This is a genomic window from Flavobacterium aquidurense, assembly GCF_031458035.1.
GTDB classification, from domain to species: domain Bacteria; phylum Bacteroidota; class Bacteroidia; order Flavobacteriales; family Flavobacteriaceae; genus Flavobacterium; species Flavobacterium aquidurense_C.
On the sequence record NZ_JAVDXR010000006.1, the window covers coordinates 115,344 to 318,328 of the forward strand.

General features: G+C 32.8%; 184 protein-coding genes, 1 tRNA gene and 1 rRNA gene (1 of these 186 only partly in view). 118 read left to right on the top strand and 68 right to left on the bottom strand.

Features of this window, described 5'->3' with window-relative positions; genetic code table 11:
* Positions 1-281, top strand: the 3' portion of a protein-coding gene (ettA, locus tag J2X17_RS11320) for an energy-dependent translational throttle protein EttA (RefSeq protein WP_026985169.1). It extends 1,411 nt beyond the left edge of the window; the window shows 281 of its 1,692 coding nt (coding positions 1,412-1,692); its start codon lies beyond the left edge, outside the window; its stop codon occupies positions 279-281.
* Positions 282-504: 223 nt separating this feature from the next.
* Here ettA and J2X17_RS11325 read toward each other — a convergent pair whose 3' ends face one another.
* Complete coding sequence (locus J2X17_RS11325; RefSeq protein ID WP_310297851.1) at positions 505-948, bottom strand: thiol-disulfide oxidoreductase DCC family protein; 444 nt, start codon at positions 946-948, stop codon at positions 505-507.
* 292 nt (positions 949-1,240) lie between these two features.
* Positions 1,241-3,406, bottom strand: coding sequence for an endonuclease MutS2 (locus J2X17_RS11330; protein WP_310297854.1), 2,166 nt, complete (start codon positions 3,404-3,406; stop codon positions 1,241-1,243).
* Between the two features lie 111 nt (positions 3,407-3,517).
* Between J2X17_RS11330 and ung the strand changes: the two genes are divergently transcribed.
* Entirely contained in the window at positions 3,518-4,186 is a 669-nt protein-coding gene (ung, locus tag J2X17_RS11335) for a uracil-DNA glycosylase (protein ID WP_310297857.1), read from the top strand.
* A 30-nt stretch (positions 4,187-4,216) separates the two neighbouring features.
* Here the strand turns inward: ung and J2X17_RS11340 are convergent, their stop codons facing one another.
* From J2X17_RS11340 to porX, 5 genes are all read right to left on the bottom strand, one after another.
* Entirely contained in the window at positions 4,217-4,603 is a 387-nt protein-coding gene (locus tag J2X17_RS11340; RefSeq protein ID WP_310297860.1) for a DUF4258 domain-containing protein, read from the bottom strand.
* 37 nt (positions 4,604-4,640) lie between these two features.
* On the bottom strand, positions 4,641-5,840 hold the full coding sequence (locus J2X17_RS11345; RefSeq protein ID WP_310297862.1) for an alanine dehydrogenase: 1,200 nt from the start codon (positions 5,838-5,840) through the stop codon (positions 4,641-4,643).
* An 82-nt stretch (positions 5,841-5,922) separates the two neighbouring features.
* Positions 5,923-6,396 (bottom strand): GNAT family N-acetyltransferase, encoded by a 474-nt coding sequence (locus J2X17_RS11350; RefSeq protein WP_310297864.1) that lies wholly within the window; start codon positions 6,394-6,396, stop codon positions 5,923-5,925.
* A gap of 111 nt (positions 6,397-6,507) precedes the next feature.
* Positions 6,508-6,915, bottom strand: coding sequence for a tRNA (adenosine(37)-N6)-threonylcarbamoyltransferase complex ATPase subunit type 1 TsaE (tsaE, locus tag J2X17_RS11355; RefSeq protein WP_310297866.1), 408 nt, complete (start codon positions 6,913-6,915; stop codon positions 6,508-6,510).
* 125 nt (positions 6,916-7,040) lie between these two features.
* The gene (gene porX / locus J2X17_RS11360; RefSeq protein ID WP_310297868.1) at positions 7,041-8,594 is read right to left on the bottom strand and encodes a T9SS response regulator signal transducer PorX; all 1,554 of its coding nucleotides are present in this window, start codon (positions 8,592-8,594) and stop codon (positions 7,041-7,043) included.
* A gap of 220 nt (positions 8,595-8,814) precedes the next feature.
* On the opposite strand from porX, the gene J2X17_RS11365 reads away from it, so the two are divergent.
* The 21 genes from J2X17_RS11365 to J2X17_RS11465 all read left to right on the top strand — a co-directional run bounded on the left by J2X17_RS11365 (position 8,815) and on the right by J2X17_RS11465 (position 34,590).
* Positions 8,815-10,044 (top strand): HD domain-containing protein, encoded by a 1,230-nt coding sequence (locus J2X17_RS11365; protein ID WP_310297871.1) that lies wholly within the window; start codon positions 8,815-8,817, stop codon positions 10,042-10,044.
* A gap of 39 nt (positions 10,045-10,083) precedes the next feature.
* Positions 10,084-11,127, top strand: a complete 1,044-nt coding sequence (gene lpxD, locus J2X17_RS11370; RefSeq protein WP_310297873.1) for a UDP-3-O-(3-hydroxymyristoyl)glucosamine N-acyltransferase — start codon at positions 10,084-10,086, stop codon at positions 11,125-11,127.
* Positions 11,120-12,508: a bifunctional UDP-3-O-[3-hydroxymyristoyl] N-acetylglucosamine deacetylase/3-hydroxyacyl-ACP dehydratase gene (locus J2X17_RS11375; RefSeq protein ID WP_310297875.1), complete on the top strand. Its 1,389-nt coding sequence runs from the start codon at positions 11,120-11,122 to the stop codon at positions 12,506-12,508. The genes lpxD and J2X17_RS11375 overlap by 8 nt, the downstream gene beginning before the upstream one ends.
* A 75-nt stretch (positions 12,509-12,583) precedes the next feature.
* Complete coding sequence (lpxA, locus tag J2X17_RS11380; protein ID WP_017497513.1) at positions 12,584-13,369, top strand: acyl-ACP--UDP-N-acetylglucosamine O-acyltransferase; 786 nt, start codon at positions 12,584-12,586, stop codon at positions 13,367-13,369.
* Positions 13,370-13,502: 133 nt separating this feature from the next.
* Complete coding sequence (efp, locus tag J2X17_RS11385) at positions 13,503-14,069, top strand: elongation factor P (RefSeq protein WP_035624093.1); 567 nt, start codon at positions 13,503-13,505, stop codon at positions 14,067-14,069.
* A 136-nt stretch (positions 14,070-14,205) separates the two neighbouring features.
* Positions 14,206-15,135 carry a UDP-3-O-(3-hydroxymyristoyl)glucosamine N-acyltransferase gene (locus J2X17_RS11390; protein WP_310297885.1) on the top strand — a complete coding sequence of 310 codons (930 nt, stop codon included), beginning with the start codon at positions 14,206-14,208 and terminating at the stop codon, positions 15,133-15,135.
* A 1-nt stretch (position 15,136) separates the two neighbouring features.
* The gene (locus J2X17_RS11395) at positions 15,137-15,499 is read left to right on the top strand and encodes a nuclear transport factor 2 family protein (RefSeq protein ID WP_310297888.1); all 363 of its coding nucleotides are present in this window, start codon (positions 15,137-15,139) and stop codon (positions 15,497-15,499) included.
* Between the two features lie 85 nt (positions 15,500-15,584).
* Positions 15,585-16,457: a succinate--CoA ligase subunit alpha gene (gene sucD / locus J2X17_RS11400; RefSeq protein WP_073394160.1), complete on the top strand. Its 873-nt coding sequence runs from the start codon at positions 15,585-15,587 to the stop codon at positions 16,455-16,457.
* 155 nt (positions 16,458-16,612) lie between these two features.
* Positions 16,613-17,041 (top strand): hypothetical protein, encoded by a 429-nt coding sequence (locus tag J2X17_RS11405; protein WP_310297893.1) that lies wholly within the window; start codon positions 16,613-16,615, stop codon positions 17,039-17,041.
* 845 nt (positions 17,042-17,886) lie between these two features.
* Positions 17,887-18,498 (top strand): RNA polymerase sigma factor, encoded by a 612-nt coding sequence (locus tag J2X17_RS11410; protein WP_310297896.1) that lies wholly within the window; start codon positions 17,887-17,889, stop codon positions 18,496-18,498.
* 89 nt (positions 18,499-18,587) lie between these two features.
* The gene (locus J2X17_RS11415) at positions 18,588-19,700 is read left to right on the top strand and encodes a FecR family protein (protein ID WP_310297899.1); all 1,113 of its coding nucleotides are present in this window, start codon (positions 18,588-18,590) and stop codon (positions 19,698-19,700) included.
* Positions 19,701-19,960: 260 nt separating this feature from the next.
* A complete protein-coding gene (locus tag J2X17_RS11420) occupies positions 19,961-23,689 on the top strand; it encodes a SusC/RagA family TonB-linked outer membrane protein (protein WP_310297902.1) in 3,729 nt (1,242 codons plus the stop codon).
* 11 nt (positions 23,690-23,700) lie between these two features.
* Positions 23,701-25,182, top strand: coding sequence for a RagB/SusD family nutrient uptake outer membrane protein (locus J2X17_RS11425; protein ID WP_310297905.1), 1,482 nt, complete (start codon positions 23,701-23,703; stop codon positions 25,180-25,182).
* Positions 25,183-25,208: 26 nt separating this feature from the next.
* Entirely contained in the window at positions 25,209-26,069 is an 861-nt protein-coding gene (locus J2X17_RS11430; protein ID WP_310297908.1) for a zinc-binding metallopeptidase, read from the top strand.
* 32 nt (positions 26,070-26,101) lie between these two features.
* Entirely contained in the window at positions 26,102-27,463 is a 1,362-nt protein-coding gene (locus J2X17_RS11435) for a DUF4302 domain-containing protein (RefSeq protein WP_310297911.1), read from the top strand.
* Between the two features lie 128 nt (positions 27,464-27,591).
* Positions 27,592-27,864, top strand: a complete 273-nt coding sequence (locus tag J2X17_RS11440) for a hypothetical protein (protein WP_310297914.1) — start codon at positions 27,592-27,594, stop codon at positions 27,862-27,864.
* Between the two features lie 644 nt (positions 27,865-28,508).
* A complete protein-coding gene (gene fabG, locus J2X17_RS11445) occupies positions 28,509-29,255 on the top strand; it encodes a 3-oxoacyl-[acyl-carrier-protein] reductase (RefSeq protein WP_074661230.1) in 747 nt (248 codons plus the stop codon).
* 87 nt (positions 29,256-29,342) lie between these two features.
* Positions 29,343-31,370: a hypothetical protein gene (locus J2X17_RS11450; protein ID WP_310297919.1), complete on the top strand. Its 2,028-nt coding sequence runs from the start codon at positions 29,343-29,345 to the stop codon at positions 31,368-31,370.
* Between the two features lie 123 nt (positions 31,371-31,493).
* On the top strand, positions 31,494-32,390 hold the full coding sequence (locus J2X17_RS11455) for a LysR substrate-binding domain-containing protein (protein ID WP_310297922.1): 897 nt from the start codon (positions 31,494-31,496) through the stop codon (positions 32,388-32,390).
* Between the two features lie 74 nt (positions 32,391-32,464).
* Positions 32,465-33,442 (top strand): YeiH family protein, encoded by a 978-nt coding sequence (locus J2X17_RS11460; protein ID WP_310297925.1) that lies wholly within the window; start codon positions 32,465-32,467, stop codon positions 33,440-33,442.
* 146 nt (positions 33,443-33,588) lie between these two features.
* Positions 33,589-34,590 (top strand): zinc dependent phospholipase C family protein, encoded by a 1,002-nt coding sequence (locus J2X17_RS11465; RefSeq protein WP_310297927.1) that lies wholly within the window; start codon positions 33,589-33,591, stop codon positions 34,588-34,590.
* Positions 34,591-34,756: 166 nt separating this feature from the next.
* Here the strand turns inward: J2X17_RS11465 and J2X17_RS11470 are convergent, their stop codons facing one another.
* Positions 34,757-36,847 carry an LTA synthase family protein gene (locus J2X17_RS11470; RefSeq protein ID WP_310297929.1) on the bottom strand — a complete coding sequence of 697 codons (2,091 nt, stop codon included), beginning with the start codon at positions 36,845-36,847 and terminating at the stop codon, positions 34,757-34,759.
* Positions 36,848-37,047: 200 nt separating this feature from the next.
* Here J2X17_RS11470 and J2X17_RS11475 point away from each other — a divergent pair, with 200 nt between their 5' ends.
* The 11 genes from J2X17_RS11475 (at position 37,048) to hisIE (ending at position 47,650) form a co-directional block, all read left to right on the top strand.
* Entirely contained in the window at positions 37,048-37,713 is a 666-nt protein-coding gene (locus J2X17_RS11475) for a response regulator transcription factor (RefSeq protein ID WP_310297930.1), read from the top strand.
* A complete protein-coding gene (locus J2X17_RS11480) occupies positions 37,714-39,111 on the top strand; it encodes a sensor histidine kinase (protein WP_310297932.1) in 1,398 nt (465 codons plus the stop codon).
* A 311-nt stretch (positions 39,112-39,422) separates the two neighbouring features.
* Positions 39,423-40,280, top strand: coding sequence for an ATP phosphoribosyltransferase (gene hisG / locus J2X17_RS11485; protein ID WP_310297934.1), 858 nt, complete (start codon positions 39,423-39,425; stop codon positions 40,278-40,280).
* Between the two features lie 208 nt (positions 40,281-40,488).
* A complete protein-coding gene (gene hisD / locus J2X17_RS11490) occupies positions 40,489-41,769 on the top strand; it encodes a histidinol dehydrogenase (RefSeq protein ID WP_310297936.1) in 1,281 nt (426 codons plus the stop codon).
* Positions 41,770-41,914: 145 nt separating this feature from the next.
* Entirely contained in the window at positions 41,915-42,961 is a 1,047-nt protein-coding gene (gene hisC / locus J2X17_RS11495) for a histidinol-phosphate transaminase (protein ID WP_310297938.1), read from the top strand.
* 109 nt (positions 42,962-43,070) lie between these two features.
* Complete coding sequence (gene hisB, locus J2X17_RS11500; RefSeq protein WP_310297941.1) at positions 43,071-44,207, top strand: bifunctional histidinol-phosphatase/imidazoleglycerol-phosphate dehydratase HisB; 1,137 nt, start codon at positions 43,071-43,073, stop codon at positions 44,205-44,207.
* A gap of 83 nt (positions 44,208-44,290) precedes the next feature.
* Positions 44,291-44,872 (top strand): imidazole glycerol phosphate synthase subunit HisH, encoded by a 582-nt coding sequence (hisH, locus tag J2X17_RS11505; RefSeq protein WP_310297943.1) that lies wholly within the window; start codon positions 44,291-44,293, stop codon positions 44,870-44,872.
* A 55-nt stretch (positions 44,873-44,927) separates the two neighbouring features.
* Complete coding sequence (gene hisA, locus J2X17_RS11510) at positions 44,928-45,650, top strand: 1-(5-phosphoribosyl)-5-[(5-phosphoribosylamino)methylideneamino]imidazole-4-carboxamide isomerase (RefSeq protein WP_310297945.1); 723 nt, start codon at positions 44,928-44,930, stop codon at positions 45,648-45,650.
* Between the two features lie 147 nt (positions 45,651-45,797).
* A complete protein-coding gene (locus J2X17_RS11515) occupies positions 45,798-46,109 on the top strand; it encodes an NIPSNAP family protein (RefSeq protein WP_310297947.1) in 312 nt (103 codons plus the stop codon).
* A gap of 100 nt (positions 46,110-46,209) precedes the next feature.
* The gene (gene hisF / locus J2X17_RS11520) at positions 46,210-46,965 is read left to right on the top strand and encodes an imidazole glycerol phosphate synthase subunit HisF (protein WP_310297949.1); all 756 of its coding nucleotides are present in this window, start codon (positions 46,210-46,212) and stop codon (positions 46,963-46,965) included.
* A gap of 88 nt (positions 46,966-47,053) precedes the next feature.
* A complete protein-coding gene (gene hisIE, locus J2X17_RS11525; protein WP_310297950.1) occupies positions 47,054-47,650 on the top strand; it encodes a bifunctional phosphoribosyl-AMP cyclohydrolase/phosphoribosyl-ATP diphosphatase HisIE in 597 nt (198 codons plus the stop codon).
* 70 nt (positions 47,651-47,720) lie between these two features.
* Here hisIE and J2X17_RS11530 read toward each other — a convergent pair whose 3' ends face one another.
* Positions 47,721-48,419 carry a carbohydrate-binding family 9-like protein gene (locus J2X17_RS11530; protein ID WP_310297953.1) on the bottom strand — a complete coding sequence of 233 codons (699 nt, stop codon included), beginning with the start codon at positions 48,417-48,419 and terminating at the stop codon, positions 47,721-47,723.
* Positions 48,420-48,586: 167 nt separating this feature from the next.
* On the opposite strand from J2X17_RS11530, the gene J2X17_RS11535 reads away from it, so the two are divergent.
* On the top strand, positions 48,587-50,242 hold the full coding sequence (locus tag J2X17_RS11535; protein ID WP_310297955.1) for a M1 family metallopeptidase: 1,656 nt from the start codon (positions 48,587-48,589) through the stop codon (positions 50,240-50,242).
* A 161-nt stretch (positions 50,243-50,403) separates the two neighbouring features.
* Positions 50,404-52,059, top strand: coding sequence for a M1 family metallopeptidase (locus tag J2X17_RS11540; RefSeq protein ID WP_310297958.1), 1,656 nt, complete (start codon positions 50,404-50,406; stop codon positions 52,057-52,059).
* Between the two features lie 185 nt (positions 52,060-52,244).
* Here the strand turns inward: J2X17_RS11540 and J2X17_RS11545 are convergent, their stop codons facing one another.
* Positions 52,245-53,789: a hypothetical protein gene (locus J2X17_RS11545; protein WP_310297960.1), complete on the bottom strand. Its 1,545-nt coding sequence runs from the start codon at positions 53,787-53,789 to the stop codon at positions 52,245-52,247.
* A gap of 155 nt (positions 53,790-53,944) precedes the next feature.
* Here J2X17_RS11545 and J2X17_RS11550 point away from each other — a divergent pair, with 155 nt between their 5' ends.
* From J2X17_RS11550 to acs, 7 genes are all read left to right on the top strand, one after another.
* Positions 53,945-55,120, top strand: a complete 1,176-nt coding sequence (locus J2X17_RS11550) for a 2-isopropylmalate synthase (RefSeq protein WP_310297962.1) — start codon at positions 53,945-53,947, stop codon at positions 55,118-55,120.
* Between the two features lie 91 nt (positions 55,121-55,211).
* Positions 55,212-56,330 carry a 3-isopropylmalate dehydrogenase gene (leuB, locus tag J2X17_RS11555; RefSeq protein WP_310297965.1) on the top strand — a complete coding sequence of 373 codons (1,119 nt, stop codon included), beginning with the start codon at positions 55,212-55,214 and terminating at the stop codon, positions 56,328-56,330.
* Positions 56,331-56,598: 268 nt separating this feature from the next.
* Positions 56,599-58,272: a dihydroxy-acid dehydratase gene (gene ilvD / locus J2X17_RS11560; protein ID WP_310297968.1), complete on the top strand. Its 1,674-nt coding sequence runs from the start codon at positions 56,599-56,601 to the stop codon at positions 58,270-58,272.
* A gap of 165 nt (positions 58,273-58,437) precedes the next feature.
* Positions 58,438-60,126, top strand: coding sequence for a biosynthetic-type acetolactate synthase large subunit (gene ilvB, locus J2X17_RS11565; RefSeq protein WP_310297969.1), 1,689 nt, complete (start codon positions 58,438-58,440; stop codon positions 60,124-60,126).
* An 88-nt stretch (positions 60,127-60,214) separates the two neighbouring features.
* On the top strand, positions 60,215-60,736 hold the full coding sequence (gene ilvN, locus J2X17_RS11570) for an acetolactate synthase small subunit (protein WP_310297972.1): 522 nt from the start codon (positions 60,215-60,217) through the stop codon (positions 60,734-60,736).
* 42 nt (positions 60,737-60,778) lie between these two features.
* The gene (gene ilvC / locus J2X17_RS11575; protein WP_310297976.1) at positions 60,779-62,248 is read left to right on the top strand and encodes a ketol-acid reductoisomerase; all 1,470 of its coding nucleotides are present in this window, start codon (positions 60,779-60,781) and stop codon (positions 62,246-62,248) included.
* A gap of 498 nt (positions 62,249-62,746) precedes the next feature.
* Positions 62,747-64,657 (top strand): acetate--CoA ligase, encoded by a 1,911-nt coding sequence (gene acs, locus J2X17_RS11580; RefSeq protein WP_310297979.1) that lies wholly within the window; start codon positions 62,747-62,749, stop codon positions 64,655-64,657.
* A 62-nt stretch (positions 64,658-64,719) separates the two neighbouring features.
* Here acs and J2X17_RS11585 read toward each other — a convergent pair whose 3' ends face one another.
* From J2X17_RS11585 to J2X17_RS11605, 5 genes are all read right to left on the bottom strand, one after another.
* The gene (locus J2X17_RS11585; protein ID WP_310297981.1) at positions 64,720-65,112 is read right to left on the bottom strand and encodes a hypothetical protein; all 393 of its coding nucleotides are present in this window, start codon (positions 65,110-65,112) and stop codon (positions 64,720-64,722) included.
* Between the two features lie 99 nt (positions 65,113-65,211).
* On the bottom strand, positions 65,212-65,808 hold the full coding sequence (locus J2X17_RS11590) for a 3'-5' exonuclease (RefSeq protein ID WP_310297983.1): 597 nt from the start codon (positions 65,806-65,808) through the stop codon (positions 65,212-65,214).
* Between the two features lie 2 nt (positions 65,809-65,810).
* The gene (locus J2X17_RS11595; protein WP_310297984.1) at positions 65,811-67,727 is read right to left on the bottom strand and encodes a DUF294 nucleotidyltransferase-like domain-containing protein; all 1,917 of its coding nucleotides are present in this window, start codon (positions 67,725-67,727) and stop codon (positions 65,811-65,813) included.
* Positions 67,728-68,114: 387 nt separating this feature from the next.
* A complete protein-coding gene (locus J2X17_RS11600) occupies positions 68,115-68,492 on the bottom strand; it encodes a hypothetical protein (protein WP_310297987.1) in 378 nt (125 codons plus the stop codon).
* Positions 68,493-68,589: 97 nt separating this feature from the next.
* A complete protein-coding gene (locus J2X17_RS11605) occupies positions 68,590-69,009 on the bottom strand; it encodes a hypothetical protein (RefSeq protein ID WP_310297989.1) in 420 nt (139 codons plus the stop codon).
* A 141-nt stretch (positions 69,010-69,150) separates the two neighbouring features.
* Here J2X17_RS11605 and J2X17_RS11610 point away from each other — a divergent pair, with 141 nt between their 5' ends.
* Positions 69,151-70,380, top strand: coding sequence for a multidrug effflux MFS transporter (locus tag J2X17_RS11610; protein WP_310297992.1), 1,230 nt, complete (start codon positions 69,151-69,153; stop codon positions 70,378-70,380).
* Between the two features lie 149 nt (positions 70,381-70,529).
* Positions 70,530-70,802, top strand: a complete 273-nt coding sequence (locus tag J2X17_RS11615; RefSeq protein WP_310297995.1) for a DUF4242 domain-containing protein — start codon at positions 70,530-70,532, stop codon at positions 70,800-70,802.
* Between the two features lie 87 nt (positions 70,803-70,889).
* Here the strand turns inward: J2X17_RS11615 and J2X17_RS11620 are convergent, their stop codons facing one another.
* The 5 genes from J2X17_RS11620 to J2X17_RS11640 form a co-directional block, all read right to left on the bottom strand.
* Positions 70,890-72,158 (bottom strand): NAD(P)/FAD-dependent oxidoreductase, encoded by a 1,269-nt coding sequence (locus J2X17_RS11620; RefSeq protein ID WP_310297998.1) that lies wholly within the window; start codon positions 72,156-72,158, stop codon positions 70,890-70,892.
* Between the two features lie 125 nt (positions 72,159-72,283).
* Entirely contained in the window at positions 72,284-72,811 is a 528-nt protein-coding gene (locus tag J2X17_RS11625; RefSeq protein ID WP_310298000.1) for a GNAT family N-acetyltransferase, read from the bottom strand.
* Between the two features lie 83 nt (positions 72,812-72,894).
* On the bottom strand, positions 72,895-74,229 hold the full coding sequence (locus tag J2X17_RS11630; RefSeq protein WP_310298004.1) for a DEAD/DEAH box helicase: 1,335 nt from the start codon (positions 74,227-74,229) through the stop codon (positions 72,895-72,897).
* 114 nt (positions 74,230-74,343) lie between these two features.
* On the bottom strand, positions 74,344-75,882 hold the full coding sequence (locus J2X17_RS11635) for a DEAD/DEAH box helicase (RefSeq protein ID WP_310298008.1): 1,539 nt from the start codon (positions 75,880-75,882) through the stop codon (positions 74,344-74,346).
* A gap of 107 nt (positions 75,883-75,989) precedes the next feature.
* Positions 75,990-76,523: a DUF6155 family protein gene (locus J2X17_RS11640; protein ID WP_310298010.1), complete on the bottom strand. Its 534-nt coding sequence runs from the start codon at positions 76,521-76,523 to the stop codon at positions 75,990-75,992.
* A 104-nt stretch (positions 76,524-76,627) separates the two neighbouring features.
* On the opposite strand from J2X17_RS11640, the gene J2X17_RS11645 reads away from it, so the two are divergent.
* Together J2X17_RS11645 and J2X17_RS11650 are read left to right on the top strand one after the other, a co-directional pair.
* A complete protein-coding gene (locus J2X17_RS11645; RefSeq protein ID WP_056191289.1) occupies positions 76,628-76,915 on the top strand; it encodes a DUF3817 domain-containing protein in 288 nt (95 codons plus the stop codon).
* A complete protein-coding gene (locus J2X17_RS11650) occupies positions 76,908-78,164 on the top strand; it encodes a mechanosensitive ion channel family protein (RefSeq protein WP_310298015.1) in 1,257 nt (418 codons plus the stop codon). Before J2X17_RS11645 ends, J2X17_RS11650 begins: the two co-directional genes overlap by 8 nt.
* A 164-nt stretch (positions 78,165-78,328) precedes the next feature.
* Here the strand turns inward: J2X17_RS11650 and J2X17_RS11655 are convergent, their stop codons facing one another.
* Together J2X17_RS11655 and J2X17_RS11660 are read right to left on the bottom strand one after the other, a co-directional pair.
* A complete protein-coding gene (locus tag J2X17_RS11655) occupies positions 78,329-78,757 on the bottom strand; it encodes a hypothetical protein (protein WP_310298018.1) in 429 nt (142 codons plus the stop codon).
* A gap of 13 nt (positions 78,758-78,770) precedes the next feature.
* Positions 78,771-79,154, bottom strand: coding sequence for an acyl-CoA thioesterase (locus J2X17_RS11660; protein ID WP_310298021.1), 384 nt, complete (start codon positions 79,152-79,154; stop codon positions 78,771-78,773).
* 68 nt (positions 79,155-79,222) lie between these two features.
* Here J2X17_RS11660 and J2X17_RS11665 point away from each other — a divergent pair, with 68 nt between their 5' ends.
* Positions 79,223-79,630: a glyoxalase gene (locus J2X17_RS11665; protein WP_310298024.1), complete on the top strand. Its 408-nt coding sequence runs from the start codon at positions 79,223-79,225 to the stop codon at positions 79,628-79,630.
* An 84-nt stretch (positions 79,631-79,714) separates the two neighbouring features.
* Here J2X17_RS11665 and J2X17_RS11670 read toward each other — a convergent pair whose 3' ends face one another.
* Together J2X17_RS11670 and J2X17_RS11675 are read right to left on the bottom strand one after the other, a co-directional pair.
* Positions 79,715-81,457 (bottom strand): DUF885 domain-containing protein, encoded by a 1,743-nt coding sequence (locus J2X17_RS11670; protein WP_310298027.1) that lies wholly within the window; start codon positions 81,455-81,457, stop codon positions 79,715-79,717.
* Positions 81,458-81,526: 69 nt separating this feature from the next.
* Positions 81,527-83,503 (bottom strand): alpha-ketoacid dehydrogenase subunit alpha/beta, encoded by a 1,977-nt coding sequence (locus J2X17_RS11675; RefSeq protein ID WP_310298030.1) that lies wholly within the window; start codon positions 83,501-83,503, stop codon positions 81,527-81,529.
* A 172-nt stretch (positions 83,504-83,675) separates the two neighbouring features.
* On the opposite strand from J2X17_RS11675, the gene J2X17_RS11680 reads away from it, so the two are divergent.
* The 10 genes from J2X17_RS11680 to J2X17_RS11725 all read left to right on the top strand — a co-directional run bounded on the left by J2X17_RS11680 (position 83,676) and on the right by J2X17_RS11725 (position 90,423).
* Positions 83,676-84,626, top strand: coding sequence for an isopenicillin N synthase family dioxygenase (locus J2X17_RS11680; RefSeq protein WP_310298033.1), 951 nt, complete (start codon positions 83,676-83,678; stop codon positions 84,624-84,626).
* 113 nt (positions 84,627-84,739) lie between these two features.
* Positions 84,740-85,072, top strand: a complete 333-nt coding sequence (locus tag J2X17_RS11685; RefSeq protein WP_310298035.1) for a translation initiation factor — start codon at positions 84,740-84,742, stop codon at positions 85,070-85,072.
* Positions 85,073-85,210: 138 nt separating this feature from the next.
* Positions 85,211-86,080, top strand: a complete 870-nt coding sequence (locus J2X17_RS11690) for a nucleoside phosphorylase (protein WP_310298037.1) — start codon at positions 85,211-85,213, stop codon at positions 86,078-86,080.
* A 35-nt stretch (positions 86,081-86,115) separates the two neighbouring features.
* Positions 86,116-86,556, top strand: coding sequence for a DinB family protein (locus J2X17_RS11695; RefSeq protein ID WP_310298039.1), 441 nt, complete (start codon positions 86,116-86,118; stop codon positions 86,554-86,556).
* 3 nt (positions 86,557-86,559) lie between these two features.
* On the top strand, positions 86,560-86,952 hold the full coding sequence (locus tag J2X17_RS11700) for a VOC family protein (protein WP_310298041.1): 393 nt from the start codon (positions 86,560-86,562) through the stop codon (positions 86,950-86,952).
* A gap of 81 nt (positions 86,953-87,033) precedes the next feature.
* Positions 87,034-87,507, top strand: a complete 474-nt coding sequence (locus J2X17_RS11705; protein WP_310298043.1) for a DUF4265 domain-containing protein — start codon at positions 87,034-87,036, stop codon at positions 87,505-87,507.
* Between the two features lie 65 nt (positions 87,508-87,572).
* The gene (locus tag J2X17_RS11710; RefSeq protein ID WP_310298045.1) at positions 87,573-88,424 is read left to right on the top strand and encodes a substrate-binding domain-containing protein; all 852 of its coding nucleotides are present in this window, start codon (positions 87,573-87,575) and stop codon (positions 88,422-88,424) included.
* Positions 88,425-88,442: 18 nt separating this feature from the next.
* A complete protein-coding gene (locus J2X17_RS11715) occupies positions 88,443-89,375 on the top strand; it encodes a transglutaminase-like domain-containing protein (RefSeq protein WP_310298047.1) in 933 nt (310 codons plus the stop codon).
* A 140-nt stretch (positions 89,376-89,515) separates the two neighbouring features.
* The gene (locus tag J2X17_RS11720) at positions 89,516-89,884 is read left to right on the top strand and encodes a hypothetical protein (protein ID WP_310298049.1); all 369 of its coding nucleotides are present in this window, start codon (positions 89,516-89,518) and stop codon (positions 89,882-89,884) included.
* Between the two features lie 110 nt (positions 89,885-89,994).
* Positions 89,995-90,423 carry a GNAT family N-acetyltransferase gene (locus tag J2X17_RS11725; protein ID WP_310298051.1) on the top strand — a complete coding sequence of 143 codons (429 nt, stop codon included), beginning with the start codon at positions 89,995-89,997 and terminating at the stop codon, positions 90,421-90,423.
* Between the two features lie 97 nt (positions 90,424-90,520).
* Here the strand turns inward: J2X17_RS11725 and J2X17_RS11730 are convergent, their stop codons facing one another.
* Both J2X17_RS11730 and J2X17_RS11735 read right to left on the bottom strand, forming a co-directional pair.
* Positions 90,521-91,981, bottom strand: coding sequence for a glycosyltransferase family 2 protein (locus tag J2X17_RS11730; RefSeq protein ID WP_310298300.1), 1,461 nt, complete (start codon positions 91,979-91,981; stop codon positions 90,521-90,523).
* 286 nt (positions 91,982-92,267) lie between these two features.
* The gene (locus J2X17_RS11735; protein ID WP_310298053.1) at positions 92,268-92,711 is read right to left on the bottom strand and encodes a PepSY-like domain-containing protein; all 444 of its coding nucleotides are present in this window, start codon (positions 92,709-92,711) and stop codon (positions 92,268-92,270) included.
* Positions 92,712-92,853: 142 nt separating this feature from the next.
* On the opposite strand from J2X17_RS11735, the gene J2X17_RS11740 reads away from it, so the two are divergent.
* The 4 genes from J2X17_RS11740 to J2X17_RS11755 all read left to right on the top strand — a co-directional run bounded on the left by J2X17_RS11740 (position 92,854) and on the right by J2X17_RS11755 (position 95,501).
* Positions 92,854-93,318 carry a GNAT family N-acetyltransferase gene (locus tag J2X17_RS11740; RefSeq protein WP_310298055.1) on the top strand — a complete coding sequence of 155 codons (465 nt, stop codon included), beginning with the start codon at positions 92,854-92,856 and terminating at the stop codon, positions 93,316-93,318.
* Between the two features lie 24 nt (positions 93,319-93,342).
* Entirely contained in the window at positions 93,343-93,804 is a 462-nt protein-coding gene (locus J2X17_RS11745) for an SRPBCC family protein (RefSeq protein WP_310298057.1), read from the top strand.
* Positions 93,805-94,205: 401 nt separating this feature from the next.
* On the top strand, positions 94,206-94,964 hold the full coding sequence (locus J2X17_RS11750; protein WP_310298059.1) for a hypothetical protein: 759 nt from the start codon (positions 94,206-94,208) through the stop codon (positions 94,962-94,964).
* A gap of 12 nt (positions 94,965-94,976) precedes the next feature.
* Positions 94,977-95,501 (top strand): hypothetical protein, encoded by a 525-nt coding sequence (locus J2X17_RS11755; RefSeq protein ID WP_310298061.1) that lies wholly within the window; start codon positions 94,977-94,979, stop codon positions 95,499-95,501.
* Positions 95,502-95,674: 173 nt separating this feature from the next.
* Here the strand turns inward: J2X17_RS11755 and J2X17_RS11760 are convergent.
* Positions 95,675-95,749: transfer RNA gene (locus J2X17_RS11760), tRNA-Val, on the bottom strand.
* 264 nt (positions 95,750-96,013) lie between these two features.
* Between J2X17_RS11760 and J2X17_RS11765 the strand changes: the two genes are divergently transcribed.
* Positions 96,014-97,807: an ABC transporter ATP-binding protein gene (locus J2X17_RS11765; RefSeq protein ID WP_310298063.1), complete on the top strand. Its 1,794-nt coding sequence runs from the start codon at positions 96,014-96,016 to the stop codon at positions 97,805-97,807.
* A 153-nt stretch (positions 97,808-97,960) separates the two neighbouring features.
* Here the strand turns inward: J2X17_RS11765 and J2X17_RS11770 are convergent, their stop codons facing one another.
* On the bottom strand, positions 97,961-99,130 hold the full coding sequence (locus tag J2X17_RS11770; protein WP_310298065.1) for a proline dehydrogenase family protein: 1,170 nt from the start codon (positions 99,128-99,130) through the stop codon (positions 97,961-97,963).
* Positions 99,131-99,403: 273 nt separating this feature from the next.
* Here J2X17_RS11770 and aroB point away from each other — a divergent pair, with 273 nt between their 5' ends.
* The 5 genes from aroB to recQ all read left to right on the top strand — a co-directional run bounded on the left by aroB (position 99,404) and on the right by recQ (position 105,917).
* On the top strand, positions 99,404-100,471 hold the full coding sequence (aroB, locus tag J2X17_RS11775; RefSeq protein WP_310298067.1) for a 3-dehydroquinate synthase: 1,068 nt from the start codon (positions 99,404-99,406) through the stop codon (positions 100,469-100,471).
* Positions 100,472-100,768: 297 nt separating this feature from the next.
* Positions 100,769-102,172 carry a type III PLP-dependent enzyme domain-containing protein gene (locus J2X17_RS11780; RefSeq protein ID WP_310298068.1) on the top strand — a complete coding sequence of 468 codons (1,404 nt, stop codon included), beginning with the start codon at positions 100,769-100,771 and terminating at the stop codon, positions 102,170-102,172.
* A gap of 96 nt (positions 102,173-102,268) precedes the next feature.
* Complete coding sequence (locus J2X17_RS11785; protein ID WP_115887172.1) at positions 102,269-103,237, top strand: deoxyhypusine synthase family protein; 969 nt, start codon at positions 102,269-102,271, stop codon at positions 103,235-103,237.
* Positions 103,238-103,244: 7 nt separating this feature from the next.
* A complete protein-coding gene (locus J2X17_RS11790; protein WP_310298071.1) occupies positions 103,245-103,649 on the top strand; it encodes a DNA primase in 405 nt (134 codons plus the stop codon).
* 159 nt (positions 103,650-103,808) lie between these two features.
* A complete protein-coding gene (gene recQ, locus J2X17_RS11795; protein WP_310298073.1) occupies positions 103,809-105,917 on the top strand; it encodes a DNA helicase RecQ in 2,109 nt (702 codons plus the stop codon).
* Positions 105,918-106,032: 115 nt separating this feature from the next.
* Here the strand turns inward: recQ and J2X17_RS11800 are convergent, their stop codons facing one another.
* From J2X17_RS11800 to J2X17_RS11815, 4 genes are all read right to left on the bottom strand, one after another.
* Positions 106,033-106,539, bottom strand: a complete 507-nt coding sequence (locus tag J2X17_RS11800; protein ID WP_310298075.1) for a DinB family protein — start codon at positions 106,537-106,539, stop codon at positions 106,033-106,035.
* Between the two features lie 12 nt (positions 106,540-106,551).
* A complete protein-coding gene (locus J2X17_RS11805; RefSeq protein ID WP_310298077.1) occupies positions 106,552-109,137 on the bottom strand; it encodes a phosphoenolpyruvate carboxylase in 2,586 nt (861 codons plus the stop codon).
* Positions 109,138-109,227: 90 nt separating this feature from the next.
* Entirely contained in the window at positions 109,228-109,707 is a 480-nt protein-coding gene (locus J2X17_RS11810; protein ID WP_007805990.1) for an Lrp/AsnC family transcriptional regulator, read from the bottom strand.
* Between the two features lie 77 nt (positions 109,708-109,784).
* Positions 109,785-110,939 (bottom strand): M14 family metallopeptidase, encoded by a 1,155-nt coding sequence (locus J2X17_RS11815; protein ID WP_310298079.1) that lies wholly within the window; start codon positions 110,937-110,939, stop codon positions 109,785-109,787.
* Positions 110,940-111,251: 312 nt separating this feature from the next.
* Between J2X17_RS11815 and J2X17_RS11820 the strand changes: the two genes are divergently transcribed.
* Positions 111,252-111,725, top strand: coding sequence for a helix-turn-helix domain-containing protein (locus J2X17_RS11820; RefSeq protein WP_310298081.1), 474 nt, complete (start codon positions 111,252-111,254; stop codon positions 111,723-111,725).
* Positions 111,726-111,809: 84 nt separating this feature from the next.
* Here J2X17_RS11820 and J2X17_RS11825 read toward each other — a convergent pair whose 3' ends face one another.
* Positions 111,810-112,361 (bottom strand): 1-acyl-sn-glycerol-3-phosphate acyltransferase, encoded by a 552-nt coding sequence (locus J2X17_RS11825; protein WP_310298083.1) that lies wholly within the window; start codon positions 112,359-112,361, stop codon positions 111,810-111,812.
* A gap of 65 nt (positions 112,362-112,426) precedes the next feature.
* Between J2X17_RS11825 and J2X17_RS11830 the strand changes: the two genes are divergently transcribed.
* From J2X17_RS11830 to J2X17_RS11855, 6 genes are all read left to right on the top strand, one after another.
* Positions 112,427-113,092 (top strand): spermidine synthase, encoded by a 666-nt coding sequence (locus J2X17_RS11830; protein ID WP_310298085.1) that lies wholly within the window; start codon positions 112,427-112,429, stop codon positions 113,090-113,092.
* A 12-nt stretch (positions 113,093-113,104) separates the two neighbouring features.
* A complete protein-coding gene (locus J2X17_RS11835) occupies positions 113,105-113,782 on the top strand; it encodes a peptidoglycan DD-metalloendopeptidase family protein (RefSeq protein WP_310298086.1) in 678 nt (225 codons plus the stop codon).
* Positions 113,783-113,788: 6 nt separating this feature from the next.
* Entirely contained in the window at positions 113,789-114,265 is a 477-nt protein-coding gene (locus tag J2X17_RS11840) for a hypothetical protein (protein ID WP_310298088.1), read from the top strand.
* A gap of 9 nt (positions 114,266-114,274) precedes the next feature.
* Positions 114,275-114,799 (top strand): hypothetical protein, encoded by a 525-nt coding sequence (locus tag J2X17_RS11845; RefSeq protein WP_310298090.1) that lies wholly within the window; start codon positions 114,275-114,277, stop codon positions 114,797-114,799.
* A 52-nt stretch (positions 114,800-114,851) separates the two neighbouring features.
* The gene (locus J2X17_RS11850; protein WP_310298092.1) at positions 114,852-115,322 is read left to right on the top strand and encodes a nuclear transport factor 2 family protein; all 471 of its coding nucleotides are present in this window, start codon (positions 114,852-114,854) and stop codon (positions 115,320-115,322) included.
* 129 nt (positions 115,323-115,451) lie between these two features.
* Positions 115,452-117,194 (top strand): APC family permease, encoded by a 1,743-nt coding sequence (locus J2X17_RS11855; RefSeq protein ID WP_310298094.1) that lies wholly within the window; start codon positions 115,452-115,454, stop codon positions 117,192-117,194.
* A 300-nt stretch (positions 117,195-117,494) separates the two neighbouring features.
* On the opposite strand, the gene J2X17_RS11860 is transcribed toward J2X17_RS11855, so the two are convergent.
* A complete protein-coding gene (locus J2X17_RS11860) occupies positions 117,495-118,982 on the bottom strand; it encodes an aminotransferase class V-fold PLP-dependent enzyme (protein WP_310298096.1) in 1,488 nt (495 codons plus the stop codon).
* Between the two features lie 180 nt (positions 118,983-119,162).
* Here J2X17_RS11860 and msrA point away from each other — a divergent pair, with 180 nt between their 5' ends.
* Both msrA and J2X17_RS11870 read left to right on the top strand, forming a co-directional pair.
* Positions 119,163-119,696 (top strand): peptide-methionine (S)-S-oxide reductase MsrA, encoded by a 534-nt coding sequence (gene msrA / locus J2X17_RS11865; RefSeq protein WP_310298098.1) that lies wholly within the window; start codon positions 119,163-119,165, stop codon positions 119,694-119,696.
* 181 nt (positions 119,697-119,877) lie between these two features.
* A complete protein-coding gene (locus J2X17_RS11870) occupies positions 119,878-121,446 on the top strand; it encodes a protein adenylyltransferase SelO (protein WP_310298100.1) in 1,569 nt (522 codons plus the stop codon).
* A gap of 112 nt (positions 121,447-121,558) precedes the next feature.
* Here the strand turns inward: J2X17_RS11870 and J2X17_RS11875 are convergent, their stop codons facing one another.
* Positions 121,559-122,524 carry a YpdA family putative bacillithiol disulfide reductase gene (locus J2X17_RS11875; RefSeq protein WP_310298102.1) on the bottom strand — a complete coding sequence of 322 codons (966 nt, stop codon included), beginning with the start codon at positions 122,522-122,524 and terminating at the stop codon, positions 121,559-121,561.
* A 6-nt stretch (positions 122,525-122,530) separates the two neighbouring features.
* The gene (locus J2X17_RS11880; protein ID WP_310298105.1) at positions 122,531-123,004 is read right to left on the bottom strand and encodes a CYTH domain-containing protein; all 474 of its coding nucleotides are present in this window, start codon (positions 123,002-123,004) and stop codon (positions 122,531-122,533) included.
* A gap of 224 nt (positions 123,005-123,228) precedes the next feature.
* Between J2X17_RS11880 and J2X17_RS11885 the strand changes: the two genes are divergently transcribed.
* Positions 123,229-123,780, top strand: a complete 552-nt coding sequence (locus J2X17_RS11885) for a hypothetical protein (protein ID WP_310298107.1) — start codon at positions 123,229-123,231, stop codon at positions 123,778-123,780.
* Positions 123,781-123,861: 81 nt separating this feature from the next.
* On the opposite strand, the gene J2X17_RS11890 is transcribed toward J2X17_RS11885, so the two are convergent.
* The 6 genes from J2X17_RS11890 to J2X17_RS11915 form a co-directional block, all read right to left on the bottom strand.
* Positions 123,862-124,908 (bottom strand): o-succinylbenzoate synthase, encoded by a 1,047-nt coding sequence (locus J2X17_RS11890; protein WP_310298109.1) that lies wholly within the window; start codon positions 124,906-124,908, stop codon positions 123,862-123,864.
* A 190-nt stretch (positions 124,909-125,098) separates the two neighbouring features.
* The gene (locus tag J2X17_RS11895; protein WP_310298111.1) at positions 125,099-126,301 is read right to left on the bottom strand and encodes a tetratricopeptide repeat protein; all 1,203 of its coding nucleotides are present in this window, start codon (positions 126,299-126,301) and stop codon (positions 125,099-125,101) included.
* Between the two features lie 286 nt (positions 126,302-126,587).
* Complete coding sequence (locus J2X17_RS11900) at positions 126,588-127,265, bottom strand: metal-dependent hydrolase (protein WP_310298113.1); 678 nt, start codon at positions 127,263-127,265, stop codon at positions 126,588-126,590.
* 30 nt (positions 127,266-127,295) lie between these two features.
* A complete protein-coding gene (gene menA, locus J2X17_RS11905) occupies positions 127,296-128,258 on the bottom strand; it encodes a 1,4-dihydroxy-2-naphthoate octaprenyltransferase (RefSeq protein ID WP_310298116.1) in 963 nt (320 codons plus the stop codon).
* A gap of 102 nt (positions 128,259-128,360) precedes the next feature.
* Positions 128,361-129,194, bottom strand: coding sequence for a 1,4-dihydroxy-2-naphthoyl-CoA synthase (locus tag J2X17_RS11910; RefSeq protein ID WP_017498510.1), 834 nt, complete (start codon positions 129,192-129,194; stop codon positions 128,361-128,363).
* 777 nt (positions 129,195-129,971) lie between these two features.
* On the bottom strand, positions 129,972-130,829 hold the full coding sequence (locus J2X17_RS11915; RefSeq protein ID WP_310298118.1) for a CvfB family protein: 858 nt from the start codon (positions 130,827-130,829) through the stop codon (positions 129,972-129,974).
* A gap of 164 nt (positions 130,830-130,993) precedes the next feature.
* Here J2X17_RS11915 and J2X17_RS11920 point away from each other — a divergent pair, with 164 nt between their 5' ends.
* Positions 130,994-132,343, top strand: a complete 1,350-nt coding sequence (locus J2X17_RS11920) for a M28 family metallopeptidase (RefSeq protein WP_310298120.1) — start codon at positions 130,994-130,996, stop codon at positions 132,341-132,343.
* Positions 132,344-132,391: 48 nt separating this feature from the next.
* Here the strand turns inward: J2X17_RS11920 and J2X17_RS11925 are convergent, their stop codons facing one another.
* Positions 132,392-132,733, bottom strand: coding sequence for a DUF2853 family protein (locus tag J2X17_RS11925; RefSeq protein ID WP_310298123.1), 342 nt, complete (start codon positions 132,731-132,733; stop codon positions 132,392-132,394).
* Between the two features lie 86 nt (positions 132,734-132,819).
* The gene (menD, locus tag J2X17_RS11930) at positions 132,820-134,481 is read right to left on the bottom strand and encodes a 2-succinyl-5-enolpyruvyl-6-hydroxy-3-cyclohexene-1-carboxylic-acid synthase (RefSeq protein ID WP_310298125.1); all 1,662 of its coding nucleotides are present in this window, start codon (positions 134,479-134,481) and stop codon (positions 132,820-132,822) included.
* Positions 134,482-134,650: 169 nt separating this feature from the next.
* Here menD and J2X17_RS11935 point away from each other — a divergent pair, with 169 nt between their 5' ends.
* Complete coding sequence (locus tag J2X17_RS11935) at positions 134,651-135,826, top strand: thioredoxin family protein (protein ID WP_310298128.1); 1,176 nt, start codon at positions 134,651-134,653, stop codon at positions 135,824-135,826.
* A gap of 86 nt (positions 135,827-135,912) precedes the next feature.
* A complete protein-coding gene (locus J2X17_RS11940; protein WP_310298130.1) occupies positions 135,913-136,410 on the top strand; it encodes a GNAT family N-acetyltransferase in 498 nt (165 codons plus the stop codon).
* A 159-nt stretch (positions 136,411-136,569) separates the two neighbouring features.
* Here J2X17_RS11940 and J2X17_RS11945 read toward each other — a convergent pair whose 3' ends face one another.
* On the bottom strand, positions 136,570-137,151 hold the full coding sequence (locus tag J2X17_RS11945; RefSeq protein ID WP_310298132.1) for a glutathione peroxidase: 582 nt from the start codon (positions 137,149-137,151) through the stop codon (positions 136,570-136,572).
* A gap of 720 nt (positions 137,152-137,871) precedes the next feature.
* Here J2X17_RS11945 and J2X17_RS11950 point away from each other — a divergent pair.
* The 8 genes from J2X17_RS11950 to arsB all read left to right on the top strand — a co-directional run bounded on the left by J2X17_RS11950 (position 137,872) and on the right by arsB (position 143,071).
* Entirely contained in the window at positions 137,872-138,402 is a 531-nt protein-coding gene (locus tag J2X17_RS11950) for an RNA polymerase sigma factor (RefSeq protein ID WP_310298138.1), read from the top strand.
* Positions 138,402-139,190, top strand: a complete 789-nt coding sequence (locus J2X17_RS11955) for an anti-sigma factor (RefSeq protein ID WP_310298141.1) — start codon at positions 138,402-138,404, stop codon at positions 139,188-139,190. Before J2X17_RS11950 ends, J2X17_RS11955 begins: the two co-directional genes overlap by 1 nt.
* A gap of 96 nt (positions 139,191-139,286) precedes the next feature.
* On the top strand, positions 139,287-139,673 hold the full coding sequence (locus J2X17_RS11960) for a DoxX family protein (protein ID WP_310298144.1): 387 nt from the start codon (positions 139,287-139,289) through the stop codon (positions 139,671-139,673).
* A 34-nt stretch (positions 139,674-139,707) separates the two neighbouring features.
* Entirely contained in the window at positions 139,708-140,442 is a 735-nt protein-coding gene (locus J2X17_RS11965) for a DUF3667 domain-containing protein (protein ID WP_310298146.1), read from the top strand.
* A gap of 93 nt (positions 140,443-140,535) precedes the next feature.
* On the top strand, positions 140,536-140,868 hold the full coding sequence (locus J2X17_RS11970; protein WP_310298149.1) for an ArsR/SmtB family transcription factor: 333 nt from the start codon (positions 140,536-140,538) through the stop codon (positions 140,866-140,868).
* An 18-nt stretch (positions 140,869-140,886) separates the two neighbouring features.
* The gene (locus tag J2X17_RS11975; RefSeq protein ID WP_310298151.1) at positions 140,887-141,360 is read left to right on the top strand and encodes a DUF6428 family protein; all 474 of its coding nucleotides are present in this window, start codon (positions 140,887-140,889) and stop codon (positions 141,358-141,360) included.
* Positions 141,361-141,378: 18 nt separating this feature from the next.
* Positions 141,379-142,008, top strand: a complete 630-nt coding sequence (locus J2X17_RS11980; protein WP_310298154.1) for a low molecular weight phosphatase family protein — start codon at positions 141,379-141,381, stop codon at positions 142,006-142,008.
* A 1-nt stretch (position 142,009) separates the two neighbouring features.
* Positions 142,010-143,071 (top strand): ACR3 family arsenite efflux transporter, encoded by a 1,062-nt coding sequence (gene arsB, locus J2X17_RS11985; protein ID WP_310298157.1) that lies wholly within the window; start codon positions 142,010-142,012, stop codon positions 143,069-143,071.
* 110 nt (positions 143,072-143,181) lie between these two features.
* Here arsB and J2X17_RS11990 read toward each other — a convergent pair whose 3' ends face one another.
* Entirely contained in the window at positions 143,182-146,394 is a 3,213-nt protein-coding gene (locus J2X17_RS11990) for a cytochrome c biogenesis protein (protein WP_310298159.1), read from the bottom strand.
* A 588-nt stretch (positions 146,395-146,982) separates the two neighbouring features.
* Between J2X17_RS11990 and J2X17_RS11995 the strand changes: the two genes are divergently transcribed.
* The 15 genes from J2X17_RS11995 to J2X17_RS12065 all read left to right on the top strand — a co-directional run bounded on the left by J2X17_RS11995 (position 146,983) and on the right by J2X17_RS12065 (position 164,536).
* Positions 146,983-148,671 carry a glycoside hydrolase family 28 protein gene (locus tag J2X17_RS11995; protein WP_310298161.1) on the top strand — a complete coding sequence of 563 codons (1,689 nt, stop codon included), beginning with the start codon at positions 146,983-146,985 and terminating at the stop codon, positions 148,669-148,671.
* A 166-nt stretch (positions 148,672-148,837) separates the two neighbouring features.
* Complete coding sequence (locus J2X17_RS12000) at positions 148,838-149,599, top strand: Rossmann-like and DUF2520 domain-containing protein (protein WP_310298163.1); 762 nt, start codon at positions 148,838-148,840, stop codon at positions 149,597-149,599.
* On the top strand, positions 149,583-150,110 hold the full coding sequence (locus J2X17_RS12005; protein ID WP_310298165.1) for a KdsC family phosphatase: 528 nt from the start codon (positions 149,583-149,585) through the stop codon (positions 150,108-150,110). Before J2X17_RS12000 ends, J2X17_RS12005 begins: the two co-directional genes overlap by 17 nt.
* A 68-nt stretch (positions 150,111-150,178) precedes the next feature.
* On the top strand, positions 150,179-150,679 hold the full coding sequence (locus tag J2X17_RS12010; protein ID WP_310298167.1) for a hypothetical protein: 501 nt from the start codon (positions 150,179-150,181) through the stop codon (positions 150,677-150,679).
* A 64-nt stretch (positions 150,680-150,743) separates the two neighbouring features.
* Positions 150,744-151,670 (top strand): geranylgeranylglycerol-phosphate geranylgeranyltransferase, encoded by a 927-nt coding sequence (locus J2X17_RS12015; protein ID WP_310298171.1) that lies wholly within the window; start codon positions 150,744-150,746, stop codon positions 151,668-151,670.
* Positions 151,663-152,247, top strand: a complete 585-nt coding sequence (locus J2X17_RS12020; protein WP_310298174.1) for a Maf-like protein — start codon at positions 151,663-151,665, stop codon at positions 152,245-152,247. The genes J2X17_RS12015 and J2X17_RS12020 overlap by 8 nt, the downstream gene beginning before the upstream one ends.
* 10 nt (positions 152,248-152,257) lie before the next feature.
* The gene (locus J2X17_RS12025; RefSeq protein ID WP_310298177.1) at positions 152,258-152,788 is read left to right on the top strand and encodes a mechanosensitive ion channel domain-containing protein; all 531 of its coding nucleotides are present in this window, start codon (positions 152,258-152,260) and stop codon (positions 152,786-152,788) included.
* A gap of 112 nt (positions 152,789-152,900) precedes the next feature.
* Positions 152,901-154,013, top strand: coding sequence for an AI-2E family transporter (locus J2X17_RS12030; RefSeq protein ID WP_310298180.1), 1,113 nt, complete (start codon positions 152,901-152,903; stop codon positions 154,011-154,013).
* 75 nt (positions 154,014-154,088) lie between these two features.
* Positions 154,089-155,918, top strand: a complete 1,830-nt coding sequence (locus tag J2X17_RS12035; protein WP_310298183.1) for a BamA/TamA family outer membrane protein — start codon at positions 154,089-154,091, stop codon at positions 155,916-155,918.
* A 192-nt stretch (positions 155,919-156,110) separates the two neighbouring features.
* A complete protein-coding gene (locus J2X17_RS12040) occupies positions 156,111-156,593 on the top strand; it encodes a hypothetical protein (protein ID WP_310298186.1) in 483 nt (160 codons plus the stop codon).
* A 240-nt stretch (positions 156,594-156,833) separates the two neighbouring features.
* Positions 156,834-158,468, top strand: a complete 1,635-nt coding sequence (locus tag J2X17_RS12045) for an LVIVD repeat-containing protein (protein WP_310298189.1) — start codon at positions 156,834-156,836, stop codon at positions 158,466-158,468.
* A 208-nt stretch (positions 158,469-158,676) separates the two neighbouring features.
* On the top strand, positions 158,677-161,208 hold the full coding sequence (locus J2X17_RS12050) for a PIG-L family deacetylase (protein ID WP_310298192.1): 2,532 nt from the start codon (positions 158,677-158,679) through the stop codon (positions 161,206-161,208).
* Between the two features lie 123 nt (positions 161,209-161,331).
* A complete protein-coding gene (locus J2X17_RS12055; protein WP_310298194.1) occupies positions 161,332-163,065 on the top strand; it encodes a sodium:solute symporter family protein in 1,734 nt (577 codons plus the stop codon).
* A gap of 23 nt (positions 163,066-163,088) precedes the next feature.
* The gene (locus J2X17_RS12060; protein ID WP_310298196.1) at positions 163,089-163,820 is read left to right on the top strand and encodes an alpha/beta hydrolase; all 732 of its coding nucleotides are present in this window, start codon (positions 163,089-163,091) and stop codon (positions 163,818-163,820) included.
* Positions 163,821-163,906: 86 nt separating this feature from the next.
* Positions 163,907-164,536, top strand: a complete 630-nt coding sequence (locus J2X17_RS12065; RefSeq protein ID WP_310298199.1) for an MCP four helix bundle domain-containing protein — start codon at positions 163,907-163,909, stop codon at positions 164,534-164,536.
* A gap of 136 nt (positions 164,537-164,672) precedes the next feature.
* Here the strand turns inward: J2X17_RS12065 and J2X17_RS12070 are convergent, their stop codons facing one another.
* The 5 genes from J2X17_RS12070 to J2X17_RS12090 all read right to left on the bottom strand — a co-directional run bounded on the left by J2X17_RS12070 (position 164,673) and on the right by J2X17_RS12090 (position 168,529).
* Positions 164,673-165,515: a DUF2911 domain-containing protein gene (locus J2X17_RS12070; protein WP_310298202.1), complete on the bottom strand. Its 843-nt coding sequence runs from the start codon at positions 165,513-165,515 to the stop codon at positions 164,673-164,675.
* 72 nt (positions 165,516-165,587) lie between these two features.
* Positions 165,588-166,250: an HAD family hydrolase gene (locus tag J2X17_RS12075; protein ID WP_310298204.1), complete on the bottom strand. Its 663-nt coding sequence runs from the start codon at positions 166,248-166,250 to the stop codon at positions 165,588-165,590.
* A 136-nt stretch (positions 166,251-166,386) separates the two neighbouring features.
* Positions 166,387-167,103: a tRNA threonylcarbamoyladenosine dehydratase gene (locus J2X17_RS12080; RefSeq protein WP_310298207.1), complete on the bottom strand. Its 717-nt coding sequence runs from the start codon at positions 167,101-167,103 to the stop codon at positions 166,387-166,389.
* Between the two features lie 179 nt (positions 167,104-167,282).
* Positions 167,283-167,930, bottom strand: coding sequence for a TatD family hydrolase (locus J2X17_RS12085; RefSeq protein WP_310298210.1), 648 nt, complete (start codon positions 167,928-167,930; stop codon positions 167,283-167,285).
* The gene (locus J2X17_RS12090) at positions 167,930-168,529 is read right to left on the bottom strand and encodes a DUF1684 domain-containing protein (RefSeq protein WP_310298213.1); all 600 of its coding nucleotides are present in this window, start codon (positions 168,527-168,529) and stop codon (positions 167,930-167,932) included. The genes J2X17_RS12085 and J2X17_RS12090 overlap by 1 nt, the downstream gene beginning before the upstream one ends.
* 98 nt (positions 168,530-168,627) lie before the next feature.
* Between J2X17_RS12090 and J2X17_RS12095 the strand changes: the two genes are divergently transcribed.
* The 7 genes from J2X17_RS12095 (at position 168,628) to J2X17_RS12125 (ending at position 175,399) form a co-directional block, all read left to right on the top strand.
* A complete protein-coding gene (locus J2X17_RS12095) occupies positions 168,628-169,863 on the top strand; it encodes an MDR family MFS transporter (protein WP_310298215.1) in 1,236 nt (411 codons plus the stop codon).
* A gap of 147 nt (positions 169,864-170,010) precedes the next feature.
* Positions 170,011-170,382 carry a BlaI/MecI/CopY family transcriptional regulator gene (locus tag J2X17_RS12100; RefSeq protein WP_310298218.1) on the top strand — a complete coding sequence of 124 codons (372 nt, stop codon included), beginning with the start codon at positions 170,011-170,013 and terminating at the stop codon, positions 170,380-170,382.
* Between the two features lie 15 nt (positions 170,383-170,397).
* Positions 170,398-172,011: a M56 family metallopeptidase gene (locus tag J2X17_RS12105; RefSeq protein WP_310298221.1), complete on the top strand. Its 1,614-nt coding sequence runs from the start codon at positions 170,398-170,400 to the stop codon at positions 172,009-172,011.
* A 36-nt stretch (positions 172,012-172,047) separates the two neighbouring features.
* Positions 172,048-172,416 carry a BlaI/MecI/CopY family transcriptional regulator gene (locus tag J2X17_RS12110; protein ID WP_310298223.1) on the top strand — a complete coding sequence of 123 codons (369 nt, stop codon included), beginning with the start codon at positions 172,048-172,050 and terminating at the stop codon, positions 172,414-172,416.
* A 5-nt stretch (positions 172,417-172,421) separates the two neighbouring features.
* Complete coding sequence (locus J2X17_RS12115; protein ID WP_310298225.1) at positions 172,422-174,224, top strand: M56 family metallopeptidase; 1,803 nt, start codon at positions 172,422-172,424, stop codon at positions 174,222-174,224.
* 77 nt (positions 174,225-174,301) lie between these two features.
* On the top strand, positions 174,302-174,442 hold the full coding sequence (locus tag J2X17_RS12120; protein WP_026985003.1) for a hypothetical protein: 141 nt from the start codon (positions 174,302-174,304) through the stop codon (positions 174,440-174,442).
* A gap of 111 nt (positions 174,443-174,553) precedes the next feature.
* Positions 174,554-175,399 carry an EamA family transporter gene (locus J2X17_RS12125; RefSeq protein ID WP_310298230.1) on the top strand — a complete coding sequence of 282 codons (846 nt, stop codon included), beginning with the start codon at positions 174,554-174,556 and terminating at the stop codon, positions 175,397-175,399.
* 82 nt (positions 175,400-175,481) lie between these two features.
* On the opposite strand, the gene J2X17_RS12130 is transcribed toward J2X17_RS12125, so the two are convergent.
* On the bottom strand, positions 175,482-176,036 hold the full coding sequence (locus J2X17_RS12130) for a fasciclin domain-containing protein (protein ID WP_310298234.1): 555 nt from the start codon (positions 176,034-176,036) through the stop codon (positions 175,482-175,484).
* A 210-nt stretch (positions 176,037-176,246) separates the two neighbouring features.
* On the opposite strand from J2X17_RS12130, the gene J2X17_RS12135 reads away from it, so the two are divergent.
* Positions 176,247-176,771 carry an ExbD/TolR family protein gene (locus J2X17_RS12135; RefSeq protein WP_310298237.1) on the top strand — a complete coding sequence of 175 codons (525 nt, stop codon included), beginning with the start codon at positions 176,247-176,249 and terminating at the stop codon, positions 176,769-176,771.
* 120 nt (positions 176,772-176,891) lie between these two features.
* Here J2X17_RS12135 and rpsA read toward each other — a convergent pair whose 3' ends face one another.
* From rpsA to lon, 8 genes are all read right to left on the bottom strand, one after another.
* A complete protein-coding gene (rpsA, locus tag J2X17_RS12140; protein WP_089354646.1) occupies positions 176,892-178,670 on the bottom strand; it encodes a 30S ribosomal protein S1 in 1,779 nt (592 codons plus the stop codon).
* Between the two features lie 409 nt (positions 178,671-179,079).
* Entirely contained in the window at positions 179,080-179,601 is a 522-nt protein-coding gene (locus J2X17_RS12145; RefSeq protein ID WP_310298245.1) for a hypothetical protein, read from the bottom strand.
* A complete protein-coding gene (locus J2X17_RS12150) occupies positions 179,601-179,957 on the bottom strand; it encodes a hypothetical protein (protein WP_310298248.1) in 357 nt (118 codons plus the stop codon). Before J2X17_RS12150 ends, J2X17_RS12145 begins: the two co-directional genes overlap by 1 nt.
* Positions 179,958-180,387: 430 nt before the next feature.
* Positions 180,388-181,764 carry a nucleoside permease gene (locus tag J2X17_RS12155; protein ID WP_310298251.1) on the bottom strand — a complete coding sequence of 459 codons (1,377 nt, stop codon included), beginning with the start codon at positions 181,762-181,764 and terminating at the stop codon, positions 180,388-180,390.
* Between the two features lie 67 nt (positions 181,765-181,831).
* Complete coding sequence (gene cmk / locus J2X17_RS12160; protein WP_310298254.1) at positions 181,832-182,524, bottom strand: (d)CMP kinase; 693 nt, start codon at positions 182,522-182,524, stop codon at positions 181,832-181,834.
* Positions 182,525-182,570: 46 nt separating this feature from the next.
* Positions 182,571-183,170 carry a murein L,D-transpeptidase catalytic domain-containing protein gene (locus J2X17_RS12165; RefSeq protein ID WP_310298256.1) on the bottom strand — a complete coding sequence of 200 codons (600 nt, stop codon included), beginning with the start codon at positions 183,168-183,170 and terminating at the stop codon, positions 182,571-182,573.
* Between the two features lie 8 nt (positions 183,171-183,178).
* Entirely contained in the window at positions 183,179-184,198 is a 1,020-nt protein-coding gene (gene porQ / locus J2X17_RS12170; protein WP_310298259.1) for a type IX secretion system protein PorQ, read from the bottom strand.
* Positions 184,199-184,374: 176 nt separating this feature from the next.
* A complete protein-coding gene (lon, locus tag J2X17_RS12175) occupies positions 184,375-186,828 on the bottom strand; it encodes an endopeptidase La (protein ID WP_310298261.1) in 2,454 nt (817 codons plus the stop codon).
* 274 nt (positions 186,829-187,102) lie between these two features.
* Here lon and J2X17_RS12180 point away from each other — a divergent pair, with 274 nt between their 5' ends.
* The 4 genes from J2X17_RS12180 to J2X17_RS12195 all read left to right on the top strand — a co-directional run bounded on the left by J2X17_RS12180 (position 187,103) and on the right by J2X17_RS12195 (position 190,067).
* Positions 187,103-187,657, top strand: coding sequence for an RNA polymerase sigma factor (locus tag J2X17_RS12180; RefSeq protein ID WP_310298264.1), 555 nt, complete (start codon positions 187,103-187,105; stop codon positions 187,655-187,657).
* Between the two features lie 91 nt (positions 187,658-187,748).
* Positions 187,749-188,282 (top strand): anti-sigma factor, encoded by a 534-nt coding sequence (locus J2X17_RS12185; RefSeq protein ID WP_310298266.1) that lies wholly within the window; start codon positions 187,749-187,751, stop codon positions 188,280-188,282.
* A complete protein-coding gene (locus tag J2X17_RS12190) occupies positions 188,266-189,327 on the top strand; it encodes a DUF4097 family beta strand repeat-containing protein (RefSeq protein ID WP_310298268.1) in 1,062 nt (353 codons plus the stop codon). The genes J2X17_RS12185 and J2X17_RS12190 overlap by 17 nt, the downstream gene beginning before the upstream one ends.
* Before the next feature lie 17 nt (positions 189,328-189,344).
* A complete protein-coding gene (locus tag J2X17_RS12195; protein WP_310298270.1) occupies positions 189,345-190,067 on the top strand; it encodes a head GIN domain-containing protein in 723 nt (240 codons plus the stop codon).
* 76 nt (positions 190,068-190,143) lie between these two features.
* On the opposite strand, the gene J2X17_RS12200 is transcribed toward J2X17_RS12195, so the two are convergent.
* The 6 genes from J2X17_RS12200 to J2X17_RS12225 all read right to left on the bottom strand — a co-directional run bounded on the left by J2X17_RS12200 (position 190,144) and on the right by J2X17_RS12225 (position 199,766).
* The gene (locus J2X17_RS12200) at positions 190,144-191,469 is read right to left on the bottom strand and encodes an MFS transporter (protein WP_310298273.1); all 1,326 of its coding nucleotides are present in this window, start codon (positions 191,467-191,469) and stop codon (positions 190,144-190,146) included.
* A 162-nt stretch (positions 191,470-191,631) separates the two neighbouring features.
* Positions 191,632-192,444: a M48 family metallopeptidase gene (locus J2X17_RS12205; protein WP_310298275.1), complete on the bottom strand. Its 813-nt coding sequence runs from the start codon at positions 192,442-192,444 to the stop codon at positions 191,632-191,634.
* Between the two features lie 85 nt (positions 192,445-192,529).
* Positions 192,530-194,929, bottom strand: coding sequence for a glycoside hydrolase family 31 protein (locus tag J2X17_RS12210; protein ID WP_310298278.1), 2,400 nt, complete (start codon positions 194,927-194,929; stop codon positions 192,530-192,532).
* 201 nt (positions 194,930-195,130) lie between these two features.
* Complete coding sequence (gene glgB / locus J2X17_RS12215) at positions 195,131-197,035, bottom strand: 1,4-alpha-glucan branching protein GlgB (protein WP_310298282.1); 1,905 nt, start codon at positions 197,033-197,035, stop codon at positions 195,131-195,133.
* Between the two features lie 33 nt (positions 197,036-197,068).
* Complete coding sequence (locus J2X17_RS12220) at positions 197,069-198,349, bottom strand: glucose-1-phosphate adenylyltransferase (RefSeq protein WP_310298285.1); 1,281 nt, start codon at positions 198,347-198,349, stop codon at positions 197,069-197,071.
* Positions 198,339-199,766 carry a glycogen synthase gene (locus J2X17_RS12225; protein ID WP_310298287.1) on the bottom strand — a complete coding sequence of 476 codons (1,428 nt, stop codon included), beginning with the start codon at positions 199,764-199,766 and terminating at the stop codon, positions 198,339-198,341. Before J2X17_RS12225 ends, J2X17_RS12220 begins: the two co-directional genes overlap by 11 nt.
* Before the next feature lie 99 nt (positions 199,767-199,865).
* Between J2X17_RS12225 and J2X17_RS12230 the strand changes: the two genes are divergently transcribed.
* A complete protein-coding gene (locus J2X17_RS12230) occupies positions 199,866-200,732 on the top strand; it encodes an alpha/beta fold hydrolase (protein ID WP_310298289.1) in 867 nt (288 codons plus the stop codon).
* Between the two features lie 47 nt (positions 200,733-200,779).
* Positions 200,780-201,424 carry an endonuclease III domain-containing protein gene (locus J2X17_RS12235; RefSeq protein ID WP_310298292.1) on the top strand — a complete coding sequence of 215 codons (645 nt, stop codon included), beginning with the start codon at positions 200,780-200,782 and terminating at the stop codon, positions 201,422-201,424.
* Between the two features lie 6 nt (positions 201,425-201,430).
* On the opposite strand, the gene J2X17_RS12240 is transcribed toward J2X17_RS12235, so the two are convergent.
* Both J2X17_RS12240 and rrf read right to left on the bottom strand, forming a co-directional pair.
* Positions 201,431-201,865 carry a nuclear transport factor 2 family protein gene (locus tag J2X17_RS12240; protein WP_310298293.1) on the bottom strand — a complete coding sequence of 145 codons (435 nt, stop codon included), beginning with the start codon at positions 201,863-201,865 and terminating at the stop codon, positions 201,431-201,433.
* Between the two features lie 1,031 nt (positions 201,866-202,896).
* Positions 202,897-202,985: ribosomal RNA gene (gene rrf, locus J2X17_RS12245) — 5S ribosomal RNA — on the bottom strand; the annotation flags it as partial.

The window sequence follows — 202,985 nt, forward strand, 5'->3', positions numbered from 1 at the left end:
AAGGAAACGTACTTTTATTAGATGAGCCTACGAATGATTTAGATGTAAATACGCTTCGCGCACTTGAAGAAGGTTTGGAGAATTTCGCAGGTTGTGCCGTAATTATTTCGCACGACAGATGGTTCTTGGATAGAATTTGTACACACATTCTAGCTTTCGAAGGAGATTCTGAAGTTTACTATTTTGAAGGAGGTTTCTCTGAATATGAAGAAAACAAAAAGAAACGTTTAGGTGGTGATTTAACTCCAAAACGTCTGAAATACAGAAAGTTAATTAGATAATAAATCTAGTGAATTTCAAATTTTAAAATCCCAAATCCCAACTTAAAAACTGGAGTTTGGGATTTTTTTTGTAGTAGTTTTGATATTTCGAGGAACGAGAAATCCTCGTTAGAAGCTCTATAAAGATTGGATTCTCGTTGCGGAGCTACTTGCGAGGATTTCTCCTTCGTCGAAATGACAATATTGAGATAATTAGAATTTGGAATTTATAAATTGGAGTTTTTTAAATAAACTTAGCCTTTAATTCCGGAGTAGGAATCATACAACTCTCTTTTTTACCATACCATTTGTAACGATTCCTGGCAATATAATCGTAAAAATAATTTAGAAGTTTTTCAGGAAATATTTTTAAAATTGAAATCAAACTATAAATCCCTCCCAGTTCTTCTGCAATTTCTGTAGCTGCCGAAGATTTATAATAATAGGCGACGCCCGGATGATATAAAATAATACTATCAATTCTAGTTTGATCCACACCAATGTACTGGCAAATTTCTTTTCCCAATTCTGATTGCAAAGCCACAAAACGAAAAATATCTTTTGTATCATTTTTGATGATAAATTGAACTGCGCCGTTGCATAAATTGCAAACACCGTCGAAGAGGATAATTTTTTTGTTTTTTGGAATGTTTACGAGAAACGACGCAATTTCGGTTTGTGTCTTCATATACTATAATTGCTTATTTTAGTGAGATTGCTTCGTTCGTCGCAATGACAAAACTATAAATAAAATATAAATTGTAGGATTTTTATTACTATAAATTTTAGTTATTAAAAATTGTACTTGAATAAATTTATCAAATTAAAATTCACTCGCATAAATTTATTTTAAAAGCTTTTTAGAAATTCAAGATCTTCACTCTCGTATTTTTTATAATCGTATCTTAAATCGCCTTATTTTAATTTCGATGATTTTTCGTCATAATTTTAAACTGAAAACTGTGACCGAAAACTGAAAACTATTTTTTTGCAGCCTCAACCAATTCCAATTCATCTAAACTTACTTTCGAAGTAAAAATTCCGTAATTTACAGTTGCTTTATTTTTTTCTATTGAATCGATACTTCCAACAGATCTTCCATCTAACATTCTTACACGGTCACCAACTTTTAAAATTGGTTTTGGTTTTTCTATAACAGGTTTGAGTTTCTTTTCTTTTTTCTCTTTTCGAATTTCTTCAACCTGAACTGAAACTTCGGCAATAACTTCTTTTTTCTTTTCGATTATAGCTTTGGCTTCTTTTGGAGTTGCTTTTTTACGTTTTGAATTTTCAATTTCTATGATTTTCAAAAACTCACCAATAAGTTCCTTCTTATTTTTATTGTTGAAATATTTTTCAGAGATATCTTCAATTTTTTGACCAATGTAAATTGTCTTTTGGTTGCTGTCGTATAATTCCTGATAGCTTTCCAATTTTTGTTTAATTTTTACATTGATGTTTTCCATCTTTTTGCTTTCTTCACGAGCTCGGGTTTCTTCTTCTTTAAGATTTATAGAAGTTTTTTCAAGCTTCGATCTTTCCTTTTGAAGAGTAGCAATAGTTTTGTCAAAACGAACTTTTCCAACTTCAATTTTCTTTTTCGCGCGGTTGATCAGTCCAAACGGAATACCATTTTTCAAGGCAACTTCAAAGGTAAACGAACTTCCGGCCTGACCTAAAGCCAGTTTATACATTGGTTCTAATGATTTCTCATCAAACATCATATTTGCATTTGTAGCAAAAGGCAATTCGTTTGCGAGAATTTTCAAATTGGAATAATGCGTGGTAATAATTCCGAAAGCTTCACGATGGTAAAATTCTTCTAAGAAAATTTCTGCCAAAGCACCTCCCAATTCAGGATCAGAACCTGTACCAAATTCATCAATCAAAAACATTGTTTTCTTGTTACATTTCTTCAAGAAATAATTCATATTTTTTAATCGATAGCTATATGTACTAAGATGATTTTCAATAGATTGATTATCTCCAATGTCAGTCAGGATTCTATCAAATAGGAAAGTTTCACTACGTTCGTGAACTGGAATCAGCATCCCTGATTGTAACATCAATTGTAATAAACCAACCGTTTTAAGCGAAATTGTTTTTCCGCCTGCATTTGGCCCTGAAATTACAATGATTCGGTTATCTTGCTTTAATTCAATTGTTTGTGGATGGGTAACTTCGTTTTTTTGTTTGTTATTCAAATACAAAATAGGATGATACGCTTCTCTAAAGTATAATCTTCTTTCTTCAGTAATTGTTGGTAAAATTCCGTTGATTCTGTTGGCGTATTTTGCTTTTCCTGCTACGACGTCAATATCACTTAAAAACTCCTGATATTCAACTAACAAGGACAAATAAGGACGAATCTGATTCGATAATTGTTTTAGAATTCTGGTAATTTCTTCTTTCTCTTCATATTCAAGATTGGCTAATTCTCTTGAATATTTCAACGTAGCTTCTGGTTCAATATATGCGATGCTTCCGGTTTTGGAACTTCCTAAAATAGAACCTTTTACTTTACGGCGATACATGGCTAAAACCGCCAAAACCCTGCGATTCTGTACAAAACTTTCTTTGATATCATCTAAATATCCAAGTCCGTTGTATTGTGTTAAAGCTACTCCAAAACTCTGATTTACTTTACCGCGTACCAGGTTCATATTCTGGCGAATACTCAACAAAGCCGGTGAAGCATTGTCTTTTATTTCGCCATATTTATCAACGATAGCGTCAATGGTTGTAACAATATCTTTAGTATATTCAACCCTTGATGCTCTTGCATTTAGATTCGGATAATAATCATCAAACTTTTTAAGGAAATTCAGTAAGAAATTGGATGTAGATGAAAGTGTTGCAATTTTTCTAAAACTTCCTACTTCAAGGAAACTGTCTTCAATTGCTAAGAATTTGATTTCGTGTGTTATGGCGTCAAATCCATGATTCGGAATGGCGTTGTTATTTTGAAAAGACGAAACATATTCTGATGTTTGCATTAAAGCCTGCATCAAAGTTTCTTTATCTCTAAATGGTGTTATTTGTAAAGCTTTTTCTTTTCCAATATCAGTGTTACAGCCTGCTGAAATAGTTTCTAGCACTGTTGGAAATTGTAAATCTTGTAATGTTTTTTCGGTAATGGAAATCATTATATATCGTAAGTTGTAAAGGTTCAAAGTTACAAAGTTTTAAAACGAAATAGTACTATTAATTAGTAGTTTGAAAAAAACTTTGCGAAATTTGTAATAAAATTAATCAAAATGAAAATTAATCTTTCTCAGGAATGGCAAGATGTTTTGGCAGATGAAATTGCGAAGCCCTATTTTAAAGAATTGCTTTTGTCTTTAGAAGAAGATTGTAAACATCATATTTGCTATCCGCCTTTGGATTTGATTTTCGCTGCTTTTAATCATTGTTCTTTCAAAGATGTGAAAGTGGTTATTATTGGCCAGGATCCTTATCACGGGGCAGGAGAAGCTAATGGGTTAAGCTTTTCAGTAAATGATAATGTAAAAATCCCACCTTCTTTGCGTAATATTTTCAGGGAAATAAATTCAGACTTGGATTCCGTTTTTATGCCAACTTCCGGTAATTTAGAAAAATGGGCAGATCAGGGTGTTTTGCTTTTAAACGCTTCATTGACAGTTCGAAAAGATAGCCCAAACAGTCATAAACACTTAAAATGGAATCTTTTTACTGATGCTGTTATTCAGGCAATTTCTGATAAAAAAGAAAATGTTGTTTTCTTATTATGGGGAAGTTTTGCCCAGAAAAAAGGACTGAAAATTGATCGTTCCAAACATTTTGTTTTAGAATCAGGACATCCTTCGCCAATGAGTGCCAATCAGGGAAAATGGTTCGGAAACAAACATTTTAGTAAAACAAATGAGTTTTTAAAATCAAAAGGAATTAAAGAAATTGAGTGGTAGCACTTATTTCTCGAAATGAAAAAATGAAGATTATTTTTCAGCAGGTTTCTTAGTAATTTCTTCTAAAACAGCTTTGTTCTCATAGTTTGTTATTTTTAGAATAATCTCTTGATTTTTAACTGTTTTTCCTTCGATGATATAAAGTTTTCCTTTGTTGAATGGAACATTGCTTTGATCAAAATCAACATCACCAAATTGTAATGTATTTTTAATATCAGCAGTATCAACCCATTTTTCGTTCAAAGTCTGAATTGCTTTTTCAGAATACTGAAAAGGTTTTGTGCGCAAATTATTTAAAACTCTGGCGTTTGGAAAGTAGTTGCAACGGGTGTCTTTTCCGCTAAAAACAAGGGCTACAAAAAAGCATCCCATAATCAAACCAATCAAATAATAAGCAAAACGATGTACGAACTTCATGAATTAATTTTTTTTGCAAAGGTACACTAAAGTTCTTTTAAAATACAAGTAAATTAATATCGTTGTCTGGCAAATCAAACCATTCGCCAATTGCTTTATTAGTTAGGATTCCATGATATAAATAAATTCCGTTTTTTAAGCCTTTATTACATCTGATAGAACTTTCTAAACCACCATCTTCAGCTATCTGCAGTAAGTACGGAGTAAGGATATTGCTTATTGATAGTGAGGCAGTTTTAGAATATCTCGATGGAATATTTGGCACACAATAGTGTAAAACATTACTTTTAATAAAAGTCGGTTTTTCATGAGTAGTAACTTCAGAGGTTTCAAAGCAACCACCGGTATCAATACTTACATCAACAATTACAGCCCCTTTTTTCATGTGTTCCACCATGGTTTCGGTAACCACAATCGGGCAGCGCTCTTTGCCTCGCATTGCGCCAATCGCTACATCACAACGTCTTAAAGCTTTAAGTAAGGCTTTTTGTTGTACTGTAGAAGTAAAAATTCTCTGATTCAGATTGTTTTGTAAACGACGCAATTTTGTGATAGAATTATCAAAAACTTTTACGTTTGCACCAAGTCCAATTGCGGTTTTGGCAGCAAATTCGCCTACAGTTCCGGCACCTAAAATTACTACTTCAGTAGGAGGAACGCCTGTAATATTTCCGAATAAAAGCCCTTTTCCGAATTCATCCGTGATCATTAACTCTGCTGCGATTAGTATTGAAGCAGTTCCGGCAATTTCACTTAAAGATTTAACAGCCGGATAAGATCCATCTTCATCTTTAATATATTCGAATGCTAGTGCAGTTATCTTTTTTTGCGCTAAAGCTTCAAAATATTCTTTCTTCTTGGTTTTTAGCTGAATAGCCGAAATGATAATCGTTTCAGGATTTATCATTTTGATTTCGGCCAACGTTGGAGGCTCCACCTTTAATAACATCGGACAACCGAAAACTTTTTTAGTGTCTTTCGTTACTTCAGCACCCGCATCAGCATATTCTTTGTCAGAATAGCTGGAGCTTTCTCCTGCTCCGGACTCAATCATAACACGGTGCCCTTCATAAGTGAGGGAATTCACAGCGTCTGGAGTCAGGCAAATACGACGTTCCTGATAACTTGTTTCTTTAGGTATTCCTATGAAAAGCTCTCTTTTGAATCGGCCAATTTCAAGTTTTTCTTCTTGTGGCAACAATTGCTGTTTCGTAAATGGAGTTAAGGTGATTGACATGGGTTGTGCAAATATTAAGAGTACAAATTACGTAAAAAGTTTTAAAATCAATGTAAAAATTGTGCTAATACTGCTTTAAGAATTAACGTATTATTTTTTCCATTTTAATGTCGGCTCTTTCGTAACTGACATCACCTAAAGACACTTCGGTAAAACCAAATTTTTCATATAAATGAAGCGCCGGAAGCAAAATTCTGTTTGAATACAGTATTAACTTTTTGATGTTATTTTTTTCGGCAACAGCCACACAGTGCGATAATAGTTTATTTCCAATTCCAAGGCCTTGTGCTCGGTCTGAAACAGCCATTTTACTCAGTTCGAATGTAGTATCATCAACTTTTATCAAAGAAACAGTTCCGATAATTTCGTTATTATATTTGGCGTAGAAAATCAATCCGCCATTATCAATTATTTCTTCCTGCGGATTTGACAGCACCAATTCATCTTTATCTTCAACCCTAAAATACCTTTGAAGCCATTCTATGTTTAAGGTTTTGATGTGTTCTTTTAAATCTTGAGTAAACGGGATTATTTCTACTGTATTTTGGGTATTCATTTTATATATTTTTGTTTCACAGAGATTCACAAAGTTTTCGCGGAGCAGCACAAAAAAATAAAAAAAATCTCTGTGGATCTTTGTGAAAACTTCGTGAATCTCTGTGGAATTTTAAATCAATTCCAATTTTCTTTTTCCATCCGCCATTAACTCAATTGTAACGGTAGAATGTTCTTCAGGAAGTAAACTTGCAATTTTTTCTGACCATTCAATAAAACACCAATTACCTGAATACAAATAATCATCAACACCCATATCAAGTGCTTCGGTTTCTTTGTTTAATCTGTAAAAATCAAAGTGGTAAACTGTTTGATTGTTAGAAGTATAGTATTCGTTAACTAAAGAAAAGGTTGGACTGCTTGTGGCGTCCTGAACTCCCAAACTTTTGCATAATTGTTTTATTAAAGTAGTTTTTCCAACGCCCATTTCTCCGTTAAAAAGAATGATTTTTTTAGGGTTTGAAGCTATAATTTGCTCTGCTACTTCCTGAATTTGATCTAATGAAAAAACGATATTCATTGTTATTTTATTTTAGTGCGATTGTTTTTCGCGAAAGCGAAAAGTTTTTTAGCCACAGATTAAAATATTTCATTGATTTTTTAATCTGTGAAAATCTGTGAAATCTGTGGCATTTATTTTAATTTTTATTTCGGGTTAAAAACCAAAAACGGTATAATCATTTCTTCCAATGAAATTCCGCCATGCTGGTAAGTATTTCGGTAATAACTCACATAATGATTGTAGTTGTTTACATAAGCTAAAAAATAATCATTTTTGGCAAAAATAAAAGAACTACTCATGTTTATTGCTGGTAAACCAATGTCCTTTGGCTCCTTTACAACGTACACATCCTTTTGTTCATACGTTAAACTACGACCGGTTTTATAACGCAAATTTAAGCTTGTATTTTTATCCCCAACAACTTTCGAAGGATTTTTTACATTAATTGTCCCGTGATCCGTGGTCAGAATTAATTTGAAACCTAGTAACTGTGCTTGCTGAATGATTTCTAAAAGAGGTGAATTTTTAAACCAGCTTAAAGTTAGGGAACGGTACGCTTTATCATCAGAGGCAAGTTCTTTAACCACTTCCATTTCGGTTTTAGCGTGAGACAGCATGTCTACAAAATTGTAAACTACAGTTACCAAATCATTTCCTTTTAGGGCTTTAAAGTTTTCCGCTAATTTTTTTCCCCCTGCATAATTGGTGATTTTAAAATAATCTTCTTTAATATTTAATCCCAAACGTTTTAATTGCGCAGAAAGAAATTCGGCTTCGTAAAGGTTTTTCCCACCATCTTCCACATCGTTTTTCCAATATTGCGGAAATTGTTTTTCCATTTCTATTGGCAATAATCCAGAGAAAATAGCATTTCTGGCATATTGCGTAGCAGTTGGAAGAATAGAGAAATAAGGAACTTCTTTTTCTAATTTATAATAGTTAGAAACCACGGTTTCAAAGGATTTCCATTGATCGTAACGTAAGTTATCAATAACTACAAATAAAATAGGCTTGTCTTTCTTTTTAAGTTCAGGAACAACTAATTCTTTAAATAAATTGTGAGATTGAATTGGTTTATCTGCTTTTGGTGCAAACCAGTCTTCGTAATTTCTTTCAATATATTTTCCGAATTGCGAATTGGCTTCAACCTTTTGAGATTCAAGTATTTCAATCATACCCTGGTCGTTGATATTCTCTAATTCTAATTCCCAAAAAATCAGTTTTTTATACAATTCAACCCAATCTTCAAAAGAATTAACCATTGCTAGCTCCATGGAGATTTTGCGAAATTCCTTCTGATAATCTAAAGTCGTTTTCTCAGAAATTAATCTTGAATGATCCAGATTTTTCTTCAAGCTCAATAAAATCTGATTTGGATTCACCGGTTTAATCAAATAATCAGCGATTTTAGAACCAATGGCTTCTTCCATAATATATTCTTCCTCACTTTTGGTAATCATAATCATCGGGATGGCCGATTTTTTTTCTTTCATTTCCGAAAGAGTTTCCAAACCGCTCATTCCAGGCATATTTTCATCCAAAAAAACAATGTCAAAATTGTCTTCTTCAAACAAAGTAATGGCGTCTAAACCATTGTTACAAGTGGTTACAGCGTAGTTTTTTTTCTCCAGAAATAATATATGTGGCTTTAAAAGATCAATTTCATCATCAACCCAAAGTATTTTTATCTTATCCATAAACAGTTTTATTTTAATGCAATTTAAAAGTTAAGAACTTAAAAAGTATTAAAAATAGTATAAAATTAAGAATAACAAATTGAGTTTTCTTTATAAGTAAAACTCGGAAGAATGATTGTTAAAAAAATAAAGCTCTTGAGTGTCATTTTTTTAAGTTAAAAACCCAAAGCACTTTATAGTTATTTACTTATATTTGTTCACCTAAAAAAATAACCAAATAGTGACTCAAATTAACAAGTTAAAAATATTTAATGATCCCATTTATGGCTTCATATCTATCCCGAATGAGCTTATTTACGACTTAATTCAGCATCCGTATTTTCAGCGTTTGCGCCGTATTTCTCAAATGGGATTATCCTATTTGGTATACCCTGGAGCGAATCATACCCGTTTTCATCATGCTTTAGGCTGTATGCATTTGATGCAGAAAGCAATCGAAACATTACGTTTTAAAGGAGTTGCGATTTCATCAGAAGAAGAAAATGCTTTATATATCGCTATTTTACTGCATGATATTGGTCACGGTCCATTTTCGCATGCTATGGAAAAGAGTATTGTTGAAGATGTGAATCATGAAGCGATTTCCTTATTATTCATGAATCAGTTAAATGAGGAATTTGACGGTAGATTAAGTTTGGCAATTCAGGTTTTTAAAGGAGATTATCACAGAAAATTCATGTTGCAATTGATTTCAAGTCAGTTGGATATGGATCGAATGGATTACCTAAAACGCGATAGTTTTTACACCGGTGTTGCAGAAGGAAATGTAAATTCGGAACGATTGATCCAGATGATGAATGTAGTTGATGGTGTTTTGGTGATTGAAGAAAAAGGTATTTATTCTGTAGAAAAATTCCTGCTTTCCAGAAGATTGATGTACTGGCAGGCTTATTTACACAAGACAAGTTTGGTGGCCGAATTAATCTTGATGAAAGTTTTAAAAAGAGCCAAAGAATTAACCTTAAAAGGAGTAAATCTGCCTTGTAGTGAACCGCTTTTATTTTTTATGCAAAATAAAGTTGATTTGAATGGTTTCGATGCTGAAAAATTGGATTTATTTTCTCAATTAGATGATTTTGATATTATAAGCGCTTTGAAAGCGTGGCAAAAACAAGATGATTTTATACTTTCTACATTGAGTAAAATGATTATTAACAGAGACTTATTGAAAATCAAGTTAAGTGCAGAAAAAATTCCGATAGAAGAATCACAATCGATGAAAGAAGAGTTTGCTGAAGAACATCATATTTCGCTTTTAGAAGCCGGATATTTTATTTTCAGGGGAAAAATTAAAAATCAGGCTTATAGTAAAGAGGCAGAACCAATACGAATTTTGAAAAAAGATAAAACAATTGAAGATGTTGTTGAGGCTTCTGATCAGCTGAATTTGAAATCATTATCTAAATTGGTGACAAAATATTATATCTGTTTCCCAAAACAACTTATATAAAATTAACATTTAAAATCTATTTTTTATATTTTTGTCGCAATGAAATTTACAGCAGAACAAATAGCAGGAATTTTAGAAGGAGAAGTTGTTGGGAATCCCAATGTGGAAGTTTCTCGCTTATCTAAAATCGAAGAAGGCGAAGAAGGATCGCTGACCTTTTTGGCTAATCCCAAATATATCAACTACATATATACTACAAAAGCTTCAGTGACAATTGTTAATGATACTTTTGAGCCTGAATCAGAAATTACTACAACTTTAATAAAAGTAGAAGATGCTTATGCGTCTTTTTCTAAACTTTTACAGTTTTACAATCAGGTAAAATTAAATAAAAACGGAATAGAAGCACAATCTTTTATGTCAGAAGGAACTAAATATGGCGAAAATCTATATTTAGGAAGCTTTAGCTATATAGGTCAAAACGTTATTTTAGGTGATAATGTTAAGATATATCCAAACAGTTTTATCGGAGACAATGTTACTATTGGTGATAATGTATATATTTTTGCCGGTGCCAAAATATATTCTGAAACCATTATTGGAAATTTTTGTACCATACATTCCGGGACTATTATTGGTGCAGATGGATTTGGTTTTGTACCAAATGAAGATGGAGAATATAACAAAGTACCACAAATTGGTAATGTAATTATAGAAGATAATGTAGATATTGGAGCCAATACTACAATTGACAGAGCAACTCTTGGTTCTACAATTATTAGAAAAGGAGTTAAATTAGACAATCAAATTCAGATTGCCCATAATGTAGAAGTAGGTAAAAATACCGTAATTGCAGCACAAACTGGAGTTGCAGGTTCTACAAAAATTGGCGAAAACTGTATGATTGGCGGGCAAGTTGGTATCGCAGGCCACTTAACTATAGGAAATAATGTAAGGGTTCAGGCACAGTCAGGAATTGGAAGAAACATCAAAGATGACGAAATTTTGCAGGGAAGCCCGACTTTTACCTATAGTGATTTTAGTAAGTCATATGTTCATTTTAAAAACTTACCAAAAATTGTAGCCGAACTGGAAGAATTAAAAAAACAAATAATAAACCCAAAAAATGGAAATAATGGTTAAACAGAAGACCATCAAAAATGAAATTTCACTAACAGGAGTTGGATTACATACTGGAAAAGAAGTTACAATGACTTTCAAACCAGCTCCAATTAATAATGGTTTCACTTTTGTAAGAGTAGATTTGCAAGGCCAGCCGGTCATTGAAGCTGATGCTAATTATGTTGTAAATACACAAAGAGGTACAAATTTAGAAAAATTAGGTGTAAAAATTCAAACTCCAGAGCACGTACTGGCTGCATTAGTTGGTTGTGATTTGGATAATATTATCATAGAATTAAATGCTTCAGAGCTTCCCATAATGGATGGTTCTTCAAAATATTTTGTTGAAGCAATTGAAAAAGCAGGTGTTGAAGAGCAAGAAGCTAAGCGTAACGTTTATGTTGTAAAAGAAGTTATTTCGTTTACTGATGAAGCTACAGGAAGTGAAATTCTGGTAATGCCAAGTGATGACTATCAGGTTACTGCAATGGTTGATTTTGGTACCAAAGTTTTAGGTACACAAAATGCTACTATGAAAAGTATAGCTGATTTTAAAGAAGAAATAGCTAATTCAAGAACTTTTAGTTTTTTACATGAATTAGAGTCTTTATTGGAAAACGGCTTAATTAAAGGTGGAGATTTAAATAATGCTATTGTTTATGTAGATAAAGAAATTTCTGACTCTACAATGGAAAATTTAAAGAAAGCCTTTGGTAAAGAAAAAATATCAGTAAAACCAAATGGTGTTTTAGATAATCTTACTTTGCATTATCCAAACGAAGCTGCGCGTCATAAATTATTAGATGTTGTGGGAGATTTAGCTTTGATTGGAGTTAGAATTCAAGGTAAAATCATTGCCAACAAACCTGGGCATTATGTAAATACTCAATTTGCCAAAAAAATGGCGAAAATTATCAAAATTGAGCAAAGAAATCACGTGCCTGTTTATGATTTGAATCAGGAACCTTTGATGGATATTCATAAAATCATGGCTGTTTTGCCGCACAGACCACCATTTTTATTGATTGACAGAATTATTGAAATGTCTGAAAGTCATGTTGTTGGAATGAAAAATGTAACGATGAATGAAAATTTCTTCGTAGGTCATTTTCCTGAAGCACCAGTTATGCCAGGCGTTTTAATTGTTGAAGCAATGGCGCAAACAGGTGGTATTTTAGTTTTAAGCACAGTCCCGGATCCTGAAAATTATTTAACATATTTTATGAAAATAGACAATGTTAAATTCAAGCATAAAGTATTACCTGGTGATACGTTAATTTTTAAATGCGAATTGATTTCTCCTATAAGAAGAGGGATTTGCCATATGCAGGCAAATGCATACGCAAACGGAAAATTAGTGACTGAGGCAGAATTAATGGCTCAAATTGCAAGGAAACAATAATAATTAATCAATTTTATTGTTTACGTTTGTTGCCCCCGAATTAGACTATTTTAATTTAAAATATAAAAAATACAGATGAATCAACCATTAGCATATGTTCATCCTGGCGCTAAAATCGCTAAAAATGTTGTAATTGAGCCTTTTACAACAATTCACAATAATGTTATTATTGGTGATGGTACTTGGATTGGTTCAAATGTGACCATTATGGAAGGTGCGCGAATTGGAAAAAATTGTAATATTTTTCCCGGAGCCGTAATTTCTGCAGTGCCACAAGATTTAAAATTTGGAGGAGAAGATTCTCTTGCTATTATAGGTGATAATTGTACTATTAGAGAATGTGTGACAATCAATAGAGGTACAGTCGCATCCGGACAAACTATTTTAGGAAACAATTGTCTGGTTATGGCGTATGCTCACATTGCACACGATTGCGAAATTGGAAACAATGCTATTATCGTAAACGGAGTTGCTTTGGCAGGTCATGTTGTTGTCGGAAACCATGCTGTAATTGGCGGTTTAGCAGCTATTCATCAGTTTATTCATATTGGAGATCATGCTATGATTTCTGGCGGTTCTTTGGTAAGAAAAGATGTTCCGCCATATACAAAGGCTGCAAAAGAGCCATTATCATACGTTGGAATTAATTCAGTAGGTTTAAGAAGAAGAGGTTTTAGTACAGAAAAAATCAGAGAAATTCAGGAAATTTACAGAATTTTGTATCAAAAGAATTATAATACAACTCAGGCTTTAAGTATTATTGAAGCGGAGATGGAAGCAACTCCTGAGAGAGATGAGATTTTAGATTTTATCAGAAATTCATCACGAGGAATTATGAAAGGTTATTCAGGAAACTATTAATTTTAGAGTTTAGATTTCTGATTTTAGATTTCTGAACTTGATAAAATAATTACGCATATAATATTAAAACAATTAATGTAGATTTCTGTTTTTTAATCTAAAATCAGAAATCTAAAATCTAAAATTCAAAAAAATGGCATCTACATCAGATATTAGAAACGGATTGTGTATTAAATTCAATCACGATATTTATAAAATCGTTGAATTTCTTCACGTAAAACCTGGAAAAGGTCCTGCTTTCGTAAGAACAAAATTAAGAAGTTTAACAACTGGAAGAGTATTGGATAATACGTTTTCTGCAGGTCATAAAATAGATGATGTGCGTGTAGAGACACATAATTACCAGTTTTTATATGCTGAAGGAGATGAGTTTCATTTTATGAATACAGAATCTTTCGAGCAAATTTCATTAAATAAAAACATTTTGGATGCTCCGGGATTATTGAAAGAAGGAACAAGCGTAATGGTTCAGGTTAATACTGAAACTGATTTGCCTTTATCTGTAGATATGCCGTCTTCTGTAATTCTGGAAGTTACTTATGCTGAGCCGGGAGTTAAAGGAAATACAGCTACAAATGCTACTAAATCTGCTACGGTAGAAACTGGTGCAACTGTAAACGTTCCTTTATTCATCAACGAAGGTGATAAAATTAAAATTGATACGGCTTCAGGTTCTTACATGGAGCGTGTAAAAGAGTAATTTTTAATTAGATAATTTGTCAATGAGTCAATTAGAAAATTGATGCTTTAGCAGAAATTGAATAATTTTTATTTTCTAATTGACCCATTTTCTAATTGACACATTCTCTAATTGACAAATTTTCTAATTATAAAATATGAAATTTCCAAAGATTCATTCTTTACAAGAAATTGCAAATTTGCTTAATTGCGAATTTATTGGTGACCAGAACTTCCCAGTTTTAGGCATGAACGAGATTCATGTCGTTGAACCAGGAGATATTGTTTTTGTTGACCATCCTAAATATTATGATAAAGCTTTACAATCGGCAGCAACTATTGTTTTAATCAATAAAAAAGTTGATTGCCCAGAAGGAAAAGCACTTTTAATTTCTGATGATCCTTTCAGAGATTTTAATACCCTAACCAAACATTTCAGACCTTTCCAGGCAACAAGTGTTTCTATTGCACTTTCTGCAACTATTGGTGAAGGAACAGTAATTCAGCCTAATTGCTTTGTTGGAAACAACGTTACAATTGGTAAAAATTGTTTAATACATCCTAATGTTACGATTTACGACCACACTGTAATTGGAGATAATGTGATTATTCATGCGGGTACCATTTTAGGGGCTGATGCTTTCTACTATAAAAAACGCCCTGATGGTTTTGATCAATTGCTTTCGGGTGGAAGGGTAGTTATTGAAAATAATGTTGGAATTGGCGCTCTTTGTACTATTGACAAAGGAGTTACGGGAGATACTACAATTAAAGAAGGAACCAAAATCGATAATCAGGTGCATGTTGGACATGATACTGTTATTGGTAAAAAATGTTTAATTGCTTCGCAAACTGGTATTGCTGGTTGTGTTATTATTGAAGACGAAGTAACTATTTGGGGTCAGGTAGGAACAACAAGTGGTATTACGATAGGAGCGAAGGCTGTTATCATGGGACAAACTGGTGTTACGAAATCTGTTGAAGGAGGAAAATCGTATTTTGGTACTCCAATAGAAGAATCACGGGAAAAGTTAAAACAATTAGCCAATATCAAAAAGATTCCTGAAATTTTAAATAAATTGAAGTAATATGTCTATAAAAGAATTTGTTCAAAAATTTTATAAGTCGGATGCCTTAATTGATAGCGAAATCATGAAAACGTACTTGCATCCGGATGTTATAGTCGAATGGAATAGCAGTAAAGGTTTAATTCAGATGAATTACGACTATATGGTTGCAATGGCAAATGAGCTTAGTCGTGCTTATGTGCGATCTAAGGTTAGAATTAGCCATATTATTGCTGAAGATGATTTGGTTTCAATTCGCTATTCTCATTTTGTAAAAACGATTGAAAACCCAAGAGAAGAGATGTTACTAGCTCATTTTTCGACTATTTGGCAAATAAAAGATGATAAACTTTATAGAGGTTATCAAATGAGTCAATTTTCTTAATTTTTTTTGAGAATAAAAAGGTTAAAATACGTTACAAAACCTTACTTTTGCATCACAATTTTAAAAACTACATAAAATATATATCATGAGTGTTTTAGTTAATAAAGATTCCAAAATAATTGTTCAAGGATTTACAGGAAGCGAAGGAACTTTCCACGCTTCTCAAATGATTGAGTACGGTACTAATGTTGTTGGTGGTGTTACTCCGGGAAAAGGAGGAACTAGCCATTTAGATCGTCCGGTTTTTAATACAGTAAAAGATGCTGTTGATCAAGCTGGAGCTGATACATCTATTATTTTTGTACCGCCAGCTTTTGCTGCTGATGCAATTATGGAAGCTGCTGACGCTGGAATTAAAGTAATTATTGCTATTACAGAAGGAATTCCTGTAGCAGACATGATTAAAGCAAATAACTATGTTAAAGAAAGAAATTCTAGATTAATCGGACCAAACTGTCCAGGGGTTATTACTCCGGGAGAAGCTAAAGTTGGTATCATGCCAGGTTTCGTTTTCAAAAAAGGAACTGTTGGTATTGTTTCTAAATCTGGAACTTTAACTTACGAAGCTGCTGATCAGGTTGTAAAACAAGGTTTAGGAATTACTACAGCTATCGGAATTGGTGGAGATCCAATTATTGGAACTACAACTAAAGAAGCTGTCGAATTATTAATGAACGATCCAGAAACTGAAATTATCATCATGATTGGTGAAATTGGAGGTCAATTAGAAGCTGATGCTGCTAAATGGGTTAGAGCTGATGGTAACCGTAAACCAGTTATTGGTTTTATCGCTGGAGAAACTGCTCCTGCTGGTAGAACAATGGGTCACGCAGGTGCTATTGTTGGTGGTTCTGATGATACAGCTGCTGCTAAAAAACAAATTATGAGAGACAACGGAATTCACGTTGTTGATTCACCAGCTGAAATTGGTAAAAAAGTTAAAGAAGTACTTGGGTAATCTCCAATTTTCAAAATAAAAAATTCCAAAAAAAAGTCTCAATATTGTGTTGAGACTTTTTTACATTTTTAAAATGTTTGGAATGTAATTTAAAAACGTAGCGACTTAGATTATTAGTCCCGAGGTTTCGGGATAGTAGCTTAAAAATTAAAAATATGAGTAAAGAATTAAAAAAGTTTAAAGTAAGCAACAGTTTTACTTTTACAATCGAAGATAGTTTAGAACAAGTTTGCAATGCTCCGGAAGGTGGTGCTGGAATTTTTGTTGTTTATGCTGTTGAAGGTGATGCAAAAGAATTAATAATGGTGGCTTCTACAGGAACTGTTCAGAATGACGGAACTTTAAAAAGTAAAAATGGCGGTTTATATGATAAAATCGTAAACGGTCATCAATTTGCTAAAACAGGAAGAAAATATTCCTGGCCAGCGCAAATGAAATTAGAAAGTATTGACGCTTTAGAGGTTGTTTGGTACGTGACTTTTAATGCAGATGTAAAAGCAATTCCAACTGCTGTGGAAGGGCAAGTTTTGCAAAATTTCTTAGATGAAAATGCAAAATTACCAAGATGGAATGTTGCTTTCTAAAAGCGTTTTCAAATAAAAATCATCAAAAGCCTTGCTATTTATTTAGTAAGGTTTTTTTGTTTTTGTAAGTTTTTAATTATTGGTTTATATATTTAGGTCACCAAAAAAAAGACAAAAGTATTATTAAGAACTACTTACTGTGATTGGCTTTGTGCTTTTTCTCCTGTTAACGCCCAACTTATTTCTATACCAGATTTTAATTTTTAAGGCAAAGCTGCTTGAAGCAAATGAAACAAATATTATAGTCCACTACTTAGATGTAAGCCCTGAAAAAATAGATACAAATCGAAATAGAGAAATTGAGATTGCCGAAGCTTTAAAAATTGCAGCATTATTTCTTGATAATTGTAATATGTATCATTTGTTATCCATCCAAATCTGGTGAAGAATGTTTTAATATTGCTGAAAAAAGTGATATTGAAATAAAATCTATATCTGTTTGTGATGTTTTTAGGTTAATTGGTTATAGCTGTTTCTAATGCTCAAAAGGTTTTGAGTATTGATGTCTCTAAACTTCCAATAGGAAACTATATATTGAAGTAAGACTGATAAAGAATTATTTAATGAAAAATTTATAAAAAGATAGAATTACATCTATTAAGTATAAGTCTTACAAAAATTGGCAAATGTTAACAAAATATAATTTTATATTTAGTTTGAGTCCTTGCTAAATCAACGAAGAGACAGTTTTCAATTTTAGGAAACTGTTTTTTTTATGTAAAAAAATTGGGTTTTAAATATTAGCTTTTATATATTTATCGAACAAAACGTAAGGATAATGTTAAAATAATATATTCCTAACATTATGTGAAAATTATTATCCAAAATGCCACCCCAATTATACCATGAAAACGACAACCTTACCCTTCAGCACTTTTGATGATGTTACACTTTGGAATAATTTAAGAGAAGGTGATGAAAAGTCATTTTCAGTATTATTTGAAAGGTACTATGCGGATTTATTACGCTATGGAAACTCACTTTCTCCATATGAAGAAAAGGTACAGGATTGTGTTCAGGATGTCTTTACAGATATTTGGGTTTACCGAAACACATTACAAAGTTGTGTTGTTGTAAAAGCTTATTTGTTATCTAGTGTCCGTAAGCGAATTGCCCGTCTTTTTGAGCGCGATCATATTTTTCGCAAAACTACCACTACAGATTCGATAGCATTTCTTTTAGAGTTTTCAGTTGAACATGAACTCATAGATGATGATTATGCGACCAAGGAAAAAGTTGTTCATTTGAATAAATTACTGAACGATTTACCTGACCGCCAAAAAGAGGCTTTATACCTTCGCTATCATCAGGGTCTCAGTGTTGAACAAATTGCAGAAATGCTGGACGTTAATTATCAATCGGCGAGCAATTTGTTATACCGTGGTTTATTAAGCCTTCGCAAGGAATGGAAGGGTGCTTTTTCCTTATTTCTTCTACTATCCTCAAGTACTTTTTAATTTTATTTCAAAAAAATTAAAAAAAATCACAATTTGGTGAGTATATAATAAGAGTTCTGTCCTCTATGTTTTTGTAACCTTATTTTTAGATGCAAAAACGTAATACATATACAGAAATTGAAGACTTTTTGTCCGACGAATCATTCCAGTCATGGATTTTATTAAAAATCGATGAAAATGGTTGGGAAGAATGGACTTTAGAAAATCGTCAGCGTGCTAAGTTAGTAGAAGACGCTAGACATTTGCTGTTGGCAATGAAAGTTCCTGAATCTGACTTGTCTCTTTCAGATATTCATAGAGCGTTGCAAAAGACCTGGCTAAAAATCGAAGAAAAAGAAAACCACATCAATTTTATAGAAAACTCACGAGCTCTTTTTGTGAGAAAATATTTTTACAGCGGAATTGCCGCCAGCTTGTTTTTGTGTTTGCTGTCAGTTTGGTTTTATAAATCCAGTGTTAAAGCTGATAATGTAGTTACTTACAAAGAATTAATTGATGAAAATAGTGAAGGATTAGTGGAGCAAACTAATAATTCAAATAAACCGCAAATTATCACCTTATCTGACGGCAGTTCGGTTTTATTACAACCCAATAGTAAATTGAGTTACCCTAAAATCTTTACCGGAAACGAAAGAAAGGTTTATTTATCCGGCGAAGGTTTCTTTGAAATTAGTAAAAATCCCAAAAAGCCTTTTTATGTTTATGCAAATGAGATTGTTACAAAGGTAGTGGGAACTAGTTTTCGGGTGAAAGCTTATTCTGATCAACCTGATGTTGAAGTTCTTGTTCGCACCGGTAAAGTTAAGGTAAGGTCAAATGATCTGGTGGCTAAATCAGACCAGCAGGAAGTAATTTTACTTCCAAATCAGGCGCTTCGTTTCTTAAGAAGTGATTTGAAATTCAAGAAAATAACAAATATTACCCAAGATGAAGATTTGGTAAACAGTATAGGTAATATTGAACAATTGAGTTTTGAATTTACTGATATTCCTGTTTCTCAAATCTTCGAAACGATCGAACAGGCCTATTTGGTAGATATTGATTATCCAAAAGATAAATTAAAAGATTGCCATCTTACCACTTCGCTTAGTGATCAGCCTTTAACAGAAAAATTAAAAATTGTTTGTAAAAGTATTGGAACTAATACGAATTTTGAAATGAATGGAAATCAGGTTATTATAACATCTTCAGGTTGTAATTAGAATTGTCTTTATAACTGTAATTATAGAGATTTATAACTTTTAGATCTACAATAAAAACCACAATAAAAACCAAATAAGAACCAAAATTAACAAAACTAAAACCAGATTTAATGCCTATGTAAAACCAAATACATAAAAAAAGTGCCGAAATGCTGTAACATTTTCGACACTTCATAAAATCGAATTTCTCTCTGTAAAGAGCAATTCAGTACGTTTCTTAGAATACATGCGAATAGTATTAATCAAAACAAACCAAAATTATGAAAAAACCAGTTGTTAAACAACGATTACTCCATCGAATCATGAAAATAACGCTATTTCAGTTTGTCCTGGCACTTGTGTTTTCAAGTGTTACAATGGCGAACAGTGTGAATGGGCAAAGAAAACTAGATACAAAAGTCACTATTACGGTTGCAAATTTAACTTTAGATAACGCGTTATCTAAATTAGAGAAATCTGCACAGGTAAAATTTTCGTATAATTCAAGATTGCCTCAATTAAATCAAAAAGTTACTATTGAAGCAAATGAGGAGGTTTTATCCAGTGTGCTTAATAGAATTTTAAAACCATTTAATATTACTTTTTCAGAAGTAAGCAATCAAATAATTCTCCAGAAAAATACCGCAATGGAGCCGTTTTCAAATTTAGAAAATAACAATTCTATATTTGACGTATTAATGGCTGGGCCAATTATTAAAGGTAAAGTAACTGATCCGAGTGGTATTCCGTTACCGGGCGCAACTGTTTTGGCTAAAGGTACAAAAATAGCTGTGCTAACTGATTTTGACGGGAATTTCTCTATAGAAATGCCTGCAAACAGTACTGCATTAGTTATTTCTTATGTTGGTATGGAAACTAAAGAAATTGGAATTGAAAATACAAGTCCAACAATTGTTTTAAATGAACTGGGACAAAATTTAAAAGAAGTGGTGGTAACTACTGGTTATGAAAAAACTTCTAAAAGAACATTTACAGGAGCTATCAGTAAAATTTCGGGAGCGGAATTAAAAGTTGATGGAGTAGTCGATGTGAGTAGAATGATCGAAGGAAAAGCAGCAGGTGTTACGGTACAAAATGTTACAGGTACTTTTGGTACAGCTCCTAAAATTACAGTTCGTGGATCATCTTCTATTTTTGGAGATACCAAACCATTATGGGTAATTGATGGTGTTGTTCAGGAAGATATCATTAATATTTCTTTTGCAGATTTAGCTTCAGGTAACTCAGAAACTTTATTGAGTTCATCAGTTGCGGGTTTAAATGCTAACGATATTCAGAGTATTGAAATTCTTAAAGATGCTTCGGCAACTTCTATATATGGTTCAAGATCTTTAAATGGAGTTGTGGTTGTAACTACTAAACAAGGACGTAGAGATTCTCCATTAAAAGTAACTTATACGGGTGAAAATACGGTGAGAACTGTTCCAAGCTATACACAATATGATATTTTAAATTCTCAGGAATCAATGAGTATTTTAAAAGAAATGGAACAAAAAGGATTTCTTGACGTACCATCTACTCTTCAGGGGCGTTACGGCGGTGTTTATAACATCATGAGTAAAGCAATTAATACTTATGTACCTGAAACAAACAGTTATTTGGTCAACAATGATCCTGTAAGCAGAAATAATTTTTTAAAGAAATATGAATTAGCAAATACAGATTGGTTTAGTGTTTTGTTTAGACCATCAATTACACAAAACCACTCGTTGAGCTTTTCTGGTGGAGGTAAAAACAATACTTTTTACGCTTCGCTGGGCTATTATACTGATCCGGGATGGACAATTGCAGATAATGTAAAACAATTATCATCAAATATTAAAGGAACTTTTTATATAAACGACAGATTAAATGTTACGTTATCCACATTGGCATCTGTGCGTGATCAGGAAGCTCCGGGAACTTACGAAAGTCAACAAGATGTTGTATTTGGAAATGTAACCAGAGATTTTGATATTAATCCGTTTAACTATGTTTTAAGCACAAGCAGAACATTGAGACCTTATGATGATGCTCATAATTTGGAATATTACAGAAACAACTGGGCTCCAATGAACATTATAAACGAATTGGAAAATAACGTTTTAGAAATTAAAGTAAAAGACATTCGTTTTCAATTGGATTTAGATTATAAAATCAACAAAAACTTAACTTACAATCTTACAGGTTCTGCGAGATATGCAAATACTTCAAGAGAACACAAAATTTATGAAGATTCTAATGTTGTAGGAGCTTACAGAGCAGGAACAGAATATGGTGCAGATGGTGTAAATACAACCGTTCGAAATGCAAATATCTTTTTGTACAAAGATCCGGATGATCTGACAGCGCCTCCAATTTCAGTATTGCCAAATGGTGGTTTTTTAAGAAAATTTACAAATGATTTGACTTCTTATAACATCAGAAACAGTGTTACGTATAGAAATATTCTTAATGAGGTACATGAATTAGAAGGTTTCTTTGGTACTGAACTTAGATCTTTAGACAGAAACAGTGACAATTTTACTGCTGCCGGACTTCAATATGATAGAGGGCTTACTGCTTTTACTGATCCAAGAATTATTGAAAAAATCATCAATGAAGGGAATTCTTATTATGGTTTTGCAGCTGAAAGAGAAAGAACCGTTGGTTTCTTCGGAAAAGTAGGATACACTTACGATCGTCGTTATACAGGATCGATCACGGGTCGTTATGATGGATCAAATAGACAAGGAAACAGCGGATCTTCAAGATGGCTGCCTACTTATACTTTTAGTGGTAAATGGAATGTTACTGAAGAAGATTTCATGAAAAAATCGGGATCTATCAACAATTTAGCACTAAGAGCTTCTTACGGACTTACCGCTACTGCTGGTCCTGCAACAAATTCATTGGCTATTTATAAAAGTTACATAACAGATCGTTTAGGAATTTCTGACAGAGAAACCGGAATTGAAATTGATCAATTGCAAAATTCTGATTTGACTTGGGAGAAACAATTTGAAACCAATATTGGGGTAGATTTAGGAATGTTTAACAACAGAATCCAGTTTACAACAGATATCTACAGTCGTAAAGCATTTGATTTAGTTGATTATGTCGTGACATCAGGAATTGGCGGGCAAAAAATCAAGCAGGGAAATAATGCCAACATGGAAACAAAAGGTCTTGAGGTTGGTTTTACAACTCAAAACATTATAACAAACAGTTTTAAATGGTCTACAACCCTTAATTTATCTGTTTTCAATCAGGAAATTACAAGACTTGAAAATCAGCCTTCTGCATTTGATTTAGTTGACGGGAATGGAGGAAATGCTATCGGTCATCCTAGAAATTCAATTTATTCATATCAGTTTACAGGTTTGAACAATCAAGGTTTACCTACTTTTATTATGCAGGATGGTGAAGAAGATAATATTACCGGAGCTAATTTTCAGGATACAGAAAATGTTACGGATTATTTAAAATATGAAGGGTCTATTGAGCCAAACAAATCAATTGGTTTAGCCAATACTTTTACTTATAAAAGCTGGTCATTATACGTATTTATTGTAGGCTCAGGTGGAAATAAAGTACGTTTAAATCCTGCTTTTAGCAGTCAGTATGATGATTTGACAGTGTTTACAAAGGATTTTACGAATCGTTGGATCAACCCTGGTGATGAAGCATTTACTGATGTTCCTGTAATTGCTGACAAACGATTAATAACAAATTATGATGGTGTTAATACATTAGGACGTGCCTATAATACTTACAATTATTCTGATGTGAGAATTGCAGATGGAGATTTTGTGAGATTGAAAAACGTATCGCTAAGCTGGGAATTCCCAAATGATTTCAAGAAAAAATTAGGAGTAAGTACTTTCACATTAAAAGGTTCTTCAGTTAATCCTTGGTTGATTTATTCTGATAAGAGGTTAAACGGACAGGATCCTGAATTTCGTAATACTGGAGGTGTTGCTTTTCCAATCACAACTCAGTACAGTTTTTCTATAAACCTTTCATTCTAATATAATTGATTATGAAAAATATAAAATATATAAAAATTACTACAGCTTTTTTACTACTTATAAGTATCAGTAGCTGTGATGACTTCCTTTCGGAAATACCTGATAACAGAACGCAAATCGACACACCTGAAAAAATTTCAGAATTACTGGTTTATGCTTATCCTTTGGCTTCGTATATGGATTTAGCCGAAACAATGTCAGATAATGTAGATGATGGTGAATTAGGTTCAGTATCAATAAAAAATGAACAAAGTTATAATTGGGAAATGCACGATGAAACCAATATCGACAGTGAAGCTTATTATTGGGATGCTTGTTACAGAGCAATTGCACACGCCAATCAGGCACTGGCATCGATTAACGAATTGGGTAATCCGGCATCATTAAATCCGCAAAAAGGTGAGGCATTAATGGCAAGAGCTTATTCTCATTTTATGTTGGTTTCTTTTTGGTCTAACCGTTATAATCCGGCGACGGCTCAAACTGACTTAGGAATTCCGTATGTTACAGAACCGGAAACCCAATTGTTGAAAAAATACACCAGAAATAGTGTAAAAGAAGTTTTTGATTTTATTCAGAAAGATATAGAAGAAGGTTTAAAATATGTGACCAATAACTATAAAGAACCGAAATTCCATTTCAATAAAGATGCTGCTAAAGCTTTTGCAAGCCGTTTTTATTTGGTAAAAGGAGATTGGGACAAAGTACTTGAAGTTTCTGAAAGTATAGGATCTAAGCCTGTTGGAAAATTAAAAGACTATGCAACTTTATCAAGTCTGGCACCGGATATTCAATTTATTGAGTACGGAAAATCATCATATGCTGCAAATTTATTAATAGGTTCTCCAAACAGTTTGCTTGGCAGATCAGCTAGTTCTAATAATTTTTATTTATCAGATGATAAGCAGACTGAACTTTTTAGAACGCTGACAAATCCGTTTGGTAAGGCCTGGTTGTATGATTTCTATACTTACAACAGCAAAACGCTGTTTACACCAAAATTTGAGGAATATTTTAAATATACAAATCTAACGGCTAATATTGGAGAAGCGTATGTTGGAGTAGTACTTTTATCTTATGATGAGTTTTATTTAAATCGCATTGAGGCACTTGTCATGAAAGGCAGAACCGCAGAAGCCAATACAGAGTTAGAGTACTTTTTAGGGACAAGAACAACTAATTACAACCCTGCAACTGATAAATTGACAGAAGCTAAGATAACAACAATGTACCCTGTTATTGCAGATGAATTTACGCCATATTATACCATGACACCATTACAAACATCGTACGTTAAAGCAATTGCTGAGGCCAGAAGAAGAGATTTTGTTCATGAAGGATTAAGATGGTTGGATGTGAAGCGTTTTAATATCGTGGTTACACACCCAACTTTTGGAAAACCAACAAATATTTTGGTTAAGGACGATAAACGCAGAGCGATGCAGATACCACTTAGTGCATCTAACAACGGCGTAGAAAAAAATCCTAGGTAAATTTTTAATTAAAATTTTAAGAAACTATGAAAATATTAAAACAATATAAAGCAATACTGTTTGTAGCGGGAGTTTTAACTTTTGGTGCCTGCGCGCATGAAGATCAGCCTGGCGAAAGCCAGCTGGATTATTCACAACCTCAAAAAACAGCCCTAGACAATTGGATTTCAACAAATTATTTGATACCATATAATATTAATGCGCAATACAAATGGAATCAGAATACTGTTGATAATAACAGATTCTTATTTCCTCCAATGATTTCGAGTGTACAGCCGGCATTAGATGTTGTGAAACAAATATGGCTCGATAGTTATACTAAAATTGGAGGTGCCGATTTCGTAAAAAAAATTGCACCAAGAGAAATTGTTTTGGTTGGGGGAGTAAATTCTAACACAAACGGAACCAGAACTTTGGGAATAGCAGATTCTGGACAAAGAATTACACTTTTTGAAGTGGATTACTTAGACAAAAAAAGTCGTCCAAATGTAACAGAGTTTATCCATACTATTCAGCATGAATATGTGCATATTCTTAATCAAAACAAACCTTTTGATGAGCAAGCCTGGCAAAAAATTAGTCCGGGAGACTATACAGGAACCTGGCATTTAGAAGTACTTGAAGATTCCCGTAATTTAGGTTTTGTAACCAATTATGCACGAAATAATATTATTGAAGATTTTGCTGAGACAGCTTCTACGATATTGACAAGTACAAAAGCAGAATATGCTGCTATTCTTGCCAGTATTACAGAAGAAAGCGGCAGACAAAAACTGAAGCAAAAAGAAGCACTTGTTGTACAGTATTATAAAGATGCTTTTAATATTGATTTTTATGCTTTAAGAGATCAGGCAGAAAAAAATACAAACAATGTTATCAATAATTAAGCTCGTCAATTATAATTTAAAAGATAAATATTATGAAACCAAAAAATATATTTAAGTACTTGATGGTTGCTTTTTTGGCAATACATTTACTTGGCTCATGTTCAAGTGATACCGAAGCCGAACCAAAATTTGATAAAACTCCGGCAGAACGTTTAAATGGGCAGAAAAGCGAATTAAACACAGCATTGCTATCATCAGAATTTGGATGGAAAGCGGTTTATTTTACAGATGATACACAACTAGGAGGTTATACGCATTTGTTTAAGTTTTCTGCTGATGGAAAAGTGCAAATGGCATCAGATTTTGATGATGATACCAAAACTTATGAAAGTACTTATAACGTAGTTTTAGGAAGTACAGTGAGTTTGTTATTTGATACGTACAATAGAATTCATCTCTTGTCAGATTCGAATAGCTATCCGGCGGGGACTAAATTACAAGGGAAAGGATATCTGGGCGATTTTCAGTTTTTATATTATGGAAGAGACAATGAAGATATTCTATTTAAAAGCAATAGATTGGTTAGAGATATACGTTTCGTTAAAGCAACCGCGCAGGATTGGACGAACTTATCTAAAAATTTAGATACGGAGGCGAAACTGGTTGGTGGAATAGATAGTCCATTGTTTAGATTGTTGGAAATTAATGATGGAACAAGCATTAAAAAATATAATTTCGGTTTTGCAGCAACAACCAGATTTTCAACTTCAAAATCTATTGATACCGGCTCTTCAGAAGTTATTAATATGGGAGTAGGTTATACGCCAACAAGTATTGTAGTTAGTCCTGCAGTAGTAGTTGCAGGACAAAATCTAAAAGAATTTGTTTACAATAGTACAGATGATAGTTTTAAAGCTACAGGTACAGGTGGAGTAACTGCAACGATAAAATACAGCAATGCGCCATTAATTTTGACAAATGACTATAAAGTAACGTTGCCTGCCACTGGCACTCCGTCAACTGCATTTGGTTACATTGCCGCTAATTTAGCGACGGCGCCAACTAATTCACAATTGGCTGTTAAGCTGTTAAATGAAATTAATGCCTCATTACCATCAACTCAAAAAGTAAATCGTGTACAATTTACTTTCTCACCTGGAGGTGTTGCCGATATTATGTACAGCTTTACTGGTGGAAAAGCAGCAATTTATCATAGAGTAACTGTAACGGAAGATGCCGTGAATAAAACGATTATACTTAAAAATCAATTCTGGCATAACGGAACTGCTATAATTACAGCTCCGGCTTTATTAAAAAATATTGATGATAAGCTTTTAGATCCAAAAGGATTGTATGTTACTAAAGAAAGTTTCAGAATTCAGTTTACAAATACAATTTATACTTTTTCCGGGGCTTCAAGTAGTTTTAGAATTACTACTTATGCTTTCCAATAAATATTTTTTAAGTTGATATATTGTATTGATATTCAACTGACAGAATTTAGTTTTGTTTTTAATTTTTGGGGAAGAGCAGCTCCTTGTGAGCTGCTTTTAATGACTATTTTTAAACTTAAATATACCTTATGAAAGAATATACCAGACCAATAAATATCGCTATCTTTTTTTGGGGATTATTACTACTTATTATATCAAATTTCTATCCAGATTATGCAAGATATTATTTGTATCTATCTATAATAGTAATTATTCCGGTTGCGATTTTTAATCTAATAAAGCAGCGAAAGCAAGACAAAATCAATGATACAACAGTATTTCAATCGTCAATTTACAGAATGCTGATTATGGCAGTGTTGCTGGCAGCTTTCTTTTTTTTAACAAAGCAAAATCCTGTTTAAGAATTTAGTTTTAGTTATATTTTGAAGAAAAAGCAGCTCTATTTTGAGTGCTTTTAATTAACCTTTTAACTTTAATTGTTATGATGAAAAAGGAATACATACCTTCAATTATCATTAGTCTATTATGGGTTTTATCTCAAGTTATGGATTATATATATGAAAGAAAATACACCTTATATTTTTTCTGCCTCTTTTTGATTTTGGTAATTCCTGTAATAATTTTTACAATTATAAAACAAAGAAAAGAAGACAAACTTAATAACACAACAGAATTTCAATCTTCAATTTATAGAATATTATTTTTAGTATTTTTAATCGTTATCTTTTTTGTTACAAAGCAGAATTACATTTAAGAATTTAGTTTTAATTTTATTTTGAAGAAAGAGCAGCTCTATTTTGAGTTGCTTTTTTGATTTTAGGAAAGCTTGCCGATTTTTATTTTAATAATATTTAAAATTTATAATTTTTCAGATCCCTTTTTTAAACTTAAAAACGTTGTATCTTAGAACCTTTGTCGCTATGAACCTTTGCAACTTTGAACCTTTTTACAATTGTTATTTTTTTAAAAAGGGAATTATCATATATTTGACAAGTCATTCATAGCAGGAATAGCTATAAATAAATATTAAAATTAATTTTTGAATATGAAATTACTAGAAGGAAAAGTTGCCATTATTACGGGCGCTAGTCGTGGAATTGGGAAAGGAATTGCTGAAGTTTTTGCTAAACACGGTGCAAATGTCGCTTTTACATATAGCTCATCTGCAGCTTCTGCAGAGGCTTTAGAAGCTGAATTGAACGCTTTAGGAGTTAAAGCAAAAGGATACCAATCGAATGCGGCCGATTTTAATGAAGCGCAAACTTTTGTTGATGCTGTTCTGGCTGATTTTGGAACAGTTGACATCCTAATTAACAACGCCGGAATTACAAAAGATAATTTATTAATGCGTATGTCAGAAGCTGATTTTGATCAGGTTATTGATGTAAACTTAAAGTCTGTATTTAATATGACCAAAGCGATTCAAAAAACCTTTTTGAAACAACGCGCTGGTTCTATTATTAATATTAGTTCTGTAGTTGGTGTTTCTGGAAATGCTGGTCAAACGAATTATGCAGCTTCTAAAGCAGGTGCAATTGGTTTTACAAAATCTGTAGCTTTGGAATTAGGTTCTCGTAATATTCGTTGCAATGCAATCGCTCCTGGTTTTATTGAAACAGAGATGACTGCAAAATTACCTGAAGATGTAGTAAAAGGATGGAGAGACGGAATTCCGTTGAAACGTGGAGGAACTACTGAAGATGTTGCAAACGCATGTCTTTTCTTAGCTTCAGACATGAGTGCCTATATTACTGGACAAGTTCTTAATGTTTGTGGAGGAATGCTTACTTAATAAGTTGATTGTTGATGGTTTGTTGTTTATTGTTCTGCAGCCATAAACTATAAACAAAAAAACTAAAAACCATAAACTAAAATATATATGACTTCAAACACGATTTTATTATTATTACTTTCATTAGTAATAGCGGGTGGTTTGTCATATTTTCAATATTTTTTTAAAGCCAAAAACAAATCCAATGTGATTGTGTTTTTGGTTTTTTTACGTTTTCTGGCTATTTTTGGACTGTTGGTTTTATTAATAAATCCGATAGTTTCTAAAAACTCGCTTGAGATCACCAAAACGCCGCTGGCTATTGCAGTTGATAATTCGAGTTCAATCGTAGCTTTAAAATCAGATAAAAAGGTTGCCGAATTATATCAAAAACTGATTTCAAATCCTGCTTTACAGGAAAAATTTGACATTCAGTCTTATCAGTTTGATGCCGATTTTAAACCCTCAGACAAATTTGATTTCAAAGGAAAACAAACCAATCTTGACGAAGTTGCTAAAAATCTAAAAAGCATCAATAAAAACCTGATTTTTCCAACTGTTATAATTACAGACGGAAATCAGACTACAGGAAACGATTATGTATATCGATTTGATCCTGTCAATAAAGTTTATCCTGTGGTTGTGGGAGATACAACCACTTTTTTTGATTTAAAAATCAATCAGCTCAACGTAAACAAGTACGCTTTTCATAAAAATAAATTTCCGGTTGAAGTTTTTCTGCAATATTCAGGCGATAAAACAACAACTGCTGAATTTGCAATTACGCAGGGAAATTCGGTTGTGGCAAAAGAGAAGGTTTCTTTTTCTCCTTCTAAAAAAACAGCTACTTTAAATTTATTATTGCCTGCTGACAAAGTAGGATTGCAGATTTTTAAAGCAGCTATTTCTTCTAATGCAAAAGAGAAAAACAATTATAATAATATCAAAAATTTTGCGGTAGAAGTGATTGATCAAAAGTCGACTATTGCAATTGTTTCGTCTATTAATCATCCGGATATTGCTGCATTAAAACGTTCGATTGAAGTTAATGCGCAACGTAAAGTGATTTTGGTTAAGCCAAATGATGTTAATCAGTTACAAGATATTTCTGTTTTGGTTTTATATCAGCCAACAACTGCTTTTAAAGTTATTTTTGAAAACAATAAATTGGCTGGTACAAATGCTTTTATCATTACCGGAAATAACACCGATTTTAATTTTCTGAACCAACAGCAAAACAATTTGGTTTTTAAAATGAGCGGGCAGAGGGAAGATTATTTATCTGAATTCCAGTCTCAGTTCAATTTGTTTGCCATAGAAGATATTGGTTTTGAAAATTTTCCACCACTCCAAAATTTATTCGGAACGGTTTCAACAAACGGAAATGTATCAGTTTTACTTTCTTCAAAAATCCGAAACGTTGCCACAAATGCTCCTTTGTTGGCTTTCGCCGAAAATCAGGGAAAAAGAACGGCTTTTTTATTAGGAGAAAATAGTTGGAAATGGCGTTTGCAAAATCATATCGACAATCAGTCGTTTGAAAAATATGATGTTTTTATGGATAAGATCATTCAGTATCTGGTTTCTTCAACTTCAAGAAAATCTTTAGTTGTATCGCATGAAAGTTTTTACAATTCGGGAGAAGCGATTGCAATCAATGCGCAGTATTTCAATAAAAACTACGAGTTTGACGAAAAAGCCAGACTTACCATTACATTGACAAACGCTGAAACGAAGCAGGTTAAAAACTATGATTTATTAAAAGGAAATAATTCTTTTTCCGTAAACCTGGATGGATTAACAGCTGGAAAATATAATTTTTCGGTTAAGGAATTAAATTCGAATACAACCTATTCAAGCCATTTTGAGATTTTGGATTTTGATATCGAAAAGCAATTTGTAAACCCGGATGTATTGAAATTGAAACAACTGGCATTGCAGACAAATGGAAAAGCTTTTTTCGAAAATCAGGCAGATGATTTAATTAATACACTTTTAGAAAATAAAGAATACAAATCGATCGAGAAAAATATTTCGACTAAAACACCGTTAATTGATTGGGTTTGGTTGTTGATTTTAATCACTGTTTTATTGACGACTGAGTGGTTTGTGAGAAAGTATAATGGATTGCTTTAAAAGAGGTACAAAGGAGCAAAGGTTCATAGGTACCAAGGTTTGTAGATTGTGTATAACCTGAAACCTGAAACATGACACGAGGCTTTAGCCGAATTGGCGAAGCAAACAAAAAGAACTAACAATATGGATTTCAGGCTAAAAGTATTCTACACTGTTGCACTTCGCTTAAACTTTACTAAAGCGGCAACAGAATTGTATATATCGCAGCCTGCAGTTTCTAAACACATTCAGGAACTCGAAGAAACTTATAAAACCAAACTTTTTGAACGAAATGGCTCTAAAATTGCACTAACGCCTGCTGGGGAAATTCTGTTAAAACACACCAAAAACATCTTAGAAATTTATCGTGAAATTGACTTTGATATGAGTTCTTTTATTAACGAACGCCAGGGTTTATTGCGACTAGGAACAAGTACCACAATTTCGCAATATATTATATCTCCTGTTTTAGCAAAATTTCATCAAAAGCAACAAGATATTAAGGTTAATTTATTGAACGGAAATACGGAGCAGATTGAAAATGCCTTAATCAATAAAGAAATTGAAATTGGAATTGTTGAAGGGCAATCTAAAAATCAGTCGATTAAATATATTCCCTTTTTGAAAGACGAATTAGTTTTGGTATCCCGAACTAAAAACCCTTTAATTAAGGAAAACGAAATAGCTGTAGAAGATTTAAAATCAATGCGTTTTATTACAAGAGAACGTGGTTCAGGAACACTTGAAGTTATAGAATATGCTTTGAAAAAAGTAGGTTTAAAATTAACAGATTTGCAAATCGAAATGCAATTAGGAAGTACAGAAAGTATAAAGTCGTATTTGCTAAATTCCGATTGTTTTGCTTTCATGTCAATACATGCGGTGGGTAAAGAGCTTAATAATAATGAGCTGATAGTTTTAGATGTGAAAAATTTAGCTATTGAAAGATACTTTTATATCATTACTTTACTCGGAAAATCAGATCCTTTATCTGAATTGTTTCTTCAAAATGTATCTTTATATTATAATTTAAAGTTATAGTCGATTGTTTTTTACGATTGGCGTTTTCTAAATATATGGCAGACCTTTGCAGGGTCAATATCAAATACTATATTTTGAAAACAAAACAACATTCAGGAACTCATTTACTAGAAGTTAATCTTTATTTGCAGCAAGCTGTTTTTGTGGTGATAATTGGGTTGTGTTTACTGTCGATTATTTCGCCACCTATTGCCTTATTATTTGGTATTTTGACCGTAAATGTTTTCGGAAACCCATTTATTGCTTTTAACCATAAAGCTATAACTTATTTGCTGCAATTTTCAGTTGTTGGTTTAGGTTTTGGGATGAATGCGACATCAGCAGTCTCTGCTGGTAAAGAAGGTTTTCTATTGACTATAATTTCAATTTTCAGCACTTTGATTTTCGGAACTCTTTTAGGAAAATGGCTTAAAACCGAGAAAAAAACGTCACATTTAATTTCGTGCGGAACTGCGATTTGTGGTGGGAGTGCCATCGCAGCAATCTCTCCAATTATCAAATCAAATGAAAATCAGACTTCTATTGCATTAGGCGTGATTTTTATATTGAATTCAATTGCCTTGTTTGCGTTTCCTATTATTGGGCATCAACTCGATTTATCGCAGAAAGATTTCGGTTTATGGTGCGCCATTGCTATTCATGATACAAGTTCTGTGATTGGTGCAGCAAATAAATATGGTGCTGAAGCTCTTCAGATTGCGACAACAGTAAAATTAGCAAGAGCTTTATGGATTATTCCAATTTCACTTGTAACGGCTGTAATTTTTAATACGAAATCTCGAAGTACAGGAACAAAAATCAAAATCCCTTATTTTATTGGTTTATTTATTTTGGCTATGCTTTTCAATACGTACGTTCCCCAAACTTCCATTATTGCGCCGCATATTGTAGGAATTGCTAAAATTGGTTTAACAATAACGCTATTCTTAATTGGAGCAACTTTGAATATAAATACGTTGAAATCAGTAGGAGTGAAGCCTTTATTGCAGGGAATTTTTCTTTGGGTATTTATTGCTGGTCTAGGTTTGGCTTTCATTTTATATTTCAATTAATCCAGATATCAATTCTGGTAACTGTTAATTAAGCTTGTATCAGTAGTTTTTTAAAATTGAATGAAATTAAATTAACAGAATATTAATTAGTATTCTTTCGAATTATGTTTAAATGAGATAAATTTGCACCTCAAACAAATTTACAAATGAAAAACTTTAAAATGAAGCCAAGACTAATCGCCTTTTTTGCATTAGGAATTGGATTTTTGACCTTGTCATGGGGAATCGTTGGTCACGAACGTATTAATAAAGCCGCAGTAATGGCTTTGCCTCAACCACTACAAATATTCTTCTATAATCATATTGATTTCATTACACAAGAAGCTTCTGTACCAGACATTCGTAAATATGCTTTAAAATACAAAGACGAAAATCCGAGACATTATATGGATTTAGAAAATTTTGCCGGCCCAATCGATAGTTTACCTAAAACTTTAGAAGAAGCAACAAAAAAATATGATGCTAAATTCTTGAATGACAATGGCGTTTTGCCATGGTTTATTGAAGATGTTATGGCAAAATTAACCCAAGCTTTTAAAGATAAAAACAGAGCAGAAATCTTATTTCTTGCTGCAGATTTAGGACATTATGTTGGCGATGCACATATGCCATTGCATACTTCGGCTAATCATGATGGACAATTGAGCGATCAGAAAGGAATTCATTCTCTTTGGGAAAGCAGATTACCTGAATTGTTTGCTAAAAATTACAAATTAAATGTTCCTCAGGCACATTATTATCAAGATGTTCATAAAGCAACCTGGGATATCATTAAGGACACACACAGTTTAGTACAGCCTTTATTAGATGTAGATAAAAAGCTAAGAACTTCAACTCCTGAAAATCAGGTTTTTGTTGTTGATGCAGATGGAAAAGTGGTTAAAACAAAATATAATTCGGCTAAATTTTCAGATGCATATGCTGAAAAATTACACAAAGAATTAAATGGAATGGTGGAAAGTCAAATGAGAAAAGCCATTGAGGCAACTGCTAGTTTTTGGTATACTGCATGGGTAAATGCTGGAAAACCTGATTTGAGTGATTTAGATTCACCAGCAGTTACACAAAGAAATTATCAATTTTTAAAAGATGATTTAAAACTATATCAAAATGGAAACCTTTTTGGAATGAGAAACCAAAATGACTAAAAAAAAGTTTTTTTAGTTTCACGTTTCAAGTTTCATGTTTGAAATGTTAACATAGATTTAGTAAAAAAGCCTCAAATTCAATACGAATTTGAGGCTTTTTTAATTCATTACAGGTAAACTTGAAACTTGAAACTTGAAACAAAATAAACTTGAAATAAAAATAATTCTAATTCTGATATTTCTTTTGTTTCAGCATATCTGATGCTGTTTGATAAAACGAAATCGTTTCATTAACCAGATCAGTTCTTTCTGTTTGCATTGGAATCTCATCGTACTCTATTTGAAATTCTGGGGCAACTCCAGACTTTGGTTTTATTTTCAATTCAAATTGTTTCACTTGTTGCTTTGGAGATAAAATAGTTAAAACATTATCTTTTATCAAACCTAAATCCTGATAAGTTGCAATAAAGGCCCGCGGTTTATAATCTGATTTTAAAACATCCTGCCCAAAAAATTTACTTTGATAATTAAAATGAAGCAATCCAAAAAGAGTAGGCATCAGGTCAATCTGAGACATTAATTTATTGCATTCTGCTGGTTTTTTACCAGGGCTATAAATAAAAGCCGGAATTCTGTATTTATCAAGTGGTAATTGTGTTTTTCCGGCACTTGAAGCGCAATGATCTGCAACAATTACAAAAACAGTATTTTTAAACCATGGTTGTTTGCTTGCCATTTCAAAGAATTTTCTCAAAGCATAATCTGTATATTTCACGCCACCATCACGTGATTTGATGTCACCAGGAATGTCAATTTTATTGTTAGGGTAAGTAAAAGGCCTGTGATTACTTACAGTCATAATATGATTAAAGAAAGGTTTGTTATCTTTTGCTTCCAGATTCATCACCTTTATTGCTTTGTTGTACATATCTTCATCACAAACGCCCCAAACGTTTGAAAATGTTATTTCTTCAGGTGAAAAACTTCCCTTGTCTACAATTTGGTAACCGTTTCCAGAATAGAAATCCTGCATATTGTCGAAGAATGCATCTCCACCATACATAAATTTCACATTGTAGCCTTTTTGTTTGAAAATAGATCCTGTCGAAAATTTATTTTTATTGTCTTCTCTTTTTACTACACTTTCTCCAGCTGTCGGTGGTAAACATAAGGTTACGGCTTCCAATCCACGAACGGTTCTGTTTCCGGCAGCATACAAATTGGTAAACTGCAGACTTTTTTGTGACAAGCTATCTAAGAAAGGAGTAATATTTTGATAGTTTCCATAAGCTTTCATAAAATCAGCACTATAACTTTCGATTGTAATTAAAACTACGTTTTTATGATTTTCAAGAGAATCACCTATTATTGTTCTGGTTGTGTTTTCTCCTGAAATAGTAGGAAATTGTCTTTTTAGAATTGTAAATGCTTTTTCGCCTGGAAGTGTCTTATAAAATTTAAAATAATCAAGTTTGTTATTCTCAAAGGCTAAATAAAACTTGTATAAACCATTTGCCTGCAATTCATTAACGAAAATATTTTTAGAGTTTTCAGTTTTTGCTAATGTTGGGATAGCGATTAATGAAATCAGAAATAAAACAATATATACCCCAGAAAGTTTGATTTTTTCGTTTAGCGTTGGAATTTCTTTGATGAAATTTTTGGAATTTTTCAGAATAAAATAAGTCATTATTCCGGTTACTAAAAATAAAGCAGAAAACAAAGGGATGACAGGGTACGACTGCATGATGTTTCCAATAACTTCATTTGTGTAAATCAGGTAATTAACAGCGATAAAATTATATTTTACACCAAATTCATTCCAAAAGAAATATTCGCTTAGACCATTTTGAAGAATCAACAAAACGTACAAAAAGATCACAAAAGCAAATAACCAAAATCTAATTTTATCTCTCCATTTTGGAAGAAAAAGCAATGCCGCAAATAGAGCCGTTTTAATTCCGATAAAAATTAAAACGATTCTTGGCAGTGCTCCTCCGTATTCATCAAAAATACTTTTTCCGGAAGCTACATATATAAATAAGGCAACAAATCCTCCGAGAATAATAAATCCTGAAGGCTTATTGTATTTAGAGTTTGAAACAAAAATTAGATATAGCCATAAAAAAACACTAGCTATAACAAAGACAAAAAAATCTGAAATTAATCCTAAACTAAAGATTTTCAAACTTTGAAGAATTGTAAAAGAGCTTTGTGTAATTGGATGAAAAAACAGAACAATTCGTAACAGAAAACTTATTGTAAAATAGAATAGTGCAAGATTGTAAAAAGGTGCAAGTTTCTTGTAAAAAGCCATGAAATTATTTTTTTTACAAAATTAATTCCGTTTAATGAATTCAGGATTGAGTTCTGCTTTTACCTTACTTAGTATTAACTTAATGTTTCCTTAAGATGAAATTTTGGTCTTATTCTGATGTTTATAAACCTTGATAAAGACATAAAATATTTATCTTTGAGTGATTGAAAATTAGAATTTAATCTAAATTATAACGGCAAATGCATATTTTAATAGTAGAAGATGAGTTGGGTATTGTTCAGTTTTTGCAACAGGGTTTGCAGGAGGAGGGGTATGAAGTAACTACTGCCAATGATGGTTCAAAGGGATTTGAATTGGTTCAGAATCATCAATTTGATTTAATTTTATTGGATTGGATGCTCCCTAAAATCAATGGTTTAGATTTGTGTAAAGCCATTAGAATTAAAGACCAGAAAACACCAATCATTTTTTTAACTGCAAAAGATACTGTTCAGGAAACTATTGAAGGTCTAAAAGCCGGCGCGAATGACTACATCAAAAAGCCTTTTAGTTTCGAAGAATTGGTAGAGCGTATTAAAGTTCATTTTAGAAATAGAAATGGCACAGAGCAATTGACTCTTGGAACAATAAAAATAGATTTATCGAAACATATTGTATTGAAAAACGATGAAGAAGTTGCCCTGACACAGAGAGAATTTGAATTGTTGACTTATTTGATTCAGAATAAAGGGAAAGTTTGTACCCGAAATCAGATACTAAAAGATGTCTGGGAAATTAATTTTGAATATGATACAGGAGTTATTGATGTTTTTATGAATGCTATTCGAAAAAAACTCAATTTAAAGATTGAAGAAGATTATATAAAAACAATCCGTGGTATAGGTTATATCGCAAACGATTTATAAATGGCACAGCTTTCTTTTAAAAACAGAATCGCATTAAATTATATTATCACTACAGGTTTATTGATCTTAGTGGTTTTTTCAGTAATTTATTCTATTGTAAAACATACTGTTTATAGTCATATCGATGAAAATATAAAAGTTGAAATCCAGAATCATTTAGCAGAAATTAAGGTTGTAGGTGACAAAGTAATCCTTATAGATGAGGAAGAATGGAGTGAACGCGAGCATAATAGTGTTGATGTAAACCCGGTTTTTGTAGAATTTTTAGATTTGAACAAAAAAATTATCGAAAAAGCACCTAATCTAAAAACGGAAACCCTTGAATTTAAAGACTCTGTCGAAGATTATGAGTTGTTTGACACCAAAATGGGAGATCATGCAATTCGTCAAATTCAGGTTCCGCTTCATATTAAAAAGAAACAAATAGGGTATGTCATTGTAGCCATGTCTTTAGTAGATTCTAAAATGATATTAAATAATTTGTTTGATATTATGTGCTTGTCTTTTTTGGCAATTTTATTGTTATTGTTTTTTATTGCGAGATTCTTTGCCGGTCGAAGTATAAAACCAATAAATGCGATTATAAATACGTCTAAGATTATTACGAAGGACAATCTAAAAACGCGAATTCCATTGCCCAAAACCCGGGACGAATTGTATACGCTTTCAAAAACAATCAATAATTTATTAAACCGAATTGAAGACGCAATTGAGCGCGAGAAACAATTTACTTCTGACGCTTCGCATGAATTAAGAACGCCATTAACTGTTATTAAAGGAACTCTTGAGGTTTTGATACGTAAACGTCGTGATAATAAGGAATATGAAGAAAAGATAAATTATTGTATAAATGAAGTTGATCACTTAAATATGTTGGTAGACCAGCTTCTTTTGATGGCACGTTTTGAAAATCAAAAACAAAATATTAAAGCGGAATCTGTTTATTTGAATGCTTTAATATTAGATGTTTTAACATTAAATTCGGAGAAAATAAAGGTTAAAAAAGTCGATGTAAAATTTGATGCTGAACAGGATTACTACATTCAATCAGATAATTTTTTAGTAATTACCATTTTAAGAAATATTATTTCGAATGCAATTAAATACTCCAATCCTAATGGAGAAGTTTCTATTATGCTTTCGAAACAAAATGAAAAAATAGTATGCAAAATCTCAGATAAAGGAATCGGGATTGCTAAAGCGGATTTAGAATCAATATTAAACCCATTCTTTAGATCAAATTCTACCGATCACCCTGAAATTAAAGGAACTGGATTAGGTTTGTCGATAGTAAAAAGAACGACAGAATTACTTGGTATAAAGTTTAAAATTGAGAGTGAAATTGAAGTAGGGACCACGGTAATTTTGAGTTTCAATGAAAATATGAAAACGTTATAGTAAATTGAAAGAATGTAATAAAAAAGACTTCTAAAATATTTTTTAACAATAAACTATCGTTAAGTTAAATTAAAAATTGCTTTTTTATGAAATTAACTAGTATATTTGCAACCGAATCAAAGAATTATAAAATAAACCAAACAATGATTTCAAATCAATTACATCATCATCATTTTCATTATTGCTCTCAGGCGATGTGTTAATGGTATGCATGTAAATCATCATATTTTAAAACCCGTTTGAGTACATCAAGCGGGTTTTTTAATTCCAATTCTTTGTACTCAAACTATTAATCAGCAAATAACTAAAAAATGAGTACGTTAAAAATTGCAATTCAAAAATCAGGTCGTTTAAACGAAGACAGCATTCAAATCCTAAAAGATTGCGGCATTTCGATTAACAACGGAAACGATCAGTTAAAAGCAGAAGCTTCTAATTTTCCTTTAGAAGTTTTATACCTTAGAAATTCGGATATTCCTCAATATTTAATTGATGGAGTAGTAGATTTAGCCATTGTAGGCGATAATTTATTAGTAGAAAAAGGAAAACATATAGAAGTGATTCAAAAGCTTGGGTTTTCAAAATGTAAAGTTTCTGTCGCAGTTCCTAAAACTTTAGAATACAATTCTATCCAGGATTTGGCGGGTTTGCGAATCGCTACTTCTTATCCAAACACGGTTAATGAATATTTCAGTTCTTTCGGATTAACTGTTGATATCCACCAAATTTCAGGTTCTGTAGAAATCGCTCCAAACATTGGGCTTGCCGATGCAATTGTTGATATTGTTTCAAGTGGCAGTACTTTATTCAAAAATAATTTAAAAGAAGTCGAGGTTATCTTAAAAAGTGAGGCTGTATTAGCGGTTTCGCCAAAAGTTTCTCCGGAAATTCAGAAACACATTGATACTTTAAAATTCAGAATTCAGTCGGTTTTGAGAGCTCGTAATTCAAAATACATATTGATGAACGTTCCAAATGACAAAATAGATGCAATCGGAAAAATTTTGCCAGTTTTAAGAAGTTTAACCGTTTTGCCATTGGCGCAGGAAGGTTGGAGCAGCGTTCACTCGGTAATTGATAAAGATACTTTTTGGGATGTAATTGATCAATTGAAAGAGGCTGGAGCCGAAGGAATTTTGGTTTGCCCAATTGAGAAAATGGTTCTTTAAACAGAAATTCCAATTTTTTAAATTCCAAATTCCAATTGAAATGAAATTCTAATATAAAAATTCCAAATTCCAATTTTCGACAACAGCTTTGCGAACTTAGCGTTTTTAAAGGCAAAGAGTAATAAAATCCTTGCGCACTTTGCGGTTAAAATCCACAAGCAATTGGAATTTGGAATTTAAAATTTGGAATTTTTTAATAATAACAATTATGAATAAGATAGATAATCCACAACCAGCGAGCTGGTCAGAAATATTAAAAAGACCAACCAAAACGATCGATGATATTGAAGTTACGGTTAAAGAAATCTTCAAAGAAGTACAAAAGAAAGGTGATGAAGCCGTTGCAAAATACACTTCAATTTTCGACGGAATTGCTTTAGATAATTACGAAGTTACTTCTGAAGAAATTCAGGAAGCAATTAATTCAATTTCAAATGAATTAAAAGAAGCGATTCAATTAGCAAAAGCAAATATTTATAAATTTCACACGGCGCAGAAAACGGATAGAATTTCAGTTGAAACTATTGAAGGCGTGAATTGCTGGCAGGAAAAAAGACCTATTCAAAAAATAGGATTATACATTCCTGGTGGGACGGCGCCTTTGTTTTCGACAGTTTTAATGTTGGCAGTTCCTGCAGAAATTGCGGGCTGTAAAGAAATTGTATTATGTTCACCTCCGGATAAAAGCGGAAAAATAAATCCGGCGATTTTGTATGCTGCCAATTTGTGCGGTGTAACGAAAATATTAAAGGTGGGCGGAATTCAGGCAATTGCCGGAATGACATTTGGTACACAGTCAATCCCGAAAGTATACAAGATTTTTGGACCTGGAAATCAGTTTGTAACGGTGGCAAAACAATTGGCAACACAGTTTGGAGTGGCGATTGATATGCCGGCCGGACCATCAGAATTGTTGATTGTAGCTGATGAAACTGCAGTTCCAGCTTTTGTTGCCTCAGATTTATTGTCTCAGGCAGAACACGGAACGGATAGTCAGGTGATTTTAGTTTCGACTTCACTAAGATTAATTGAAGCTGTTGAAGAAGAGATTCAAACTCAAATTGAAGCACTTCCCAGAAAAGAAATTGCTAAAAAAGCGATTGAAAATTCGAAATTAATTTATATAGAGAACGATCAGACTGCCTTGGATTTAATTAATGAATACGGCCCGGAACACTTTATAATCTGCTCAGAATTTGATGATTTTTACTGCAACGGAATTGTCAATGCGGGTTCGGTTTTTATTGGAAATTATACTCCGGAAAGTGCTGGAGATTATGCTTCAGGAACGAATCATACCTTACCAACAAACGGTTACGCCAAAAATTACAGCGGAGTAAATCTGGATAGTTTTATGAAATCGATGACATTCCAGAAAATATCTAAAACCGGAATTCAAAATATCGGAAGAGCAATCGAAGTTATGGCTGAAGCCGAAGGATTACAGGCGCATAAGAACGCTGTAACGTTGAGATTGAAGAGTTTATAGAGTAAAGAGTTTAGAGTTTAGAGTATAGAATAAAGAGTAAAGAAGCAAGAAGCAAGAATCAAGAAGCAAGATGCAAAAGTTGTAGGATTGATTTGAATCTTTCATCTTGCTTCTTGATTCTTTCCTCTTATTAAAAATAAAAAAAATGAAATTCGATATAAATACAATAACACGTGAAAACGTAAAAATATTAAAACCATATTCGTCGGCGCGAGATGAGTTTGAGGATTTTGATACAGCAGAAATGATTTTTTTGGATGCTAATGAAAACCCTTTTCAGAATGGGGTGAATCGTTATCCGGATCCACAGCAGAATTCGGTTAAGGTGATTTTGGCTAAAAATAACAATATAAAAGCAAGTCAGATTTTATTAGGAAATGGAAGTGACGAAGTTCTGGATTTACTTTTTAGAGCTTTCTGTGAGCCAAAAATTGACAATATTATTTCGCTGCCGCCAACTTATGGAATGTACAGTGTTTTGGCAAATATTAATGCGGTTGAAAATAGAGAAGTTTTGCTTTCAACAGATTTTCAGCCACAAGTGGAGAAAATTTTAGATGCTGTTGATGCCAATACAAAAATCATCTTTTTATGTTCACCAAATAATCCGACCGGGAATTCTTTTTCAGATGAAAGTGTGGTGAAATTGCTTCAGAACTTTAAAGGTCTGGTTGTAATTGATGAAGCATATATTGACTTTTCGGAGAAAGAAAGCTGGTTGACAGAAATCGATGAATACCCAAACTTGATTATTACACAAACACTTTCAAAAGCGTATGGTTTGGCTGGAATTAGATTAGGAATTTGTTATGCATCTGAAGCGGTGATTTCGGTTTTGAATAAAATCAAACCTCCTTACAACGTAAACGAATTGACACAACAAAGAGCAATCGAACGCTTGAAGGATTCTGCTAAAATAAAACAAGAAATAGCTTCTATTATTGAGCAGAGAGAGGAATTACTTAAAGTGTTAAATGAAGTAAGTTTTGTTGAAAAAGTTTATCCGACGGAAGCTAATTTTGTGTTGATAAAAGTAGATGATGCTAATAAAAGATACAACGAATTAATAGCAAAAGGAATTGTAATTAGAAATAGAACGACACAGCCGTTATGTGAAAACTGCCTTCGTTTGACGATTGGAATTCCAGAAGAAAATGCAGTTTTAATTAAGGAATTGAAGTTATTAAAATAGAAGAAAGATTATAGAGCAAAGAAGAAAGAAAAAATTGAAAGAGCTTTTTTGGATAGAATTAAAAGTCTATTTTCTTTACTCTTTTTTCTTTATTCTCAAAAAATAAAATATGAAAAAAGTACTTTTTATCGATCGTGATGGAACGATTGTTTTAGAACCTGAAAATTATCAGTTAGATGCTTTGGAAAAAGTAGAATTTTATCCAAAAGCTTTTCAATATTTGGCTAAAATTGCCAGTGAATTAGATTACGAATTAGCGATGGTTACCAATCAGGATGGCTTGGGAACGGATAGTTTTCCGGAAGATACGTTTTGGCCAACGCAGAATTTTATTTTAAAAGCTTTTGAAAATGAAGGGATTTTGTTTGATGATATTTTTATTGACAGATCATTTCCTGAGGATAATGCACCAACGCGCAAACCGAGAACCGGAATGTTGACGAAATATTTGAATAATCCGGAATATGATTTGGCAAATTCATTTGTGTTAGGAGATCGTTTGACGGATGTTGAATTGGCGAAAAACCTTGGTGCCAAAGCAATTTTTATCAATGATAATGATGGAATTGGAAGCAACGAAATTTCATCAAAACGTGAAGAATTAGACGAAACTATTATTCTTCAAACGATGAGTTGGAAGGAAATTTATGAGTTTTTGAAATTGGAAGCTCGCTCGGCTTCGATTACGCGTAAAACTCATGAAACGGATATTTTTATTAATGTAAATTTAGACGGAACAGGAAAAAGTAAAATCGATACCGGAATTGCGTTTTTCGATCATATGTTAGATCAAATTTCACGTCACGGCCAAATGGACTTAGAAATCCTTGTAAAAGGAGATTTAGAAGTTGATGAACACCACACGATAGAAGATACTGCGATTGCTTTGGGTGAAGTTTTTGCAAAAGCACTTGGGAATAAATTAGGAATTGAGCGTTACGGATTCTGTCTTCCGATGGATGATTGTTTAGCGCAGGTTGCAATTGATTTTGGTGGAAGGAACTGGTTGGTTTGGGAAACGGAATTCAAACGCGAAATGGTTGGAAAAATGCCAACTGAAATGTTTTACCATTTCTTCAAATCGTTCTCTGATGGTGCCAAAGCAAACATCAACATAAAAGCGGAAGGAACAAACGAACACCACAAAATTGAAGCGATTTTTAAAGCTTTCGCGAAAGCAATAAAAGTAGCAGTGAAAAGAGATACAGAGAAAATGATTTTGCCTTCGACGAAAGGAATGTTATAAAAAGTTTCAAGTTTCAGGTTCCAAGTTTCAGGTTGCTCAACAGAACTTGAAACTTGAAACCTGAAACAAAACAAACAAAAGAAATGAAAATAGTAATTATAAATTACGGGGCAGGAAATATTCAGAGCATTATGTTTGCTATTGAAAGGCTTGGTTTTAAAGCTGTTTTGAGTAATAATCCTGAGGAAATTCAGCAGGCGGATAAAGTGATTTTTCCAGGAGTTGGTGAAGCAAGTTCAGCAATGAAAAAACTGAGGGAAAGCGGTTTGGATAGTTTGATTCCGACGTTAAAACAGCCGGTTTTGGGAATTTGTTTGGGAATGCAATTAATGTGTAAATCATCTGAAGAGGGAGATACCAAAGGTTTAGGGATTTTTGACGTTGATGTGATTAAGTTTACGTCAAAAGTAAAAGTGCCACAAATGGGGTGGAATCAGATTTACGATTTGAAATCGGATTTATTCAAAGGAATTTCAGAGAATGAATTTATGTATTTGGTGCACAGTTTTTACGCCCCAAATTGCGCTGAAAGCATTGCTACAACGAATTACGAGTTAGAATATGCATCAGCTTTACAAAAAAACAATTTTTACGGAACACAGTTTCATCCGGAAAAGAGCGGAGCTGTCGGAGAAAAAATATTAGAGAATTTTTTAAAAATATAAAGAGAGATTTAAAGACTTTACGACTTTAGACTTTCAAACTTTAAGACTTAAATAAATGAGAATAATACCAGCCATAGATATCATTGACGGAAAATGTGTTCGTTTGTCAAAGGGCGATTACGATACAAAAATAATTTATAATGAAAATCCGCTTGAAGTAGCGAAATCATTCGAAGCGCATGGAATCGAATATTTACATTTAGTAGATCTTGATGGTGCAAAATCGAGCAAGATTGTCAATTATAAAATATTGGAACAAATTGCAACACAAACGAGTTTACAAATTGATTTTGGAGGTGGTTTGAAATCAGATGAAGACTTGAAAATTGCTTTTGAAAGCGGTGCCAATCAGATTACAGGCGGAAGTATTGCGGTAAAAAACAGAGCAATTTTTGAAAAATGGATTTCAGAATATGGTTCAGAGAAAATCATTTTAGGCGCTGACGCAAAAGACGAAAAAATAGCAGTTTCAGGCTGGTTAGAAGATTCAGATGAAGATTTGATTCCGTTTATTCAGGCTTATCAAACTAAAGGAATTCAGTACGTTATCTGTACTGATATTGCAAAAGACGGAATGCTGGAAGGTCCAAGTTTTGACTTATACGGCAAGATTTTAGCGGAAGCGAAAGGAGTAAAATTAATTGCTTCTGGCGGAATTTCAACTTTTGATGAATTACCAAAATTAGCCGAATTGGGCTGTGAAGGAACGATTATCGGAAAAGCAATTTACGAAGGAAGAATTAGTTTGAAACAACTAGAAAATTATATAATTAGATAATTTTCTCATTTTATGAAGGAAGAATTACCTTGAAACAACTAGAAAATTAGATAATGTGTCAATTAGAAAATTAGATAATTTTTTGCGTGACGTTTAAAATTATCTAATTATCTAATTTTCTCATTAACACATTAAAAATAATAAATTATGATAACTTGTCACTTAAAATACGTTATAGATCCTTATCAATTAGAAGCGTTTGAAGATTACGGCAAAAGATGGATTAAGATAGTAAATCGTTTGGGAGGAAATCATCACGGTTATTTTATGCCCTCAGAAGGAGCAAATAATATTGCCTATGCTTTATTTTCATTTCCCAGTTTTGCGGATTATGAAAATTATCGAAAAGCAATGTTTTCAAAAGAGGACAAAGAATGTGTAGAAGCATTTAAACTTGCAGAAGATACAAGATGTATTATTAGCTATGAAAGGACATTCTTGACTCCGGTATTCGAGTAAAAAAAATAAATAATGAGAAAATTACTCAATTAAATAATTTTATATGCAAAGTGAAAAATTATCTAATTATCAAATTTTCTAATTGACACATTAAAAAAAAATGTTAGCAAAAAGAATCATTCCCTGTTTGGATATAAAAAACGGAAGAACCGTAAAAGGCGTTAATTTTGTGGATTTGCGCGATGCTGGTGATCCGGTAGAATTGGCTGAAATTTATTCGGCTGAAGGTGCTGATGAATTGGTTTTTCTGGATATTTCGGCAACTGAAGAACGTCGAAAAACGTTGGTCAATATGGTGCGAAGTGTAGCGGAGAAAATCAATATTCCATTTACAGTTGGTGGCGGAATTTCGTCTGTTGAAGATGTTGAAATTCTGTTGAATAATGGGGCGGATAAAGTTTCGATTAATTCATCGGCAGTAAAAAATCCACAACTGATTAATGACTTGGCACAGAAATTTGGAAGTCAATGTGTCGTTGTCGCGATAGACGCAAAACAAATTGACGGACAATGGATTGTGCATTTGGTTGGCGGAAAAGTTCCGACCGAATTAAATTTATTCGATTGGGCTGTAGAAGTTGCAGAACGTGGAGCAGGTGAAATATTATTCACTTCAATGGATAATGACGGAACCAAAAATGGTTTTGCAAATGAAGCTTTGGCCAAATTATCAGAATTAATCAATATTCCCATTATTGCTTCAGGCGGGGCAGGAAATATACAGCATTTTGTAGATTCGTTTAAAGTAGGAAAGGCTGATGCGGCTTTGGCGGCAAGTGTTTTTCACTTTAAGGAAATTGAGATAAAAGCTTTGAAAGAGGAATTGAGGGAAAATAATATTGAAGTTAGGCTTTAGGAGAGTCAAGAAGAAAGAAGAAAGAAGAAAGAAATAAAAATATAGAATTCAGTTAATCTAAAATCTGAACTCTAAAATCTAAAATAACATGGAAGTAGACATAAAAAGCGCACATGGATTAATTCCCGCAATTATTCAGGATTCGGAAACAAAAAATGTTTTGATGCTAGGATATATGAATGAAGAATCGCTTCAAAAAACAATCGAAACTCACAAAGTAACTTTTTTCAGCCGTTCAAAACAAAGACTTTGGACAAAAGGTGAGGAGAGCGGTAATTTTCTTGAACTTGTAGATATTAAAAATGACTGTGATGGCGATACACTTTTGATTCAGGCAAAACCTGTTGGACCTACGTGTCACACAGGCGCAGATACTTGCTGGCAGGAACCAAATGCTGCCAATTATGGCTTTATTTCGAATTTGGAAAATACCATTAAAACCAGAAGAGAAAATGCTGATTCTGAGAAAAGTTATGTAGCATCATTATTTGAAAAAGGGATCAATAAAATTGCTCAAAAAGTAGGAGAAGAAGCAGTAGAAGTAGTTATTGAAGCAAAAGACAATAACGACGATTTATTTCTTAGCGAAAGCGCTGATCTGCTTTTTCATTATTTAATTTTATTGCAGGCAAAAGGTTTTCAATTGAATGATGTTGTTAATGTTTTGAAGAAACGCCAGAAGTAAACTTTTGTTTCAGGTTTCAGGTTTCAAGTTATGTGTGAAACCTGAAACCTGAAACAAATAAAATAATTAATTACTCCACAAACTCAAAAACAGCAAATTCCTGTGGTTGATGAAATCCAAATTCCCCACTTTTATAAGGCTGTAAGGCAAGATATTCGGTTGTGTTACCGTAATCAATTCTAAAAGTATTTCCTCTCCATTTTGTTCCGATTTTTGGTTTGCTGAAATTTGCATTTTTAATCTTCGCTAAACTTGAAAATGGAATCTTAATTTCGGTACAAAAACCTCCAGGAGTTATTTTGCTCACAGCTTCTAGTCCTTCAATATCAAAAGTCATTAACGTATTCCAACCTCCACAATCAGGTGAAATACATTTTAGCAACATATCATAATTTGCTGAAAAAGCGTTTACACCAATTTCTACATAATGCTTTCCATCGCCATCAGCATCAATAAAAATTTCCACTAAATCATCCGTTGTAAAAATCTGTGAATCTTTTTTCTGGTTAGAACCGATAATTTTAGAATCTTCAGAACTATAGGCAATATAAAGATTTTCGTCATTCCACGAAAGTGAAACCATTGTATTTTGTCTGGCTTTTTCACCAGAATTATGAATAGTAAACGGTCCCAGAAAAGGTGCTTTCCAGTCGGATAAATCACCGTCAATAGTTAATTTTTCTTTCGTTTTATAAATTGATATATTTTGAGAATAACTTGTAATCGAATACAGCAAAAATATAAAAGAAGCTATTTTAATACATTTCATAAAACGAAGGGATAATTTTAAGTGGCTAAAATAAAGAAGAATAATGAATTTTGGCATTAAATTATTCCGATAGAATTTATAAAATTTTAAAATAATTGACTTGAATGTTTACTTTTGTTAACGATTAATGTCATATAAATCGACTATTATACTACAAATTCTAAGTTATGAAAAATTACTTTGGCGGCATTTTTATCGCCTTTTTAATTGGCTTTTCTGCCAATGCACAAGGGCTTCTTAACAAGTCTGAAACCATTTTCACACATCAGGATACTTTACGCGGAAGCATTACAAAAGAACGATCGTGGTGGGATTTAAAATACTATCATCTTGATGTAAAAATCAATCCAGCTGAAAAAACTATTACAGGATCTAACACCGTGCGTTATACTGTTTTATCAGATTACAACAAAATGCAGATTGATTTGCAGGAACCAATGCAGATCTACAAGGTTACGCAGGATGGAAAAGAATTGAAATTTCAAAGAGACGGAAATGCTTTTTTTATTCAGTTAACAGCAAAACAAAAAGTTGGAGAAACTAAAGAGATTGTAATTTCTTTTGGAGGAAAACCTAAAGAAGCAGTTAGGCCGCCATGGGATGGTGGAATTACCTGGAAAAAAGATAAAAACGGAAAAGATTTTATCGCTTCGTCTTGTCAGGGTTTAGGCGCCAGCGTTTGGTGGCCGAACAAAGATCATATGTATGATGAAGTGGACAATATGTTGATTAGCGTGAATGTTCCGGGAGATTTGACTGATGTTTCTAACGGAAGATTACAAAGCGTTAAAAAAGAAAAAGACGGGACAAAAACATTCAATTGGTATGTTTCGAATCCGATTAATAATTATGGTGTAAACATCAATATTGGTGATTATGTGAATTTTTCTGAGAAATATAAGGGAGAAAAAGGCGATTTAGATTGTAGTTATTATGTTTTAAGAGATAATTTAGCTATTGCAAAAGAGCAGTTTAAAGACGCACCAAGGATGCTGAAAGCGTTTGAGAACTGGTTTGGACCTTATCCTTTTTACGAGGACAGCTATAAATTGGTCGAAGCACCTTATTTAGGTATGGAACACCAAAGTAGTGTTACTTATGGAAATGGGTTTAAAAATGGACACAACGGTAAAGATATTTTTGGAACAGGTTGGGGGTTAAAATTTGATTACATTATTATCCATGAATCTGGACATGAGTGGTTTGCCAATAATATTACCTATAAAGATATTGCTGATATGTGGATTCATGAGAGTTTCACAACGTATTCCGAGGTTCTTTTTGTAGAGTATTACTATGGTAAAGAAGCATCAACTGAATATGTTAGAGGATTTAGGGGCATGATTAAAAATAAAAAACCAATTATCGGTCATTATGATGTAAACAACGAAGGGTCAGGAGACATGTATCCGAAAGGAGCAAATATGCTGCACACGATTCGTCAGGTTATAAATGATGATGCTAAATGGAAATCGATTTTAAGAGGTTTAAATAGTACTTTTTATCATCAAACGGTTACTACCAGACAAATTGAAGATTATATAAATACACAATCAGGAATTGATTTTAGCAATGTATTTAATCAATATTTAAGAACGGCTCAGGTTCCGACTTTTGAATATTTTTTTAAAGACCAAAAACTAGCGTATCATTGGATAAATTGTAATGAAAAATTTGATTTGCCATTGAAAGTAACTTTAAACGGAGCTGAAATTTGGCTAAAACCCACAACAGACTGGAAAGCGGAAGATGCAAAAGCAGACAAGCCGACTTTGGTAGTTGATAAAAACTTTTATATCACTGAATTTAATATTACGAATTAAACTTAGTAAGATATTTGAAACAAACCCAACAGATTTTTATAGTTTGTTGGGCTTGTTTTTTATAGAGAAATCACAAAATTTTAGATAAATTGATTCGAATGTTTACATTTGTTACAGATTAAGTTTACTAGAATACGCTATTTATTACAAATTACTAATTTATGAAAAATTACTTTGGTGGCATAGTACTTGCCTTTTTGGTTGGTTTTAATGTCAATGCACAAGGGCTTTTGAATAAGTCTGAAACGGTTTTTACACACCAGGACACTTTACGCGGAAGCATTACAAAAGAACGATCGTGGTGGGATTTAAAATATTATCATCTTGATGTAAAAGTGAATCCAGCTGAAAAAACTATTACAGGATCTAACACCGTGCGTTATACTGTTTTATCAGATTACAACAAAATGCAGATTGATTTGCAGGAACCAATGCAGATCTACAAGGTTACGCAGGATGGAAAAGAATTGAAATTTCAAAGAGACGGAAATGCTTTTTTTATTCAATTAACTGAAAAACAAAAAGTTGGAGAAACTAAAGAAATCGTAATTTCTTTTGGTGGAAAACCTAAAGAAGCGGTTAGACCACCATGGGATGGTGGAATTACCTGGAAAAAAGATAAAAACGGAAAAGATTTTATCGCTTCATCTTGTCAGGGTTTAGGAGCCAGCGTTTGGTGGCCGAACAAAGATCATATGTATGATGAAGTGGAGAATATGTTGATTAGCGTGAATGTTCCGGGAGATTTGACTGATGTTTCTAACGGAAGATTAAAAAGCGTTAAAAAAGAAAAAGACGGTACAAAAACCTTCAATTGGTATGTTTCGAATCCAATAAATAATTATGGCGTAAATATCAATATAGGCGATTACGTTAATTTTTCTGAAAAATACAAAGGAGAAAAAGGCAATTTAGATTGTAATTACTATGTTTTAAGAGACAATTTAGCTATTGCAAAAGAGCAGTTTAAAGACGCACCAAGAATGCTGAAAGCGTTTGAGAACTGGTTTGGACCATATCCTTTTTACGAGGACAGCTATAAATTGGTTGAAGCACCTTATTTAGGAATGGAACACCAAAGCAGTGTAACTTACGGGAACGCTTATAAAAATGGTTATTTAGGTCGTGACTTAAGCGGAACAGGTTGGGGATTAAAATTCGACTTTATCATTATACACGAATCTGGACACGAATGGTTTGCCAACAATATTACTTATAAAGATATAGCTGATATGTGGATTCACGAGAGTTTCACTAATTATTCTGAAAGCCTATTTGTTGAGTATTATTATGGAAAAGAAGCTGGAGCAGAATATGTAAGAGGATGCAGAAAAAACATTCATAATGACACGCCAATTATCGGTCATTATGATGTAAACAATGAAGGGTCAGGAGACATGTATCCGAAGGGAGCCAATATGCTGCATACAATTCGTCAAATTATAAATGATGATGCAAAATGGAAATCGATTCTGAGAGGTTTAAACAGTACTTTTTATCATAAGACTGTTACATCTAAAGAGATTGAAGATTATATTAATGCACAGGCTGGAATTAATTTCGACAAAGTTTTTGCTCAATATTTGACAACAACTCAAATTCCGGTTTTTGAATATATATTCAAAAACGGGACTTTAGGATATCACTGGACAAACTGCGTTGCTAAATTTGATATGCCGGTAAAAGTGAAAGTAAATGGCGTTGAAACCTGGTTGAAACCAACAACAGAATGGCAATCAATAAAAACGGCCAATGAAAACAGAACTTTAGAAGTGGATAAGGATTTCTATGTTACGAGTTCTAATATTGTGGAATAACACAGCTTAAATTTCAATAAAAAAAATCCCAAATTCCAATTGATGGAGTTTGGGATTTTTTATTGAAATATAGAAGTCTCAAAGTATGTCATTTCGACAAAGGAGAAATGACAAAAAGCCCCGAAAAACAAGTTTTTTGGGACTTTTTTATTGGAATTAGGATTTTTTTTATTGAAATTTAAAATTTATCTGCTATTCAACTTGGCCTTTTCTTTAATTATATCCGCAATTTTTCGGTTTTCGATTTTACTTTCAAGCCATGAAATAATATCTAAATATAGGAAAGCTCTTTTCTCGTAAGTATTTTTTTCCAATTCAATAAATCGCGCATGCATTTTAACGAATTCCTTTTTAATATCAGTGGGATAAAAATTATTAAGGTTTCTTAAAAATTTAATGATTTCCTTTTGAACTTCATGTAAGTCGTTCATTTTCAATAGGAATTTATATGTGCTTTTAAGATGGTTTTCCAAGTAATAATCTTTTCCTAATTCATAATGCGCAATCAATGACAAAATTCTCGCGAAGCACATCAAATCTTCGCGCATGGTTAAGTTCTTGTTGTTGATGATTTTGTCCAAATAAAGAATACATTCATTGTACTTTTCGCTTCCAAAATAAACAGACGCAATCTTGTAATAAAACAACATTTCGTGATGTTCATCCAGATGTTCACTGTGAAGTTTTATTTTTTCTAAAATCTCAGGAATCAAATATTCACCCTCGGCAAAAGTACCTTCCAGAATGTGTAAATTTAACTTATTGTTATAGACATATAAAAATGATAGCGATGCAATGTTATCATTTACCGGAAATTTAGGATCCTGAATCGTTTCTTCTAAAAGTGTCAGATATTTTTTAAAATTCGACTTGTATTTCAACATATATAGCGACTCTAAAAAGTAATGATTTCCTTTTAAGAAAAATACGGGATTCAGGTAAATCATATTCGGGTTATCATAAAACAATGTAACCCATTTATAAGCATATTTATAACTCGCTAAAAAGTCCTGAACTAAGAAACTGCGCCATAAATTTGCATTATAAAACCAATATTTTTCGCGGAAGCCAAATTTGCTTTCGTCTAGTTTGGCAATATGTTTATTGAAGTAATCATCAATATATTTATACTCTTCATCACTTTTTACGTAACCTGTTTTTAACATAATTCCGTACAACTGAAGCGATAAATTCGATAATTTACTGGAAATTGTGTTACGGTAATTCAACTCCTTTGCCTGAATTACGAGTTCATCGGCGCGACCCTGAATACTACGCGTAATATATTGCGATTCGATTAGTTTTTCGAATTCAACAATTTCATACGCCATATATTTTTCATCATTTTCTAAGGCAAGGATTTTAGTTTTATCCAGAATTTTCAAACTCTGTTTGTATAAACCTTTATTATATAGAATAACAGCAAAATCTATTTGTTCGCGCAATTGATAACGAATATTCTGGCTTGGAATATTTAACCGAATACTAACTAAAATTTGTTTGTATAAGTATGATTTTAAGTTAGATAGCTGTACTTTTTTGATGATTCCGCTCTTGAGAATAAGCTTTTCATCGTAGGTTTCAGACTTATCTAAAATATTGAATAATTCAATGAATTTAGTATTCGAACTGGTTTCTAATCGGCTTGCGAAAATTTTAAACTGTCTTTTTTCAGATTTGGAAAGCGATTTTATTAAGACAAATAAGAAATCTTTTTGATGGTTAGCCATTGTAAAATATAATAATATAACTTATTGATTATTAAATAGTTAATCGATATTAAATTGTTTTATAAACAGTATAATTTCATTAAAATGAATTTCATACTGCGTAAGTACAATATATATTTGTTATCAAGATGTGAAATTACATTAAATAAATGAATATGAATAGAGAGAAAGTTCAAATTTTTGACACCACTTTGCGCGATGGTGAACAAGTTCCAGGTTGTAAGTTAGATACTAAACAAAAATTAGTTATCGCAGAACGACTAGACAAAATGGGAGTTGACGTTATCGAAGCAGGTTTTCCTGTGTCAAGTCCGGGCGATTTTTTATCGGTCTCTGAGATTTGTAAAATTGTAGAAAATGCAACCGTCTGCGGATTGACAAGAGCCGTAAAAAACGACATTGATGTTGCTGCAGCTGCCTTAAAGCATGCTAAGAAACCTAGAATCCACACTGGAATCGGAACATCTGAATCTCACATACTCCATAAATTAAATACAACAAGAGAAGATATTATTGCCAGAGCAAAATATGCTGTTTCTCACGCAAAATCTTATGTAGAAGATGTTGAATTTTATGCAGAGGACGCTGGTAGAACTGATAATGCATTCTTAGCACAAGTTTGTGAAGAAGTAATTAAATCTGGTGCTACGGTATTAAATATCCCTGATACAACAGGATATTGCCTACCGGAAGAATACGGAGCAAAAATTAAATATTTAAGAGAAAACGTAAAAGGCATCGAAAATGTGATCCTTTCATGTCACTGTCATAATGATTTAGGAATGGCGACTGCAAATTCTATTGCGGGTGCAATAAATGGAGCAAGACAAATAGAATGTACAATTAATGGTATTGGTGAAAGAGCAGGAAATACAGCACTTGAAGAGGTAGTGATGATTTTCAAACAACACCCTTACTTAAATTTAGATACAAATATCAATACAAGAGAATTGAACGAAATGAGTCGTTTGGTTTCTGAAAGCATGGGAATGATTGTGCAGCCAAATAAAGCAATTGTGGGGGCAAATGCTTTTGCACATAGTTCCGGAATTCATCAGGATGGTGTAATCAAAAACAGAGCAACTTACGAAATTATGGATCCGCTTGATGTTGGTGTTAACGAATCTTCAATTATTCTGACAGCAAGAAGCGGAAGAGCTGCTTTGGCTTATCGTGCTAAAAAAGTAGGTTACGAGCTTACAAAAGTACAGTTGGATATTGTATACATTGAGTTTTTGAAATTCGCTGATATTAAAAAAGAGGTTTTGGATGCTGATATTCATCAGATTATTGAAGCTTCAAAAATCGAAGGTGATTTAATCAGAAGCTAGTTGTACAGAGAATAGAAAATAGAAAATAGAGAATAGAGAATAGAACAAAGAGAAAAAATAAAAGATTTAAATACATAAAGAACGAGGCGTTATGAATTTGAAAATAGCTGTTTTACCAGGAGACGGAATCGGACCGGAAGTAATTTTACAAGCCAAAAAAGCTTTATATGCGATTGGCGAAGTGTACAATCATGAATTTGTTTTTGAAGAAGCACTTATGGGGGCTATCGCCATTGACAAAACTGGAAATCCTTTGCCGGAACAAACGCTGAATCTTTGTCTTAATACTGATGCTGTTTTATTTGGAGCAATCGGAGATCCTAAATATGATAATAATCCAAATGCAAAAGTTCGTCCGGAGCAGGGATTATTGAAATTAAGAAAAGAATTAGGGTTGTTTGCAAACATTCGTCCTATAAAACCTTATAAATCATTGCTTGAATCTTCTCCTTTAAAAAGAGAAATTATAGAAGGTGCTGATTTTACTATTTTCAGAGAATTAACAGGTGGTGCTTATTTTGGAGCTAAAACATTAAATGAAGAAGGAACACATGCTTCGGATTTATGTGAATATTCAGAAGAAGAAATCACAAGAATTGCACATTTAGCTTTTAAATCGGCACAAAACCGACGCAAAAAGTTAACTATGGTAGACAAAGCTAATGTTTTAGAAACCTCAAGATTATGGAGAAAAGTAGTTCAGAAAGTGGGCGAAAGTTATCCAGATGTGGCTTTAGACTTTTTATTTGTGGATAATGCAGCGATGCAAATCATCTTAAATCCAAAACAATTTGATGTGATTTTGACAGAGAATTTATTTGGAGATATTTTATCAGATGAAGCAAGCGTTATTACAGGTTCTATTGGTTTATTGGCTTCGGCATCTTTAGGAGAAAAAAATGCGCTTTTCGAACCAATTCACGGTTCTTATCCTCAGGCAAAAGGAAAAAATATTGCCAACCCAATTGCTTCGATTTTATCAGCAGCAATGTTGTTAGAGCATTTTGGTTTGTTTAAAGAAGCCAAAGTGATTTATCAGGCAATTGAAAAAGCAATTGAATTTAAAGTGGTTACTGTTGATTTAAAGCCAGATTCAAAATTCGGTACAAATGAAGTAGGAGAGTTTGTTTCTAATTTTATTTTTAGCAAAGACGACTTACTATATTTCAATAATGACAATGTTAGTATTGGACAATCGACAATTGTTTAATCTTTTTATTAAAAAATTGAAATAAATAACAAGAAGTGTTTGAAATGTTGAGATTTTATTTTTTTGGTTCTTAAAGTTTTTATACTTTTGTGACACTAAAAAATAACAAGATGCAAATCTCAATTATTATTACTTCTGTCGTTGTTGTCAATGTGATTCACACATCTGCATCGGGAATGGTATAAATATAATTGAAAAACTATATTACAAACCTTCCAAATACTGGAAGGTTTTTTTTTGAATAAAAAATAAAATAAATTAACATATAATGGAATTAAATAAGTACAGCAAAACCATCACTCAAGATCAAACACAACCTGCGGCGCAAGCCATGTTGTACGGTATTGGTTTAACTGAAGAAGATTTGAAAAAAGCACAAGTTGGAATTGTGAGCATGGGTTACGATGGTAACACCTGCAACATGCACTTGAATGATTTAGCAAAAGATGTTAAAAAAGGTGTTTGGGATGCAAATCTGGTCGGACTTATTTTTAATACTATTGGTGTTAGTGATGGAATTTCTAATGGAACCGAAGGAATGCGTTTTTCATTAGTTTCTCGTGATGTAATTGCAGATTCTATTGAAACTGTTGTGGGAGCACAATGGTATGATGGTGTTATTGCCATTCCGGGTTGTGATAAAAATATGCCTGGTGCATTAATCGCAATGGGAAGATTAAACCGTCCGTCAATGATGGTTTACGGTGGATCAATTCACTCAGGAAAATGGAAAGGAGAATCTTTAAATATTGTTTCTGCTTTTGAAGCTTTAGGAAAAAAAGTAAAAAATGAAATTACTCCTGAAGATTTTAAAGGAGTTATTCAAAATGCATGTCCGGGAGCTGGCGCCTGCGGTGGTATGTATACTGCAAATACTATGTCTTCTGCTATCGAAGCATTAGGAATGAGTTTGCCATACAGTTCTTCAAATCCTGCTTTAAGTCAGGAAAAAAGAGACGAATGTTTGGCTGCGGGAGAAGCAATCAAAATATTATTAGAAAAAGATATTAAGCCAAGAGATATTATGACTCGCAAGGCTTTCGAAAATGCGATTACAATAGTAGCTGTTTTAGGAGGTTCTACAAATGCTGTTATGCACTTAATTGCAATGGCTCACGCAGTTGATATCAAAATTACTTTGGATGATTTTCAGGCAATTAATGACAGAACACCAGTTTTGGCTGATATGAAACCAAGTGGAAAATATATGATGGAAGATATTCATGAAGCAGGAGGAATTCCTTCAGTAATGAAATATTTATTGAAAGTAGGATTAATTCATGGAGATTGTTTAACGGTAACAGGAAAAACAGTTGCTGAAAATTTAGCTTCAACGCCTGATTTACAAGACGGACAACAAGTTATTCATGAAATCCAAAAAGCTTTAAAACCAACAGGAAATATTCAGGTTTTATACGGAAATCTTGCTTCTGAAGGGGCTGTAGCAAAAATTAGCGGAAAAGAAGGAGAATATTTTGAAGGTCCAGCTGTTGTATTTGAAGGTGAATTTGAAGTAATTCCAGGTCTTGAAGCCGGAAAAATAAAACCAGGTAATGTAGTCGTCATCAGGTATTGTGGACCAAAAGGTGGTCCGGGGATGCCTGAAATGCTGAAGCCTACCTCTGCTATTATTGGTGCGGGACTAGGAAGCAGTTGCGCTCTTATTACAGACGGAAGGTTCTCTGGAGGTTCACATGGATTTGTCGTAGGACATATTACACCAGAGGCTTATGATGGTGGTGGTATTGCGCTGGTTAAAGATGGTGATTTAATCGCTATCGATGCGGTAAAAAATACGATCGACCTGAAAATTTCCGACGAAGAATTTGCAGCTAGAAAAGCGGCTTGGGTTCAGCCACCGTTAAAAGTTACAAAAGGAGTTTTACTTAAATATGCCAGATCGGTTTCAAGCGCTTCAACAGGATGCGTAACCGATAACTAAATTATTCAATAACAATATCAAAAATCAATTGCAATAACAATATTAAAAATGAAAATATAAACAATCAATTTAAATTAAAAATTTACGAGTAAGTTTTACCATTGAAATTGATTTTTGAAATTGACATTGATATTGAATTTTGACATTGATAAAACAAAATATACTATGAAAATATCAGGGGCAGAAGCCGTTATAAGATGTTTATTAGAAGAAGGAGTAGACTTGGTTTATGGGTATCCGGGAGGAGCAATTATGCCGGTTTATGATGAATTATATAAATTTCAGGATCAATTACACCACGTTTTAGTACGTCACGAACAAGGTGCAACACATGCAGCGCAAGGGTATGCGAGAGCTACAGGAAAAGTAGGAGTGGCGATTGCTACTTCTGGACCGGGAGCAACAAACTTGGTTACAGGAATTGCGGATGCTCAAATTGATTCAACTCCAATGGTTTGTATCACTGGTCAGGTGGGAAGACATTTGTTAGGTTCTGATGCTTTTCAGGAAACTGACATTATCGGAATTTCAACACCGGTAACAAAATGGAATTTTCAGATTACTGAGGCTTCTCAGATTCCTGAAATTATTGCAAAAGCATTCTACATTGCGCGTTCCGGGCGTCCAGGACCTGTATTGATTGATATTACTAAAAACGCTCAGTTTGATGAGTTTGATTTTAGTTATGAAAAATGTACTGGAATTAGAAGTTATGTTCCGGTTCCGAAATTAAAATTAGATAAAGTGGCAGAAGCTGCTGCTATTATCAACAGTGCTAAAAAACCTTTTATTGTTTTTGGTCAAGGGATTATTCTCGGTCAAGCCGAAGAACAACTGAAAGCTTTTATTGAAAAATCCGGAATTCCGGCGGGTTGGACTATTTTAGGACTTTCGGCACTTCCAACAGATCATCCTTTAAATGTTGGGATGTTAGGAATGCATGGGAATTATGGTCCTAATATGTTGACAAACGAATGTGATGTGTTAATCGCATTGGGAATGCGTTTTGATGACCGTGTTACCGGAAAGTTAGCAACTTATGCGAAGCAGGCCAAAGTAATTCACTTTGAAATAGATCCTGCAGAAGTTGATAAAAACGTAAAAACAGAAGTAGCTGTTCTGGGAGATGTAAAAGAAGCTTTGACTGCGTTATTGCCTTTAATAGAGAAAAACTCTCACGAATCATGGCACAATGAATTCAAGGAATTTGCAGCAATTGAATTTGCTTCTGTCATAAAAGAAGAACTAAACCCAACCAATGGTAAAGGTATTTCAATGGGAGAAACCATGGAAATGATCAACAAACATTCAAAAGGAGATGCGATTATCGTTTCTGATGTTGGTCAGCACCAAATGTTTGCGTGTCGTTATGCAAAATTTAATTTAACTAAAAGTAATATTACTTCTGGTGGATTAGGAACAATGGGATTTGCTTTACCAGCTGCTATTGGAGCTAAAATGGGAAGACCAGATCGTGAAGTTGTAGCTATTATTGGTGATGGTGGATTCCAGATGACAATTCAGGAATTAGGAACTATTTTCCAGACACAAGTGCCAGTGAAAATTGTTATTTTGAATAATGAGTTTTTAGGAATGGTGCGTCAATGGCAGGAATTATTCTTTGATAACCGATATGCTTCAACAAAAATGATTAATCCAAATTTTGTTGCAATTGCAGAAGGATATCACATCAAATCTAAAAAAGTAACGCAACGTGAAGATTTAGATGCTGCTGTTGCCGAAATGATGGCTTCAAAAGATTCATATTTCTTAGAGGTTATGGTAGAAAAGGAAAATAATGTTTTCCCAATGATTCCAACAGGAGCTTGTGTTTCAGAAATTAGATTAAGCTAAAGAAAAAAGTTTCAGGTTTCAAGTTTCAGGTTTCACGTTCTCAGCAGAACTTGAAACTTGAAACCTGAAACAAAATAAACTAAAAAAAATGGAAGATAAAACATTTACCATATCGGTATATTCAGAAAATAATGTGGGATTGTTGAATAGGATATCTGGAATATTCTTGAAGCGTCACATTAATATATTAAGTCTAAACGTTTCAGAATCAGAAATAGAGAATGTTTCAAGATTTATTATTGTCGTAAATACAACAGAAAAATGGGTTCAGAATATTGTTGGACAAATTGAAAAACAGATTGAAGTTATAAAAGCATTTTATCATACAGATGAAGAGACCATTTATTTGGAAAATGCACTATTTAAAATTCAGTCAAGTTTATTGTTTGATGAAAAACAAATTCAGAATATTATCAAAGAGAGTCAGTCTACAATTGTGACGGTTTCTCGTGATTTCTTTGTGATTTCAAAATCAGGAAGACGTTCTGAAATTGAGGAATTATATGCAAAATTCAAACCATACGGTATTATGCAATTCGTTCGTTCAGGCAGAATATCAGTTTCTAAAGAAAAAATGGAAATTTCATCATTGTTAGAAACGTTTAACTAGTATCAATTATAAATTACATATCATTAAATATTATTAAAAAAAATGGCAAATTATTTCAACACATTACCACTTAGATTACAATTAGAACAATTAGGAGTTTGCGAATTTATGGAGCAATCTGAATTTGCAGACGGAATTGCAGCATTGGCAGGGAAAAAAGTTGTGATTGTAGGTTGTGGTGCACAAGGATTGAATCAAGGTTTAAACATGAGAGATTCTGGTTTGGACATTTCGTATGCATTACGTGCAGATGCAATCGCTGAAAAAAGAGCTTCTTATAAAAATGCTACTGAAAATGGTTTTACTGTAGGTACATATGAAGAATTAATTCCAACTGCAGACTTAGTTTGTAATTTAACTCCGGATAAGCAACATACTGCTGTAGTTACGGCTATTATGCCATTAATGAAACAAGGATCGACTTTAGCATACTCTCACGGATTTAACATCGTTGAAGAAGGAATGCAGATTCGTAAAGATATTACTGTAATTATGTGTGCTCCTAAATGTCCTGGATCTGAGGTTCGCGAAGAATACAAAAGAGGATTTGGTGTACCAACACTTATTGCAGTTCATCCGGAAAATGACCCGAATGGTGCTGGTTTAGATCAGGCAAAAGCTTACGCTGTAGCAACAGGAGGTCACAAAGCAGGAGTTTTGAAATCATCATTCGTAGCTGAAGTAAAATCAGATTTAATGGGTGAGCAAACCATTCTTTGTGGATTATTGCAAACTGGATCTATTTTATGTTTTGATAAAATGGTTGAAAAAGGAATTGAGCCAGGGTATGCTTCAAAATTAATTCAGTACGGATGGGAAACTATCACTGAAGCTTTGAAACATGGTGGTATCACAAATATGATGGATCGTCTTTCTAATCCGGCAAAAATTGAAGCTTACGAACTTGCAGAAGAATTAAAAGACATCATGCGTCCGTTATTCCAAAAACATCAGGATGACATTATTTCTGGAGAATTTTCACGAACAATGATGATTGATTGGGCAAATGATGATGCAAACTTATTAAAATGGAGAGCTGCAACAGGAGAAACTAACTTCGAAAAAACACCTCCAACAGATGCTCCAATCGCAGAGCAGGAATATTTTGACAATGGAGTTTTAATGATTGCAATGGTAAAAGCTGGTGTTGAATTAGCTTTTGAAACAATGACAGAAGCCGGAATTATCGAAGAATCAGCATACTACGAGTCATTACACGAATTGCCATTGATTGCTAATACAATTGCAAGAAAGAAATTATTTGAAATGAATCGTGTTATTTCGGATACAGCTGAATACGGATGTTATTTATTTGATCACGCTTGTAAGCCGTTATTGACTGAGTTCATGAAAACTGTTGATACTAATATAATAGGAAAACCATTCTCAACTTCAAATGGAGTAGATAATGCTATTTTAATCGCAGTAAATAAAGAAATTCGTCAACATCCTATTGAAGAAGTAGGAGCTTGGTTGAGAGAATCTATGACTGCAATGAAAAAAATTGGATAATAAATTGGGAATTACCACACATTCGACTGTGATGGGATTTGCACTGTATCTCTGTTTTATGTAATATTTTGAATTAGTAAGCACTTATTTAAGAAAAAGGATATAGATGCAATGTTGCATTCACTTAACTTCTGGAAGAAAGTAAGTTGAGTGAGGTAATCCCATATAATGGGGTATGTTTAGTGATAAATATACTTGTAGAGATTTCTATTTTAATTAATAAGGATGCTACTATTTTCAAAATAGTATGGTTGCCGGTAATTCAGAATTACAAAATTAATTGTTATTGAAATTGTTAAATGTAAAAAGGCATGGTATTTATAATATCATGCCTTTTTTGAATGTGTATTTTTGTCATTAAATATAATTTTTTAAATTATATACATTAAAAACTAATATTTTTTTTAATATATGTTTTTATTTGACAAAATTTATGAATTAAATAATTTTAAGAATAGGCTGATATTTAATACATTTATAAAAAAATTCCAAAAACATATGAGTTATTATAAAATTGAAAATTTAGAACAATATTTTAAACATTACAATAAGTCAATAAGAGAACCAAGGAAATTCTGGGGAAAAATAGCTGAGGAAAATTTTACTTGGTACCAACAGTGGGAAAAAGTAGTTGATTTTAATATGGCCGATGCCGAAGTAAAATGGTTTACTGACGCTAAAGTTAATATTACTAAAAACTGTATCGATAGACATTTAAGCAAAAGAGGAGAAAAAACAGCTATAATATTTGAACCGAATGATCCTTCTGAAGAGGCTTTACATATAACATATAACGAACTTTACGAAAGAGTTTCAAGAATGGCCAATGTTTTGCGAGAGCAAGGAATTCGCAAAGGAGACAGAGTTTGTATTTATTTGCCAATGATTCCTGAATTGGCTGTTGCAGTATTGGCTTGTGCCAGAATTGGTGCAATACATTCGGTTATTTTTGCTGGGTTTTCTGCTTCGGCAGTTTCTGCCAGAATTAATGACTGCGAGTGCAAAATGGTAATCACTTCTGATGGTGGTTACAGAGGGAATAAAACAATTGATCTTAAAGGAATTGTTGATGAAGCATTAGAATCTTGCGCAACAGTTTCTAAAGTTTTGGTTGCAAAAAGAACTAAGACAGAAATCAAAATGAAAGAAGGTCGTGACCTTTGGTTACAGCCATTATTAGATGCAGCTCTAGACAATAGCGTTGCTGAAATTATGGATGCTGAAGATCCGTTGTTTATCTTGTATACTTCAGGTTCAACAGGAAAGCCTAAGGGAATGGTTCATACCACGGCAGGTTATATGGTTTATACGGCATATACATTTAAAAATGTTTTTAGTCACGAAGAAAATGATATTTTCTGGTGTACTGCAGATATTGGTTGGATTACCGGTCACTCTTATATTTTATACGGACCGTTATTGAACGGAGGAACAACTGTAATTTTTGAAGGAGTTCCATCTTATCCTGATTTTAGCCGCTTTTGGGATATTATTGAAAAACATAAAATCACACAATTTTATACAGCGCCAACGGCAATTCGCTCGTTAGCAAAAGAAAGCTTAGATTATATTCAAAAATATCCTCTAAAATCACTTAAAGTTATTGGATCTGTTGGAGAACCAATCAATGAAGAAGCTTGGCACTGGTTTAATGACCATGTTGGAGACAAAAGATGTCCGGTGGTTGATACTTGGTGGCAAACAGAAACTGGTGGAATCATGATTTCGCCTATTGCTTTTGTTACACCAACAAAACCAACTTATGCAACTTTACCATTACCTGGAATTCAACCTGTTTTAATGGATGAAAAACGAAATGAGATTGAAGGAAATCAAGTAGTTGGAAGTTTGTGTATTAAATTCCCATGGCCTGGAATTGCCAGAACGATTTGGGGAGATCATGAGCGTTATAAAGAAACTTATTTCTCTGCTTTCCCTGGAAAATATTTTACTGGAGATGGAGCTTTAAGAGATGAAGTAGGGTATTATAGAATTACCGGTAGAGTAGATGATGTTGTAATTGTTTCAGGACATAATTTAGGAACTGCTCCAATTGAAGATGCAATCAACGAGCACCAGGCGGTTGCAGAATCTGCAATTGTTGGTTTCCCTCATGAAATCAAAGGAAATGCATTGTACGGTTATGTAATTCTAAAAGAAACTGGAGAAGTTAGAAACAAAGAAAACCTGACTAAAGAGATTAACCAATATATTTCTGATCATATCGGACCAATTGCAAAACTAGACAAAATTCAGTTTGTTTCTGGTTTGCCAAAAACACGTTCCGGAAAAATCATGCGTAGAATTTTACGTAAAATAGCTGAAGGAGATTTTTCTAATTTTGGAGATACTTCAACATTATTGAATCCTGAAATAGTAGAAGAAATTATGAAGGATAGAATTTCTTAATTCTTAAGTTAATTACAAATAAAAAATGCCTCTTAAATTTTAAGAGGCATTTTTGTTTACTGTTACTGTGTAATTTTTAAATTTAAATCATTTACAAAAACGAGAGGTTCCATATTACTTAAGTTAATAAGTCGCAAAGTGCCATTTTTATTTTCGTTTATTCCATTTATTTTAAAACAAAACTCGTCACCGTCCTTATCCATAAGTGTTACAAATTCAGTAGTATCATCTGAATAGTTCTGACAGCTGTGTGAAATGGTATATTTATACATCACTTTCATCATGTCATTATTGTAATTATAAACTTTTCCATCCTGCGTAAAAAACCATTTGATACTTCGGTTTGTATTAGAATACCAGGTTCCTAAAATACGCCGCGATGAAGGATCTTGATTTTGTGCAAAAATTGCTGAAACAAAAAACAACAATGGTGCTATAAATAATAACTTTTTCATAGACTTTTAATTTTAAACGAGTAGGTGTATTTATGCTATATCTTGTGATATAATTTATCTTTTTCAAAGTTTTAAACTTTGACAATCAGATTGGCAGGATTATTTAATTCCTAATCTCGATTTTAATTTTAAGAATAAAAGTGCAATTCTGTACGCATCTTCAGAAGATGAATTTCTATCGCTTTTAGGAATTTTATAAATTTCACATAGGTCGTCCAAAGAAAATTGTTTGTCATTTACATCCGTTAACTTTCTATACATGACATCTACATCTAAAGCTTCATTTTTTAATCGTCCACAATCAAGACGCTCTAAAGCTGAATTTAGCATTTCAATATCAAAATTAATATGATGCCCCACCAGAATTGAATTTCCAATAAAATTTATAAAAGCTTCCAAAGCATCCGGTTCCGGCATTTTTATCATTTTACTTTCAATGATAAATTCATTTGAAAGTCCATTATCCTGAAGAAATTTGTATTGTAATAAAACCGATTCGAAATTATCTTTAATTACTATACTGTCATCAATAATTGAAAATGCTCCCAAGGATAAAATCACATCTTTATTTGGATTTAATCCTGAGGTTTCAGTAGATAAAACAACAAATCTATTGGGTTTAGTCTCAAATTTTGCTAAATAATTTTTCCAGAAATCCGGATATTCTTTATTGATATTTTTTAACCAGTCTAACATAATTATGAGAATTGGGTAAGTTGAAATTTGCTCTTAATTAATTCCTCAAGATCTTTCATTGGTGTTAAAGCATTTTTCAATTTTTCCTTATCTGTTTTAGACATTTCTTTCAGATTGATGTATTGTCCTGAATCATCATTTTTTAAACCTTCAAGAGTTCTATATTTCGATAATGTTAAAAAAGCTTCAGCACAACTTAAATATATTTCTGCATTTTTAGAATCTGTTATAGCTAATTGTTTGAATCTTAAATAGGTATTTTTAATTCCTTTAATATTTGCATTCAAAATCAATAAACGTGCACTATCAATCAAAGGCATTAAAGCACGGGTTTTAATATCAAATTTTGTTTTATGCGGGCCTTCTTCTTCGATAATAAATTTTTTAAAGAAACTTAAAGGAGAATTTCTCTTTAAAGCGTCGTTTCCTAAAAAATCAAAGAATAAAGTGTTGTTAACGGCATTTTTAAAAATAACATTTTCAATCACTTCTTCAATTTTAGGCTCTCCAAAAACAATTTCGTAATCAAAGAAAATACTACTTAAATCATTACTATTTTCACCTGGAGTATTCATCCAGCTATTGTACTGTTTTGTCCAGTCTGTCAATGATTTACACCATAACATATTGCTTCCCATATGTCCGTTTGGGCAATATTCGTAGCCTACTTTTTCAAGTATGGAGGTAGTTCTTTTTGCTAGTCTTAAAAAGTAATCTTTTGTTTCTCTGTATTTATCGGGCGTAACATCTTCAAAAATCAAAATACTATCCTGATCTGTTAGTAAAAGTTGCTCCTTACGTCCCTGGCTGCCAATACTTAACCATGCAAATCGAGCAGGAGGTGAGCCCAGGTCTAAAATAGATAATTCAACGGCACGCTTAATGATTGCAAGATTAATTTCGCTTGCAATATTACTAATGTGTGAAATCGGTATATTCTTTTGAATTGAATTTTGAATCAAATCAGACAAACGATCACGTATTTGTTTTAAGTCTTTCGGTAGCTGAGAACGTTTGATTTCTTTAATTAAAACGCCAGGATTACTGGCTTGAGCGACAATTAAATCATGTTCTGATATAATTCCTTTCACTGCAGATTTACTTGTACCATCTTTAGTAACACATAAATGTGTTACATTATGTTTTAACATAAGTAATTGTGCTTCAGCCAAAGAAACGTTTTCAATAACTGTCACTACCGGAGATGACATAATTTTGTCAATCGTTTCGGTAATAGGATAGCGCCCTGTTGCAATTTTCGAAGATAAGTCAGCATCAGTAACGATACCAATTGGATGGTTTTTTTCGCAAACAATTATATTATCTACCATAGATTCTGTCATCAAAATTGCAACATCTTTTACAATATGATTTGCCTCCGTTTTTAATGGAGAATTATTGTAGCTAAGGGATTGAATATATTGCATTTCAGATTGCTGATCTACATAGAAAGAAGTATCAGAAATTAATTTCCCTCCAGAATTTACATTATCTTTTGTATTTCTTGAATTAATTGCAAAACTCTCTAATAAAAAATTTAAAACATCAGAATTGTTAGCAACAAAAGGTCTGAAAACAGCGATTGGAATGGCATAAATAATGCTTTCTTCACGTGCTTTCGCAGTCATCATGTAGTTGTTTTTGGCAAAGAAAGGTCTTAAACCAAAAATATCACCTTCATGACATTTATTAATGATGGTTTCTTCAGCATCAGCAATGGTAGTTAAATTTATGACACCAGAAGCCACAACATAAAAACTATCATGAAGTATATCATTGTTTTGAAACAATACAGTATGCTTTTCTAAATTAATAACTCGGATATTTGTTGCAATATCAAATAATTCCTGAAAAGTTAAATTATTAAATGGCGGGTATTCTTTTAAAAAATCTGCAATATGCTCAGCAATTGTATTCATACGTTTGATAATTTTTTTAAAGTATCGAATGTAAAAATAAGAAAATAAAGCCTTACAATGAAAGCATCTTTATCAGATTATAATTATTTTAAATAATTGCTAAAATTTACTGATTTACAGGTTTTTAAATATTTATTTAAGAATTAAACTCTTTATTTTTAAGTGATTGATAGAGTTTCAACTTTATTAAGGTTCCCGTTATAGAAGAGAAGTATTACTAATTTAAAATAATTGAAAATATAACGATGTACGAATATCTTTTTGATGCTAAAGGTTTTAAAAATATTCTATTTTACATAATATAAATTATAGGTCAAAAGGATTATGTCTAATAATCTCGAAAGTAGCGGTTTTTAAACGTTTTATTATTGCTTTTAGAAATTTCTCCTAATTTAGCTTAGTTAGAATTGTTTCTTTCGGAACTAAATCTGCGCCACCTCGTTTATTGAATTGTAACGATTCTGCATTCACAAATAAAACTGCGCTTGCCGAGCCATCTTTTCCTTTAATGTTAATTTGAGCTTTTTCGCCATGTGCAGAAACATGTCCTGACACTTCCATGACACCAGTAACAAATTTCTCGTTATTGCTTGTGATTTCCGCAATCCCAAATATTTTACCGTTTGATTGTGCAATATTCAGTGTCAAAATATATTCTTTGCTGCAAACCTTGCAATTTTCAGTACTCCATGTTCCTGTAAATCTGCTGGTTTGCGCGTAATTTGAAAAAGAAATAAATAACAGGAATAGAATATATTTTTTCATTTTAAGAATAAAATTATTTAGTAAAATAAGAACCAAATATAAAGCAAAAAAGCATACGTTTATGGCGTATGCTTTTGTTTTGAATCTAAATATTTATTTACATCAGTTTTTTCAAATAAACTGATTTTCCATTTAAGGAAACCTCAATTTCATTGGTTTTTTCTGAAAATGTTGTTCTAAGGGCATTTCCTTTGAAAAGTTGGACATCGCCATAAACTTTTCCGGTTTCATCTGAAACGTATTCAAATAATAATTTTTTATTCCCTGGCTCAATTCCCAATTTGTAACTTGAAAATTTTGTTCCTTTTAAATCGAATTGTTGTTGCGAATCGATAATTTTTCCATCTGCATAAAAATTCGTGAGCGTTTTGTTTAACGTAATGTCCGGATAATATTCATTTACTTTTTTTAGAAGTTCGTATTGTTCTACATTTGCATCTTCTTGTTTTGATGTAATGGTTTGAGCAAATGAAATTGTTGTAAAAATAAGCGCTAATAGTAAAGTGAATTTTTTCATAATTTAAATTTTTTAATTAAAGTTTCAGAACATTTCTAAAATCTTACATAATAACCACTTTTAGTATAAAAAGCATTATTATTTCTAACAAGATACTAAATATTAATTGATATTTTAAATTTTAAGCAATTTTTTAACAAAATGACAACGAAAAAATATATTAAACTTATACTGATTTTAGGTTCTTTAACTGCGCTTGGTCCTTTTTCAATCGATATGTATTTGCCTGGTTTTACAAATATAGCGATGGATTTGAATACGTCAGTAGCCAAAGTTTCGATGAGTTTATCGAGTTATTTTATTGGAATTTCAGTGGGACAATTGCTTTACGGACCTTTATTAGACCGTTTTGGACGAAAAAAACCTTTATTTATTGGTTTACTAGTCTATATTTTGGCTTCGTTGGGTTGTATTTACGTTACTAATATTGACACCTTTATCTTTTTACGATTTGTTCAGGCCGTTGGTAGTTGCGCTGCAACGGTTGCTTCTGTAGCAATGGTTCGGGATTTATTTCCTGTAAAAGATATTCCGAAAGTATTTTCATTACTAATGTTGGTTCTTGGGCTTTCGCCGATGTTGGCGCCCACAATTGGTGGTTATGTTACCGAAGATTTTGGCTGGCATATCGTATTCCTAATATTAATGTGCATGGGAATTGCGATTTTAATGGCTTCTCATTTTGGTTTGCCAAACAGCTACAAACCTGATACTTCGATCTCTTTAAAGCCAAAACCAATTATTACCAATTTTCTAACTGTACTTAAAGAACCTCAATTTTATACCTACGCCTTTACAGGTGCAATTGCATTTTCTGGCTTGTTTACGTACGTTGCGGCCTCTCCGATTATTTTTATGGATATTTACCATGTTGATGCGAAATCGTACGGTTTGATTTTTGCGTTTATGTCCGTAAGTTTTATCGGCTCAAGCCAATTAAATTCAGTTTTATTAAAGAAATTTTCGAGTGAGCAAATGATCTTTGCTGCGCTGATTTTACAATCTATAATAAGTATTGTTTTTCTAATACTTTCATGGTATAATTTGCTGACTTTGTATGCAACTATTACAATGTTATTTTTGTTTTTAGGCTGCTTAGGAATTTCAAATCCAAATACTGCAGGCCTTACAATGGCTCCTTTTGCAAAAAATGCAGGAAGCGCGTCGGCACTAATGGGCGCAATTCAATTGGGTTTAGGAGCTTTGGCTTCATTTGCGGTCGGAATTTTTGTTATAGATTCTGTTACACCAATGGTTCTTATAATGACAGCAACCACAATAATCGCTTTTATAGTTTTAAATATTGGGAAACGCTTTATTACGGAAAAAGTCGAATTAACTTCTGACGAAGAAATTATCGTTGGTCATTAATTATATCTCGCTAAAAATCAGAACATAAGGCTTTTGTTGTTCATTATTTCATTAATTTTATAGTACTAAAATTAATTGGAATCCAGACACCATTTTAAAAACGGGGCGAAACCGAAAAGCCACACGAGTAGGACTAAATATTAATTATTATGCCTAAATATGTTATTGAAAGGGAAATCCCAAATGCCGGTAAACTTACAACTGATGAATTAAAAAGTATTTCACAGGCTTCTTGTGGTGTACTAACTCAATTAGGAACTCAAATTCAATGGATAAACAGATATGTTACAAAAGATAAGATCTACTGTATATACATTGCGCCAAACGAAGAAATGGTTTATGAACATGCCAAATTAGGAGGTTTTCCTGCCAATTCAGTAAGTGAGGTTTTTGGTGTAATTGATCCAACAACCGCAGAATAATAAATTTTAAAACTAAAAAAGAGCAGAAAAAATTATTTTTTCTGCTCTTTTTTTATTGGAATTTGGAATTTAAATATTGGAATTTATCTATTCACTTTGTTGTCTTTTATCTGGTCTGATAATCATTCTCAAAGATTGATCTCTTGCAAAATAAGCGACCATCCAGTTCCAAAAAGTGTTCAATCTGTTTCGATATGTTATTAGTGAAATTAAATGGACAAACAACCAGATAAACCAGGCAAAAAAGCCACTAAAATGCCATTTTGGACTTGGTAAATCAACAACAGCTTGATTTTTTCCGATAATTGCCATCGAACCTTTGTCTTTGTATTCGAATGCTTTCAATGGTTTATTCTGAACCATTGCTTTAAAGTTTTTGGCCAAATTTAATCCTTGTTGAATCGCAACCTGTGCCACCTGCGGATGTCCGTCAGGGAAATTTTTATCTCCGGCTAAAATCGCGGTATCACCAATGGCATAAATATTCTGAAGTCCATTTACTTTATTGTATTGATCTGTTGCCATTCTTTTTCCACGACCATAACTTTCTTTCGGAATTCCTTCGAAAATCTTCGCAGAAACTCCTGCCGCCCAAATTAAGTTTTTGGTTTTGATGGTTTCTCCGTTTTCAAAAAACACAGTATCATCAACATAATCAGTCACTCGTGTATGTAATTTGACCACAACACCTAATTTTGTCAAAGCTTGTAAAGTATCTTTTTGAGAAGCTTCGCTCATCGGCGAAAGCAATGCATCCCCTCCATCTACCAAATAAACATTACTTGCAGAGGTTTCTAATTCAGGATATTCTTTTAACAGAATATTTTTACGCATTTCGGCAAACATTCCAGAAACTTCTACTCCTGTTGGTCCTCCTCCGGCAACGACAATCGTTAATAATTTACGACGTTTTCTGATGTCTTTGCAAATCGCTGCTTTTTCAAGGTTTTTAAGCAATGCATTACGCATTTCGATGGCATCATTTAAGGTTTTCATCGGAATGGCGTTTTTCATTACGTTTTCCATACCAAAATAGCTCGTTTCGGCGCCTGTTGCAAAAACCAGATAATCATAATTTAATTCGCCATTGCTGAGAATTATTTTATTTTCGGCAGGAACTACAGAAAGTAATTCGCCTAAACGAAATTGTAGGTTCTTTTTGCCCGCAAAAAATTTCCTAAAAGGATAACTGATGCTTGAAGGTTCTAAAAATGCAGTTGCAACCTGATATATAAGTGGAGGGAAAAAGTTATAATTATTTTTATCTACAAGGGTTACCTGTATTTGAGGATGGTCTACAAGCTCTTTTGCCAGATTGATACCTGCAAAACCACCTCCTATGATGACTATATTCATATATGTTCTTTATTAAGTAAGTGCGATGATTAAACTATTCTGCTAAAATAGCAGTTGCATAAATTTAACACTATAATTCCATATATAAAAACCAAATTGAGATTTAGCTTAAATACTTTTGGAAATCAGTTACTTAATTTTAGTTTCATCATAAGGTCGGTTTGCTCCTCATTGCCGAGTCTGAAAATATGTTTGTCAAATTCAACAAACCCATTTTTTCTATAAAAACCTAATGCTCGATGATTTTCTTCCCAAACACCCAACCAAACATATTCGCTATTTTTTTGTTTGGCGATTTCAATTGCTTTTTCGTAAAGTAATTGTCCGACTTTTTTTCCGTGAAATTCTTTTGAAACATAAATCCTTTCAATTTCCAGCGTTTTATCGTTTTTTAATTCGGTTTGGGATGGCCCGAAATTAATTTTCAAATACCCAATTACTTCATCATTAAGAGTTGCGAAGTAAAATTCAGAGTTTTTATCTGAAAGTTCGGCTGTAAGTTTCTCATTTGAGAATCCTTTTTCCAAATACTCTTTCATGTTTTCTTCAGAATTGGATTCTGAAAATGTTTCATAAAAAGTTTGTTGGCCAATCCTTTTCAGCTGGTCAATTTCGTTAATTGATATCTTTTTTAGTTGGATATTTTCTGCCATTTTCTGTTTGTATTTTTACAATTCAAATTTTCATTTAATCATAAAAATACAACATAAATTGGCAAAATGTATAGTCTCAATTACTACTTTTTGAATTTTTTAACAGGCTTTTCTGTTATTTCAACTTTGTTTTGTAAAACATAATTAGCCATCAATTTTTCAATTAATTCATCTTTGGTAAGATGATGAAAAACTGTTTTTATCTTCGTTTTTAAATCCGCTGAAATATCGTGATTTGGCTTAGTTTTGAAGATTTGTTTCGCCCATAAAAGCGTATTATTTTCTTCTAAACTTATTACTGAAGGCTTTTGGAATTTGGTAAATTTAATTCCTAATTCTTTTTCGAATTCCGGAATTTCAGTTACTTCTTCCTCTTGTAAAACAGTTAAAGAAAGCCCCTTCGCTCCTGCCCTTGCGGTTCTTCCGCTTCGGTGAACGTAGTTTTCATAAGTATCTGGCAAGTGGTAATTTACCACATAAGAAATTTCTTTCACGTCGATTCCTCTTGCTGCCAAATCGGTGGCAACCAAAATATTGATATGCCCTTCGCGAAATTGCTCCATGATTCTGTCACGGATTCCCTGAGATAAACTTCCGTGTAATGCTCCTGAAGAAAAACGATTTATAGCCAGATTTTTAGCTAATTTGTTGACTGCAGCTTTAGTTTTACAGAAAATAATGCCGCGTTCTCCATCTTTTGAATTCAGAAAATGCATTAAAACATCTAATTTCTCAATAGGATCAACTACAATATATTCGTGATCAATACCTTGGTTACCAGAAGTTTCCATATCGGCACTAATCTGAACTACGTTTTTATTTAAGTAATTCTGAATCAATTGTTTAATTGTTCCCGGCAAAGTAGCAGAAAACAATAAAGTGCGGTGTTTTTTAGGAAGTTCAGCAACGATTTCGTCTAAACTTTCTTTTAGGATAGAAACCATTTCATCGGCTTCGTCTAAAACTAAATATTGTGCTTGTTTTAAATCGACTGCTTTACGCTGAATCAAATCGATTAAACGCCCCGGAGTTGCAACTACGATATGAGTTGGTTGTGACAGACGTTCAATTTGTGGTTTTATTGGGATTCCACCACAAGTTGAAGCTATTGAGATATTCGGAATATGTTTTCCAAAATCTTCTAAATTTCTAAATATTTGCTGTCCAAGTTCTCTGGTTGGTACCAAAATTACTGCCTGAACTGTATTTATTTCTGTATTGATTAATTGCAATAAAGGCAATCCAAAAGCGGCTGTTTTTCCCGTTCCCGTTTTAGCTAAACCTACAACATCATGGCTTTCAGATAAAAGCAACGGAATTGTTTTTTGTTGAATTTCTGTTGGTTCAACAATGTTTAATTCGCCTAAAGCTTTTAAAATTGGTGCTGAAACTCCTAATGCTGAGAATTGTTTAGACATGTTTTGATTTTTGTTTATTTTTCGTTTCAAGTTTCAAGTTTCAGGTTTCAAGTTAAATGCAGATTCCAACAAACTTGAAACTTGAAACCTGAAACTTTTTTAACCTTCTTCGGATCAATCCGGTTCGTTCATGATTTTCTCACGGTATTTTTTACCGATTAATAAAACCAGATTCTTTTTATAATCTTCAACCAGCCATTCGCGGTAGTTTTTACTGCATTGGCTCAAACATTTTGCATAACGTTTGATACGGCATTCGATATCGTCATCAAGTTCTTTTCCTAATGATTTTGCTTCCTGCAATGTTTCCGTATTATCAACACACATTGAAGCGTGTTGCTCTAACGACTTGTCTAGTACTACTTTAGAGCGTAAATTTTGTTTGATGATTAACTTGTGTTCTTCATCAACATCAAAAGTAACATCCGCAGTTTTGCTAAATTTAGCTCTTAATTCCGGAGGCATGCTGTATTTGAAATACAATTCGATTTCAGTATCATCACGTAAATTCTCCAAATAAAATTCAGGTGATTTAAAAATGTGCTGCCAGTTTACCGGCTCGCTCCATAAACCAAAACGTGCTGCATTATTACCTAAATCGATTACGGTAAACTCGTCTTTACCAGGTAATTTACGAGATCCACGACCAATCATTTGGTAGTATAAGGTTAACGATTTTGTTGCTCTGTTTAAGATAATTGTCTCAACTGTAGGCTCATCAAAACCGGTTGTCAGGATTCCAACCGAAGTTAAAATCGCATCCGGAGTCTTTTTGAACCACGCCAAAATATCTTTACGTTCTTCAGAACTACTTGTGTTGTCAAGGTGTCTGATGTCGTAACCCGCTTCTCTAAACGTTTCGTACACATATAATGATGTATGAATACCGTTATTGAAAATCAAGGTTTTTTTACCTAAAGAACGCTCCGTGTAAGCGTGCAAAAGTTTTTCCTGCATGATTGTATTGGTATACAAATCGTCAGAAGATTTTACGGTATAATCGCCGTTGATCCCTACTTTTAAAGATGTCAAACCAACATCATAGCTGTAAGTTGTAGCACGTGCAAGGAATCCTTTGTCAATTAATGAGCTAATTGTGTCTCCCACAATAAGTTCATCATAACTCTGGTGCATTGGTAATTTTATATTTGAACTCAATGGTGTAGCTGTTACTCCAAGAATAAAAGCGTTTTTGAATGAGTTTAATAATTTTCTAAATGAATTGTAATGTGCCTCATCAATAATCACCAAACCAATGTTGTCAAGATGTAATTTCTCGTCATTGATACGGTTTTTTAGCGTTTCAACCATTGCCACAAAACAAGAATAATCATTCTGATCCGGCAATTCTTTAACTTTACTATTTATTATTTTATTGGTAACACCAAAACCTTTCAGCATTTTAGAAGTTTGCTTACAAAGTTCGATACGGTGTGTTAAAACCACCACTTTTTTATCATTATGAGATAAATAACGACGAACGATTTCAGAAAAAATCACAGTTTTTCCGCCACCTGTAGGTAATTGATATAATAAATGATGTTGAGCAGGAGCATTATCTAAACGTTCAAAAATGGCATCAATATCGCCTTTTTGGTATGCATAAAGTTCTTTTTTCTCTTCTCTTTCTATTTCTAAAGTGTTTTGAGACATTGTTGATTTTTGGATTTTTGCAAAAATACACCTAAAAAACAGTTATTCATCTTATTTTAACCTAAAATAAATGTTTTTTTTAAATAAGATTTTTTATGGGAAGTATTTCACAAGTCGATTTTCTCCAAAATTGCCTCAAAATCATACTTGTTTTTCCATTTTTGTTGAAGAGTTTGCTGGTGAACTTCTAAAATTCTTGTTTTAAAATCAGCTAAAATTCCATTAGAAATTACAAAATTTACCGCTTGTTCGAAAGAGTTTAATATACTTTTGTAAAATAATTCCTGCTTAATATAGTTTCCTGCAGAAAATGTTTGTGCAACTTCAATGTTAAACAACATGAGATCGGCAATTACAAAAGGATCGACTCCTAACAAAATAAAGTGCTTTATAATTTTCTGCGCAACAGAACGGCGCATTTTTGCTTTTGGTCGCCATTTTGCGTTTGGTTTTTTTACAGGAAAGTATTCGTGAGAAATTTTCGTTTTACTTTCCTGCAGGAGTTTATCTTCTTTTGGATTAAAAACGAAATCATAAAAGGTTTTCACCGGAACAAATTTCTCGTACAATTCGATAATTTGTTCTTCGAGCTGTTCTTTATCTAATTCGGACAAATATTTTTTTAAATCGCGCTTACTCATTATCAAAGTTTAAGATTACAAAAGTAAATTACTTTCCTGATTCATACTGCAAAAACCAACGATAATACTTAATTTTGCTTGTATAAATTTTAAAAAAAAGATACATGCTCAAGATTTTTAAAGTTACCGCAATTTTAGAAGGAATCTCCTATTTAGTTTTATTCGCCAACATGCTTATCATTAAAAACAACAATCCGGAACTTTATCATACTGTTTTACGTCCGTTAGGAATGACGCACGGTGTATTGTTTATTGGTTATATTATTTTGGCATTTCTACTTAGAAAATCTCAAAATTGGGATTTAAAAACTTTCGGAATCATTCTGATTGCTTCCCTTATACCTTTTGGAACTTTCTATATTGAGAAAAAATATTTAGAAAATAATGCTTAAGCCTTTGGACAAAATATTTAATTTTTTATATCCGCTTTTTAGAGATTGGGGAATGAGCCGCAACTTCGCGTCTTACGTCAGCCTTGTCTTTAATATTGCTATTATGGTGGCATTGGCTTATACCATTTATTATGTTGCCAAATTTGTTTTGGTGACGCTAACCGCCATTTTTGCACAAAAAACAAAAACAAAGTTCGACGATTATTTAATTCACAATAAAACCACAAAATATACAGCCTATTTAATTCCGTTTTTCTTTATTTATAAAGCTGTACCAATTATTTTAGATAAATATGATTATTGGGAAACTCTTTTTGGTAAAATAGTTGGTATCTATATCGTTTTGATCAGTTTGTGGATTATCAGAACGATTTTTAATGCTTTACGAGATTATTTAAAACAAAAACCAGAATACAGCGATAAACCTATCGACAGTTTCGTTCAGGTAATTATGATTGTCCTGTGGATTTTTGGGGTTGCGATGATTATTTCAACTTTATTTGGAATCAAAAAAGGGGAATTATTAACCATTTTAGGAACGCTTTCTGCTATTATCATCTTGATTTTCAGGGATACTATTTTAGGATTTGTTTCGAGTGTTCAGGTAGCGATTAATGACATGGTTCGTATTGGTGACTGGATTACAATGGATAAATTTGGTGCCGATGGAGATGTTATCGAAATCAATTTGACAACAGTAAAGGTTCGGAATTTTGATAACACAATTACCACGATTCCAACTTATGCTTTGAGTTCAGATTCATTTCAGAACTGGCGCGGCATGCAGAAATCTGACGGAAGACGTATTAAAAGACATATTCTGATCAAAAGCAGCAGTATTCGTTTTCTGAATAATGAAGATTTGAACCAGATGAAAAAAGTCCAGCTTATTTCATCATATATCGAAAGCAGACAAACTGAAATTGAAAAATACAATGCTGTTCATGGCATCGATAAAACCTTGTCTTTGAATGGAAGAAACATGACCAATTTAGGTTTGTTCCGAAAATATATCATTCAATATTTGATAACACATCCTGGTTTGAATAAAGACATGCATATGATGTGCCGCCAACTGCAATCGACTGCACACGGAGTTCCTTTAGAGATTTATGCTTTTTCAAGTGATAAACGCTGGGCAAATTACGAATATATTATGGCCGATATTTTTGACCATATCATGGCATCTGTAATCTATTTTGATTTGGAAATTTTTGAATTGCCTTCGAAGATTGGGAAATTGGAATAACGTTTATTTTGTTTCAAGCTTCAGGTTTGAGGTTTTAAAAGTAAACCCGACAGTCCCGAAGCCTTGGGATAAAAACCTGAGCCTTGGGATAAAAACCTGTCGGGTTTGTTTTAATTGGATCTGAATACTTGAGACTAAGAAGACCTGAAACCTCAAACAAAAAATCACTTTTCAATCTTTTCAAAAACAAACTCTGAGTTATTATATTCTATGGGAACTTCAGGAATAAAAAGCGGAAGATTAAAATAAGTTCCGATTACGCCCTTTCCTAAAAATAATTTATTCTCTTTTTTTAATAATGCTATCGGAATTCGTTTCCAGCTTCCTCCATTAGAAATAAAATGAAAGTCACCTCGTAATGTGTCGCCTTTTAAATCTCCTCTTACATCGCCGGAATCTTTACCAATTCGATGGTATAATATTTCATAACGGCCATAAAATCGCCTGTCATTTATATTAATGTCCAGAATAGCGGTATCCTTTTTATGCACAGCTCTATAAAAAACATGATTGTACTTTTCTTTATCTTCTTTAGAATTACAGGATATTAATAATAAAGCGGATACGAAAACTATTATAAAAGTTTTAAGCATTTTTGTTTTATAATTATAAGCGATCTTTTACGAATTCGATTTGCGTTTTTCCATGAGCTTTTGGTTTGCCATTTTCATCTAAATTGACCATTGTGGTGTTGTCAATAGTAATGATGATTTCGCGTGTCATCATATTTCTTACGGCACATTTTAAAACCAGTGAAGTATTTCCAAATTTCACAACATCAATTCCAATTTCAACAATATCACCTTGTCGCGCTGAACTTTTAAAATTGATTTCGGACATGTGTTTGGTTACTACTCTTGAGTTTTCTAATTGAACAATAGAGTACAAAGCCAGTTCTTCATCAATCCATGCTAATAATTGACCTCCAAATAGAGTTCCGTTTGGATTTAAATCTTGGGGTTTAACCCATTTTCTGGTATGAAATCGCATATTTTTAATTTATGTGAATAAAATAGATTTTTTTGTATTAGAATTTTTTCTAAATTTAAAGAAAAAACATGGCAGATAGAGACACTTTTTTAAAAGAATTCAGAGGCGAGACTTTAGGAACTGTAAGTGCTCAATCTTCGGCAGATGAGTTGTTTCAAAATCAAACGATTAGGCCTATTTTAAAACTGCAAAATGACTTGTTTATAGCAGTTTTTATCAACTATGTAAATAAAAATAAAGCCGATTTCTATTCTTATACTGTTGAAAAGAAGCTTCAGACTATTGAAAATTCTATTCAGAAAGATATTAAGTTCAGAAACTCCTTAAAAGGAATTGTAATGGCACTTTTTACGATCGAGGAATACAATACATACATTCAAAATTCTTCTAGTTTAAATAAAAGAATGATGAATTTACTTATTGACCGTTTGAAAAGTCAGGTTCAATTATTTGAATTGGAATCTAATTCGAATTAATTTTAATTAGCAATAACAAAAAAGGTTTGATGAGATTATTTATCTTATCAAACCTTTTATTATTTAAATATGTAAGAGAAAAATCTATTCCTTAGAAAGCATCAATTCTTTGATGTATTTTACCGGAGCACTTCCGAAACTTAAGAATTTTTCATGAAACTTTTTCAAGTTAAACTTATCTCCTTCTTGCTTTTTAAGTTCTTCTCTCAAGTTATAAATCTCAGTATATCCAGTAAAATAAGAACATAATTGAACCTGGGATAAAGTAACACGCTTCCATTTCCCTTCTGCCTCAGCTTGTTGTTGAAAAGCTTCTCTTGTTAATAATATCATCGCATCTTCTTTAGACATGTTTTTTGTGTGAACGCTTATATCCAAAATAGTATTGCAAGTCGTTCTTAAATTCCATTTGTAATACATCAACCACATTTCATCAGAGTTTTTATAACCGCTTTCTAACATCATTCTCTCTGCATAAACCGCCCATCCTTCAACCATGGCACCATTTCCTAAAATAGATTTAATAATACTTGGTGACTGATTACTGTAAACTAATTGCGTGTAATGTCCAGGAACCGCTTCGTGAATGTTAAGAATTTGAAGAATGTAATCGTTATATTCACGCAAGTAGCTTTCAGCGTTTTCTGCAGTCCAGCCAGACATACTGCCCACATTATAATAAGTGTTGGCTTTTTTGTCATAAGGTCCGGGAGCCGAGATTGATGCACCCGCAACACCCGCCATATACGCTGGCTCTTTACGGACAACAAGCGGTTTTGATGGATCGATATATAATAAATCTTTAGCTTTTACATAAGCTGTAAGTTCTGGAATCTGTTTTTCGATTTCTGATTGAAATTTTTCAGGAGTTGTATGCTGTAAAGAAATTTTATCAATAACTTGTTTAATTAATTCTAGTTTATCAGCTGGTTTTGGCTCGTTTCCTTTGTATTTAGTCCATAATTTATCAGCTAAGACAAACATTTTTTCATGCAGATCATTTTTGTGATCAACAGCAATTTTATAAATTTCGTCGGCAGAATAACTAGATTGAATATCAAAATTGAATTTTTTAGCATATAAATCAGCTCCAAGTCTAAAAGAACGTGGTGTTTTGTTTGGAAGATTTTTCAACCATTCTGCATAATCCTTAATTGCTTTAACCGAAACTTTTGCTTTGTCCTGAATTTCTTTTTTCTCTTCAGCAGTCAATTTGCTTTTTGCCAGAGCATCATTCAAATCTGCTTCAAAAACAGAAGAACCACCGATGTTTTGTGCAATGGCAAGATCTGTATGTTCAATAGTTGGATTTTTGATACTCTTTTTTGCCGCCTCGTAATAAGCCGGAATGTTGTTCATTTTAGCGTTGAAAGCACGTAAACGAACTTCTAAAGAATCATAATTTCCGTTTAAAATTTCTGCAAATGAACCACAAACATTATATTCTGAAGGATTCCATTCAGATGATTTAAAATCCTTAACATAGAAGATTGTAGCCTCCAGCTGATTTTTAATCATTTGAAAATCAGTCTTGTTTTTATCAGATAGATTTTCGACATCGTATTGTTTTAAGGAATCCAACTGCGCATTGGCAAAGTCAAGCTGGACTTTCATTTCGTTAGCGTTCGGAACAACCAAAACACTATCTAATTTATGATAACCAACAGCAGAAGCCCAACCCGGATTGATTTTCCATAAAGCAGTTACAAAACCATCCTTATATTGATCAAACTTTTGGTCTAAAGCTTTATCTACATTGGCTTTGTTATTTTTATTACAGGAGAAAAGTAATGAAATAACAAAAATTGAAACAAACAGTTTTTTCATAATTAAAGTTTTTATGCTTTGAAGATAGAAAAAAAATGTTCTTTCTTCAAAATATTATGTTTTTTGTAATTAATATTTCAATAAATTTAACAAAACCTCTTCAAAACGATTTTTTGGTAGAAATTGATCTTCCAGTGCTTTTGTAAACGGAATTGGCGAATCTAAACTGGCTACTCTTTTTACAGGAGCATCCAGATATTCAAAACATTCTTCCATGATTAAGGCCGAAATATCGCTGGCAATTCCACCAAACAAAGTATCTTCCTGATAAATAATCACTTTCCCGGTCTTTTTAACGGAAGCAAAAATAGTTTCAGTATCCAAAGGTTGCAGCGTTCTTAAATCAATTAAATCTGCATCGATTTCAGAATTTTGGGCTAATGTATCTAAAGCCCAATGAACTGAAGCTCCAAAGGCAATAATAGTAACTGTATTTCCTTCTTTTAAAACAGCCGCTTTTCCTAACGGAATTGTGTAATAATCTGTTGGGACATCCTGATATACGCTCCTGTATAATTGTTTATGTTCAAAAAACAAAACAGGATTCGGGTCGTTTATCGACGTATTTAATAAACCTTTTGCATCATAAGGAAAAGCAGGGTAAACTACTTTTAAACCTGGAGTTTTCGTAAACCAGGCTTCGTTTGTCTGCGAATGAAAAGGCCCAGCCTGAGTGCCGCCGCCACATGGCATACGAACAACAACATCGGCTTTTTCGCCCCAACGATAATGCGATTTTGCCAATAAATTTACAATCGGATTAAAACCTGTCGAAACAAAATCGGCAAACTGCATTTCTACAATCGCTTTGTATCCATTAATTGACAAACCCATTCCTGTCGAAACCACAGCACTTTCGCAGATTGGTGTATTTCGAACTCTGTCTTTTCCAAAAACATCCACAAAGCCATCCGTTATTTTAAAAGCACCACCATATTCTGCAATATCCTGGCCCATTATAACAAGGTTTTTATGATTTTGCATAGATTGTTCCAGACTATTTCTGATGGCATCAATAAATCTAATATTTTTTACATCTTCTGAATGATTAACTTCTTGAAATTGATAAGGTTTATAAACATCATCTAATTCTCCACTATAAGTTGGTGTAATTTCAGGCTCAGCATTTGCAATCGCTAAATTTTCATCAATTTCCTGTTTGATTTCGCTGTGCAATTGTTCGTCATATTCAGCAGTTAAAACACCAATCCCATTCAAATAATTTCTGTAATTTGTTACCGGATCTTTTGCTGCCCATTCGTCCATTAATTCCTGAGGAACATATTTGGTACCACTAGCCTCTTCATGACCTCGCATTCTGAAGGTTTTGAATTCTAATAAAACAGGATGTGGATTTTGCTGCATTTCTGCTTTCAGCTCAGAAAGCTTATTAAAGACTTCCAAAATATTATTTCCATCAATAATATGACTTTCAATGCCGTAACCAATGCCTTTATCGGCAAGATTTTTGCAAAAGTATTGTTCATTTGTAGGTGTCGAAAGTCCGTAGCCGTTGTTTTCGATAACAAACATAACTGGCAATTTCCAAACTGCGGCGATATTTAGCGCTTCGTGAAAATCTCCTTCACTGGTTGCTCCTTCTCCAGTAAAAACTGCTGTAACTTTTTTATTGTTTTGAAGCTTATCGGCAAGAGCAATTCCGTCAGCAATTCCTAACTGTGGACCCAAATGAGAAATCATGCCGATAATTTTATATTCCTGTGTTCCAAAGTGAAAACTACGATCTCTTCCTTTTGTAAATCCATTAGCTTTTCCTTGCCATTGAGAGAACAAACGATACAATGGAATATTTCTGGTAGTAAAAACGCCTAGATTTCGGTGCATTGGTAACACATATTCTGTTTCATCTAAAACAGCTGTCACTCCTACCGCAATCGCTTCCTGCCCTATTCCGGAAAACCATTTCGATACTTTTCCCTGACGAATCAGGATTAGCATTTTTTCTTCTATTAAACGGGGTTTAAGGATTTTTTTATATAAATCTAATAATTGTGCGTCAGTAAGGTTTTCTCTGTAAAAGATCATTTGGTTTTTTGTTTTTTAGTGTTTCAAATATAAAAAATTATAACAATTTTATTGGTTTTTGTTATATTTATTTATTTTTAATGTAACTTTTAAAATTCAATTCTAAAATATTCTCTACCTTTGTTACTGAAAGGTTTTATGACACCTTTTATCTTAAATAAAAATGTAAAGTATGCAAAACATTCCTAGTGTAGACTTACGTGATTTCCTTTCGGACGACCCGAAACGTAAACAAAAATTTGTAAATGAAATCGGCAGTGCATTTGAAAACATTGGCTTCGTAGCCCTAAAAGGTCATTTTCTTGACGACCAGTTAGTAGACGAGCTTTATAGCGAAATTAGAAAATTTTTCGCTTTGCCAGTAGAAACTAAGCATAATTATGAAATTCCCGGTATTGGCGGACAAAGAGGTTATGTATCTTTTGGAAAAGAGCATGCTAAAGGGCGTAAAGAGGGAGATTTGAAAGAATTTTGGCATTTTGGTCAGTATGTTGACAAAGATTCAAAATACGCATCTGAATATCCTGAAAATGTTGAAGTAAAAGAATTACCACGTTTTAATATTGTTGGTAAAGAAGCGTATCAAATGCTTGAAAAAACAGGCGTTTATGTATTAAGAGCTTTGGCATTGCATTTAGGTTTAGATGAGTTTTATTTTGATCAATATGCGAAAGAAGGAAACTCAATTTTAAGACCAATTCATTATCCACCAATTACCTCTGAGCCAGAAAACGCTATTCGCGCTGCTGCTCATGGTGACATTAACCTGATCACGCTTTTAATGGGTGCGCAGGGAAAAGGACTTCAGGTTCAAAATCATGATGGAGAATGGATTGACGCAATCGCAGCAGATGACGAATTAGTAATTAATGTTGGTGATATGTTGTCAAGACATACCAATAACAAACTAAAATCTACAATTCACCAGGTTGTAAATCCGCCAAGAGAATTATGGGGAACTTCTCGTTTTTCTGTACCGTTTTTCATGCACCCAGTAAGCGATATGCGTTTAGATTGTTTAGAAAACTGTATTGATGCTGAGAATCCTAAGAAATTTGAAGACATCACGGCAGGTGATTATTTATACGAACGTTTAGTAGATTTAGGTTTAATTAAAAAATAAACCAAATCAAATTCCAATATTAAAATTCCAAATTCCAATATCTCATTGGGATTTGGAATTTAATTTTTTACAACCTAAATTTATTGGAATTTATTTTTTAGCATAAAAAATTTATGGACTTACAAGATCAATTGAAAAATTTATTTCCGGATCACGTCGAATCAAATGAGCCAGAAGAAATTCAGGAGCAAGATCATGTGCTTTATATTCAAAAAGAGCCTATGATTTGCAAATTCGAAAAACGTAAAGGAAAAGCAACGACGATAATCGAAGGTTACGAAGGATCTGATGAAGATTTTAAAATCCTTGCCAAAGAAATTAAAACAAAATTAAGTGTTGGCGGGACTTTTAAAGATGCTTCGATCATCATTCAAGGCGATTATCGTGACAAAATAATGACTATTTTAAAAGAAAAAGGCTTTAAAACAAAACGAGTTGGAGGTTAAAAATAAATGTTTCAAGTTTCATGTTTCAAGTTCTTCGAAAACATAAAACTAATAAACCAAAGACGCACTGCTGTGCGCCTCTACAATAAACCTTTGCCCCTTTGCTACTTTGCATCTTTGAACCTTAAAAGAAAAAAAATGATACAATCATCAGAATTAATATTAAACCCAGACGGAAGTGTTTACCACTTAAACCTACGTCCTGAACATATTGCAAACGACATAATTTTTGTTGGAGATCAAAATCGAGTGGAAAAAATCACACAGTTTTTTGATTCAATTGAATTTTCGACTCAAAAAAGAGAGTTTAAAACCCAAACGGGAACTTATAAAGGCAAACGAATTTCAGTAATGTCAACCGGTATTGGGCCAGACAATATTGATATCGTTTTGAACGAATTAGACGCTTTGGTAAACATCAATTTAGAAACGCGTTTGCCAAAAGAAAATCTAACTTCTTTGAATATCATCAGAATTGGAACTTCAGGTTCTTTGCAGGCTGACATTCCGATTGATAGCTTTGTAATGTCTAAATTTGGGCTTGGTTTAGACAACATGCTCCGCTCCTATTTAATTGATGATGTTTCGCAGGATGCATTGGAAGATGCTTTCATTATACACACGAATTGGGACATTCGAAAAGGAAGACCATATGCTATTCCGTGTTCTGAAACTTTAGAAAAAATCATAGAATCAGACAAAATATTTAAAGGAATAACTGCTACTGCAGGAGGTTTTTACGGTCCCCAAGGACGTGTATTACGTTTGAATATTCAGGATGAAGAATTAAACAATAAAATGGATAATTTTAATTTTGATGATAACCGTATCACTAACCTGGAGATGGAAACAGCAGCAATTTACGGATTATCAGCACTTTTAGGACATAATGCATTATCTTTAAATGCAATTATTGCCAATCGTGCATCAGGAACTTTCAGTGAAGATCCTTATAAAGCCGTTGATGAATTGATTGCTTACACGCTGAACAAGCTGGCAGGAAAATAAATTAGATAATTAGTCAATTTGAAATTAGATAATTCATGCAAAATGCTATTCTTAAATTTGAACAATTGCTGGATGAAAATTCAAATTATTTCTCAACAATTGATCCGATTATTTTAGAAGAAAGAAAACCAGGAAAATGGTCTAAAAAAGAAATTTTAGGCCATCTCGTTGATTCTGCAGTTCATAATTTAATTCGTTTTACAGAAATCAATTATCTTGAGAAACCATATCGTCACAGACCGTATAATCAGATTGATTTAGTGAATTTAAATCAATATAAAACAAAGGATATTGTTGAATTGACGGAGTTGTGGCTTTCATTAAACAAACAAATTGTTAGAATTATGAAGGCTGTAGATGATAAAGCTTTAGAATATAAAATTGTTTTAAGTGATGAATCTGTCATTGATTTAAAATTTTCAATGACTGATTATGTAGAACACTTAGAACATCATATTAATCAAATTAGGTCATAGATTATGTTTTTAAGAGTTGCACGACACACGAATGATTTAGAGAGAATTGAAAATTTTTATGTCGATATTCTCGGTTTCGAACGACTGGGAGGTTTCCAAAATCACAACAATTACGATGGCGTCTTTATTGGAAAATCAGGTTTAGACTGGCATTTTGAGTTTACACAATCTCATTCAGAGGCAAAACACACCTTTGATGAAGAAGATGTAATCGTGCTTTATCCGAAAACAATTTCAGATTATAATGAATTGGAAAATAAGTTGATACGTAACAATATCTCAATAATTCCTGCAATTAATCCTTTCTGGAATCAAAACGGAAAAATGATTCAGGACCCGGATGGTTACAGAATTGTTATATCACCTTTAAAAGCTGTAATCAGCGAAATTGAATAGAGAATTAGATAATTAGTCAATTTGAAAATTAGTTAATTTATCCAGAAGCTTTCTAGCTTCATTTGAAAATAATTAAAAAGAATGACAGACAAACATAAAAAGATTTTATTTAAATATTACAGCGATTTTTTAGGAGAAACAGTCTCGGAAACCATGTGGGCGGAAATTATTAATTTGGAAAAAGGATTTTTCAGGTTAGATAATATTCCGTTTTTTGGTGCTTCCATTGCAACAGGAGATCTTTTTTATGCTGAATATGACGAAAATGAAAAGAATTTCGTTTACTTAGAAACTATTGAACATTCAGGAAATTCAATTGTTCAGGTTTTAATTTTAGAAAAGGATTTCGATAAGGAAATAATTAGAGAAAAATTAAATGCAATTAACTGTTTATCAGAAAATTTAAACGATACATTTTTAGCTGTTGAGATAGCTAGAGATATTGATTACGCCATTGTAAAAAGTATTTTAAAAGAATATGAGGCACAAGAAATTATAGAATTTGTAGAGCCTTACATTTCTGAAAAACACAGGGCAGATTTATTAAAAAACTAAAAAAAAACAAACGAGCAAACAAACTTAGAATACGCATACCAAACTTAACTTAAACTTAAACTATAATGAAAACCGTAAAAATTGTAGGTGTTCCCGAACACTTCAATTTGCCATGGCATCTATGCATTGAAAATGGCGAATTTGAAGCAGAAAATATTGATTTGCAATGGAAAAACATTCCTGAAGGTACCGGTAAAATGTGTCAGATGCTTCGTGATGGTGAAGCTGATATAGCGGTTATTCTCACAGAAGGAATTGTTAAAGATATTGTAGCAGGAAATCCAAGTAAAATTGTTCAGATATATGTGCAATCGCCTTTAATTTGGGGAATTCATGTGGCTGCTAAATCAGATTTTAATACCATAAAAGATCTTGAAAATAAAAAAGTAGCCATTTCAAGATTAGGTTCAGGGTCGCAATTAATGGCTTATGTAAACGCGCATGAGCAAGGTTGGGAAACAGATGATTTAGAGTTCGAAATTATAAATACTATCGATGGCGCCGTTGAAGCTTTGACCAACGGAACTGCTGATTATTTTATGTGGGAGCGTTTTATGACGAAACCTCTTGTTGATCAGGGAATCTTTAGACGAATTGGTGACTGCCCCACTCCGTGGCCTTCATTTGTAATTACGGTTCGTGATGAATTTTTGAAAAAGAACCCGAAAACAGTAGAGAAAATCCTGGAAATCATCAATAAAACAACACACGATTTTTCTCAGATTCCAAATATTGATAAAACTTTAGCAGAGCTTTTTAATCAAAAAATTGAGGATATTCAGGAGTGGTTAAAATTGACGCAATGGTCTCAAAAACATTTAAGTGAAAAAGCATTTATTAAAATTCAAAATCAATTATTTGATCTCGGAATTATTGATAAAAAAAGTACTTTTGTTGAAACGGTAAAAGCGCTGTAAAAACTGCTTTTAATTCTTATGATAAAATTCCCTAAAATCGACTTTCCGCAATTAAAATCCAAATTACAGGTGAAATCGCCTTGGGATAGGATTATTATTATGCTGTTGAGTCTTTTGATTACAATTCCGGTTTTTATCATTCTGCATCAAAATCTAGTCGATCTAAAATGGATTTTCAATTTAGATCGTGTTTTTATTTTTTTGTTTGTTTTTGCTGCAATATTTTTTATTTTGATGTTGTTGCGAACCATAATTATAGTTTGCATTGCATTGTATTTGTTAGTTTTATTTTATGGAACAGTCATTGGCAACTATGGCTTCAACGAGATTTCCGAGGATTATAATTCAATGATTTATACCATGTCTGATAATCCTTATCCTCAAGACATTATTGCTGCTAAACTCCTTCCATTTCCAAACAAATCAAAAATTTTAAATGCTATAGAATACCAAAATCCAAAGGTTCGCAATTTTGCAATAATGGCCACAACTAAGCATTTTAAAGGAATAAAAGGCTATTCTGATTATCGTACGACAATTCAGTGTTTTGCCGTGTTTAAAGAAATAAATAGTCGTTGGAACTATGTCAACGATCCGAAAGAAGGTGATTATATTGCCACAGCAAGTGAATCGCTAGCCTATTTTTCCGGAGATTGCGATGATCATTCGATTTTAATGGCTGCTGCAATACGTTCTATTGGCGGAACACCAAGGCTTATTCATACAAAAGGACACATTTATCCTGAGATTCTGATTGGTTCTTTAATTGATTTGGAAAAAGTCAATTACCTTATAAAAAATGTGCTTTTTGTAAAGGAAAGTTACGGTAAAAGAATTCATTATCATATTGATGACCGTGGTCAGGTTTGGATGAATTTGGATTATACAGCGACCTATCCCGGCGGGCCATTTTTATATGATGAGATTTTAGGAGCCCTTACTCTGAATTAATTTTTTTGAAGCGAAAAATAACTAACAAAATATCTTTAGTTGTTAATAAGAGACTAATTATTAGATAATTTCCTAAAAAAAAAACTCATCGGATATATTTTTTTTGTAACTTTTCATGTTTAATTTTTAATCTTTAAATTATGAAAAAATCTAAATTATTTATCTTCGGAGTTGCATTGTTGGCAGTAATAATGATTTCATGTCACAAGGGTCGAAATAAATTAGTTAATGCTTGGAAAGTTACTGAAGTAGAAGCAAACTTGCCTCTTTCAGATTCTGCTAAAAATGTAATTCTTACAAACGGAATGCTGACATTTACAGAAGATGGACATGTAACAGGATATTTTTTAAGACCAATAACTGATGGTACATATGCTTTGACAAAAGGAGGAAAAAGTTTAGTTATTAAAGATGAAACAGGAACCCCTTTTCCTTGTGAAAGTACTATAACAGATGATCAGCTGATACTAGTGGCTAAAGAAGCAAGGCTAGTATTTAAGAGGATTTAAAAAGGAATCCCACACTTTAGCAATTTAAAAAAATATACTTTACAATATTAAAAGCTCCTCGCCAATTGGTTTTTCGGGAGCTTTTTTATTTACAATTAAAAGGCAAAAAAATGCTTCAAATAGTAGAGAAAAATAAAAATCACGCAACTGATTTACAAAGGATTTTTCTGGAAGTCCGCCAAAAAACATTTTACTGGCTGGATACTCAAGATTATAAGCTTACCGATTTTGAGCATGAAACCCAGGGAGAATTTATATTAGTCGCAGTTTTGGACGATAAGGTTGTCGGATTTATTTCGTTGTGGCGGGCTGATAATTTTATTCACCATTTTTATATTGATGAAATGTATCAGCGTCATAAAATCGGAACAAAATTACTTGAAGAAGCTATCCGGATTATGAATAAACCTATCACGCTAAAATGTCTTGAAAAGAATGTTGAAGCTGTTAAATTTTATGAAAAGAACGATTTTATAGCAACTGATAAAGGCATTTCTAATCATGGGAAATATATTCTATTTAAACTTGATCAAAAATAATTAAAACGTATTATAAAGAATATGAAATAAATTAAAAAATCCCACAACAAGTAAAGAAATAGTGTTGTGGGATTTTAAATTTTATAAAACTAATGTCTTATTTTATTTCAGATAAACCTCGGGTTAGCCACCCTCTCTTATTGGCAGTTGCGATGGCGTATGGTGTAATCCAGAACAAACTGAAAGTATAGAAAATACTATACGAATAAGCCCAAAAAGCTTCTTTTAAACTATATCTCTTACCATAAAACAATACTGAAAAACTGGAAACAATTAAAATGCTTAATAATGTTGAACTAAAAAATAATATAGGATGCACGGCAATAAATATCAGCATAAATATTAAAAATGGATAAGCCATAATGATTTTTAGTGATTGATTTACGAATAAAAGTCGGGCACCAAATTTAGATTCATTTCTGAAATCTTTAAAAACATATTGTGCCATCATGATATTTTCACGGACATTGCTTCTGCCCCATCTGATAAACATTTTATACAAACCAGTGTATTCTTCTGGTACATTTGTCAAGACGTAGGCATTTCTTTGAAACAATACATGAAATCCCTGTTTTAGAATCATGTTAGTCATAGCACGATCTTCACCAATATCGGATGGCTGTCCCATAAAAGTTTGATCAATCCATTCCGGAAGACAGGCAAAAACAGCATCACTTCGATAAGCAGCCGCCGCACCTGGTGTACAAAGCACAGATCCCAACATACTTTCAGCAGAACGCATGAATTCGAAGCTCATCACGAAACTCACATTTAACATTTTTGGAAGTAATGCTATTTTGTTATTTAAAACATGAACGTTCCCTGCGACAGCCCCACACTTTTTATCTACAATAAATGGACTTACTAAATTGCGTAAAGTATCTTTTTTTACAATGGAGTCACTATCCACGGTTACGAAAATTTCTCCCGTTCCAAGCTCAAATCCACGATGCAAAGCATGACGTTTTCCTTTATTTTCCGGCTGCTGATAAATAGCAAGACGATCACCTAATTTTAGTTTCGCCTGCTGCATCCAGTACCAGGTATCATCTTTACTTCCATCGTCAATGGCAAGCAATTGTAATTTTTGTTCAGGAAAATCGCTCTCAGCAAGGCTTAACAATGTATCCCAAACTAATTTGCCTTCATTATAAGCTGGTACAATTACAGTGCAAGTTGGCAATAATTCATTAGAAACCGACTCAATAGGCTTGTAACGAAAATATAGGTAGAGATTATATAGAAATGAGCCGGTTTGAAAGAAAAATAGCGCTGCGGCTATAATGAGAAAAGGCAGACCCCAAGCCGAATTGATCCTGTCAATTTGGAACTGATCAAAGTCTGGCTGTAATTTGTAGACTAAATAAGCCCCTGTTAGCAGTAGTACAAAAGTGCTTATAAGCACCATTAAACCTAGAGGGCTTGTCGTTTTTTTAATAACTTTTTTTGAAGATTTATCGTTAACCCGAAAAATGGAATTTTTTAGAGAATTTTCGTTGTTATCGATAGTGTTATTTGTAGAATAAAATTGTTCTGGATTAATTGTTTCACTTTTCATATGGGCAATTGCTGTTATCTTTAATGGCATTTATTTAAATAGGTTTTCCTTTTGATTTATTTATTAATCGTTCAAAAACGATAAAAAATTGTTACAGAAAGAAATTAACCCTATCCCATTTTACAAGCCCCGTGCCAATTGCTTTTAAAATTGACAATGAGTAGATTAACGTTTTTTTGTTGCGGCCACCGTGTATAAAGATTATACACTTGTGAAAAGTTTATACTAAAATTTTAATGGAAATCCTCTAAAATCAGCTGGTTTTAGAGGATTTAAGTTCAAAGAATTAATCATCTTCATTATTTTTATCTTTTAAGATTTTCCCTTCTTTGGTAAATTCCAAATCAATGCTGTTTGTCAAATCAACGTCGAGATCTTTATGCCCGTAATCTATGTGCGTGATTTTTTCGTTTGGATAATTTTTTGCAACATACTCTCTGACTTCTTTCTGAATATATTCTGTTGGAATCGGATTTTTACCACCGTCAACTTCGCGATAAGATCCGTCTTTCCAGAACTCGATTTCAGTTCCGTCCTTAAGTTTTACTTCGTAACCTTTTTCACCATGTTCTGCATCTTTTTTAGCAATATCAACTGGTGAATTCGAAAAATATTTTTGAAGAAATTCCTGAGCTGCTTTCGGTAATTCAGCAGTTTTAATTTTCTTTTGAGCGTTGGCCGTTATTACAAACAATAGTAATAATATGGCTAATGTGATTCTATTTTTCATGATTTTTATCATTTTAAATTATCGTATCTAGCTAATTTACAACAACTAAAAATGTATTCAAACGAATTTAAGAAAGCTTTAGTTTTTAAAGAAGCCGTTTTTTAGCTATTTTTATTCCTTTAATTTTAGCCTTAAATTCAATATGTTTATAGAAAAAGCAATTCCGCAAGACCATCAGGTTTTAACGGAAATCACTAAAAAATCAAAGGCTTTCTGGGGATATTCTGACGAGCAAATTGAAATTTGGGCTGATGCCTTAACGGTTTCAGAAAAATATATTGAAGTAAATTCAGTCTACAAATTAGTTTTTGAAGATAAAATTGCGGGCTATTATTCCTTTTATTTTAAAGATGAAAAAACAGTGAAATTGGATAATTTATTCATTTCACCCGAATATATTGGAAAAGGTTTAGGAAGAATCGCAATGAATCATTTTTTGATGATTGCAAGAAAATTAGGCATCAATACGATAACATTAAACGCTGATCCGAATGCAGAAACGTTTTACACTAAATTTGATTTTGTAAAAGTAGGGCAAATCACAACCAAAATAAAAGATCGCTATTTACCCATAATGGAGTTAAATATAAAGTCAGAAAAAAATTAAAAGAATAATTAAAAGATTTATAAAATGGAAGCAGTAACTTTCCCAACAACGCCCGACAGTGAAATTGTAAGTTCAAGAATTTTAGAATTTTCTCAGGAACTTGTTTTTGCAGCCTGGACAAATCCAGATCATTTAAAAAATTGGTGGGGACCAAAAGGTTTTACGAACACATTTGAAGAATTTGATTTACGACCGGGCGGCAAATGGAAATTTGTAATGCATGCTCCGGACAAGGGAAATTTTCAGAATGAGTGCGAATTTGTAAAAATTGAAAAACCAACTGAAATTGCATGGATTCGTATTTCAAAACCGCTCTTTAACATTGTGGCAACTTTTGATAAAATAGCTGAAAACCAGACAAAACTCATTTTCAGAATGGTTTTTGACTCTCCTGAAGAATGCGCCAAATTGAAACCTTACGTTGTAGATAAAAATGAAGAGAATTTTGACAGACTGGAAAATGAATTAGAAAAGATGAGTTTATAGCTTAAAAACAATTATTTATTTTGAATCATATAAAATCCTCCCTTATAAAAATAATGGAGGATTTTTTGTGATTTTTTGCATCATTTTTTTGCAGTTTAGAATATATTAACCAAGCCTAAATGATTAATATTCAGTAATTTAATTATCAATAATGCGTAAATTAGCATACTAGTACTTATTGAAAATAACTATAAAAAACTCCTTAAGAAATTAAAGATTTTTTTTATGCTCCTTAGTAGACTGTTTGCGAACCATTTTTTACGGGATTGAAGTAGTCACCTTTGGTTTAGATTTATTTTTTAACAGATAGATGTAAATAAAATTAACAAAGTGAATTGTATTATTGCAAATGAAGATACTATTATTATTTTTACATACTAATTCTATAGGATATAAGAAGTATGATAAATAAAATACCCGTAAAAAAAATTCTCTCGTTGTTCTTTTTATTTTTATTTATCATTCAAGTAAGTGCGCAAGAAAGAAAGGGTAAATCTCTGCAGTTTTTAACGAATATAGAATTAAGACCAAGAGCTGAATATACTTCAAATTACATGCTTCCCCCTAACGACTCGATCGATCCTTATTTTTACATTACTCAGAGGAATAGGATTTCTATGCAATATGCAAGAGAAAAATGGCTATTAAAATCTGATTTGCAGGAAATACATCTTTGGGATCAAAATAATGACAATTCTAAAGTGGGGAGCATTAATTTTTATCAGTTATTTTTTGAAACTAAACTGAAGTCAATCAATATTCGGCTGGGAAGACAAAGTGTTTTGTTAGATAATGGCAGATTATTTTCTGATGCCCCTTGGGCTCAGCAAGGAAGAGCCCACGAAGGAATACGAATAATGAAATCTTTTAAACATTCCTCAAATGACTTTTTCTTTTTGTTTACTCGCAAATATGATTCTGAGTTTGAACCGACCTATTCTCCAGTAGCATCCAATAAATACAAATACTTATTGGTAAACTTTTTCAGTTATAATTATAATAAAGAGTTATCTTTTAATTCGATGAATGCCGTGGATTTTTTAGAAAACACAAATTCAGGAGAAATGTATGCCCGTGCGACTTCGGGTGGAAGAATAGAATTTAAAAAGAAACTTTGGTATTATACATTGAATAGTTATTTACAGTTTGGACGTAACTAAAGAGGACAAAAATTGTTTGCCTATTATTTCCAGCCTGAAATTAAATTGTCTCTGGAAAAAATTAACTGGCGTTTGGGCGCTGAAATAATCAGTGGCAGCAGTCCTAAATTGTCTAGTGATAGCTCAGGAGATTTTGACGTTTTATATGGTGTTACGTGGAAGTTTAATGGGAACATGAATGTATTTACTCGTTTTCCAAATGATGTTAATCGAAAAGGTTTAATAGATCCCTATCTTTTTACATCAATCTCTTTAAGTAATAAGCTATCATTGCGTTCCGATTTTCATTTTTTCTATACGCAATATCCTTTGTTAAATAATTTGGGTCAGGAAGCAACAAAATTTCTTGGATTTGAAAATGATCTTTCCTTTAAATATATACCTGTCAAAGAGTTGGAAATAAATTATGCATTTTCTTTTTATCAGTCAACAGATTCGATGAAATATCTTCCAAAGATCCAGGATGAAAATAAACTTACTCTTTGGAGTTATTTAATGATTTCATATTCTTTTAATGCAATAAATTCAAAACATTAAAAGAACTAATTACTCGTTAATTAAATAATGTATAATATTGTACGACCTTACGTTATTCGAACCATTGAATACCTTTAAATAGTAATGGTTGTTGATTTTACCTAATAAATCAATATTTCGAACCAAAAAAAAACCTCCAAAATCAAATGACTTCGAAGGTTTCTAAATTTTTGTGGGCGATGAGGGGTTCGAACCCCCGACCCCCTCGGTGTAAACGAGGTGCTCTGAACCAGCTGAGCTAATCGCCCTATTTTACTAGGTTGCTATTTTGTGATAGCGAGTGCAAATATACAGCTAGAATTCGTATTTGCAAGTGTTTTTAGAAAAAAAATGAAATATTTTTTAACGATTTAATTTACTAAGCTATTTTTCAGCTTCTTAAAAAGAAAATAAAAATTGTTATTTTGTTAGTATTAAGTTAAAAAACGAAATCTGAAAGGGTAATTTACAATATTCTTTTGAAGTCACTCGCTATAATCATACATTTGCATACCTTTAAATTGTATATACAAATGGCAAGATTTCAAGAAAACGATTTACCTAAAGCTAAATTAGACTCTAATTCCCTTCAAAAAGCAATCCGAATTTTTAAATATGGCAAAGGCCACAAATGGAAATTTTTCCTTGGCTTGGTTTTCCTCTTATTAACTAGTGCCACTGCCCTCGCCTTTCCTAAATTAATGGGAATGCTGGTTGATTGTGTTACTAATAAAGATCTGAGCAGGGCAAATGAAATTGCAGTCGGACTTATGGCAATCCTGACGTTACAGGCGATCTTTTCGTTTTTTCGAATTTCATTATTTGTAAATTTCACAGAGAATTCTTTATCAAATATTCGTTTTGCATTATATGAAAACCTGGTAAAACTGCCAATGGGGTTTTATTCTCAAAAACGTGTAGGAGAATTAAATAGCCGAATCAGTGCTGATATTTCACAACTCCAAGACACTTTTACTACTACAATTGCTGAATTCTTACGTCAGTTTATATTAATTATAGGAGGTTTTGTTATCTTAGGTAGTATCAGTCCAAAACTGACTTTAATGATGCTGGCAATTGTGCCGATTGTTGCTGTTGCAGCAGTTATTTTCGGAAGATTTATTCGTAAATACGGAAAAAAAACTCAAGATAAAGTAGCCGAAAGTCAGGTGATTGTTGAGGAAACGCTTCAGGGAATCAGCAATGTTAAAGCTTTTGCTAACGAATGGTACGAAATTCAACGCTATAAAAATAAAATCAAAGAAATTGTAAAAATCGCTATTAAAGGCGGTCAGTATAGAGGTTATTTCGCTTCGTTCATTATTTTATGTCTTTTCGGATGTGTGGTTGCTGTTGTCTGGTATGGAATTACCTTGACGATTAAAGGTGAAGTTGAAGGCATTGGAGATTTAATTTCATTCGTTTTATATACAACCTTTATTGGCGCGTCGTTTGGAGGTATTGCCGAAATGTATGCTCAAATTCAGAAAGCAGTTGGAGCAACAGAACGTGTATTCGAATTATTAGAAGAAACTCCGGAAGCAATCAATGCAAATCCGAAAACATCTTCCTCTATTGAAAAAATCAATGGAAATGTTTCTTTCAGGAATGTTGCCTTTAGTTATCCTTCCCGTAAGGAAGTTGAAGTTCTAAAAGAAGTTAATTTCTCTGCCGAATTTGGTCAAAAAATTGCCATTGTTGGTCCTAGTGGAGCAGGAAAATCTACTATTTCATCTCTTTTATTACGATTTTATGACATTACTTCAGGTGAAATTCTGATTGATGGAAAAAATATCTACGATTATGATTTAGAAAACCTTCGTGGTAATATGAGTATTGTTCCGCAAGATGTAATATTGTTTGGAGGAACAATTAGAGAAAATATTGCATACGGTAAACCAGATGCTTCTGATGAAGAAATTATGTTAGCAGCTAAACAAGCCAATGCATTAAATTTTGTTGAAGGTTTTCCTGAAAAATTCGAAACATTGGTAGGAGAACGCGGAGTTAAATTATCAGGAGGTCAGCGTCAAAGAATTGCGATTGCAAGAGCATTGCTTAAAAACCCGAGTATTTTAATTCTGGATGAAGCAACATCTTCATTAGACAGTGAAAGCGAAAAACTAGTTCAGGAAGCATTAGAAGTTTTAATGGAAGGAAGAACAAGTATTATTATTGCGCATCGTTTGTCAACAATTAGAAATGCAGATAAAATCCTGGTTTTAGATAACGGAAAAATTACAGAAGAAGGTACACATCAGGAACTTATAAATCTTGAAAATGGTATTTACAAAAATTTAAGTAATCTTCAATTTAGTAATTCATAAAATAGAAATTCCAATTTATAAATTCTAAATTCCAAAAAAAAAAACCATTTGCATAGCAAATGGTTTTTTTTCTAAAATCTAAAATCTAAAATCTAAAATCTAAAATCTAAAATCTAAAATCTAAAATCTAAAATCTAAAATCTAAAATCTAAACTATTTCCCTTTTCTTCTCTTACGTTCTGCCTTGATCATAGATAACTCGCGGCTTGTTTGTCCAGCAACAGAAGTATTTTCTTCAGCACGACGAATTAAGTATGGCATAACATCTTTTACAGGCCCAAATGGCAAATATTTAGCAACATTATAACCGTTTTCAGCTAAGTTGTAACTAATATTATCGCTCATTCCGTATAATTGCCCAAACCAGATTCTGTTGTCGTTTTTAGCAATTCCTCTTTCCTGCATCATTTCCATCAATTTATAAGAACTCAATTCGTTATGAGTACCAGCAAAAATTGACATTGTTTCGATATGCTCTAACATATAATGAACTGCGGCATCATAATTTACGTCAGTAGCTTCTTTAGAAACACAAATTGGCGAAACATAGTTTTTCTCTTCGGCTCTTTTGTTTTCTTTTTCCATATAAGCACCGCGAACTAATTTCATTCCAATAAAGAAACCTTCTGCTTTTGCCACTTCATGCAATTTTTTCAAATAGTCTAAACGATCCCAACGGTACATTTGTAAAGTATTAAAAACAATCGCTTTTTCTTTATTGTATTTGCGCATCATATCAGTAACCAAGTCATCAGCAGCATCCTGCATCCAGCTTTCTTCACCATCAATTAATAAAGCAACATCTTTTTTGTGCGCTTCACTGCAAACTTTGTCAAAACGCGCTACCACTCTATCCCACTCCGCTTGTTCTGTTGGATTTAAAGTTTGTTTTTCTCCTAATTTCTCATACAATTCAAAACGACCAAGACCTGTTGGTTTAAAAACTGCAAAAGGAATCGCTAATCTTTCTTTAGCAAATTCTATTGTTTTTAAAGTCATTTCTAAAGCAGCATCAAACTGCTCCTCTTCTTCTTTTCCTTCAACTGAATAATCTAAAACAGATGAAACACCTTTAGTAAACATTTTATCAACTACTGATATACAGTCATTTTCATTTACTCCACCACAAAAATGATCAAATACAGTCGCGCGAATCAATCCTTCAACGGGAAGATGCGCTTTGATTGCAAAATTAGTAACCGCTGTACCAATTCGTACCAAAGGTTCACTGTCAATCATTTTAAAAAGAAAATAAGCCCTGTCAAGTTCGGTATCACTTTTAAGTGAAAATGCAACTTGAGTGTTATCGAATATTTTTTCCATTAAGTTTAATTTTTATGCAAAGATATAGAGTGTTTTGAATATTATTTACTAAATGGCATCATATTTTTTAATATCGTTAATAAGATGCTGTCAAATGTTAAATTATGAAGTAAAAGTTTACTACTTTTTATTGTACAGTTTAAAAGTAAAGAAATTAGAATTCCCAATTAAATCCTTAATTAGAATCATTAATTTTAAAACAAATTAGGGTGAAATTTGGATATTATTTCGTCAAAAATGCCGTATTTTGCGCTTTCAATTAACCAAAACGATATGCAATCTATTCAAGCCAATAATTATCTCGTACATTTCAATCAAAATGCATACGAAGCTTTAAATGCACATTTAAAAGAAAATAAATATTCTAATTTGTTTATTATAGTTGATAATGAAACAAATGAACATTGTTTGCCTACATTTTTGCCTTTACTTGAAACCGATTTAACAATTGAAATAATAGAATTTGAAGCTGGCGAAGCCAATAAAAATATCGAAACCTGCATCCAAATCTGGAATGTTCTCACAGAGCTTGGTGCTGACAGAAAATCGCTGGTAATTAACCTTGGCGGTGGCGTTGTAACTGATTTAGGAGGTTTTGTAGCATCAACTTTTAAAAGAGGTGTAGATTTTATCAATATACCTACTACATTATTATCAATGGTTGATGCTTCTGTTGGAGGAAAAACAGGTGTTGATTTGGGAAATCTTAAAAATCAAATTGGCGTTATCAATGTACCGCAAATGGTTTTAATTGATACACAATATCTTGAAACTTTGCCACAAAGCGAAATGCGCTCTGGCCTGGCAGAAATGCTAAAACATGGACTTATATATGATGCTGCGTATTGGAAACAATTCTTAGACTTGAAATCAATTGATTATGCTGATTTTGATGAATTAATTTATCGTTCAGTCGAAATTAAAAATGATATTGTAATTCAGGATCCAACAGAGAAAAATATCCGTAAAGCATTGAATTTCGGACATACTTTAGGGCATGCTATCGAAAGTTATTTTTTAGAAAGCGAAACTAAAACCACATTATTACACGGGGAAGCGATTGCAATTGGAATGATATTGGAAAGTTATATTTCATTGCATAAAAACTTAATAACTACGAATGAGTATGCTGAAATTAAAACAGCTATTAAAAGCATTTATGATGATGTAGTGATTGAAGAAAACGACCTCGATCCGATCTTAGAATTGCTTATTCATGACAAAAAAAATGAGTACGGTTTAATTCAGTTTGCCCTTATTGAAGGCATCGGAAAAATAAAAATTAATCAATCCGTTGAAAATAAATTGATTCTAGACGCGTTTCAGGATTATAAATCTTAAACTTTTTTTAATCAAAAGCATTGCTTTAGGTATATATTATTTTTTACATTTGCCACGATGAAAACAAACAACAAACAAAGACACTTTAGTTCTTATAGAAACCGTCTCAATAGTTCTTTACTAAGAATGCTGAACCGTTTTTATAATAGTAAGAGTCCGTTTTGTTTTGATGTGTTTTTAGTATCTAAAGCAGAACATGAAAAACTAGAGATAGTATTTGCCAATATTAGGGTTTGAATTTTAGATTTAGCATCATTTACTAAATTTATAATTACTACTTAAAATATTGAAAAATAAATGAATACAAAATATTCCGATCTAATTAATCAAACATATTACTTTCCTCAGGAGGAATTTAAATTAAACAAGGACAACTTACAATTTCACAATATTGATTTGATGAAATTAGTTGAACAATATGGTACCCCATTAAAATTTACTTACTTACCACAGATTTCTGAAAACATTAATAAGGCCAAAGCCTGGTTCAGAAAATCAATGGAAAAAAACAAATACGAAGCAAAGTATTACTATTGTTATTGTACAAAAAGTTCTCATTTTGAATACATTATGAATGAGGCTTTCAAAAATAACATTCACGTTGAAACTTCGTCGGCTTTTGACATTAATATTGTTGAAAATTTGTTGGAAAATGGTAAAATCAATAAGAGTACCTATGTTATTTGTAATGGTTTTAAAAGAGACGAATATATTACCAACATCGCCAGATTAATCAATAACGGACATAAAAATACTATTCCAATTATTGATAATTATGAAGAATTAGATTTGCTTCAAGGTGAAATTAAAGGTAAATTTAAGATAGGAATTCGTATTGCAGCTGAGGAAGAGCCTAAATTTGAGTTTTATACGTCAAGATTAGGTATCGGATATAAAAATATAGTTGCTTTTTACAAGAAACAAATTCAGGAGAATGATAAATTAGAGCTTAAAATGCTTCATTTTTTCATCAATACCGGAATTAATGATACAGCATATTATTGGAATGAGTTGGTAAAATGTATTAAAGTATACATTGCACTTAAAAAGGAATGCCCTACTCTAGATGGCTTGAACATTGGAGGTGGTTTCCCGATTAAAAACTCCCTTGCATTTGAATATGATTATCAATATATGATTGATGAAATTATCAATCAGATTAAAATTGCATGCGATGAAGCCGAAGTTGATGTTCCTAATATTTTTACAGAATTTGGATCATTTACAGTAGGTGAAAGCGGTGGCGCTATCTATCAGATTTTGTATCAAAAACAACAAAATGATAGAGAAAAATGGAATATGATTGATTCGTCATTCATCACCACTTTGCCAGATACTTGGGCTATAAACAAACGTTTTATCATGTTGGCGGTTAACCGCTGGAATGACACGTATGAGCGGGTTTTATTAGGAGGATTGACTTGTGATAGTGACGATTATTACAATTCAGAACAAAATATGAACGCCATTTATTTGCCTAAATATAACAAAGAAAAGCCATTGTATATTGGTTTCTTTAATACGGGAGCGTATCAGGAAACAATTGGAGGTTACGGTGGTTTACACCACTGTTTGATTCCGCAGCCAAAACATATTTTAATAGATCGTGATGAAAACGGAATTCTGGCAACTGAGGTTTTCTCAGAACAGCAGACTTCTGACGATGTTTTGAAGATTTTAGGCTACACAAAAAAAGTATAAAAAAGACTTGCAAATTAAATGTTTGATATCTATAAAATTATTAATTTGCAGTATCATCTAAAAGGTTAAACTTTTAATTCAAAAAAAAACAAAAAAATGAAAGGACCTATCAGTCAGTTTATTGAAAAACATTATTTACACTTTAATTCTGCCGCTTTAGTTGATGCTGCAAAGGCATATGAACAACAATTGGCAAATGGTGCTAAAATGATGGTGAGTATGGCTGGCGCTATGAGTACAGCAGAAATTGGTAAAATTTTTGCCGAAATTATTAGACAAGATAAAGTACAGATTATTTCTTGTACCGGAGCCAATCTAGAAGAAGACATCATGAATTTAGTAGCACACTCTCATTATGAAAGAGTGCCACATTACCGTGATTTAACCCCAGAAGACGAATGGGCTTTACTTGAAAGAGGATTAAACCGTGTTACAGACACTTGTATTCCTGAGCATGAAGCGTTTCGTCGTTTACAAAAACACATTTATAAAATCTGGAAAGATGCTGATGACAAAGGAGAACGTTATTTTCCTCATGAATTCATGTACAAAATGTTGTTGTCTGGTGTCTTAGAAGAATATTATGAGATCGATTTAAAAGATAGCTGGATGTATGCTGCAGCCGAGAAAAATTTACCTATTATCGTTCCGGGATGGGAAGATAGTACAATGGGAAATATTTTTGCTTCATACGTAATCAAAGGTGATTTAAAAGCATCTACCATGAAATCAGGAATTGAATATATGACATTCCTTGCTGACTGGTATCCAAAAAATAGCGCTAACGGAATTGGATTTTTCCAAATTGGTGGTGGTATTGCTGGTGACTTCCCTATTTGTGTAGTGCCAATGTTGTACCAGGATATGGAAATGCATGATATTCCGTTTTGGAGTTATTTCTGCCAAATTTCAGATTCAACAACCAGTTATGGTTCTTATTCCGGAGCAGTTCCAAACGAAAAAATCACCTGGGGTAAATTAGACATTAAAACCCCGAAATTTATTATTGAGTCGGATGCTACAATTGTTGCTCCGTTAATTTTTGCATATTTATTAGATTTATAGATAATTTATGAAAAGAGTTATAGTAGACTACGCAAAACTTACCAACGAAATTTTAAACCTTTTGGTTGAAAAATTTCCTGATGGTTATGATGATTCGGATGTGATCCGTTTTAGAAATGCTAAAAACGAATTAGTTGAAGCTGTTGAAGTTCGTACTGAAGACACTATTTATTTGGTAAAAATTAGTACTAAACTTGCTGACAGAATTGAAAATTACGATGAGGACGATGATATCGACGTTGATGTTGACACAATCGAACCAGTAAAAGGCCTGGATCTTGATGATGATATTGATGATGACGAGGAGGAAGAAAAAGAAGACAAACCTGATGTGGATGGTGGTGACGACGACGATGAAGATAAAGATCCCGATGATATTGCAGACGAAGATGATGAAGACGATGAAGATTAATTTATCTCTTTCAAAATAAATTAAAGGAACTCTATTTGGAGTTCCTTTTTTTTGTTAAACTATAAATGTACTTGACATTTTCTTTAAATAATAAATTTAATATTTTTACAATTTATAAGAAATTTCTTTTAAATTTAATATTTAAAAAATAAAAGCCAAATGAACACAGAACTTTTACACGCCAAATTAAAAGAAAACTTTGGATTTGAAAAATTTCGTCCAAATCAGGAAACTATAATAAATACAATACTTGCTGGTCAGGATACTTTAGCCATTATGCCAACTGGTGGTGGAAAATCAATATGTTTTCAATTGCCAGCTTTGGTTTTGCCCGGAATCACAATTGTTATTTCTCCTTTAATTGCTTTAATGAAAGATCAGGTTGATAGTTTAAAAACAAATGGAATTAATGCCTGTTATATTAATAGCAGCCAATCAAGTGAAGAACAACAATTTTATATTGATAATTTAAAATCCAATAATTTTAAACTCGTTTATATTGCTCCGGAAAGTTTATCTTATCTGGATGTTATTTTTAATGAATTAACAATTAGCTTAATTGCAATTGATGAAGCGCATTGTATTTCATCATGGGGACACGATTTTAGACCAGCCTATACCAATTTAGGGTACTTAAAAAACCGCTTCCCTTCTACTCCAATCCTTGCATTGACCGCTACTGCCGATAAAGCAACGCGAACTGATATTACCAAACAACTAAATTTAAAAAATCCAAAGACTTTTGTTGCTTCATTTGATCGACAAAATTTAAGTTTAGAGGTTCGTCCGGCGTTGGATCGTGTCAAACAAATTATTGATTTCGTAGAAAATAAACCAAACGAATCTGGAATAATCTATTGCTTAAGTAGAAAAACAACAGAAGAATTAGCTCAGAAACTTCAAAAAAGTGGTGTTTCAGCAAAAGCATATCACGCAGGTTTAGATAATAAACTTCGAGCGAAAACACAGGATGAATTTATAAATGACGATTGTCAGGTCGTTTGTGCTACAATTGCTTTCGGAATGGGAATTGACAAATCGAATGTGCGCTGGGTCATTCACTACAATTTACCAAAAAATATTGAAGGTTATTATCAGGAAATTGGCCGCGCTGGCCGCGACGGTTTACCAGCAGAAACTGTTTTATTTGAAAGTTATGCAGATGTGATTCAGCTGCAGAAATTTGCGTCGGAAGGTTTGAATTCTGATGTTCAGCTGGCAAAGTTAGAAAGAATGAAACAATATGCGGATGCCTTAAGCTGTCGTAGAAAAATTCTGCTTTCTTATTTTGGAGAATTAGTTAAAGAGAATTGCGGTAACTGCGATATTTGCAAAAATCCTCCAAAATTTTTCGATGGTACGATTCTCGCGCAAAAAGCATTATCTGCTATTAGTCGCTTGCAGGAATCGGAACCACTAGCTGTAATTGTAGATTTTTTAAGAGGCTCGAGAAACGCGTATATCTACGAAAAAAATTATCAAAGCTTAAAAACGTACGGAATTGGCGCAGACATATCATGGTATGATTGGAATCAGTACTTAATTCAACTAATTAATTTGGGATATTGTGAAATTGCCTTCCACCAACATAATAAAATTTTACTAACTCCTTTTGCAAAGAAAGTTCTGTTTGAAGGCGAAAAGGTAAAATTGACAACCGTTGTTAAAAAAGTAATCGATAAAAATGAAATTAAAGAAACAAAAGTAAAAGCTGCCAAAAACTCGCTTTTTGAAATACTAAGAAAACTACGTTATGAAATTGCTAAAGAAGAAGATGTTCCTGCCTACGTAATTTTTAGCGACGCTGCTTTAAGACAGATGGAAACATTGAGACCAATGAGTGATGAGGAATTCCTTGCTGTTGAGGGAGTTGGTAAAGCTAAACTTGAAAAATATGGTTCAGAATTTATAGATGCAATTACCTATTATGAAAAAGTAAAAAAAGAAAATGCCAAAGTAAAAAAGGAAGGTAATACCTATAAAACGACTTTAGCACTTTTTAACGAAGGTAACAGTATTGAGGAAATTGCAGGAAAACGTAATTTGGGACAAACTACTATTATCTCGCATTTAGCAAAATTATATGTAGATGGTGCAGACATTGATTTAAGTCCGTTTGTTACTGATAATGAAGTCAAACAATTGCATAAAGCACAAGTAGAACTTCAATATCCGACAGCACTAAAACCCTATTACGATTATTTTGAAGAAAAATTATCTTATGATAAAATTAGATTTGGTCTTGCGATTGTTGAGCGAAATAAATAAGATCTTATTATATTTATAAATATTGCATTTTATGCAACTGTGAGTGGAAATTTTAAAAATAAAAAATCCTGTGAAAATATATTCACAGGATTTTTTTATTCTTAATTTTTCAGATTTACAAATACCTTTCCTGAAAAACTTTTTGATGATGTTTTTGATGTCCAACAATCACATATCCCAAAGCCCTAACCGAAAGTTGATGCGTTGAAGCAGTTCCTATTCGTTTAAGTTGCTCTTCAGAAAGACTCTTGTAAAACAATAAAGTTGAGTGTCTGACTGCAGAAAGTTCTGTCAATAAATCCTGAATACTTCTTCCGTTTGCATTTGTATTGTCTACGTAATCATTTTCTTCAAATCCAGGCAAAGCAGTTTTGTCATTTCTTGAGAAACGCAAAGCACGATATGCAAAGACACGTTCACTATCAATTAAATGCTGAATGATATCTTTGATTGTCCATTTTCCCTCGGCATAACGATAATCAAATTTATCTAATGGAATATTTTGAACAAATTTTATAAAATCATGAAGGGAAATTTCTAATTCCTCAATCAAATTAATTTCTCCGGCTTCCTGAATGTAATTTGCAAATGGTCCGGAATATTCAGTTTCAGTTAATTTCATTATATACGATTTTTAGGCAGAGTTTCTACTCGCATTTGTATTTCCGAAAAGAGATCTGGTTACGATTTTTTCATAAACTTTAATCAGCTCTTCGTTACCACTTTTATCATTATTCAATTCGTTAATTCTTAATAAAGCATATTGTTGTATGGTCAACAATGGCAATACTATACGCTCTCTTACTTGAATCGATGCTATACCATCAGGATAATTTTCCATTAAGGTTTTATGACCGGCAATTTTAAGTAAAAGACGTTTTGTTTCTGAAAATTCATCGTAGATAATTTGCCAGAATTCACCAAACTCAGGGTCATTTCGCATATAAGCTGTTAATGGCAAAAATGATTTTGCCAATGACATCATACTGTTTTCCAAAAGCGTTTTGAAGAATAGTGAATTATGATACAAATCACTCACTTTATCCCATTGTCCGCTTTCTTCAAAATATTTTAAAGCAGAACCAACTCCAAAAAATCCTGGTACATTTTGTTTTAACTGACTCCAGGATCCAACAAATGGAATTGCTCTTAAATCGGCAAAATCCAATGATTCTGATTTGCTTCTTTTTGAAGGACGGCTTCCAATATTAGTTTTAGAATAATATTTCAGCGTACTCATCTTCTCTAAATAAGGAATGAATTTTGGATGATTTTTGAAACTTAAATATTTATCGTAACCTAAACCGGCTAATTGAGTCAAAATAGAAGTTTCTTCGGCGCTCAACTCATTATCTTCTTTGCTGAAAACCTGATTAGTAACACCGGCACTTAATAAGTTTTCGATATTATATCGACAAGAATCTAAAGTTCCAAAATTCGAACTGATTGTTTGTCCCTGAACTGTGATTTGAATTTCGTTGTTTTCAATTTTTGGTCCTAATGAAGCATAGAATTTATGTGTTTTTCCACCGCCACGAGCCGGAGGTCCACCACGTCCATCAAAGAAAATAGCTTGAATACCATATTTTCTAGAGATTTCTGTCAATGAAATTTTAGCCTGATAAATACTCCAGTTAGCCATTAAATAACCACCATCTTTAGTACCATCAGAAAAACCAAGCATGATTGTTTGTTTATTTCCTCGCGCCTGCAAATGTTTAGAATACTCAGGATTGGTGTACAATTGCTCCATAATTTGATGCGCATTTTGTAAATCGTCAACCGATTCAAAAAGCGGAATAATATCAACCGTAGGATTTTCCCAATTGTTTAAACGAATCATCGCAAAAGTCTCCATTACATTCAGCGCACTTTCGTTATTGCTGATAATGTAACGGTTTGCTCCAAATTCGCCATTGCGTTCCTGAATGGTTTTGATAGCTTGTACAGATTCTAATGTAGATCTTGTAATTTCATCATTAAAGTCAGCAGGATTTAATTCGCCTTTAACTTTAGATAAAACAACTAATTTTTCATCCTCAGACAATTCAAAATAGTTTTGAGGAAATATGCTCGAACCTGAATTCAAATAATAATTCACAACATCTTTGAAAACAGCATCGTGAATTTTACTATTCTGGCGAATATCCAAAGTAGCGAAATGGAATCCAAATAAGTTGATTTTCACCAAAAACGCTTCCAATTCATCTAAATATAATGACTGGTGTTTTTCAATAATTATAGTTCTGATTTTATTTAATTGCGCCAATAATTCTTCTAAAGTAATGTAAATTTCACCTTTTGAATAAAAAACAGAACGGTAAAGTTTATGTTCAAGTTCAGCTACTAAAGTATCTACTCCTGAGAAAGTTAACTTTCTCTTTAAGTTTCTCATTTCAACATAATAACACTTTAAAATAGAAGTACGCAAACGTTCTGCCACTTTTAAAGTAATTTCCGTTGTAACAAAAGGATTTCCATCACGGTCACCTCCCGGCCAAAAACCAAGTTTAATTAATTGATTTTTGATAGCATTTCCGTGAAGGATATTTTTCTGCAGATAATGAACAATTTCTCCGGCAGTTGCGTAGAATACATTTTCAAGATACCAGATTAAACTTACCGCTTCATCATACGGATTTGGCTTTTCATTCTGGATAAAAGGTGTTTTTCCAAGTTGCGCCAATAATTGTTTGATTTTCAACAAGTCATTCAAACGAATAGCATCAGTTAAATCGTTGATAATTCCTAAAACCGGCCCAGGATAAAATTGTGTTGGGTGCGCCGTTAAAACGGTACGTACATTAAAGTTTTCAATGAATTCGATTAATTCTTCATTTTTCTCTTTAGCATCTGTTTTTTCTTTGATATCACGCAAAGAACCACGGCCTTCCATATTGTTAACTTCTGGAAAAGCAGCATCTTCAATCGCATCAAATAGAACAATTTGACGTTCGATGTATTGAATAAATCGAAACATCAAATCGATTTTTTCTTTTTCAGATGCGTTTGTTAAATATTTATTTGAAAAGAAATCGAAAATTTCTTTTGGTGTTTCTTGTTTTCTAAATCCCGTTTCGCATGTTTCTGTAAATAAAGGCAATAAAACCCCTGTATTATCAATAGAATCAAAAGGCAGTGTTATAAAAACACTATTATAAATGTGGTATTTTGAGAGAACATCTTGATTAAAACGTTCAATTTTGGGTAACGTGTACATAATCGTGTTGTAGTTGTTTGGTTAATTAGTCATAAAAAAACCCCAAGAATAAACTTGAGGTTATATTTTAATATAGCATTCAAGAAAATATTACATATTTTTAAAAATAGTATGCATCAAACGCTTCTTATCGTTTATACTTTCTTCTAATGAAATCATTGTTTCTGTTCTGTAAACACCTTCGATATCATCAATCATGAAAATAACTTCTTTTGCGTGTTTAGTATCTTTTGCTCTGATTTTGCAAAAAATATTGAATTTTCCTGTCGTTACAGAAGCAACTGTTACGAACGGAATTTGATTGATTCGCTCTAATACAAATTTAGTTTGAGACGTATTATTAAGGAATACACCCACATAAGCAATAAATGAATACCCTAATTTATCGTAATCTAAGGCTAATGAAGATCCCATTATTATTCCTGCGTCTTCCATTTTTTTTACTCTAACATGTACTGTTCCAGCAGATATCAATAGTTTTTTTGCAATGTCAGTAAACGGAACTCTCGTATTGTCTATTAACATATCTAAAATCTGGTGATCTACTTCATCTAAACGAAATTTACTCATAATTCTTTAATTAATATTACTAATTGCTATTACAAAGTATAAAAATATGTATAAAAAACAACAAATTCACAAAAAATTTAACTTTTTATCAATCCGTTAACAAATTTAACATTTTTATTTAAATAAAAATCTGCCTTTTGATTCATTTTTGGCAAATTATTGTGATTATCTGAATAAAGAGCTCCTTGAGCGTCATATTCATAATGTCCAAAATAATTTTCTAATTCACCTACTTCAACTATGTAAGCGTTAAAATGAATCTTATTTTCAATCAATTCTTCTTTGTATTGTGCGACAAAATTCGTAATAATTTCGATACCATCATAATTTATTTTGATATTTTTATACATAAAATCATAAAAAACCACTTTATTTTGTGAAATATTCAAATAATCATTAATTCTGTTATCAACTAAATCGTTTTCGCAAAGCAGTTTAAAACTCGAAATTAACGAGAAAAATATGAACTTACGGGTGATTTCTCTTTCGTAATCATTAGGAAAATGACCTGCCTCAAATAAAATTGTAGGTACTCCCAAAAACTGAAAAGTATCTCCTATACAGTTGATATTGAACGAATCATCAAAACGGCCAACCTGTCCTGGAATATATTGCTGCAGTACATCATTTAATCCGGCAATTAAATTAATCGCCTTAAGACGAGTGTCATTTATTTCACGCTCCTCATTATACGATGGTGCTAAAAATGAAACGGTTGCCGGCTTTCCTGTATCACCTGCGCCAAAAATAGTACGCTGATCATGAAGATTAAAGCAGTAATGTGGCTTAATAGTTTCAAAAAACTCCCTGAGTACCTTGCTTTCTGGTTGAGTAAGATTCTGAGAATCCCGGTTCAGATCTATTTTATTAGCATTTTCACGTGTATAAAGTGCTGCACCGTCAGGATTTAAAATAGGGATTGCATAAAATGTAAACGTTTCAAGCATTTTTTGGGCGAAATCTGATCCGCTGTTCAATACATTAATGAAATCGAAAAGCGCTTTAGTTGTTGTACTTTCATTTCCATGCATTTGTGACCAAAGGTAAATGCGTGTTTTTCCTGTGCCAATCTCATAACTATATATGGGTTTATCTAAAACTGATTTCCCAATAATTGTGACTTGGTTATTGTTGTTAAGTTTATCTAATAAAGGCTGAATGTGGTCTAAAGTTAAGTAACGTCCTGCTATAGATTGTTCTTTGTGTAGGTTGAATAATTCTTCTAAATTCATTGTCTTTTGATTAGTTTACAAAAGTAAACATCTTTATTTTTACAATTGTAAACAATTAAAAAAGTCATAAATTTAGAATTGTAAACAGGGTTCTATTGCATAACTGGTCAAATAACAGTTAATAAGTTGACATTTGTTACAAGCATAATTTAAGCAATCTTAAATATTGTATTTCAATAAGTTATACACATCTATTTGAAGTTTTAATTCCTTGTTTTTACTTGAACATATTCGATTTATAACTGTAAAATTGCTTTATTAACTTCTTTTAATTACATTTGTAAACAACGCTTTCTTAAAAGATAATTTACAATGGTAAACATCGATGATTTTGTAAAAAGACTTGAAATTATACTCGATTATTATGGCTTAAATGCATCCGCTTTTGCTGATAAAATCGGGGTACAACGCTCGAGTATGTCTCACCTGCTGTCAGGAAGGAATAAACCAAGTTTAGATTTTGTCATGAAAATTCTTGAAGTTTTTCCAGACGTAGATCTTTATTGGATATTAAATGGTAAAGGAAGTTTTCCTAAAATGGAAGACGCAAGTCTAGATTTAAAATCAGAAACAGTTTCAGAAATTATAAAACCACTCTCTCCTATTTCATCAAATGAAAATTATATAGCTGGGGATTTATTTTCTGAAACAAATTATAAGGAAGAAAAAACAGAACCGAGAAATTCTCTGGAAGTTAAAAACTCAAATTTTTCTTCGGAAGAAGATGAAATTGAGAAAATCGTCTTTTTTTACAAAAACGGAACATTTAAGGTATATGTCCCGTAATTTTAAATTTTCGCGTATTTGAAAATTTTCAAAAATATTTTTCATTTAAGCGATTCTCACGTAAGTGAAAAAATATCGAAAAATTTACAATTGAAATCCGTCCTGATAAATTTTACCGATAACTCCATCGTAATGTTTTTTCAAGACTTGCAAATCGGCTTCATAATTTCCGGTCGGATAAAAAGCCTTTCCTAAATTCACTTCTTTTTTGCCCCAATCAAAAGCAACCGGAATAATAGGCACATTAGCTTTAAGAGCAATATAATAAAATCCGCTTTTAATTTCTGTAACTTTCTTGCGTGTTCCTTCTGGAGCTACAGCTAATCGGAAAACATCTTTACGATCAAAAATTGCTGCAATAGAATCTACTTTGTTCAATCCGCCTGAACGATCTAGTGGCTCACCTCCCACACTTCTGAAATAATATCCGAAAGGAAATTTGAATAATTCTTTCTTACCAACCCAGTTCATTTCTAATCCAGAGATTCCACGGGTAAAAATTCCTAAATAAAAATCATGATTACTTGTATGTGGCATTACCATCAGAACACATTTTTTAACTTCCGCATTTTCAATTCCTACTATTTTCCAGCCCATTAGCTTAAAAAAGATGAACTTGTACAATTGTTTCTTCATTAAAATTTATTATTTCTGCAAAATAAAAGATTTAAAATGGTAATTTTGAGTAAAAGCATTACAAAATGATTCAAAAAATTTTCAGTTATCTGATTCCAATTAAAATTTTTAAGAAAAAATCGGCAAGAAGTAAAACGATCGAAGTTACCTGGACAAATGGCGAATTGGTTTTAGATTCTGAAAATACAAATTATTCGTATGGAAGTTTACAACGTATATTAAGGTACGGTTTACGAAATATTGGCTACAAGACAATTCTTGAAATGGATCATATATTATTGTTGGGAGTTGCCGGCGGAAGTGTCGTAAAAACGCTGGTAGACGAAATTGAATATAAAGGTAAGATTACCGGTGTTGAAATTGATTCAGATATGATTCAGATTGCAAACGAATATTTTAATCTGAATAAAATTAAGCAGTTAGAGATCGTTATTGATGATGCTTTCGAATTTGTTTTAAAAACCAAACATCAATATGACCTTATTATTATTGATATTTTTGAAGATACAAATATGCCCAATTTCTTGTTTGAAAGTTTTTTTAGCAATCGTATATGTGCACTTTTAAAAGATCAGGGTTTTGTACTTTTTAATACAATGATTCTCGATGAAGCACATAATGTCAGAAATCGGAAGTATATTGCAGAGATAAATTCGAAACTATTTTCGTCCAAAATGCTGCCTCGCATCGAAGACCATAATGAATTAATAATAATTGAAAAAGTTGCCTAAATATTACCTTTTATGAAAACCCTTGTTTCTATTTTAAAAGCCTTACCACCTACTAAAGTTATCGATTCGAATATTGATTTCTCAAAATACATTCCTTTAGATTTATCTATAACCAATAAAGAGTTAATGGAAAGCAAACCCGAAAATGCTACTGAATTTGAAAATTTTATTTCTAATTATTTAAAAGACAATAATGCCGAAGTTGCTTTTGGAGGCTATATCGAAGGACGGACTTTATACAAAAGAAGCTCTATTTTTAAAAATGATTCTCTCCCGGAACGTAATATTCATATAGGTCTTGATTTATGGTCAAAAGTTGATACTGCTGTTTTGGCAGCCCTTGACGGAACTGTACATAGTTTTAAAAACAATATTGGCCTTGGCGATTATGGACCAACCATTATTTTGGAGCACGTGGTTGAAAATGAAAAATTTTATACTTTATACGGACATTTATCGTTAGAAAGTATAGACGATTTAAGCGTTGGAAAGCAATTTAAAAAAGGCGAAAAAATTGCAACATTAGGAAATCCAGCTGTTAACGGAGATTATGCGCCACATGTACATTTTCAAATTATAAAAAATATTGAAAATTATTGGGGGGATTATCCTGGAGTTTGTAACACTAATGATTTGAATTTTTACATAGAAAATTGTCCCGACCCTAACTTATTATTAAAAATAACATAAATAGTTATGAAGAAAGCGGTATTGATTATATGTTTGTTGTTGCTAATTGGATGTAAATCTAAAACTGTAACCCGTGACACTGAAGATTTAAAAATCAAACAAGTTCCGGCGGCCGAAGTTAATGCCAACCAGCAAAAAAAAGCATACGATTTAGGCAAGCGTGTTTTAGAAACATGTAATACCTCGAAGTTCAAACCTTTTAATGAAACTGAAGTAACAAAGTCTGTTATGGAAAATACGACCGAGGAACGGTTAACAAAAACCTGTACAAGATTTAGACAATATTATGGAAGTTTTATTGATTTGAAATTAGATGGCGTTTACAAAACCAAACAAGAAGTCATTTACCGTTATCACGCCCTATATACAAAAAAAGTTGCCAATAAAGAATTACGCGTTTTTGTGAATGAGGACAATTTGGTTTCTGCCATAAAATCTATGGATTGGGATGAAAAATTTGATTCTAAAATAACTGACCAATAAACAATAACTATGAATTTTAAATTACCACTATTTTTATTACTGTTAATTGCAACATTTGCCAACGCCCAGGAAACTTTAAGCGTAAAAGGCTCAAAACCTTATCCGGCCACACAAAATTATATTTTCATCTGCGAAAAATATGCTTTCTCCGGCGAGACAAATGTTCAGATTGCTAAAACAGAAAAAGGTGGGATTTTACAATTATCAATTGCTACGGCAAATGACAAAGCCCGAATTTCTGGTGGCGTTTATGTTGATTTGGTCAATGGCGACGTTATTGCCTGCACTGACAAAAACGTAAAAGAAACGGTTGAAGGCAAAACAACATCCTATTATTACTTCACTCCTGCAGAAATGCTTAAACTTAAAAAAGCTGACATACAAGGAATTAGGTTTATTGTAACAGGAAATTCAAACACTTTTGGTAATCAGACCGGTTATTTTACAGCAGTAAATAAAATATCGTATTTTTCTACAGCTTTCGATAAGTCAAAAAAAACATTTGATACAGCTGCGGCAATTAGTGCATTATAAATGAAAAGATTTGTATAAATAATCTTATATTTATATTTTAATCCTATTTTTCATGAACGCCAACGAAAACTTAATTGCAAAATTCTATACTGCTTTTGCAAACGCCGACGCCAAAACAATGTGTGAATGTTATCACCCGAAAATCCATTTTATGGATCCCGCTTTTGGTTTACTAAAAGAAGAGCAGGTCTCTACAATGTGGGAAATGCTGATTTTAAAAAGCAAAGGCAATATCAAAATTGAATTTTCAGATATTAAAGCTGATGAACATACAGGCTCCGCAAAATGGGTCGCAACTTATAATTTCAGTAAAACAAATCGAAAAGTAATTAATAAAATTTTTGCTGAATTTGTATTTCAGGATGGTTTAATTATCAGACATACTGATAATTTTGATGTCTGGAAATGGTCGAAACAAGCTTTCGGAATTACTGGATATGTCCTTGGCTGGACAGGTTTTTTTCAAAACAAAATCAAACAGCAAGCCCTATTGTCACTTAAAAAATTTCAGGATTCAAAATAATTTTCATAAATTGAAGATTCAAAATTTCTGATTAATTAAATATATCCGCCTTTCTATACTATCTGCCTTAGTTAGATTTTATTTTAGTTGCTTTTAATATTGAATTAATCGTTTTAATTTTCAATACTTATGAAAGAAATTCTACATAAAAAATTAAATCAATTACAGGCAACAGCAATTTGCGGAAACGATATTAGTTCTTCATGTTTATATGTTTCGGCTCTTACTATTTTATATGCGGGGCAATACGCCTGGATTTCTTTATTAATTGTGGCTGTCGTTTTATTTTTATTCAGACGAATTTATGGCGAAGTTGTTGGTGCAATTCCTTTAAATGGAGGAGCTTATAATGTTTTGTTAAATACTTCAACCAAACGGCTTGCCTCCATAGCCGCAACATTAACTGTTTTGTCCTATATGGCAACAGCAGTTATTTCGGCTTCTGAAGGCATGCATTATTTACATGGAATTTTTGAAGGATTAAATGTTACCATTGCGACAGTTATCGTTTTAGTTTTATTTACCGGACTTGCAATTTTAGGCATAGGCGAATCAGCATTTGTGGCTGTAATTATTTTTATAACGCATCTTGCAACCCTGAGCTTGCTTGTTTTGGCCTCGCTTTGGTTTATTATGAATCATGGTCTGGAAACTTTCCATCTCAATTGGGAAATGCCCATTGCATATTCAAATATTAAAACAGCACTTTTCCTCGGATTTTCCGCAGCCATGCTCGGAATTTCAGGATTTGAAAGCTCAGCCAATTTTGTTGAAGAACAGAAACAAGGTATTTTTCCAAAAACATTGCGTAACATGTGGGCAATTGTTAGTTTTTTCAATCCTGTAATTGCCATTTTATTAATCAGCGTAATTCCACTTGCCGAGGTTGGAGAAAACAAAGAATCGCTTCTCGCCTATTTAGGTCAGACGACGGGAGGTTCCTGGTTGGCCTGGCTGATTTCTATCGATGCTGTTTTAGTTTTATGCGGAGCGGTATTAACCTCGTTTGTAGGTGTTTCCGGATTGTTAAACCGAATGACTTTAGACCGTATTCTACCAAATTATTTCCTGAAACAAAATAAAAGGGGCTCGCATTATCGCATTGTTATCAGCTTTTTAGTGCTTTGTATATCCGTTTTATTTGTAACCAAAGGGCATCTGGAGTCGCTTGCAGGTGTCTATACATTTTCATTTTTAGCAGTAATGGCGCTATTCGGAATTGGCAATTTATTGCTCAAATACAAACGAAGTAAACTACCAAGACCTGAGCGTGCACATGGCCTTATTGTCGTTATAGCAGTTTCCTTTATTATTGCTGCGTTTTTAGGAAATATGAAATTAAACATTAACTCCTTTTACACTTTCATACAGTACATGATCCCCGCGTTACTCTTTGTCGGAGTTATGCTCAATCGTGTTTTCTTAATTAAAGTTTTAATTGCCGGACTAGAATATTTTTACGAGCCCTTACGTCGTATGGTAATTGTCAGCAATCGATATTTGCAAAATTTAAGCACAAAAATAAATGCTCAGGAATTTGTGTTTTTTACTAAAGGCGATGATATTGCTATTCTAAATAAAGTTTTGCAATATGTTGAAAATAACGAAACTACAAAAAAGCTTAAAATTGTTCACGTCAAAAATGACAGTTTAGATAATGAAGATTTAAAAAGAGATTTAGAAGTTTTGGATCGGGCTTACGATGATATTGATATCGAATTTCTTGAAATCCAAGGTGTTTTCGGACCCGAAATTATCGATGAACTTTCTCAAAAATGGAAGATTCCAAAAAACTTCATGTTTATAGGTTCGCCCGGAAATAAATTCTCCTACAGAGTTTCAGATCTTGGCGGAGTTCGTCTTATTATGTAGCTTTAGATTTTTTAGGAGCAAATCAATCAGGTTTTTCAAAACCATTCCTCCCGCTTTCGCCTATATCTTTGTTCGTTCCTCTCAAAGGATACCGGCTCTATCGGGGCTAAATTAGAAGTTTAGTTTTCAAAAGAAGCAAGAAGCAAGAAACTAGAATTATAAACCCCGATAAGCGTTAAAAACTTATCGGGGTCATATTTTATAAAATCTATTGTTGCAACAGCTTTGTGACCTTTGTGTTTTATATTCATCAGCTATATAAAAAAACCTTAGTGCACTTTGTGGTTAAAAAATCCAACATTAAGATTTAAACCAGCCGGCAACCAATTCATCTTCAAATGAAGTAGCATTCTTATGAACAAATTCATTGGTTTTATTATTATAAGCATAATCTAAAGCCCATTTTTCATGGTTTTTAGCTAAGTCTTTAATACTTTCACAAACAAAAGCAATTTCTTCATCTGTCGTTGTTGGATGAATCGACATTCTAATCCATCCCGGTTTTTTGATCAAATCACCAATTGTAATTTCATTAACCAATTTATTAGAAGTTTCCTGATCAACATGTAATAAAAAGTGCCCGTAAGTTCCGGCACAACTGCATCCTCCACGCGTCTGAATTCCGAATTTGTCATTCAATAATTTCACACCCAAATTAAAATGGAGGTTTTCGATAAAAAATGAAACAACCCCTAAGCGGTTTTTATGTTGTCCTGCTAAAATTTTAATATTTTCAACTGGCTCTAAAGTCTCAAAAACATAATCAACAATTTCATGCTCACGCTGTAAAATGTTTTCAATTCCCATTTCTTCCTTCAGCTCAATTGCCAAAGCAGTTTTAATAACCTGCAGGAAACCTGGAGTTCCGCCATCTTCGCGATCCTCAATATTGTCAATATATTTGTGTTCTCCCCAAGGATTTGTCCAGCTTACAGTTCCGCCGCCAGGACAATCCGGAATCATATTATTGTATAATTTTTTATTAAAAATTAAAACACCAGAAGTTCCAGGCCCACCCAAAAATTTATGTGGTGAAAAGAAAATAGCGTCTAAATAAGCTTCAGGATCAGCAGGATGCATGTCAATTGCAACATAAGGTCCTGAACAGGCAAAATCTACAAAACAAACTCCATTATGCTGGTGCATTAATTTAGCTGCTTCATGAAAAGGAGTTTTTAAACCCGTCACATTCGAACATGAAGTTATCGAAGCAATTTTAATAGTTCTGTCAGCGTATTTTTCTAATAAAACTTCCAAATTATCTAAACTAAAAAGTCCCTTTTCGCAAGATGGAATAATTTCAACATCTGCAATTGTCTCTAACCAAGATGTTTGATTAGAGTGATGCTCCATATGTGAAATAAAAACAACTGGTTTTTTTTCTGCAGGAACTGTTGTAAAGTTTTTCAAATTTTCAGGGATTTTCAAACCTAAAATTCTTTGAAATTTATTGATAACACCTGTCATTCCAGTACCATCTGTAATCAAAACATCGTCCTGATTTGCATTGGCATGACGCTTAATAATATGTCTGGCATGATGATAGGCTTTTGTCATGGCAGTACCTGACACAGTTGTTTCAGTATGTGTATTAGCCACAAAAGGCCCGAATTCATTCAGTAATTTATCTTCTATAGGACGATATAAACGTCCGCTGGCAGTCCAATCTGTATAAATGATTTGTTTTTTGCCATATGGAGAAGTAAATTCCTGATCTACGCCAACAATATTTTTCCTAAAATCCTGAAAATATGTTTCTAAAGTGATGGTACTATTTTTGCTATTCATTAGTGTGCCTGAGTTTGATGCAAATATAAAAGCTTTTTTGTAAAATTGCGAATTTGTCAATTACAAACTTCAAATAATAGAAGACTAATTAGTTTGTTTAACTAAACGGTCATTTTTTTGATAATTTATCATAATATTCTATAGGATTAATAGGCATTAAAACTATAACAATACTATTGTATGGGAAATTTATCAGTAGCCACTTTTGGTGGTGGATGTTTTTGGTGTATTGAAGCTGTAATTCAGCGTTTAAAAGGAGTAGAATCTTTAAAATCAGGCTATTCAGGAGGTTTCATTAAGAATCCGCCGTATCGGGAAGTTTGTACTGGCAGAACCGGTCACGCCGAAGTCATACAAGTCACTTTCAACCCTGACATAATTTCATATCATGATTTAATTTTTATTTTCATGACCAGTCACGATCCCACAACTTTAAATCGTCAGGGAGCAGATGTGGGTACACAATATCGTTCTATTGTTTTATATCACGATGCAGAACAAAAAGCAATAGCGGAACAGGTTTTTGAAGAAGTAAAACCTTTTTATGAAGAACCGATTGTAACAGAATTAACAGCCTTTGAAGTGTTTTACGAAGCCGAAGAAGACCATCAAAACTATTACAACAACAATCAGGATGCCCGTTATTGCCAAATCGTAATCGATCCGAAAGTACAGAAATTGAAAAAAATGTATGCCGATAGATTGGTTGGATAATTAAAAAATTCTGTCACATAGTAAAAGTTCTTATAGATTATAATTTATAAATATTTTCGCCACGAATTCACGAATTTATTGAAAAATTTATACGCAATCATTCGTGCATTCGTGGCTATATTTTAGAATAGCCTATTTTTTTAATCTACTTAAGCAGTAGCAAAAATAAAGTAAATTTCAAATGAAAAATCTCAAAATAAATAATCGATTTACAGCCGAGTTGCCTGCAGATCCCGATCAAACCAATGAAGTTCGTCAGGTTAAAAATGCATTGTTTTCATATGTAAATCCTACAAAACCTTCCAATCCTAAACTAATTCACGCTTCTGCAGAAGTCGCTGAGTTGGTCGGAATTACAGCTGATGAAATTCAGTCGGAATTGTTTTTGAATGCTTTTTCCGGGAAAGAAATTCTTCCCGATACGCGACCTTACGCCATGTGTTATGCAGGACATCAATTCGGAAATTGGGCCGGACAATTAGGTGACGGCCGTGCCATAAACTTAACTGAAGTCGAACATAATAATGACTTTTTTACCTTGCAGTTAAAGGGTGCAGGAAAAACTCCTTATTCGAGAACTGCTGATGGTTTGGCGGTTTTGCGTTCTTCAATTCGAGAATATTTATGTGCTGAAGCCATGCATTATTTAGGCGTTCCTACCACCCGATCGCTTTCTTTAATGTTATCTGGTGACGAAGTTTTACGTGATATTTTATACAATGGAAATCCTGCATACGAAAAGGGCGCTATTGTATGTAGAGTTGCCCCTTCATTCATACGTTTTGGAAGTTTTGAAATGCTTACTGCCAGAAATGAACTTAAAAATTTAAAAGAGTTTGTAGAATATAATATTAAACATTATTTCCCTGAAATTAAAGGCCAACCCAAAGAACAATATTTGCAGTTTTTTAAGACGGTTGCGGATACTACTCGCGAAATGATTTTGCATTGGCAGCGTGTTGGTTTTGTGCATGGTGTTATGAATACCGATAATATGTCAATTCATGGAATCACGATCGATTACGGACCGTATGGTTGGTTGGAAAATTATGATCCGAACTGGACACCAAATACAACAGACAGCCAATATAGACGATACCGTTTTGGAAATCAGCCCCAAATTGCGCAGTGGAATTTGTACCAATTAGCTAATGCGCTTTATCCTTTAATTAATGAAGCAGAACCGTTAGAAAAGATTTTAGAATCCTTTATAAATAATTTTGAATCTGATCATAAAACAATGTTTTTAAGTAAAATAGGGATATTTACTTCAACTGAAACTGACAATAAATTAATAGTTGATTTAGAAGCTGCTTTGCAATTGTCAGAAACAGATATGACAATCTTTTTTAGAAATTTAAGCAAAATTATTAAGAGTGATTCTGCTAAAACGGCTATTGAAAAAATTCAGGATTCCTTCTATTTGCCGGAAGAAATTACCGGTGATATTTTAGATTCCTGGAAGAAATGGTTCGCTTTATATATTCAAAGATTAAATCAGGAAGACCTTTCAGATAAAGATCGTTCTGAAAAAATGAATCAGATTAATCCCAAATATGTGTTGCGAAATTATATGTCACAACTGGCTATTGACGAGGCAGACAAAGGTGATTATTCTCTAATAAATGAGTTATATGTATTACTGCAAAAACCATACGATGAACAACCGGAATCTGAAAAATGGTTTGCAAAACGACCAGAATGGGCACGTTCAAAAGTAGGTTGTTCTATGCTTTCATGTAGTTCTTAATTACTATAAGATGTCACATCGAGCGGAGTCGAGATGCTTATGAGTGTTCTCGACTTCGCTCGAACTGACAACAAAAATTCGTGAAAATTAGTGTAATTAGTGGCAAACTTTTTTACTTCGATGTAATACAATCTACGATCATATTAGCATGAACACGGGAGTTTTCGATGAACCATTTATGCGTTTGCATTCCGCCACAAACCACTCCTGCCAAAAATAATCCTTCAACGTTTGTTTCCATGGTTTCAGGATTGTAAATTGGAATTTTTAATTCATCATTAGAGAGTTCAATACCCATATTTTCAAGAAAACTTAAATCTGGTTTATATCCGGTTAATGCTAAAACGAAATCATTTTCAATTGTTACTTTTCCGTTTGGCGTTTCAATTTCAACTTCATTTTCTCGAATCTCTGTAATATTGGATTCAAAGTATGCTTTAATACTTCCTTCTGCGATTCTGTTTTCAATATCTGGTTTTACCCAATATTTTACACGATTATTGATTTCATTTTTACGAATCACCATTGTAACATTTGCTCCTTTTCGCCAACATTCCAAAGCTGCATCAACGGAGGAATTATTAGCACCAACGACTAAAATATTTCTAAAAGCATATTCGTGTGCTTCTTTATAATAATGGCGTACTTTTGGTAAGTTCTCACCTTTTACATTCATTTCAATTGGAATATCATAGAAACCAGTGGCAATAACCACATTTTTGGATTCGTACCAATTTTTATCGGATGTAATCTTGAAAAGTAAATTTTCTTGTTTTTCAACGCTAATAACTTTTTCAAATAAATGAATTTCAAAATTAAAATAGCGATGAATGTTTCTGTAATATTCTAAAGCTTCCTGACGTCCTGGTTTTGGTGCAAGACAATTAAACGGAATATCTCCAATTTCTAATCTTTCAGCTGTCGAGAAAAAAGTCATGTACAATGGATAATTGAAAATACTATTGACAATTGCACCTTTTTCAATAATTAAATATCTTAAGTTTTTCTTTTGAGCTTCAATTGCGCAAGCTAAACCAATTGGGCCGCCACCAATAATTATCAAATCATATTGTGTCATCTGTTTTTATTTTTCCCAGGTTTTAAAAGGCTTTTTGCTTAAATATGCATTGTAGTATCGTTCATCATTTGTCACTTCTTCTCCCAGCCAATCCGGTTTTTCAAAAGATTCAGATTCCGACTCCAATTCAACTTCAGCCATTACCAAACCTTCATTTTCACCATAAAATTCATCCACTTCAAAAACATGGTTAGCGATTTTTACTTCATAACGTGTTTTCTCAATTTTACCTTTTTCGCACAATTTCAGCAATTCCTGCGCTTCATCAAGCGGGATTTCATTTTCCCATTCAAATCTGGTCATACCACCCTGATGACCAATTCCTTTAATAGTCAGAAAGCCTTTTTTTCCCTTAATTCTAACGCGCACAGTTCGCTCAGGAAGAGAACTTAAGTAACCTTGCGCAATTGGATTTTTGGCAAAAGCCTGTTCTTTAAAATCATTTGATTTTACAAGAAACTTTCTTTCAATTTCTACCATTTTAATGTGAATTAATTTTTATTGCAAGTTACTCAATTTACTTCAGTCCTGAAATCAGGAATACCAAATAGACATTCAGTAAAGCTTATAATAATATTTTAAAACCATTAATATTAACATTTAAATAACTGATTGTCAGTTATTATGTATTTATTTTTTTGTTAAATTTGAGTAGAATCCGGATGTATAACAGAATTTGAATAATTATTTAAAAAATATTGAAGATGGATATATCGTGTTTTATAATACCCGTTGCTGCCGGCTTAATCTTCGGAATTCTAGGTTATTTTCTGGGGAAAAGAAGCTCAGGAAAGGCAGAAGGTTTACTTGTTGCGTCATTACAATCAGATTTAGACGCCTGCAAAACACATACAAAAAGTTTGACGGCCCGCATTTCATCTTTGGAGGCTGATTTAGCATCGAAGAAAACCAAAACAGCAAAAAAGAAAACTTCTCTAACTGCTACAGCTAAATATTTATTTGATGAAAAATTAGCAAAATCAGTACTTGGTAAGAAAATTAAAGATAATGATCTTAAAATTGTAGAAGGAATTGGGCCAAAGATTGAAGCACTGTTCAACGCAGCCGGAATTACAACCTGGTATGATTTATCTGAAGCATCAACTGAAAAATTACAGGCAATTCTGGATGCGGGAGGAGAAAACTATGCAATGCATAATCCGAGTACTTGGGCAAAACAGGCATTATTTGCCTATCAGGGTAAATGGCAGGAACTAAGAGACTGGCAAGCAGGATTACTTGGAGGGAAAGAGTGAGAAAAGAGGTTCAAAGGTTCAAAGTTGCAAAGGGACAGAGGTTTTTTCTCTTATTTCGTAACGATTAACTGGCTTTGATGTTTAGACTTTATCTAAAAATGAAGAATCCCAGTTTTTAGTATTATTGTACCATAATTGTCCTTCTGAAACTTCAAGAGGGGAATCAAAATTATTGGTGTAAAGTGCTCCGGTTCCTAAGCCTTGTGGCATTTTTGAATTTAATAGAAATGTCCATTGTGCAATGGCATTAAGTCCAATGTTGCTTTCTAACGCCGAAGTAATCCACCAGCCGATATTATATTTCTCAGCTAAATCAATCCATTCTTGTGTTCCTCGAAAACCACCAACAAAACTTGGTTTCAGAATAATATATTGTGGTCTGATTTTTTGCAATAATGCTTCTTTTTCTTTCAATGAAAACACACCAATTAATTCTTCATCTAAAGCGATAGGAAAAGGAGTACTTTCACATAAATCTGCCATTGCTTGAGTATTACCTTTTTTAATTGGCTGCTCAATACTATGTAATTGAAATACTTTTAATTGATTCAATTTATCTAAAGCTTCATTTAAAGTAAAAGCTCCATTGGCATCTACTCGGATTTCTATTTGTTCTGCCGAAAAATGACTTCTGATAAATTGCAATAATTCAAGTTCTTTTTGAAAATCAATTGCTCCAATTTTTAGTTTTATGCAATTGAACCCCTGAGCTAATTTTTCTTCAATTTGCTCTTTCATAAATGAGGGTTCGCCCATCCAAACTAAACCATTTATGACGATCGACTCTGTATTATTGGTAAAATCTGAAGGAAACAATAGATATGGATTTTCACTTTTCAGGGATAAAAAAGCCATTTCGATTCCGAATTGAATAGAAGGGAATTCTAGTAAGGCTTCCCAAAGTGCTCTTTCTCCTAAATGAATATTTTGGCACGCCCAGTTTATTTTCTCTTCATAATCATCACGGTCGTCTGCACTTAAACCACGCAGGATTCCACACTCGCCGACTCCCTTTTTACCATTTTCTTCTAGAATGATAAACCAGGTTTCTTTTTCGGTCATAACGCCTCTGGAAGTTCCGGAAGGGCGTTTGAAATCGAGCATGTATTTATGGTAAGTTGCTTTCATTTTATTGTTTTTTCACCATATAAGTGATGTAAGGTAATTTAAGTGTTGTGCTTGATATATAAAAATTACTAAGAAAATATAAGCACGGTATTTTTAACCACAATTTGAAATAGATTTATATTACTTACTAATCCATTTTAAACGCAATAAAATTTAAATGAACTTATATCACTTATATGGTGAAAACCACTTAATTATAAAGATTTAAAACTTTATCGAAGTCTTTAGATGGTAAACCTGCTTTTTTGAAATTCGAGAAATCAAGTTTTGTTTTGTCTGTCCAACTCAGGCTGTCGGTTACGTTTTGAGTTTGATACTTTTTGTAAATTGGTTTTGCTGCGCTGTAATCATCGCTTAACAAATAAACGTGTGCCAGATTTAATTTTATTTGCAATTCTGTATCGTCTAGTTTTTCGCCTTCTTTTAAGAATTTAATGGCTTTTGCGTACTGTTTTGTCAAAATATAACAGTAACCAATTGAACTATAATCAAGTGCGATTGCTTTTCCATCATTAATTATAGTATTCAATTTTGGAATTGCTTCGTTGTATTTTTGAGATTTTATTAATGCTGCAGCTTGTGTTCTTAAATCGTTGTACACGTTTTTTGAAATATCGCTGTCTTTATAACACGCATTTCCGAAATCTTTATAGACTTTGTTTTTTTCAATTGGCAGTAATTTTTGGAATTCGGTGTAACGATATTGTTTAATGATTTTATCTAAAATACAAACGCAAAAATCATCAGAATTGGCCATTTTTTGTGCCATTGTTGATGTTTTGCATAAGCTGATAATTTCGTTTTTATTGTCCTGATTCCAACCACGGTTTAGTTTTGTATCTACCCATGGTACTACTTCTAAGACTATTTTTTGATTTAAAAGCCAGTTTTTACTATGGAAACCGAAATAAATTGTGCTAATATTTTGCGCTAAACAAGATGATTTATCTAATGATAATCTTTTTGCATCTTTACTTATTTCATCTGGCTGAGCATAACATGATTTGTCAGTTTTTCCATCATCGACGTATTTTTTTGCATCTTCGTTTGAAGTAAAAAGAGCGTAAGTACAGGTATCATCACCGGAAATTTTGGACATTAAAAAAACTGCTCCGGCAGATCCCTGACTAATTCCGGTTGGATCTGGAATTGATTTCAGTACTGAAATCAGACTGTTTGTCATTTGCTGATTTTCGTCTAAAAGTGTAATTCGGTAAACGATTTCTGTGGTTCCAACAGGAAGATCTTCTGTTTTAAGAACAATTCTGTCACGAGCTGAAACGATAATTTCTTTAGTGGTGGCACGTTCTTTGTCCCAATATCCATCTTTTTGAGCGAAAGCGTTGTATGAAACTGTGATTAAAAAGAATAGGGCAATTTTTTTGAAATTCATATTTCTTATAATAAGTTTTTAGTTAGGAATTAAACTATTATTCTATAATAAAAATAATTTTTAAACGTCAGATTTGTCATTTCGACGGAGGAGAAATCACATAAAGTTGAGCGCGCATCGCTGCGGAATACTAAATGCAATTTCTCCTCCGTCGAAATGACATAAATTATGCCAAAATAATTTCTTTTGAAACCAAGTCCCCTAGCCCCGATAGCAGCGATATCCTTTTGTGCCGGTGTTCGGCATAAAAGATATAGCGGATAGCGGGATTAGCTCCCGGAAATTATTACAATTCAATTGACTCTCCAATTTCGAGAAGCATTAAATCTTTTCCTTTATCGAAAAATTTACGGATTGATTCTTCGTGATTGATTTCGATGTAACCAAAAGTATCAAAATGATAACCTAAGATTTTATCGCATTCTACAAAATCTGACGCGATAATAGCATCTTCAACGTCCATCGTAAAATTATTTCCGATTGGCAGAATAGCTAAATCTAATTTTGTTCGCATCGGAATGAGTTTCATGTCCATTGTAAGCGCTGTATCGCCAGTAATGTAAATATTTTTATGTTCGCCTTCAATTACAAAACCTCCGGGATTTCCTCCATAACTTCCGTCAGGGAAAGAACTTGAGTGAATTGCGTTTACATATTTTACCTTTCCGAAATCGAATTTCCAGCTACCACCATGATTCATAGGATGCGAATTAAATCCTAATTTAGCGTAATGACTCGCAATTTCTGCGTTAGAAACAATGACTGCATTAGTACGATTTGCAATGGCTTCAACGTCAAGAACGTGGTCGCTGTGCGCATGTGTAAGCAAAATATAGTCAGCTTTCAAAGTGTTGATATCAATTGCCGCAGCTGCTGGATTTCCTGTAATAAAAGGATCAACAATAATATGTTTTCCTCCAACTTCAATACCTAAAGAAGCGTGTCCGTAGAATGTAATTTTCATTTTTATCGAAATTTAAAGTTGAACTTTATTTTATCTTCCCCCTAAGAAAAGATTAACAATGATATCTGAAATCAAGGAAATCATACATACTGTCAATAGTATTGAAAGCAAGAATGTGCTTAGTGCCACTTTTTTTAATTCGGGATCTAAAAGCTTAGGATCTTGGTTTTTATAAACGGTAATTAAATGTTTTGTTAAAGGGATGTAAGCTAATAGAAATAGGTATTGATCGAAATTATAATTGCTCAAAATGGCAAAAACCACCACTAAAATCATTGCTGTAATGATTAATGTGAAGTGATAAATTTTAGCTTTTGCGCCACCAATCTGAACAACAATTGTGTTTTTTCCAGATTTTCTGTCTGATGCTTCGTCACGCATATTGTTCAGGTTTAAGACACCTACGCTCAATAATCCGATCGAAATTGCCGGTAAAATTAAAAGCGGATCAACTTCTTTTGAATATAAAAAGTTAACGCCTAAGGTGCTCACTAATCCGAAGAAAATAAAAACAAAAAGATCTCCAAAACCTCTATATCCGTAAGCTGAATTTCCAACTGTATAACGAATTGCAGAAAAAATTGCTGCGATTCCTAATAATAAAAAGAAGATTGAATATCCAAAATTAGATTCACCAAAAGCAAAATATATCAGGATTATAGCAGATAATAATGTTAATGCCGAAGTTATAATTATCGCCTTCTTCATTGCCTGAGGCGTAATAACACCGCTTTGAATTGCACGTTGTGGACCAACGCGATCTTCATTGTCTGTTCCTTTTACACCGTCTCCATAATCATTTGCAAAATTGGATAAAACCTGCAACCCAAGAGTTGTTAAAAGTGCAAAACCAAAAATTTTCCAGCTAAAAACTTCTGTTGGTGTATTGATGGTTTCAGTTGGGTTTGATAAGGCGTATATACTTCCTACTATAATTCCGGAAACTGATAAAGGCAAGGTGCGCAATCTGGCGGCTTCAATCCAATGTTTCATTCTTTCTATTTTGTTTATTTTGTTTTTTTAGTTTCATGTTTCAAGTTTCAAGTGTTGGATTTCGTAACCTGAAACCTGAAACTTGAAACAATTTTTAACTTTTTATGGCAACCATTTATTTTCTCCGAAATTTGGTTTTCTTTTTTCTAAGAATGCATTTCTTCCTTCTTTCGCTTCTTCGGTCATGTATGCCAAACGAGTTGCTTCACCAGCAAAAACCTGTTGTCCAACCATTCCGTCATCTGTTAGGTTCATGGCGAATTTTAGCATTTTTATAGAAGTTGGTGATTTTTGAAGGATTTCCTGTGCCCATTCATAAGCAGTAGCTTCAAGTTCATCATGCGGAATTACGGCATTTACCATTCCCATGTCCATTGCTTCCTGAGCTGAATAGTTTCTTCCTAGAAAGAAAATTTCACGTGCTTTTTTCTGACCTACCATTTTTGCCAAATAAGCAGAGCCATAACCACCATCAAAACTGGTAACATCCGCATCTGTTTGTTTGAAAATAGCATGTTCTTTACTTGCCAAAGTCATATCGCAAACTACATGCAAACTATGTCCGCCACCAACTGCCCAACCCGGAACAACGGCTATAACTACTTTTGGCATAAAACGAATTAGACGCTGTACTTCAAGAATATTTAAACGATGCTGTCCATCTTCACCTACATACCCCTGATGTCCGCGTGCATTTTGATCGCCACCACTGCAAAAAGAGTAAACACCATCTTTGGTTGACGGTCCTTCTGCAGAAAGCAACACTACTCCTATCGAAGTATCTTCTTGTGCATCGTAAAAAGCCTGGTATAATTCTGAAGTTGTTTTTGGACGGAAAGCGTTTCTCACATTTGGTCTGTTAAACGCTATTCTTGCAACTCCGTTACATTTTTTATAAGTTATATCTTCAAATTCTCTGGCAGTTATCCAATCCATTTCTATTTGTTTAATTTTAATAATTATAGCGTAAAAATAAAGCATTTTTACATTTTTACCTACTCAAATCGGCTTTAGTCTGCGCTAAAATAACTTTCGAATAGCACAATTGATATTTACTCACAAAAAATAACATTATTTAACATTGGTTTTTAAAAATATTTAAGTAATTTTACAGCCTAGAAATCAATGAGATACATTTAATTTCATTGATTTAAGATTGATTTTCTTTCACTGATTTATTAACCTAAAAAATGACTTTTTTTGAGAAAAATTAAAAAATTTGTCGCTCATATTTTTAGGGTTTTAAGTAGTAAACCTATGATTAATGAGCAAATGATTTATGCATTTGTCAAGACTTCTAAAAGGAGATAGTAACACCTAAGGTTAAAGGCTAGAATTGTTTAAGTAACCAGTATAAGAATTGATTACGAAAAAGAAGAAAAATACTGACTAAAACTTTCTATAAGTTATTCTATCAAACCAAATGGATTAGCCGTGAAATTGATTTTTTGATTTTAAGACGAGCGCATCGATTATTTAAAGACATACCAGATAACAGAGTAACTCCTAAAATTCATAAAGTTGTTATTCTATTAATGGATTCGAATAATTTTATTTCTGTTTTTTTTTAATTACAATTTTTTTTAAAACTGAATAAAAAGAGAAAGGCTGCTTGTAATGAGCAGCCTTTCTTGTATAATAAATCCCAATTTTTTAAATCCCAAATTCCAAATTAGAGATTCTCAAGTTGGAATTTGGAATTTTATTTGGAATTTAATTTTCCTTTACCAAATAAATTCCATCATCTTTTATCTCAATAAGTTTGTCTTTATATAAAGCTCCAATTGCTTTTTTAAAGGTCTTTTTACTCATTTTCAACACGGTTTTAATATCCTCGGGATGTGAAGCGTCATTTAATCTTAAAAAACCGCGATTAGCTCTTAATTCATCTAAAATCTTTTCAGAATTTGGTTCAATACTTTGATAACCTTGCACTTGCAAAGCTACATCAATTTTATTATCAGGACGAATATTCTTGATATAGCCAGTCATTCTGTCTCCAGTTCTGATCGCGTCATCATAAACTTCATCTTTATAAAGCAATCCTTTGTGTCTTTCGTTAATAATTACATTGATACCTAACTCGGTAATATGAGAAACTATCAAATCGACTTCTTCTCCTTTTTCAACTGTAAGCTGATCATTTGATAAAAATTGGTTCAATTTACTTGAAGCCACCAAACGATTGGTTTTTTCATCCATATAAAGGTAAACCAAATAACGCTTCCCTTTTTCCATTGGGCGTGCTTGCTCTTTAAACGGAACCAGAATATCTTTTTCCATTCCCCAATCCATAAAAGCTCCCACCTGATTGGTGTAATTAACTCTTAACAGTGAAAATTCATTCAATAAAATATAAGGTTCAAGTGTAGTAGCAACAGGACGTTGCTCGTGGTCTAAATAAACAAAAACGATAAGTTCCTCGCCTATTTCAAATTCGTTTGGAACGTATTTATTTGGTAATAATATATCGTGAATTCCTTCAGGATCTTTTTCAGGATTTCCTAAAAATAATCCAACTTTGGTATCGCGTAATATGGTAAGTGTATTGTATTTTCCTATTTCAATCATATTCTTAAGGTTCTAAGCTGATAAGCAACTAAGTTTCTAAGCTGCAAATGTACGAAGTTTGGAAATGGGAAACCGAAAAATGTTCGGATAAAAAAAGAAACAGTTACCTTATTATCGCTTGTGCTTTTTAATTAAATTTGAGAATGCAAACTAACTCCAAATCAATGAAAAAAACTACTTTCTATTTCGTTTTTGCCTTTCTGATTTTTTCTCAAATAGGTATTTCGCAGGTTGCGGAAGATCCTGAAATTAAGAAAATGATTTCAGAAGTTAAAGCCGAAAACCTCGAAGCAACGGTTCGAAAACTGGTTACGTTTGGTACCAGACATACGCTGAGCGACACTAAAAGCAAAACAAAAGGAATTGGCGCTGCACAACAATGGGTAAAATCTGAATTTGATAAATATGCGTTGGAATCTGGCGGAAGACTGACTTCAACAATTGATTATTTTACGGTTAAAGCCGACGGAAAAAGAATTAAAGTGGATAGTCAGCTTGGAAATGTGATGGCTACTTTAAAAGGAACTGACCCTAACGATAATCGTGTACTTATCATCAGCGGCCATCTGGATTCGCGTGTTTCTGATGTCATGAATGTAAAATCTGATGCTCCGGGAGCCAATGACGATGGTTCTGGTGTTGCGGCCATAATGGAACTTGCAAAAGTCTTGAGTAAAAGATCATTTTCGGCCACCATTATTTTTGTTGCCGTTACCGGAGAAGAACAAGGACTTTACGGCGCAAGACATTTGGCCGAATTTGCAAAAGAAAATAATTGGAATATCCTTGCCATGCTTAATAACGACATGATTGGCAACAGTTTATCCAGCGGAACAAATTTAAGAGACAATACGCAGGTAAGAGTTTTTAGCGAAACTATTCCGTTTTTAGAAACGGAAGATGAAGCCAAAATGCGTAAATCAACCAGTCGTGATAATGACAGCCCTTCAAGATTATTGGCACGTTATATCAAAACCGTAACGGAACAATATGTAGATCAGTTAAGTGTAAAATTAGTGTATCGAAATGATCGTTTTTTACGTGGCGGAGATCATACTCCTTTTAGCCAAAACGGATTTACAGCGGTACGTTTTTGCGAAATGAACGAAAATTTTGATCATCAGCATCAGGATTTAAGAACGGAAAACAATACGAAATTCGGAGATTTACCTGAATTTATGGATTTTGATTATCTGAGAAAAAATACCTGTGCCAATTTAGCCGTTTTGGCAAATTTGGCATGGTCTCCAAAAGCTCCATTGAATGTTGGAATTGAAGTTAAAAACCTTTCGAATTCGTCTACTTTAATTTGGAGTGCTCCGGATGATAAACCTCAATTTGGTTATCAAATTTTGATGAGAGAAACATCATCATCACATTGGGAAAAAACTTTTTTTGTGAAAGATACAAAGATCGAAATCCCATATTCTAAAGACAATTATTTCTTTGCAGTGCAGACAGTAGATGCTTTAGGACATGCAAGTATTCCGGTTTTTCCAAATCCGATTAGATAGAAATCAAAACAATAAAAAAGCGCCTAAATGGCGCTTTTCTTTTAAATTTTATTGGTAAACACTTTCCTTTTTAAAGTGTAAAGTCAACAGATAATAAACTACTGCTCTAAATTTATTTCTGTTAGATTTGCCATATTTTTCTAAAACGGCATCGATTCCTTCGTCTAAAGCGGGACTGTCTGCTAATCCTAATTTCTTGATTAAGAAACTATTTCTAACCGTAAGCAATTCAGATTGTTGAGAACCTGCAACAATAGATGCATCTGCATCATAAATTGAAGGCCCGCAGCCAATTGTAACTTTGGTCAGCAAATCCATATCTGGATTTACACCACATTTCTCTTTTAAATCCTCTGCGTACTTCTTAATTAATTCTTCTCTTGTGCTCATAAGTTTTAAAATTGGTTATAATTATGGTTCCAAAATTAAAATTTAATTCAGCTAATATGTAAATTTTAACAGTATTTAACCTACTTTTATACTAGCTCTTTAAAATATTGCTTTAAAACAACATCATTTTCAGTTGTTGGTGTAAATATTTCAAGAATTGCCGGAGTATCATTTTGGGAATACAATGCTGTAATTCCTTTTTCTAAAGATTCTGTATCAGAAGCTTTCAAATAATTAAACTGATACATCTTTGCCAAATGTTCAGCGGTTAAATGATGAGAGGTTTCAAAATAGGTATTAAAAACAGGTTTTTCCTCATGTCCAGGTAAGATTCTGAAGATTCCTCCTCCTCCATTATTAATCAAAATGATTTTGAAGTTTTTTGGGATGTAGGCATTCCACAAAGCATTACTGTCATATAAAAAACTGATATCACCAGTTACGAAAATATTTTGCTTTTGACTCCCAACAGATGCTCCAATCGCTGTAGATGTGCTTCCGTCAATTCCGCTTGTACCACGATTACAAAAAACTTCAATCGACGGATCGATATGAATTAATTGCGCATATCGAATGGCCGAACTATTGCTGATTTGCAATTGGCTGTTTTTTGGTAATGAATCAATTACTTTTTCAAAAACTTTAAAATCTGAAAAAGGTATTTTTTTCAAATATTCGTTTCTTCTGATTTTTCTGAAATTATAAATTTTGCCAATTTTTTCAGCATATTTACTTTTTGTATGCTCCGTTTTTGACATCAACTCCTTAAAAAAGTTGTTTGGCTGCATTACAAAATGATGTGTCAAAGCATTGAATGTATTGTAAGCTCTTAAAGTGTCAATATGCCAATGTTCTTTTGGTTTGTGTTTGCGCAAAAAAGCTTTGATGCGTTTAGATACAATCATTCCTCCAAAAGTTACTAAAATATCTGGATTAAGTTCTTTAAAATCAGCATCATCAAAAGGCGTAATTAAAGTATCAATACTATTAATAAAATCAGGATGATGTAAGTTTGAAGTCGTTTCCGTCAACACTACAACTGATGGATCTTTTGCCAAATTATCGATAATTTCCTGATCTATTGCGTTGGCATCGTTAACACCAACCATGATTAACTTGCGCTTGGCTGAATTCCAGATTGAAACAAAATCGGCTATATTTTCAATAGTTTTTGTTCCGATAATTTCTTCTGAATGTGTGATTTTTGGCTGTACAGAAAGTTCTGAAACGGTTTCGTATAAGGGTTCTTCAAATGGTGCATTAATATGAACGGGGCCTTTTTGAAGAATTGCCGTTTCGATTGCTTTGTTGATTTTCAAATCATTTTCATCAGAAGCTTCTTCGGTTAAATTGGCATTGAAAACAGAGTGGTTCTGAAAAACATTTTCCTGACGAATAGTTTGTCCATCACCAATGTCTATCTTACTTTGCGGTCGGTCTGCAGAAATCACAATTAATGGAATCTGGCTATAAAATGCTTCGGCTACAGCCGGATAATAATTTAATAAAGCTGAGCCTGACGTACAAACAATTGCTGTTGGATTTTTGGTTTGCTGTGCTATTCCAAGAGCAAAAAAAGCTGCCGATCGTTCATCTGCAATGCTATAACAGGTAAAATTAGGATGCTGTGCAAAACCAATCGTTAAAGGTGCATTTCTAGATCCCGGAGAAATAATAATATTGGTAATTCCTTTTGCTGAACAAATTTCTATAATGCTTTGAGCAAGCGGTATTTTGGGGTAAATCATTCTTATGGCGTATTATTTTTAAAGAAATCTAAACTTGTAAATTTCTTTTGCTATCACAAAGTTACAAACTTCACTTTTGATTTGCTTATAAATTGGCAAGATATTAAGGCTGTTTTTAGAAAAAGGAAATATATTTGTAAAAGTTAATTTTGAATAAAATCTCTTCTTTATGCGTTTTATCTACCTTTTTTTACTTTGCATTTCGATACAAACCGTAAAGTCACAAGGTCAATTTGTTCCTAATGATACTCCCTATAAAAAAGCGCTGGAAATGGCCAAAACTGAAGGGAAACCACTTTTTATAATGCTTTACGCCGATTGGTGTCCGCATTGCAATCTGATGAAGAAAGAAGTTTTCAGCGATCCGAATGTGATGGATTTTTTAAAGGAAAATTATGTATGCATCTGGAAAAATATTGAAAAGGAAGAAGGAATAGCCTTAAAGAATAAATACAATACTAAATCATTGCCTACTTTTTTGTTTTTAGATTCAAACGAAACACTTTTATATGCATTAAAAGGCGAAATGAAAACAGGTGAATTCATGTATGAAGTAAAAAATGCATTGAATTCTAAAATGCAATTGCCTTATTTAGAGAAGGAATTCCTTTCAGACCCAAGTAATTCAACCAAGTTTTTCGCGTACCTGAATACTTTGAAAAAAGGAAAAGACAGAACTGATTTATCTCCTCCAACGCATATATATCTAAACACACAATCTGATGCCCAATTGATTAGCGAAGATAACTGGCGCATTATCGCCAATGGTGTAACAGATATCAATTCACGAGAATTTCAATTTGTTTTAAAACATCAGAAAGAGTTTGTTGCTGTGTCTTCCCAAAATCGTGTCGATCGCAAAATGGAAAGTATTGTAACCGAATTGCTTCGTCCGTTGGTGGATAATTTAGATACTGTAAATTACTATAAACAAAGAGAAGTTGCAAAGTCAATCCGATTACAAAAAACAGATTCTCTGGTGTTTAAATTCGATTTAACTCTCGCCGAAAGAACTGAAAAATGGCAGTTTTATAAAAAAGTAACACTGGCAGATACAGAGAAATTAGTTTGGAACGATGCTAGTTTTCTAAAAGATATCGGACAAACTTATTTAAAACATGTTAAAGATGTTGAAAGCCTAAAAAAATCTATTTACTGGGTAAAACATTCCTTAGAATTAAGTGATTCGTATGATGGAAATTTACTCATCGCAAGGCTTTACAACAAGATTAAAGATAAAAAATTAGCCCTTAAATACGCCAACGATGCCAAAGTTATTTGTACTGAATTGACCTGGAATCCGAAGGAAGTAGATACTTTACTGGCTGAATTAAACACAAAATAATTAAAAAATAGCCACGAATTCACGAATGATTCTCGCACTAGTTAAATATAAATTCGTGAATTCGTGGCGAAAAAAAATATTAAACCATGAGCCTTACTCTTAGACCAGCAACCGTAAACGATTTGCAAAAAATCCTGGACATTGTAAATTATTCGATTATACATACAACCGCAAATTATAACTATGAAATTCAAACTCTTGAAGTCCAGACAAAATGGTTTGAGGATAAAAAAGATAAAAACCTGCCTATTGTTGTTGCCGATTTAGATGGTGCAGTAGTTGGTTTTGGAAGTTACGGGCAATTCCGTGAAAAAATTGGTTATCAATATACGGTCGAGCATTCAGTTTATGTTGTCGATAATGTGATTGGAAAAGGAATCGGATCAAAATTATTGACTGAGTTGATTCGTTTAGCAAAAGAACAAGGTTATCACGTAATGATTGGTGCTATAGACGCTGATAACGCGGGAAGTATTGCGTTTCATGAAAAATTTGGATTTGTAGTTACAGGAACGATTCGTGAAGTTGGATACAAGTTTGATCATTGGCTTGATTTGGTTTTCATGCAATTGATATTGAAATAATTAATATTCAAAATTTTGTCAGACTGAGCGAAGTCGAGGTACGGCAAAGTGATTTAACGGTCCTGACTTCGACTTCGCTCAGTCTGACATGTACACATAAAAAAAAATCCACAAACTTGAATTTCAAATTGTGGATTTTTTGGTTGGGATTGTTTTGAATTAGCTTTTAATCCAATTAATCACGTCTGGTTCTGTTACTAATGTTTTTGGTTTAATGACTTTTACCAATTCGCCTTTTTCGTTGATTAGGTATTTTTGGAAATTCCATTCCACTTCAGAATCCTGTAAACCGTTTTTAGACTTTTCGGTTAAGAATTTGTAAACGTCGCACATATCATCGCCTTTTACAGATACTTTGCTCATCATCGGGAAAGTTACGCCATAATTCAATTGGCAAAAACTTTCGATTTCTTTATTTGTTCCCGGTTCCTGAGAGGCAAAGTTATTTGCCGGAAAACCAACAATTACAAAACCTTTGTCTTTGTACTCTTTATAAACTGCTTCAAGATCTTTATATTGAGGTGTTAGACCACATTTTGAAGCTGTGTTGACAATCATCACTTTTTTTCCTTTTAGTGAGGCAAAATCAAAAGTGTTCCCTGCTAAATCTTCAACCTTAAATTGGTAAATGGTTTCTTTTGCCATGACTTTTTCTGTTTTAGATTTACTACTTGTTTGAGCCTGCATTTGTGAGGCCATTAAAAAGAATGCACTGCAAACTAAAAATGCTATTTTGTTCATTGTTCAATTTTTTTTATAAAATTAGTTAAAATCGGTTTCATAGAAAGTCTTTGCGTGCTTTATTTTTCAAAAACTGATTTAATAAAAAAATGAAGCCTAACGTTAATCACTCGTTAGGCTTCTCCCCATACAAACAAATCAAACCATAATTAATTTATCGGCGTGTAAATAAGAAAAGTACTGCTATACTGAATTTCTTATATTGAAATCTTTTATACCTATTGTGTATTATCTATATTAATTTGAAAAACTGTAATCTGAACCATGACTTTTCCTTTTCTTAAGCTAGCATGATCTACATTGGAAAACAACAGAACAGTTGTTATACCTACAATTAACACTTTGATTTTATTCATATTTTCCATGATATTTTTTTTACGTGGAATTTTACTCAAAAAAAACAACATTAAACAATTGTTAAAATAAACAATCAACATATGCTGGTAAAACCGCTGATAAACAGATAAAAAGCTCGATTTTTTAATATTTTGCTATTTTAAGATACTATCAAATTTTATGTTATAATAGCATGTACGTAACTGGATTCATTTTGGTTTTAAAAATTTTAAAAAAAAATGCATTTTTTTTTAAAAGTCTCATTTTACAAAGTAGTACGCTCTTAATAAATATTTATTTTTCACAAAAAAATAAATTATCTTTATCTCAAGCAATACCATTTTACATATTAAATTTTGTTTACACTTTTAAATCCTTAAATTTATGACTCAAGAAGAATTATTAGTTTTAATCTACAAGAAAGACGAAAGAGCCTTTACACACTTGTACGATATGTATTCCAAAAGTTTATTTTCGGTCATCCACGTTTTGATAAGAAACCGTGAGGAAGCTGAGGATGTTTTACAGGATGTTTTTGTGAAAATCTGGAAAAATATCGATTCTTATAATGAAAGTAAAGGCCGATTTTACACTTGGATACTCAATATTGCCCGCAATACTTCAATAGATAAATTAAGGTCTAAGGATTTTAATAACAGTCAAAAAAACCTTTCATCAGATAATTTCGTAAATCTGTTAGATGACAGTAACAAACTCATCAATAAAATTGATACTATTGGGATTCAGGAATTTGTAAAAAAACTAAAACCTAAATGTATTGAAATTATTGATTTGTTATTTTTCAAAGGATATACCCAACAAGAAGCTTCGGAAGAATTAGCAATGCCATTGGGAACTATCAAAACGCAAAACAGAAACTGTATTAACGATCTACGTAATTATTTAAAAATATAATGGAAGCACAAGAATATATAGAATCAGGAATTCTGGAACTTTACGTTTACGGTTTATTGACCGAAACTGAAAATTTAGAAATAGCAGAAGCCGCTAAAAAAAGCCCGGAAGTTGATCAGGAAATTATCGCTATCGAAAAAGCGATTGTGGCTTTATCGTCCAGCTTCGCCCCTTTTCATTCAGTAGCCAATTTCGAAAAAATAAAAGCGCGTTTAGAACTGAAACATGGCAAAGTGGTCGAAATGAAACCGGCTTCGAAAATGTCACAATATGTGGGCTGGGCCGCTGCAGTTTTATTGCTTTTAGGTTTTGGATACCAAACCTTAGAATTGACAAAAACCAAAACTGCAATCGCAACTGTGGGCAGTGAAAAAACTAAAATTGAAAGAGAGTTTGCTTACTTAGACCAGCAAAATAAAGAAACTGAGAAAAGTTTAACGATCGTTAGAGATATTAAAAATACCGGAGTTACCCTTGGCGGTCAGGCTGTTTCGCCAACATCGTTTGCAAAAGTGTATTGGAATAAAGACACCAAAACAACTTATATTGATGCCGCAGGTTTACCAAAACCCCCAAAAGGAATGGTTTACCAGGTTTGGGCCTTAAAATTAAGTCCGGTGCTTACGCCAACAAGTATAGGTTTACTGAGCGATTTTGAAGGAAATTCAAATAAAATATTTGCTGTAGATCAAACCAATGAAGCGGAAGCTTTTGGAATTACACTGGAACCAGCCGGAGGAAGCTTAACACCTACCATGACTCAATTATACACTTTAGGAAAAGTTTAGAATTGAATCTTTCGTAAAAAATTAAGAACGCATATTAAGTATTTAATGTGCGTTTTTTTTATTATTTTTAATTTAATTAAAACCATAAAACAAGCTATGAACGGAACTTTACTTTTAAGAATAACAGTAGCATTTATTCTTCTCACACATTCCGTTTTTGGGATGTTTAATAACGGAATCAATGACTTCGGTAATTTATTCCTTAATCAGATTGGGTATGCTCCTTTTGGCGTGTTTCTGGCTTGGTCTATTAAATTATCACACGTTATTGCTGCCGTACTTTTGCTTCTCAATAAATATGTGAAGCTTGCCGGATTCGTAACTATTTTTGTCTTAATCATGGGTATTGTTCTGGTACATTTTCAGGAAGGCTGGTTTGTTGTTGGCGGGGGAAGAAATGGTATCGAATATAACTTCTTATTGATTATGGTCCTCTTGGCAATTATGTCACCAAACGGACTTAAAAAGGAAATAAAGGCCTAGAAAATAAAAATCTCTCCAACAAATACCACTTAGAATGGAAATAATCTGTAAAAATTGTCATCAGGTTTTCAAAGGGCATTATTGCAATAACTGCGGACAGACCGCTGAAACACACAAAATAAATGCGCATTTTTTATGGCATGATATTCAGCATGGCCTGTTGCATTTTGACGCAGGAATTCCCTATTCTTTAAAACAATTATTTACAAGACCCGGACATTCAATCAGAGAGTTTATTGAAGGAAAACGTGTAAAACATTTTAAACCACTATCATTAGTTGCCATTCTTGCTGCATTTTATGGTTTTTTGTACCATTATTATCACATCAATTTATTTGAAACATCCAAAAAATCTGATCTTGATTTAACAGATTTTAATGAATGGAATGCCACCCATTTTGCATGGACAACCATAGCAACTATTCCCTTTTATACAATTGGGACTTTTATTGTTTTCAGGAAACAAGGTTATAATTTCTTCGAATTCTTTGTTCTCAATACTTTTAAAGCATCACAAAGACTTTTTGTACAAATTTTGACATTTCCAATATTACTATATTTAAACTCCATCAATCATGCTGAGAAGTTTTCGACGATCACCTATTTAATTGGAATTATACTGACATTTTGGACTAACATTCAATTTTTTAATAAAATTTCAAAAACCAAAGCATTCTTTTTATCGATATTAAGTCACATTATATTTTTAACCTTCTTTTTGATTATTGTAGCAATAGTTCTTGTATTGACGGGAAAAATAGCTGATTAAATACAAATTAGAATTTTAAAAAAGAAAATAATTGGTTATTTTCTTTTTTTTATTAAAATCTATATCGTAATATTGCAATATAAATATAAACCAATGGGAGCAAGTAAATCAGACCACTTTACAGATCATCAAAACGAATTGGCCGTTCTAACGAAAGCATTGGGACATCCTGCGCGAATTGCCATAATTGAATATTTATTAAAAGTAAACACTTGCATTTGTGGTGATATTGTTAATGAACTTCCGCTTTCGCAGCCGACTGTTTCCCAGCATTTAAAAGAACTTAAAAATGCGGGATTAATTAAAGGAAACATCGATGGAAATGCAATTTGTTATTGTATCAACGAAGCTGGTTTCGAAAAAATAAAGGGCTTCTTTGAAATCATCTCTCTTCATATCCAGAAAAGTAAAAAAGAATGTTGTTAATCATTAAATCAAATTATTATGAAACTTTCAGAAATTAAAAAAATACTAAATACTGTTGAAACAGTAAATTTTCAGTTACCAAACGGAAATTTTGTTCCAGAATACTTTCATGTAACAGAAGTTGGCTTAATCACAAAAAACTTTATTGATTGTGGAGGAACTGTCCGCAAGGAAACTGTCGTAAACTTCCAACTATGGGATGCCAATGATTTTGAGCACCGTTTAAAACCACAAAAACTAATTCATATTATCGAACTGTCTGAAAAGGTTTTAGGTATTGAAGATTTTGAAATTGAAGTAGAATATCAGGATAGTACAATTGGCAAATATGACTTAGGTTTTAATGGAAAAGATTTTGAATTACTAAATAAAAAAACTGCTTGTTTAGCGCAGGACCAATGCGGAATTCCAACTGAAAAACCCAAATTAAATCTTACTCAATTAAATACTGATGCGGCCAATTCCTGCACACCTGGTAACGGATGTTGTTAATCAATTAATTTTATAAAAATGTCTAATTCAAATGCTTTATTTCCTAAATTAAATGAAATAGTTTCTTTATTTAATTTTGAAAAAATTACAGCAGAACGTAGAAAAATATTACAGCCCCTAATTGACTTCATTCAACTGAAAGCGAACGATAATCTTGAAATCAGATTAAATTTTATTTGCACGCACAATTCCAGAAGAAGCCATTTATCTCAGGTTTGGGCGCAAACAGCGGCACATTATTTTGATGTAAAAAATGTTTTTTGTTATTCTGGAGGAACGGAAGCCACAGCCTTATTTCCTAAAGTTGCAGAAACACTTAAAAATTCAGGATTTGATATTAAAATGCTTTCTCAGGAAAATAATCCTGTTTATGCTATAAAATTTGCTGCAACAGAATCTCCTGTTATAGGATTTTCAAAAACATATGATGATCTTTTTAATCCGGAAAGTGGTTTTGCAGCTATTATGACCTGTTCGCAGGCTGATGTTGGCTGTCCGTTTATTGCAGGAGCAGAAAAACGAATTCCTGTTACTTTTGAAGACCCGAAAGCCTTTGATAATACTGAAATACAAAACGAAAAATACAAGGAAAGAAGCATACAAATTGCCACTGAAATGTTTTACGTTTTTTCTCAAATAAAAAAATAATATGTCCGTAAATCATTGCGCTCCTGCAACAAAACGTAAAAAACTAAGTTTTCTTGATCGATTTTTGACACTTTGGATTTTCCTGGCGATGGCAATCGGTATTTCTATTGGATATTTTATTCCGTCAAGTGGAAATATTATTAATTCATTCTCTAGCGGAACAACAAATATTCCGCTTACGATCGGGCTCATATTGATGATGTATCCGCCACTGGCAAAAGTAAAGTATGAAAACATGGGAAGTGTTTTCAAAAACACAAAAATATTAGGCGCTTCTCTCTTTTTAAACTGGATTATAGGACCAATTCTAATGTTCATTTTGGCGCTATTATTTTTAAAAGAATATCCCGAATATATGATGGGGTTAATTTTAATTGGATTAGCACGTTGTATCGCAATGGTTGTCGTTTGGAATGATCTAGCTGATGGAAACAGAGAATATGCCGCAGGATTAATTGCTTTGAACAGTGTTTTTCAGGTTTTATTTTACAGTTTTTACGCTTATCTGTTCATCACTATATTACCTCCGTATTTTGGCTACCATTCTTTTGTTATTGATATCAGTATCCTGCAAATTGCAGAAAGTGTTGGTGTTTATTTAGGAATTCCTTTTGCTTTAGGAATCATGAGCCGTTTTGTCTTGATAAAGTTAAAAGGTGACGATTGGTTTCAACAAAAATATTTGCCATTCATCTCTCCTATCACCTTAATTTCCTTACTTTTTACAATTGTTCTAATGTTTAGCCTAAAAGGCAAATTAATTGTACAAATTCCAATGGATGTAATCCGTATTGCAATTCCTCTGGTAATTTATTTTGTTGTGATGTTTCTGATAAGCTTTTTTGTTGGAAAATATTTTGGTGCTGATTATTCCAAAAGTACAGCAATTGCTTTTACGGCTACCGGTAATAATTTTGAACTGGCAATTGCAGTCGCAATTGGTGTCTTTGGTATAAATAGTGGTCAGGCTTTTACAGGCGTAATTGGTCCATTAGTGGAAGTTCCTGCTTTAATTGCTTTAGTAAATGTTGCCTTTTGGCTTAGAAAAAAGTATTTCACTTAAACAAAAAACTTTATTGTATTAATCTCATAAATTCATAAAAAAAAGGGTTCAACGTTATGTTGAACCCTTTTCTTTATGAATTAATAATTACACTTGTTAATTATCTATTTTTACTTTTTTACTTTTTTATTTTTATAATATTTACTGTACTTTGGATAAGTAACAATTCCTATTAAAGTTATCGTTCCTAACGAATACCAAATCCAGCTTAATGAATGCGCTTCTCCACTTGCGTAAGAATGTAATCCAACTAAGTGGAAGTTTACTCCATAATAGGTAAACAAGATTGAAACAAAAGCATACATACTCATTAAGTTAAAGAACCATTTACTTCTTAAAGATGGAACAAAACGAGCGTGAATCACAAAGGCATAAACCATAATCGAAATTAAAGCCCAGGTTTCTTTTGGATCCCATCCCCAATAACGTCCCCAGCTTTCGTTAGCCCATTGTCCTCCCAGAAAGTTACCAATAGTTAGCATAATCAAACCAATAGTAAGTGACATTTCATTGATATAAGTCATCTCTTTAATATTGAGTTCCATTTTGGCTTTGTTTTTCTCATTGGTAAAGAAAATCAATATCAGGGATACAAAACCTAAAATCATTGAAAGTGCGGTAGGTCCATAACTTGCCACAATTACTGCAACGTGAATCATTAACCAATACGAATTTAAAACTGGTTGTAAATTAGCAATTTCGGGATCAATCCAATTGGCGTTTGCTGCCATGAAAATCATCGAAGTAACAAATGCCGCAGATGCAACAGTCAGTTTTGATTTTCTGTCAAAAGCTAATCCAAAGAACATTGTTGACCAGGCTACGTAAACAATTGCTTCATAAGCATTACTCCATGGTGCATGCCCTGAAATATACCAGCGCGCAATTAATGCTACGGTATGAAGTGCGAAAATCAACCCAATCAAAATGTGGAAACCATTTACAGTAATGCGTAAAAACTTTTTATCAAAGAAGATACTAAACAAAGTAAAAATTAACATTAAGATTCCGGAAAGCGAATACCAATAAAACATTTTTGGCAAAATATTGTATTTATTATAGGCAATTTCAAGATCGATTTTATTTTCACTTGGTCGAACTTTACTCCCGAATTTCTTTTGAAAACCATCTATACTTTCTACTAATTGATCGGCAGTTTTAAAATCTTTTGAAATCGATCCATTATTAAGGGCACTGAAATACAAAGGTAAAATCTGCTTCACATAAGTAGCATCCATTCCTTTTAAACCCGCATGCTCAATTTCTAAATAAGAAATCCATTTGTTGTTTGGATCATTTGGAATAGGAAAAATCCTCAAAATGCTTCCACTTAAAGCTGATTCCATTAAGTTTACTTTTTTATCTGTTTCGATAAAATCCTTCTCAAAACTATTTGGATTTGCAGCTTTGTACGCTGCATCTAAATAAGGAGAAAGTTTGTAATTTCCGTTTTCATCAAAAAACTTTACGAAAGGAGCTAATTTTGCTTTTCGGTCAATACCAATAATTTTACGGATACTATCATCTTTTGTATTAAGATAAATAATTGGAACCTGGATCCAAACCTGAGCGTATTGTGTCATAGACAAAAACACCTGATCAGAATTCATTCCGTTATACGTATCGCTTTGACTTACCTTTCTCAATAATTCAGATGAAAAAGTATTTATCGGTTTCATTCTACCACCCGCATCTTGGATAATCAAACGTCCAAATTTGGCTGCATGCGCTTCCGGAGCTTTGTAGATGGACAATAATGAATCTAATTGTTTTTGGCTTGGTGCCGCTGTAATGTGATTTGCATGATCATTTGGATCTGCTGTATGATTGTGATCATGACCAGGTGTATGAACATGCGGTGCCTGTGCAAAACCGTTCAAACCGATCATTAAAACCAATATGGTAATTAGTTTTCCTTTTTTCTCTTTTACTTTTTCCAATTTTCGTTTTAAGTCTGTAAAACGAGAGCCTTTAGTAAACATGATTGCCATTAAACCAAAGTATAACATGAAATACCCTAAATAGGTAATTGAGGTTCCCCAGAAATCATGGTTTACAGACAATACCGTTCCTTTTTCGTCCGGATCAAATGAAGATTGGAAAAAACGATATCCTTTATGATCTAAAACGTGGTTCATATAAATTCTGGCATCAAAAGTTTCAGCCGAATCCTGAACAGTCACTTTACTCTCAAAAGCAGAATAACTTTTCTCCGTTCCAGGATATTTAGTAGCTATAAAATCGTTTAGTTTTATTTTAAAAGGCAGAATATAAGCTTTACTTCCGTAGAATAAAGAATATTCTATATTTCCAATTTTAACTGTTTTTGCTTCTCCGACACTTCCTTTAGAACCTAACAGCGTAACTTCTTTTTCCTGGCCTTCCGCTTTTATTTTTACAACCAAAGCATCACGATGTGATTTTGCTTTAAAATCATTATTTGATTCATAAGCAATCGATCCTTTCATCGCAGGATCTGGAAATACAATACGGATATCTCCAATACTATATAAAGAACGCATCATTAAAGGCTGTACGTTATCTTTGGTAACATCACCTTGTAATTTGTCCGCCATTCTCATAAACTTCCCTTCAAAGGGGGTCTGAATTGTATATTTTTCGCCTGTTGTGTTAATATTGATGGCGCCGTCAGTTTGTTTATTCAAAGCAAATAAAACATTATGAATGTTCTGAACTTCACCTTCTTTCAGGAAATGTTCTTCACGTCCGCCTGCTCCTGCTTCAACTAATTTAAGGTATAAAGTTCCTTTAGCATCAGGTTTTACAACTTCTTTAGCACCCATGATGTAGTTTTCATATGTAACCTCAAAAGGTGTTTCATCAAATTTTCCTGAAACAGAAAAATTATTATTGGTAACTGGTGACAATAGAAGATTTTTTTCAAAAACTCTTCTTCTCGGCTCTCCTTTATATTCACCATCTGCAAAAATGGTTAAAAAAGTTTTATCAGAGTAAATTTGGTTTTCTGCTGCTCCTTCGCGAATTGGCATCATTCCTTCGTAACTGATATAACGTGTGATAAAAGCTCCTAAAATGATAAAAACAAAAGCAATGTGCAGTAAGAAAGTGGCCCATTTTTCTTTTTTAAGCAATTGATAACGCTTAATATTTCCAAAGAAATTCAGCATAAAAACAGCCATTATAGCTTCAAACCACCAAGTATTGTAAATTAAAATTCGGGCTGTATCGGTATTGTATTTACTTTCGATAAAAGTTCCAACACCCATTGCGATTGCGAATGTTAAAAAAAGAACGGCCATTAATCGTGTAGAAAACAAAAAAGAGAATATTTTTTTATCCATTTCTGAGGAATTACATTGTATAAAAGTGCCACAAAAGTACTTAAAAATGTTGAGTTCCAATATTTGTGATTTGTTAATAAAAACCAAAAAAGAACCGTTCTGGTTTTGAATTTCATTAACAATCAGAAACTAAATACAGTTGAATAATTTCTTTGATACTAAATATTTTTTATTAGATTTGTGTAATCGATTACATTTAGAATTTGTTTTTTAGAAAGCTGATTTTTTCAGCAATCAACAAAAAAAGGCTATGTTATAAAATAATCAGCATTTAATTTTTACCATATAAGTCATAGAAGCTTTTTAACATTTTAATGAATTAATTAATAAAAAAGATCATATAAGTTAAAAAGAAAACTAAAAACTCATATATATGAAAGTTAATCCAAATAAGTTCGTTTAAAATTTCGCTTGACTTTTCTTATATTTTAACTTAATACTTGAAAATATCCAGCTTATAATCTCTAAAATGAACTTATATGGTAATAATTTATTTGATAAAATGCTGTTATTTAGATTTTAGCACAAAAAACAATTGATTTATAAGAATTGTATCTACTATCAACCAACTTTATATAATTAAATCTCATGAAAACCAAAACAATGAACCTGTTCGGTATTGCCTTGACAGTTTTACTGACAAACTTATCGCAAAATACGTTTGCCCAAAATTCAAAGACTTATGATTCTTATGAAAATATTGAATTTAAAATGGCAAAAGTTCAGGAACCAAAAATACCTAACAATACAGTAAACATAAAAGATTTCGGTGCTGTAAATGGTGGTTACGTTTTAAATACAAAGGCTTTCGCCGATGCCATACAGGCCGTATCAAAAAAAGGCGGTGGAAAAGTAATTATCCCTCCGGGAATCTGGCTTACAGGTCCAATTATTTTAAAAAGTAATTTGGAATTACATGCTGAAAACGGCGCATTAATCAAATTTTCTACAGATAAAAGTTTGTATCCACTAATTCAAACCAGTTTCGAAGGATTGAATACCTGGCGTTGCATCTCTCCTATTTATGGAAAGAATCTGGAAAACGTTGCTTTTACAGGAAATGGAGTTTGGGATGGTTCAGGAGAAGTTTGGAGACAAGTTAAAAAGAGTAAATTGACGGACAGCCAATGGAAAAAATTTGTGGCATCTGGCGGGGTTTTAAACGAGAAAAAAGACAGTTGGTATCCTTCTGAAAATTTCATGAAAGCTTCTAACGGAGCCGATCAAAATGTGCGTCTTGACTTAAAAACTAAAGAAGAATTTGAAGCTATTCATGATTTTCTTCGCCCGGTAATGGTTAGTATCCAAAATAGCAAAAGAGTACTTTTTGACGGACCTGTTTTTCAAAATTCACCAGCATGGAATATTCATCCTTTGATGGTTGAAGATTTAATCATTCGAAATTTGACAGTTAGAAATCCGTGGTATTCTCAAAATGGCGATGGTCTTGACGTAGAATCCTGCAAAAATGTGCTTGTTGAAAATTCAAGTTTTGATGTTGGCGACGATGCTATTTGTATTAAATCAGGAAAAGATAAAGATGGTCGCGATCGCGGTGTTCCGAGCGAAAATATTATTGTAAAAAATAACATTGTATATCACGGACATGGCGGAGTTACTGTAGGTAGCGAGATGTCTGGAGGCGTAAAAAACCTTCATGTTTCTAACTGTACTTTTATAGGAACTGACGTTGGACTTCGTTTTAAAAGTAATCGCGGACGTGGAGGAATTGTAGAAAACATCTTTATTTCGGATATTTTTATGACTGATATTCCATCGCAGGCTATTTCTTTCGACCTTTATTATGGAGGAAAATCTATAGCTGAAACTTTGGCTGAAGGCGGAAACAAAATCAATACAAAAGTTGTTCCTGTAAACGAAGAAACACCACAATTCAAAAATATTTCGATCAAAAATATTACGATTAAAGGTGCTCAGCAAGCAGTATTTTTGCAAGGTTTACCAGAAATGAATCTTCAAAACATCGAATTATCTAATTTGGTTATTAGTGCTGAAAAAGGATTTTCTATCATTGATGCTAACGGAATAAAAATAACAAACGCCAAATTAACCATTGACAGTCCGTCGATATTTGAAATCTACAACGGAAAAAATCTTATTTTGAAAGATGTTGAATTCAACTCAACGTCAACAAAAGCGGTTACAATTGATGGTGCGGCAAGTCAGAATATCGAATTAATTTCTTCTAAAAAAACAGATTATACTTCAAAAACAACAATCAGCGAAACAGTTTCAAAAGGAGCAGTAAAACTTTAATTCAAATAAAATCCATAATAAACCCGTTACTTATAGTTAGTTAAGTAGCGGGTTTTTATTTTGTAATAAAATTCAAAATAAAAATCTTGTCTTTAGTTGATTTTAAGTAAAAGACAAAGGCACCAAAACCGCTTTACTTTAAAAAAAATAATGTTAATTTTGCGCTATGATTCGAATAACGTTAATTGGTTCCGGCAATGTTGCTCAGCATTTGATTAAAGCTTTCTCTAAGAGTGAGCTTGTCGAAATTGTACAGGTATTTTCGAGAAAAAAAGACAAACTCACACACCTACTCGATTCAGAAATTATTATCAATGATTTTTCGGCATTAAAAGAAGCTGATTTATATATTATTGCAGTTTCAGATAATGCGATTGCAGAAGTTTCGCAGCAATTACCTTTCAATAACCAGCTTGTGGTTCATACTTCCGGAACGGCTTCCATTGAAACTTTGGATATTAAAAACCGTAGAGGCGTTTTTTATCCCCTTCAAACTTTTTCTAAAAACAAAGACATCGATTTTTCCATTATTCCAATATGTCTGGAAGCAGAAAACACCTTTGATTTTAGAGATTTAGAAACCGTGGCTAAAAGTATTTCGAATGCTGTTTTTCCAATAAATTCAGAACAGCGAAAAGCATTGCACGTAGCTGCGGTTTTTGTGAATAATTTCACCAATCATTTGTATCAGATTGGACAGGAAATTTGTGAAGAAAATCAGGTTCCGTTCGAAATTCTAAAACCTTTAATTCAGGAAACTGCCGAAAAAATAAAAACTTTAGATCCAATTGATGCTCAGACTGGGCCTGCAAAACGCAATGATTCCACGACAATTGAAGCACATTTGGAGTATCTCACCAATGAAAATCAACAAAATATTTATAAAATACTAACACAATCTATACAGCATAATGGCAAAAAGTTATAAAGAAATAATGAATGACATCACAACGTTTGTTTTTGATGTCGATGGCGTACTTACAGATAGTTCCGTTTTCGTAACTAACGAAGGAGAAATGCTTCGCACGATGAATATTCGTGATGGTTACGCACTGAAAGCAGCTGCTGAAAGTGGTTATCATGTTTGCATTATTTCTGGAGGAAGCAATGAAGGCGTTCGTATTAGACTTAAAAACCTAGGCGTAAACGACATTCATTTAGGAACTCCTGACAAAGTAGCAACCTTTAAAGAATATACCGATACTTACAATATCAAACCAGAACAAGTTTTGTATATGGGTGACGATATTCCGGATTTTCATGTAATGAAATTAGTTGGATTACCAGCTTGCCCTCAGGATGCAAGTCCCGAAATCAAAAACATTTGCCGTTATATTTCTCATGTAAAAGGCGGAAGAGGCGCAGCCCGTGATGTAATTGAACAAGTGATGAAAGTGCAGGGAAAATGGATGGAACATTTTAGCGGGAAACACGATTAAAATAATTATTAATTATGAATTGTGAATTATGAATTGTTTCGAAGTCCTTCACCTAAAACCTGTAAAATATGCTTATTAATACTTTTTGGAAAATCTTATTAAAAATAGTTGGTCTTTGGATTTTGTTTCTTTCTATGACAATAATTCCTCAATATTTCGCCGCTTTAGCATTTACTGATGATAAATTAAATATTCTAAACTGGGTAATGCTTTTTTTAGCTTTAATCACTTATACATCCATAATAAGACTTTTTGTTTTTAAAACAGAATGGATAATTGAGAAACTAAAACTTAATGAAAATTTTGAGGAAGAAAGAATTGATGTAAATATTAAAACATCAACAATTTTAACTATTTCGATAATAATATTAGGCGGTCTAATTTTAATTGAAACGATACCAACTTTTTGTTCCAAATTATATGCTTTTTCTCAACAACAATTTCAGTTTAAAGATTATACTGATTCAAGTTGGTTGATATTTTATTTTATAAAATTAATTATTGGTTACTTGCTTTTAACAAATGGAAAAAACTTCACTAATTTTATTGAGCGTAATAGTAATGATTAATATATAGTTTAAAAAAAACCTTAGCCCCTTAGCCTCTCAGAACCTTAGAACCTCAAAAAAAAAAATGAAATACCTAAAACTAATTCGATACCAAAATCTATTGATGCTTGCGTTTATGCAGCTTTTATTTCGTTATTCTTTTTTAAAACAGCAGGATATTCCTTTGGCTTTAGCTGATTGGCAATACGGATTATTAGTTTTAAGTACAGTTTTACTAGCAGCGGCAGGTTACGTAATCAATAATATTTTTGATGTTGCATCAGACACTATCAACAAACCTCAGGATGTTGTAATTGGCAAAGGAATCTCTGAAACGAGAGCTTACAATATTTATTTCGGATTAAATATTACAGGTGTTGCCATTGGATTTTATTTGTCTAATGTGATTATGAGACCGGGTTTTGCAACCATTTTCATCTTGATAGCTTCTTTGCTTTATTTTTATTCTACCACACTAAAGCAGATTATGCTTTTGGGGAATTTTGTTGTTGCTTTATTATTGGCCTTAAGCGTTATTATCATTGGCGTTTTTGATATTTTTCCCGCGACAGATGTGGAAAATAAGGCACAAATGGCAAGTTTATTTTCTATTTTAATTGACTATGCTCTGTTCGCTTTCATGATTAATTTTATTCGCGAAATCGTTAAAGATATTGAAGATGTAAATGGTGATTACAATCAAGGGCTGAACACTTTACCAATTGCAATTGGAATTAGCCGCGCTGCAAAAATCGCCTTAGGATTTGCCATTATTCCGTTTATATTGTCATTACTTTATATTAATAAATATTTCGTGGAGAACAACCTTTTGATTGTTACACTATATGCATTCGCTTTTGTCTTAGCGCCACTTTTGTATTTTATTGTTAAAGTATTTGGTGCAAAATCTCAAAAAGAATTTCACCATTTGAGTACGGTTTTAAAACTAATTTTACTTTTCGGAATTTTATCAATTTTGATTATTACCTTAAATATTAAGTACAATGCTTAAAGAAAGATTAAAAAAATATACTATAATTCTGGCTTCGGGTTCACCACGCAGACAGCAGTTTTTCAAGGATTTGAATCTTGATTTCGAAATTAGGCTGAAAGATGTGGAAGAAATTTATCCTCCTGAATTAAAAGCGGCAGAAATCACTGATTTTTTAGCCGAATTAAAAGCAAGCGCTTTTGAAGGAGAACTAAAGGAAAATGAAATTTTAGTAACCAGCGATACAATTGTATGGCATGAGAATAAAGCTTTGGGCAAACCTAAAAATGCCGAAGAAGCTTTTGAAATGATTAAATCAATGTCGAATGCTACTCATGAAGTGATTACCTCTGTTTGTTTTAAAACTGCCACTACTTCTACCCTTTTGCATGATATTACCAAAGTAACTTTCAACGATTTATCAGATGAAGCTATTTTGTACTACATCGAAAATTATAAACCTTATGACAAAGCGGGCGCTTATGGTATCCAGGAATGGTTTGGTTTTATGGCAGTTGCAAAAGTTGAAGGTTCTTATACGAATGTTATGGGACTTCCGACAGCTAAAGTTTATGAATATTTGAGTACTTTAGTGTAAAAATTAAAGTATGTTTTCTTTTAAAGAATATAGCCAGGAAATACTGGCCACCGGAATTCTTCTTTTTGCGCTAATTGCGCTACGCATTATTGTTGCCAAATTAATACGCCGTTTTGCGCACTCAAGTCAATTACTGGAACATCGAACTAATTTAGTTATAAAATATATTCACATACTAATGAATATTTTAGTTGTGATTAGTTTGATTGTAATTTGGGGAGTTGATACTAAAAATCTCTTTCTTACCATTTCTTCAATTGCGACTGTAATTGGAGTTGCGATGTTTGCGCAATGGTCGATTCTGAGTAATATTACTTCGGGAATGATTTTGTTTTTTTCATTTCCTTTCAGAATTGGCGATACCATTAAAATTCATGATAAAGATTTTCCTATTGAAGCCGAAATAGAAGATATCAGTGCTTTTCATGTTAATTTAAAAACCAAAGAAGGCGAAAAAATCATTTTTCCAAATAACTTATTGATGCAGAAAGGTATTTCAATAATGCCTGCGCAATATGAAGATAAAGAGTTTTTCGATTAAATAGGAATGGGAATTTTATAAGGTTACTACAAAAACGTACAACGGGTATTTCTTAAAAAAAGAGGAATTTTGTTTAGATCTTGTGATTTCTAAACCTAATTTTCAACACCTAATGATTCGTTCAATAAAATTGCCATTTTATGCAAAACTTTGCCTTATACTTGTAAGTTTAATTTGTTTTGCTGCTATATTCTGCATCGGAAAGGATATAATAACGCCTGTTTTGATGGCCTTTTTATTCGCCGTTTTACTACTCCCAATTTTCACTTTATTAAATGTTCGATTTAAATTTCCAAGGCATCTCGCAGCGATACTTTGTGTGCTGATGTTTGCTGCATTCATTGTTGGAATTTTAGTTTTTATATCCTATCAGGTTAAAGACATTGCCAACGATTTTGATGCTATCAAGAAAAACACGAATTATTTAATTACCGAGATACATAAATTTGTAAAAGACAATTTTCACATCAGCATTGGCGAACAAAAAAAATACCTGGATACGGTAACTAAAGATTCCGTTAAAAATAACGGTGCTGTTACGGTGGGATCAGCGATATTATCCATTACAGATCTTCTTTTAGACTGCACTATCATTCCTATTTATACCTTTTTGTTTTTACTTTATAAAGATCATTTTATTCTTTTCCTTGCCAAATTAATTAACAAAGAAGACCATGCCGCTTTAAAAGATATATTATCACAAATAAAAGTTTCAATAAACAATTATATCGTCAGTTTAATATTAGAAATGATTGTGGTTTCCATTTTAACGGGTTTAGGCCTTTGGATTGTTGGGGTAAAATATTTTATTCTACTAGGATTAATTACTGGAATTTTAAATCTGATACCTTATATAGGGATAACAATCGCCGGCGTTATAACGCTGTTAGCGTCTTTAACAGCAACTCCGGAAACATCCGTAATTGTCAGTATTTTGATTGTAAATATTATTGTTCAGTTGATCGACAATAATCTGCTTGTGCCTTTAATCATTAATTCAAAAGTAGAAATCAATGCTTTCGTGTCTATTATGGGAATCATCATTGGTGGTGCGGCGGCAGGAATTGCGGGTATGTTTTTGGCAATTCCGTTATTGGCAATCTTAAAAATAATTTTTGAACGAATAGAATCCTTAGAACCGTGGGGGTACTTGATGGGAAATCATATGCCCAGAAAATTTACGTGGCGTATTAGAAAACCGAAGATTGAATCTAATGTAAACTAATCGCAGGGAAATAACGCTTATTTTCCTTATATTCATAAAAAAATCAACTGACTTATAGCAAAAAAAATTCCCTGAATGTCTCTAAAGAAAAAAATAGTAGTTTTTATTTTATTGTGCTTTTACCTGCAAGGTACTTACGCACAGTCTAATAAAACCACAGACAATAAAGGCAAGAAGGATACTACCGAAATTTATACCAAAATTCGAAATTATTCCAAGAAAAATAAATTTACCCAAACAGTTCATAAACTTCTTTTCAGAGGAAATAAACCTCGAAAAAAGGAAGTTGAAATTATTGAAAATGACACGTTAAATTATGATGGGAAAATCATTAGAAAAATCAATGTCATTACTTTAGATCCGTTCGGATATTCAATAGCAGATACAACAGTTACCCCAAAAAATTGGGGTGAAAGAACAGGTAACAGGCTGCATTTAAAAACAAAAAAAATAGCTATTTATAATTTACTGCTATTTAAACGAAATGTCCCCTACAACGCTTATAAAGTTCAGGAAACAGAACGTTTGATCAGGGCGCAAAAATATGTGACAGCAGTTCGAATCACAAAAGAATTAGCTGGTAAAGATTCTGATTCTGTAGATGTTACCATTCGTGTTTTAGATTCCTGGAGTACTATTCCGAAGTTTTCTATTTCCAGCAATCAGGTTTCTGTTGGTTTTAAGGAAAAAGATTTTTTTGGTTCAGGCCAGCAACTGGAGTATAGATTCACAAATCGGTTTGATGATGGACAAAATGCTAACGAAGTAACCTACACTGTACCAAATATTAAGAATACATATATCAGTACCACGCTGAATTACAAGATGGATCTGGACAATAATTACACAAAAAGTATTAATATTGAACGTGCCTTTTATTCTCCTTTAACCAAATGGGCTGGTGGAGTTTTTGTGGGGCAGAACTTTAGGAAGGATACTTTGCAGGCGCCGGATTTAACTTATGCTTATCAGCCATTTAAAAATAATTTTCAGGATTTATGGGCAGGCAAAGCAACTAAAGTATTTAACGATGAAAATAGCGGCATTACCAACCTGATTGTTACGGGACGTTTTTTGAATGTCAATTATAGTGAAAGTCCATCAGATCTATACGATCCGCTGCATTTTTATTCGGATGAAAAGCTTATTTTATCAGGAATCGGACTTAATAGACGACAATTTATAAAAGACAGTTATATCTTTAGAAACGGCCAGACTGAAGATGTCCCGATAGGCCGAATTTATGGTATAACACTCGGCTATCAATACAAAAATACTATTTGGCGGCCGTATATAGGCGGTCAATTTTCGTTTGGAAATTACTATCGATGGGGCTTTTTGAGTACTAATTTTGAAGCCGGAACTTTTTTCCATCAATCTAAAACCTATCAGACTGCATTTGCAATTGAAGCAAATTATTTCACAAAACTCTATAGTATTGGCAGTTGGAAACTTAGACAATTCGTTAATCCTAAGTGGGTTATTGGCGTAAACCGTGAAAATATTATCGGAGATGAACTAAACATTAATGAAGATAATGGTTTACAAGGCTTTAATAGTCCGCTTTATGGTACAAATAAAATGGTTTTATCTTTGCAAACTCAAACTTATGCGCCAAACTCCGTTTTGGGATTTCGTTTAAATCCGTTCTTTAATTATTCTGTTGCCGTTTTAGGAAGTCCGAATAATTCTATGGCAAACAACAAAGCGTATTCTAAATTCACAATTGGCGTAATTGTCAGTAATGACTATTTAGTATTCAGTTCGTTTCAGTTGTCACTGTCATTTTACCCAAGTATTCCAAATCAGGGCGACAATGTTTTCAAAACCAATACTTTTGAAACAACCGATTTTGGTTTACAAAGTTTTGAGCTGGCAAAACCTAGAACTGTTAATTATAAATAAGATTAAAATATTTTCAATTTTATATTATTTTTTAACATTTCCAAAACGAATTCAAAATCAATTATTTACCAAATACTTATCGCGTTATAACCCGTTAAAATGCATGTTTTTATCGACGAAATACATTTTGTTTTCATTTTTGGCACAGTATATGAATATCCCTAAACAGGATAACAAATAAATCTTAAAAAAATGAAAACAATTAAAATAGCAATCGCCGGATTATTCCTTTTGGTTGCAAATGCCACGCAAGCCCAAGTTTCGATTAACGTTAACATAGGTACACCGCCAGCCTGGGGACCTGCAGGATACGCTGAAACGGAATACTATTATTTGCCAGATATTGAAGCGTATTACGATGTAAGAGCATCACAATTTATTTATTTTGGAGGAGGAAGATGGGTTAGAACAACTTACTTGCCAAGACAATACAGAAATTACGATTTGTATGGAGGTTACAAAGTTGTTTTGAACGATTATCACGGTAGAGCTCCTTATGAATATTTTGATCGTCACAGAACAGCGTATTACAAAGGATATCATGGAGCTCCTCAGAGACCTTACAAACCAAGACCTGTATATGGTTACAACGATCATCACGATAATCATAACGATTACAAACATCATGATAAACATGATAATCATGGTCATAACGGTCACCACGGTAAGCATTAATACATTGTATATCAAATAAATATTGCTAAATAGCTAATTTTAACACAAAAGAGTATCAATAATTGATACTCTTTTTTTTATATGCATGCATAATATTTTACAGATATGTTAAAATATTAAACATTATACAAAAATATTATTTATAACTCATTGATAGTTAAAGTATTCCTAATTAAACATCATTTCTACAACAAATACCTCGTATCTTTGTACCATAATTTAAACACCAAAATAAAGATTATGAAAAAGAGCGTTTATTTATTTTCGTTTTTAGCAATGTCACTTTTTACATTTTGTGAAAGCAACGATGATGCTTTAGGTACAAATGATAATCAGGCAAAAGAGAATAATATAGAAATCAACAACGATGTTACATCTTTAAACAAAAGACTAGATTATACAAATTCGGGAGTTATTAGTATTACTAATAATTCAACATCAAAATTATTAATAAGCAGTCAGTTAACTAATGATCTTCCTTTAGTACAAATTGCTGAAGTTAATCCGCCAACAGATGGTAACGGAAGAACTTTACAGGCAAATCATGTTGCTGTAAACGGAAACTACGCATATGTTGCTTATACAATGAGTGGCGATGATTATTCTGGAGCTATTGATGTAATTGATGTTTCAGATCCTTACAAACCTAAATTAATTACATCAGCATTAATTGCTAATACTGATATTACATCGCTTACCTACTCTAACGGAAATTTAATTATTGCCGGAGCAACTGATATTGATAAAGATCAAACATTAGCACATCCATCAATTGTAATTAATATGCAATTGAGTTCAGGTTTGCTTACTGATAAATATACGGTTAACAATCTTGAAGGAAAAGTTACAACTGATGTTGCTGCAAATGCTTCATCATATTTCGCTGTAACGGGTGATGCCGGAAGTTTGTTTAAGATAAACAGTTCATCTAAAGCTATTTCAGGAAAAGTAGATTTAGCAGACTTACGTTCTGTAGCCATTAGTGGCGACAAAATTGTTACTTTAAGTGGTGCTAAAGGTGTAAATATTTACAATGAATCTACTTTGGCTTTGCAAAAAACGTTTTCAACATCACAAGATGTTAGCGGTGCAAAAAGAACAATGGACTTTGACGGAACTAAATTATTAGTTTCTGAAGGATATAACGGTTTAGGTGTTTACGACATCAACAGTGGTGCTAAAGTACAAACTATCGGATTACATGATGCTGGTGGTGATAATGTTACAAATGCTGTTTCGGTAAATGACGGTTATGCTTTTGTAGCAAACGGTGCTGCAGGATTAAATGTATACAAATCTGGCTCACAACTTAGTTTAGTTGGAACAGTTGGAATAACAGGTTCATCAAATTACGTTAAATCTAGTGGTAATTACATTTATGTTGCCAGCGGAAAAGGGGGGTTGAAAATCATTAAAATGGAAAAACCTAATCCAACATTTGCAAACTGTTCAAATTATGGAGCCTACAATCAGGGTCAGGATTTAATTTTAAATTCCAATGAAATAAAATCATTTTCAGGATCAACAGCTATCAATTCAGCTATGATCAATTCTGGCGGAATACTAACGCATTGCGGATCAATATCAGTTCAAAACTCATTGATTTTAAATAGTGGGGGAACTTTTAATATGAGGGGAACTTTAGCTCAGGGAAAATACCAACAGCAATATCCGACAGAATTAATCATTAATAGTAATGCTACATTGCAAATTGAAGGGTCTGTAGTAATCTGGGGAGATTTAAGATTGAACAGTGGTGCTAAGATTAATTTTATTGGGAATGATTCTTCGATTACCATTTACGGAAAAGTAACTAAAAATAGTGGTGTTACCATCACTGGTAACTATGTTGACACAGAAAATAAATTGAAGTAATTTTCTGTAATCCTAAGAATTACCGCATGATTTAAATTATTAGATCAATTCTCTTAAAAGCTGTTAGATAAAATCTAGCAGCTTTTTTTTTTGGAACAGAAATTGTGCAGTAATATCAATAACTAAACATTAACATTTCATTTAATTATGCTTAAAAGATATAATTACTATTTTTGAAGCACTTTCCAAAACACCAACAAAATACGCTATGCGAAAAATTAAGTTACAAATTCTTCTATTTTTTCTAACTGGAATTTCTATTTCTTTTGCACAACAACCACAAAAACCAAGTTCTGTAGAAATTTATAATCAGATAAAAAAGCTAAACTTTCTGGGTTCAGTTTTGTATGTTGCCGCTCATCCTGATGATGAAAATACACGATTGATTTCCTATATGGCAAACGAAATGAATGCCAGAACAGGATATTTATCATTGACACGTGGGGACGGAGGGCAAAACTTAATTGGTCCGCAGTTGCGCGAATTACTTGGCGTAATCAGGACTCAGGAATTAATAGAAGCCAGAAAAATTGATGGCGGGGAACAGTTTTTTTCGAGAGCAAACGATTTTGGTTTTTCAAAAACGCCAGACGAAACTTTACAAATTTGGGATAAGGATAAAGTTCTGGCTGATGTGGTCTGGACCATCAGAAAATTTCAGCCTGATGTAATTATTAACCGTTTTGATCATCGTTCGCCAGGAACCACTCACGGACATCACACCTCTTCGGCGATGTTAAGCGTGGAAAGTTTTAAACTAACCAATAATCCAAACATATATCCGGAACAATTAAAATATGTAAAACCTTGGCAGGTGAAACGTCAATTTTTTAATCCTTCATGGTGGTTTTACGGCAGTCAGGAAAAATTTGACGCTGCCAATAAATCAAAATTTACCAGATTAGAAACCGGTGTTTATTATTCCGGACTCGGAAAATCGAATCAGGAAATTGCCGCTTTAAGCCGTAGCCGCCATCAATCACAAGGTTTTGGAAGTACCGGTGCGCGTGGCGAAGAAACTGAATATTTAGAATTGATTAATGGGGATACTCCGAAAGACCGTGACCATTTATTTGATGGAATTGACACTACCTGGAGCCGTGTTAAAAACGGAAAACCAGTTGGAGAATTAATTTCAAAAATTATTTCAAAATACGATTTCAGCAATCCGTCGGCAAGTATTCCGGATTTGGTAAAAGCTTATACTATGATTGAAGCTTTAGACGATGAACACTGGAAGCCTTTAAAAGCAACTGCAATAAAAAATATTATCGCCTCGTGTTCAGGTTTATATCTTGAAGCCGTTGCAAACGAACAGGAAGCAACGCCGGGAAGCACCATCAAATTAAGCGTTGAAGCGATTAACAGAAGTCCGATTGAAATGCAATTGGTAAGCGTAACTTCTTTGCCAGACAACAAAAAAACGATTCAAAATAGCGATTTAAAATACAACAATGATCAGAAAATAAGTCTTCAAATTCAACTTCCGGATAATCTGGAATATACACAGCCGTATTGGCTGAAAGAAAAGGCAAGCGTTGGAATGTATACAGTTTCCAATCAGGAAAATATTGGAATTCCGGATATCATCCGAGAAGTAAAACTTGTTTTTAATGTGAAAATTAGTGGAGTTGAAATTCCGTTTGAGCGCACTGTTGTTTATAAATACAACGACAGCGTAAAAGGAGAAATGTATAATTTCCTTGATATTGTACCAGAAGTTACTACTTCAATCTCAGAAAAAGTCCTGATTTTTAGAGATACCAAAACTAAAATGATTCCTGTAAAAGTTCGTGCCGGAAAAGATGGTTTAAAAGGCGATTTGCAACTGGAATTACCAAAAAGCTGGGTGGTTTCTCCAAAACAGATTCCGTTTTCATTAGATAAAAAAGGAAATGAACAAACCTTTTATTTTGAAGTTACACCGCCGGTAAATGCCGAAGAAGCTGTCGCAAAAGCAATTGCAATTGTAGACAGCAAACGTTTTGACAAAGACGAAACGATTATTGATTACAGTCATATTACCAAACAAATGGTTTTAAAACCGGCTGAGTCAAAATGCATCCGAATAGATTTGAAAACTTCGGGTGAATCTATTGCATATATCATGGGTGCAGGCGACGAAGTTCCGGAGAGTTTGGCTCAAATGGGATACAAAGTAACTATTTTGAAACCTGAAGAAATTACGCCTCAAAGGCTGGATTCTTTCAGTGCCGTTATTACAGGAATCCGTGCTTACAACACGGTGAATGCATTGGCGAACAAGCAAAAAATCCTTTTTGATTATGTTAAAAACGGTAAAAATATGATTGTACAATACAATACATACGGCAAAATGGTAACCGATCAGATTGCGCCTTACCCACTAAAAGTTTCAAACGACCGTGTAACCGAAGAAAATGCGCAAATAACATTTTTAGCACCAAATCACCCCGTTTTAAATACACCGAACAAAATCACCGCAAAAGATTTTGAAGGCTGGACACAAGAGCAGGGTTTATATTATCCGGATCAATTCGATCCTGCCTTTACTCCTATTATTTCTTCGCATGATAAAGGTGAATCTCCTAAAAATGGTGCTTTATTAGTAGCACCATACGGAAAAGGATATTACATTTACACAGGCTTAAGCTTTTTTAGAGAATTGCCGGAGGGTGTTGCAGGAGCCTATAAATTGCTTTCGAATATCATTTCACTAAAACAGCCTGTACAAGCTCCTAAACAAGAATTTAAGCAATAATACATTCAAAAAATGGAAGCTAAAAAAACAAAAAAATGGAAGAAAAGCTACACCTACGTTTTGGTGGCGAATGCGATTTATATTCTGATTTTTTTCTTAATCATGCAATTATACTCATAACCTATGCAACTATTTGACTGGATCGTACTAATTGTTACACTTTTATTCATTGTTGGATATGGTTCCTGGAAAACCAAAGGAAGCAAAAACGTTGAAGATTTTATTTTAGGAAACAACGAAACTCCCTGGTACACGGTTGGACTTTCAGTGATGGCAACTCAGGCCAGCGCTATTACATTTCTATCCACACCAGGGCAGGCTTATCATGACGGAATGGGATTTGTGCAGTTCTATTTTGGATTGCCAATTGCTATGATTGTTATTTGCGTTACTTTTATTCCATTATACCATAAAAATAAAGTTTACACCGCCTATGAATTTCTCGAAAAACGATTTGATGTTAAGACACGTTCCTTGGCTGCCATTCTTTTTCTTGTTCAGAGAGGTTTAGGAACCGGGCTTACCATTTATGCTCCGGCAATTATTTTATCGGCACTTTTAGGTTGGAATTTAACTATTATGAATATTATCATCGGAGTTTTGGTAATCATTTATACTTTCTCCGGCGGAACAAAAGCCGTAAACGTCACACAAAAACAGCAAATGTTTGTGATCATGACCGGAATGTTTATCACCTTTTTCCTGATTTTGCATTATCTGCCAAACGATATGACTTTTACGAGTGCCATGCATATCGCAGGTGCGAATGACAAAATGAATATTGTTGATTTTTCTTTTAATCCTGAAGAAAAATATACAATTTGGAGCGGTATCACTGGAGGTTTTTTCCTTGCCCTCGCCTATTTTGGAACAGATCAGTCTCAGGTTGGACGTTATTTGTCCGGAAAATCCGTTCGCGAAAGCCAGATGGGACTAATTATGAATGGACTTTTAAAAGTTCCGATGCAGTTCTTCATTCTCTTAACCGGAGTTATGGTTTTTGTGTTTTTTCAATTCAATCCGGTTCCGCTAAATTTTAATCCGAATAATAAAATTGTCATTGAAAAATCGGCTTATAAAGAAGAATATCATGTTTTAGAGAAAAAGCTTAGTACGCTTTCAGAAGATAAAAAAGTAATCAATTTATTGTATATCGATCAGCTGAATCAGGATTACGACAATCCTATTTTGCGAAAAGAATTGGTTACGTTATCCAACAAAGAAAAAGACTTACGTGATCGTGCGAAAGAAATCATTCTAAAAGCCGACAGCAATAGCGAAACCAACGATAAAGATTATGTCTTCTTTCATTTTATTCTGCATTATTTGCCAAAAGGTCTGATTGGTTTACTGCTGGCGGTAATTATTTCAGCAGCCATGTCATCAACGGCATCTGGTCTAAATGCGTTGGCTTCGACGACTGCAATTGATATTTACAAACGAAATCTGAAAACCGAAAAATCAGAGAAACATTATCTGAACGCTACTAAATTTTTTACTTTATTCTGGGGAATTGTAGCCATACTTTTTGCGTGTGTAGGAACATTGTTTGAGAATTTAATTCAGTTGGTCAATATCATTGGATCAATTTTCTACGGAACTGTTTTAGGAATCTTCCTTGTTGGATTTTATCTTCGCCGGGTTCAGGCAAAACCAATGTTTTGCAGTGCCATCATTAGTCAGGTCACCATTTTTATTATCTATTATTTCATGATCTACAAACAGGAAAAACTAGGTTATTTGTGGCTGAATTTTATTGGTGCGATGTTGACAATTTTGTTGGCTTTGTTCATGCAGGTTGCGTTTTTTAGAAGAAAAAAGTCAGATAATTTCATCAGTGATTTTAGCGAAGATTAATATCAAAACTAAAAACTTTTTTTATGGTAAAGAAGTCTCCAATCCTAAAAATTATAAAGCGAATATGGTTTCTTATTGCCATTTTATTTACAATTTGGCTGGTGTATTCTTATCAGGCAAAAGACGTTTCGGAATCATTATTTAAAAGTGACAGCATAATTTCTGTAAAGGACAATGACAATTATTTTGTATTTGAACCAAAACAAAAATTTGACAAAGTCTTTATTTTCTACCCTGGTGCAATGGTTGATCCAAAAGCTTATGTACCGCTTTGTCGAAAAATTTCAGAAAACGGAATACAAGTGTATCTGATAAAAATGCCCTGGAGATTAGCTTCAAAAGGATATGAAATTCCGAAAGAACTTCATTTATTTACTGATAAATCCAAAACCTATATTTTAGCCGGACATTCACAAGGCGGAAAAATGGCGGCACAATTCGTTAAAGAGAATCCAACTTTAGTTGATAAATTGATTTTAATTGGAACCACACATCCACGGGATATTTCACTTGCAGACAATGCAATTCCGGTTTTAAAAATTTATGGTTCAGATGATGGTGTCGCAGATGAAAAGACTATCTTTCAAAATAAATCAAAACTTCCTGTCAACACAAAATTTGTAAAAATTGAAGGTGCTAATCATGCTCAATTTGGCTACTATGGTTTTCAAGTTGGAGATAATTTAGCTAAAATATCCCGCGAAAAACAACAAAATGAAACGCTGAATATCATAATGGATTTCCTGAAAAAATAATTCTTCTCTATTCTAATTAAAAAGTACTATTTTAGTATTAATCAAACTTTCAAGGAGTTATGATAACGAATTTTAAATTAGACCAAATGAAAGATTTAAAAAAATATAGCAATAAAACTAAAGCTGCCTTCGTTTTGCTGCTAGTGATGCTGATTATAATTCTGAGCAATTTCAACACGTTACGAAATTCCAAAAAAGTAAACGAAAATATCAATGCTATTTACAACGATCGATTGGTCGTGGCACATTATATCTTTCAATATTCAAAGGAAATTCATTTTATAAAAAGTGAAGCCGAAAAACTGGATTTGAGTGATAACACAAAGAAAGACGAAATAAATCATACTTTAAATATCATTCATAACATCGATGATTTGTATGCCAAAACTGTTTTAACTAATAAAGAAAAAGAACATTTTGATACTTTCTTACTTTCGTGTAAAGAAATCAACAATCAGGTTGAAAATAAAAACTGGAGCAAAATTATCTATTCAAGCGAACAGGCTTTAAAAACATTAGAAGCTTTATCGCAAATTCAGATCAAGGAAGGCAAGGCAAAACTTGCTCATGCTAACGCCATGTACAACGATAACAATAGTTTAGGACAACTGCAAATTGCATTATTAATTATTTTAGGCGGAATAACTTTTTATCTTCTTATTGTAAAAAGAATCAAACGAAGTATTAAAATTCCGGAGCCACCGAGTATGAATTGAAATTCCAAATTTTTAAATTCCAAATTCCAAAAATAAAAGACTTCAGGTTTAGAAATAGCAAAAAAAAATCCAAATCCCAATTAATATTGGAATTTGGATTTTTTTTAAATTTGGAATTTAATAATTCAAAGAATTATTATCTGCTCCACTCCGCAATACTGTCTTTATTCATTTTTACGTAATCCTGATTGTTCGCTTTTTCGGCAGCAGCCAATGACGCTTTGGCAGTTTCGATTGCTCCTTTTTTATCTCCTTGTTTTGCCTGAATCAATGATTTTAATCTTAATGTGAAATATGGTTTTTCTGTACTCATGTCTAACGATTTGTCAACATAGGTTCTGGCAGTTTCAATGTTTCCGTTTGATTGAAATAAATATTGTGATGCTGAAAAATAATCATTTGCAGATGGTCCAGCCAATGTTTTTTCGATACTTGCAGTAGCTGTTTTTGCTGTTGGAACTTCAAATTTCAAAGCAACATGAGAATTTTCCCAAGCCATTTCTAAATAAGCAAAGTTTGGATCTAAACCGTTAATTCCGATAGTGAAAGTTTCCACCGGAGTTGGCAATGCATCTTCTTTAACTGTAGTTCTTAAGGCAACGTAAGCATCGTTCCAGTTTTCCGGCAATCCCCAGTTGTCAGTAGACAGATAAAAAATTATCTCCCAGCTTTCAATTTTAGGAATTGTATAAATTGCATATTTTCCTTTTTTTAATGTTTTACCATCAATAACAACATCATCGCTAAAATTGATAATTGTGTTTTCATTCGCTCCAGTTCTCCATAATTTACCAAAGGGTACTAAATTTCCGAATACGGCTCTTCCTCTCGCTCCCGGTCTTGAATAGGTAACTTCAACATCAGTCAGACCAACAGTTTGTTTAATATACCCTTTTGGACTTGCTTGTGGTGTTTTTATTTGTGCTTCTGTAGCAAAAGGTGCTAAAATTATAGCTAATGCAATAAGTAGTTTTTTCATTGTTTGGTTTTATTTGTTTTTGTTCAAATTTACAAAATTCAATCAGGGAACAAATGTTAAATTTCACTTAATTCAAGCTTTAAGTTGTGATATTTTTAGAGCATTTAATTCATTGAAGTGATTGATTATCAAATCAGCTGCTGACAAATCCTGCAATTTTGAATGATGACTATTATAGCCAACACAGTAAATTCCGGCAGCTTTTGCCGCTTTTACACCATTTGTACTGTCTTCAATCACAATACAATTTTCTTTTGGCGCACTAGATAATGAAGCTGCATGCAAGAAAATAGCTGGATTTGGTTTCGATTGTGGAAAATCTTCACCACTCACAATATCTGTAAAATATTGATGCAAATTGAATCTTGTAAAAACACGATCAATTGTAACTTTTGATGCCGAAGAGGCCAAAATCAACTGGATTCCATTTGCATACAAATCTTTAATTAAATCTTCAACTCCTTCCAATAAATACAAATCTTCTTTGGTGTCGAAAGCATCATTAAAAATACTTCTTTTTCTCTGAATCAAATCTTCAACTTCATGTTCAATCACCGGAAAAAATCCTTTTAAAGTCTGAAATGTATTTCGAGTCGAAAATCCTGTAAACGAAGTGTACATTTCCTCAGAAACTTCGATCTTCAATTCTGAAAATTGTTTGTAATATGCGTAACGGTGTACTGGTTCAGTATCCACAATTACACCATCCATATCAAAAATTACTGTTTTTATCATTCTTTTAAGGTTCAAAGGTTTTGAGGAACAAAGGTTCAAAGGTTTTTTTAAGTTTTTGCACCTTTGTCAAAGTTTAAAACTTTGACAAAGGTTCGTTGTTCAAGAACTTGAAACTTGAAACAAAGAAAACTTGAAACTATTTTTTAACCAACAAATATCGAATTACCGTTTCAGCAGCATGAAGGCCAAATAATCCAGGCATGTAGCTGTTTGTTCCGTAGAAAGATTTTTTGAAGTTTTTTCCGTCAGTTAATTTTAGGCTTTTTTCATCCTGAATTTCAGAAGAAAAAACCACTTTTAGTTTATTGATTTTCTCTGCTTTTAATCGCTTACGAATTGTTTTAGAGAAATAACAGTTTATAGTTTTCGAAATATCCGTTACTTTCACTTTCGAAGCCAGCATTTTTCCGCCAGCACCCATGCTGCTTAATATTTTTACTCTTTTACGTTTGGCTGCGATAATTAAATTTAATTTTGGCGTAATACTGTCAATACAATCCAAAACATAATCAAATTCGGGAGAAACAATTTCAAAAGCTCTTTCCGGAGATAAAAATTCCTGCACACGAGTCAATTTCAATTCTGGATTTATATCCATCAAACGATCTCCGACAATCGTAATTTTTGGCTGTCCAACTGTTGAATGCAATGCTGGCAATTGTCTGTTAATGTTGGTAATATCAACTACATCGCCATCTACAATGGTCATGTTTCCAACTCCCGCTCTTGCTAAAAATTCAGCAGCGAATGATCCTACTCCACCTAATCCAACTACTAAAACATTCGAATTTTGTAAATTCTGTAATCCTTCTTTTGTAAATAAAAGCTCGGCTCTTTCTGTCCACTCTGCCATATTTTCTTTTTTTATTTTATTTATTTGTTAGATGTGAAATGTAAAAAAAATGTGAAATGTAAGATGTGAAATGGTACGACTTAACAACTAACATTTTACTTCTCATTTCTTGTTTCTTTCTTCTTGTTTCTTTCTTCTTGTTTCTTTCTTCTTGTTTCTTTCCTCTAACTTTTCACTTCTTACTTTTTAAATATACTTTCGAAATTACTTGAAATAATACTTTGTAATTCACTTAATGTTAAGTCTTTATAGTTTGCAGCAAGATCATAAACCTGCTGAATATTTTCTTGCATCGTGTCGGTTTCCAAGAGAAAACGATCATTTGGAATTTGCTGAAATACCGTTTTTAATTCGGGATTTTGGAGTAAATATTTCCCAAACGAAATATAAAATCCTTCTTTTATAAGTTGTGCTGCAATTTTATTATTCTTTGAAAATCCGTGGATAATCATCGGAACCGAAATTTTCAATTTTTTCTTAATTGCGATTATTTCCTGAAAAGCCGCAACGCAATGAATTATGACGGGTTTTTTATATTTTTCGGCCAAAGCCAATTGTTTTTCGAAAACTTCAACTTGTTGTTCAAGTGGAATTCCGATTCGCTTATCTAAACCACATTCACCAATCGCTAAACAATTTTCGGTCTGTAATTTTTCTTCAATAATTTTTAAATCAACAGCAATTCTGTTTGTTAGAATATGCCACGGATGAATTCCAATTGAATAAAACGGAATCGAAGCATCAAATTCATTTGGATACTGATTCATCAACTCTAAAACATCAGGCTGATTTGTAACAGCATGTGTATGAAAATTAAAGTATTTCATTAATGAAAAGTTTTAACGCCCGCCTTAATTTCAATATTCAAATCATTTTCTAAAGGAACCAGCGGACAGGAATATTTATGATTATAAGCACAATACGGATTATAAGCCTGATTAAAATCGATTGCAACTGTGTTTCCTTTCGGGATTTTCAAATCAATATATCTTCCTCCGATGTAACTTTCTTTTCCGCAAGTTAAATCTGAGAAAGGAAGAAATAAATGGTCTTTATATTCTTCGGTTTTAGAAAGATCAATACTTCTATAAACATTCAACTGCATTGCTTTACCATCTAAAGTAAAAAACAAAGTACCGTATTTTATATATTGTGGTGTTCTTGTTCCGGTAGTTTTCATTTCAAAAACCTTTTCATTTTTCGCTTTTACAAACTTTGCTTTCACAAAAAACTTTTCATTTATCGGATAAAATTCTAAAGTTTTAAAAGTTTTTAAATCCGCTTCCATCAACGGACTCGTCTTAGCATCAGCATATTCAGCGTTTATCGTTTTCTGAAATTTCTCTACCTCGGCTTTACTAAATTTATTTTGGCTAAAACCAAAATTCAATACAAGTAACCAAACAAAAAATGCAATTTTTTTCATCTTAAAAATTTTGAGCAAAAATAGTTTAAAAGTAACAAAGCGGCAACGGTTATACGTGACAAAGTTTTCTAACTTTGTTGCAAATAACAGAATTTATAATGCTCAAAACTGCCTTTAACCACTACATCAACAATTTTCGCGGATTTTCAAGAGAAATTTGGATACTTACACTTGTTACTTTTATCAATCGCGCCGGAACAATGGTGCTTCCTTTTTTGTCTAAATATTTAAAAGAAGATCTTCAATTTACTTATAATCAGGTAGGTTGGATCATGGTTTCATTTGGTTTAGGCTCTATGTTAGGATCTTGGTTGGGCGGAAAACTTTCAGATAAAATTGGATTTTATAAAATCATGATTTTTAGTTTATTTACCAGTGGAGTGGCACTTTTTTTAGTACAATACATTACTTCGTTTTTGGGTTTATGCATCGGTATGTTTTTTTTGATGGTCATTGCAGACATGTTTCGTCCTGCAATGTTTGTTTCTTTAGGAGCTTACGCCAAACCTGAAAACAGAACGCGTGCTTTAACTTTAGTACGTTTAGCCGTAAATTTAGGTTTCGCTGCCGGACCAGCACTGGGAGGTTTGATTATTATGGGAATCGGTTATTCCGGTTTATTCTGGGTTGATGGAGCTTCGTGTATTGTCTCCATTTCGATTTTTGCTTTATTGGTAAAAGAAAAGAAAAAAGTAGTGCACGATGACAAAATTGAAAGTACATCAGATAAAAAATCAGTATTTCATGATCGAATATTTTGGGTTTTCTTATTTGTGAGTTTTGTAACCGCCATGATTTTCTTCCAGCTATTCACAACACTTCCGTTATATCATAATGAGAAATTTGGCTTAAGTGAATTTCAAACAGGCTTATTAATGACTTTAAACGGACTATTGATATTTGCCCTCGAAATGCCAACAGTAGGTTTTATGGAGCGTAAAGGCTTTCCTAAAATCAGAATTATTATTCTTGGTTCCTTTATTATGGCCTCAAGTTTCTTTCTGTTACTGATAAATTTTTGGGCTGGAATTCTGGTTGTAAGTATGATTTGCATTTCGATTGGAGAAATTCTAACCTTTCCGTTTTCGAATGCATTCGCTTTAAGTCGTGCGCCACGTGGGCAAGAAGGCCGCTATATGGCACTTTATACCATGAGTTTTAGTTTGGCACATATTATAAGTTCTAAAGTTGGTTTTGAAATCATTACCAGATTAGGCTACCAAACTAACTGGTTTTTCATGGCTTCAATTGGCGTTGTGGCGACACTTTGTTGCTTGTGGATTAAAAAGGCCTTGCTTCACGAAAAAAAAAACCTAATTACTTTTAACACATAAAACACTCAAATTCAATTTATTACTTTTAAATTTGAGTGTTTTTTCTATGCTTTCATCTGAAATCAAACTTAATTTTTAGTTAAATAACTATTTTTATAGTTGTGTAACTAGAAAAATAGTTGTAGGTTTGAATTAAAATTAGAAAACATGCAAAAGCTAACCAACAAGGAAGAGGAAATTATGCAAATTTTATGGAAGCTAAAAAAAGCTTTCGTAAAAGAAATACAGGCCGAAATCACTGAAGATCAACCGCATTACAATACACTATCGACTATTGTTCGTAATCTGGAAGAAAAAGGCTTTGTAGCACATAATGCGTTTGGAAATACACATCAATATTATCCAATTATCACTTTAGAAGCGTATAGCAAAAAGTACATGAAAACTGCTATTGATAACTATTTCAATAGTTCATATAAAAATATGGTTTCATTTTTTGCTAAAGAAGAAAAAATATCTGCGGCAGAATTACGCGAAATTCTTGCTATGATCGAAACTCCAAAAGAAGATAAAAAATAAGTAAAATAACCGTTTATGGAAGCACTTTTTATTTACATCGCAAAATCATCAGGATTAGTAATATTATTCTATTGCGCCTACTTTTTTTTACTTCGAAAAGAAACTTTTTTCAATAGTAATCGATGGTTTTTATTGACCGGTTTAATAACATCAGTAGCACTTCCATTTTTTGTTTATACTAAAACGGTGTGGATAAACCCTACTCCACTTTCAAATGCTAATTTTTTATCTGTTTATAATCAACCGACGGAAAAGAATATTTTTGAAATGAACTTGAATTTTATTTTAATAGCTGTTTATACTCTTGGAGTTTTGGCTTTACTAATAAAATTTGCGTTTGACTTTTATACTTTGAACTCGGTATTAAAAGGAAAAAAAGTAAAACAACAAGCTGATTTTAAATTTATTGACACCACCGAAAATATTGCTCCTTTTTCTTATTTTGAATATATTGTTTACAACTCATCAATGTTTACAGCTTTAGAATTAGAAAATATTATTGAACATGAAAAAGTACATAGCGATCAAAATCATACTATTGATGTTTTGATTTCGAGATTCTTTTGTATCTTATTCTGGTTCAACCCATTAATTTGGTTGTATAAAAAAGCAATAACTCAAAATCTGGAATTTATTGCTGATGCAGTGGCAGCACAAAAAATATCCGATAAAAAAGCCTATCAATACACGCTTTTAAAAATTACAACTCATGAAAGTTGTCTATCAATCACCAATCATTTTTATCAATCATTAATCAAAAAACGAATTGTTATGTTAAACAAAAATCAATCAAAAAAGAGAAATTCCTGGAAGCTCTATGTTGTAATTCCGGCGCTTGCAGCTTTTGTACTTTTATTTCAGGTTGAAGTAATTGCAAAAGAGAAGAGAGAAATTACAAAAGAAATTAATGGCGATGGTTCTGTAGATGTATACAAAATCAAAAAAACAACCACCGATCAGCAGTTAAAAGAAATAGCTGAAAAATTGAAGCAAAATCACAATGTTGATACAAAAGTTTCCGATGTTGAAAGAAATTCTAATAATGAACTAACCGCGATCAGATTTGATTTAAAAAGAGGTTCTGAGCAAACCCAATCGTATAGAGTTAAAGGAAATAATGCTATAAAAGATTGTGCAATTGTAGTTGAAACTGCGAATGATGGTTCAAAAAAGATTGGCTTACAAACTGAAAACCAGATAGATGCAGTTAATACCGTTAATCAAGAACGTGTTGTTGAAGTAAAAAATGTTCAAAATTCTAAAACTAATTGTGATGTTAAAACTACTGATAATACTCATACAAGCGTTAGTACAATTACTTGTACAAATACTACCAATACTAACGTAAACGTAAATAAAAGTACAAATAAAAATGTAAAAATTGGCTTTAGGGATCTAAATGCTGATCCAAAAACAAACGAAAATATTAGCATAAAAACTAATGGAGCTCACACCTTAACTCACGGTAAACAATTGGTGATTGTAAACGGAGAGGTTGTTTATAATGCTAACGTTGATGATATCGATCCCGAAACCATCACAACAGTAAATGTTTATAAAGGTTTAACAGCAACTGAGAAATATGGAGAGAAAGGCAAAGATGGCGTTATCGTAATTACGACCAATTAATATATTTTTTCATTCTTTTTAAAACTATCCAAAACCATGTTAAAATTAACCAATAAGGAAGAAGAAATAATGCACATTTTATGGAAGCTTAAAAAGGCTTTTGTAAAAGAAATTCAGGCTGAAATTACTGAAGATCAACCGCATTACAATACACTTTCGACTATTGTTCGAAATCTTGAAGAGAAAGGATATGTAAGTCACAATGCCTTTGGAAATACACATCAATATTATCCAATTGTAAGCATCGAGGATTATAGAAAAGGTTTTATGAGCACTGCAATTGATAATTATTTCAACAGTTCTTATAAAAGTATGGTTTCGTTTTTTGCTAAAGAAGAAAAAATCTCCGCAGCCGAATTACGGGAAATCTTGACCATGATTGAAACTCCAAAAGAAGAAAAATAATCGTTATGGAAGCACTTTTCATTTTTATCGCAAAATCGAGCGGATTATTAGTACTGTTTTATTGCGCTTATTTCTTTTTACTAAGAAAAGAAACATTCTTTAATACTAACAGATGGTTTCTATTAGCCGGTTTGATAACTTCTGTAGTATTGCCTTTTGTAGTTTACACCAAAATTGTCTGGGTAGATCCTACTCCACTGCCATCTATGGGTTATTCGCCAGTCTATATCCCTCAAAATATTCAGGAAGATTCTTTTGAGATTAATTGGAATTATGTTCTACTATCAATTTACAGTATAGGTTTTTTAGCTTTTATACTAAAATTCGGTTTTGATTTTTACAGTTTAAATTCGGTTTTAAAAGGTAAAAATATACAGCAGGAAGCCGATTTCAAGTTTATAGACGTGGAAGAAAACATCGCTCCATTTTCTTATTTTGATTATATCGTTTACAACTCATCACTGTACAGCGAATCAGAATTAGAAAGTATTCTCGAGCACGAAAAAGTGCATAGCGATCAAAATCACACTATGGATGTTATTGTTTCAAGAATTTTCTGTGTGCTTTTTTGGTTCAACCCAATAATCTGGTTGTATAAAAAAGCCATACTTCAAAATCTTGAGTTTATCGCCGACAGTGAGGCGGCAAAAAAAATATCCGACAAAAAAGCGTATCAATACACGCTTTTAAAAATAACAACACATGAAACCTGTGTTGCCATCACCAATCATTTTTATCAATCATTAATCAAAAAACGAATTGTCATGTTAAACAAAAATCAATCAAAAAAAACAAATTATTGGAAGTATTGTACTGTAATTCCAGCACTGGCCGCCTTTGTATTTTTATTTCAAATTAAAACTATTGCGCAGGAGAAAAAGGAAGTTCAGGAAGTAAACGAAAAAATTTCTTCAGTTGATGTGTATAAAATCAAAAAAACAACAACTGATCAGGAATTAAAAGTAATAGCTGAAAAATTGAAACAAAATCACGATGTTGATGTTGTTATTACGAATGTTAAAAGAAACACTCAAAACGAATTGACCGCTATTAAGGTAGATATTAAAAAAGGATCAGAAGAAGTACAAACCATTCAAATTGAAGGTGATAAAGCCATTAAAAGTTGTGGAATTGTTGTAACAACTGAAGATAACGGCTCTAAATCTATCGATTTAATAACTGACGGTGCAGTTGACAAATCAATGGTTATTCAGAATCGAATCGTAGATGTTAAGGAAACAAACGGAGCCGTAGCACCAGCACCGCCTGCTCCACCAGCTCCCGCTGCGCCAGCTGGTATGATTGCTGCCCCAGCTGCCCCAGCGATGCCAGCTTTTCCGGGTGGTGCATTGCCTCCAATGCCTTCTATTGATATGTCTAAAATGCCAAAACCTCCGGTAGCACCATCAAATCCAAAAGACAAAGTTGCCATGGCTAAATTTGAAAAAGAAATGGAGGAATTTGAAAAAAAAATGGAAGCTTTTGAACCAGATCTATCTGATTATGAAAAACAAATAGAAGAAATTATGTCTCAAAGAGAAGCTATTTATGAGAAAGAAATGGAAAAATACGAGATCGCCATGGAAAAATTCAATGACGACATGAATAAATATGGTGAGAACGTAATCATTAAGTATGGTAAGGATTCAAAAGAGTATCAAAACAGCGTTAGACAATACGAACAAGATATGAGACGCTATGAGCTTGACATGAAGCAGCATGAAAAAAACATGAAGCAACACGAAAAGAACATGAAGCTACACGAAAAAGAATTAAAAAGATTAGAAAAAGAGAGCAGAAAATCTTAAATTGACTTAAAACACTAAAAAAGACTTTGTTAAAACACAAAGTCTTTTTTTTATATCTTTGAAAAAACAAACCTACTATGTTTAAAATTTTAGCCAAAATCAATAAGGTTCTTTTACCAAGTTTTACCAAACAAGGTTTAGATATTTCTAAAGCAAAAAAATGGCAAATGGCTATTATTGGATATCGAGCTTATGTTACTAAACGTGCTTTAGAATAATTTAAAAATTTCATACTTAAGAATTCTACTGCAATGCAAATTTCTATTTGCATCAGAACAAATACATCTTCAAAACTTATTTCGTAGTTTTGAATCTCAGCAAACTTTCTCATGAAAAATAAAGAATTCAACCTTCCTCCTGTTCCGGCAGTACTTTTGGCAATTATAAGCGTACAATCCGGAGCTGCCATAGCTAAAACACTTTTCCCAGCTATTGGAGCGGCAGGAACGGCTTCTATCCGAATAGGTATTTCTGCCTTAATTTTATTTTTAGCCTATAGACCAAATTTATTTCATGTTACACCTAAACAATGGAAAATTGTAATTCCGTATGGTTTGTCATTAGGTGCTATGAATCTGATTTTTTACTTAGCAATTGAAAGAATTCCAATTGGTCTTGCCGTCACTTTAGAATTTATCGGTCCATTGTTAGTGGCTATAATTGGCTCAAGACGATTAATAGATTATTGTTGGGTATTACTTGCTGCAGCGGGAATTGTTTTAATTGCTCCCTGGACAAACGACCGAATTGATTCTTTGGGAGTTTTGTTTGCCCTTTTAGCCGGCGGTTTATGGGCTGCGTACATCGTTTTGGGTGGGAAAATTTCTAAAATTATGCATGGAGGGCAAGCCGTTTCAACCGGAATGCTTTTTGCCGCAATTTTAATCTTGCCTTTTGGATTTTTAGAAAACGGATTGGCTAATCTTACACCAAAACTTTTTGGTATGGGTGTTGCTTTGGCGCTTTTGTCAAGTGCGATTCCATTTACACTCGAAATGAAAGCTTTAGGTCAGCTTCCACCACGTACTTTCAGTATTTTAATGAGTTTGGAACCTGCAGCAGCAGCAATTTGTGCTTTTATATTTTTGGACGAAAATCTAAGTTTTTATGAAATTTTGGCTGTGGTATGTGTTGTAATTGCCTCTGCAGGATCGACTTTAACGGCTAAAAGATAAATCTATAAAAATAAAATTCCAAATTCCAACTTTTAAATTGGAATTTGGAATTTGGAATTTTATTTTTGAGATTTACAAAGTATTACATTTTTGGCAGCAATACAGTATCAACTACATGAATAACACCATTTGATTGGTTCACATCTGCAATTGTAACTTTAGCTTTATTACCGCTTTCGTCACTGATGTATAAATCTTTTCCATCCATCCAGGCAGTTAAAGTTCCACCACTAACAGTTTTAAGAGTTGCTTTTCCTTTACCCATTTTAATTGCTTTTGCAATGTCAGATGCATTCATTTTTCCTGCAATAACGTGATAGGTCAAAATCGTTTGAAGCGTTTTAATGTTTCCTGGTTTCAATAATGTTTCAACAGTTCCTGCAGGTAATTTATCAAAGGCAGCATTTGTTGGAGCAAAAACGGTGAAAGGTCCTTTCCCTTGCAATGTTTCAACTAATCCTGCAGCTTTTACGGCAGCTACCAAAGTGGTATGATCTTTTGAATTAACGGCATTCTCAATAATATTTTTGTTTGGATACATGGCTGCTCCACCCACCATTACAGTTTTTTGAGCAAATGACGTAAAAGCAAATCCAAGTGTTAAGATTGCTGCGGCTAAAAATTTTCTAGTTTTCATAATTGATATTTTAAGTTATAAGCTCATTTACGGGATAGTTTTCGATTTGGTTTTACTAAAAATTTAAAAAAGATTCAAAATCATTATAAAATCTTCAAAAACAACTGTAAAACAAGACTTTACTTAATAAATTTATTTTTAAAAAATTCTCATATTCGCAATCTTATTGTATTACTTTTATTACTAACTTTAGTTACCAAATGGTTTATCATGGAAAATCTACCTAAAAAAGTAAGAAGTAAAAAGCTAAATACGAGAGTTGATTTAACGGCTATGGTCAGCGTTTCTTTTTTACTGATTATATTTTTTATGGTGACAATTGAATTGGCTAAGCCAAAAGTCATAGATTTAAGTTTACCTGATAATGATGTAACTTGTGGTGGATGGCATGGTTATGGTGAAAATAGAAGTATAACAATACTACTAGGAGAAAATAACAAATTAATATCCTACATGGGTATTTTAGAATCTCCTATATCTCCAGCAAGAGAAATGAAATATGGAAAAGAAGGAATCCGTAGAGAGCTTCTAAAAAGAAACAAAAGCGAAATTGAATATTATAATAGTCTTGGAAGGTCAAAAAGAGGTGCAATTGTAATAATAAAACCAAGTAAAAAATGCAGCTTTAAAAATTTGGTTGATATTTTAGATGAAATGAAAATTGCAAAAATTGAAACTTATGCAATTGTAAATGAATATACTCCAGAAGAATCTAAATTATTAGCTGCAAATTAACAAAAAAAACTTCTTTTAAAAACAGACTAGCCTGAAACTTGAAACTTTAAACCTGAAACAAAGACATAAAAAAAAGTCCCACATTACTGTGGGACTTTCTATTTATAAAAAACTTAAGAATTATTTTTTCTCAGTTTTTTCCATTTTAGCTTTTAATGCAGCTAATACATCATTGTTATCTCCTAAAGTTGCAGCAGGTGCATTTGTAGATGATGCAGATGAAGTATTTTCAGTTGCAGCTTTCACATTTTTCTCTTCTTCTTCACGGAAGATAGCAGTGTGAGAAGCAACTACTCTTTTGAATTCTTTGTTAAATTCGATTACTTTGAAATCAGCAGTATCACCTTTTTTCAATTTCTTTCCGTCTTCTTTTTCAAGGTGACGAGTAGGAATGAAAGCAACGATATCATCTCCGAATTCTACAGTAGCTCCTTTGTCAACGATTTCAGAAATTTCACCATTGTGGATAGTTCCTACAGCGAAAGAATCTTCGTATTGATCCCAAGGATTAGCAGTAGTTTGTTTGTGACCTAAAGATAATTTACGTCCTTCAACATCTAATTCTAATACAACTACATCAAGTTTCTCACCAACATTTACAAATTCAGATGGGTGTTTGATTTTCTTAGTCCAAGATAAGTCAGAGATGTAAATTAATCCATCAATTCCTTCTTCTAATTCTACGAAAATACCAAAGTTTGTAAAGTTTCTAACGATACCTGTATGTTTAGAACCTACTGGGTATTTAGAAGTAATGTCAGTCCATGGATCTTGAGTCAATTGTTTGATACCTAATGACATTTTACGGTCATCTCTATCTAAAGTTAAGATAACAGCCTCAACAACATCTCCAACTTTTACGAAATCCTGAGCAGAACGTAAATGAGTTGACCATGACATTTCAGAAACGTGGATTAAACCTTCAACACCTTCAGCAACTTCGATAAATGCACCGTAATCAGCGATTACAACTACTTTACCTTTTACTTTATCACCAATAGTTAAATTAGCATCTAAAGCATCCCATGGGTGAGCGTTTAATTGTTTCAATCCTAATTGAATTCTTGTTTTCTCATCATCGAAATCAAGGATTACAACGTTTAATTTTTGGTCTAATTCAAGAACTTCACTTGGGTGGTTGATTCTACTCCAAGAAAGGTCAGTAATGTGAATTAATCCGTCAACACCACCTAAGTCAATGAACACACCATAAGAAGTAATGTTTTTAACAACACCTTCTAATACTTGTCCTTTTTGTAATTGACCGATGATTTCTTTTTTCTGTACTTCGATATCAGCTTCGATAAGCGCTTTATGAGATACAACAACGTTTTTGAATTCGTGGTTAATTTTTACCACTTTGAATTCCATCATTTTGTTTACATATACATCGTAGTCTCTAATTGGCTTAACGTCAATTTGAGAACCAGGTAAGAAAGCTTCAATTCCGAAAACGTCAACGATCATACCACCTTTAGTTCTGCATTTTACAAAACCATTAACGATTTCTCCTGTTTCATTTGCAGAAATAACTCTATCCCATGATTTAATAGTACGTGCTTTTCTGTGAGATAATACTAATTGACCTGTTTTATCCTCACGGATGTCGATTAATACTTCTACTTTGTCACCAACTTTTAAGTTCGGGTTGTAACGGAATTCGTTTAAAGAAATAACACCTTCCGATTTTGCGTTGATATCAACGATAACGTCTCTATCTGTAATTCTAACAACTACACCTTCAACTACTTCTTCTTGATCTGTAGCGATGAAAGTTTTTGAAACTAGTTCTTCGAATTCTTGTAAGTTTTTCTCATCTACTGCATCAATTCCTTCTTGGAAATTATGCCAGTTAAAATTTGCTAAAAACTCTTCTTGTGATTTTAATTGTTCAGACATGCTCTGATAAAAATTTGTATTCTGTTTTCCTCGAGTTTCATAAAGCAGTAGAAAAAACAGAAGTTGTTTTACATAAATAGTTGATACCTAAAGGAAACTCTTCTTTGCCAAAAGGTTTGCAAAATTAATACAAATATTTGTAATAGCAAAACAATTCTAAATGATTATCAGCCAATTGTTCAGGAGCAGAAGATTTTAGGTTTTTTAAGACGTTCAGTCCCGCTATCCGCTTGTATCTTTTTTGCAGAAAAAGCAAAAAAGGATACCGCTTCTATCGGGGCTAGACAAGAACGAGTAGTAGTTTTAAGAACCTTAAATTTTGATAATAACAAACCCGACAGGTTTTTAAAACCTGTCGGATTTACTATGTACAACTATCTTTGTCAAAGTTTAAAACTTGACAAAGATTTCATTTCGTTTTAATTTTCTGTTCGATAAAAGAAATTAATTTCTGAAAATTTTCTTCACCAACTTCAATCTCTGCCAATATATAAGGATGATAATCTTTAGTGATTAAAATCAAATTCTTTTCTTCAATTAAGTATGTTTTGAATTCTTTCCAATCAATACTTTTAAAATGCTTGCCGTCGCTCGTAATTAATGATTTATCTGTGAAGTCGAAAACAAAATTTTTAAAATCATTATTAATTTCAGCTTCCTTAATTTTAGCAACATCAAACTTTTTATAGACTGCTTTTATTTTAAAGTAATAATAAATGAAAGAAAGCAAATTTGATAAACCTAAAATAAGCAGACCAAAACCAAACAGATTTGGTCGATTACAAATCATTACGACACCAACAAATATCAAAAAAGCACCAAAATATTGGGAGTTTTTATAATAAAAAGCTTTTCTTTTCCAAGCCAAATCAAACAGCAAATCCATTTGCTTGTTATAGATATCTTTATCAAAAACCAATTCAAATCTCATTATTGTCTACTTCTCTTAATCCAAAATAATCCACCTAAAATAGAAACCGGCGAAAAAACAAAAATCGCCAACAATTGCGTCCAAGAACTACCACCTGACATAAAAAGCGAAAAAGTCGCAAATCCAGCCATAATCACAAAAAGCACATAATTAACTTTCAGGCTTTTAGTCTTTGCAATCAACTGAGCTACAAGTCCGCTGATGAAAGAAAAAACATTACCGTAAACAAAAGTCAAAACCATAAAAAATTTAGAAGCCACTTCATGCGGATTCACTTCTGAGAATTTAAAAAAAAATAAAGAAGTGATTACAAAAATCGCATAACCAACAATAACTCCTAAAATTTGTCTAATCATAATTCAACGCTTTTAATTACAAAATCAAATTTAAGTTTTTTCTATTGATCTAAACCCTTATCATTCATTTTTAAAAACGACAAACCCGACAGGTTTTAAAAACCTGTTGATTTAACTAATCGGTAGTCATCTTTGTCAAAGTTTAAAACTTGACAAAGATTTACTTGAGCATTCATTTAAGTTTAGAAATTTGTTTAAGAAGTTTTTCTCGTACTTATCTCTTTCTTTAGTTCCAATTTTTCCAATAAGTTTATCTTTCATTTCAGAAAGAGAATATGATTTTATTTTTGCCTTTGCCATAATATTGATTTATATAATTCATTAAATAAAAAATACCACACTGATTTCTTCTGCTGAAATCAGTGTGGTATTTTTATTTATTTTTTTATTCTACTTTTTCAAAACCAAAAGCCTTGAAAAAAACTTTTTCTTAATGACTCAAATTCTCCAATTCCTTAGGGTCATGTTTATGTTTAAATAAAACAGCAAAGGCAATTGCAATAACTAAAGCATAAGCTGCAAACGACAACCAGATCGTATGCCAATCTTTCATTAAAATAGGATTACTAAAAACTCCTTCAGCAGAAACTGAGTTCCCTTGTCCTTTTACAAATTCTAACATTTTTGAATTTGTAGTTTCAGTTTGTAAAAATCCTGCTAATTCACTTGTATTATGAAATGATTTCGTAAAGAAACGATCAATTGCCCATCCTGAAGTTAAACTTCCTAAAACTGCTCCTACTCCATTAGTCATCATCATAAACAATCCTTGCGCTGAAGAACGAATTTTAGAGTCTGTATTGCTTTCTACAAATAATGAACCTGAGATATTAAAGAAATCAAATGCCATTCCGTAAACAATACAAGACATAATAATCATCCATAATCCACCAACAGGATCTCCAAAAGCGAATAATCCAAATCTTAAAACCCAAGCCAACATAGAAATTAACATCACCTGTTTGATTCCAAAACGTCTTAAGAAAAATGGAATTGCCAGGATAAATAAGGTTTCAGAAACCTGAGAGATCGACATAATAATAGTCGAATATTTGATTACAAAAGAATCTGCATATTTTGGAAAATGCTTGAATTCATCTAAAAATACATCTCCATAAGCATTAGTTAATTGTAAAGCTCCCCCTAAAAACATAGAGAAAACAAAAAATAAAGCCATTTTATAATTTCCGAATAATTTAAAAGCTTCTAAACCTAAAGTTTCAACTAACGTCGCATTTTCTTTTGTCAAACGCTGCGGCTCACATTTTGGCAATGTAAAAGAATAAACACCTAAAATTAATGCTCCAACTCCGGCAATATAAAACTGATATTCAGTCGCTTTACTTCCACTTAAATTGGTAATCCACATAGCGGCGATAAAACCAATAGTTCCCCACACACGAATTGGCGGAAAATCTTTTACTATATTTTTATCGTTTAATTTTAGTGAAGTATATGAAATGGAATTACTTAACGCAATTGTTGGCATATAACAGCACATTGCAGCAAGCATTACATATATAAAGTTATCCGGAGTTGTAACATGCGCTATACCAAACAAAACTACAGCATAAGCAATATGCAAAAATCCGTAAAGTTTTTCGGCATTTACCCATCTGTCAGCAATAATTCCGGTTAAGGTAGGCATGAATAAAGAAGCAATTCCCATGGTTCCGAAAACAAGACCAAACTGAGTTCCTTCCCAATTTTTAGTTCCAAACCAATAATTTCCAATAGTAATAAGCCACGCTCCCCAAACAAAAAATTGAAGAAAACTCATTATAATCAATCTGTTTTTAATTCCCATATGATGAAATTGTCTTTAGTATAAATGAAGCGGTAAAACTACCATTAAAAATGATATCTGCAAAAAATTAAGCCGTTTTTACGACGTCATTTATCAATTCTAAAACAGCTGCAAATTGTTCTTGCCTACTTAGGTAAGAATTATCTATTTCAATTGCATCATCGGCAATGACTAAAGGAGAATCGTCACGATGTGTATCTATATAATCTCTTTCTACAACATTTTTCAAAACATCTTCATATGATACATTATCTCCTTTTTGCTGCAATTCATCAAAACGTCTTTGCGCACGCGTTTCAGCGCTCGCTGTCATGAAGATTTTCAATTCTGCATCCGGAAAAACAACAGTCCCAATATCCCTGCCGTCCATAACGATAGCTTTGTTTTTTCCCATTTCCTGCTGTTGTTCTACTAATTTAGAACGCACTTCAGAAACTTCGGCTACTTTGCTTACATAATTGGAAACTTCAATAGTTCTGATTTGTTTTTCGACATTTTCGCCATTCAAATACATTTCAGCAAAACCTAAATCAGCATTGAATTTAAATTCTAATTGGATTTTTGGAAGAGATTCTATAAGTGCTTTTTTATCAAAAAAATCAGCTCCGATGAACTGATTCTGCATTGTAAATAAAGCTACTGCACGATACATTGCTCCTGTATCGACGTAAACGTATTCTAATTCTTTTGCCAACTGTTTTGCTAATGTACTCTTTCCTGTTGACGAGAATCCGTCGATTGCAATGGTTATTTTTTTCAAAATAATCTTTTTGATTTTATAAGGTTTGTAATTTGGGGAATATATCTTAGTAATAGATATTTAAAATAATTTTCGATTTAGAACTATCAATTATTTTCTCAATTCTTTTGAAGAATTCTTCGTTAACCATTGGACAGCCATGGCTGTTTGAAATATAATAATCCTGTTCATCAAGAGGCACTGCAGAATAAGAATGCAAAACGATTGCTCTTTTTAAAGCATTATTATTTGTATCATCTAAACCATTTAATCTGTAAGCTTTTCCGAATATTCCTTTATAACATCTTTCAATAGAATATCTGCCTAATGATGTACAATTTGAGTTTGGGGTGTTGCTAAACTTAAGTTCTCCTCTTATTCCGGTTTCAGATCCTGATCCGTGAGCTACAAGCCCCTGATCTAAAATTTTGTCATTTACAAGATCATAAACAAAAAATCGGTTTCTGCCAGACTTTATTCTCATGTCTACTAAAAACGCGATTTTAGTATTATACTGAGGACCAGCATACACCATTGCTTTTACCGTATTTACCTGCGTATTTATTCTTTCGATTTCAATATCAGACAGAGATTCTTCTTTATAATTAAATTTCGAGGTATTAAATAAACCTGCCGTAACAAATAGAAATAAATAAAATAGTTTCATAAAATTGCCTATTGAAAGTTTAAAATTAGCCCAAAAAGACTCGTATTAGCCGCCAAAGTATATCTTGAATATGAATAATTAAATTTTAAGCGGTTTATCTTTAAACCAAAACCTAAAGAAAGTCCTGAAAAATTACGTTGATCGTCTATTCTTAATTCCTCTGCTCTCCTAAAGTTATAACCCAAGCGTATATTTACTGCTTTCCTCGGAAAAAGTTCAGCACCAAGAACGACATGTCTTAAAGCATTATTTACAAAAGAAACTTTTTCTTCACTTGTCGATCCGTCAATATTGGTTTCACCACGAACCGGATTTGAAAATGAAATGTTCCATTGTTGCAAATTTTCTAAAGAAAGATGCCATCTTAACGGCACATGCTCTAATTCCTGCGACATTCCTGCAATAATTTCAAGGGGCAATTTTTCATGTATTCCCGAGTAAGTTGTAAACTGAGTTCCAACATTTCGAATTACAAGAGCCAAATTTACATTATTTTTTTGAATTTCATACATAATTCCCACATCAATTGCTCCACCAACAGAATTATAACTTTCTAATGATGAAGTTATTAACTTAGCAGTAGCCCCAATATGCACATCCGTATATGGAATATTATAAGCATAACCCAATGATAATGCACCTTCACTTCCTGTAAAATCTGATGTTGCCTGACCATTTTCATCATAACCTTCAAACGAACCGTAGTTTACATAACTTATACCAGCATAAAAAGTTTGCACGTGACGATCATAAGTATATGCATAAGAAGCAGTTCCGTAAGAAGCTTCTCCATAATAACTACCGTAATTCATAGCCAGATGATTATCCATATCTTCGTTTAGTGCAGCCGGATTAAACATGACCTGATTAACATCTTCATCATGAATTGTAATTATCTTCCCTCCTAGTGCTGCTTGTCTGGGTGATGTTGTTAAATTTAGAAATTGATAAGTGTACCGCCCTCCAATTTGCCCGTAAGAAACCGAACAAATCAAAATAAAAAAAAGTAAAACAAATTGTTTTAACATGCTTTTGGGGCGATTCCTATATGGGAATAACGCAAATGCGAAGATAAAATTATATAACGTAAAAAATAAAAATTTGTGCTAAATAAAATTTCAAAAAAAAAATCCCAAATTCCAAATGCTGAATTTTTTCAGATTGGAATTTGGAATTAAAAAAATATTGGAATTTTACTTCAATTTTATTTTAACGTTTTAGCATTTTTTACATTTTGATCAGTGAGAGCCAAAGCTAAAACCTCACTCATTTCCTTTACATAATGAAAGGTCAAACCTTCTAAATATTCAGCTTTAATTTCATCGATATCACTTTTATTATCGTGACACAAAATGATTTCTTTAATACCAGCTCTTTTAGCAGCTAAAATTTTCTCTTTAATTCCACCAACTGGCAATACTTTTCCACGAAGTGTAATCTCACCTGTCATGGCAAGACTTTTCTTCACCTTCTTTTGTGTTAGCAATGAAACTAAAGACGTAAGCATTGCAATTCCTGCACTAGGCCCGTCTTTTGGTGTTGCACCTTCAGGAACGTGCAAATGGATATTATATTTTTGAAATAACTCTGTATTTAACCCTAATTTTTTAGCATTTGCTTTAATGTATTCTAAAGCAATTGTAGCCGATTCTTTCATTACAGTACCTAAATTTCCTGTAATACTCAACGAACCTTTTCCTTCAGAAATTAAAGATTCAATAAACAAAATATCACCACCAACACTTGTCCAGGCTAAACCTGTAACTACTCCGGCAACATCATTGTTTTCATATTTATCACGCTCTAATCTTGGTACACCTAAAACAGTTACGATATCTTCGTCAGTAACTTTTTTGTTGTATTCCTCTTCCATAGCTACTGCCTTTGCAGCATTACGAATCACCTGAGCAATTTTAGTTTCTAAATTACGAACACCAGATTCACGTGTATAACCTTCGACGATTTTTTCTAATTGTTTTTTACCAATTGTCAAATCTTTGTTAGTTAAACCATGTGCCTCTAATTGTTTTGGAAAAAGATGTCTTTTTGCAATTTCTACTTTTTCTTCAATGGTATAACCTGACATTTTGATTACTTCCATTCTGTCGCGTAATGCCGGTTGAATTGCTGCCATATTATTTGATGTAGCAATAAACATCACTTTAGATAAATCATATCCCATTTCAAGGAAATTATCATAGAAAGCATTGTTTTGTTCCGGATCTAAAACTTCTAATAAAGCTGAAGATGGATCGCCACTGTTACCACTCGATAATTTATCAATTTCATCTAAAATAAAAACTGGATTAGAAGTTCCGGCTTTCTTTAGACTTTGAATAATTCGGCCTGGCATCGCACCAATATATGTTTTTCTATGACCGCGAATTTCTGCTTCATCACGCAATCCTCCTAATGAAATACGCACATATTCACGACCAAGAGCTTCAGCGACTGAACGGCCAATAGATGTTTTACCAACTCCCGGAGGTCCCGTCAAACAAATAATAGGCGACTTCATATCGTTACGAAGTTTCAACACGGCCAAATGTTCAATCATTCTTTTCTTAACTTCTTCAAGTCCAAAATGATCTTTGTCTAATATTTTCTGAGCATGTTTTAAATCGAATTTATCTTTAGAATATTCACCCCAAGGTAATTCTAAAAACAACTCTAAGTAATTACGCTGAATTCCAAAATCTGGTGATTGTGGATTCATTCTGCGCATTTTAGACAATTCTTTTTCAAAATGTTTCTGCGTTTTTTCGTCCCATTTTTTGGTTTTTGCTTTCTGCCCCATTTCGTCCATTTCCTCTTCCTGCGAAACGCCACCCAATTCTTCCTGGATAGTTTTCATTTGCTGGTGCAGGAAATATTCACGTTGTTGCTGATCTAAATCAAAACGAACTTTTGACTGAATGTCATTCTTCAATTCTAATTTTTGAAGTTCAACATTCATATAGCGCAACGTTTCTAAAGCACGTTCTTTTAATCCATTTATCGATAATAAGCCTTGCTTTTCTTTAACCGATAAATTCATATTGGAAGAAACAAAATTGATCAAAAACGATTGGCTTTCAATGTTTTTAATCGCAAAAGTAGCTTCTGAAGGTATGTTTGGACTTTCTTTTATAATTTGGATAGCCAATTCTTTAACCGAATCTAAAATAGCTGTAAACTCAGTATCATTCTCTTCCGGACGTTCTTCTGAAACTTCTTTGATTGTTGCCGTTATATAAGGATCTTCTGAAACTACTTCATCAATTTCAAAACGTTTTTTCCCTTGTAAAATCACCGTAACATTTCCATCTGGCATTTTTAAAACGCGAAGAATCCTTGCTACAGTACCAATTTTATGAATATCATCTTTAGACGGATCTTCATCTTCTTCATTAATTTGAGAAACTACACCAATGATTTTTCCACCAGCATTGGCATCATTGATTAATTTTATTGATTTATCCCTGCCTGCCGAAATAGGAATTACGACACCAGGAAACAAAACTGTATTACGTAAAGGCAAAATTGGTAACGAAAGAGGCAGCTCTTCGTTATTCATTTCTTCTTCGTCTTCCGGAGTTAATAAAGGAATTAATTCTGCTTCTGAATCAAATTCTTGAAGTGACAGATTGTCAATAGTGAGTATTTTATGATTTGACATAATAATATATAAGTCGTTTTGTCATTAAAAGTTTAATCCTAACTGTAAATGTAGCTTTAAATAATGTAGTTTTTTATGAAACTATAATAAGTGTTGCATTTAAAAGATAGGCTGTAAAAATAGACAATCATTGTGCCAAATGCAAAAGAGTCAGTTTCGAAATTCAATTTTAAGGACTGTTTTCAGCAATTTCTAAAAAAAATAAAATTAATTTTATCAAAAGTGTAACATATCAAAAAAAGCAAAGTCCTTATAAAAAACTAGCAAGCAATACTTGAACATAACCAACCAAAATATCGAAGAATTAATCGCGCTTTGTAAAAACAATAATCAAAAAGCACAATTCGAAGTTTACAATCGCTATTGTAAAGCTATGTACAACGTGGCTTACAGGATTGTAAAAGACGAACATTTTGCACAAGACGTCATGCAGGAAGGTTTTCTGAAAGCTTTTACAAAGATTAATGATTATAAACAAGAAGTGGCTTTTGGAGCCTGGCTAAAAAAAATCATCGTGAATTACAGTATTGATTTCTATAAAAAAAACAATGCTTTTCATGTTGAAGATTTGAGCAAAACGCTTTATAAAGTGGAAGAAAATGACAGCTTTTTCTCTGAAAATATCGATTTAAATTCACTTAAGGTTAAACAGGTTTTAGATGTCATTTCAAGTTTAAAAGATAATTATAGAATGGTATTGACGCTCTTTTATATTGAAGGTTATGATCAGGAGGAGATTTGCGAAATTTTGAATATCAGTTATGCCAATTGCCGAACAACATTGAGCAGAGCCAAAGAAAGCTTACGAAAAAAATTAGAGGAATTATGATATCGCCACCTAAGACAATTTTGTGGCAACAAAAATCAAATAAGAAAAAGGCGATACCATATATCACCTCTAAAAAATAAAATTTGGATATATGAAAAAGGAAAATGACGGTTTAGATCAATTATTTAAAAAATTTGAAAATCAATGGGATATACAGGAAATGAATTCCGATCATCAGGTAGATTTTCTAAATAAATTAAATAAAAAACAACCAAAGAAAAACTATTGGTTTGTAACAGCTATTGCTGCATCGATTGTATTAATGTTGGGCGTATCGCTTTTTTATAATAATGAGAAACCTAAGGAATTCAAATTTGCATCAAAAGAAACGAAACGAACTGATTCTATTTTCAGTATTCTCATTGATAATGAACTCGTAAAGCTTAAAGAAAAAAGTTCACCAGAAAATGAGCAAATTATAAATGATGCCTTAAAACAAATGAAAGTTTTTGATGCTGATTATGAAAAAATCATAAAAGAGCTTCAAAAAAATGGTGAAAACAAACAAATTATCTACGCAATGATCAGCAATCTGCAAACCCGAATATCATTTTTGCAGACGGTATTAAAAAGAATTGAAGAAAACGAAAAATTAAAAAACACAACTGATGAAGAAACATTATAAAATACTAATCCTATTCATTTTAATTCCTTTTTTGGTATTTTCAAATGATGATACTTTTATTTCAAAACAGAAAAGTATTAAAAAAACTTACATTGTAAATTCAAATGCAGGAATCGACATCGACAACAAATACGGAAATATTTCAGTTTCGACATGGGATGAAGACAAAATAGATATCGATATTACAATTAAGGTTACGGGTGGAAACGAAAATTGGGTAAATGAAAAACTGAACGGCATTGATGTTGATATCACGGCACTTAAATCAATGGTTACAGCCGTTACAAATATTGGAAGTTCGACCTTAAAAAGTAAAGGAAGCAGCAATAGTTTTGAAATTAATTATGTAATCAAAATTCCTAAAAACGGTACGGTAAAACTCAACAATAAATATGGAAATATAACTACGCTAAATTTAGAATCAACTACGGACGTCACTTGCAAATACGGAAAAGTAACTTTAGGCAGACTTAATGGTTCTAATAATAGATTACAAATTGAATATTCTCAAAATTGTGTTATTGACTACGTCAAAAATCTGACTATCGACGCACGTTATTCAGGATTAAAAATTAATGACGCAGGAAATATTATTCTTGACGCGAGTTACAGTGATTTGAGCGTTGGTGACAGCCAAAATATAAAATATAATTGTAATTATGGAAATTTAAAATTCCAAAAAGTAAACTCATTTGCGGGTTCAGGAAATTATTTGACTATTGCAATTGCTGAAATCTCAAACAGTTTGAATGTCGATGCTACTTACAGCAAATTAAATGTTGGTATTATAAGTGAAAAAGCCAGTAATGTAAGTGTGAAAACTGGTTATTCTGATGTTTCCTTAGGATACAGCACTAATTATTCATTCGATTTTGACATCGTAACAAAATATGGCAGTATTAAAAATGGCAATGATTTAGAAATTAATGTCAGCGAAACTAAAAATAACAGTAAAAATATTAGCGGTTATCATAAAAAGAAAGGATTAAACAGAGTGATGATTAATTCTAATTATGGAAACGTTTCATTAATCAAAAAGCAATAATCTTAAAAATTAAAACAATGAAAAAATTAATACAATTAGTAGTTTGTGGTGCCTTTTTAATTGGCTTAACAGCAAAGGCACAAGAAAAAATAAACGGTAATGGTCATGTTGTAACTGAAACAAGAACAACATCTGAATACGATGCAATTAAAATATCAGGCTTTTTTGATGTCGATTTAGTTGCGGGAAAAGAAGGAAAGATTACGATTAAAGGAGAACAAAATATTTTGTCTTCAATTATTGTTAAGGTTGAAGATAATGCTTTAAAAATTCAAGTGAAAAAAGGAGTTAATTTGCGTCCGAGTGCAGGTCAAAAAGTTGAATTAACGATTCCATTTGAAAAAATATCTGAGCTTAGTCTTTCTGGTTCAGGCGATATTACGTCAAAATCTCCAATTAAAAATGACAAATTTTTGGCAAATTTATCAGGATCAGGTGATATTGATTTGGATGTTGCAACAAATTCTTTTGATTTCAGTTTGAGTGGCTCAGGAGATATTAAGTTAAAAGGAAATTCAGAAAACTTAGTTATCAAACTTTCTGGTTCGGGTGATATTGAAGCTGCAAATTTGAAATCTAAAAATGCCAATGTAACCGTTTCCGGCTCTGGAGATGTTAAAGTAAATTGCAATGAAAGCTTAACCGCAAGAGTTTCTGGTTCAGGAGATATCAGATATACCGGAAATCCTGAAAAAAGAGATGTTAAGGTTTCTGGCTCAGGAAATATTTCAAAAGCATAATTGACTTTAATAACTGAATAATCATATCATCAATCAAACAAAATCACAAATAAACAAATTTATTAAAGGCGCTTAATTAATTTATAGCGCCTTTTTTATTTACTCTTCTCAAAAGAAAAATTGCAGTCACAAAGAATACTCCTAAAATTACAATTGCTGCACGAGGACTTCCTGTTATTTGATCAATTATTCCGTAAACACACATACCAATTACAATTCCGATTTTTTCGGCAACATCATAAAAACTAAAAAACGAAGCCGTATCTTCAGTTTCAGGCAATAATTTTGAATAGGTTGAACGTGACAAAGCCTGAATTCCGCCCATTACAAATCCGGCAACCGTTGCCATTACATAAAAGTGAATCGGCAATATTATAAAAAATGCCAATGCACAAAATACTGCCCAAATAATATTGATTACGATTAAGGTTGGAATGTTACCAAATTTAGCTGACGCTCTGGAAGTTAATACCGCACCAACAACAGCTACCAGTTGTATAATCAAAATGCAGATAATCAAACCAATTGTACCTTCTTCTTTTGATGACCATTGAATTTCCTGTGCACCAAAGTAAGTCGCTACCAACATTACAGTTTGTACAGCCATACTTGAAACAAAAAAACCTCCTAAATATCTTTTTAACGGAATATTTTCCTGTAATAAAGCCCAAACTTTCTTCAATTCTTTAAAACCATTAAATATTACATCATTTGTTAATTTTTGTCCATTTTCTTTACTTCCTTTTGGTAAAAAGTAATAAGTATATTGGCTGAATAAAATCCACCAAACTCCTACCATTATAAAGGAATATCGCATAGCTTTCATTGCGGCTTCACCATCGGTTCCGGTAATTCCAAAAAGTTTTGGTTTCATTATCATTGCCAAATTAATGATTAATAAAATTACACTTCCAATGTAGCCCAGCGAATATCCTTTGGCACTAATTTTATCTTGCTGGTCTTCAAAAGCAATATCCGGCAAATATGAATTATAAAAAACCAAACTTCCCCAATAACCAATTAATCCTAAGAAATAGAAAGCTAATCCGATGTAAATATTATCGAGATCAAACCAATATAATCCCATACATGATAGAGATCCTAAGTAACAGAAAAATTTCATGAATGATTTTTTATTTCCCACATAATCTGCAATTCCAGATAATAATGGAGAAATAAAAGAAACTACTAAAAAGGCAAAAGCAGTTGTAAAACTAATTAAAGCAGAATTTTTTAGATGCAAACCAAAAACATCTATGTAATGATCGCGTTCTGAAAATAAGGCTTCATAAAATATTGGGAATACTGCCGAAGCAATCGTAAGTGTGTAAACTGAATTTGCCCAATCATAAAATGCCCAGGCATTTAATAATTTCTTATCTCCTTTTTGTAGGTTTTTCATAGAAATGGTTTTGTTAATACGCTACGAATTTATCTAATTTTTATGATAATCAAATAAATTTTACCTAAATCCTGTATTATTAAATTATAAAACAGTTACCACACTAAATAAAAAAAGCTATTCAAAAAGAATAGCTTTTGTGATTTGTCAAAATCTTTATATTTATCTTATAAGTCCAACTTTAAGAGCAGTTTCTTTTGCCTGAGGAACTAACGATTTTAAATTGGCAATTCTGGTTGCATCTGATGGGTGAGTACTCATAAATTCCGGAGTTCCTGACGCACCACCTTTAGCTGACATTCTACTCCAAAAAGTAATAGCATCATCTGGATTATAACCTGCAATTGCCATTAATGTCAATCCGATTTTATCCGCTTCGCTTTCATTACTTCTGCTAAAAGGCAGCATAACCCCCACTTCGGTACCAATTCCATAAGCTTGAGAAAATAGCGATCTTGTTTCTGCTGATTTATTGCTGGTCGCGGCATCTAAAGCAACGCCTCCAATTTGCTGAAGCTGTGCAGCACTCATTCTTTGGGCTCCGTGATTTGCTAATGCATGAGAAACTTCATGTCCCATAACAGTCGCTAGTCCTGCTTCATTTTGAGTAACAGGCAGAATTCCTGAATAAACCACGATTTTACCTCCCGGTAAACACCATGCGTTAATTTCTTTATTGTCAACCAATTTATATTCCCAACGATAATCTTTCAGATATTGTGTCTGTCCTAAATAATTTAAATATTTTTCGGCTGCAGCTCTAATTTTACCACCTACAACATCAACTTGTCTTGCTTCGGCTGTACCAGTAATTACTTTATTTTCAGCTATAAATGCATTATATTGTTGAAACGAAGTTGGAAATAGTTCACTATTTGAAACAAAATTCAAACTTTGTTTTCCTGTAATTGGATTTGTGGCACATCCACAAACTAAAATTGCTGCAATAACTGCTATATGTAAGTTCTTTTTCATCATGATTTAATTTTAAATACAGAGTAAAAATACAAATTTTAAAATCTGTTTTTTTACATAATTAAATTAAAACATATCATAATTATTATTCACCAATGATATGAAGTTCATTAAAACCTTTATCAATAAGTAAAAAATGATTTGAATCAAAAGCAACTTTATCAAATGCTACTTTTTCATTGTCAATTTCAAGTTCAGTAACATTAAAAGGCAAACCAATCAAATTGATTTTATATTTACTGTACGGTGTATCATATTTTCCTTCTTTATGCAACTGAATGATAAGCTCTTTCTCTTTCCCAATTGTTCTGAAAGATAAATAACTATAACGGCCTTTTTTATAATCATAACCATCTTGAGCATCTTCATATACAAATGATTGTTCTTTTCCAATTTTGAAGTACAAATCAAGTATTAATTCATCAAATTCAATTTCACCAACATACTGTTGCACAGGGTACTTCGGAATAATTGCTCCTGCTTTCACAAAAACTGGGATTTCGTCAAATTTGGTATCAACCCAAACTTCTTTTCCTCCCAATGCAAATTCATTCGTCCAATAGTTATACCATTCTCCCCGTGGAATATACATACGTCTGCCTACAGCATTAGGTTCAAGAATTGGACAGACTAAAATTTGATTTCCGAAAATAAATTCGTCATTACGATAATGAGTTTGAATATCTTCCTGATCATAATAAACTAAAGGTTTTAGCATCGGAATACCTTCTTCAATATACTGCCAGAACATGGTATATAAATAAGGTAATAATTGATAACGGAGACTCACAAATTTTCTCGTTATATCGATGACTTCTTCATCAAATGCCCAAGGTTCCTGATTTCCGTGATCTCCAGAGGAATGCGTTCTGCAAAATGGGTGAAAAACCCCTAACTGAATCCAACGTGCATATAATTCCCCTGTTGGCTGTTCTGCAAAACCTCCTATATCAGATCCTGTAAATCCCATTCCTGAAATACACATTCTCTGAACCTGAATATTAGCAATCCATAAATGTTCCCATGTTGCTACGTTATCACCTGTCCATGATGAAGTATAACGTTGTGCACCGGAATAAGCAGATCTGGTTATTACAAATGGACGTTTAGGATAGGCAAAACGTTTTACACCATGATACGTGGCTCTCGCCATTTGTGTACCGTAAATGTTATGTGCTTTTCTATGACTACACGGATTTCCATCATAAACGTGACGAACATCCATCGGGAAAGTTTTATTTGGAACTTCCATAACAGCTGGTTCGTTCATATCATTCCAAACTCCTTTTACACCAATATCTGAAATTAATTCTTTAAATAATCCAGCCCACCATTCTCTAACTACGGGGTTTGTATAATCTGGAAAATTACATTCTCCCGGCCAAACTTTTCCCTTCATATAAGGACCATCCGCTCTTTTGCAGAAATAATCTTTTTCTAAAGCTTCTTGGTAAACCCAATAATCTTTATCAATTTTTATTCCCGGGTCGATAATAACGATGGTTTTAAAGCCATCTTCAGCTAATTCTGCCACCATTCTTTTCGGATCTGGAAAATAATCTTTACTCCATGTAAAACATCGAAAGCCCTCCATATAATCTATATCCAAATAAATGGCATCACACGGAATTTTAAGTTCTCTGAATTTTGAGGTAATTTCTTTTACTTTACTTTCAGGATAGTAACTCCATTTACATTGATGGTATCCCAAAACCCAAAGCGGCGGTAATTCTGGTTTACCAGTTAAATCTGTATATGTGGTGACAACATCCTGCATTTGTGGGCCGTAAATGAAATAGTAATTCATTTCGCCTCCTTCAGCCCAAAAACTGGCAACATTTCTTCTTTCCTGACAAAAATCAAAGAAAGTTCTAAAAGTATTATCAAAGAAAATACCGTACGATTGTTTATTATGCAAACCAATATAAAAAGGGACTACTTTATATAATGGATCTTGTTCTTTTTGAAAAGCATATTGATCAGTAGCAAAATTCTCAAGTCTTTTACCTTTTAAATTCATCTGAGTGGCTTTGTCACCAAGGCCGTAAAAACACTCTCCGTCTTTAGAAGATTTACTCATTTTAACAATATTCCCACCATATTCATAGCTTTCCTCCCAATGAAAACCAAGTTCATCTTCGAGAATTAAAAGATCACTTAAATCATAAATAGATAAACGAAGATCTGCTTTTTGAATTTTACATTTTACTTTGCTGGTTCTTATCAGGAAATAAGTTTCTTCTTCTGTTAGTTCCAGAAAATTATAACCGTGAAGCTGTGTTTTATCAATAGCGTATGAAAAGTCGTTACTAAAATAGCCTTTGGTAGTAAATCGAAATCGGATTAGGCTATCTCTGAGAATAGTGACTTTTAAGATTACTTTATTATCGGTATGAAATAAAATAGAATCACCTTCATGTTCGTGCGCAACAATCTTTGATGGATATAAATCTCCTTTATATTCTAATGATGTATTTGTAATCATATCGCTAATGAATTAATTAATCTAACTATATCGCTATTTCAAACATACAAAAAAACTACGTAAAGCCCTATGAATATGAGGTTTATTCACGAAAACGTTTTTTCTGAATGAGTACCAATTAACATCTCCCAAAATCAGCAATTTGATAATTTATGAACCAAAAAATGACAAATTGGTATTGCTAAAATTAATATCGAAATTTTAAGTAAACGAATAAACAGTTACACTCAATGGAGGTAATGTTAATTCTACAGAATAATCCCTGCCATCGTAAGGTGAAGATTCAATATTTAAAGGACCGGAATTTCCGATACCGCTTCCTCCGTAAATTGATGCATCAGTATTGAAAATTTCAATTAATTTACCTTTTTGCGAAATTCCAATTCTGTACTTTTCACGAACAACGGGCGTAAAATTGCCTACAATTATCAAATTTTCTTTTTCATTATTTCCTTTTCGAATGTACGATAAAATCGCATTTTGATGATCCGAATAATTAATCCATTCAAATCCTTCCCCTGTGAATTGTTTTTCATACAATGCAGGTCTGTTTTTATAGAGCAGGTTCAAATCTGTAATTAATCTTTTTACTCCTAAATGGTAGTCGTATTGTAGCAAATGCCAATCTAAACTTTTTTCGAAATTCCATTCATCACTTTGCCCAAATTCAGAACCCATGAACAACAATTTGGTTCCCGGATGCGTAAACATATAGCCGTACAGCAACCTTAAATTAGCAAATTTATGCCATTCATCACCCGGCATTTTATTAGCAATAGATTTTTTACCGTAAACCACTTCGTCATGAGAAAATGGCAGCATGAAATTTTCGGTAAAAGCATAAGTCATTGAAAAAGTCAAATCGTTCTGGTGATATTTTCGATAAATTGCGTCTTTTTGGAAGTATTTTAACGTATCGTGCATCCAGCCCATCATCCATTTCATTCCAAAGCCCAAACCACCTGTAAACGTTGGTCTTGATACCATCGGAAACGAAGTACTTTCTTCTGCAATTGTTTGAACTCCATTAAAATTAGCATAGATTACTTCATTGAATTCTTTAAGAAAACTTATGGTGTCCAAATTTTCCCTTCCTCCATATATATTCGGCTCCCACTCACCTTCTTCTCTTGAATAATCAAGATATAACATCGATGCAACAGCATCAACTCTCAAACCATCGGCATGATAATGTTGCAACCAAAAAACGGCGTTACTGATTAGGAAAGCCCGAACTTCATTGCGGCCGTAATTAAAAACAAGACTTTTCCAGTCCGGATGATATCCTTTTCGGCGATCCGGATGTTCATATAAGTGCGATCCATCGAAGAAACCCAAACCGTGTGCATCATCTGGAAAATGGGAAGGAACCCAATCCAGAATAACTCCAATCCCAGCTTGATGTAATTTATCAACTAAAACCATGAAGTCTTGCGGTTTTCCAAAACGGGAAGTTGGTGCAAAATATCCTGTGAGCTGATATCCCCACGAGGGATCATAAGGATATTCCATAATTGGCATAAATTCTACGTGCGTAAATCCAATTTCTTTTACATAAGCAACCAAATCATCCGCCAATTCTAAGTACGTCAAAAATCGATTGTGATCTCCTCGTTTCCAGGATCCCAAATGCACTTCATAAACAGAATAGGGTTTATCTAAACCATTATGATTTTCGCGCGATTGCATCCAGTTTTCATCCTTCCATTTATAATCTAAATCCCAGACTACAGATGCAGTATGTGGTGGTTTTTCGCAATATAACGCGAATGGATCAGCTTTCTCTGTTACAATTCCATTAATATTAGACTGAATTTTGTACTTGTATAAAGCTCCTTTTGTAATCTCAGGAATAAAGCCCTCCCAAATTCCTGAAGAATCCCAGCGAACTTGTAATTGATGTTCATTTCCTGTCCAATAATTAAAATCACCTACAACCGAAACACCTTGGGCTGTTGGAGCCCACACAGCAAAATAAACACCTTTTACTCCATTAACTTCAACTAAATGCGCTCCTAACTTTTCATATAATTTGAAGTGTTTTCCTGCTTTGAATAAATCAATATCAAAATCAGTAAATAGAGAATGCGTGATTACTTTGTTCATATTTCGATTTTAAGGCAATAATTAATTTTGTTTTTACTCAATTCTAAAATTATCTGATAAAATGGCACCTTTTTTAATGACAACAATACCGTCTTTTATACTGTACAATTCATTTGTGAAATTATCTAAATGTTTCCCTCCGCTAATATGCACGTTATTTCCAATGCGTACATTTTTATCAACTAATGCATTTTGTATAAAACAGTTTTCACCAATTCCAATATGAATTTTACTAACACTTGCTTCATGGTTTAATTCATCTAAATCCTGATAAAAATCGTTACCCATCACATAGCAATTTTCAAGCACGGTTCCTTCTCCAATTCTGGAACGGATTCCAATAACTGACCTCTTAATTTCTTTAGCATTGATAATACATCCTTCAGAAATCAAAGATTGATTGATTATTGAATTTCTAAATTTTGATGGAGGAAGTAATCTTGGTCTTGTGAATATTTTATTATCGTTATCGAACAGATTAAATTCCGGAATATCAGCAGTAAGACCAATATTTGCTTCAAAAAATGATTCAATATTTCCGATATCTGTCCAATATCCTTCATATTGATAACTTAAAATTTTATGTTTGCCTACTGCTTGCGGAATGATTTCTTTTCCAAAATCTTTCGTGTGCGGATCGGCCATTAAATCTTCTAATAATTGTCGGTTAAAAATATAAATTCCCATTGAGGCTAAATATTTTTTTCCTTTTTCCTGCATTTGTTCACTCACGTCAGATTCCCATTCAGGCAAAAGTGAAGCATCCGGTTTTTCTATAAAAGCTTCAATACAACTTTCATGATTGGTTTTAAGAATTCCGAATTCAGGTGCATCTTTTGCATTTACCGGTAAAGTAGCTATCGAAATTTCAGCATCTGCAGCAATATGAGCTTCTAACATTTCATTAAAATCCATTTGATACAACTGATCGCCTGATAAAATTAAGGCGTGGTCAAATTCATGTTTAAGAAAATGTGACATACACTGTCGAACAGCATCTGCAGTCCCCTGAAACCATGTTGGATTATCAGGCGTTTGTTCGGCTGCCAAAATATCAACAAATGACTGGCTGAAAATACTAAAATTAAAAGTGTTTTTGATATGCGCATTTAATGATGCCGAATTAAACTGTGTCAAAACAAATATTTTAAAAATATCAGAATTGATACAATTTGAAATAGGAATATCTACTAATCGGTACTTTCCACCAATTGGTACTGCAGGTTTTGATCGTGTTTCTGTCAATGGAAACAAACGCGATCCTTGTCCTCCTCCTAAAATAATAGCAACTACATTTTTCTTTTTAAATTTCATTTTTCTCAATTATTAGGTTGTATATCTCGATGTATTCTTGGCAAACTCTCTCCCAGGAATGATCAGTTGTCATTCCTCTTTTTATAATTTTATTGAAATTTATTTTGTCATCGTACAATTTTACCGCACGATTTATTGAATAACATATATCTCCTACAGAAGCCTGATCATGACAAATTCCGTTTCCATTATCTCCAAAATCAATTACAGTATCTCGTAAACCACCAGTTCTTCGAACTATAGGAACTGTTCCATATCGTAATGCATACATCTGATTTAGTCCGCAAGGTTCAACTCTTGAAGGCATTAAAATATAATCTGAACCAGCATAAATTAAATGAGCCAATTCTTCATGATAGCCAATAAAAACGTTGTAATTTCCATTATAATCAGTTCGCAATTGAACCAGCTGTTCTTCAATTATCGAATTTCCAGATCCTAAAATTAAAATATTGATATTTTCAAAATTTTCAGATAACGCTAAAGCACATGCCTGAGGAAGCAAATCACCACCTTTTTCATCGAATAAACGCCCTATAAAACTAAATAACGGTTTTGAAGGATCTAATTCGAATTGCTCACACAATTTCTCTTTATTTTTTTGTTTACCTACCTCAAAAGTTTCAACAGAATAATTCGCTTCAATCATTTGATCTTTAAGCGGATCCCAAACTTCAAAATCAATACCGTTTAAGATGCCTTTTGATTTACTTCTAACAGATTTAAATAAATCCTCTAAACCATTTGCCGAAATATTTATTTCATTCAGATAACTAGGAGAAACAGTTGTAACAGCATGTGCACATTTAATTCCAACTGCTAAAGAATTTAGAGAATTATTCCATTCTAAAAATCCAACATGAATCAAATCAAATTCCGGTAAATAATGCAATTTATCAAAACCAAACCAGCCCTGATATAACCCGTTATGAATTGTAATTACAGTTCGAATGCTTTGCAAACTCTCATATTTATAACCATACTTCAACAAGAAGGGAATTAAACCAGTATGATGATCGTGGCAATTAATAACATCCGGAACAGTTTGTCGAGCTAAAATCCAATCCAAAGTAGCGATCTGAAATGAAATAAAGCGTTCAATATCATCTTCATATCCGTACACATTTGACCTGTCAAATAATTCCTTTATTTCTATGAGATATAATTCATAGCCTAATTTATTTGTAGTTTCTTTTAAAACACTAAAAGGAAAATCAAAATTCCCCAGCTTAATATTTCCCCAATGAACGCATTCAAAATCATTTTCTTTTTTAAACTTTGTGTCATAACAAGGAACGACAACTCGAACCTGATGACCGGCATTTGTCTGATATTTTGGTAATGCGCCAACGACATCGGCTAAACCACCAACTTTTGCCATTGGATAACACTCTGCACTGATATGAAATATTTCCATTTTAGAAATTTATAAACATCTATTTATTGTACTACATTTATGTTTCCTAAATTTAGGAAAAAATAAGCAACATTTGGCTCTCATAAAAAATTTATTAATATGGCAAAAAAGGAAACTAATCCTACTAAATCATTAAAAATTCCGCAGTTTATAATTTTATCTGCTAAATTATGCGCCTTTATTTCTACCAAATTAGTAACATCGTATGCAGCAAAACTATTTACAACTCCAATAAAACATAAAGTTCCCAAACGAGAGCTTGAGATGGATTCTAAAAGTAGCCAAAAGACCATATATATTGAATCTATTGATAAAAACATTGTTACTTATGAATATGGAAAAAGCGACCGCAAGATTTTATTAGTTCATGGATGGTCAGGAAGAGGAACACAATTGTACAAAATTGCTGACGAACTTTTAAAAATTGGCTTTTCTACTGTAAGTTTTGATGCACCGGCACATGGAAAATCACAAGGAAAAACAACTATAATGTCTGAATTCATTCACTCTATATTAGAAATTGAAAAACAATTTGGTCCGTTTGAAATTGCAATTGGTCATTCTTTGGGAGGAATGTCAGTTTTGAATGCTATTAAAGATGGTTTAAAAGTCAATAAAGCTATTATAATCGGAAGTGGTGATATTGTTCAGGATATTTTGGATGAATTTATTTCAAAATTAGGACTAAAACCAGAAATTAGTAATAATCTGCGCGACCGTTTTGAAAATAAATATGGAATAAAAATGGACAGTTTTTCAGGCTACAGAGCGGCTCAAGAAATAAAAATTCCAGTTTTAGTAATACACGATAATGACGACCCTGAAGTTCCCGTAAAAGCAGGAATTCATATTCATAAAAATTTAGAAAAAGGATTACTATTTTTAACTGATGGTTTAGGACACAGAAAGATTCTTGGAAATCAAAATGTCATAAATAAAATCATCAGTTTCATTAAAAGTAGCTAATTTTGTCATAGTTATATACTTTTTATTTAAATCTAAAGAAATATAAAATGAATTTATTTGGAGAAACATCAGATTGGGAAGCGAAACTACAACCCATTCTTGAAAAATATAAAGGAAAGAAACATCCTCTTGAATATCAAAATACATATCAATTGATGATCATGGTAATTTTATCTGCACAAGATTCAGATGCCAATATTAACAAAATTGCACCATCTTTATTCGAGAAATTTCCCACTCTGAAAAGTTTGTCGCTGACAGATTCTGAAGCTTTAATGCCTTATATCAGTAAAGTTCGAAATTACCCAACCAAAACGCAATGGATTTTAGAAATTGCAAAAACACTCGAAGATGACAAAAATATTCCTTTAAACATGAAGGAGCTAACGAATCTAAAAGGAATTGGCAGAAAATCTGCCAATGTTATTTTAAGAGAAACTCATCAGCCCGCAGAAGGCATTATAGCTGATCTTCACGTCATTAGAGTAGCTCCCCGAATTGGAATAATAAAAGAAAGTAAAGACGGAATCAAGGTCGAAAAAGAACTCATGCAAGTGCTGCCTAAATCAATTTGGCCCGAAATTGGAATGGCAATTTCATTTCATGGGCGAGAAATTTGCAGACCAAAACCAAAATGTGAGGAATGTGAGCTAGCGGATATTTGTCTTTATTATGCAACTCATGTAGCATAGAAAATATTACTTTCTTCTAGTATCAATAAGATAAATAATTTTCCAGGAATCCTTTTCCTTAAATAAAGTAAAAGTATTCACGCCCGAATGACTTAATTTATTATTTAAATAAAATTCATACGGTGCCCAAACATGAGCCATGGTTCCATCAATTTGAATAATATAACTTAAAATTTTCTCATGAAATTTCATACTTGACGGTATTGAAGCAATCGATTTGTAAAATTCTTTTGCTGCTTCGTCAGATAACTTATTACCCTTGCTTACACTTTCACTTATCGACTGAAGAATCATATTTTCAGCACAGACCGACTTTATTTTAGATGTATCTTTTTGATGAAATCCTTCAAAAAAGTATTCTATCGTTTTCTGAACATCTTGTTTCTGCGCATTTGAACATAGTCCAAAAAATAAAAAACACAAAACAACTAAACTTTTCATAATCAAATGTTTAAAATTAAAAATTATTCACCAAATTGATTGAATAGATAATCTAAGCCATTTCGTAAGCAACGTTACAGACGGCCAATATCTTCACAACAATCACTTTACCCCAAATTGCTTTTGATTCCTATGAAAGCTAATTAATTCTATTATCAAATTCATGACAATGCTCTGTACGAAAAATATTTTTCATTTTTTGTATTTATTGAAGTTTTGGCCAATAGTAATAATACGGCAAATATATTAAAATTTAACATCCGAATACCTCAGAGAAGTTTTTTCAGATGAATGCATGGCGTTCCCCTCCGGGCCGGGCTGTCCGCTATATCTTTTGCGATTGTAGTTTTGAGTTTAGATGGAGGTTTTGGGTATCGCAAAAGGATGCCGCTCCCATCCCTAACGCAGTTTACGGTAAACCAGAAGTACAGTTTTCATAAGAAATTCCAACTTTTATCCCGAAGCTTCGGGACCAAATTCCAATCCAGAGTATCGCATAGTTCTATTTTCAGAAGAAATCTGATACTGCAACTAAGTATTTAACCGCAAAGAACGCAAGGATTTACGCAAAGCCCGCAAAAGTTATAACACACAGCTTTGCGGCCTTAATAAAGACAACAGCAAACACACAGGAAAAAAAACCGTAGCGCACTTTTATTATTTTAAAAAAAATCTGATACTGCAACTAAATATTTAACCGCAAAGAACGCAAGGATTTACGCAAAGCCCGCAAAAGTTATAATACACAGCTGTGCGGCCTTAATAAAGACAACAGCAAACACACAGGAAAAAAAACCTTAGCGCACTTTTATTATTTTAAAAAAAATCTGATACTGCAACTAAGTATTTAACCGCAAAGAACGCAAGGATTTACGCAAAGCCCGCAAAAGTTATAGCACACAGCTTTGCGAACTTAGAAAAGACAACAGCAAACACAACGGTAAGAATCCTTAGCGCACTTTGCGGTTAAAAAACACAAAGTGATGCAAAACAAAAAATCCCCATCAAATAAATGATGAGGATTCTTAAAAGAAAGGCGACGACATACTCTCCCACATAACTGCAGTACCATCTGCGCAGGCGGGCTTAACTACTCTGTTCGGGATGGGAAGAGGTGAGC

Coding starts and splice junctions, on each gene's coding strand:
- J2X17_RS11880 (WP_310298105.1), bottom strand. CDS start 123,004: ATGGTAGAAATTGAAAGAAAGTTTCTTGTAAAATCAAATGATTTTAAA.
- J2X17_RS11935 (WP_310298128.1), top strand. CDS start 134,651: ATGCGTTTTATCTACCTTTTTTTACTTTGCATTTCGATACAAACCGTA.
- J2X17_RS12010 (WP_310298167.1), top strand. CDS start 150,179: ATGCTTATTAATACTTTTTGGAAAATCTTATTAAAAATAGTTGGTCTT.
- J2X17_RS11635 (WP_310298008.1), bottom strand. CDS start 75,882: ATGTCTCAAAACACTTTAGAAATAGAAAGAGAAGAGAAAAAAGAACTT.
- J2X17_RS12025 (WP_310298177.1), top strand. CDS start 152,258: ATGTTTTCTTTTAAAGAATATAGCCAGGAAATACTGGCCACCGGAATT.
- J2X17_RS11810 (WP_007805990.1), bottom strand. CDS start 109,707: ATGAGTAAATTTCGTTTAGATGAAGTAGATCACCAGATTTTAGATATG.
- J2X17_RS12030 (WP_310298180.1), top strand. CDS start 152,901: ATGATTCGTTCAATAAAATTGCCATTTTATGCAAAACTTTGCCTTATA.
- aroB (WP_310298067.1), top strand. CDS start 99,404: ATGCAATCTATTCAAGCCAATAATTATCTCGTACATTTCAATCAAAAT.
- J2X17_RS11655 (WP_310298018.1), bottom strand. CDS start 78,757: ATGCTTAAAACTTTTATAATAGTTTTCGTATCCGCTTTATTATTAATA.
- J2X17_RS11645 (WP_056191289.1), top strand. CDS start 76,628: ATGCTCAAGATTTTTAAAGTTACCGCAATTTTAGAAGGAATCTCCTAT.
- J2X17_RS11540 (WP_310297958.1), top strand. CDS start 50,404: ATGAAAAATTACTTTGGTGGCATAGTACTTGCCTTTTTGGTTGGTTTT.
- J2X17_RS11855 (WP_310298094.1), top strand. CDS start 115,452: ATGAAAGAAATTCTACATAAAAAATTAAATCAATTACAGGCAACAGCA.
- J2X17_RS11695 (WP_310298039.1), top strand. CDS start 86,116: ATGCAAAATGCTATTCTTAAATTTGAACAATTGCTGGATGAAAATTCA.
- porQ (WP_310298259.1), bottom strand. CDS start 184,198: ATGTTAAAACAATTTGTTTTACTTTTTTTTATTTTGATTTGTTCGGTT.
- J2X17_RS11900 (WP_310298113.1), bottom strand. CDS start 127,265: ATGAAAATTACATTCTACGGACACGCTTCTTTAGGTATTGAAGTTGGA.
- rpsA (WP_089354646.1), bottom strand. CDS start 178,670: ATGTCTGAACAATTAAAATCACAAGAAGAGTTTTTAGCAAATTTTAAC.
- J2X17_RS11950 (WP_310298138.1), top strand. CDS start 137,872: ATGACTCAAGAAGAATTATTAGTTTTAATCTACAAGAAAGACGAAAGA.
- tsaE (WP_310297866.1), bottom strand. CDS start 6,915: ATGAATATCGTTTTTTCATTAGATCAAATTCAGGAAGTAGCAGAGCAA.
- J2X17_RS11670 (WP_310298027.1), bottom strand. CDS start 81,457: ATGAAAAAACTGTTTGTTTCAATTTTTGTTATTTCATTACTTTTCTCC.
- J2X17_RS11410 (WP_310297896.1), top strand. CDS start 17,887: ATGAAAACGACAACCTTACCCTTCAGCACTTTTGATGATGTTACACTT.
- J2X17_RS11515 (WP_310297947.1), top strand. CDS start 45,798: ATGATAACTTGTCACTTAAAATACGTTATAGATCCTTATCAATTAGAA.
- J2X17_RS12000 (WP_310298163.1), top strand. CDS start 148,838: ATGATTCGAATAACGTTAATTGGTTCCGGCAATGTTGCTCAGCATTTG.
- J2X17_RS11745 (WP_310298057.1), top strand. CDS start 93,343: ATGGAAGCAGTAACTTTCCCAACAACGCCCGACAGTGAAATTGTAAGT.
- J2X17_RS12095 (WP_310298215.1), top strand. CDS start 168,628: ATGCTCAAAACTGCCTTTAACCACTACATCAACAATTTTCGCGGATTT.
- J2X17_RS11725 (WP_310298051.1), top strand. CDS start 89,995: ATGCTTCAAATAGTAGAGAAAAATAAAAATCACGCAACTGATTTACAA.
- J2X17_RS11940 (WP_310298130.1), top strand. CDS start 135,913: ATGAGCCTTACTCTTAGACCAGCAACCGTAAACGATTTGCAAAAAATC.
- J2X17_RS11885 (WP_310298107.1), top strand. CDS start 123,229: ATGGATATATCGTGTTTTATAATACCCGTTGCTGCCGGCTTAATCTTC.
- J2X17_RS11475 (WP_310297930.1), top strand. CDS start 37,048: ATGCATATTTTAATAGTAGAAGATGAGTTGGGTATTGTTCAGTTTTTG.
- J2X17_RS11420 (WP_310297902.1), top strand. CDS start 19,961: ATGAAAAAACCAGTTGTTAAACAACGATTACTCCATCGAATCATGAAA.
- J2X17_RS11675 (WP_310298030.1), bottom strand. CDS start 83,503: ATGATCTTTTACAGAGAAAACCTTACTGACGCACAATTATTAGATTTA.
- J2X17_RS12155 (WP_310298251.1), bottom strand. CDS start 181,764: ATGGGAATTAAAAACAGATTGATTATAATGAGTTTTCTTCAATTTTTT.
- J2X17_RS11640 (WP_310298010.1), bottom strand. CDS start 76,523: ATGAGTAAGCGCGATTTAAAAAAATATTTGTCCGAATTAGATAAAGAA.
- hisF (WP_310297949.1), top strand. CDS start 46,210: ATGTTAGCAAAAAGAATCATTCCCTGTTTGGATATAAAAAACGGAAGA.
- J2X17_RS11595 (WP_310297984.1), bottom strand. CDS start 67,727: ATGAATACAATTGCTGAGCATATTGCAGATTTTTTAAAAGAATACCCG.
- J2X17_RS11690 (WP_310298037.1), top strand. CDS start 85,211: ATGATACAATCATCAGAATTAATATTAAACCCAGACGGAAGTGTTTAC.
- J2X17_RS12210 (WP_310298278.1), bottom strand. CDS start 194,929: ATGATTACAAATACATCATTAGAATATAAAGGAGATTTATATCCATCA.
- J2X17_RS12185 (WP_310298266.1), top strand. CDS start 187,749: ATGAAAAAGGAAAATGACGGTTTAGATCAATTATTTAAAAAATTTGAA.
- J2X17_RS11835 (WP_310298086.1), top strand. CDS start 113,105: ATGAAAACCCTTGTTTCTATTTTAAAAGCCTTACCACCTACTAAAGTT.
- J2X17_RS11980 (WP_310298154.1), top strand. CDS start 141,379: ATGTCTAATTCAAATGCTTTATTTCCTAAATTAAATGAAATAGTTTCT.
- lon (WP_310298261.1), bottom strand. CDS start 186,828: ATGTCAAATCATAAAATACTCACTATTGACAATCTGTCACTTCAAGAA.
- J2X17_RS11415 (WP_310297899.1), top strand. CDS start 18,588: ATGCAAAAACGTAATACATATACAGAAATTGAAGACTTTTTGTCCGAC.
- J2X17_RS11590 (WP_310297983.1), bottom strand. CDS start 65,808: ATGTTAGACTGGTTAAAAAATATCAATAAAGAATATCCGGATTTCTGG.
- J2X17_RS11535 (WP_310297955.1), top strand. CDS start 48,587: ATGAAAAATTACTTTGGCGGCATTTTTATCGCCTTTTTAATTGGCTTT.
- ilvD (WP_310297968.1), top strand. CDS start 56,599: ATGGAATTAAATAAGTACAGCAAAACCATCACTCAAGATCAAACACAA.
- J2X17_RS11765 (WP_310298063.1), top strand. CDS start 96,014: ATGGCAAGATTTCAAGAAAACGATTTACCTAAAGCTAAATTAGACTCT.
- J2X17_RS11715 (WP_310298047.1), top strand. CDS start 88,443: ATGATAAAATTCCCTAAAATCGACTTTCCGCAATTAAAATCCAAATTA.
- ilvN (WP_310297972.1), top strand. CDS start 60,215: ATGGAAGATAAAACATTTACCATATCGGTATATTCAGAAAATAATGTG.
- J2X17_RS12235 (WP_310298292.1), top strand. CDS start 200,780: ATGAATTTATTTGGAGAAACATCAGATTGGGAAGCGAAACTACAACCC.
- J2X17_RS11895 (WP_310298111.1), bottom strand. CDS start 126,301: ATGAATTTCAAAAAAATTGCCCTATTCTTTTTAATCACAGTTTCATAC.
- J2X17_RS11620 (WP_310297998.1), bottom strand. CDS start 72,158: ATGAATATAGTCATCATAGGAGGTGGTTTTGCAGGTATCAATCTGGCA.
- J2X17_RS11845 (WP_310298090.1), top strand. CDS start 114,275: ATGAATTTTAAATTACCACTATTTTTATTACTGTTAATTGCAACATTT.
- J2X17_RS11660 (WP_310298021.1), bottom strand. CDS start 79,154: ATGCGATTTCATACCAGAAAATGGGTTAAACCCCAAGATTTAAATCCA.
- J2X17_RS11960 (WP_310298144.1), top strand. CDS start 139,287: ATGAACGGAACTTTACTTTTAAGAATAACAGTAGCATTTATTCTTCTC.
- J2X17_RS12135 (WP_310298237.1), top strand. CDS start 176,247: ATGGAAAATCTACCTAAAAAAGTAAGAAGTAAAAAGCTAAATACGAGA.
- J2X17_RS11340 (WP_310297860.1), bottom strand. CDS start 4,603: ATGAAGTTCGTACATCGTTTTGCTTATTATTTGATTGGTTTGATTATG.
- J2X17_RS11705 (WP_310298043.1), top strand. CDS start 87,034: ATGACAGACAAACATAAAAAGATTTTATTTAAATATTACAGCGATTTT.
- J2X17_RS11800 (WP_310298075.1), bottom strand. CDS start 106,539: ATGAAATTAACTGAAACTGAATATTCCGGACCATTTGCAAATTACATT.
- hisH (WP_310297943.1), top strand. CDS start 44,291: ATGAAAATAGTAATTATAAATTACGGGGCAGGAAATATTCAGAGCATT.
- fabG (WP_074661230.1), top strand. CDS start 28,509: ATGAAATTACTAGAAGGAAAAGTTGCCATTATTACGGGCGCTAGTCGT.
- J2X17_RS12190 (WP_310298268.1), top strand. CDS start 188,266: ATGAAGAAACATTATAAAATACTAATCCTATTCATTTTAATTCCTTTT.
- J2X17_RS11915 (WP_310298118.1), bottom strand. CDS start 130,829: ATGATTGAAATAGGAAAATACAATACACTTACCATATTACGCGATACC.
- recQ (WP_310298073.1), top strand. CDS start 103,809: ATGAACACAGAACTTTTACACGCCAAATTAAAAGAAAACTTTGGATTT.
- menA (WP_310298116.1), bottom strand. CDS start 128,258: ATGAAACATTGGATTGAAGCCGCCAGATTGCGCACCTTGCCTTTATCA.
- J2X17_RS11465 (WP_310297927.1), top strand. CDS start 33,589: ATGAAAAACTTTAAAATGAAGCCAAGACTAATCGCCTTTTTTGCATTA.
- hisC (WP_310297938.1), top strand. CDS start 41,915: ATGAAATTCGATATAAATACAATAACACGTGAAAACGTAAAAATATTA.
- J2X17_RS11435 (WP_310297911.1), top strand. CDS start 26,102: ATGAAACCAAAAAATATATTTAAGTACTTGATGGTTGCTTTTTTGGCA.
- J2X17_RS12070 (WP_310298202.1), bottom strand. CDS start 165,515: ATGAAAAAACTACTTATTGCATTAGCTATAATTTTAGCACCTTTTGCT.
- J2X17_RS11405 (WP_310297893.1), top strand. CDS start 16,613: ATGAGTAAAGAATTAAAAAAGTTTAAAGTAAGCAACAGTTTTACTTTT.
- J2X17_RS12200 (WP_310298273.1), bottom strand. CDS start 191,469: ATGAAAAACCTACAAAAAGGAGATAAGAAATTATTAAATGCCTGGGCA.
- J2X17_RS11455 (WP_310297922.1), top strand. CDS start 31,494: ATGGATTTCAGGCTAAAAGTATTCTACACTGTTGCACTTCGCTTAAAC.
- J2X17_RS11945 (WP_310298132.1), bottom strand. CDS start 137,151: ATGAACAAAATAGCATTTTTAGTTTGCAGTGCATTCTTTTTAATGGCC.
- J2X17_RS11395 (WP_310297888.1), top strand. CDS start 15,137: ATGTCTATAAAAGAATTTGTTCAAAAATTTTATAAGTCGGATGCCTTA.
- efp (WP_035624093.1), top strand. CDS start 13,503: ATGGCATCTACATCAGATATTAGAAACGGATTGTGTATTAAATTCAAT.
- hisG (WP_310297934.1), top strand. CDS start 39,423: ATGAGTACGTTAAAAATTGCAATTCAAAAATCAGGTCGTTTAAACGAA.
- ilvC (WP_310297976.1), top strand. CDS start 60,779: ATGGCAAATTATTTCAACACATTACCACTTAGATTACAATTAGAACAA.
- J2X17_RS12130 (WP_310298234.1), bottom strand. CDS start 176,036: ATGAAAACTAGAAAATTTTTAGCCGCAGCAATCTTAACACTTGGATTT.
- J2X17_RS12050 (WP_310298192.1), top strand. CDS start 158,677: ATGCGAAAAATTAAGTTACAAATTCTTCTATTTTTTCTAACTGGAATT.
- J2X17_RS11330 (WP_310297854.1), bottom strand. CDS start 3,406: ATGATTTCCATTACCGAAAAAACATTACAAGATTTACAATTTCCAACA.
- J2X17_RS11965 (WP_310298146.1), top strand. CDS start 139,708: ATGGAAATAATCTGTAAAAATTGTCATCAGGTTTTCAAAGGGCATTAT.
- J2X17_RS11585 (WP_310297981.1), bottom strand. CDS start 65,112: ATGAAAAAGTTATTATTTATAGCACCATTGTTGTTTTTTGTTTCAGCA.
- J2X17_RS11990 (WP_310298159.1), bottom strand. CDS start 146,394: ATGGATAAAAAAATATTCTCTTTTTTGTTTTCTACACGATTAATGGCC.
- J2X17_RS12125 (WP_310298230.1), top strand. CDS start 174,554: ATGAAAAATAAAGAATTCAACCTTCCTCCTGTTCCGGCAGTACTTTTG.
- ung (WP_310297857.1), top strand. CDS start 3,518: ATGAAAATTAATCTTTCTCAGGAATGGCAAGATGTTTTGGCAGATGAA.
- J2X17_RS12120 (WP_026985003.1), top strand. CDS start 174,302: ATGTTTAAAATTTTAGCCAAAATCAATAAGGTTCTTTTACCAAGTTTT.
- J2X17_RS12220 (WP_310298285.1), bottom strand. CDS start 198,349: ATGAAATTTAAAAAGAAAAATGTAGTTGCTATTATTTTAGGAGGAGGA.
- ilvB (WP_310297969.1), top strand. CDS start 58,438: ATGAAAATATCAGGGGCAGAAGCCGTTATAAGATGTTTATTAGAAGAA.
- J2X17_RS12150 (WP_310298248.1), bottom strand. CDS start 179,957: ATGATTAGACAAATTTTAGGAGTTATTGTTGGTTATGCGATTTTTGTA.
- J2X17_RS12015 (WP_310298171.1), top strand. CDS start 150,744: ATGAAATACCTAAAACTAATTCGATACCAAAATCTATTGATGCTTGCG.
- lpxA (WP_017497513.1), top strand. CDS start 12,584: ATGAATCAACCATTAGCATATGTTCATCCTGGCGCTAAAATCGCTAAA.
- J2X17_RS11770 (WP_310298065.1), bottom strand. CDS start 99,130: ATGGAAAAAATATTCGATAACACTCAAGTTGCATTTTCACTTAAAAGT.
- J2X17_RS11425 (WP_310297905.1), top strand. CDS start 23,701: ATGAAAAATATAAAATATATAAAAATTACTACAGCTTTTTTACTACTT.
- J2X17_RS11545 (WP_310297960.1), bottom strand. CDS start 53,789: ATGGCTAACCATCAAAAAGATTTCTTATTTGTCTTAATAAAATCGCTT.
- J2X17_RS11665 (WP_310298024.1), top strand. CDS start 79,223: ATGGCAGATAGAGACACTTTTTTAAAAGAATTCAGAGGCGAGACTTTA.
- J2X17_RS11605 (WP_310297989.1), bottom strand. CDS start 69,009: ATGAAAAAATTCACTTTACTATTAGCGCTTATTTTTACAACAATTTCA.
- hisIE (WP_310297950.1), top strand. CDS start 47,054: ATGGAAGTAGACATAAAAAGCGCACATGGATTAATTCCCGCAATTATT.
- J2X17_RS11830 (WP_310298085.1), top strand. CDS start 112,427: ATGATTCAAAAAATTTTCAGTTATCTGATTCCAATTAAAATTTTTAAG.
- J2X17_RS11840 (WP_310298088.1), top strand. CDS start 113,789: ATGAAGAAAGCGGTATTGATTATATGTTTGTTGTTGCTAATTGGATGT.
- sucD (WP_073394160.1), top strand. CDS start 15,585: ATGAGTGTTTTAGTTAATAAAGATTCCAAAATAATTGTTCAAGGATTT.
- J2X17_RS11430 (WP_310297908.1), top strand. CDS start 25,209: ATGAAAATATTAAAACAATATAAAGCAATACTGTTTGTAGCGGGAGTT.
- J2X17_RS11615 (WP_310297995.1), top strand. CDS start 70,530: ATGCCTAAATATGTTATTGAAAGGGAAATCCCAAATGCCGGTAAACTT.
- leuB (WP_310297965.1), top strand. CDS start 55,212: ATGAATTTGAAAATAGCTGTTTTACCAGGAGACGGAATCGGACCGGAA.
- J2X17_RS11820 (WP_310298081.1), top strand. CDS start 111,252: ATGGTAAACATCGATGATTTTGTAAAAAGACTTGAAATTATACTCGAT.
- J2X17_RS11785 (WP_115887172.1), top strand. CDS start 102,269: ATGAAAGGACCTATCAGTCAGTTTATTGAAAAACATTATTTACACTTT.
- acs (WP_310297979.1), top strand. CDS start 62,747: ATGAGTTATTATAAAATTGAAAATTTAGAACAATATTTTAAACATTAC.
- J2X17_RS11625 (WP_310298000.1), bottom strand. CDS start 72,811: ATGGCAGAAAATATCCAACTAAAAAAGATATCAATTAACGAAATTGAC.
- J2X17_RS11390 (WP_310297885.1), top strand. CDS start 14,206: ATGAAATTTCCAAAGATTCATTCTTTACAAGAAATTGCAAATTTGCTT.
- J2X17_RS12080 (WP_310298207.1), bottom strand. CDS start 167,103: ATGGCAGAGTGGACAGAAAGAGCCGAGCTTTTATTTACAAAAGAAGGA.
- J2X17_RS11600 (WP_310297987.1), bottom strand. CDS start 68,492: ATGAAAAAATATATTCTATTCCTGTTATTTATTTCTTTTTCAAATTAC.
- J2X17_RS12055 (WP_310298194.1), top strand. CDS start 161,332: ATGCAACTATTTGACTGGATCGTACTAATTGTTACACTTTTATTCATT.
- J2X17_RS11470 (WP_310297929.1), bottom strand. CDS start 36,847: ATGGCTTTTTACAAGAAACTTGCACCTTTTTACAATCTTGCACTATTC.
- J2X17_RS12090 (WP_310298213.1), bottom strand. CDS start 168,529: ATGAAAAAAATTGCATTTTTTGTTTGGTTACTTGTATTGAATTTTGGT.
- arsB (WP_310298157.1), top strand. CDS start 142,010: ATGTCCGTAAATCATTGCGCTCCTGCAACAAAACGTAAAAAACTAAGT.
- J2X17_RS12065 (WP_310298199.1), top strand. CDS start 163,907: ATGAAAGATTTAAAAAAATATAGCAATAAAACTAAAGCTGCCTTCGTT.
- J2X17_RS11995 (WP_310298161.1), top strand. CDS start 146,983: ATGAAAACCAAAACAATGAACCTGTTCGGTATTGCCTTGACAGTTTTA.
- J2X17_RS12035 (WP_310298183.1), top strand. CDS start 154,089: ATGTCTCTAAAGAAAAAAATAGTAGTTTTTATTTTATTGTGCTTTTAC.
- J2X17_RS11890 (WP_310298109.1), bottom strand. CDS start 124,908: ATGAAAGCAACTTACCATAAATACATGCTCGATTTCAAACGCCCTTCC.
- J2X17_RS11710 (WP_310298045.1), top strand. CDS start 87,573: ATGAAAACCGTAAAAATTGTAGGTGTTCCCGAACACTTCAATTTGCCA.
- J2X17_RS11350 (WP_310297864.1), bottom strand. CDS start 6,396: ATGAATACCCAAAATACAGTAGAAATAATCCCGTTTACTCAAGATTTA.
- J2X17_RS11650 (WP_310298015.1), top strand. CDS start 76,908: ATGCTTAAGCCTTTGGACAAAATATTTAATTTTTTATATCCGCTTTTT.
- J2X17_RS12075 (WP_310298204.1), bottom strand. CDS start 166,250: ATGATAAAAACAGTAATTTTTGATATGGATGGTGTAATTGTGGATACT.
- J2X17_RS11720 (WP_310298049.1), top strand. CDS start 89,516: ATGAAAAAATCTAAATTATTTATCTTCGGAGTTGCATTGTTGGCAGTA.
- menD (WP_310298125.1), bottom strand. CDS start 134,481: ATGATTTACCCCAAAATACCGCTTGCTCAAAGCATTATAGAAATTTGT.
- J2X17_RS12005 (WP_310298165.1), top strand. CDS start 149,583: ATGGCAAAAAGTTATAAAGAAATAATGAATGACATCACAACGTTTGTT.
- J2X17_RS11480 (WP_310297932.1), top strand. CDS start 37,714: ATGGCACAGCTTTCTTTTAAAAACAGAATCGCATTAAATTATATTATC.
- lpxD (WP_310297873.1), top strand. CDS start 10,084: ATGAAATTTACAGCAGAACAAATAGCAGGAATTTTAGAAGGAGAAGTT.
- J2X17_RS11530 (WP_310297953.1), bottom strand. CDS start 48,419: ATGAAATGTATTAAAATAGCTTCTTTTATATTTTTGCTGTATTCGATT.
- J2X17_RS11740 (WP_310298055.1), top strand. CDS start 92,854: ATGTTTATAGAAAAAGCAATTCCGCAAGACCATCAGGTTTTAACGGAA.
- J2X17_RS12020 (WP_310298174.1), top strand. CDS start 151,663: ATGCTTAAAGAAAGATTAAAAAAATATACTATAATTCTGGCTTCGGGT.
- J2X17_RS11630 (WP_310298004.1), bottom strand. CDS start 74,229: ATGTCTAAACAATTCTCAGCATTAGGAGTTTCAGCACCAATTTTAAAA.
- J2X17_RS12165 (WP_310298256.1), bottom strand. CDS start 183,170: ATGAAACTATTTTATTTATTTCTATTTGTTACGGCAGGTTTATTTAAT.
- J2X17_RS12115 (WP_310298225.1), top strand. CDS start 172,422: ATGGAAGCACTTTTCATTTTTATCGCAAAATCGAGCGGATTATTAGTA.
- J2X17_RS11780 (WP_310298068.1), top strand. CDS start 100,769: ATGAATACAAAATATTCCGATCTAATTAATCAAACATATTACTTTCCT.
- J2X17_RS11870 (WP_310298100.1), top strand. CDS start 119,878: ATGAAAAATCTCAAAATAAATAATCGATTTACAGCCGAGTTGCCTGCA.
- J2X17_RS12100 (WP_310298218.1), top strand. CDS start 170,011: ATGCAAAAGCTAACCAACAAGGAAGAGGAAATTATGCAAATTTTATGG.
- J2X17_RS11730 (WP_310298300.1), bottom strand. CDS start 91,981: ATGAAAAGTGAAACAATTAATCCAGAACAATTTTATTCTACAAATAAC.
- J2X17_RS11955 (WP_310298141.1), top strand. CDS start 138,402: ATGGAAGCACAAGAATATATAGAATCAGGAATTCTGGAACTTTACGTT.
- msrA (WP_310298098.1), top strand. CDS start 119,163: ATGGGAAATTTATCAGTAGCCACTTTTGGTGGTGGATGTTTTTGGTGT.
- J2X17_RS11925 (WP_310298123.1), bottom strand. CDS start 132,733: ATGAGCACAAGAGAAGAATTAATTAAGAAGTACGCAGAGGATTTAAAA.
- hisD (WP_310297936.1), top strand. CDS start 40,489: ATGAATAAGATAGATAATCCACAACCAGCGAGCTGGTCAGAAATATTA.
- J2X17_RS11910 (WP_017498510.1), bottom strand. CDS start 129,194: ATGGATTGGATAACTGCCAGAGAATTTGAAGATATAACTTATAAAAAA.
- J2X17_RS11440 (WP_310297914.1), top strand. CDS start 27,592: ATGAAAGAATATACCAGACCAATAAATATCGCTATCTTTTTTTGGGGA.
- J2X17_RS11875 (WP_310298102.1), bottom strand. CDS start 122,524: ATGACACAATATGATTTGATAATTATTGGTGGCGGCCCAATTGGTTTA.
- J2X17_RS12240 (WP_310298293.1), bottom strand. CDS start 201,865: ATGAAAAGTTTAGTTGTTTTGTGTTTTTTATTTTTTGGACTATGTTCA.
- glgB (WP_310298282.1), bottom strand. CDS start 197,035: ATGAACAAAGTAATCACGCATTCTCTATTTACTGATTTTGATATTGAT.
- J2X17_RS11815 (WP_310298079.1), bottom strand. CDS start 110,939: ATGAATTTAGAAGAATTATTCAACCTACACAAAGAACAATCTATAGCA.
- J2X17_RS12045 (WP_310298189.1), top strand. CDS start 156,834: ATGAAAAAGAGCGTTTATTTATTTTCGTTTTTAGCAATGTCACTTTTT.
- J2X17_RS11850 (WP_310298092.1), top strand. CDS start 114,852: ATGAACGCCAACGAAAACTTAATTGCAAAATTCTATACTGCTTTTGCA.
- J2X17_RS11825 (WP_310298083.1), bottom strand. CDS start 112,361: ATGAAGAAACAATTGTACAAGTTCATCTTTTTTAAGCTAATGGGCTGG.
- J2X17_RS12145 (WP_310298245.1), bottom strand. CDS start 179,601: ATGAGATTTGAATTGGTTTTTGATAAAGATATCTATAACAAGCAAATG.
- J2X17_RS12205 (WP_310298275.1), bottom strand. CDS start 192,444: ATGAAAAAGAACTTACATATAGCAGTTATTGCAGCAATTTTAGTTTGT.
- J2X17_RS11970 (WP_310298149.1), top strand. CDS start 140,536: ATGGGAGCAAGTAAATCAGACCACTTTACAGATCATCAAAACGAATTG.
- J2X17_RS11750 (WP_310298059.1), top strand. CDS start 94,206: ATGATAAATAAAATACCCGTAAAAAAAATTCTCTCGTTGTTCTTTTTA.
- J2X17_RS11550 (WP_310297962.1), top strand. CDS start 53,945: ATGAATAGAGAGAAAGTTCAAATTTTTGACACCACTTTGCGCGATGGT.
- J2X17_RS11735 (WP_310298053.1), bottom strand. CDS start 92,711: ATGAAAAATAGAATCACATTAGCCATATTATTACTATTGTTTGTAATA.
- J2X17_RS12230 (WP_310298289.1), top strand. CDS start 199,866: ATGGCAAAAAAGGAAACTAATCCTACTAAATCATTAAAAATTCCGCAG.
- J2X17_RS11860 (WP_310298096.1), bottom strand. CDS start 118,982: ATGAATAGCAAAAATAGTACCATCACTTTAGAAACATATTTTCAGGAT.
- J2X17_RS11680 (WP_310298033.1), top strand. CDS start 83,676: ATGCAAAACATTCCTAGTGTAGACTTACGTGATTTCCTTTCGGACGAC.
- J2X17_RS12060 (WP_310298196.1), top strand. CDS start 163,089: ATGGTAAAGAAGTCTCCAATCCTAAAAATTATAAAGCGAATATGGTTT.
- J2X17_RS12105 (WP_310298221.1), top strand. CDS start 170,398: ATGGAAGCACTTTTTATTTACATCGCAAAATCATCAGGATTAGTAATA.
- J2X17_RS11700 (WP_310298041.1), top strand. CDS start 86,560: ATGTTTTTAAGAGTTGCACGACACACGAATGATTTAGAGAGAATTGAA.
- hisA (WP_310297945.1), top strand. CDS start 44,928: ATGAGAATAATACCAGCCATAGATATCATTGACGGAAAATGTGTTCGT.
- J2X17_RS11975 (WP_310298151.1), top strand. CDS start 140,887: ATGAAACTTTCAGAAATTAAAAAAATACTAAATACTGTTGAAACAGTA.
- J2X17_RS12225 (WP_310298287.1), bottom strand. CDS start 199,766: ATGGAAATATTTCATATCAGTGCAGAGTGTTATCCAATGGCAAAAGTT.
- J2X17_RS11375 (WP_310297875.1), top strand. CDS start 11,120: ATGGTTAAACAGAAGACCATCAAAAATGAAATTTCACTAACAGGAGTT.
- J2X17_RS12085 (WP_310298210.1), bottom strand. CDS start 167,930: ATGAAATACTTTAATTTTCATACACATGCTGTTACAAATCAGCCTGAT.
- J2X17_RS11610 (WP_310297992.1), top strand. CDS start 69,151: ATGACAACGAAAAAATATATTAAACTTATACTGATTTTAGGTTCTTTA.
- J2X17_RS11345 (WP_310297862.1), bottom strand. CDS start 5,840: ATGTCAATCACCTTAACTCCATTTACGAAACAGCAATTGTTGCCACAA.
- porX (WP_310297868.1), bottom strand. CDS start 8,594: ATGGATAAGATAAAAATACTTTGGGTTGATGATGAAATTGATCTTTTA.
- J2X17_RS11325 (WP_310297851.1), bottom strand. CDS start 948: ATGAAGACACAAACCGAAATTGCGTCGTTTCTCGTAAACATTCCAAAA.
- J2X17_RS11805 (WP_310298077.1), bottom strand. CDS start 109,137: ATGTACACGTTACCCAAAATTGAACGTTTTAATCAAGATGTTCTCTCA.
- J2X17_RS11685 (WP_310298035.1), top strand. CDS start 84,740: ATGGACTTACAAGATCAATTGAAAAATTTATTTCCGGATCACGTCGAA.
- hisB (WP_310297941.1), top strand. CDS start 43,071: ATGAAAAAAGTACTTTTTATCGATCGTGATGGAACGATTGTTTTAGAA.
- J2X17_RS11920 (WP_310298120.1), top strand. CDS start 130,994: ATGAAAAAAACTACTTTCTATTTCGTTTTTGCCTTTCTGATTTTTTCT.
- J2X17_RS12110 (WP_310298223.1), top strand. CDS start 172,048: ATGTTAAAATTAACCAATAAGGAAGAAGAAATAATGCACATTTTATGG.
- J2X17_RS12040 (WP_310298186.1), top strand. CDS start 156,111: ATGAAAACAATTAAAATAGCAATCGCCGGATTATTCCTTTTGGTTGCA.
- J2X17_RS11450 (WP_310297919.1), top strand. CDS start 29,343: ATGACTTCAAACACGATTTTATTATTATTACTTTCATTAGTAATAGCG.
- J2X17_RS12195 (WP_310298270.1), top strand. CDS start 189,345: ATGAAAAAATTAATACAATTAGTAGTTTGTGGTGCCTTTTTAATTGGC.
- J2X17_RS11790 (WP_310298071.1), top strand. CDS start 103,245: ATGAAAAGAGTTATAGTAGACTACGCAAAACTTACCAACGAAATTTTA.